This is a genomic window from Arthrobacter sp. 05N428_2, from assembly GCF_056397065.1.
The window spans coordinates 113,914-344,599 of record NZ_JBFTMR010000004.1 but is presented as its reverse complement, the minus strand read 5'-3'; the positions used below and the strand labels follow the sequence as shown (position 1 = coordinate 344,599).

197 protein-coding genes, 2 tRNA genes, 7 pseudogenes and 1 riboswitch (2 of these 207 running past the window's edge) are annotated in these 230,686 nt (G+C 66.6%); of the genes and pseudogenes, 128 read left to right on the top strand and 78 right to left on the bottom strand.

Features of this window, described 5'->3' with window-relative positions; translation table 11 throughout:
* Positions 1-1,047 carry the 3' portion of an MFS transporter gene (locus tag AC1DGI_RS06400; protein ID WP_476898163.1) on the top strand. Its footprint begins 186 nt before the window's first position, so only the last 1,047 of its 1,233 coding nucleotides appear in the window; its start codon lies off the left edge, out of view; it ends in the stop codon at positions 1,045-1,047.
* Here AC1DGI_RS06400 and AC1DGI_RS06395 read toward each other — a convergent pair.
* The gene (locus tag AC1DGI_RS06395; protein ID WP_441402853.1) at positions 1,044-1,550 is read right to left on the bottom strand and encodes an Lrp/AsnC family transcriptional regulator; all 507 of its coding nucleotides are present in this window, start codon (positions 1,548-1,550) and stop codon (positions 1,044-1,046) included. The genes AC1DGI_RS06400 and AC1DGI_RS06395 overlap by 4 nt on opposite strands.
* Before the next feature lie 132 nt (positions 1,551-1,682).
* Here AC1DGI_RS06395 and AC1DGI_RS06390 point away from each other — a divergent pair, with 132 nt between their 5' ends.
* Complete coding sequence (locus AC1DGI_RS06390) at positions 1,683-2,846, top strand: trans-sulfuration enzyme family protein (RefSeq protein ID WP_441402852.1); 1,164 nt, start codon at positions 1,683-1,685, stop codon at positions 2,844-2,846.
* Here AC1DGI_RS06390 and AC1DGI_RS06385 read toward each other — a convergent pair.
* Positions 2,843-4,129, bottom strand: coding sequence for an MFS transporter (locus tag AC1DGI_RS06385; protein ID WP_476898162.1), 1,287 nt, complete (start codon positions 4,127-4,129; stop codon positions 2,843-2,845). The two genes, AC1DGI_RS06390 and AC1DGI_RS06385, sit on opposite strands and share 4 nt — an antisense overlap.
* Positions 4,130-4,244: 115 nt before the next feature.
* Between AC1DGI_RS06385 and AC1DGI_RS06380 the strand changes: the two genes are divergently transcribed.
* A complete protein-coding gene (locus tag AC1DGI_RS06380) occupies positions 4,245-5,228 on the top strand; it encodes a LysR substrate-binding domain-containing protein (protein ID WP_476898161.1) in 984 nt (327 codons plus the stop codon).
* Between the two features lie 27 nt (positions 5,229-5,255).
* On the opposite strand, the gene AC1DGI_RS06375 is transcribed toward AC1DGI_RS06380, so the two are convergent.
* The gene (locus tag AC1DGI_RS06375) at positions 5,256-6,290 is read right to left on the bottom strand and encodes a nitronate monooxygenase (protein ID WP_476898160.1); all 1,035 of its coding nucleotides are present in this window, start codon (positions 6,288-6,290) and stop codon (positions 5,256-5,258) included.
* A gap of 36 nt (positions 6,291-6,326) precedes the next feature.
* Between AC1DGI_RS06375 and AC1DGI_RS06370 the strand changes: the two genes are divergently transcribed.
* The 9 genes from AC1DGI_RS06370 to AC1DGI_RS06330 all read left to right on the top strand — a co-directional run bounded on the left by AC1DGI_RS06370 (position 6,327) and on the right by AC1DGI_RS06330 (position 15,255).
* Positions 6,327-7,259, top strand: coding sequence for an N-acetylglucosamine kinase (locus tag AC1DGI_RS06370; protein ID WP_476898159.1), 933 nt, complete (start codon positions 6,327-6,329; stop codon positions 7,257-7,259).
* Between the two features lie 73 nt (positions 7,260-7,332).
* Complete coding sequence (locus AC1DGI_RS06365; protein WP_476898158.1) at positions 7,333-7,785, top strand: NUDIX hydrolase; 453 nt, start codon at positions 7,333-7,335, stop codon at positions 7,783-7,785.
* 259 nt (positions 7,786-8,044) lie between these two features.
* The gene (gene rsgA, locus AC1DGI_RS06360) at positions 8,045-9,214 is read left to right on the top strand and encodes a ribosome small subunit-dependent GTPase A (RefSeq protein WP_476898157.1); all 1,170 of its coding nucleotides are present in this window, start codon (positions 8,045-8,047) and stop codon (positions 9,212-9,214) included.
* A gap of 297 nt (positions 9,215-9,511) precedes the next feature.
* Positions 9,512-10,609 carry an ABC transporter ATP-binding protein gene (locus AC1DGI_RS06355; protein ID WP_476898156.1) on the top strand — a complete coding sequence of 366 codons (1,098 nt, stop codon included), beginning with the start codon at positions 9,512-9,514 and terminating at the stop codon, positions 10,607-10,609.
* Positions 10,609-11,328 (top strand): ABC transporter permease, encoded by a 720-nt coding sequence (locus AC1DGI_RS06350; protein ID WP_441403180.1) that lies wholly within the window; start codon positions 10,609-10,611, stop codon positions 11,326-11,328. Before AC1DGI_RS06355 ends, AC1DGI_RS06350 begins: the two co-directional genes overlap by 1 nt.
* A complete protein-coding gene (locus AC1DGI_RS06345) occupies positions 11,325-12,071 on the top strand; it encodes an ABC transporter permease (protein ID WP_476898155.1) in 747 nt (248 codons plus the stop codon). The genes AC1DGI_RS06350 and AC1DGI_RS06345 overlap by 4 nt, the downstream gene beginning before the upstream one ends.
* A complete protein-coding gene (locus AC1DGI_RS06340; RefSeq protein WP_441403182.1) occupies positions 12,068-13,027 on the top strand; it encodes an ABC transporter substrate-binding protein in 960 nt (319 codons plus the stop codon). Before AC1DGI_RS06345 ends, AC1DGI_RS06340 begins: the two co-directional genes overlap by 4 nt.
* A 75-nt stretch (positions 13,028-13,102) precedes the next feature.
* Complete coding sequence (locus AC1DGI_RS06335) at positions 13,103-14,323, top strand: pyridoxal phosphate-dependent aminotransferase (protein WP_476898154.1); 1,221 nt, start codon at positions 13,103-13,105, stop codon at positions 14,321-14,323.
* A 77-nt stretch (positions 14,324-14,400) separates the two neighbouring features.
* Positions 14,401-15,255 (top strand): polyphosphate kinase 2 family protein, encoded by an 855-nt coding sequence (locus tag AC1DGI_RS06330; protein ID WP_441399875.1) that lies wholly within the window; start codon positions 14,401-14,403, stop codon positions 15,253-15,255.
* Between the two features lie 14 nt (positions 15,256-15,269).
* Here the strand turns inward: AC1DGI_RS06330 and AC1DGI_RS06325 are convergent, their stop codons facing one another.
* Both AC1DGI_RS06325 and xseA read right to left on the bottom strand, forming a co-directional pair.
* Positions 15,270-15,512: an exodeoxyribonuclease VII small subunit gene (locus AC1DGI_RS06325; protein ID WP_476898153.1), complete on the bottom strand. Its 243-nt coding sequence runs from the start codon at positions 15,510-15,512 to the stop codon at positions 15,270-15,272.
* An 82-nt stretch (positions 15,513-15,594) separates the two neighbouring features.
* Positions 15,595-16,878 carry an exodeoxyribonuclease VII large subunit gene (gene xseA / locus AC1DGI_RS06320; RefSeq protein ID WP_476898152.1) on the bottom strand — a complete coding sequence of 428 codons (1,284 nt, stop codon included), beginning with the start codon at positions 16,876-16,878 and terminating at the stop codon, positions 15,595-15,597.
* A 206-nt stretch (positions 16,879-17,084) separates the two neighbouring features.
* Here xseA and AC1DGI_RS06315 point away from each other — a divergent pair, with 206 nt between their 5' ends.
* The gene (locus AC1DGI_RS06315) at positions 17,085-17,948 is read left to right on the top strand and encodes a hypothetical protein (protein ID WP_476898151.1); all 864 of its coding nucleotides are present in this window, start codon (positions 17,085-17,087) and stop codon (positions 17,946-17,948) included.
* 23 nt (positions 17,949-17,971) lie between these two features.
* On the top strand, positions 17,972-19,063 hold the full coding sequence (locus tag AC1DGI_RS06310) for a 4-hydroxy-3-methylbut-2-enyl diphosphate reductase (RefSeq protein ID WP_441399871.1): 1,092 nt from the start codon (positions 17,972-17,974) through the stop codon (positions 19,061-19,063).
* A gap of 6 nt (positions 19,064-19,069) precedes the next feature.
* Here AC1DGI_RS06310 and AC1DGI_RS06305 read toward each other — a convergent pair whose 3' ends face one another.
* Positions 19,070-20,335 (bottom strand): DNA recombination protein RmuC, encoded by a 1,266-nt coding sequence (locus AC1DGI_RS06305; RefSeq protein ID WP_476898150.1) that lies wholly within the window; start codon positions 20,333-20,335, stop codon positions 19,070-19,072.
* A gap of 136 nt (positions 20,336-20,471) precedes the next feature.
* Between AC1DGI_RS06305 and ychF the strand changes: the two genes are divergently transcribed.
* Positions 20,472-21,557 carry a redox-regulated ATPase YchF gene (ychF, locus tag AC1DGI_RS06300; protein WP_476898149.1) on the top strand — a complete coding sequence of 362 codons (1,086 nt, stop codon included), beginning with the start codon at positions 20,472-20,474 and terminating at the stop codon, positions 21,555-21,557.
* A 541-nt stretch (positions 21,558-22,098) separates the two neighbouring features.
* Here ychF and AC1DGI_RS06295 read toward each other — a convergent pair.
* The 6 genes from AC1DGI_RS06295 to AC1DGI_RS06270 form a co-directional block, all read right to left on the bottom strand.
* Positions 22,099-22,833, bottom strand: a complete 735-nt coding sequence (locus AC1DGI_RS06295) for an SDR family NAD(P)-dependent oxidoreductase (RefSeq protein WP_476898148.1) — start codon at positions 22,831-22,833, stop codon at positions 22,099-22,101.
* Between the two features lie 2 nt (positions 22,834-22,835).
* Positions 22,836-23,147 carry an NAD(P)-binding domain-containing protein gene (locus AC1DGI_RS06290; RefSeq protein ID WP_476898147.1) on the bottom strand — a complete coding sequence of 104 codons (312 nt, stop codon included), beginning with the start codon at positions 23,145-23,147 and terminating at the stop codon, positions 22,836-22,838.
* Positions 23,144-23,404 carry a hypothetical protein gene (locus tag AC1DGI_RS06285; RefSeq protein ID WP_476898146.1) on the bottom strand — a complete coding sequence of 87 codons (261 nt, stop codon included), beginning with the start codon at positions 23,402-23,404 and terminating at the stop codon, positions 23,144-23,146. Before AC1DGI_RS06285 ends, AC1DGI_RS06290 begins: the two co-directional genes overlap by 4 nt.
* A gap of 319 nt (positions 23,405-23,723) precedes the next feature.
* Complete coding sequence (locus AC1DGI_RS06280) at positions 23,724-24,131, bottom strand: cupin domain-containing protein (protein WP_441399866.1); 408 nt, start codon at positions 24,129-24,131, stop codon at positions 23,724-23,726.
* Positions 24,132-24,141: 10 nt separating this feature from the next.
* The gene (locus tag AC1DGI_RS06275) at positions 24,142-24,531 is read right to left on the bottom strand and encodes a carboxymuconolactone decarboxylase family protein (RefSeq protein ID WP_476898145.1); all 390 of its coding nucleotides are present in this window, start codon (positions 24,529-24,531) and stop codon (positions 24,142-24,144) included.
* Between the two features lie 150 nt (positions 24,532-24,681).
* Positions 24,682-25,887 carry an MFS transporter gene (locus AC1DGI_RS06270; protein WP_476898144.1) on the bottom strand — a complete coding sequence of 402 codons (1,206 nt, stop codon included), beginning with the start codon at positions 25,885-25,887 and terminating at the stop codon, positions 24,682-24,684.
* Positions 25,888-26,047: 160 nt separating this feature from the next.
* Between AC1DGI_RS06270 and AC1DGI_RS06265 the strand changes: the two genes are divergently transcribed.
* A complete protein-coding gene (locus AC1DGI_RS06265; protein WP_476898143.1) occupies positions 26,048-26,944 on the top strand; it encodes a helix-turn-helix transcriptional regulator in 897 nt (298 codons plus the stop codon).
* Positions 26,945-27,078: 134 nt separating this feature from the next.
* On the opposite strand, the gene AC1DGI_RS06260 is transcribed toward AC1DGI_RS06265, so the two are convergent.
* A complete protein-coding gene (locus tag AC1DGI_RS06260; RefSeq protein ID WP_476898142.1) occupies positions 27,079-28,143 on the bottom strand; it encodes an LLM class flavin-dependent oxidoreductase in 1,065 nt (354 codons plus the stop codon).
* A gap of 441 nt (positions 28,144-28,584) precedes the next feature.
* Here AC1DGI_RS06260 and AC1DGI_RS06255 point away from each other — a divergent pair, with 441 nt between their 5' ends.
* The 3 genes from AC1DGI_RS06255 (at position 28,585) to AC1DGI_RS06245 (ending at position 33,202) form a co-directional block, all read left to right on the top strand.
* Positions 28,585-30,363, top strand: a complete 1,779-nt coding sequence (locus tag AC1DGI_RS06255; protein WP_441402048.1) for an ABC transporter family substrate-binding protein — start codon at positions 28,585-28,587, stop codon at positions 30,361-30,363.
* Positions 30,364-30,545: 182 nt separating this feature from the next.
* Positions 30,546-32,087, top strand: coding sequence for an ABC transporter permease (locus tag AC1DGI_RS06250; RefSeq protein ID WP_476898141.1), 1,542 nt, complete (start codon positions 30,546-30,548; stop codon positions 32,085-32,087).
* On the top strand, positions 32,084-33,202 hold the full coding sequence (locus AC1DGI_RS06245; protein ID WP_476898140.1) for an ABC transporter permease: 1,119 nt from the start codon (positions 32,084-32,086) through the stop codon (positions 33,200-33,202). Before AC1DGI_RS06250 ends, AC1DGI_RS06245 begins: the two co-directional genes overlap by 4 nt.
* Before the next feature lie 48 nt (positions 33,203-33,250).
* Here the strand turns inward: AC1DGI_RS06245 and AC1DGI_RS06240 are convergent, their stop codons facing one another.
* Complete coding sequence (locus tag AC1DGI_RS06240) at positions 33,251-33,892, bottom strand: PH domain-containing protein (RefSeq protein ID WP_476898139.1); 642 nt, start codon at positions 33,890-33,892, stop codon at positions 33,251-33,253.
* Between the two features lie 79 nt (positions 33,893-33,971).
* On the opposite strand from AC1DGI_RS06240, the gene AC1DGI_RS06235 reads away from it, so the two are divergent.
* The 5 genes from AC1DGI_RS06235 (at position 33,972) to AC1DGI_RS06215 (ending at position 41,571) form a co-directional block, all read left to right on the top strand.
* Positions 33,972-35,795: an ABC transporter ATP-binding protein gene (locus tag AC1DGI_RS06235; protein ID WP_441400902.1), complete on the top strand. Its 1,824-nt coding sequence runs from the start codon at positions 33,972-33,974 to the stop codon at positions 35,793-35,795.
* A 277-nt stretch (positions 35,796-36,072) separates the two neighbouring features.
* Complete coding sequence (locus AC1DGI_RS06230) at positions 36,073-37,713, top strand: peptide ABC transporter substrate-binding protein (protein WP_441400900.1); 1,641 nt, start codon at positions 36,073-36,075, stop codon at positions 37,711-37,713.
* Positions 37,714-37,932: 219 nt separating this feature from the next.
* On the top strand, positions 37,933-38,862 hold the full coding sequence (locus AC1DGI_RS06225; RefSeq protein WP_441400898.1) for an ABC transporter permease: 930 nt from the start codon (positions 37,933-37,935) through the stop codon (positions 38,860-38,862).
* Complete coding sequence (locus tag AC1DGI_RS06220) at positions 38,852-39,844, top strand: ABC transporter permease (protein WP_476898138.1); 993 nt, start codon at positions 38,852-38,854, stop codon at positions 39,842-39,844. The genes AC1DGI_RS06225 and AC1DGI_RS06220 overlap by 11 nt, the downstream gene beginning before the upstream one ends.
* Positions 39,845-39,855: 11 nt before the next feature.
* The gene (locus AC1DGI_RS06215; RefSeq protein ID WP_441400894.1) at positions 39,856-41,571 is read left to right on the top strand and encodes an ABC transporter ATP-binding protein; all 1,716 of its coding nucleotides are present in this window, start codon (positions 39,856-39,858) and stop codon (positions 41,569-41,571) included.
* A gap of 108 nt (positions 41,572-41,679) precedes the next feature.
* Here AC1DGI_RS06215 and AC1DGI_RS06210 read toward each other — a convergent pair whose 3' ends face one another.
* A complete protein-coding gene (locus AC1DGI_RS06210) occupies positions 41,680-42,564 on the bottom strand; it encodes an SGNH/GDSL hydrolase family protein (protein ID WP_476898137.1) in 885 nt (294 codons plus the stop codon).
* Between the two features lie 270 nt (positions 42,565-42,834).
* Between AC1DGI_RS06210 and typA the strand changes: the two genes are divergently transcribed.
* From typA to AC1DGI_RS06195, 3 genes are all read left to right on the top strand, one after another.
* A complete protein-coding gene (gene typA, locus AC1DGI_RS06205) occupies positions 42,835-44,763 on the top strand; it encodes a translational GTPase TypA (RefSeq protein ID WP_476898136.1) in 1,929 nt (642 codons plus the stop codon).
* 30 nt (positions 44,764-44,793) lie between these two features.
* Entirely contained in the window at positions 44,794-45,168 is a 375-nt protein-coding gene (locus tag AC1DGI_RS06200) for a hypothetical protein (protein WP_476898135.1), read from the top strand.
* A gap of 443 nt (positions 45,169-45,611) precedes the next feature.
* Positions 45,612-46,421, top strand: coding sequence for a hypothetical protein (locus tag AC1DGI_RS06195; RefSeq protein WP_476898134.1), 810 nt, complete (start codon positions 45,612-45,614; stop codon positions 46,419-46,421).
* A gap of 269 nt (positions 46,422-46,690) precedes the next feature.
* On the opposite strand, the gene AC1DGI_RS06190 is transcribed toward AC1DGI_RS06195, so the two are convergent.
* Positions 46,691-46,939, bottom strand: a complete 249-nt coding sequence (locus AC1DGI_RS06190; RefSeq protein WP_476898133.1) for a putative acetyltransferase — start codon at positions 46,937-46,939, stop codon at positions 46,691-46,693.
* Positions 46,940-47,091: 152 nt separating this feature from the next.
* Between AC1DGI_RS06190 and fdxA the strand changes: the two genes are divergently transcribed.
* From fdxA to AC1DGI_RS06165, 5 genes are all read left to right on the top strand, one after another.
* Positions 47,092-47,418 carry a ferredoxin gene (gene fdxA, locus AC1DGI_RS06185; protein ID WP_441403110.1) on the top strand — a complete coding sequence of 109 codons (327 nt, stop codon included), beginning with the start codon at positions 47,092-47,094 and terminating at the stop codon, positions 47,416-47,418.
* Between the two features lie 12 nt (positions 47,419-47,430).
* Entirely contained in the window at positions 47,431-48,579 is a 1,149-nt protein-coding gene (gene dapC / locus AC1DGI_RS06180) for a succinyldiaminopimelate transaminase (RefSeq protein ID WP_476898132.1), read from the top strand.
* Between the two features lie 229 nt (positions 48,580-48,808).
* Positions 48,809-50,092: a citrate synthase gene (locus AC1DGI_RS06175; protein ID WP_476898131.1), complete on the top strand. Its 1,284-nt coding sequence runs from the start codon at positions 48,809-48,811 to the stop codon at positions 50,090-50,092.
* A 209-nt stretch (positions 50,093-50,301) separates the two neighbouring features.
* The gene (locus AC1DGI_RS06170; protein ID WP_476898130.1) at positions 50,302-51,009 is read left to right on the top strand and encodes a TetR/AcrR family transcriptional regulator; all 708 of its coding nucleotides are present in this window, start codon (positions 50,302-50,304) and stop codon (positions 51,007-51,009) included.
* A gap of 70 nt (positions 51,010-51,079) precedes the next feature.
* Positions 51,080-51,691 carry a hypothetical protein gene (locus AC1DGI_RS06165; RefSeq protein WP_476898129.1) on the top strand — a complete coding sequence of 204 codons (612 nt, stop codon included), beginning with the start codon at positions 51,080-51,082 and terminating at the stop codon, positions 51,689-51,691.
* Between the two features lie 25 nt (positions 51,692-51,716).
* Here the strand turns inward: AC1DGI_RS06165 and AC1DGI_RS06160 are convergent, their stop codons facing one another.
* Together AC1DGI_RS06160 and dapD are read right to left on the bottom strand one after the other, a co-directional pair.
* Positions 51,717-52,568 carry a hypothetical protein gene (locus tag AC1DGI_RS06160; RefSeq protein ID WP_476898128.1) on the bottom strand — a complete coding sequence of 284 codons (852 nt, stop codon included), beginning with the start codon at positions 52,566-52,568 and terminating at the stop codon, positions 51,717-51,719.
* A gap of 65 nt (positions 52,569-52,633) precedes the next feature.
* Complete coding sequence (gene dapD, locus AC1DGI_RS06155; RefSeq protein WP_476898127.1) at positions 52,634-53,644, bottom strand: 2,3,4,5-tetrahydropyridine-2,6-dicarboxylate N-succinyltransferase; 1,011 nt, start codon at positions 53,642-53,644, stop codon at positions 52,634-52,636.
* 98 nt (positions 53,645-53,742) lie between these two features.
* Here dapD and dapE point away from each other — a divergent pair, with 98 nt between their 5' ends.
* Entirely contained in the window at positions 53,743-54,885 is a 1,143-nt protein-coding gene (gene dapE, locus AC1DGI_RS06150; protein ID WP_476898126.1) for a succinyl-diaminopimelate desuccinylase, read from the top strand.
* Between the two features lie 80 nt (positions 54,886-54,965).
* Here dapE and AC1DGI_RS06145 read toward each other — a convergent pair whose 3' ends face one another.
* The 4 genes from AC1DGI_RS06145 to AC1DGI_RS06130 form a co-directional block, all read right to left on the bottom strand.
* Complete coding sequence (locus AC1DGI_RS06145) at positions 54,966-55,817, bottom strand: amino acid ABC transporter permease (protein ID WP_441402306.1); 852 nt, start codon at positions 55,815-55,817, stop codon at positions 54,966-54,968.
* Positions 55,814-56,461, bottom strand: coding sequence for an amino acid ABC transporter permease (locus AC1DGI_RS06140; RefSeq protein ID WP_441402305.1), 648 nt, complete (start codon positions 56,459-56,461; stop codon positions 55,814-55,816). The genes AC1DGI_RS06145 and AC1DGI_RS06140 overlap by 4 nt, the downstream gene beginning before the upstream one ends.
* 62 nt (positions 56,462-56,523) lie before the next feature.
* Complete coding sequence (locus tag AC1DGI_RS06135) at positions 56,524-57,423, bottom strand: glutamate ABC transporter substrate-binding protein (protein WP_441402304.1); 900 nt, start codon at positions 57,421-57,423, stop codon at positions 56,524-56,526.
* 88 nt (positions 57,424-57,511) lie between these two features.
* Entirely contained in the window at positions 57,512-58,267 is a 756-nt protein-coding gene (locus tag AC1DGI_RS06130; RefSeq protein WP_441402303.1) for an amino acid ABC transporter ATP-binding protein, read from the bottom strand.
* Between the two features lie 154 nt (positions 58,268-58,421).
* On the opposite strand from AC1DGI_RS06130, the gene AC1DGI_RS06125 reads away from it, so the two are divergent.
* From AC1DGI_RS06125 to AC1DGI_RS06110, 4 genes are all read left to right on the top strand, one after another.
* The gene (locus AC1DGI_RS06125) at positions 58,422-59,309 is read left to right on the top strand and encodes an LOG family protein (protein WP_476898125.1); all 888 of its coding nucleotides are present in this window, start codon (positions 58,422-58,424) and stop codon (positions 59,307-59,309) included.
* Positions 59,310-59,344: 35 nt separating this feature from the next.
* Positions 59,345-59,719: a DivIVA domain-containing protein gene (locus AC1DGI_RS06120; RefSeq protein WP_441402301.1), complete on the top strand. Its 375-nt coding sequence runs from the start codon at positions 59,345-59,347 to the stop codon at positions 59,717-59,719.
* Positions 59,716-61,053: a hypothetical protein gene (locus AC1DGI_RS06115; RefSeq protein WP_476898124.1), complete on the top strand. Its 1,338-nt coding sequence runs from the start codon at positions 59,716-59,718 to the stop codon at positions 61,051-61,053. The genes AC1DGI_RS06120 and AC1DGI_RS06115 overlap by 4 nt, the downstream gene beginning before the upstream one ends.
* Before the next feature lie 226 nt (positions 61,054-61,279).
* Positions 61,280-61,447: a DUF3117 domain-containing protein gene (locus AC1DGI_RS06110; RefSeq protein WP_079550332.1), complete on the top strand. Its 168-nt coding sequence runs from the start codon at positions 61,280-61,282 to the stop codon at positions 61,445-61,447.
* A gap of 87 nt (positions 61,448-61,534) precedes the next feature.
* Here AC1DGI_RS06110 and AC1DGI_RS06105 read toward each other — a convergent pair whose 3' ends face one another.
* Positions 61,535-62,167, bottom strand: coding sequence for an O-methyltransferase (locus AC1DGI_RS06105; RefSeq protein ID WP_441402447.1), 633 nt, complete (start codon positions 62,165-62,167; stop codon positions 61,535-61,537).
* Positions 62,168-62,433: 266 nt separating this feature from the next.
* On the opposite strand from AC1DGI_RS06105, the gene sigE reads away from it, so the two are divergent.
* The 3 genes from sigE (at position 62,434) to AC1DGI_RS06090 (ending at position 64,699) form a co-directional block, all read left to right on the top strand.
* Positions 62,434-63,066: an RNA polymerase sigma factor SigE gene (sigE, locus tag AC1DGI_RS06100; RefSeq protein WP_441402448.1), complete on the top strand. Its 633-nt coding sequence runs from the start codon at positions 62,434-62,436 to the stop codon at positions 63,064-63,066.
* Between the two features lie 7 nt (positions 63,067-63,073).
* Complete coding sequence (locus AC1DGI_RS06095; protein ID WP_476898123.1) at positions 63,074-64,219, top strand: hypothetical protein; 1,146 nt, start codon at positions 63,074-63,076, stop codon at positions 64,217-64,219.
* A gap of 102 nt (positions 64,220-64,321) precedes the next feature.
* Positions 64,322-64,699, top strand: coding sequence for a twin-arginine translocase TatA/TatE family subunit (locus AC1DGI_RS06090; RefSeq protein ID WP_476898122.1), 378 nt, complete (start codon positions 64,322-64,324; stop codon positions 64,697-64,699).
* Positions 64,700-64,740: 41 nt separating this feature from the next.
* On the opposite strand, the gene AC1DGI_RS06085 is transcribed toward AC1DGI_RS06090, so the two are convergent.
* The 3 genes from AC1DGI_RS06085 to AC1DGI_RS06075 are packed head-to-tail and all read right to left on the bottom strand — an operon-like array spanning position 64,741 to position 67,938.
* A complete protein-coding gene (locus tag AC1DGI_RS06085) occupies positions 64,741-65,892 on the bottom strand; it encodes an Mrp/NBP35 family ATP-binding protein (protein WP_476898121.1) in 1,152 nt (383 codons plus the stop codon).
* On the bottom strand, positions 65,889-66,662 hold the full coding sequence (locus AC1DGI_RS06080) for a DUF1003 domain-containing protein (protein ID WP_476898120.1): 774 nt from the start codon (positions 66,660-66,662) through the stop codon (positions 65,889-65,891). The genes AC1DGI_RS06085 and AC1DGI_RS06080 overlap by 4 nt, the downstream gene beginning before the upstream one ends.
* A complete protein-coding gene (locus AC1DGI_RS06075) occupies positions 66,655-67,938 on the bottom strand; it encodes a magnesium transporter MgtE N-terminal domain-containing protein (RefSeq protein ID WP_441401888.1) in 1,284 nt (427 codons plus the stop codon). The genes AC1DGI_RS06080 and AC1DGI_RS06075 overlap by 8 nt, the downstream gene beginning before the upstream one ends.
* Before the next feature lie 77 nt (positions 67,939-68,015).
* Here AC1DGI_RS06075 and AC1DGI_RS06070 point away from each other — a divergent pair, with 77 nt between their 5' ends.
* Entirely contained in the window at positions 68,016-68,888 is an 873-nt protein-coding gene (locus tag AC1DGI_RS06070; protein ID WP_476898119.1) for a YflT domain-containing protein, read from the top strand.
* Between the two features lie 103 nt (positions 68,889-68,991).
* Here the strand turns inward: AC1DGI_RS06070 and AC1DGI_RS06065 are convergent, their stop codons facing one another.
* Positions 68,992-70,581, bottom strand: coding sequence for an aminopeptidase P family protein (locus AC1DGI_RS06065; RefSeq protein ID WP_441401890.1), 1,590 nt, complete (start codon positions 70,579-70,581; stop codon positions 68,992-68,994).
* A 71-nt stretch (positions 70,582-70,652) separates the two neighbouring features.
* Between AC1DGI_RS06065 and AC1DGI_RS06060 the strand changes: the two genes are divergently transcribed.
* Both AC1DGI_RS06060 and AC1DGI_RS06055 read left to right on the top strand, forming a co-directional pair.
* A complete protein-coding gene (locus AC1DGI_RS06060; protein WP_476898118.1) occupies positions 70,653-71,498 on the top strand; it encodes a PHP domain-containing protein in 846 nt (281 codons plus the stop codon).
* Positions 71,498-72,115 (top strand): MarC family protein, encoded by a 618-nt coding sequence (locus tag AC1DGI_RS06055; protein WP_476898117.1) that lies wholly within the window; start codon positions 71,498-71,500, stop codon positions 72,113-72,115. Before AC1DGI_RS06060 ends, AC1DGI_RS06055 begins: the two co-directional genes overlap by 1 nt.
* Before the next feature lie 67 nt (positions 72,116-72,182).
* Here the strand turns inward: AC1DGI_RS06055 and AC1DGI_RS06050 are convergent, their stop codons facing one another.
* A complete protein-coding gene (locus AC1DGI_RS06050) occupies positions 72,183-73,127 on the bottom strand; it encodes a DNA-methyltransferase (RefSeq protein WP_476898116.1) in 945 nt (314 codons plus the stop codon).
* A gap of 7 nt (positions 73,128-73,134) precedes the next feature.
* Entirely contained in the window at positions 73,135-74,871 is a 1,737-nt protein-coding gene (locus AC1DGI_RS06045) for a DEAD/DEAH box helicase (RefSeq protein WP_476898115.1), read from the bottom strand.
* 455 nt (positions 74,872-75,326) lie between these two features.
* Here AC1DGI_RS06045 and AC1DGI_RS06040 point away from each other — a divergent pair, with 455 nt between their 5' ends.
* The 3 genes and pseudogenes from AC1DGI_RS06040 to AC1DGI_RS06030 all read left to right on the top strand — a co-directional run.
* Complete coding sequence (locus AC1DGI_RS06040; RefSeq protein ID WP_476898114.1) at positions 75,327-76,013, top strand: hypothetical protein; 687 nt, start codon at positions 75,327-75,329, stop codon at positions 76,011-76,013.
* Positions 76,014-76,048: 35 nt separating this feature from the next.
* Positions 76,049-76,555, top strand: a complete 507-nt coding sequence (locus AC1DGI_RS06035) for a hypothetical protein (protein ID WP_476898113.1) — start codon at positions 76,049-76,051, stop codon at positions 76,553-76,555.
* A pseudogene (locus AC1DGI_RS06030) lies at positions 76,492-76,785 on the top strand (hypothetical protein); the annotation flags it as partial. The gene AC1DGI_RS06035 and the pseudogene AC1DGI_RS06030, both read left to right, overlap by 64 nt.
* Positions 76,786-76,832: 47 nt before the next feature.
* Here AC1DGI_RS06030 and AC1DGI_RS06025 read toward each other — a convergent pair.
* The 4 genes from AC1DGI_RS06025 to AC1DGI_RS06010 all read right to left on the bottom strand — a co-directional run bounded on the left by AC1DGI_RS06025 (position 76,833) and on the right by AC1DGI_RS06010 (position 80,108).
* The gene (locus AC1DGI_RS06025; RefSeq protein WP_476898112.1) at positions 76,833-77,546 is read right to left on the bottom strand and encodes a hypothetical protein; all 714 of its coding nucleotides are present in this window, start codon (positions 77,544-77,546) and stop codon (positions 76,833-76,835) included.
* Between the two features lie 336 nt (positions 77,547-77,882).
* A complete protein-coding gene (locus AC1DGI_RS06020; RefSeq protein ID WP_441402667.1) occupies positions 77,883-78,134 on the bottom strand; it encodes a hypothetical protein in 252 nt (83 codons plus the stop codon).
* Positions 78,127-78,525, bottom strand: coding sequence for a hypothetical protein (locus AC1DGI_RS06015; protein WP_441402668.1), 399 nt, complete (start codon positions 78,523-78,525; stop codon positions 78,127-78,129). Before AC1DGI_RS06015 ends, AC1DGI_RS06020 begins: the two co-directional genes overlap by 8 nt.
* A gap of 536 nt (positions 78,526-79,061) precedes the next feature.
* The gene (locus tag AC1DGI_RS06010) at positions 79,062-80,108 is read right to left on the bottom strand and encodes an IS110 family RNA-guided transposase (protein ID WP_476898111.1); all 1,047 of its coding nucleotides are present in this window, start codon (positions 80,106-80,108) and stop codon (positions 79,062-79,064) included.
* Positions 80,109-80,426: 318 nt separating this feature from the next.
* Between AC1DGI_RS06010 and AC1DGI_RS06005 the strand changes: the two genes are divergently transcribed.
* From AC1DGI_RS06005 to AC1DGI_RS05995, 3 genes are all read left to right on the top strand, one after another.
* Positions 80,427-81,020 (top strand): hypothetical protein, encoded by a 594-nt coding sequence (locus AC1DGI_RS06005; protein ID WP_441403003.1) that lies wholly within the window; start codon positions 80,427-80,429, stop codon positions 81,018-81,020.
* Between the two features lie 807 nt (positions 81,021-81,827).
* Positions 81,828-82,076, top strand: a complete 249-nt coding sequence (locus AC1DGI_RS06000) for a hypothetical protein (protein ID WP_476898110.1) — start codon at positions 81,828-81,830, stop codon at positions 82,074-82,076.
* Between the two features lie 94 nt (positions 82,077-82,170).
* The gene (locus AC1DGI_RS05995; RefSeq protein WP_476898109.1) at positions 82,171-82,857 is read left to right on the top strand and encodes a hypothetical protein; all 687 of its coding nucleotides are present in this window, start codon (positions 82,171-82,173) and stop codon (positions 82,855-82,857) included.
* Positions 82,858-82,901: 44 nt separating this feature from the next.
* Here AC1DGI_RS05995 and AC1DGI_RS05990 read toward each other — a convergent pair whose 3' ends face one another.
* From AC1DGI_RS05990 to AC1DGI_RS05975, 4 genes are all read right to left on the bottom strand, one after another.
* Complete coding sequence (locus AC1DGI_RS05990) at positions 82,902-83,495, bottom strand: class I SAM-dependent methyltransferase (protein ID WP_476898108.1); 594 nt, start codon at positions 83,493-83,495, stop codon at positions 82,902-82,904.
* A 45-nt stretch (positions 83,496-83,540) separates the two neighbouring features.
* Complete coding sequence (locus AC1DGI_RS05985; RefSeq protein WP_476898107.1) at positions 83,541-83,996, bottom strand: N-acetyltransferase family protein; 456 nt, start codon at positions 83,994-83,996, stop codon at positions 83,541-83,543.
* Positions 83,997-84,402: 406 nt separating this feature from the next.
* On the bottom strand, positions 84,403-84,771 hold the full coding sequence (locus AC1DGI_RS05980; protein ID WP_476898106.1) for a hypothetical protein: 369 nt from the start codon (positions 84,769-84,771) through the stop codon (positions 84,403-84,405).
* Between the two features lie 123 nt (positions 84,772-84,894).
* Positions 84,895-85,263 carry a hypothetical protein gene (locus AC1DGI_RS05975; protein WP_476898105.1) on the bottom strand — a complete coding sequence of 123 codons (369 nt, stop codon included), beginning with the start codon at positions 85,261-85,263 and terminating at the stop codon, positions 84,895-84,897.
* A gap of 444 nt (positions 85,264-85,707) precedes the next feature.
* Between AC1DGI_RS05975 and AC1DGI_RS05970 the strand changes: the two genes are divergently transcribed.
* The 5 genes from AC1DGI_RS05970 (at position 85,708) to AC1DGI_RS05950 (ending at position 89,310) form a co-directional block, all read left to right on the top strand.
* On the top strand, positions 85,708-86,142 hold the full coding sequence (locus AC1DGI_RS05970; protein WP_476898104.1) for a recombinase family protein: 435 nt from the start codon (positions 85,708-85,710) through the stop codon (positions 86,140-86,142).
* A 29-nt stretch (positions 86,143-86,171) separates the two neighbouring features.
* Positions 86,172-86,318 carry a helix-turn-helix domain-containing protein gene (locus AC1DGI_RS05965; RefSeq protein ID WP_476898212.1) on the top strand — a complete coding sequence of 49 codons (147 nt, stop codon included), beginning with the start codon at positions 86,172-86,174 and terminating at the stop codon, positions 86,316-86,318.
* A gap of 41 nt (positions 86,319-86,359) precedes the next feature.
* On the top strand, positions 86,360-87,787 hold the full coding sequence (locus AC1DGI_RS05960; protein ID WP_476898103.1) for a transposase: 1,428 nt from the start codon (positions 86,360-86,362) through the stop codon (positions 87,785-87,787).
* The gene (locus AC1DGI_RS05955; protein ID WP_476898102.1) at positions 87,784-88,590 is read left to right on the top strand and encodes an AAA family ATPase; all 807 of its coding nucleotides are present in this window, start codon (positions 87,784-87,786) and stop codon (positions 88,588-88,590) included. The genes AC1DGI_RS05960 and AC1DGI_RS05955 overlap by 4 nt, the downstream gene beginning before the upstream one ends.
* 120 nt (positions 88,591-88,710) lie before the next feature.
* Complete coding sequence (locus AC1DGI_RS05950; RefSeq protein WP_476898101.1) at positions 88,711-89,310, top strand: recombinase family protein; 600 nt, start codon at positions 88,711-88,713, stop codon at positions 89,308-89,310.
* A gap of 126 nt (positions 89,311-89,436) precedes the next feature.
* Here AC1DGI_RS05950 and AC1DGI_RS05945 read toward each other — a convergent pair whose 3' ends face one another.
* Positions 89,437-90,939, bottom strand: coding sequence for an RNB domain-containing ribonuclease (locus AC1DGI_RS05945; RefSeq protein ID WP_476898100.1), 1,503 nt, complete (start codon positions 90,937-90,939; stop codon positions 89,437-89,439).
* Positions 90,940-90,980: 41 nt separating this feature from the next.
* Between AC1DGI_RS05945 and AC1DGI_RS05940 the strand changes: the two genes are divergently transcribed.
* Complete coding sequence (locus tag AC1DGI_RS05940) at positions 90,981-91,652, top strand: ferritin-like fold-containing protein (RefSeq protein ID WP_476898099.1); 672 nt, start codon at positions 90,981-90,983, stop codon at positions 91,650-91,652.
* Here AC1DGI_RS05940 and thiE read toward each other — a convergent pair.
* Positions 91,649-92,383, bottom strand: a complete 735-nt coding sequence (gene thiE / locus AC1DGI_RS05935) for a thiamine phosphate synthase (RefSeq protein ID WP_441401405.1) — start codon at positions 92,381-92,383, stop codon at positions 91,649-91,651. The two genes, AC1DGI_RS05940 and thiE, sit on opposite strands and share 4 nt — an antisense overlap.
* 26 nt (positions 92,384-92,409) lie before the next feature.
* Positions 92,410-92,529, top strand: a riboswitch (TPP riboswitch).
* Here thiE and thiO point away from each other — a divergent pair.
* The 7 genes from thiO (at position 92,520) to AC1DGI_RS05900 (ending at position 97,790) form a co-directional block, all read left to right on the top strand.
* Positions 92,520-93,788 (top strand): glycine oxidase ThiO, encoded by a 1,269-nt coding sequence (thiO, locus tag AC1DGI_RS05930; RefSeq protein WP_441401404.1) that lies wholly within the window; start codon positions 92,520-92,522, stop codon positions 93,786-93,788. It overlaps the preceding riboswitch by 10 nt.
* Positions 93,785-94,021: a sulfur carrier protein ThiS gene (thiS, locus tag AC1DGI_RS05925; RefSeq protein WP_441401402.1), complete on the top strand. Its 237-nt coding sequence runs from the start codon at positions 93,785-93,787 to the stop codon at positions 94,019-94,021. Before thiO ends, thiS begins: the two co-directional genes overlap by 4 nt.
* Positions 94,022-94,026: 5 nt before the next feature.
* Positions 94,027-94,833 (top strand): thiazole synthase, encoded by an 807-nt coding sequence (locus AC1DGI_RS05920; RefSeq protein ID WP_441401400.1) that lies wholly within the window; start codon positions 94,027-94,029, stop codon positions 94,831-94,833.
* 225 nt (positions 94,834-95,058) lie between these two features.
* Positions 95,059-95,340 (top strand): DUF3311 domain-containing protein, encoded by a 282-nt coding sequence (locus tag AC1DGI_RS05915; protein ID WP_441401398.1) that lies wholly within the window; start codon positions 95,059-95,061, stop codon positions 95,338-95,340.
* Positions 95,337-97,031: a monocarboxylate uptake permease MctP gene (mctP, locus tag AC1DGI_RS05910; RefSeq protein ID WP_441401396.1), complete on the top strand. Its 1,695-nt coding sequence runs from the start codon at positions 95,337-95,339 to the stop codon at positions 97,029-97,031. Before AC1DGI_RS05915 ends, mctP begins: the two co-directional genes overlap by 4 nt.
* Before the next feature lie 38 nt (positions 97,032-97,069).
* Entirely contained in the window at positions 97,070-97,462 is a 393-nt protein-coding gene (locus tag AC1DGI_RS05905) for a VOC family protein (RefSeq protein WP_441401411.1), read from the top strand.
* A 115-nt stretch (positions 97,463-97,577) separates the two neighbouring features.
* Positions 97,578-97,790 (top strand): hypothetical protein, encoded by a 213-nt coding sequence (locus tag AC1DGI_RS05900; RefSeq protein WP_476898098.1) that lies wholly within the window; start codon positions 97,578-97,580, stop codon positions 97,788-97,790.
* 119 nt (positions 97,791-97,909) lie between these two features.
* On the opposite strand, the gene AC1DGI_RS05895 is transcribed toward AC1DGI_RS05900, so the two are convergent.
* The 5 genes from AC1DGI_RS05895 to AC1DGI_RS05875 form a co-directional block, all read right to left on the bottom strand.
* Positions 97,910-98,662: a phosphotransferase gene (locus AC1DGI_RS05895; RefSeq protein WP_476898097.1), complete on the bottom strand. Its 753-nt coding sequence runs from the start codon at positions 98,660-98,662 to the stop codon at positions 97,910-97,912.
* 97 nt (positions 98,663-98,759) lie between these two features.
* Entirely contained in the window at positions 98,760-99,236 is a 477-nt protein-coding gene (locus AC1DGI_RS05890) for a nucleotidyltransferase family protein (protein ID WP_476898211.1), read from the bottom strand.
* Between the two features lie 134 nt (positions 99,237-99,370).
* Positions 99,371-99,673 carry a hypothetical protein gene (locus AC1DGI_RS05885; protein ID WP_476898096.1) on the bottom strand — a complete coding sequence of 101 codons (303 nt, stop codon included), beginning with the start codon at positions 99,671-99,673 and terminating at the stop codon, positions 99,371-99,373.
* 60 nt (positions 99,674-99,733) lie between these two features.
* On the bottom strand, positions 99,734-99,958 hold the full coding sequence (locus tag AC1DGI_RS05880; RefSeq protein ID WP_354235181.1) for a DUF3107 domain-containing protein: 225 nt from the start codon (positions 99,956-99,958) through the stop codon (positions 99,734-99,736).
* 52 nt (positions 99,959-100,010) lie between these two features.
* Positions 100,011-100,679: a TetR/AcrR family transcriptional regulator gene (locus AC1DGI_RS05875; protein WP_441401910.1), complete on the bottom strand. Its 669-nt coding sequence runs from the start codon at positions 100,677-100,679 to the stop codon at positions 100,011-100,013.
* A gap of 84 nt (positions 100,680-100,763) precedes the next feature.
* Between AC1DGI_RS05875 and moeB the strand changes: the two genes are divergently transcribed.
* The 3 genes from moeB (at position 100,764) to AC1DGI_RS05860 (ending at position 103,611) form a co-directional block, all read left to right on the top strand.
* Complete coding sequence (gene moeB / locus AC1DGI_RS05870; RefSeq protein ID WP_476898095.1) at positions 100,764-101,975, top strand: molybdopterin-synthase adenylyltransferase MoeB; 1,212 nt, start codon at positions 100,764-100,766, stop codon at positions 101,973-101,975.
* Positions 101,976-102,054: 79 nt separating this feature from the next.
* Positions 102,055-103,059 (top strand): SDR family NAD(P)-dependent oxidoreductase, encoded by a 1,005-nt coding sequence (locus AC1DGI_RS05865; RefSeq protein WP_441401912.1) that lies wholly within the window; start codon positions 102,055-102,057, stop codon positions 103,057-103,059.
* A gap of 99 nt (positions 103,060-103,158) precedes the next feature.
* Entirely contained in the window at positions 103,159-103,611 is a 453-nt protein-coding gene (locus AC1DGI_RS05860) for a class I SAM-dependent methyltransferase (protein ID WP_476898094.1), read from the top strand.
* A 27-nt stretch (positions 103,612-103,638) separates the two neighbouring features.
* On the opposite strand, the gene AC1DGI_RS05855 is transcribed toward AC1DGI_RS05860, so the two are convergent.
* A complete protein-coding gene (locus AC1DGI_RS05855) occupies positions 103,639-104,988 on the bottom strand; it encodes a glutamyl-tRNA reductase (RefSeq protein ID WP_476898093.1) in 1,350 nt (449 codons plus the stop codon).
* A gap of 158 nt (positions 104,989-105,146) precedes the next feature.
* Between AC1DGI_RS05855 and hemE the strand changes: the two genes are divergently transcribed.
* From hemE to hemL, 10 genes are all read left to right on the top strand, one after another.
* Positions 105,147-106,295, top strand: a complete 1,149-nt coding sequence (gene hemE / locus AC1DGI_RS05850; protein WP_476898092.1) for a uroporphyrinogen decarboxylase — start codon at positions 105,147-105,149, stop codon at positions 106,293-106,295.
* A 4-nt stretch (positions 106,296-106,299) separates the two neighbouring features.
* Positions 106,300-107,817, top strand: coding sequence for a protoporphyrinogen oxidase (gene hemG / locus AC1DGI_RS05845; RefSeq protein ID WP_476898091.1), 1,518 nt, complete (start codon positions 106,300-106,302; stop codon positions 107,815-107,817).
* Between the two features lie 119 nt (positions 107,818-107,936).
* Positions 107,937-108,704, top strand: coding sequence for a hypothetical protein (locus AC1DGI_RS05840; protein ID WP_476898090.1), 768 nt, complete (start codon positions 107,937-107,939; stop codon positions 108,702-108,704).
* Between the two features lie 276 nt (positions 108,705-108,980).
* Positions 108,981-109,697 carry a hydrogen peroxide-dependent heme synthase gene (gene hemQ / locus AC1DGI_RS05835; protein WP_476898089.1) on the top strand — a complete coding sequence of 239 codons (717 nt, stop codon included), beginning with the start codon at positions 108,981-108,983 and terminating at the stop codon, positions 109,695-109,697.
* On the top strand, positions 109,694-110,941 hold the full coding sequence (locus AC1DGI_RS05830; protein WP_476898088.1) for a ferrochelatase: 1,248 nt from the start codon (positions 109,694-109,696) through the stop codon (positions 110,939-110,941). Before hemQ ends, AC1DGI_RS05830 begins: the two co-directional genes overlap by 4 nt.
* Complete coding sequence (gene hemC, locus AC1DGI_RS05825) at positions 110,938-111,936, top strand: hydroxymethylbilane synthase (protein ID WP_476898087.1); 999 nt, start codon at positions 110,938-110,940, stop codon at positions 111,934-111,936. Before AC1DGI_RS05830 ends, hemC begins: the two co-directional genes overlap by 4 nt.
* Before the next feature lie 20 nt (positions 111,937-111,956).
* Entirely contained in the window at positions 111,957-112,874 is a 918-nt protein-coding gene (locus AC1DGI_RS05820) for a uroporphyrinogen-III synthase (RefSeq protein WP_441402125.1), read from the top strand.
* Entirely contained in the window at positions 112,871-113,851 is a 981-nt protein-coding gene (hemB, locus tag AC1DGI_RS05815) for a porphobilinogen synthase (RefSeq protein ID WP_441402124.1), read from the top strand. The genes AC1DGI_RS05820 and hemB overlap by 4 nt, the downstream gene beginning before the upstream one ends.
* Entirely contained in the window at positions 113,851-114,972 is a 1,122-nt protein-coding gene (locus tag AC1DGI_RS05810; RefSeq protein ID WP_476898086.1) for an LLM class flavin-dependent oxidoreductase, read from the top strand. The genes hemB and AC1DGI_RS05810 overlap by 1 nt, the downstream gene beginning before the upstream one ends.
* A 5-nt stretch (positions 114,973-114,977) precedes the next feature.
* Positions 114,978-116,309, top strand: coding sequence for a glutamate-1-semialdehyde 2,1-aminomutase (gene hemL / locus AC1DGI_RS05805; RefSeq protein WP_476898085.1), 1,332 nt, complete (start codon positions 114,978-114,980; stop codon positions 116,307-116,309).
* A gap of 88 nt (positions 116,310-116,397) precedes the next feature.
* Here the strand turns inward: hemL and AC1DGI_RS05800 are convergent, their stop codons facing one another.
* From AC1DGI_RS05800 to AC1DGI_RS05785, 4 genes are all read right to left on the bottom strand, one after another.
* Positions 116,398-117,135: an amino acid ABC transporter ATP-binding protein gene (locus tag AC1DGI_RS05800; protein WP_476898084.1), complete on the bottom strand. Its 738-nt coding sequence runs from the start codon at positions 117,133-117,135 to the stop codon at positions 116,398-116,400.
* Entirely contained in the window at positions 117,132-117,896 is a 765-nt protein-coding gene (locus tag AC1DGI_RS05795) for an amino acid ABC transporter permease (RefSeq protein WP_476898083.1), read from the bottom strand. Before AC1DGI_RS05795 ends, AC1DGI_RS05800 begins: the two co-directional genes overlap by 4 nt.
* 13 nt (positions 117,897-117,909) lie before the next feature.
* On the bottom strand, positions 117,910-118,860 hold the full coding sequence (locus AC1DGI_RS05790) for an ABC transporter substrate-binding protein (RefSeq protein WP_476898210.1): 951 nt from the start codon (positions 118,858-118,860) through the stop codon (positions 117,910-117,912).
* A 403-nt stretch (positions 118,861-119,263) separates the two neighbouring features.
* Positions 119,264-119,974, bottom strand: coding sequence for an exonuclease domain-containing protein (locus AC1DGI_RS05785; RefSeq protein WP_476898082.1), 711 nt, complete (start codon positions 119,972-119,974; stop codon positions 119,264-119,266).
* A gap of 106 nt (positions 119,975-120,080) precedes the next feature.
* Between AC1DGI_RS05785 and AC1DGI_RS05780 the strand changes: the two genes are divergently transcribed.
* From AC1DGI_RS05780 to AC1DGI_RS05770, 3 genes are read left to right on the top strand one after another with little or no spacing between them, the layout of a single operon-like run.
* Positions 120,081-120,497 (top strand): MGMT family protein, encoded by a 417-nt coding sequence (locus AC1DGI_RS05780; RefSeq protein WP_441402337.1) that lies wholly within the window; start codon positions 120,081-120,083, stop codon positions 120,495-120,497.
* The gene (locus AC1DGI_RS05775) at positions 120,494-123,838 is read left to right on the top strand and encodes an ATP-dependent helicase (protein ID WP_476898081.1); all 3,345 of its coding nucleotides are present in this window, start codon (positions 120,494-120,496) and stop codon (positions 123,836-123,838) included. The genes AC1DGI_RS05780 and AC1DGI_RS05775 overlap by 4 nt, the downstream gene beginning before the upstream one ends.
* On the top strand, positions 123,835-127,449 hold the full coding sequence (locus AC1DGI_RS05770; protein WP_476898080.1) for an ATP-dependent helicase: 3,615 nt from the start codon (positions 123,835-123,837) through the stop codon (positions 127,447-127,449). Before AC1DGI_RS05775 ends, AC1DGI_RS05770 begins: the two co-directional genes overlap by 4 nt.
* 9 nt (positions 127,450-127,458) lie before the next feature.
* On the opposite strand, the gene AC1DGI_RS05765 is transcribed toward AC1DGI_RS05770, so the two are convergent.
* Positions 127,459-128,838 carry a macrolide 2'-phosphotransferase gene (locus tag AC1DGI_RS05765; protein WP_476898079.1) on the bottom strand — a complete coding sequence of 460 codons (1,380 nt, stop codon included), beginning with the start codon at positions 128,836-128,838 and terminating at the stop codon, positions 127,459-127,461.
* 181 nt (positions 128,839-129,019) lie between these two features.
* On the opposite strand from AC1DGI_RS05765, the gene nudC reads away from it, so the two are divergent.
* From nudC to AC1DGI_RS05750, 3 genes are all read left to right on the top strand, one after another.
* A complete protein-coding gene (gene nudC / locus AC1DGI_RS05760; RefSeq protein ID WP_476898078.1) occupies positions 129,020-130,162 on the top strand; it encodes an NAD(+) diphosphatase in 1,143 nt (380 codons plus the stop codon).
* Between the two features lie 151 nt (positions 130,163-130,313).
* On the top strand, positions 130,314-132,455 hold the full coding sequence (locus tag AC1DGI_RS05755; RefSeq protein WP_476898209.1) for an ATP-dependent DNA helicase UvrD2: 2,142 nt from the start codon (positions 130,314-130,316) through the stop codon (positions 132,453-132,455).
* Positions 132,455-133,096, top strand: coding sequence for a M48 metallopeptidase family protein (locus AC1DGI_RS05750; RefSeq protein ID WP_441403457.1), 642 nt, complete (start codon positions 132,455-132,457; stop codon positions 133,094-133,096). The genes AC1DGI_RS05755 and AC1DGI_RS05750 overlap by 1 nt, the downstream gene beginning before the upstream one ends.
* A gap of 35 nt (positions 133,097-133,131) precedes the next feature.
* Here the strand turns inward: AC1DGI_RS05750 and AC1DGI_RS05745 are convergent, their stop codons facing one another.
* A complete protein-coding gene (locus AC1DGI_RS05745; protein WP_476898077.1) occupies positions 133,132-134,613 on the bottom strand; it encodes a zinc-dependent metalloprotease in 1,482 nt (493 codons plus the stop codon).
* A 465-nt stretch (positions 134,614-135,078) separates the two neighbouring features.
* Here AC1DGI_RS05745 and AC1DGI_RS05740 point away from each other — a divergent pair, with 465 nt between their 5' ends.
* The 4 genes from AC1DGI_RS05740 (at position 135,079) to AC1DGI_RS05725 (ending at position 139,874) form a co-directional block, all read left to right on the top strand.
* A complete protein-coding gene (locus AC1DGI_RS05740) occupies positions 135,079-136,107 on the top strand; it encodes a YlbL family protein (RefSeq protein ID WP_476898208.1) in 1,029 nt (342 codons plus the stop codon).
* Positions 136,108-136,210: 103 nt separating this feature from the next.
* Positions 136,211-139,204, top strand: a complete 2,994-nt coding sequence (locus AC1DGI_RS05735; protein WP_476898076.1) for a UPF0182 family membrane protein — start codon at positions 136,211-136,213, stop codon at positions 139,202-139,204.
* Positions 139,205-139,415: 211 nt separating this feature from the next.
* A tRNA-Met gene (locus AC1DGI_RS05730) sits at positions 139,416-139,489 on the top strand.
* Positions 139,490-139,797: 308 nt separating this feature from the next.
* Positions 139,798-139,874, top strand: a tRNA-Met gene (locus tag AC1DGI_RS05725).
* Between the two features lie 51 nt (positions 139,875-139,925).
* Here AC1DGI_RS05725 and AC1DGI_RS05720 read toward each other — a convergent pair.
* The 3 genes from AC1DGI_RS05720 to AC1DGI_RS05710 all read right to left on the bottom strand — a co-directional run bounded on the left by AC1DGI_RS05720 (position 139,926) and on the right by AC1DGI_RS05710 (position 144,431).
* Entirely contained in the window at positions 139,926-141,350 is a 1,425-nt protein-coding gene (locus tag AC1DGI_RS05720; protein WP_476898075.1) for a cryptochrome/photolyase family protein, read from the bottom strand.
* Positions 141,351-141,465: 115 nt separating this feature from the next.
* On the bottom strand, positions 141,466-142,266 hold the full coding sequence (locus AC1DGI_RS05715; protein ID WP_441403759.1) for a PspA/IM30 family protein: 801 nt from the start codon (positions 142,264-142,266) through the stop codon (positions 141,466-141,468).
* Positions 142,267-142,379: 113 nt separating this feature from the next.
* Complete coding sequence (locus AC1DGI_RS05710; protein ID WP_476898074.1) at positions 142,380-144,431, bottom strand: TPM domain-containing protein; 2,052 nt, start codon at positions 144,429-144,431, stop codon at positions 142,380-142,382.
* 305 nt (positions 144,432-144,736) lie between these two features.
* Here AC1DGI_RS05710 and AC1DGI_RS05705 point away from each other — a divergent pair, with 305 nt between their 5' ends.
* From AC1DGI_RS05705 to AC1DGI_RS05680, 6 genes are all read left to right on the top strand, one after another.
* Entirely contained in the window at positions 144,737-146,344 is a 1,608-nt protein-coding gene (locus AC1DGI_RS05705; protein WP_476898073.1) for a S1C family serine protease, read from the top strand.
* Between the two features lie 237 nt (positions 146,345-146,581).
* Positions 146,582-147,382, top strand: a complete 801-nt coding sequence (locus tag AC1DGI_RS05700) for an electron transfer flavoprotein subunit beta/FixA family protein (RefSeq protein ID WP_441403149.1) — start codon at positions 146,582-146,584, stop codon at positions 147,380-147,382.
* 14 nt (positions 147,383-147,396) lie between these two features.
* The gene (locus AC1DGI_RS05695) at positions 147,397-148,350 is read left to right on the top strand and encodes an electron transfer flavoprotein subunit alpha/FixB family protein (RefSeq protein ID WP_476898072.1); all 954 of its coding nucleotides are present in this window, start codon (positions 147,397-147,399) and stop codon (positions 148,348-148,350) included.
* A 3-nt stretch (positions 148,351-148,353) separates the two neighbouring features.
* Positions 148,354-149,133 carry a PIG-L deacetylase family protein gene (locus AC1DGI_RS05690; protein WP_476898071.1) on the top strand — a complete coding sequence of 260 codons (780 nt, stop codon included), beginning with the start codon at positions 148,354-148,356 and terminating at the stop codon, positions 149,131-149,133.
* A gap of 74 nt (positions 149,134-149,207) precedes the next feature.
* Positions 149,208-149,741, top strand: a complete 534-nt coding sequence (locus tag AC1DGI_RS05685) for a gluconokinase (RefSeq protein WP_441403062.1) — start codon at positions 149,208-149,210, stop codon at positions 149,739-149,741.
* 44 nt (positions 149,742-149,785) lie between these two features.
* A complete protein-coding gene (locus AC1DGI_RS05680; protein WP_476898070.1) occupies positions 149,786-151,198 on the top strand; it encodes a GntT/GntP/DsdX family permease in 1,413 nt (470 codons plus the stop codon).
* Positions 151,199-151,322: 124 nt separating this feature from the next.
* On the opposite strand, the gene AC1DGI_RS05675 is transcribed toward AC1DGI_RS05680, so the two are convergent.
* The 4 genes from AC1DGI_RS05675 to AC1DGI_RS05660 all read right to left on the bottom strand — a co-directional run bounded on the left by AC1DGI_RS05675 (position 151,323) and on the right by AC1DGI_RS05660 (position 154,583).
* The gene (locus AC1DGI_RS05675; RefSeq protein ID WP_476898069.1) at positions 151,323-152,201 is read right to left on the bottom strand and encodes an anti-sigma factor; all 879 of its coding nucleotides are present in this window, start codon (positions 152,199-152,201) and stop codon (positions 151,323-151,325) included.
* A gap of 1 nt (position 152,202) precedes the next feature.
* A complete protein-coding gene (sigK, locus tag AC1DGI_RS05670) occupies positions 152,203-152,808 on the bottom strand; it encodes an ECF RNA polymerase sigma factor SigK (protein WP_476898068.1) in 606 nt (201 codons plus the stop codon).
* Between the two features lie 252 nt (positions 152,809-153,060).
* Positions 153,061-153,528, bottom strand: a complete 468-nt coding sequence (locus AC1DGI_RS05665) for a tRNA (cytidine(34)-2'-O)-methyltransferase (RefSeq protein ID WP_441403377.1) — start codon at positions 153,526-153,528, stop codon at positions 153,061-153,063.
* An 83-nt stretch (positions 153,529-153,611) separates the two neighbouring features.
* Complete coding sequence (locus tag AC1DGI_RS05660; protein ID WP_476898067.1) at positions 153,612-154,583, bottom strand: J domain-containing protein; 972 nt, start codon at positions 154,581-154,583, stop codon at positions 153,612-153,614.
* Between the two features lie 138 nt (positions 154,584-154,721).
* Between AC1DGI_RS05660 and AC1DGI_RS05655 the strand changes: the two genes are divergently transcribed.
* Complete coding sequence (locus tag AC1DGI_RS05655) at positions 154,722-155,624, top strand: diacylglycerol/lipid kinase family protein (RefSeq protein WP_476898066.1); 903 nt, start codon at positions 154,722-154,724, stop codon at positions 155,622-155,624.
* A 27-nt stretch (positions 155,625-155,651) separates the two neighbouring features.
* Here AC1DGI_RS05655 and AC1DGI_RS05650 read toward each other — a convergent pair whose 3' ends face one another.
* On the bottom strand, positions 155,652-156,062 hold the full coding sequence (locus AC1DGI_RS05650; RefSeq protein ID WP_476898065.1) for a DoxX family membrane protein: 411 nt from the start codon (positions 156,060-156,062) through the stop codon (positions 155,652-155,654).
* Between the two features lie 90 nt (positions 156,063-156,152).
* Between AC1DGI_RS05650 and AC1DGI_RS05645 the strand changes: the two genes are divergently transcribed.
* Positions 156,153-156,842 carry a helix-turn-helix domain-containing protein gene (locus AC1DGI_RS05645; protein WP_476898064.1) on the top strand — a complete coding sequence of 230 codons (690 nt, stop codon included), beginning with the start codon at positions 156,153-156,155 and terminating at the stop codon, positions 156,840-156,842.
* Between the two features lie 41 nt (positions 156,843-156,883).
* Entirely contained in the window at positions 156,884-158,110 is a 1,227-nt protein-coding gene (locus AC1DGI_RS05640) for a cysteine desulfurase family protein (protein ID WP_476898063.1), read from the top strand.
* A 27-nt stretch (positions 158,111-158,137) separates the two neighbouring features.
* Here the strand turns inward: AC1DGI_RS05640 and AC1DGI_RS05635 are convergent, their stop codons facing one another.
* Positions 158,138-159,382 carry an NAD(P)/FAD-dependent oxidoreductase gene (locus tag AC1DGI_RS05635; protein WP_476898062.1) on the bottom strand — a complete coding sequence of 415 codons (1,245 nt, stop codon included), beginning with the start codon at positions 159,380-159,382 and terminating at the stop codon, positions 158,138-158,140.
* Between the two features lie 219 nt (positions 159,383-159,601).
* On the opposite strand from AC1DGI_RS05635, the gene mnmA reads away from it, so the two are divergent.
* From mnmA to AC1DGI_RS05600, 7 genes are all read left to right on the top strand, one after another.
* Positions 159,602-160,714, top strand: coding sequence for a tRNA 2-thiouridine(34) synthase MnmA (mnmA, locus tag AC1DGI_RS05630; protein ID WP_476898061.1), 1,113 nt, complete (start codon positions 159,602-159,604; stop codon positions 160,712-160,714).
* Positions 160,715-161,400: 686 nt separating this feature from the next.
* On the top strand, positions 161,401-163,029 hold the full coding sequence (locus tag AC1DGI_RS05625) for an ABC transporter substrate-binding protein (RefSeq protein ID WP_441402715.1): 1,629 nt from the start codon (positions 161,401-161,403) through the stop codon (positions 163,027-163,029).
* Between the two features lie 133 nt (positions 163,030-163,162).
* Positions 163,163-164,254, top strand: a complete 1,092-nt coding sequence (locus AC1DGI_RS05620; RefSeq protein ID WP_476898060.1) for an ABC transporter permease — start codon at positions 163,163-163,165, stop codon at positions 164,252-164,254.
* A gap of 2 nt (positions 164,255-164,256) precedes the next feature.
* Positions 164,257-165,279 (top strand): ABC transporter permease, encoded by a 1,023-nt coding sequence (locus AC1DGI_RS05615; RefSeq protein WP_476898059.1) that lies wholly within the window; start codon positions 164,257-164,259, stop codon positions 165,277-165,279.
* The gene (locus AC1DGI_RS05610) at positions 165,276-166,988 is read left to right on the top strand and encodes an ABC transporter ATP-binding protein (RefSeq protein ID WP_476898058.1); all 1,713 of its coding nucleotides are present in this window, start codon (positions 165,276-165,278) and stop codon (positions 166,986-166,988) included. Before AC1DGI_RS05615 ends, AC1DGI_RS05610 begins: the two co-directional genes overlap by 4 nt.
* Positions 166,989-167,180: 192 nt before the next feature.
* Positions 167,181-167,627, top strand: a complete 447-nt coding sequence (locus AC1DGI_RS05605) for a chorismate mutase (protein WP_476898057.1) — start codon at positions 167,181-167,183, stop codon at positions 167,625-167,627.
* A 2-nt stretch (positions 167,628-167,629) separates the two neighbouring features.
* Entirely contained in the window at positions 167,630-168,667 is a 1,038-nt protein-coding gene (locus AC1DGI_RS05600; protein WP_476898056.1) for a uroporphyrinogen decarboxylase/cobalamine-independent methonine synthase family protein, read from the top strand.
* Between the two features lie 3 nt (positions 168,668-168,670).
* Here AC1DGI_RS05600 and AC1DGI_RS05595 read toward each other — a convergent pair whose 3' ends face one another.
* Positions 168,671-169,390 (bottom strand): DUF4166 domain-containing protein, encoded by a 720-nt coding sequence (locus AC1DGI_RS05595; protein ID WP_476898055.1) that lies wholly within the window; start codon positions 169,388-169,390, stop codon positions 168,671-168,673.
* Positions 169,391-169,564: 174 nt separating this feature from the next.
* Here AC1DGI_RS05595 and mtrA point away from each other — a divergent pair, with 174 nt between their 5' ends.
* The 7 genes from mtrA to secA all read left to right on the top strand — a co-directional run bounded on the left by mtrA (position 169,565) and on the right by secA (position 179,972).
* Complete coding sequence (gene mtrA, locus AC1DGI_RS05590) at positions 169,565-170,239, top strand: MtrAB system response regulator MtrA (protein ID WP_476898054.1); 675 nt, start codon at positions 169,565-169,567, stop codon at positions 170,237-170,239.
* A 130-nt stretch (positions 170,240-170,369) separates the two neighbouring features.
* Entirely contained in the window at positions 170,370-172,157 is a 1,788-nt protein-coding gene (gene mtrB, locus AC1DGI_RS05585; RefSeq protein ID WP_476898207.1) for an MtrAB system histidine kinase MtrB, read from the top strand.
* Positions 172,154-173,872, top strand: a complete 1,719-nt coding sequence (locus AC1DGI_RS05580) for an LpqB family beta-propeller domain-containing protein (protein ID WP_476898053.1) — start codon at positions 172,154-172,156, stop codon at positions 173,870-173,872. The genes mtrB and AC1DGI_RS05580 overlap by 4 nt, the downstream gene beginning before the upstream one ends.
* A 117-nt stretch (positions 173,873-173,989) precedes the next feature.
* Positions 173,990-175,003 carry a ComF family protein gene (locus tag AC1DGI_RS05575; protein ID WP_476898052.1) on the top strand — a complete coding sequence of 338 codons (1,014 nt, stop codon included), beginning with the start codon at positions 173,990-173,992 and terminating at the stop codon, positions 175,001-175,003.
* A gap of 143 nt (positions 175,004-175,146) precedes the next feature.
* Positions 175,147-175,866 carry a ribosome hibernation-promoting factor, HPF/YfiA family gene (gene hpf / locus AC1DGI_RS05570; protein WP_441402358.1) on the top strand — a complete coding sequence of 240 codons (720 nt, stop codon included), beginning with the start codon at positions 175,147-175,149 and terminating at the stop codon, positions 175,864-175,866.
* 29 nt (positions 175,867-175,895) lie between these two features.
* Entirely contained in the window at positions 175,896-177,149 is a 1,254-nt protein-coding gene (locus AC1DGI_RS05565; RefSeq protein ID WP_476898051.1) for a winged helix-turn-helix domain-containing protein, read from the top strand.
* Between the two features lie 84 nt (positions 177,150-177,233).
* Complete coding sequence (secA, locus tag AC1DGI_RS05560; protein ID WP_476898050.1) at positions 177,234-179,972, top strand: preprotein translocase subunit SecA; 2,739 nt, start codon at positions 177,234-177,236, stop codon at positions 179,970-179,972.
* Between the two features lie 100 nt (positions 179,973-180,072).
* Here secA and AC1DGI_RS05555 read toward each other — a convergent pair whose 3' ends face one another.
* Positions 180,073-180,543, bottom strand: coding sequence for an Rv3235 family protein (locus tag AC1DGI_RS05555; protein WP_476898049.1), 471 nt, complete (start codon positions 180,541-180,543; stop codon positions 180,073-180,075).
* Positions 180,544-180,594: 51 nt separating this feature from the next.
* Positions 180,595-181,425 (bottom strand): LysM peptidoglycan-binding domain-containing protein, encoded by an 831-nt coding sequence (locus tag AC1DGI_RS05550; RefSeq protein ID WP_476898048.1) that lies wholly within the window; start codon positions 181,423-181,425, stop codon positions 180,595-180,597.
* A 134-nt stretch (positions 181,426-181,559) separates the two neighbouring features.
* On the opposite strand from AC1DGI_RS05550, the gene AC1DGI_RS05545 reads away from it, so the two are divergent.
* The gene (locus AC1DGI_RS05545; RefSeq protein ID WP_476898047.1) at positions 181,560-182,132 is read left to right on the top strand and encodes a hypothetical protein; all 573 of its coding nucleotides are present in this window, start codon (positions 181,560-181,562) and stop codon (positions 182,130-182,132) included.
* Positions 182,133-182,136: 4 nt separating this feature from the next.
* Here the strand turns inward: AC1DGI_RS05545 and AC1DGI_RS05540 are convergent, their stop codons facing one another.
* A complete protein-coding gene (locus AC1DGI_RS05540; protein WP_441402321.1) occupies positions 182,137-182,352 on the bottom strand; it encodes a helix-turn-helix domain-containing protein in 216 nt (71 codons plus the stop codon).
* 154 nt (positions 182,353-182,506) lie between these two features.
* Here AC1DGI_RS05540 and AC1DGI_RS05535 point away from each other — a divergent pair, with 154 nt between their 5' ends.
* The 4 genes from AC1DGI_RS05535 to AC1DGI_RS05520 are packed head-to-tail and all read left to right on the top strand — an operon-like array spanning position 182,507 to position 190,931.
* A complete protein-coding gene (locus AC1DGI_RS05535) occupies positions 182,507-183,151 on the top strand; it encodes a hypothetical protein (RefSeq protein WP_476898046.1) in 645 nt (214 codons plus the stop codon).
* On the top strand, positions 183,151-184,512 hold the full coding sequence (locus AC1DGI_RS05530; protein WP_476898045.1) for a CpaE/TadZ family protein: 1,362 nt from the start codon (positions 183,151-183,153) through the stop codon (positions 184,510-184,512). Before AC1DGI_RS05535 ends, AC1DGI_RS05530 begins: the two co-directional genes overlap by 1 nt.
* 58 nt (positions 184,513-184,570) lie before the next feature.
* Entirely contained in the window at positions 184,571-189,424 is a 4,854-nt protein-coding gene (locus AC1DGI_RS05525) for an NAD-glutamate dehydrogenase (RefSeq protein ID WP_476898044.1), read from the top strand.
* Between the two features lie 37 nt (positions 189,425-189,461).
* Positions 189,462-190,931, top strand: a complete 1,470-nt coding sequence (locus tag AC1DGI_RS05520) for a sensor histidine kinase (protein ID WP_476898043.1) — start codon at positions 189,462-189,464, stop codon at positions 190,929-190,931.
* A gap of 87 nt (positions 190,932-191,018) precedes the next feature.
* Here the strand turns inward: AC1DGI_RS05520 and AC1DGI_RS05515 are convergent, their stop codons facing one another.
* Positions 191,019-191,267 (bottom strand): WhiB family transcriptional regulator, encoded by a 249-nt coding sequence (locus AC1DGI_RS05515; protein WP_003804966.1) that lies wholly within the window; start codon positions 191,265-191,267, stop codon positions 191,019-191,021.
* A 239-nt stretch (positions 191,268-191,506) separates the two neighbouring features.
* Here AC1DGI_RS05515 and AC1DGI_RS05510 point away from each other — a divergent pair, with 239 nt between their 5' ends.
* A complete protein-coding gene (locus AC1DGI_RS05510) occupies positions 191,507-191,974 on the top strand; it encodes a hypothetical protein (protein WP_476898042.1) in 468 nt (155 codons plus the stop codon).
* A 25-nt stretch (positions 191,975-191,999) separates the two neighbouring features.
* On the opposite strand, the gene AC1DGI_RS05505 is transcribed toward AC1DGI_RS05510, so the two are convergent.
* The gene (locus AC1DGI_RS05505) at positions 192,000-196,115 is read right to left on the bottom strand and encodes an FtsK/SpoIIIE domain-containing protein (protein ID WP_476898041.1); all 4,116 of its coding nucleotides are present in this window, start codon (positions 196,113-196,115) and stop codon (positions 192,000-192,002) included.
* Positions 196,116-196,327: 212 nt separating this feature from the next.
* On the opposite strand from AC1DGI_RS05505, the gene glf reads away from it, so the two are divergent.
* The 7 genes from glf (at position 196,328) to AC1DGI_RS05470 (ending at position 206,683) form a co-directional block, all read left to right on the top strand.
* The gene (glf, locus tag AC1DGI_RS05500) at positions 196,328-197,515 is read left to right on the top strand and encodes a UDP-galactopyranose mutase (RefSeq protein WP_476898040.1); all 1,188 of its coding nucleotides are present in this window, start codon (positions 196,328-196,330) and stop codon (positions 197,513-197,515) included.
* Complete coding sequence (locus AC1DGI_RS05495; RefSeq protein ID WP_476898206.1) at positions 197,515-199,503, top strand: glycosyltransferase; 1,989 nt, start codon at positions 197,515-197,517, stop codon at positions 199,501-199,503. Before glf ends, AC1DGI_RS05495 begins: the two co-directional genes overlap by 1 nt.
* The gene (locus AC1DGI_RS05490; protein WP_476898039.1) at positions 199,504-200,373 is read left to right on the top strand and encodes an ABC transporter permease; all 870 of its coding nucleotides are present in this window, start codon (positions 199,504-199,506) and stop codon (positions 200,371-200,373) included.
* Between the two features lies 1 nt (position 200,374).
* A complete protein-coding gene (locus tag AC1DGI_RS05485; protein WP_476898038.1) occupies positions 200,375-201,130 on the top strand; it encodes an ABC transporter ATP-binding protein in 756 nt (251 codons plus the stop codon).
* 81 nt (positions 201,131-201,211) lie between these two features.
* Positions 201,212-203,194 (top strand): DUF6541 family protein, encoded by a 1,983-nt coding sequence (locus tag AC1DGI_RS05480; protein WP_476898037.1) that lies wholly within the window; start codon positions 201,212-201,214, stop codon positions 203,192-203,194.
* 165 nt (positions 203,195-203,359) lie between these two features.
* A complete protein-coding gene (locus AC1DGI_RS05475) occupies positions 203,360-204,436 on the top strand; it encodes an ABC transporter substrate-binding protein (RefSeq protein ID WP_476898036.1) in 1,077 nt (358 codons plus the stop codon).
* A gap of 99 nt (positions 204,437-204,535) precedes the next feature.
* Positions 204,536-206,683, top strand: a complete 2,148-nt coding sequence (locus tag AC1DGI_RS05470; protein WP_476898035.1) for an acyltransferase family protein — start codon at positions 204,536-204,538, stop codon at positions 206,681-206,683.
* Positions 206,684-207,116: 433 nt separating this feature from the next.
* On the opposite strand, the gene AC1DGI_RS05465 is transcribed toward AC1DGI_RS05470, so the two are convergent.
* The 4 genes from AC1DGI_RS05465 to AC1DGI_RS05450 all read right to left on the bottom strand — a co-directional run bounded on the left by AC1DGI_RS05465 (position 207,117) and on the right by AC1DGI_RS05450 (position 212,554).
* Positions 207,117-208,688, bottom strand: coding sequence for a glycosyltransferase family protein (locus AC1DGI_RS05465; protein WP_476898034.1), 1,572 nt, complete (start codon positions 208,686-208,688; stop codon positions 207,117-207,119).
* 286 nt (positions 208,689-208,974) lie between these two features.
* On the bottom strand, positions 208,975-209,412 hold the full coding sequence (locus AC1DGI_RS05460; protein WP_476898033.1) for a GtrA family protein: 438 nt from the start codon (positions 209,410-209,412) through the stop codon (positions 208,975-208,977).
* Entirely contained in the window at positions 209,409-210,368 is a 960-nt protein-coding gene (locus AC1DGI_RS05455; RefSeq protein ID WP_441403059.1) for a glycosyltransferase family 2 protein, read from the bottom strand. The genes AC1DGI_RS05460 and AC1DGI_RS05455 overlap by 4 nt, the downstream gene beginning before the upstream one ends.
* Before the next feature lie 128 nt (positions 210,369-210,496).
* Positions 210,497-212,554 carry a DUF6541 family protein gene (locus tag AC1DGI_RS05450; protein WP_476898032.1) on the bottom strand — a complete coding sequence of 686 codons (2,058 nt, stop codon included), beginning with the start codon at positions 212,552-212,554 and terminating at the stop codon, positions 210,497-210,499.
* Between the two features lie 137 nt (positions 212,555-212,691).
* Here AC1DGI_RS05450 and AC1DGI_RS05445 point away from each other — a divergent pair, with 137 nt between their 5' ends.
* Genes AC1DGI_RS05445 through AC1DGI_RS05430 form a run of 4 tightly spaced genes read left to right on the top strand, consistent with a single transcriptional unit; the run spans position 212,692 to position 216,218 of the window.
* Positions 212,692-213,462: a glycosyltransferase family 2 protein gene (locus AC1DGI_RS05445; RefSeq protein WP_476898031.1), complete on the top strand. Its 771-nt coding sequence runs from the start codon at positions 212,692-212,694 to the stop codon at positions 213,460-213,462.
* Between the two features lie 2 nt (positions 213,463-213,464).
* Positions 213,465-213,890, top strand: a complete 426-nt coding sequence (locus AC1DGI_RS05440; RefSeq protein WP_476898030.1) for a DUF2304 domain-containing protein — start codon at positions 213,465-213,467, stop codon at positions 213,888-213,890.
* Positions 213,880-214,776: a glycosyltransferase family 2 protein gene (locus tag AC1DGI_RS05435; protein WP_476898029.1), complete on the top strand. Its 897-nt coding sequence runs from the start codon at positions 213,880-213,882 to the stop codon at positions 214,774-214,776. The genes AC1DGI_RS05440 and AC1DGI_RS05435 overlap by 11 nt, the downstream gene beginning before the upstream one ends.
* 8 nt (positions 214,777-214,784) lie before the next feature.
* Entirely contained in the window at positions 214,785-216,218 is a 1,434-nt protein-coding gene (locus AC1DGI_RS05430; protein ID WP_476898028.1) for a lipopolysaccharide biosynthesis protein, read from the top strand.
* A gap of 130 nt (positions 216,219-216,348) precedes the next feature.
* Here the strand turns inward: AC1DGI_RS05430 and AC1DGI_RS05425 are convergent.
* The 6 genes and pseudogenes from AC1DGI_RS05425 to AC1DGI_RS05400 all read right to left on the bottom strand — a co-directional run.
* A pseudogene (locus AC1DGI_RS05425) lies at positions 216,349-216,831 on the bottom strand (transposase); the annotation flags it as partial.
* 67 nt (positions 216,832-216,898) lie between these two features.
* Positions 216,899-217,651 (bottom strand): LGFP repeat-containing protein, encoded by a 753-nt coding sequence (locus AC1DGI_RS05420; RefSeq protein WP_476898027.1) that lies wholly within the window; start codon positions 217,649-217,651, stop codon positions 216,899-216,901.
* Between the two features lie 84 nt (positions 217,652-217,735).
* Positions 217,736-217,879: pseudogene (locus tag AC1DGI_RS05415) on the bottom strand (LGFP repeat-containing protein); the annotation flags it as partial.
* An 85-nt stretch (positions 217,880-217,964) separates the two neighbouring features.
* Positions 217,965-218,753 (bottom strand): annotated as a pseudogene (locus tag AC1DGI_RS05410) (GH25 family lysozyme); the annotation flags it as partial.
* A 955-nt stretch (positions 218,754-219,708) separates the two neighbouring features.
* Positions 219,709-221,808 (bottom strand): polysaccharide deacetylase family protein, encoded by a 2,100-nt coding sequence (locus AC1DGI_RS05405; RefSeq protein ID WP_476898026.1) that lies wholly within the window; start codon positions 221,806-221,808, stop codon positions 219,709-219,711.
* 752 nt (positions 221,809-222,560) lie between these two features.
* Positions 222,561-224,021, bottom strand: coding sequence for a polysaccharide deacetylase family protein (locus tag AC1DGI_RS05400; protein ID WP_476898025.1), 1,461 nt, complete (start codon positions 224,019-224,021; stop codon positions 222,561-222,563).
* A 423-nt stretch (positions 224,022-224,444) separates the two neighbouring features.
* Here AC1DGI_RS05400 and AC1DGI_RS05395 point away from each other — a divergent pair.
* Both AC1DGI_RS05395 and AC1DGI_RS05390 read left to right on the top strand, forming a co-directional pair.
* Positions 224,445-225,329 (top strand): annotated as a pseudogene (locus AC1DGI_RS05395) (CpaF family protein); the annotation flags it as partial.
* Between the two features lie 35 nt (positions 225,330-225,364).
* Positions 225,365-227,062, top strand: a complete 1,698-nt coding sequence (locus tag AC1DGI_RS05390; RefSeq protein WP_476898024.1) for a recombinase family protein — start codon at positions 225,365-225,367, stop codon at positions 227,060-227,062.
* A 165-nt stretch (positions 227,063-227,227) separates the two neighbouring features.
* Here AC1DGI_RS05390 and AC1DGI_RS05385 read toward each other — a convergent pair.
* Together AC1DGI_RS05385 and AC1DGI_RS05380 are read right to left on the bottom strand one after the other, a co-directional pair.
* Positions 227,228-227,374, bottom strand: a pseudogene (locus AC1DGI_RS05385) (helix-turn-helix domain-containing protein); the annotation flags it as partial.
* 15 nt (positions 227,375-227,389) lie between these two features.
* Positions 227,390-227,596: pseudogene (locus AC1DGI_RS05380) on the bottom strand (recombinase family protein); the annotation flags it as partial.
* 559 nt (positions 227,597-228,155) lie between these two features.
* Here AC1DGI_RS05380 and AC1DGI_RS05375 point away from each other — a divergent pair.
* Positions 228,156-230,686 carry the 5' portion of an RHS repeat domain-containing protein gene (locus tag AC1DGI_RS05375; RefSeq protein ID WP_476898023.1) on the top strand. Its footprint extends 538 nt past the window's final position, so the window shows 2,531 of its 3,069 coding nt (coding positions 1-2,531); the start codon lies at positions 228,156-228,158; its stop codon lies off the right edge, out of view.

The window sequence follows — 230,686 nt, the reverse complement described above, 5'->3', positions numbered from 1 at the left end:
ACTGTGGCCTTCTCCGCCTACGTGCTGGCGCTTGTGGCCACCCTGATCCTCGCCGGGCATTGGTCGGACCACATCGGCCGGCGGGCCGCCCTGGTGCTGGCGGTGCTGGTGGGCCTCGCCGGCGGCTTCGTCTTCGCCAATGCGGACAGCCTGCTGGCGCTGTGCGTCGGCCGGGCGCTGCAGGGGGCCGCAGTGGCGCTGGCCACCGGCGCCAGTTCCGCCGCCCTGCGCGAGCTGCTGCCCAGCCGGCCCGAATGGGCCTCGCGGTTCACGCTGCTGGCCTCCGCCGGCGGCGTGGCGGCCGGCCCGGCGATCGGCGGGGTGCTCTCCGTCCTTCCCGGGCCCACCTCCACGCCGTACTACCTGCACTCGGTCGTCCTGCTGGCGCTGCTGGTGCCGCTCTACCTGCTCAAGGCCCGGCCTGCCATCACCTCGGTCGCCGGCCCTCAGCCGCTGAAGGTCCTCGCACCCCGCCGCCCCTCGATATCGAGTGAGGCGCGGGGCGCCTTTTGGCTGGCGTCGGCCGTGGGGTTCCTGAGCTTCGCCGTGTTCGGCTTTTGCCTATCCCTGGCCCCCGGCTACTTCGCCCAGATTGTGCACGCCGACTCACGGCCCCTGATCGGCGTGCTCGCCGGGCTCACGCTGGCGGCCTCCGCGCTGAGCCAACTGGTGGCGGTGCGCGGGCGATTTGTGGTGCCAGCTGGGCTGACCCTGTTAGCCGGGTCCGTGCTGCTGATCGCGGCGGCCGCGGAATGGAGCAGCCCCTGGCTGCTGATTGCCGCCAGCATCACTGCCGGCCTGGGCCAGGGCGTCTCCTTCCGGACCGTCTTCAACGACGTGGCGGGCAAGGTTGAGGCGGCCCGCCACGCCCAGATCGTCAGCACCGTCTACGTGATCACGTACCTGGGGAGCGCCATTCCGGTGATCGGGCTGGGGCTGGCGGCCGGTGTCTTTGGCCTGCAGGCCGCGGTGGCCGGCTTCGTCGTGCTCTGCGCTGTGTCTGCCCTCGGCCTGGCCGCCGTCACCCTCCGCTCGGCCCGCGGCTAGTCCGGCAGGGGACCGTGGTTGCCCTGGATGTGGTCGAACACCAGGGTGGTCTCGGTGTGGCCCACCACCGGATCCGTCGCCAGGTTGTCGAGGACCCAATCGCGCAGGTCCTCCGTGGTGGCGACGGCGATGTGCAGCAGGTAATCCACCGAGCCTGAGGTGTGGAAGGTGGACAGCACCGCGGGCAGCTTGGGGACCCGGGCAGTGAAGCGGTCGATCTGTTCGCGATCGTGCGCCCGCAGCCGGACCGCGATCAGCGCCTGCACCGAGCGGCCCACCGCGGCGAGGCTGAGTTTGGCTTCGAAGCCCTCGATGATTCCGCGCTCGGACAGGGCGCGGGTGCGCATGAGGGCAGTGGACGGGGCAATCCCCACGAGTTCGGCCAGTTGCTTGTTGGAGATCCTGGCGTCCGCCACCAGGGCGGCCAGCAGCCGCTCATCGATGGCGTCCAGAGGTTCGGCAGCCCCCGCGCCGGGCCGAACATTCTTCGTGGTGCTGCTCACGGATCCTCCTTGATGTTGTGTGGGTTCATCATAAACACCCCAAACTGACAGTTCCATTCGTATGCCCTTCAAAACTCCGAATTATTGCCAGATACTTTCTGCATTCAATGGCGAATATTCATAAGGAGTACTGTGCTTTCTCAAGACTCGCTGGCGGTCCACGCAGGCCGGAACGACCTCACGGAGCTCGGCGTCCATGCCGTCCCGATCGATCTCTCCACCACCGCCCCGCTGCCCTCGGTTCACGACGGCGGCCTCGCCTACGAACAGATGGCCACCGGCGGCCCGCATCTGGAGGGCCAGAGCACCGTCTACCAGCGGCTCTGGAACCCGACAGTGGCCCGTTTCGAAGAGGGCGCCGCGTTGCTGGAAGGCACTTCCGAGGCGGTGGCGTTCGCCACGGGCATGGCCGCCCTGAGTGCGGTGCTGCTCGCCGTCGTCGGCGCCGGGAAAAGGCACGTGGTGGCGGTCCGCCCGCTGTACGGCGGCAGCGACCACCTGCTGGCTTCCGGGGCGCTCGGCACCGAGGTCACCTTCACCTCGCCCGAAGGCATCCGTGCGGCACTGCGACCCGACACCGGACTGGTCATCCTGGAGACGCCGGCCAACCCGAGCCTGGAACTGGTCGACATCGCCGCCGCGGCGGCCGCGGCGGACGGCGTGCCGCTGCTGGTGGACAACACGTTCGCCACCCCGGTGCTCCAGCAGCCCTACCGGCACGGGGCGGCCCTGGTACTGCACAGCGCCACCAAATTCTTCGGCGGCCACGGCGATGCCATGGGCGGTGTCGTCGCAGCCTCGCCGGAATGGGCCGTCCGGCTCCGGCAGATCAGGGCCATCACCGGCGGGATCCTCACGCCGTGGCCCGCCTACCTGCTGCACCGGGGGATCGCCACGCTGCCGGTCCGGGTACGGGCCCAGCAGGCCGGCGCGGAGAAGGTCGCGGCAGCCCTGGCGGGGCACGAGCTGATCCGGCGCGTCTACTACCCGGGCCTGCCCGAGTGCGACCCGCGGGGCCTGATCGGAACGCAGATGGCGGGTCCCGGTTCGCTGCTGGCGTTTGAACTGGCCAGCGCCGAGCACGCCGAGCGGGTCCCGGCGGCCGTCGGGATGATCACCCACGCCGTCTCGCTGGGCGGGGTCGATACGCTCATCCAGCACCCCGCCGGGCTGACCCACCGGCCGGTCGCCGCTGAAGCCAAGCCGCATGCCGCCCTGCTGCGTGTCTCCGTGGGCCTGGAAGATCCCGCCGACATCGTGGCGGACCTGGTCCAGGCCCTCGAGACGACCCGCTAACGCGCTCCTGCCGGTTCCCCGTTCGAGACAACGGCGTCCCCGGCGCCGGCGGGATGCACGACGGCGGTGATCACCGCCGTCGTGCAGGCCAGCCCCATCACCGCCAGGGCCAGCGCGCTCCAGCCGACGGACTGGAACAGCAGGCCGCCGGCCCAACCAATGACGCTGGAGCCAAGGTAATAGGCGAGGTTGTACAGTGACGCGGCCTGGGCCCGGCCGGTGCTCGCGATCACCCCGGTCCAGCCGGAGCCGATGCTGTGGGCCGCGAAGAAGCCGCCGGTAAAGAGCAGCAGGCCAGCGAGGATCAGGACCAGGAGCTGGGTCAGGGTCAAGGCGAGGCCGGCGACCATCAGGATCGTGCCTGTGACCAGCACGTTGCGCCGGCCGAAGCGCCGGGTCAGCCCGGCGGCCCAGCGGGCGGAGACGGTGCCGGACAGGTAGGCCAGGAAGATCAGGCTGATCAGCGTGGCCGGCAGGCTGAAAGGCTGGCCGGACAGCCGGAAGCCGAGGTAGTTGTAGACCGCCACGAAGCCGCCCATCAGCAGGAACGCCTGGACGTAAATGGCCAGCAGCCGGGGATTCCGGCAATGGCCGGCCAGCGTTGAAAGGGCGCCCCGGAAGCCTGCGGCGGCGGCGGGGGCAAAATTCCGTGCCGGCGGCACCAGGACCAGGAACAGGACGGCGGCGGCCGTCGCCATGACCGAGACGGCCAGCGCCGCGGCCCGCCAGCCCCACAGCTCGCCGACGGGGCCGGCCACGAGCCGGCCGGCCAGCCCGCCCAGGGTGGTGCCTGCGACGTAGGTGCCCGCCGCCAGGGCGGCGTGGGCCCTGTTGACTTCCTCGTTGAGGTACGCGATGGCGATGGCCGGGATGCCGCCCAGGGCCATGCCCTCCAGTGTCCGCAGGCCCAGCAGGACCGGGAAGCTGGGCGCCAGCGGGGTCAGCAGCCCCACTACGGTGGCAGCCGAGATGCCCCACGCCATGGCCCGCACCCGTCCGATGCGGTCGGCGAGGAAGGACCACGGAATGACCGTCACGGCCAGGCCCACCGTGGCCAGCGAAACGGTCAGGGCCGCCTCGGCCGCCGTCACCTGCAGCTCGCGGGCGATCCGCGGCAGCACCGCCTGGGTGGAATAGAGCTGGGCGAAGGTTGCGACGCCTGCGAAGGCCAGACCCGCAAGGATCCGGCGGTAGGCCAATGACCCTTTGRCATGGCCGGACCAGAGGGCTGCTGGCGGCACCTGGCCGGCGCGGGGGGCGCGGTCGGGGGAGGAGCTGGGCATGGAACCAGCGTAGGCCTTGGCAATAGCATGCCTCCAATGCATGATTTCCATAGAACATATGCTTGATTCGCAACAATAATCGCAACGATGCTTGCACCGATTGGAACGGGCGGCCATGGACCTCGAACACAGGCAGTTGGTGCAACTGCTGCCGCTGCTGCCTTTGCTCGCCGAACTCGGCCGCACCCAGCACATCACCGCGACGGCAGAGGCGCTGGGCGTCCCTCAGTCCACGGTGAGCCGGGCCGTCGCGCGGGCCAGCGCCGTGGTCGGCACCGAGCTGCTGGTCCGCGACGGCAGGGGCGTCCGGCTGACGTCGGCGGCAAAGGTCCTGCTGCCCCACGTTGACGCTGCGCTGGCCGAGTTCCAGACCGGGCTTGATCTGGTCCGGCACGAAGCCGAGGTGGTCCGCGGACGGGTCGCGGTGTCCTTTCAACACACCTTCGGCGAGGCGATGCTGCCGCTGATGATCAGCGCCTTCCGCCAGCGGCATCCGCAAACCGAGTTTGCCCTCAGCCAGGGCGCGCGGGACGGATGCCTGGCTGAACTGGCGGCCGGAGATGCGGACCTGGCGCTGACCGCTCCCATCGCGGCGCCGAGCCGGCTGATCTCCTCGGCAGCCCTGTACCGGGAGCCGCTGCGGCTGGTCGTCCACCACCGGCACCCGCTGGCCCGGCGCCGGCGCGCCCGCCTTGCGGAGATCCGGCAGGAACCCTTTGTGGCGATGGGCGCCGGCTACGGCATGCGCTCGCTGACGGACGCGCTGTTCCGCGAAGCGGGTTTCCGGCCGCGCGTCGCCTTCGAAAGCCAGGACACCCATACGGCCCGCGGACTCGTCTCTGCGGGGCTGGGCGTGAGTATCCTGCCACCCGGCGGGCCAGCCCCTGGGCGCCACACGCAGGAGCAGGCCGGAGACCTCGGCTCGGTGGAGCTCGCGCTGGATTCGGGCCTGGCCTTCCGCGAGATCGGCCTGGCCTGGCGGGAACGGCGCGGGGGACCGGCCGCCGAACCCGACCCGGTGAGGCTGTTCCGGGAGCTGGTGCTCAGCGAGGGGCCGGCACTGCTGGCCGGCTTTGTCCGCGGCCGCTCCGGCAGCTGAGCCGTCCGCCCGTCGTCGTCCGCCCCGTCAGCCCAGCAGGCCCGCTACTACCTCCGCCACCGACCCGGCCTGAGCCTGCTGCCAGCCGGTGCCGGCCCAGAGGTTCAGCCGTTCCGCATCCCCGGCGGCCGCAGCGGCCGCGCGCAACGGGGCGGTGAGGTGGTGCACGGCCGGGTAGGCGTCCGGGGCGTCGGGGTGGTCCCGGACGAATTCGTTGACCAGTGCCCGGGCGGCCCGTCCGGTGAACGCCCTCGTCAGCGCGGTCCGGGCAAAGTGCGGGCTGGCCAGGGCGTCCTTGTGCAACTGCCGGGCCCCGCTCTCGTTGGCGCGGAGCAAGGCCGTGCCCAGCTGGGCGGCCTGCGCCCCGGCGCCGAGCACGCTGTCCAGGCCCGCGGCGTCCATGATCCCACCGGCCGCAGCGAGGGGGAGGGCCACGGCGGAGCGCACCGCCGCAGCAAGCTCCGCCGTCGTGGCCGGTACCGCGGAACCCGCAGCGGCGGCGCCCGGCAAGAAGGCTGCGCTGTGGCCGCCGGCGCAGCCATGCTGCACCACCAGTGCGTCCACGCCCTGCTCGGCCGCCTGTCGGGCCTCGGTCGTGGTGGTGACAGTGGCAAGCACCGCCGACCCGGCCCGTTGCAGGGCACGGACGATGTCCGTACCGGGCAGCCCGAAGGTGAAACTGACCAGTTCCACCGGATCCGCCAGCAGGGCATCGATCTTGCCCTGCCAGTCATCGTCATCATCGAGCCGCGGCGGTGTGAGCTCCACGCCGTACCGCAGGGCATCGGCCCGCAGTTCCTGCCGGTATTCCTCCAGCTCCGCCAGCACGGCCGGGGGCGGCGCCAGCTGGGCGCGGTCCGGGACGAACACGTTCATGCCGAACCGGGCGCCGGCGTCCCGGGTGGCGCGGATTTCCGCCTCCATCCCCGCAACCCCCTTGTAGCCCGCGGCCAGGAAGCCGAGGCCGCCTGCGGAGTGCACGGCTGTCACGAGAGCGGGCGTGGAGGTCCCGCCGGCCATTGGCGCCGCGATGATCCGGGTGCCGAAGATGTCCTGCGACATTGCTCGCTCCTGTCGGTCGTTCAGTAGTCTGGTCCGGTGACTCATTCTGACATCCCCACCCCGCCGGGCGCCCGCTCCTCCGCCGCTGCCGGCACCGTGATCGGGCTCGACATCGGGGGCACCAAGACCCGCGGCGTCCGGTTCGAAGACGGTGCGCCGGTGGCGGACGAATCAGTGGGTAGCGCCAACGTCCAGAACGTCACGCCGGAGGAAGCGGCCCGCAACCTGGCGGAGCTCTTCGCCCGGATCGGCGGGGGAAGCGTCGACCAGGTGTACGCGGGAGCAGGCGGCATCGACACCGACGACGACGCCGCGGCGCTCGCCGCGCTGATCGCCCCGCACGTGCCAGGGGCCAAAATCACCGTTGTCCACGACTCACGCCTCCTGTTGGCGGCCGGCGGTGCCAGCACCGGCGTGGCCGTGATCGCGGGCACGGGCTCCGCCGCATGGGGCAAGAACAGCCGGGGCCAGGAAGCCCGCGCCGGGGGCTGGGGCTACCTGCTCGGCGACGAAGGCAGCGGCTACTGGCTGGGCCGGGAGGCCGTGCGGCACAGCCTGCGCCGGATGAACCAGGGCCTTCAACCCGACGACCTGACCCGGGCACTGTTGGACTCTTGCGGCGTGGACCACCCCAACAAGCTGATCGCCTTGTTCCATTCACCCGACACCGGACGACGCTTCTGGGCCCAACGCGCCCGGCTCGTCGTAGAGGCTGCCGACGCGGGCCACATTCCGAGCCGGGCGCTGATCGACCAGGCCGGCCGCGACCTCGCGGGCCTCGCGGAACAGACGGTCAGGCAGCTAGGCATCGAGGGGCCGGTCATCCTGGGCAGCGGGCTCGGCATGAACGTGCCGCGGCTGCAGGCAGCATTCCGCGGGGCACTGGCCGCCGCCGGGATCACCGATGTCCGGATGCTGCAGCAGGAGCCGGTGTTTGGGGTGCTGCAGCTCGTGGCCGAGCAGGACTGAGCCGCCAGGGCCAGGGCCGGGGCCGGATCTGCGGCCGGAGCCAGGGCCGGCGCCGCGAGGCTACGCTGGATCAATGACTTTGCCATTCGACACCCGCCCGGCCGCCTACGGCATCATCATCCGGGACGACTCCCTCCTGCTGGCGTATTGGAAGCAGGGCGGCCGCGAGGGCTGGACACTGCCTGGCGGCGGCCTCGACCTTGCCGAGCATCCGGTGGATGGTTGCCGCCGCGAGATCTACGAGGAGACCGGCTACCGGGCCGCGATCGGCTCCCTGCTCGGGATCGACGTCGGGCACTGGCCGGCCGAGGCCCGGCTCGACGGCGGCCAGCGCGACTTTCAGTCCCTCCGGCTTGTCTACGAAGCGAGCATCACGGGCGGGGAACTGCGGCACGAGGTAGGCGGCAGCACCACCCACGCGGCCTGGATTCCGCTGGCCGAGGTGGTCGGCCTGAACCGCGTCTCGCTCGTGGACGCAGCACTCCGGCTCTACCGCGAGCGGCCGCTCGACGGCAAGCTCTCCTGACCCGCCGGGCCCTCGCGGAAACAATTCCTGGCCACTCGCGCCGCGGGCGGTTACCCTAAAGAAACCGCGGCCGGTAAGGCCGCCAGGGAGCCGGGGAGGTGGAACCAATGAACGCAACGGAACTGTGCGCGCAGCGCACAACCCAAATCACGTCATTATTCCTGCCCCGGCGTCACGCATCTCCTAGCCCTCATAGCTGACGGGTCGTTCCCGACCGCAGTAGGCAAACGCGCATCCGGGGCCCATCAAAGGGTTTCCATTGACTATTCTGCGCAAGCAACAAACAGGCCTGCAGGGGCCGTCCCGTTTCGGGTTCACCGAGGCCGTTACGGAACTTTTCACCGCCAATCCCGTCCCCGGCGGCACCGGCGCCGGGCGGGTAGTCCGGGTGGACCGCAACCGCGTGCTGGTCGCGGACCAGGACGGCCAAGTCCGGCTGCCCTATCCCCGGTCGGGACTTATCCCGGCCACCGGCGATTGGGTGTGGCTCGGCAGCAACGCGGCGGGCGAGCCGATCATCGCGGGCGTGCTGCCGCGCCGGTCCGAGCTGAGCCGCAAGCGTGCCTTCGAAGGGTCGTCTGAGGCGCAGGTGCTGGGCGCCAACATGGATATCGTCGGCGTCGTCGTTCCGGTGGACCGCCCGCTTACGCACAACCGGCTCGAACGGACGCTGGTCGCGGCGTGGGATTCCGGCGCCATTCCGCTGGTGGTGATCACCAAGGCCGACCTCGCGGAGGTGGCGGACGACGTCGTCGGGCAGGTCATGGTACAGGCAGCCGGCGTGGACGTGGTCACCACCTCCGCCGAGCAAGGCGACGGCCTCGACGAGTTGCTGGCGCATCTGCCGCCGGGAGCGACCATCGTGCTGCTTGGCCCCTCGGGCGCCGGAAAGTCCACCCTGATCAACGCGCTCGTCGGGTTCGAGACCCAGGAAACGGGTGCGGTCCGGGCATGCGACGGCAAGGGCCGGCACACCACGACCTCCCGTGCGCTGGTTCCGCTGTCCGGCGGCTCGGTGCTGATGGACACGCCCGGGGTGCGGGGCTTTGCCCTGTTCGACGCCGAGGACGGCATGGACGAGGTGTTCGGCGATCTGGAGCAGCTGTTCGATCAGTGTCGGTTTGCCGACTGCGCGCACGGCAGCGAACCCGCCTGTGCCGTCCAGGCCGCCCTCGCCTCGGGTGCCCTGGACGGGCGCCGCTGGGCCAGCTACCTCAAGATGCAGCGCGAACTGGCGGCCCTGGGCCGGCGCCACGATGCGGCTGCCCGGCGGGCCTACCAGCGTGAGTGGCACCAGAAAGTTGTCGTTGCCAGCAGGAGCCAGCGCGCGGCCGAGCAGCTGCGCGACGGGCAGCCCGAAAGGGGAAGGGGGCACGGCAAGGGAAAGAGCCAGAGAAGGAGCAATGGAAAGGGCCACGGAACTGGATAGGCGAACGGCCGCGGCCGGGTAGATTGGGCCGTCTGGAGCGGGTTCGCGGGGAGAGCCCGGCGCCGGCCCGAAACGGCGCCCATCCGAAGGCCGGCCGGTGCCGAATGAAAAGGGGAGTCCCGGCCACCTGGCGCGGTCCTGGGAAGAATCCGGCCCGTTTCTTCGATTCGGGTCGTCCACTTCGTCAGTGCCGCCGGTTAGGCTGGGGCGTACCTGCTTTACAGCCAAAAATCGGCATGCATATGATCAGGTGGCTGGACCGTCCCTTGTTGCCGCCAACAGATAGGTAAGCCCGGAATGGCAGAGGCCATGATCGAGTTCCAGAGCGTCACCAAGCAGTACCAAGGCGGCCAAGCCGCCGTCGACGATCTGAGCATGTCCATCGACAAGGGCGCCATCACGGTGTTCGTCGGTCCGTCGGGCTGCGGCAAGACCACCTCCCTGCGGATGATCAACCGGATGGTTGAGCCGACGTCGGGCACCATCACCGTGGACGGTCAGGATGTCACCTCCGTGCCGGCAGCTCAGCTGCGCCGTTCCATGGGCTACGTCATGCAGTCCTCCGGGCTGATGCCCCACCGTTCCGTGCTGGACAACATCGCAACCGTCCCGCGGCTCAACGGCGTGTCCAGGGCGGCGTCGCGCAAGCGGGCGCAGGAGCTGCTCGACGTCGTCGGCCTCGCCTCCGGGCTCGGCCGGCGCTACCCTTCACAGCTTTCGGGCGGCCAGCAGCAGCGCGTGGGTGTGGCCCGGGCCTTGGCCGCGGATCCGCCCGTGCTGTTGATGGACGAGCCGTTCAGCGCGGTGGACCCCGTGGTGCGCGACGAACTGCAGAAGGAACTGCTCCGCCTGCAGCGCGACCTGGCCAAGACCATCGTCTTCGTTACCCACGACATCGACGAGGCGACAGTGCTGGGGGACAAGGTCGCCGTCTTCGCCAGCGGCGGGAAGCTGGCACAGTACGCTGCACCGGAAGAGATCCTGCGCGCCCCGGCCAGCGACTTTGTCGCGGCTTTCGTGGGCCGCGACCGCGGGTTCCGGCACCTGGCGTTCAGCCCCTCGGACGGTGTCACGATCCACCCGGTAGACACCATCAGCCTCGCTGAACTTGACCGTGACGGAGGTCCGCGGGCGGACGAGTGGCAGCTCGTGGCGGACGGGGACGGGCGGCCGCTCGGCTGGAGCGCGCCCGGCGCCGGCCCCAACAAAGTCCCGGGCGGCTCGCTGTTCCACAAGGGCGAGACGCTCCGGCGGGCGCTGGACGCGGCCTTGTCCTCACCGTCCGGACTGGGCGTGGCCGTGGATGCGGACGGTCGGGTGGCCGGCGTGATCACTGCCGAAGAAGTGCTCGCCGTGATCGAAACGGCGCGCCGCGTCCGGCAGGGCGCGCTCTGATGGAATGGTTCCTGGCCAACAGCGGGCAGGTCTTCAGCCTCGCGGGCCAGCATCTTGTCCTGGCAATTCTGCCGATGCTGTTTGGCTTGCTGATTTCCATCCCGCTGGCCCAGTTGGCCCGGCAGAACCGCACCCTGCGCACGGTGATCCTGACCGCCTCGTCTCTGCTCTACACGATTCCCTCGCTGGCGCTCTTCATCATCCTTCCTACGGTGTTGGGCACCCGCATCCTGGATCCGGCCAACGTCGTGGTGGCGCTGACCATCTACGCCGTCGCACTCCTTGTCCGGGCCGCCCTGGATGCCTTCGACTCGGTCGATGAGGACCTCGAACAGGCCGCCGTCGCCATGGGCTTCAAACCCCTGGCCCGCTTCCTGCAGATCGATCTGCCGCTGTCCCTGCCCGTGATGTTCGCCGGCCTCCGGGTCGTTTCAGTTAGCAATATCTCCCTGGTCAGCGTTGCCGCCCTGCTCGGTATCGGCAACCTCGGAATGTTGTTCACCTCGGGGCTTCAGCGCGACTTTGTCACCGAAGTGCTGGTGGGCATTATCGCCATCCTCGTGCTGGCACTGCTGATGGACGCCGTGCTGGTGCTCCTGGAGCGGCTCCTGACGCCCTGGACCCGGGCCGGCTCCGGCAAGTCCGGCGGCTCCGACGGTTCCGGCGAGCCGGCCGCGGCCCGCAAGCTGTCCGACTCCGCGGCGGGGGCATCCGTATGAGCAACGTGTTCACCGACACCCTCGCCTGGCTGGCCGACCCGGCAAACTGGTCCGGCAGCAGCGGAATCCCCGTGCGCCTCGCAGAACACCTGCAATACACCGGTCTGGTGATGCTGATCGCGACCGCCATCGCTGTCCCGATCGGGCTCTACGTCGGGCACACCGGCCGCGGCCGGGTGGCGGTGGTGGCCCTCGCCGGCGCGCTGCGCGCACTGCCGACCCTCGGTCTGCTGACGCTCTTCGTCCTGCTGGTGGGGATCGGGCTGATGCCGCCGGTCTGGGCGCTCGTGATCCTGACTGTGCCCCCGCTGCTGGCCGGCACCTACGCGGGCATCTCCAGCGTGGACCGGAACGTTGTGGACGCTGCCCGGGCCATGGGCATGACCGAACTCCAGGTCCTCTTCCGCGCCGAATTCCCGAACGCGCTTCCAGTGATGTTCGGCGGGTTCCGCACGGGAGTCCTTCAGGTAATAGCGACGGTGTCGGTCGTCGCGTACATCAACCTGGGCGGCCTGGGCCGCTATCTCTTCGACGGCCTCGTCCTTTCCGACTTCCCGCAGATGCTCGGCGGTTCGCTGCTCATCGCGGTGCTCGCGATCGCCGTCGACCTTTTGCTTGTGTTGTTCCAGCGGGCCTTCCTGACCCGCGGAGCCGCCGCCACACCGAACCGGGGCCAGCAGGCCGCGGTTGATCTTACAGACCCCGCGACCGCGGAGGCTGTTGTTCAAGGAGGTACGTCATGAAGGAAATCCGCCAACGAGCATTGGGCAGGCGCGCATTCGGCAGCTTGGCCGCCGCCGTCGGACTGGCCGTTGCCCTGTCCGCATGCGGCGGCTCGTCCAACCCCCTGTCCTCGGCACCTGCCAGCGGCGGCTCCTCCGGGGCGGGCGGGGCGCTCGTGATCGGGTCCGCCGACTTCACCGAGAGCCAGGTCATCGCCGAGGTCTATGCCGGGGCACTCAACGCCGCCGGTGTCACGGCGAGCACCAAGCCGAACATCGGATCCCGCGAGGTCTATTTCAAGGCGGTGCAGGACGGCTCGGTCGACGTCGTCCCCGACTACAGCGGAAACTTGCTGCTGCACGTAAACAAGGACGCTACCGAAGTCTCCGCCGCCGACATTGCCCAGGCCCTGCCGGGCAAGCTTCCTGACGGCCTGGCCGTGCTGGATGCCGCGAAGGCCGAGGACAAGGACGCCATGGTGGTGACCAAAGCCACCGCGGAGAAGTACAAGTTGAAGTCCATCGAGGACCTGGCCAAGGTCTGCAGCGAAATCGTGGTCGGCGCCCCGGCCACCTTCAGCGAACGTGCCTACGGGCTGCCGGGCCTGAAGAAGAACTACAACTGCGTGCCCAAGAAGCTGGAACCCTTCAGCGACGGCGGCGGTCCCGTCACGGTCAAGGCACTGCTCACGGACCAGGTCCAGGTAGCCGACATCTACACGACCACCCCGGCCATCGCGGACAATGACCTAGTGGTACTGGAAGACCCGAAGAACAACTTCATCGCCCAGCAGGTCCTGCCGCTGTACAACAAGGCCAAGATGACGGACAAGGCCAAGGAGGCCCTCAACAACGTCTCCAAGCTGCTCACCACCGATGACCTGATTAACCTCAACCGTGCTGTCGGCGGCAGCCAGAAGCAGAACCCGAAGGACGCCGCAGCGGCCTGGCTCAAGGACAAGGGCCTGGTCAAGTAGGCCGGAAGACGCGTACTTCCGCTGTGAGACAAGTCTCACAGCGGAAGTACATCCGCCATATGGCATATTTGATGAATGGCAGAATTCAAGCAGTCCACCAAGCTTCATAATGTCCTCTACGACATCCGTGGACCGATTCTTCAGGCCGCCCAGCAGATGGAGGCGGAGGGTCACCGGATCCTCAAACTGAACATCGGAAACCCGGCCCCGTTTGGCTTTGAAGCGCCGGACGCCATTCTGGTGGACATGATCCGCCACCTGCCGCACGCCCAGGGCTACAGCGATTCCCGGGGTATTTTTTCCGCCCGCACCGCAGTCTCGCAGTATTACCAGACCCGCGGGATCCAGAACATCCACGTCGATGACATCTACCTCGGCAACGGGGTCAGTGAGCTCATCACGATGTCGTTGATGGCGTTGCTGGACGACGGCGACGAGGTCCTGATCCCCACTCCGGATTACCCGCTTTGGACGGCCTCCGTGGCCCTGGCCGGCGGCCGTCCGGTGCACTATCTTTGCGACGAGGACTCCGGCTGGCAGCCTGACCTTGAGGACCTGGAAGCGAAGATCACGCCGCGCACCAAGGGCATCGTAGTGATCAACCCCAACAACCCCACCGGTGCCGTCTATCCGGAGGAAACACTCAAGAAAATCGTGGCCCTGGCCGCGAAGCACGGGCTGGTGCTGTTCGCCGACGAGATCTACGAAAAAATCCTCTATGAGGATGCTGTGCATGTGAACATGGCCGGCCTCACCGGCGACGACGTGCTGTGCCTGACCTTCAGCGGACTTTCCAAGGCTTACCGGGTTTGCGGTTTCCGGGCCGGGTGGATGGCCATCTCGGGTCCGAAGAAGGACGCCGGGGACTACCTCGAGGGCATCAATCTGCTGGCCAACATGCGGCTGTGCGCCAACGTCCCCGCCCAACACGCCATCCAGACCGCCCTCGGCGGCTACCAGAGCATCAACGACCTGATCCTCCCGGGCGGGCGGCTGCTGGAGCAGCGGAACAAGGCTTATGACATGCTCAACGCCATCCCGGGGGTCAGCACGCAGCAGGCCCGGGGGGCGATGTACCTGTTCCCGCGGCTGGACCCCGAGGTGTACCACATCCGCGACGACGAGAAGTTTGTGCTGGATCTGCTGCGCCAGCAGAAGATCCTTGTCTCCCACGGCCGCGCGTTCAACTGGGTGCGCCCGGACCACTTCCGGATGGTGACTCTGCCGAACGTCAAGGACCTGGAAGAGGCCATCAACCGTATGGGGGACTTCCTGAGCCGGTACCAAGGCAACTAGCCTGAGCTCAGCAGCGCGGCGCGGGCAGTTGTCCGGCGGTCCGAACGGCGCCTGCCCGAACCGGAAAGAGGCTTGCAATGGCAGACGTCGTGAGATTCAAGGAGCACCCCTCTGACACGCTGAGGGTGGGCAAAGGCTTCAAACTCAAGGACACGGACCCGGACGCCACACCGGGGTACCCGGGGGACAAGAACGACGGCGAGGTGCTGCTCGCCGATCTGGACGACAACCTCGCCATGCTCCAGGAGCAGCTTTTCGCTGAATCTCGCTTCGGCGGCACCAAGCGGATCCTGCTGATCCTCCAGGCCATGGATACGGCAGGGAAAGGCGGGATCGTTACGCACGTGATGGGCGCCATGAACCCGCATGGCGTCCAGATGAAATCCTTCAAGGCACCCACCCCGGAAGAGAAGTCCTACGACTTCCTGTGGCGGATCGAGAAGGAAGTCCCGGCCGCCGGCATGGTGGGCGTCTTTGACCGGTCCCATTACGAGGACGTCCTCATCCACCGCGTCCACCGCTGGGCTGATCCGAAGGAACTCGAACGCCGGTACGAAGCGATCAACGAATTCGAGGCACGGCAGACGGCTTCCGGCACCAAGATCGTCAAGGTCATGCTCCACATCAGCCGGGACGAGCAGAAAGACCGGCTGCTGGCCCGGCTGGATGAGCCCGCCAAGCTCTGGAAATACAGCAGCAATGACCTGAAGGAACGCGCGTTCTGGACCGACTATATGGACGCCTACCAAAAGGCATTCGAGAAGACGGACACCGAGGCCGCCCCGTGGCACGTGGTCCCGGCCAACAAGAAATGGTACGCGCGGATCGCTGTCCAGCAGCTGCTGCTCGACGCGCTGCAAGGGCTCAAGCTAGAGTGGCCGGTTCCGGGCCTGGACGTCGCGATGGAACGGGAACTGGTCCAACGCTCCTGATCGGCCGGCGCCGGCTAGCCTTCCTGGGCGGCCTGGTCACGCGCCGCGGCCAGGCGTTTGCGGGCCCCTTCGAGCCACTGCTCGCAGCGCTTGGCGAGGGCCTCTCCCCGTTCCCACAGGGCGAGGGAGTCCTCAAGGCTGACGCCGCCGGCCTCGAGCTTGCCCACCACACCGACAAGCTGTTCGCGGGCCTCCTCGTAGCTCAGTCCGTCAATGTCCGTGCTCGGCTTGGCGCTTGCCGCGTTCTCTGCTGCCATGTTGTTCTCCTTGTCTGAATCCCGGCGGGTACCCGTCATTGCGGGCCGGGAAGTCTGATTTCTCTTATTCGGGGCGGAATGCTCAGTTTTCGACGGGCTCCTGGCCGCCGGTGGACTGGGCCGTGAACCCGCCGCCGGCCACGCGGACCGCCAAGGAGGTGCCGGCCGGCACCTGGTCCGGGTGCCGCACCACCTTGTGATGCGCCAGGCCCGGGACCCCGTCGTCGAGTTGGACGACGGCGTAACCGCGGTCCAGCGTTTTTTGCGGCGACAGGGCCCGCACCTGTGCCTTGAGGTGGACCAGCTGGTCGGTTGCCCGGACGACGGCGGTGGTGACCGCGGCCCGGGACCGTCCTTTGAGCCGTTCGACGTCGTCGTGCCGGACACTGACCATGACCTCAGGGGACGCTAGCACGGGACGGGAGCGAAGCGAGGCGAGGCGGTCCGATTCCCGCTCCACCAGCCGGGTCACGCCGCGGCGAAGCTGGTCGCGGGCCTGACGGACCCTGGTGAGTTCCTCGACGACGTCGGGGACGATCCGCTTCGCCGCGTCGGTGGGCGTCGAAGCGCGCAGGTCGGCGACGTCGTCGAGGATGGGGCGGTCCGCTTCGTGGCCGATCGCGCTGACGACCGGCGTGGTGGCGGCAGCCACTGCCCGGATGAGTTCCTCGCTGCTGAACGGGAGCAGGTCTTCCAGTGCGCCGCCGCCGCGGGCGATGACGATGACGTCCACCTCCGAATGGGCATCCAGTTCCCGCAACGCGCCGAGGACCTGGGCCACCGCGGTGTTGCCCTGGACAGCGACTTCGCGGATTTCGAATTCGACGGCGGGCCAGCGCAGGGCCGCGTTGCGGAGCACGTCCTTCTTGGCATCGGAATCGCGGCCGGTGATCAGTCCGATCCGGTGGGGGAGGAGCGGCAGGCGCTTCTTGCGTGAATCGGCGAAGAGCCCCTCCGCCGCAAGTGCCTGGCGCAGCCGTTCAATTCGGGCCAGGAGGTCGCCGAGCCCGACCGGCCGGATGTCCTTGACCGACATGTTCAGCCGGCCCGTCTTTAGCCAGAACTCGGCCTTGAGCAGCGCGACGACCCGGGAGCCGCGCTCCAGCGGCAGTGCCTGCCGGTCCAGAACGCTGGTCCAGACCGACGCCGGGAGGGAAATCTCGGCGTCGATGTCCCGGAGCGTGAGGTAGGCGTTGGTGCCGCGCCGGTTGAGCTCGATGACCTGGCCTTCGACCCAGGCCGCGGGAGCGCGGTCGATGTACGTTTTCAGGTTTTGCGAGAGCAGCTGCAACGGCCAAGGGTTGTCCGGGCTGGTGCCCGCAGCGGTGGCCGGCAGGGTGCTGGCGGCGACAGTCTCTTCAAACATGCCGGCAGCCGCCGGGGGAGTGGGCCTGGTGCATGTGCGTGGAGTCCTTTTGACGGAGCCTGACGGAGTCTGGCGGAGACGGGGATCTGCTTCAACTCTATCCATAGCTATACCTGCAGGGCCGGACGTTTTGGGCGCCCGCGCTTTTAGCTTGGCCGCAGCGCCCCCGTAGGATGGCACTACTCCCAACCTCCTAGGAGACTTTCGTGCGCACTTTTGTCTCAGCCATTGCCGTGCTGATCGGCCTTGCCCTGGCGGCCGTCGCCGTCCCGGCCATGTGGGTGGACCGCAACATTGTCCAGGAGGACGGATTCGTCGCACTCACCGCGCCGCTCGGCAAGGACCCCGCCTTCCAGCAGCGGCTGGCTTCGGCCGCCGTGAACGGGATTGGCTTCGGCGGCAAGCAGCTTCCCGATGCCCTCGCCGCGGTGGTCAAGCCGATCATGGACGACGCCGCGCAGTCCATGACTGCCATGCCCGGTTACTCGGACGCCTGGGCCGAGACCCTGCGCAGAAGCCACCGGCTAAGCTTCGCGGACCCCCGCACCCTTCCGCCGGAGGTGAACGGCACCACCTCCCTGACCCTGGATGTCGCCCCCTTGGTGGGGCTGGTGGTCGCCAGGGTTTCGGCGGCATCGCCAGTGCCGCTGAAGGCGCCGGACCAGGTCCGGATCGGCATCGGGCAATCGAACCAGCGCCAGCTGATTGAACGTGTTTCGGCATACGCCCCGATGGGTTCCGCCGTGGCTGTGGGTGCGGCGATCGCCTTCATCCTGGCCTTCGTCGCGGCTCGGCGGAAGTGGACGGTCCTCGTAGGGACCGGGATCGGCGCCCTCGTCCTGGCAGCGGTCTGGAAGTTCGGTGCGGATGCAGCGGGCCGGCTGGTCCTGGGGGCCGGCAGCGGCAACGACGTGGCCGAGATCTTCAAGCGCGAATTCGTGGCCGCCTCCACGGCAGGCTTCGGGCAGTGGATTGTTGTGGCGCTGGTGGCAGGAGCGGTCCTGCTGGTTGTTGGGATCGTGCTCCGCGTCGTCACCGGCCGCCGGCCGGCGCCAAATGTCCGGCGATAGCGAACACCGGTAGCATTGGGGGCATGACCTCCACCGCTGTTTCCATTCCGATGCCCTCCGTTCCGCGACGTCGTCGAACGCCGGAAGAGGTGCTGGCGGCGGCACCCGTGACAGGTCCCAAGAAGGTGCTCCTGGCCGCGCCGCGCGGCTATTGCGCCGGCGTGGACCGCGCCGTGATCGCGGTGGAAAAAGCACTGGAACACTACGGGCCGCCCGTCTACGTCCGCAAGCAGATCGTCCACAACGTCCACGTTGTGAGCTCCTTGGAGGAAAAGGGTGCGATCTTCGTTGACGAGACCGATGAGGTTCCCGAGGGCGCCCTCGTGATCTTCTCCGCACACGGCGTCTCGCCGGCGGTCGTTCAGTCCGCCGAGGACCGCGGCCTGCGGACCATCGACGCGACCTGCCCGCTGGTCACGAAGGTGCACCGTGAGGCGGTCCGCTTCGCGAAGGACGACTTCGACATCCTGCTGATCGGCCACGACGGCCACGAGGAAGTCGAAGGGACCGCCGGTGAGGCGCCCGAGCACATCCAGATCATCAACGGCCCGCACGAGGTGGACAAGGTGACGGTCCGGGACCCGGAGAAAGTCATCTGGCTCTCCCAGACCACCCTGAGCGTGGATGAAACCATGGAGACGGTACGCCTCCTGAAGGAGCGATTCCCCACCCTGCAGGATCCGCCAAGCGATGACATCTGCTACGCCACCACCAACCGCCAGGTGGCCATCAAGAAAATCTCGCCGCAGGCCGATCTGGTGATTGTGGTGGGTTCTGCCAACTCCTCGAACTCGGTGCGCCTCGTCGAGGTCGCGCTGGAATACGGGGCGAAGGCCTCCTACCGGGTGGACTTCGCCAATGAGGTGGACGAGGCCTGGTTCGAAGGCGTCGCCACCGTCGGCGTGACATCGGGCGCTTCCGTGCCGGAGGTCCTGGTCAAGGACGTGCTCCGGCTCCTCGCCGACTACGGCTACGGCTCCGTCGAGGAAGTCGTCACGGCGGAGGAGGACCTGCTGTTCTCCCTGCCGAAGGAACTCCGGGCCACCCTGAAGCAGGCCGGGGACGTGTCCCGGGCCCTTGGCGGCCGCGGCGCCCGCCCCGCCAATCAGGCCTAGGCGGCACTAGGCGGCAGACTCCTCCCCGGAGTCTTCTGCGGCGCCGTCACCGTCGGCGTCCCGGGAGCCGTTGGCCTGCTGTAGTTCCGGTGCGGCCACCGAACGCGGCGTTGCCTCGACGGTGATGGGAGTCGCCAGTCCGGACGCGTCCATGGCGTTCAGTTTCCGGGCCGTGGGGAGCACCCGTGCTTCGAGCGTGCCGACCAGCGAGTTGTAGCGGTCCACCGAGGTCTTGAGCGATGAGCCAAGCTTGGAGACGTTGTCGCCGAGGGTTCCCATCCGCTCATACAGTTGCTGGGCAAGTTCGAACAGCTCCCGCGCACTGTCGGTCAGCACGTCCTGCCGCCACGTGAACGCCACGGACTTTAGCACCGCCAGCAGGGTCCCCGGCGAGGCGAGGACGACATTCCTCGACAGCGCGTAGTCCAGCAGGGCTGGATCCGCTGTGAGGGCGGCTGCCAGGATCGACTCCGCGGGCAGGAAGCAGACCACCAGCTCGGGAGCGTTGCCCGGGATGTCCCAGTACCGCTTGTTGCTCAGCGCGTCGACGTGCGCCTTCAGGGCTTTCGCGTGGCTGGCGAGCAGGGACTGCTGGCTGTGCTGGGAACCCTGGCCGGTGGAGCGGCCGCCCGCGGCGGTGCCTAGTTCCTGCGCCTCAAGGTAGGCCGACAGCGGCACCTTGGCGTCCACCACCAGCTGCTTTCCGCCGGGGAGCTGGACCACCAGGTCGGGCCTGACGGTGTTCTCGGACCCGGCGCTGTGCAGCTGCTCGTGGAAGTCCACGTGCCGGAGCATCCCGGCCGCCTCCACGACGCGGCGCAGCTGTACCTCGCCCCACTGGCCGCGCGCGCTGTTGGACCGCAGGGCCGATTCGAGCGCATGCGTTGAGCGCAGCAGCTGCTCGTCCGAAAGCCTGGCATCCTGCAACTGCTGGGCGAGCTGGCCGTACTGTTCCAGCCGGTCCCGCTCCAACAGGGACACCTGCTGCTGGACGGCGGTGAGCTTCTCGGCCACGGGGGCCAGCGCGCGCAGGACGCTGCCGTCCTGGTTCCTCGCGTCGCCCAGCTCGCGGTTCTGGGCCGAGAGCAGGCGGCGTTCGGCGTCGGCGGCGGCGAACAGGGCGCTGACCTCCGAGAGCCGGGCGGAGACGCCGTCGAAGTCCGCTTCCAATGCGGCGCCGCGTCGCCTGGATACGACAAAAGTGAAGGCAGCGCCGGCCACAGCGCCGATCAGCAGCATCAACAGGGCAAGAATGAGTGCGAAAGCGTCCATGACTTCACTCTGGCACGCAGCACTGACAGTTTGAGCCAGTGACGCACTCGACGCCGGCGGCCGGACCGCCGTCGCTGGCACCGGGTGACCCGGCGCCAGCGGAGGGACGGCCCCGTTACCGGTAGAATCTATACTCGTGGCTCTTACTATCGGCATCGTCGGACTGCCCAACGTCGGCAAATCAACTCTTTTCAACGCACTGACCCGCAACCAGGTGCTCGCGGCGAACTACCCGTTCGCCACGATCGAACCGAACGTCGGCGTCGTGAACCTGCCGGACCCGCGGCTCAAGCAGCTCGCGGAGATCTTCGGCTCCCAGCGCCTGCTGCCCGCGCCCGTGTCCTTCGTGGACATCGCCGGCATCGTCAAGGGCGCGTCGGAGGGGGAAGGCCTGGGCAACAAGTTCCTGGCGAACATTCGCGAGGCCGAAGCCATCGCCCAGGTGGTCCGCGTGTTCGATGACCCCGATGTCATCCACGTCGACGGCAAGGTGGATCCGCGGTCCGACATGGAAACCATTAACACTGAGCTGATTCTGGCAGACCTTCAGACCATCGAAAACGCCATTCCGCGGATCGAAAAAGAAGTCAAGATCAAGAAGCGCGACGCCGCCGAACTCGCCGCCGTCAAGGCTGCCCAGGCGGTCTTGGAGCGCGGCGATACGATCTTCTCCTCGGTCACCAGCGACAAACTGGAAATGGAGCATCTGAAGGAGCTCGGCCTGCTTACGGCCAAGCCCTTCATTTACGTCTTCAACTCGGATGAGGGAATCCTTGGCAGCCCCGAAAAGCAGGCGGAACTGCGAGCCATGGTGGCCCCGGCCGACTGCATTTTCCTCGACGCCAAGCTCGAGTCCGACCTCGTGGAACTGGATGAGGAAGAAGCCCGCGAGATGCTGGAAATGAACGGCCAGGACGAGTCCGGCCTGGACCAGCTGGCCCGCGTCGGATTCCACACGCTGGGGCTACAGACGTACCTCACCGCCGGCCCCAAGGAGACCCGCGCCTGGACTATCCGCCAGGGCGACACCGCCCCCCAGGCCGCCGGTGTCATCCACTCCGACTTCCAGCGCGGCTTCATCAAGGCCGAGGTCGTCTCCTTCAACGACCTGATCGAGGCCGGCTCGATGGCGGAAGCCAAGGCCCGCGGCAAGGTCCGGATCGAAGGCAAGGAATACGTGATGGCCGACGGCGACGTGGTTGAATTTAGATTTAACGTTTAGTTCCGCCCCGATGGTGGCTCCCGGTGCCATATGTCGGCTTGATTCAAGACCAGTAAGTGGGCCCGATCCAGGGCCGTCCGAGAGCATCCCGGCAGACTAAGCCTCGTCCAGGAGCGCAGGCTTAGTCTGCCCACAACCGGGGCCAACCCTCGGGTTATCCAACGCTACGGCGGTTGGGGAGCTACACCAGTTGCTCACTATTCCAGCTGTGGACAACCCGAATTGACTCCCGGCTGTGGACAGCTGGGGTGGTAGCCCCGGAGTTTGATCCTCGAGTTGCCCGGCCCGCATGGCTGCGATGACCCCGCCATCCATGAGGAGGTCCGAGACGGTGATGCAGGCACTTCGGGTCCGAGGAGGAACGTCGCAGTGGTAGCCATTGCACCCGGCGGCTGAGGTCCCGATCATGGTGCGGTCGCCGTCGCGCGTAACGGATCCCCGGGCTGGGGTATCAGAGGTGTCTCAGAAACACTTCGTCTGAGAGACAACCCTCATGCAATGACGTTGAGAGCAAGCGGAATGCGTTTGCTATGGACCTGCTTCAGCGCCGGGGGAGGTGTTCACCGGTTTCGTCGGCGAGGGCCGAGAGGAGCCGGTCCTGGAATGCCGTGTCGTGAACGGAGGGGTGGGGTTCTTGTGGGTGCTGGTGGCGCCAGTATCCGCCGCTGGTGCGCGCTTCAGGGTCATCGCTGGTGGCGAGCCACTCCTGCGTGCGGTGGCCTAGTTCGAGGCTGTCGGGGGCTCCGGCTCCGCCCATTCGGGTGGGTACCCATCCGGGGTCGACGGAGTTGGACAGTACCTCCGGGTACATGCGGGCAATGGCCGCGGCGAGGGTACTGACGTAGAGCTTGCTGTCACCGTAGGAGCCGCCCCTCTTGCCCTGCCAGTCGACACCGTCCAGGCGCGGTTGGCCGCCGAAGTGGGACGCGCTGCTGAGGTAGACCAGCCGTTCCGGGAGTGGAAGAAGCGCGGTCAATAGGTACGGGGCGATGATGTTGACGGGCATGACGTCCCGCCCGCTCCAGACACCGGCGTTGTGGATGACGGCGTCCAGCGGTGCCTGTTCGACCAGTTCGGCGGCGATACGGCGTACGGCGTCGCGATCGGCGAAGTCTCCGATGACGATGCCGGCACCGTGGTCGGTGAGAGGGCGAAGGTGCGTTGCCCGGTCAGTGTTTCGGGCGTGCACGATGACGTCGTGTCCTTGGCCCTGCAGTGCCTCTGCGGTGAGGCGGCCCAGTCCGTCAGCTGACCCGGTGATCAGGATGCGAGCCATGATTACTCTCCTTCGTGAGCAGTACGGATGTCCCCGCCCGTTGAGGCTGCGCGGTTGATCGCGATGTTGAAGCCGAACGAGCCGAACGAGGCTGCGAGCTGAAACAGAAGGTAGGCGTACATTTCGGGTCCGCGGGAGGCCCGCACGTCGCCGAGGTCGTGAATGACGTCATTTTCCCAGCCGAACTGTCTCAGGAGGGCACGCACGGTCTTCTTGGCCTCGATGTCGTTGCCGGTGACGAAGACGACGTGGTCACCGGGCACCCGCCCCGGATCGACCATGAGCGGCGCCGCCATCGTATTCAGCGTCTTCACGACCCGCACGCCGGGTGAGCGTGCTGGATCTGCTCGGCGAGGCTCAGTTCCTCCACACCGGTCAGGGTGGGAGGAAGGCCCTCGTGACGTTTTAGCGGGAGCGCCGTGTCGAGCAGAACCTTGCCCTCCATCGCGCCCGGATCGATGTGTGAGAGGGCATCCAGGGTGACGACACCCGGCAGGGCGTTCACGATAATCTCTCCGTGAGTTGCAGCGTTGGACATGCCGGCCAGCCGTATCGCGGGGTGTTCCGACAACCTGGCTCCTCGCCAAATTCCCATCCCATCCTCCATTCGTTCCAGACCCTGAGCCACGCCCGACGTGGAAAGGATCCTACAGCTGGTGCGCCGGGATCGCGTGGGCGGCAGGGGTCGTGGCGCTGATCGTGACCGCGCCGGCATCTATTCCCGCACCGCACGCCACCCCCGCATCCCACACTAGAAAGCCGCCCCCGTCGTTCGGGAGTCCCGGCGTCGCCGGCGTGAAAAACGGGAGTCGGCGACGATCTATTGCCCATATCTTCGCCGCGAACCCGCACGCCTTATGCAAATCGACGCCGATGGGTGCCGGCTGGTATCAGGGCAGGGTGCCGTTGTATTCGTCGTCGGTGATGTGTTCGCCCCAGGTTGTGGTCTTGGACGGGTCTTCGCCGTTTTGGAGCATGGCGATGTGTTCCATGAAGCAGCCGGGGCCCGCTGCGTGCCAGTGCTCTTCACCGGGCGGGGTGTATAGGGTCTGGCCGGGGTGGACCTCGATGATGGTGCCGTCGCGGCCGCCGAAACGGGCCACACCCTGGGTCACGCGGAGGTACTGGCCATGTTCGTGGGAGTGCCAGGCGGTGCGGGCGCCGGGCGCGAAGCGAACGGTGGCGACGACCATGGTCTGGTCGGACTCGTGCGGCAGCGCGATCGGGTCGAGCCAGACGTCGCCGGCGAACTGGGCTGCCGGGTTCTTGGTGGTGGGCAGAGCGGGTTCAATGTTCATAGTGGATTCCTTAGGCGTTGTCTGCGAAGAGTTGCTTGGCTACGCCCATCGCGGCCATGCCTTTGGGCCAGCCTGCGTAGAGCGTGATGTGGGTGATGGCTTCGATGAGTTCGTCGCGGGTCACGCCGTTCTCGACGGCGCGGCCCAGGTGGAAGCCCAGCTGTTCGGTGTTGCCGCCGGCGGTGAGCACGGCCACGGTGATGAGGCTGCGGTCGCGGGCGGAGAGCTCGGGCCGGTTCCAGACATCCTCGAAGAGCACGTCGTCGGTGAGCGCGGCGAGCTTCGGGGCGAAGCCCCGAACATCTTGCGCCCGCCGCCGACCTGCCTGGGTTGTTCGGTCATGTTCTCTTCCTTCTTTTGATAGGAGTGCTGCGGTCCTTGACGGTTGCAGCCGGGGCATACAGTCCTGAACGGCACGGGCCCGGCCGCGTGCTGGCTAAAACGCGACCATCACTAGGGCTTCGCGGTCGTCCATCGCGCGGTAGGCGTCGTGCTCATACTTAGATCCTTTCCGGGGACATGGGGCGAATCGGCGGCCCAGCCGATGTTGCTAGAGGTGGGCGCGGAATGCGGTGCGGCGCCCGTAGATGGTCAGCATGAGCGCGGCCAGTCCGGCTACGATCATCACGACCGCCAGGATGAGGCCGCTGAAGTTCGTCAGCAGTGCGGCGCCGAGAATGCCGGCGGTGAAGATGGCGAGGTTGAACGCCACGGGCAGGAATGAATTGGCGACGTCGGAGTCTGCGCCTCCGGTGGTCGTGAGCGCGGCTTGGAGTTGGGCGGCGGCGCCGCCGAAGGTGATGCCCCACAGCACGGTCGCGGCGATCACCGCCGGCAGGAACGCATGCCCCACCAGCAGCACCACGGCGGCAGTGATGAAAAGGGCGACGCTGCCGTGCAGGAGCGGGCGGGGATGGCGGTCCAGGAGCGCCCCGGTGATGATGATTCCGGCGATCGAGGCTACTCCGAAGATGAAGAGTTCGACGTCGGCGGTGAGGTTGGTGCTGGTAGTGCGCAGATAGGGGGCGATGTAGGTGTAGATGGTGTTGTGGGCCAGCATCCAGGTGAAGATGACGGCCAGGATCACGGCGATGCCGGGGATGCGGAACACCCTGGCCAGCGGAAGCCGGGAGACTCCGGGCTGCCCCTCGGCGTCTGGCGCGATCGCAGCGATGAAGGCTCCGGCGATCACGGCAACCGCGGTGAGTCCGGCGAAGGCCCACCGCCAGTCGAAGGTCGTTCCGAGCCAGGCCCCCAGTGGTGTGCCGAGGGCGAATCCGACGGGCGCCCCGACGGAGACGATCGCCAGCGACAGGCCTGCCTGGGAGGGTGGGCTGATTTTCCGGCCGTAGGCGGCCAGCATCCCCCAGATGATTCCCGAGAACGCGCCCGCGGCGAACCGCGATACCAGTGACAGGGGCACGTCGCTGGAGAGGGCGGTGGTGCTGTTGGCCAGGATGAGGCCGAGGATCGCGCCGAGGAGTAATGGCTTGCGGCGCATGCCCCGGGTCAGGGTGATGGCGGGGATCGTGATGATCACTGTGCCGAGGGCGTAGGCGCTGACGAATAGTCCGACGGTGCCTTCGGTGGTCCCCATCCCGGTGGCGATAAGGGGCAGTAGACCGGCCGGCATGGTCTCCATTGCGACGAGGACGAAGCCGATGACCGCAAGAGCGGCCAGACTGGCGAGCGGCAGCCGTTTCGGAGTCGCAGTAGATTCCGGGGCCGGCGCCGGAGCGGTGGTAGTGGTGGTCATTCTTCTCCTTGCCCGCGACTGGGTTGCGCGGTTACTTGCTGGTCGGGAACGGGGGAGTCAATATCCAGTCAACGCGCGAACCGCCCGGGGCGGGAGTCTCTGTCAAGGGGTGTACCACCAGGGCACCTCAACAAGAGTTGGAGGGACGTATTCTCGTGGCATGGACAATAAAGCCGAGGTACGCGATTTCCTGATGTCGCGCCGCGCGAAGGTCACTCCCGAACAGGCCGGACTGCCCGCCGGGGCGAACAGGCGCGTTGCCGGGCTTCGCCGCACGGAAGTTGCGGCACTCGCAGATGTCAGCGTTGAGTACTACGCCAAGCTCGAACGTGGTGCTATCGGCGGAGCTTCCTCGTCCGTGCTTGACGCCATCGCCCGCGCGCTTCTCCTCGATGACACAGAGCGGACACATCTCTTCGACCTGGCCCGTGCGGCCGACGGTATTCCGCTATCCGGGCGTCCCCGCCGGAGGTCCACCAAGAACGCCGTCAGTCGACCCAGTCTGCACTGGGTGCTCAGCACGATCACTGATGGCGTCGCTTTCGTACGCGACCAACACCAAGACCTCCTAGCCACCAATGAGCTCGGCCGAGCTTTCTACTCGCCCCTCATCGGCGACGGCGGCCGCACACCGAATCTGGCCCGGTTCCAGTTCCTAGACCCTGCATCCCGGGAGTTCTATCCTGACTGGGAGCTTTTCGCTGAGATGTGCGTGGCGATCATGCGGACCGAAGCCGGCCGAGATCCCCACGACAAAGGCCTCCAGGACCTCGTCGGTGAGCTGTCCACGCGCAGCGATGTGTTCCGGCACCTCTGGGGCGCCCATGACGTCCGGACCCACGGGTCCGGCACAAAACGATTCAACCACCCGGTGGTTGGCGAACTCACTCTTGCCTATGAAGAACTCATCATCACCGCCGACCCAGGCTGCGTCCTCATGATCTACACTGCCGAACCCGGCTCGCCCAGCGCCGAGCGACTCAAGCTACTGGCCAGCTGGGCGGCTACAGGATCCATCGGTCACAACGACAGAGCGGGCAGCAGCTATCGTCCTTGATAGCCGTGAGGTGTCGGCCCCGAGCCCGGCAATGCGGGCTAGGCCCTAAGCCCATGGCCCGTCTCTAGCGTGCGCGGGTGTTTGAGCTGCGTGCCGCTTTAACGGGTAGGCCGAATCCCGCTGAGTGAGCGTCGTTACGAGGTGCGTCCCAGGTGCTCGACTCCGGCCGGGGCCCAGCCCAGGGCCGGACCCAGGTTCGTGGCGATGTCGGTGAGGATTTGGACGTAGTCCGCATGGTCGAAGCTGAACGGCAACGCGAAGGCGACCTCGTCGACTTCCTGGAACCCTGCGTGCGCGTGCAGCTGCGCGGCAATCTGATCGCTGGTGCCGATCAGGTCGGCGGCGAAGAGCATCCCTTTTGGCCCCTGCGGCGACAGCGTACGGGGAGTGCGTTCGTCAACGTAGCGTTGGTACTTTTCGCGCTGTTTCGGTGACGCCGAATCGGTCGGGATCACCACCAGGCCCTGCGAGACCCGGGCTGCTCCGTGTGCTTGAGCTGACTTTGCTGCGGCTTCCCGATAGGCGCGGATTTGTGATTGCTGGATTTGGGCAAAAGCCGGTTCCTGGCCGGCTTCGGCGAAGACCACACTGCTGGAGAGCAGATTGAATCCGTTTTCCCCGGCCCAGATGGCCGACTTCTTGCTGGCCGCCCCATACCAAAGACGTCCTCGCAGCCCCGAAGAGTGCGGTTCGACGCGGTTGGAGAATTCCTCCACGACGCCCTGCTTGCCGGAGAATTGCCGGACCGGTTCCCCGGCAATGAAGCGCGCGAGCCGCTCCACTCGGGCGTAGCTGAAATCCTCCAGCTCGGCGGAGTCCGGGTACAGCTCGTGCTTCACCGTGTCGTAGTGCATCGGTTCACCTACGCTCAGGCCCGGATTGACTCGTCCGCCTGCCAGCAGATCCACGGTGGCCAGGTCCTCGGCCAGGCGCAACGGGTTTTCCCAGCCCATCGGCGTCACGGCGGTTCCTAGCTCGATCCGGGAGGTGCGCTGGCTGGCCGCAGCCATGACCGCGATGGGGGAGGAGATCCCGAACTGCAAATGGCGGTGGCGCAGCCATGCGCTGTCGAATCCGAGCCGCTCACCCAGTTCTATTACCTGCAATGTCGATTCGTGCCCCGCAGCTGGGTCCGCCGGATCGAACAAACCGATAGTGAGGAATCCAAGCTTGCGTAGCGGGCGGGAGGAATCGGGCATGGGCTTCCTTCAGGGATCGGGCACGGTTGATTCCCATGGTAGGCGCGGGATCAATGGTTTCCACCGGCCATGGCGGGAAGTTACCCGGCAAGACGGTTCCCCGGGAAAGCGGCCGTTCGTGCGCTGGCAGCCGGGAGCGGTAATGGCCGATTAACTCGAAAAGCGCCGATTCATATGAATCGTGGGTTTTTCCGTTTTCGTCCCTATCCCGTCGTTCCGTATCCGTCAACGAATTTCGACAAGATTTTACATACGGGGCCGTCAATTGTTGCAGCTCGATAACGAACGTTATCTGCGGTCAACTTTCATGCTGTTCCGCGTCGCTCTGGGTTTACGCTTCATGCCATGTGAGACGGACCACACTGCCGCTGGGGGAGTGTGGACGTCTGCCTGGCGCCAACGGTGCCGGTCTCATCCACACCACAGAAACAAGGAGGCGGAATGCGCTTCGGTCGTATTTCCAAAGCAGTGGGGGTCGCGGCGGCAGCTGCACTCGCACTGAGTGCCTGCGCGGGCGGCGGCGGCGGGACAACCCCGTCGACTGCTGCGGCAGCCAAGACAGGCGGATCGGCAACGGTCGTCGAGGTGAACGCATTCAACACGTTCAACCCGAACACCGCTGACGGCAACACTGACATCAACTCGAAGATCAGCTACGCCACCCACTCCGGGTTCTACTACATCGATAACAAGCTGAACGTTGTACGCAACGAGAAGTTTGGCAAGATGGAAAAGACCTCTGACAACCCGCTGACGGTCAAGTACACCATCAACGACGGCGTCAAGTGGTCCGACGGGACCCCCGTCACCGCCGCCGACCTCCTCCTGCAGTGGGCCGCCTTCTCCGGCTACTACAACGACGCCGACGCAGACGCCAAGACCGGAACGTCCTACTTCTCCTATGCCGGCGACCCGACCGGCATCGCGCTTACCGACTTCCCGGAAATGGGCGCGGACGGCCGTTCCATGACCATCAAGTACTCCAAGCCCTTCGCCGACTGGGAAATCGCCCTCGGCGGTCCCGGCGTCGACATCCCGGCCCACGTGCTCGCCAAGAAAGCCGGACTGGCTGATACCAAGGCCTTCGTGGACCTGCTCAAGGGCACGCCTCGCGGCGACTCGAAGGCCCCGAAGCCGGCAAATGCCCAGCTGAAGATCATGTCCGACATGTGGAACACCGGTTTTGACACCAAGACCCTGCCGGCAGACCCGAGTCTCTACCTGTCCAACGGTCCCTTCATCGTCAAGAGCGTCAACCAGGACCAGTCCCTGACCATGGTCAAGAACAAGGACTACAACTGGGGCCCGGCAGCAAACCTGGATGAGATCACCGTCCGCTACATCGGTGAGGCTCCCGCTCAGGTCCAGGCGTTGAAGAACGGCGAAGCAGACATCATCGCACCGCAGGCTTCTGCCGACACGGTGGACCAGCTGAAGGCGCTCCAGAGCCAGGGTGTCACTGTCGACGTGGGCAACCAGCTCGCCTATGACCACCTCGACCTGAACTACAGCGGACCGTTCGCCGACAAGAACGTGCGCGATGCGTTCATGAAGGTTGTTCCGCGCCAGGATATCGTCGACAAGATCGTCAAGAAGCTTGACCCGAAGGCGGCCCCGCTGGATTCCCAGCTGTTCGTCCCGGACCAGGCTTCGTACGCCGATTCGGTGAAGAACAACGGCTCCTCGGCCTACAAGGCTGCAGACGTCGACGGTGCCAAGAAGCTGCTTAACGGTGCCACTCCCGAAGTCCGCATCATGTACAACAAGGACAACCCCAACCGCGTTGACGCCTTCTCCCTGATCCGCGAGTCCGCCACCAAGGCCGGCTTCAAGATCGTCGACGGCGGCCTCGGCAAGTCTGACTGGGGCAAGGCCCTGGGCAAGGGTGGCTACGACGCCACCATCTTCGGCTGGAGCAACTCGGGTGTGGGCGTCTCCGGCGTCCCGCAGATCTTCAAGACCGGCAACGACTCCAACTTCAACAAGTTCTCCGATCCCGAAGCTGACAAGCTGATGGACGAACTGATTGTCACCACCGACAAGAGCAAGCAGGACAGCCTGGTCGAGCAGATCGACAAGAAGATCTGGGATTCCAGCTACGGCCTGCCGCTGTTCCAGTCGGTCGGCGTGGACGCCTACAGCGACCGCATCACCGGCGTGAAGTACATGCCGAACCAGACCGGTGTCTGGTGGAACTTCTGGGAGTGGGCTCAGAAGTAGCCGACGACCGCAAGTAGTACTTGCTAGCTAAAGGCGTCGGGACCACGGCTCTACGGTCCCGACGCCTTTCTAGCGGCACCACCCGACGATGGCTTGGCCGCCACCGAATCCCCGCGGCACCCGGCCGAACTCTGCGACCGGTCCTGGCAATCCCTGGGCCCGAATACCGAGGTTCTTCTTCAATGGTGACTTACATAGTCCGGCGGCTTATGACAGCAGCCCTCATTCTTCTCGGCGCCTCCTTCCTGGTGTATCTCCTGACAGCGGCGTCCGGAGACCCCCTAGAGGAATTCCGCGCCAACAACTCGCCACAAAAACAGGCGTTGATGGACTCGCGCACCCAGCTCCTGCAACTCGACGTCCCCGCCCCTGTCCGCTACTTCAAGTGGCTCGGGGGCGCGGCCCAGTGCCTCATTCCGTTCGCCAACTCCTGTGACCTCGGCAAGAACATCGCCGGCCAGCCCGTTACGGACGCGCTGGGCCATGCGCTCATCCAGACCCTGACGCTGGTCACTGGCGCCACAGTGCTGGCCATCCTGATCGGCATCACGCTGGGCATCATCACCGCCCTGCGCCAGTACAGCACCTTGGACTACGGCGTGACGTTCATGGCCTTCCTGTTCTTCTCGCTGCCGATCTTCTGGGTCGCCGTCCTGCTCAAGGAATTCGGCGCCATCGGCTTCAACAACTTCCTGCGGAGCCCGGACGTGCCGTTGCCGGTGGCACTGGCGATCGGCGTCGGGCTGGGCATCGTGGCTGCCGTCGCCTCCGGTGGCGCTCCGAAGCGGCGCCTGACCGCCGGCGGTGCCGTGTTCGCATTCGTGAGCGCGGTGCTGATCTACTTCTCCGCCACCGAGTGGTTCAAGACGCCGGGCCTCGGCCCGGTCGTCATCGCCATCGCGGGTGTCGGCATCGCCTTCGCCGTCACCCTGCTGTCGGCCGGACTGAAGAACCGCAAGGCTCTGCAGTCGGCGCTGATCGCCGTCGGCGTCGGCGTGGTCCTGTACTTCCTGGTCCAGCCGCTGCTCAATGAGGCGACCTTCCTGATGATCGTGCTGCTGGCCGTTGCCGCCATCGCAGTGGGCCTGGGGATCGGTTACGTGATGGGCGGGTACGACCGCGGCCAGTCCATGCGTGCCGCAGCCATCACGTCCTTCCTGGTCGGATTTATGATCCTGCTGGACCGCTTCATGCAGGCCTGGCCGAGCTACTTCAACAACAGCCGGGTCCGGGGCCGGCCGATTGCGACCATCGGGGCCAGCACGCCGAACATCGACGGCGATTTCTGGGTTCTCGGCCTGGACTCGTTCACCCACCTGATCCTGCCGACGATGGCCCTGATCCTGATCTCCCTGGCCAGCTACACGCGGTTCACCCGGGCCTCGATGCTGGAAATCATGAACATGGACTACATCCGGACCGCGCGCGCCAAGGGCGTCTCGGAGCGCACCGTCGTGATGCGGCACGCCTTCCGCAACGCGCTGATTCCGATCGCCACCATCGTGGCCTTCGATATCGGCGGCCTGATCGGCGGCGCGGTCATCACCGAATCAGTCTTCTCGGTCCGGGGCATGGGTTTCCTCTTCCTTGACGGCATCTCCCACATCGACCCCAACCCGGTGATGGGCGTCTTCGTCTGTGTGGCCATCACGGCCATGGGTTTCAACCTCGTTGCGGACCTCGCCTACTCCGCACTTGATCCGCGCGTAAGGGTAAAAGCATGAGCCAGCCAAGCCAGCAGGATGAAATTATGGCCGAGGACGCCGTGTTGAACGGTGCCCCGGCGGCCGGCATCGAGCCCGTCCTCGAGTCCAAGGGCCTGAGCCAGGGCCAGATTGTCCGCAAGCGCTTCCTCGGGCACTCCGGCGCGATCATCGGGCTCGTGGTTTTTGCCCTGATCTTCCTCCTCGCCTTCACCTCGGTGGGCTACCTGGGCATCCCGGGCTGGTGGAAATACAACCACGAGCAGGTATCGTCGCTGGTCAACGACGGCGCACCCACCTCCTCGCTCTGGCCGCTGGCCTGGGGCGAGCACCCCTTCGGCCAGGACCGGATCGGCCGCGACCTGTTCGCGATGACCATGCGCGGCGCGCAGCAGTCCATCACCGTCATGGTCGTGATCGGTCTCATCGCCGGGCTGATCGGCGTTGTGGTCGGCGCCATCTCCGGGTACTTCCGCGGCTGGTCCGAGGCCATCCTGATGCGCCTCACCGACGTCATTATCATCATTCCCGCACTGCTGTTGGCCGCGGTCATGGCCCAGATGGCAGGACGGCGTGACTCCGGCAGCTGGTTCGCGTCATTCGCGAGCACCAACGGCGTCCTGGCCCTGGGCATCTTCCTTGGCCTGATCAGCTGGGTCAGCCTGGCCCGGCTCATGCGCGGCGAGTTCCTCTCGCTGCGCGAACGCGAGTTCGTGGACGCTGCCCGGATCTCCGGCGCCAGCAACGCGCGGATCATCTTCAAACACATCCTGCCCAACGCCGTGGGCGTGCTGATCGTGAACGTCACGCTCACCATGTCCGCCGCGATCCTCACCGAAACGGCGCTGAGCTACCTCGGTGTCGGCGTCAAGGCGCCGGACACGTCCCTCGGATTGCTCATCTCGCAGAACCAGCAGGCCTTCTCCACCCGGCCCTGGCTGTTCTGGTTCCCGGGCCTGTTCATCGTGTTGATCTGCCTGAGCATCAACTTCATCGGCGACGGGCTGCGGGACGCCTTCGACCCGCGGCAGAAGAAATTCAACGCCAAAAAGGCGCGCGAAGGGGCGGCGTCAGCTGCAGGGACGCCCCCGGAGAAGACCGCAGTCAGTGCCTTCGACGGATCCAAGGACAGCTAGATGCGCGGCAGGCTCAGGCCCGCGGCCGGCGGCCGGACGGGCGGCCGGCTACAGGGCGGCGACCGTCCAGTAGCTGGCCGCGAGCAGCACCACGACGACGCCGACCGCGGCCCAGCGGGGCGTCACGGCCACCGCCGTGCCGTCGGCGTCGGCTGGTGCGTCGCCGGCGGCCAGCGTCCCGCTTTCCACCAGTTCCTGCCAGCGCGTGCGCACCAGCCGGGCGGYCTGGCCGGAGTCGGTGGACCTGAGGTCTCCTGGCCGCACCGATTTTCCGGGGCCGTAGCTGATGTCCGGGAGCCCGTGCAGGTCTTCCGGTCGGGCATTGCGTCCGCCCCAGATGCCGGGCGCCGGCGCGGCCCAGGCGGCGTAGCTCTTCTGCGCCGTGACGAGCGTGAGGGCATAACGGGTGTCCACATGCACCAGGGCGGCCCAGGGCACCAGGACCGTGCGGAACGGGTTCTCCAGGGTGACGCCGCCGTCGTGCACCACGACGGCGGGCAGCCAGAAGAACTGCCAGCCCAGGAACGCCACCAGCAGCAGCGGCGCCGTGCTCAGCAGCCCCTCGGGGCCGGCCGCGGCGACGGTGGCCGCCACGCCGACGGCCGCTACCAACCAGGACAGCCAGGCGAACCACGAGTTCGACCGGGCCTTGAAGATTTCAACGTTTCCGGCGTCGGGCACAGTGCTCATGCCCCCCATAATTCAGTATTCCCGGTCACAGCACTAATCACCGGTGCGACGGTGGCCCGGGCGGAAGGAAAAACCCATCATGACTGACTTCATCACCCTGGATCCGCTCCCGGCTCCCGTGCCCGGAAAAGGTGACACCGTCCTGGAGGTCCGCGACCTCAGCGTCGACTTCGGCGTGGACAAGAAGTGGGTTCCCGCGGCCATCGGCCTCAACTACGAGGTGCGTGCCGGCGAGGTCCTGGCAATCGTGGGGGAGTCCGGGTCCGGCAAGAGCGCCAGCTCGATGGCGCTGCTGGGCCTGCTGCCAAGCAACAGCCGGGTCAGCGGCAGCGTGAAGCTGGCAGGCAAGGAACTGCTCGGCGCCAACGAATCGAACATCCGCGCCGTTCGCGGCAAGGACGTCGCGGTCATCTTCCAGGAGCCTATGACCGCCATGAACCCGGTTTACACCGTAGGGGCGCAGATCGTGGAGACCATCCGGCTGCACAACGAGGTGTCGCCGGACCAGGCCAGGGAACGCGCCCTGCGGATGCTCGAACTCGTCGAACTGCCGGACCCGGAAAAGGCCTTCAAGTCCTACCCGCACCAGCTGTCCGGCGGGCAGCGGCAGCGCGCCATGATCGCCCAGTCGCTCTCCTGCGACCCCAAGCTGCTGATCGCGGACGAGCCCACGACCGCCCTTGACGTCACCGTCCAGGCGGAGATCCTCGACCTCATGCGCAACCTGCGCAACAAGCTGGACAGCGCGATCGTCCTGATCACCCACGACATGGGTGTGGTGGCGGACCTCGCGGACCGGATCGCCGTGATGCGCCGGGGACGGATCGTGGAGTCGGGCACCGCGGCGGAGATCTTCCACAACCCGCAGCACGAGTACACCCAGGCGCTGCTGGCCGCCGTCCCGCACCTTGGCCAGGGCGGCGAGAGCGCCGACGACGTCGACGTCACGGCCGCCCTCGCCGCCGCCACGCAGGCCGAGATCCAGGCCATCCCGCGCTCGGAACTGCTCCGGCGCGAGCGCGAAAACTCGGCCGCGCTGGCCGCGGCGGAAACGGTCAAGCCGCCGGGAGAACCCGTCCTGGAGCTCACCGACGTGGCCATCGAATACCCCAAACAGGGGCGCGTGCCGGCATTCCGCGCGGTCGAAGGCGCGAATCTGGCAATCTACCCCGGCCAGGTGGTTGGCCTGGTGGGCGAATCAGGCTCGGGCAAGACCACGATCGGGCGGGCCGCCGTCGGCCTGCTGCCGGTTGCCGCGGGCAGCATGAAGGTGGTGGGCCAGGACATCTCGGCCGCCAAGAAAAACGGCCGGCAGTTGCACGAAATGCGCCGGCACGTCGGCATGGTCTTCCAGGACCCCTCGTCGTCGCTGAACCCGCGCCTGCCGATCGGTGAAAGCATCGGCGAGCCGATGTTCCTCGCCGGGGTGGCCAAGGGGGCCGAACTCCAGGGGCGGATCGAAGCCCTGCTGGACCAGGTGGAGCTGCCCCGCGACTACCGCAACCGCTACCCGCACGAACTCTCCGGCGGACAGAAGCAGCGCGTGGGCATCGCCAGGGCCCTGTCGCTGAAGCCGAAGCTGATGGTGGCCGATGAACCCACTTCGGCCCTCGACGTCTCGGTCCAGGCCAAGGTTCTCGAACTCTTCCAGAACCTGCAGAAAGAACTCGGCTTCGCCTGCCTGTTCGTCACCCACGACCTGGCCGTGGTGGATGTCCTGGCCGACCGGATCTGCGTGATGCAGCGGGGCCGGATCGTCGAGCAGGGCAGCCGGGACCAGATTCTGCGGAACCCGCAGGAGCCGTACACCCAGCGGCTCCTGGCAGCGGTCCCGCTGCCGGATCCGGAGAAACAGCGCGAGCGCAGGGAGCTCCGTGCGCAACTGCTTTCGGGGGCGAACTAGGGCGCATTTGCGGGAATTTTCGGTTAACGCAGCCTAACCGGGAGATGAAGAGCGCGAATCATACCAGCCGGTAACGTGTGACTTGAAACAGGTTGCGGTTGACGCTAGCTGTCACGAGATCGTCGGGTCACGGTTTGGCAACAGAGTTCCATCATTCGGACTTTTTGCGGTTAGGCTACTTCCATATGTAGGCCACGTCACAGGATACTTCTGTGCCCGGACCTGCCGGGAAGCACAAGTCTTTCCCTACGAACTCCCACAACTCTTAGGAGGCGGAATGCGTTTCACGCGCACTTCCAAAGCACTGGGCATGGTGGCAATCGCCGCTCTGGCCCTGACCGGTTGCGGCGGAGGCGGTTCCAACACCGCCGGCGGCAGCACCGGTGGCGACACCACCAAAGTCATCGTCGCCGACGGCTCAGAGCCCCAGCGTCCGCTGATGCCGGCAGACACCAACGAGGTTGGCGGCGGCAAGGTCATCGACATGATGTTCTCCGGCCTTGTCAGCTACGACCCCAGCGGCAAGCCCGTCAACGAACTGGCCGAGTCCATTGAAGGCAAGGACGGCCAGCACTTCACCATCAAGATCAAGAAGGACCAGAAGTTCACCAACGGCGAAGCCATCACGGCCAAGACGTTCGTCGACTCCTGGAACTTCGGCGCGGCTGCCAAGAACGCGCAGCTCAGCGGCAACTTCTTCGAAAGCATCAAGGGCTACGACGAGGCGAGCAAGGAAGGCTCCACCGTCGAGACCATGTCCGGCCTGAAGGTCGTTGACGACCAGACGTTCACCGTTGAACTGTCCCAGCCGGAATCCGACTGGCCGCTGCGCCTCGGCTACACCGCCTTCGTCCCGGTTCCCTCCGGCGCCCTGAAGGACCCGAAGGGCTTCGGCGAGAAGCCGGTCGGCAACGGCCCGTACAAGATGGCGGACGGCGGCTGGCAGCACAACGTGCAGATCCAGCTCGTTCCGAACCCGGACTACAACGGCCCGCGCAAGGCCAAGAACGCCGGCGTGACGTTCAAGATCTACCAGAATGACGACGCCGCGTACCAGGATCTGCTGTCCAACAACCTGGACATCCTGCAGACCATCCCGACGAGCGCGCTGAAGAACTACAAGTCCGACCTCGGTGACCGCACCATCAACAAGCCGTACGCCGGCAACCAGACCATCGCCATCCCGGAATACCTGCCGGAGTGGAGTGGTGACGCCGGCAAGCTGCGCCGCCAGGCCATCTCGATGGCGATCAACCGCGACGAGATCACCAAGGTCATCTTCAGCGGCGCCCGCCAGCCGGCCAAGGACTTCACTGCCCCCGTCCTGGACGGTTACAGCGACTCGATCCCCGGCTCGGACAACCTGAAGTTCGATGCCACCAAGGCCAAGGACGCTTGGGCCAAGGCCGACGCCATCCAGAAGTGGGATCCCAACCAGACCTTCACCATCGCCTACAACGCCGACAAGGGCGGCCACAAGGCATGGGTCGAAGCTGTTGTGAACCAGCTGAAGAACACTCTCGGCATCAAGGTTGAGGGCAAGCCGTACGCTACCTTCAAGGAAGCCCGCAACGACGCTACCGCCAAGACGCTGACCGGTGCCATCCGCGCCGGCTGGCAGGCCGACTACCCGTCGCTGTACAACTTCCTCGGCCCGATCTACAAGACCGGTGCAGGCTCCAACGACGCGAAGTACGCCAACCCGGCGTTCGACAAGGCCGTCACCGACGGCCTGAACGCCCCGTCCGTCGCCGACGGCAACAAGGCCATGAACAAGGCCCAGGAGATCCTCCTGACCGACCTTCCGGCCATCCCGCTGTGGTACCAGGTTGCCCAGGGTGGCTGGAGCGACAAGGTCACCAACGTTGACTACGGCTGGGACGGCGTCCCGCTGTACTACAACATCTCCGGCAAGTAACAATAGAACGACGGCGGGGGCTGCCTGGACTGGGGCCTCCGCCGTTGTTTTGTTTCATCCCGCTTTATCCCTGACGGCCCAAGCCGCGGGCGTACTTTCGCAGCCCGGCGACCGTGACTGTTCCGGCGTCGGACCGCATCATTACTGAAAAGGTTCTTTGATGGACAACTCCGCCGCATCCCTGGACGGGATGCTTGCTGGCAAGGATGGGCTTCGCTGATGGCGACCTACATCCTCAAGCGCTTTCTCCAACTGATTCCCGTTTTTCTGGGTGCAACGCTGCTGGTCTACTTCCTGGTCTTCAGCCTCCCCGGCGACCCGATCGTCGCCCTGTTCGGCGACAAGCCGGTCAATGAGGCCGTTGCCGCGAAGCTGCGGGTCCAGTACCACCTGGACCAGCCGTTCTGGATGCAATACCTTCTCTACCTGAAGAGCATCTTCACCTTTGACCTCGGCCAGGACTTCTCCGGCCGGCCCATCGCCGCGGTGCTGGGTGAGGTCTTCCCGGTGACCGCCCGCCTCGCCGTGATGGCCCTGGTTTTCGAGGCCGTCTTCGGCATCATCTTCGGCCTGATCGCCGGTCTCCGCAAAGGCAAGTTCTTTGATGCGACCGTGCTGGTCGCCTCCCTGATCGTTATCGGCATTCCGATCTTCGTCCTGGGCTTCCTGCTGCAGTTCACCATCGGTGTGCAGCTGGGCTGGGCTAAACCGACGGTCAGCTCGGCGGCCACGGTGCAGGACCTCATCCTCCCGGCGATCGTGCTGGGCCTGGGCTCCTTCGCCTACGTGCTGCGCCTGACCCGCACGAGCGTCATCGAAAACATGAGCGCGGACTATGTGCGCACCGCCACCGCGAAGGGCCTGTCCCGGTTCCGCGTGGTCCGCGTCCACATCCTGCGAAACTCCCTGATTCCCGTCATCACCTTCCTTGGCGCCGACCTGGGCGCCCTGATGGGCGGCGCGATCGTCACCGAAGGCATTTTCAACGTGCCCGGCGTGGGCAACCGGCTGTACCGTGCCGTGCTGTCCGGCGAGGGCCCCACCGTGGTTTCGATTGTCACCGTGCTGGTGCTGATCTACTGCCTCTCCAACCTGCTCGTTGACCTGCTGTACGCCTGGCTTGACCCGAGGATCCGCTATGACTCCTGATTCCAACACCGCTCGGCAGGATGCTTCGGCGCCCGCCACGCGCCACATCGAGCACTTCGTCGCCGACTTTGCCGAGACGCCATTGCAGGCAACGGACAAGGTCAAGGAGGACCAGGCCCCGCTCAGCCTCTGGGCCGAGGCCTGGCGGAACCTGCGCAAGCAGCCGTTGTTCCTGATCTCCGCCTTCCTGATCCTGGTCGTCGTCGCGGTGTCCCTATTCCCGGGGCTCTTCTCGCCGATCGACCCGACCGCCGAGGCGTGCCAGCTGGCCAACTCCGACGGCGGCCCCTCGTCCGGGCACCCGCTGGGCTTCACCCAGCAGGGCTGCGACGTGTTTGCCCGGGTCATCTTCGGTACCCGTTCCTCCGTGACCGTCGGCCTGTTCACCACCATCGGTGTCCTCCTGATCGGCGGCATCATGGGTGCGCTGGCCGGTTACTACGGCGGCTGGGTTGACGCCGTCCTGGCCCGCATCAACGACATCTTCTTCGCCCTGCCGCTGATCCTGGGCGCCATCGTGGTGATGCAGCTGCCGATGTTCCGGGCCAACCGGACCGCGTGGACGCTGGTCCTGATCCTGATGACCTTCGGCTGGCCGCAGATCGCCAGAATCACCCGCGGCGCCGTCATCGAGGTCCGTAACGCGGACTTCGTGACCGCCGCAAGGTCCCTCGGCGTCTCCAAGTTCGGCGCCCTCATGCGCCACGTCATGCCGAACTCGCTCGCCCCGATCATCGTGGTCGCCACGATTTCGCTCGGCACCTTCATCGTCGCGGAGTCCACGCTGTCCTTCCTGGGCATCGGACTCCCGCCCAGCGTGATGTCCTGGGGCAACGACATCCAGGCCGCGCAGGCGTCGCTGCGGTCCAACCCGATGCCGCTGCTTTACCCGGCCATCGCCCTTTCCATCACCGTTCTGAGCTTCATCATGCTGGGCGACGCCTTGCGTGATGCTCTCGATCCCAAAGCGCGCAAGCGATGAAAGGGGATGCCATGAACGCCCCTGTTGAAATCCATGAAGAAGGTACGGCCGCCCGGCGTCCGCTGCTTGAGATCAAGGACCTGGCGATCAGTTTCAAGACCAGCGGCGGCGAGGTCAACGCCGTCCGCAACGCCCACCTGACGGTGATGCCCGGCGAAACCGTCGCTATTGTCGGCGAATCGGGTTCGGGCAAGTCGACGACGGCCCTGGCCGCCATCGGCCTGCTGCCCAGCAACGGCCGGGTCTCCGGCGGGCAGATCCTCTTCGACGGCGAGGACATTTCCAACGCCAGCGAAAAGCGCATGATCGAACTGCGCGGCAACAGCATCGGCATGGTCCCGCAGGACCCGATGTCCAACCTGAATCCGGTCTGGAAGATCGGCTACCAGGTCCGCGAGACGCTCAAGGCCAACGGCCTCCCGGACAGTGCGGACGACGTCGCGAAGGTGCTTTCCGAGGCCGGACTGCCCGACGCCGCGCGGCGGGCCAAGCAGTACCCGCACGAGTTCTCCGGCGGCATGCGCCAGCGGGCCCTGATCGCGATCGGCCTGTCCTGCCAGCCGCGCCTGCTCATCGCCGATGAGCCGACGTCGGCCCTGGACGTGACCGTGCAGCGGCAGATCCTGGACCACCTGGACAAGATGACCACCGAGCTGGGTACGGCCGTCCTGCTGATCACGCACGACCTCGGCCTTGCCGCTGAACGCGCGGACAAGGTGGTTGTGATGTACCGCGGCCAGGTCGTCGAATCCGGGCCTTCCCTGGAACTGCTGCAGAACCCGCAGCACCCGTACACCAAGCGCCTGGTTGCCTCGGCGCCGTCGCTGGCGTCGCGGCGCATCCAGGCGGCCAAGGAACTCGGCGTCGAATCCGAGGACCTGCTGGCACCCGATGAGGACGTCGTCGTCGCCTCTGCGATGCCGGATGAGGTCCTCCAGATTGAAAACCTGCGCAAGGTCTTCAAGCTGCGTTCGGGCATCGGCCGCTCCACCGACTTCACTGCGGTGGACGACGTCTCCTTCAGCGTCAAGCGCGGCACCACGACGGCGATCGTGGGCGAGTCGGGCTCCGGCAAGTCCACCGTGGCGCAGATGGTCCTGAACCTGCTCCAGCCCACTTCGGGCCGGATCGTGTTCGACGGCGTCGACACCTCCACGCTGAACAGCAAGGAAATCTTCGCCTTCCGCCGCCGTGTGCAGCCGATTTTCCAGGATCCGTACGGATCCCTCGACCCGATGTACAACATCTTCCGAACCATCGAGGAGCCGTTGCGGACCCACAAGATCGGGGACAAGGTCAGCCGCGAGAAGAAGGTCCGGGAGCTGCTGGACCAGGTGGCGCTGCCGCAGTCCACCATGCAGCGGTACCCGAACGAGCTCTCCGGCGGCCAGCGCCAGCGCGTGGCAATCGCGCGTGCCCTTGCCCTCGATCCCGAGGTCATCATCTGCGACGAGGCCGTCTCGGCCCTCGACGTGCTGGTGCAGGCGCAAGTGCTGAACCTGCTCGCCGAGCTGCAGTCCCGACTGGGCCTGACCTACCTGTTCATCACGCACGACCTTGCGGTGGTCCGGCAGATTGCCGACCACGTCTGCGTGATGGAGAAGGGCAAGCTCGTCGAGACCGGGTCCACGGACGACGTCTTCGACTCGCCGCAGCAGGATTACACCAAGGCACTGCTCAACGCCATTCCCGGCGCCGGGCTCATGCTTCCGCCGGAAGTTGCCTGATCCGGCCGGTGCGTTAAGCCAGGGAGCCGTTGTCCACCCCGCGGGGTGGGCACCGGCTCCTTCGGTTTGCCCGTTCGTGTTGACAGTGGTGTGCGGCTGCGCCGAAACTCAGCCGGCGGTGGCGGCGTCGTCCGCGCGGAGTCCCAGTTCCTGCAGCCGGCTGCCGAGCAGGGCGCCCAGGGCCGTGTGGCCCTCGGCGTTCATGTGCACGCCGTCGGCCAGCAGCCGGGTCAGATTGTACTTGGTGAGCCAGTCACCGACGCTGACGAAGGGGATTTTCTGTTTGGCGGCGATGGTCCCGAGCAGCGTGTCTACCTGGGTGCGGCGGCCGCCGCCGAAGTTCGCGCCGCGGGCGAGGGTGCCGATCATCAGCATTTTGGCACCGGGGTAGCGCTGCCGGAGGGCAGCGATCAGGCGGTCCGCGTTGGCAGCGATCTGGGCGTCGGTCGCGCCGCGGGCAGCGTCATTGCCGCCGCCCTCGATCACCACCAGGGGAGGGGCGCCATAGGGCAGCTTCCAGTCACCGCGTTGCAGGGCGTCGATGTAGTTTCCAGTCTTGCCGTTCGCCGCGACAAATCCGGTTCCCCCGAGGCCACAGAAGTACGCGTTGTAGCCGGCCCGGCCAAGTCCCTGCCGGGGCCACCCGATGACGGGTTCGGACTGCGAGTCACCGATCAGCACGGCCGTGTGCCGGATGTCCTTGACGATCACTTCGTCGCGGCCGTTGGCGGGATTGCGGTACACGGAGCCGGCGGGCAACGATTCGGGGTCCATCCGGGGGATGAGACCGGACTTCGGGCCGGCCCCGGCGGCCACGGGCTCGCCCGGAGCGCCGGCGGGAACACGGACGGCCTTGCCGCTGGCAGTGGGTGCGGTGGCGTCCGAGGAGGAAGCTGTATCGGATTGGGACGGGATCTGGCCGCAGCCGCCCAACAGTACGCCTACGGCGATCATCGGTGCGACGAAGCGATACAGGGCCGAGGCGTTGCGCATTGATGTCTCCGGACTGGCGTGCTGTTGTCACAGCTATCATGGGGCACGCCCGGGTCAAAACCTAGTGAGCTTTATCACTTTTTGGGCGTGTTTCGCGCCACGCGGCTACCGCAAGGCGCCGGCGCCGTCGTCGTTTTTTAGGCCAATAAATGCCCGAGCGTCTAGAATAGGGGGAAGGAGCCCTGTCTTTATGGGTTGATCCGTCGTGCGTTCCGGTTGGAAATGTCGCGATACAACAGCTGACTTCACCACTGAATCGAGCAATTACGCATGTCTGAAACCACCACCAACACCGCGGTCGCCACTGCATCGCGCAGTGACCTCCGCAACGTCGCGATCGTGGCCCACGTTGACCACGGCAAGACCACTCTGGTCGACGCCATGCTCAAGCAGACCAACTCATTTGCCGAGCATAACCACCTCGAAGACCGCGTGATGGACTCCGGTGACCTGGAACGCGAAAAGGGCATCACCATCCTGGCCAAGAACACCACGGTGGCCTACAACGGACCGTCCTCCAACGGCGAGACCATCACGATCAACGTGATCGACACCCCCGGCCACGCCGACTTCGGCGGCGAGGTCGAGCGCGGCCTGTCTATGGTCGACGGCGTGGTTCTCCTCGTCGATGCCTCTGAAGGTCCGCTGCCGCAGACCCGTTTCGTCCTGCGCAAGGCCCTCGCCGCGCACCTGCCGGTGATCCTGCTGGTCAACAAGACCGACCGCCCCGACGCGCGGATCGAAGAAGTTGTGCACGAGTCCATGGATCTGCTCCTGGGCCTGGCCTCCGACCTGGCCGACGAAGTTCCGGATCTGGACCTGGACAAGATCCTCAACGTCCCCGTGGTCTACGCTGCCGCCAAGGTCGGCCGCGCCTCGCTCGAACAGCCCGCCGACGGCTCTGCCCCGGAAAACGAGGACCTTGAGCCGCTGTTCAAGACGATCATCGACCACATCCCGGCGCCTACCTACAACCCGAACGGTGTCCTGCAGGCGCACGTCACCAACCTGGACGCCTCGCCGTTCCTTGGCCGCCTGGCCCTGCTGCGGATCTACAACGGCACCCTGCGCAAAGGCCAGACCGTGGCCTGGGCCCGCGCCAACGGCGAGCTCAAGAACGTCAAGATCACCGAACTGCTCGCCACCAAGGCCCTGGACCGCGTACCGGCCGAGTCCGCGGGCCCGGGCGAAATTGTCGCCGTCGCCGGCATCGAGGAAATCACCATCGGTGAGACCCTGACCGACGTCGACAACCCGCAGCCGCTGCCGCTGATCACGGTTGACGACCCGGCCATCTCGATGACCATCGGTATCAACACCTCGCCGCTGGCCGGCAAGGTCAAGGGCGCGAAGGTCACCGCCCGCCAGGTCAAGGACCGCCTCGACAAGGAACTGATCGGTAACGTCTCCCTCAAGGTGCTCCCCACCGAGCGCCCGGATGCCTGGGAAGTCCAGGGCCGAGGCGAGCTGGCGCTGGCCATCCTGGTCGAGCAGATGCGCCGCGAAGGCTTTGAGCTGACCGTGGGCAAGCCCCAGGTTGTCACCAAGACCGTCGACGGCAAGATCCACGAGCCGATGGAACACATGACCATCGACGTGCCCGAAGAGTACCTGGGTGCCGTTACGCAGCTGATGGCAGCCCGCAAGGGCCGGATGACCAACATGGCCAACCACGGCACCGGCTGGTGCCGCATGGAGTTCATCGTTCCGGCCCGTGGCTTGATCGGGTTCCGCACCAAGTTCCTCACGGACACCCGTGGCGCCGGCATCGCCGCCTCGATCTCCGAGGGCTACGAGCCGTGGGCCGGCCCGATCGAGTACCGCACCAACGGTTCGATGATCGCCGACCGCGCCGGTGTTGTGACGCCGTTCGCCATGATCAACCTGCAGGAACGCGGTTCCTTCTTCGTCAAGCCCACCTCGGAGGTCTACGAAGGCATGATCGTCGGCGAGAACTCCCGCGCCGACGACATGGACGTGAACATCACGAAGGAAAAGAAGCTCACCAACATGCGTGCGGCATCGTCCGACACCTTCGAGAACCTGACGCCGCCGCGCGATCTGACGCTCGAAGAATCGCTCGAATTCGCCCGCGAAGATGAGTGCGTCGAGGTCACCCCGGACGCCATCCGCATCCGGAAGCTCATCCTGGACACCAGCGAGCGCGCCAAGTCCAACCGTGCCCGCGCGAAGGTCTAAGTCCCGGACTCCGGGCTTCGGCTCTGCAACGTGACCAAGAGAGCTGCCGGTAGGGCAGGCGGTATTGCCGCCGCCCTGCCGGCAGCTCTTTTTGTTGCCCTGGCCGGCACTGCCCTGCACCGGCAAGCCGTGCCCGTCGCCGGCCTCGAACTGCCCTGGGGCGCCGTGGCCGCGCTGGTGTTGCTGGCCTCCGTGGAGCTGCTGCTGGCGGCGGCATTCCGGTCCGTTGTGCCGGCGGCAGTCTGCGGCGCAGGGTGCTACGCGCTGACGGGCTGGTGGGCCAAGCTGGAGCCGGGCCGGCGCCTGATCCTCGGCGACCTGGCCGGCAACCTCTGGATCTTCGGGATTGCCGTGGTGACGGTCGGCATGCTCACTTGGCGCCGCCGCTACGCCCGCGGGCGCTAGTGCCGCCGGGGCCGGAGTGCTTGGGTGCTGATGTGCTTGGGTGCTTGGGTGCTTGGGTGCTGGTGAGGCATAGTGCTGGTTTGGTGCCCGCCCGGATGGGACATGCCCATTTTTCATGCCCGGGAGTGGGCATAGTGGCATCATGTCCACTGCTGGCGCCGAGCACCGGACATGTCCTGGGCCGACCGAGGGACCTGTCCAGCGCTCACCCCGTCCGGATGGAGCATGCCCATTCTTGGATCCCGCGTCGGTGGGGCATGCCCGTTCTTCGCCCGTGTGGATGGGCACCCCTGGGGCAAGCCCATCGGCTGTGCCGAGCTCCCCGCCTCACCAGGCGAGGGGACGAGATGCCCAGCCGTGCGTCCCGGGACCGGGCTAAGACTTGTGCACATAGCGGAAACCGGGGCTGTGCCCTGTCCGCCGCGCGACGACACGATGGGCCCATGATCAAAATCAACGACGTGCTTGCCGACTACGACGGCGTGGCCCGCGCCAAGCACCTCGCTGCCGGCGGGGTGTCCGATTTCCAGCTCAAAGCGGCCTTAGGCAGCGGCGCCGTGGCCCGGGTGTCCCGGGGGGTTTACGCCCTGCCGACGGCGGATCCGCAACTCGTTGCCATCAGGTCTCTTCCTGCTGAGCCTACCTGCGTGAGTGCCGCCCAGTTTGGCGGTCTTTGGGTTCTCGAGCCACCCGAACAGCAGCATGTAGCCCTGACCCACAGCCGCAGCTACCCGGGCTTTGTCTGCCACCGCGCACCGGCGCCGCCGACACTTCTCGACGCCGTTGTCCAGAGCCTGCGTTGCTTGCCGGAATTGGATGGCCTCGTCATTGCCGAATCCGCGGTTGTCCTCAAGGGCCTCCCGCTGTCGGCCCTCCGACAGCGGCTATCGGGCCGCAACGACGCACGGGAGCGCCGGATCGTCGCTTCGATTGTTCCGCAGTCGCAGTCGGTCATCGAGTGCATGGCCCGCTTCCAGTTACGGCGGGCCGGGTTTCACGTCGAGTCACAGGTCAATATTCCCGGCATGGGCCACCTGGACCTCATGGTGGACGGCAGGCTGGGGATTGAGACGGATGGCGCCGGTTTCCACATGGACCGAACCAGCTTCGAAGAGGACCGACGGCGGTGGAACGTCACTACGCGGCTCGGCGTCCCTACGTTGGTCGTGAGCTATCCGTTGTTGAAATATCGACCGCAGGAATTCATCGCCATGGTCCGGGAAGCTCTGAGCCGACTCTCCGCTGCCGCCTAAGAACCAGAACGGCGCACGCAGGCACTGATGAACATGCCTGCACCACCGTTATCGTTGGACATGTTCCACTGTTCTGACCCCAAAAGTGATGTGCGGCGGCCAATGGCCCGCGAAAAATGGGCATGCTCCCCGCGCGGGGCCGGGAGCAATGAGCATGCTCTCCGCACGGAGCCGCGGATGGACATCGTGGGATTATGTCCATCGCTCCTCGGGAAGGGCGGGTATGTCCCACGGAAGGGATTAGGGGAGGGCATGTCCCACGGAAAGGGTTAGGGGAGGGCATGTCCCCGGGGGCGCCGCGGCGGGGCGGGGGGAACCCGCTTGGCAGCCACGACAAGCGCCAGTGGGATGACGACGTCGTCGTGCCGGGTACGGACCGTGCAATCAGCGTCGGCCCTGGCCACGAGCTCGCCGAGCGCGTCCGTAAGGCCACCCTCGATCCGATAGCGCACCACCACGCGGGTGCCCAGGGGCACGTCGGAGAGGAAGCGTTGCGGCTCGGGCGTCGTTGAAGTCACGTGTCCATCGTAGGGGGCGCGGGCACTGTGACGCCCGGCTAGGTTCGCGGGATCGGGCTGGGAGATAATAGGCTCAGAAGTCAGCAGTCCGGCGCCCAAGCCGGGAGCAAGAACCGGCGGAATGCCGGAACCAACGTGGAGAGGCCAGGGACGTGACGTACGTAATCGCGCAGCCGTGTGTTGATGTCAAAGACAAGGCATGTATTGAGGAGTGCCCCGTCGATTGCATCTACGAGGGTGAGCGTTCCCTGTACATCCACCCGGACGAGTGCGTGGACTGCGGCGCCTGCGAGCCGGTCTGCCCGGTGGAGGCCATCTACTACGAGGATGACACCCCCGAGGAATGGGCCGACTACTACAAGGCCAACGTCGAGTTCTTCGACGTGCTCGGCTCCCCGGGCGGCGCCGCCAAGATCGGCAACACCCACACGGACCACGCGATGATCGCCGCCCTGCCGCCGCAGAACCAAGACAACTAGGACGGCGCAACGGTGACCTCTGCGGTGCGCAGCTTCGGCCTCAGCCTGCCCGACTACCCGTGGGAAGCGATGGCGCCCTATCTGGCCCGCGCTGCCGCACATCCCGGCGGAGCGGCCAACCTTTCTATCGGCACCCCGGTCGATGACACGCCGGCCCTGGTGCAGGACGCGCTCCGGGCGGCGGCCAACGCCCCCGGCTACCCCACGGTGCACGGCACACAGGCGCTCCGGGAGGCCGTCGTGGCCTGGTTTGACCGCCGCCGCGGCGTCTCCGGGCTGGACCCGCAGCACGTGATGCCCACCGTCGGATCCAAGGAGCTCGTCGCCTGGCTGCCGTTCCTGCTCGGTCTCAAGCCGGGCGACGTCGTAGTCCGGCCGACGGTTGCCTATCCCACCTACGACATCGGTGCCACCTTCGCGGGCGCCGAGCACGTGGCCGCGGACGACCTCGACGAGCTCGACGCCGGCACCCGGGCACGCGTCCGCCTCGTCTGGGTTAACTCACCGGCCAACCCAACCGGCAGCGTCCGGGCCGCCGCGTCGCTGAAACGGATCGTCGATCAGGCCCGCGAACTCGGGGCGGTCGTCGCCTCGGACGAGTGCTACGCCGAACTTGGCTGGGGCGACTGGGACGTCCAGCGGGGCGGCTCCCCGGTCCCCAGCATCCTCGACCCCCGGGTGGCAGGGGAGTCCCACGAGGGCCTGCTGGCGGTCTACTCGCTCAGCAAACAGTCCAACCTGGCCGGCTACCGGGCCGCCTTCGTCGCCGGCGACGGCGCGATCATAGCCAACCTGGTTAACAGCCGCAAGCACGCCGGCATGATCGTGCCGTACCCGGTCCAGGAAGCCATGCGGGCGGCCCTCGGGGACGATGCCCACGTCGCGGCACAAAAGGACCTGTACCGCGGACGCCGTGAACGGATCGTCCCGGCCTTGGAGGGCTTCGGGCTGACTATCCACGAATCCCTTGCCGGGCTCTACCTCTGGGCCACGGCGGGAGAGGCCACCTGGGACACGGTCGGCAGGCTCGCGGACCGCGGAATCGTCGTCGGCCCCGGCGTCTTTTACGGGGACGCAGGCAACGGCTTCATCCGGGTGGCGCTGACCGCCACAGACGAACGGATCGACGCCGCCGTCGCGCGGCTGGCAACGGGACCGTAACAATGCTGTGATGCGGGGCACAAGAGGCGCGGTTTGGGCGCCTTCAAGGCGCCCCGGATTAGTGCCACCCGCGAACTGCCGGTAGTTTTTAACTGACTATCAATGGTGGCTTTCCACAAGAAGGCAGCGCAGCCGTTGGAATCCGTCCAGATACAGGTTCCGCGGGCAGCTTCACCAGATGTTGGATCAAGCTTTCAACAGGGGCCCCGACGTCCCATGAGGAGAATCCATGACTGAGACCACCAGCGCAACCCTGCGTTTTGACGGCGGCGAGCTCGAGCTCCCCCGCATCAAGGTTGTTGAAGGAAACGAAGGCTACGACGTTTCCAAGCTGCTGAAGCAGACCGGCGCCGTTGCCTTCGACCCCGGTTTCATGAACACCGCGGCCACCACCTCGGCCATCACCTACATCGACGGCGACGCCGGCATCCTGCGCTACCGGGGCTACCCGATCGAGCAGCTCGCCCAGCACTCCAGCTTCCTGGAGGTGTCCTACCTGCTGATTTACGGCAACCTGCCGACGCCGGCCGAACTGGAGGCTTTCGACCAGCGGATCCGCCACCACACCTTGCTGCACGAGGAGCTCAAGGGCTTCTTCAGCGGCTTCCCGCGGGACGCCCACCCGATGCCGGTGCTCTCCTCGGCGGTGTCCGCACTGTCCACGTTCTACCAGGACTCGCTGGACCCGTTCAACCCCGAGCACGTTGAAGTTTCCACGTACCGGCTGCTGGCCAAGATGCCGGTGATCGCCGCGTACGCCCTGAAGAAGTCCGTCGGCCAGCCCATGCTGTACCCGGACAACTCACACAACCTCGTGGAGAACTTCCTGCGCCTGAGCTTCGGTCTCCCGGCCGAGCAGTACGAGGTGGACCCGGTGGTGGCCAAGGCCCTGGACCTGCTGCTGATCCTGCACGCGGACCACGAGCAGAACTGCTCCACCTCCACGGTCCGGCTGGTCGGCTCCTCCAACGCCAACCTCTTCGCCTCCGTATCGGCAGGCATCAACGCCCTCTTCGGCCCCGCCCACGGCGGCGCCAACGAGGCCGTGCTCAAGATGCTCCGCCAGATCCAGGCGGACGGCATCAAGCCCGAGGACTACATGGAGAAGGTTAAGAACAAGGAAGACGGCGTCCGCCTGATGGGCTTCGGGCACCGCGTCTACAAGAACTACGACCCGCGCGCCAAGATCGTCAAGGCCACGGCCCACGAGATCCTCGGCAAGCTCGRCGGCAACGACGAACTGCTGGAAATCGCGCTCCGCCTGGAAGAAAAGGCCCTGCAGGATGACTACTTCATCCAGCGGAAGCTCTACCCCAACGTGGACTTCTACACCGGCCTGATTTACAAGGCGATGGGCTTCCCGGAGAAGATGTTCACCGTGCTGTTCGCGATCGGCCGCCTGCCGGGCTGGATCGCCCAGTGGCGTGAAATGATCAGCGACCCGAGCACCAAGATCGGCCGCCCGCGCCAGCTCTACACGGGAGAGCCGGAACGGAACTACCCCGCCGTCTAATCGGACCCGGACCAAATCGGGACCCAGACTAGATCGGACCCAGACTTAGACTGGACCCACGACGCCGGCCGCGCACCTTGAGCATGAGGTGCGCGGCCGGCGTCGTTTGTTGCGGCGGTAGCGGGCCGGAAGGGCGTGTGGGGCCGGAGTTGCTCCTGTGGCCGGCGCGGGGCGGACGGTTGGGGACACATCCGTGCTAAAAAGGAGCAATGCCCAAATTTGTCGACGCTGCTTTGCGGCGCCAGGATGTTGTCGATGCCGTGTTCCGGATCGTGGCTGCAGACGGGCTCGAACGGGCCTCGTTGCGAGAAGTCGCGGATGAGGCCGGGCTGGCCGTGGGTTCCGTGCGGCACTACTTTGCCAGCAGCGAGGAACTCCTCACCCACTCCTTTGGCGTTGTGGTGGACCGGATCACCGGCCGGCTCGAGGCCGCCGAAGTGCGTCTGGCCGGGGCTGCTCCGGGTTCCGCGGAGCACCGCCGCAGCGTGTTAACCCTGTTGGGGGAACTGCTGCCGTTGGACGAGGAGCGGGCCGTCGATGCCTGCGTCTGGATGGCCTTCAAGAACGCGGCCCGGACCCGGCCGTTCCTGGTCCCGGAGGCTGACCGCAGCCACCGTACCGTGGCCGCCGTCGTCGGCCGGCTGATGATGGAGCTGGCCGGCGGCGCCGCGGGAGGAGCCGACGCCGCGGGAGGAGCCGACGCCGCGGGCGGGACCGCCGCCGGACTGGACGGGTCCGACCAGCAGCAGCTGGTGACCGAGGCGGAGAGGCTCCTGGCAACCCTGGACGGACTGACCATGCACGCGCTGCTGCAGCCCGAATGGATGACGKCGCAAATGTGCCACGATGTGCTCGAGGCCCATCTGGCCAGCCTCGCCGGCCTCGGGAGCCGGACCGGCGCGCCCGCCACCCACTAACCTGCACCTTAACCTGCACCGGCTTCAGGAATAGACTGGGAAAGGACGTCTTGCCAAGGGAGGCAATCGGATGCATCATACGGGCGGACCCGGCTGGCGGATCACCATGGACACGTCAGGTCCGATGCTCATTGCACTGTATGTTCGCGACGCGGCCGGCTTGGAGGCCGTGGGCCATCCGGCACTCAGCCACGCGGCCCCGAAGGTCCGTCCCTGCGACCATGCGCACCTCATCGATGAGGTCGGCGGCATGGGCGCCCTGAAGACCGAGTGGGAGGCGTGGTGGGACCAGCTCCTGAAAGCGCACCCGGCCATGGAACCGGAGCTCGGGCCTCCGGGTTTCCGCGCCTTCGGCAATTCGCCGGCTCTCCGCCGCGTGCTGCAGGCCCACTTCGGTGCCGCGCTCAGCTGGGCGCGGGAGCGCCGGGGCGAGTACCTGGCCCTCGAGGCCGAACGTGACGCCGGCGGTGCCACCCAGCTCCTCGCCGACATGGTGGACGACCGGCTGCTCGAAGTCGGCCGGGCAGCGAATGACTTCGTGCTGACCATCATCGAGCTTCCCCTTGCCGAGCCGCGGGCCTGGTACCTGGAGCCGGACAAGATCATCATGAGCTCCGCGCTGCTGTCCGAGCCGGAGCTGTTCCGCAGTTACGTCCGGCCGGTCGTCGAACTGCTGGTCTGAGCCGGCCCGGAGCCGAAGTGGACGGCTACTGCTTCGGGTCCGCGGCCACCGTGATGGTGACCTGCCCGGCCGGCGCGTCGGCGGCTTGCCAGCCGTTGTTGGAGAGCCGGGTCCAGCCTTGGCCGTCCACCCGGACTTCGGTGATGGACAGCGCCTTGGCATTGGCCACCGCCCACTGCGCCACAGCCCAGGCTTGGGTGTCCTCGGCCGAAACCGTTACCGTCCTGCCCGCCGCCGATGCCGGGATGGCGCCGAAGTCCGCCGCCACGCGCTGCTGCACGAGGTTCGCGTCGCCGGCCGCGTCCGGCTTGCGCAGCGAGCAATCGAGGCCTTGCGCAGTGTGGCCGGTCAAGGCCGAGGCGAACGCCCGGGCCATCGCCTCGTGTTGCGCGTACGCGCCCGGATATGCCGACCGCTGGACCTGCTGGGCGGCCTCGGTGATGGGAAGCGACTCGAAGCCGGGGACCTTAACGAGCGCATTGTAGAAGGCGTTGGTGGCGTGGTATGGGTCCATCACTTCCTGCTCGGTGCCCCAGCCCTGCGAGGGGCGCTGTTGGAACAGCCCGCGGGAATCGGGGCCGGCCTGGTCGCCGTGGCCGATGTTGCGCAGCTTTGATTCCTGCATGGACGTGGCCAAGGCGATACTTGCCGCGCGTGCGGGCAGGCCGCGCCGGACCGCGATGGCGCTGATGAGCGCGGCGTTCGCGGCCTGGTCCGTGGCGAGGTCTTCGCCACCGGCGCCCGTGGCGGTGCAGCGCTCCGTGATCAGGGTCTCCGAGCGCTGCAGGAATCCCACGGCCGTGTAGATCGCGCCCGCCACCAGGGCCAGGGCGAGCAGCAGCACAACGCGTCGGCGCCAGCCCCCTCTGCGTGCCACTTAACTACTTCCTCGGGCCCCGCGGGGCCCTTCAATCCTTGGGTCGGTCGGTTTCCGGCCCATGCCTAGTTGGCGTGCAGAGCCTCGTTGAGCTCAACCGTCTGCCCCTGGCGGGGGAGTACCTCCACCTCGCCGCTGGTGGAGTTGCGGCGGAACAGCAGGTTGGCGATGCCGGAGAGTTCCAGCGCCTTGACGATCCGGCTGGTGTCCTCGCCGTCGGCGTCTTTCGGGCCGACCACGCGGACCCGGGTGCCGGCCGTGACGTAGAGTCCGGCCTCGACGACGGAGTCGTCGCCGATGCTGATGCCCACCCCGGAGTTGGCGCCCAGCAGGACCCGTTCGCCCAGGGAGATGGTCTCCTTTCCGCCGCCGGAGAGGGTCCCCATGATGGAGGCGCCGCCGCCGACGTCGGAGCCGTCGCCGGCCACCACGCCGGCGGAGATCCGGCCCTCGACCATGGAGGCGCCGAGCGTGCCGGCGTTGAAGTTCACGAAGCCTTCGTGCATCACGGTGGTGCCTTCGGCGAGGTGCGCGCCGAGACGGACCCGGTCGGCGTCGGCGATCCGGACGCCGGAGGGGATGACGTAGTCGACCATCCGCGGGAACTTGTCCACGCCGTAGACCGTCACCGCGCCGCGCTTGCGCAGTTGCGCGCGGGTCAGTTCAAAGTCCTCGACGGCGGCGGGGCCGAAGTTGGTCCACACGACGTTGGGGAGCTTGCCGAAGATGCCGTCCAGGTTGATGGTGTTCGGTCGAACGAGGCGGTGCGAGAGCAGGTGCAGGCGCAGGTACGCGTCGGCGGTGTCGGCGGGGGCCTCGTCGAGGTGGATCTGGACGAAGACCACTTTCTGCTCGGTGCCCCGTTCGGCGTCGTCGCCGTGGGCGGCGATGTCGAGGAGTGCCTGGTCCGCGTTGCCGACATCGCGCAGGCTTTCCGCCGCGGTTCCGAGAGCCGGCGCCGGGAACCAGACGTCCAGCACGGTGGCATCGCCGTTGCGGGTGACGATGGTCGCCACCCCGTAGCCGTAGGCGGAGCGGGCGTCGTCGGGCACAGCAGCAGAAGCGGTTTCAGTCATGCCCCCAAGTCTATAGACGGCCCCCGCGCTCCCCGAAACCCGTGACAGCCCGCTGGCATTTCGGCGGGCCGGAACGGGCGGCACTATACAGTGGAACGGTGACTGAACACCCAGCCCCCGCTGTACCCGCCCGCCTTGACCTGCGCCGCGACGTCGCCCTGCTGACCGCGGACATCATCGACATTTTCAGCGTCTCGGGGGCGGAACGCCGGCTCGCCGATGCCGTGGAGCATGCCCTCCGCTCCGTACCGCAACTGGAGCTGACCCGCGACGGCGATGCACTGATCGGCCGCACCAGCCTCGGCCGGCCCGAACGGGTCATCCTCGCCGGCCATCTTGACACCGTCCCGCTGCCGGGCACCGAGGGTTCGCTGGGCACCGTTCCGTCGTACTGGCCCTCCGGGGCGCCGGGGGAGGGCCTCTTGTACGGCCGCGGCGCCACCGACATGAAGGGCGGCGTCGCCGTGCAGCTCGCGCTGGCGGCCGGCCTGTTCGACGGCGGTGCGGAACCGGACAAGGACGTCACCTTCGTCTTCTACGACCATGAGGAAGTAGAGGGAGTCAAGAGCGGCCTCGGCCGGCTGGTCCGGAACCACGGATCCCTGCTCGGGGGCGACTTCGCCATCCTGCTGGAGCCCACGGCCGGGACCGTCGAGGGCGGCTGCAACGGCACCATCCGGTTCGAGGCGGCCACCCGGGGCCAGGCGGCCCACTCGGCGCGGGCCTGGATGGGCAGCAACGCCATCCACGCCGCGGCGCCGATCCTGGCCAGGCTGGCAGCCTACGAGCCGCAAACCGTGAGCGTGGACGGCCTGGACTACCGCGAGAGCCTCAACGCCGTGCGGATCAACGGCGGGACCGCGGGCAACGTCATCCCGGACCGCTGCGTCGTCGAGATCAACTACCGTTTCGCGCCGGATAAGACCCTGGACCAGGCCGAGGAGCACGTGCGCGAGCTGCTGGCCGGCTTCGAACTGGTCCGCACCGACGGTGCGTCCGGTGCCCGCCCCGGACTGAACCACCCCGCCGCCGCGTCCTTCGTGGCGGCCGTCGGGGCCGAGCCGAAGCCCAAGTACGGCTGGACCGACGTCGCACGATTCAGCGAACTGGGGGTACCCGCCGTTAATTTCGGGCCGGGAGACGCGCTGCTGGCGCACACGGACGATGAACACGTCGACGCCGAAGCGGTCCGCGAGTGCCTGCGGGCGTTACGGAGCTGGCTGGGCGTCCAGCCCTCCTGAGTCAGCTGGAACGAAGAAGGTCCGGAACCCCTTGGGTTCCGGACCTTCTTCGTTGCGCAGGGTATCTGCTGCTGACGGGGCTAGACGCCCTTGTCGGCGGCAGTGACTGGCATAACCACTACGCCCGGCTGACGTGAAAGCCTCTTCTCAAGCCACTTGGCGATCGCGGCCAGGATCAGGCACATCCCGACGTACAGGACACCCGCGACGATGGCCGCCGGGATGATCGGGGAACCGTACTGGATCTGACTGCCGAAGTACTTCGCCTGGAAGAGGATCTCGTTGTAAGTCACGATGAACCCGAGCGCGGTGTCCTTGAGGATCACCACCAGCTGGGAGATGATCACCGGGAGCATGGAGCGGATGGCCTGCGGAAGTAGGATGCTGGTCATGACGGCGCTCTTGGGCAGCCCGATCGCGTAGCCGGCCTCGCTTTGTCCGCGCGGCAGGGACTCAATGCCGGCCCGGAAAACCTCGGCCAGGACGGAGCCGTTATAGAGCACCAGCCCCGCGACGACGGCGGTGAACGGCGTGATTCCCTGCACGCCTACGGTGGGCAGGCCGTAGTAGAAGATCATCATGAGGATCAGCAGCGGCACTGCCCGGAAGAGCTCCGTGAAGCCATAGCAGGGAAGACTTATCCACCGGCGGTCCGAGAGGCGGCCGAATGCTAGGAAAACACCCAGGATCAGGCTGAGGACGGCCGCGGTGCCGAATGCGGCCAGCGTGGCCCCGACTGACTGGGCGATGGTCTGTTGCACCAGCGGGAAAGTGAACAGCTGCCATTTCTTGGCTTCGAACTGGCCGCTTTCGGCGAAGCGCAGCACGACGAAGCCGATGATCAGCAGGATCACGAGGGCCGTAAAGACGCCGAAGATCCGGTACCGCGAGCGGGCCTTGGGACCGGGGGCGTCGAAGAGGACTGAACTCATCGGGCGACCTTCCACTTCTGTTCAAGCTTTCGCTGCAGGGCGGAAAGGATGAATACAAGGATGATGAACACCAGCGCGATCCACAGGAGGCCGGTCAACGCCGGTTCGCCGCGCTCGGAGAGGTTTGCCCGGATCGCTCCGGCCTCGAAAACGGAGAAACCCGCAGCAACTGTCGTGTTCTTGAGCAACGCGATGAACACGCTGAACATTGGCGGTATCACGGCGCGGAAGGCCTGCGGCAGGATCACGAGGGTCAGGGTCTGGGTAAACGGCAGCCCGATGGCGCGGGCTGCCTCGGCCTGGCCCACCGGGACCGTGTTAATGCCGGACCGGACGGACTCGGCAACGTAGGTCGCGGTGTAGAGGCTGAGGCCGACGATGGCCGCCGTCATGAAATCTATGGGGACCAGCCCGAGTTTGGGGTAGCCGAGGGCAAAGAAGAAGAGCACCAGGGTCAGCGGGGTGTTGCGGACCACGTTGATGTACAGCGTAGCGGCGGCCCGCATGGCCGGGACGGGTGAGACGCGAAGGGTCGCGACGACGGTGCCGAGGATGAGGGCAAAGATCGCGGAGAAAAAGAAGAGGATGAGCGTGTTCCGGAACCCCGTGACGAAGAGGTCCGAATTGTTCAGCAGCGTATTCACAGAATCGTCGCTTTCGGCAAGTGCTCGGGGGGCGGCCGCCTGGCCGCCCCCCGAACGTTGGTTTAGTAGTTCTCTACTGCGGGCTGCTGGACCTTGGTGCCCGACTGGCCCAGCGTCTGGTCGTAGAGCTTCTGCCAGACGGTGCCGCCGTCGGTGAACGTCTTGTTGATGAACTGACGCAGCGCGGTGTCGCCCTTCTTGAGGCCGACGCCGTACTTCTCAACGGTGAACGGCTGGCCTACCACCTTCAGGCTGTCAGGCTCCTGGGCGGCGTAACCGAGCAGGATGGCCTGGTCGGTGGTGACGGCGTCGACCTGTCCGCTCTTCAGAGCCTCGACGCACTGCGAGTAAGTATCGAACTCGGTGGTCTTGGTGCCCGGAAAATTGGCCTTGATGTTCTGGATCGGCGTGGAACCGGTCGCCGAGCAAACGTTCTTGCCGGACAGGTCCTTCTCGCTGTTGATGGTCGAGTTGTCCTTCTTCACCAGCAGGCCCTGCCCGGTAACGAAGTACGGGCCGGCGAAGTCGATCAGCTGCTTGCGCTTGTCGGTGATGGAGTAGGTGCCGACGTAGTAGTCGATGTCTCCGTTGGTGATCGCCGACTCGCGGTTGGCGGAGGGGATCGGCTTGAACTCGATCTTGTCCTTGCTGATGCCGAGGGAAGCCGCGATCCACTTGGCGATTTCGATGTCGAAACCGGTGTATTCGCCGGTAGCCGCGTCCTTGAAACCAAGTCCGGGCTGGTCCTGCTTGACGCCGATCCGAACTTTGCCGCTGGACTTGATGGCGTCAAACGTCGGGCTGCCGGAAATCGAGACGTTGTCGGCGACCTTGTAGGGCGCCTGATCCGTGCTGGACGGGCTAGCCCCGCCGCCACTTCCGCCACACGCGCTGAGGGAAAGTGCCAGCGCCGCAGTTGCTGCGACGAGCATCGGCTTCTTTCGGGTAAAGAAATTCTTCATCAGATACCTTTCATAGGGTCGGCCGCCTCACGGCGCCCTGGGTGCGAACTCTGCGGAAGTTCAGGAGTGAGGGTAGAAGAGGAGTGGATCAGTGCGTCAGCAGCTTCGACAGGAAGTCCTTGGCGCGGCTGCTCTTGGGGTTGGTGAAGAATTCCTCGGGGCTGGCGTCCTCGACGATCTGCCCGTCGGCCATGAAGACCACCCGGTCGGCCGCCTTGCGGGCGAAGCCCATCTCGTGCGTGACCACGATCATGGTCATGCCCTCCTTGGCCAGCTGGACCATAACGTCAAGGACCTCATTGATCATTTCCGGATCCAAAGCGGAGGTGGGCTCATCGAAGAGCATCACCTTCGGTTTCATGGCCAGGGCGCGGGCAATCGCGACGCGCTGCTGCTGGCCGCCGGAAAGCTGCGCCGGCAATTTAGGCGCCTGGACCCCGACGCCGACCCGTTCCAGCAGCGCCATTGCTTCCTTGTCAGCCGCAGCCTTGGCCACGCCCTTGACTTTGATGGGCCCAAGCGTGACGTTTTCGAGGATCGTTTTGTGCGCGAACAGGTTGAAGGACTGGAACACCATCCCGACGTCGGCGCGCAGCTTGGCCAGTTCCTTGCCCTCGGCGGGCAGCTCCTTGCCGTCGATCTTGATCACGCCGTCGTCGATGGTTTCCAACCGGTTGATGGCACGGCAGAGCGTTGACTTGCCGGAGCCCGAGGGGCCGATGACAACGACGACCTCTCCCTTGCGGACGTTCAGATTGATGTCCTTGAGGACGTGCAGCTGGCCGTAATGCTTGTTCACGGCATTCAGGGAGACGAGGGCATCGCCGGGCACTTGAGTAGTCATAGGAAGAATCTAGCGAACATTAGCCGAGTATGACGCCAATCACTCGGAGTTGGTCCACATCGTGACCCAAGAGATATCCGCAGGCCAGCGTCCTGCTCCGCCGGAATCCGGGCCGAGGCGCAGCGGCGTCGGACCGGAAAATCCGCGCTAGCCTATGGGAATGAGTACCGAACCACAGCCCACTCCAGAGCAGAACCCCGCGGGAACCGCAGGCCCCGGCCGTCGGGATGTCCCGCCAGCCAACGGCATCCGGCATAAGGGGCCTCTGGAGCTGCGGCGCAAGGCGGCGAAGGTGACGATGTCGGACCGGACGCTGCTGGACACCAAGGGCCCCGGCCAGTTTGTACACACCGACCCCTGGCGGGTGCTCAGGATCCAAAGCGAATTCGTGGAAGGCTTCGGCGCGCTCGCCGACCTGGGACCCGCGGTCAGCGTGTTCGGTTCCGCCCGGACCCAGCCGGGCAGCCTCAACTACGAACTGGCCGTCGACGTCGGGCGAAGCCTGGCCGAAGCAGGCCTGGCGGTCATCACCGGCGGCGGGCCGGGATCGATGGAGGGCGCCAACAAGGGTGCGGTACAGGGCAACGGGGTCTCGGTGGGGCTCGGGATTGAACTGCCGTTCGAGCAGGGCATGAACCAGTGGGTGGATCTGGGCATCAACTTCCGCTACTTCTTCGCGCGGAAGACCATGTTCGTGAAGTACGCGCAGGGATTCATCGTGCTGCCGGGCGGGCTCGGCACCCTCGATGAGCTCTTCGAGGCCATGGTCCTGGTCCAGACCCGGAAGGTGACGTCCTTCCCGATCGTGCTGATCGGCACTGCCTTCTGGAACCCGTTGCTGGAGTGGCTCCTGTCCACCCTGGTTGGCGAGGGCATGATGGCGGAGGAGGACCTCGACCTGGTGCAGGTCGTTGACGACCCGGCGCTCGCCGTGGAGCTGATAGTCGAAGGCGCCGCCCGGCACCGCAATCCGACTGGAAGCGGGACCAGTGCGAACGGCAGCACGGGGAGCGGCGCCGCCGACAGCAGCCCGCGGGCCTGAACGGCGCGTCCGGCCGGGTCTGGCACGATGGAGCTGTGAGTTTCTTCCTGGTCTTCGTGGCGATCGTGCTGGCCGCCGTCGCCATTCTCGTCGGCACCGACCTGGCGCCGCGGATTTTCCGCCGCCGCACCGCCGAACAGCCCTTCGAGGACGGTTTCGACGAGCCGGTGGCTTCACTGCCGGCCGTCCTGCTCCCCGCTGATGCCAAACCCGCCGACGTCGACCGGATCCGCTTCGCGGTCGGCGTCCGCGGCTACCGGATGGACCAGGTGGACCAGGTTCTCGACGAGTTGCGGGACCAGATTGTCCGGAAAGACGGCGAGATCGCCGCCCTGCGGACTGAGCTGAACAAGCCGCGTCCGGGTCAGCCGCTGCCGGAACGCAAGCCGGCCCCGGACCCGGCCCCGTGAACGGAACGGCCCAGGACGGCCGGACCCTGGCCGTTCGGAGCCGGATCGTTGCCGCCGGTGCCCGCACCGCCCGCTGGCCCTGGTGGCTGCAGCTCGGCAGCCTGTACCTCGCCGCCCGTCTGATCAGCGCCTGTATCTTCATGGCCGCCGCCCTGCAGCAAGGCGTGAATCCGTGGTTTCCGCCGAAGCCGGACTACTGGAACTTCATCAACATCTGGGACGCCCGCTGGTACGCCGAAGTCCTCGGCCACGGCTATCCCGCCGCGCTGCCGCTCGACAACGCGGGCAACGTCCAGGAGAACGCCTGGGCGTTCTACCCGCTCTTCCCGCTGCTGGGCCGTTCCCTGGCCGCGCTGACCGGGATGGCCCCCGCCGCCGCGCTGACGGCCATTGCGATGCTCTCCGGCTTGGCGGCCGCCCTGGTCATCTATCGGGTGTTCCGGTGGCGCGCGTCGCACCGCACGGCGCTGTGGGGCGCGGTGTTCGTGTCCACGTTCCCGGTTTCGCCCGTCCTGCAGGTGCCGTACGCCGAATCGCTGAACCTGCTGCTGCTAGCCGCGGCGCTGCTGCTCGTGGTGGGCCGGCGTTACCTGTGGGCCATGCCGGTGGTGCTCCTGATGTGCCTGTCGCGACCCACCGGTGTGCCCTTCGCCGCCACGGTCGGACTGCTGTTCATCTACCGCGCCTATCCGCACCTCCTGGTCCTGATCCGCGGCCGCTCCTTGGCCGCCGCCGCGGGTGCGCAGGGTCCCGTCCCGGGTGCGGAGCATCCCGCGCCGGGCGAGGTGGAACCCGCGGCCGCCGACACGGGACAACACAGCCGTCGCGAGCTGTGGTCGCTGGCCGGGCTGACCGCGGTCAGCGGGCTCGCCGCGCTGCTTTGGCCCGGAATCGCCTGGGCCGTCACGGGCGACATCCAGGCCTACACCAAGACCGAAACTGTCTGGCGGGGCCACGACCTGGTGCCCTTCAAACCGTGGTTCGACACCGGCATCTTGCTCTTCGGGCCGGTCCTTGGGCTCTTCGCGCCGTTCGTCTTCGTGGGCGCCTTCGTCCTTTTGATGCGGTCCCGGCCGGTGGTGGCGCTGGGCGCCGAGCTCAGGCTATGGTGCGTTTGCTACATGGGCTACCTGCTGGTCTTCCTGCACCCACAGACCAGCACCTTCCGGATGCTGCTGCCGCTGTTTCCGCTGGCACTCAGCGCGGCCCTGGTTTCGCGCTCCCGCGCCTACCGAGGGACGGTTGTTGTGATGTTTCTGCTGCTTCAGGTGGTCTGGGTGGTGTGGCTGTGGGCGTGGGCCCAACTGCCCGGCGGCGGCGACTACCCGCCGTGATGCCCGACACCTTTGCGGGCCGGTGGTGCCGCATTCCCGCCGGCGTGGGAAAAGTCCAACGATTAGCTACAAGCGCGTAATTACGGGATAATGGACCGTAAGCAACGGAAAACTGAGTGTTGAGCCACGGCGGCCGCCATCACGGTCGTCGGGACGCATGTGTGACCAAGCGGACACAGCCCGGCCGGGCTGGTAAGTCACGGGACTACTGGAGGGGATATTCCTCATGGCGGCTATGAAACCACGCACCGGCGACGGCCCTATGGAAGTGACCAAAGAGGGCCGCAGCCTGATCATGCGCGTCCCGCTCGAAGGCGGAGGGCGGCTTGTGGTCGAACTCAACGCTGCAGAAGCGACAAACCTCAAGGAATGCTTGGTCGGCGTTACTGAATAACTTTTGCTGTCACATGAAGGGGCCCGTTGCCGGTAGGCGGCGGGCCTCCTTTTGCGTGAGTCCGGGATGCTTCTTGCCGGGCTGATTCTATTTCTTGACCGCCACCAGCAGACCGTCGCCGGTGGGAAGCATGGCGGAGGCGAGGCGGTCGTCGTCGCGGATGGACTTCCCGATCTGCCGCAGTACCACGGTGGTTGCCTCCCGCGCCGCCGGGTTGGAGACCCGGTCCTTGTCCAGGGCGTCGTTGACGATCAGCAGGCCGCCGGACTTGAGCAGCCGGATGGCCTGCTCCACGTACCTCGGGTAATTGGGCTTGTCAGCGTCGATGAACACCAGGTCGTAGGCGCCGTCGGTCAGCCGCGGCAGCACATCGCCGGCACGCCCGGAGATGGTGCGGGTGCGGTTGGCCGGGCTGCCGGCCTCGTGGAAGGACTCCCGGGCGGCACGGAGGTGCTCGACGTCGACGTCGATCGTCGTCAGGACCGCCTGCGGGCCGAGCCCCCGCAGGATGCAGACGCCGGAGACGCCCGCGCCGGTGCCGATTTCCACCGCCGTCTGCGCCTTGGAGGCTGCGGCGAGGACCGTTAGGACAGCACCGACGCCGGGACCGATCGGAGTGACGCCCAGTTCGAAGGACCGTTCGCGAGCGTGCAACAAAACCTCATCCTCGGCAGGCAGATCTTCTGCGTAGGACCAGCTCGTGGACTTGTCGGCGCTCATTGGGTATCGCTTTCCGGGCAGGAGGGGAGTGTCCCATACAGCGTACTGTGTTCAGTGCCCCCTTCACGTGCTGCGGCCCGGTGCCGCGGCTCGGTGCCGCGTTCCGCCGTGGGCGGAAGACACGCCGGCGTCAGGAAATTCTCAGCTAATTTTGAAATGATGGTGATCCGCTCATCCGCGAGGTGATCGGCGTCGAATCAAGGGTGACGGAGCTTGCAGCCGCAAGCCCATCCGGGCGTAGGGACCATCCGCGAGGGGAGTGGACAATGTCGGGTAGGGCAGCTGTCCCTGTAAATGACGAGTCGCAACCCGCGGCCGAGGCCGAGTGGGTCAGGCCGACGTGGGAAGAAGTGGTCACCAACCACTCCGCCAAGGTGTACCGCTTGGCGTACCGGCTCACCGGCAACAAGTTCGACGCCGAGGATCTCACCCAGGAAGTCTTTGTCCGGGTGTTCCGCTCGCTGGAGAACTTCAAACCGGGCACCCTAGACGGCTGGTTGCACCGCATCACCACCAACCTCTTCCTCGACCAGGCCCGGCGCAAGAGCCGGATCCGCTTCGACGCCCTGGCCGAGGACGCCGAGTCCCGCATCCCGGGCCGCGAACCCGGACCCGAACAAAGCTTTGAATTCAACAACCTCGACCTCGACGTGCAGGCCGCACTCGAGGAGCTGCCGCCGGACTTCCGCGCCGCCGTGGTCCTTTGCGACCTTGAGGGCCTGTCCTATGACGAGGTGGCCGCGGCGCTGGACGTCAAACTCGGCACAGTCAGGTCCCGGATCCACCGAGGCCGGACGATGCTGCGCGAGAAGCTCGCCCACCGCGACCCGAGGCCGGCGGCCGCGAAGCAGCCGCTGAAGCCGCGGCTGAAGATGCCACGCATCGCCGGCCTGCTCTGAACAGGCAATGGGGCAGCTGAAACACTTCGTGGGTGGCCTTCAGTGCCGGTTCCTCGCCCGCACACCGGGCAGCGTCCGGCTCGGTGCGGCGCCGCTCAACGACCGCGCCCTGGCACGACGTCGAGAGCACCTTGAACGGTGCGCAGCGTGCCGCACCCGCGCGCAGCGCGAACAGCAATACCTCGAGCGGCTGCGCGGCGCAGCCGTGCCCGTCGCCAGCGAGGACCTGACCGCCCGCTTGCTGGCACGCACGCACGAGCTTGCCGTCGGGGAGGAGCACACGCCGTCTGGAACCGCGCCCGGCCAGGAACGGGACACGGCCCCGTCGCAGCAGACCTTGCCGCACCGCACCGTCCCTCAGCAGGGGCTGCCCCCGTGGCCGGCCCGGGCGAGGCCGCTGCTGCTCGCCCTCCGGATTGCCGCCGGCATGGCCGCGGCTACGGTCCTGATGGGCGGCGCCACCTACGCCCTGGGCAGCCAGGCCGCACCGTCCGCCGACGGCGCCTTCAGCTCGGCCTTCCCCGGGCAGCTCAGCGTCCCGGCGCTGTCCTTCGAAACCGTGGCCGGGGCGGCGTGGTCGCTCAGTGGTGAGCCCAATGTCGTGCCCCCCGATGCGCTGAGCGCCGGGCAGCTCTCCGCGCTGCGCGGCAGAGGCTGGGCCTGCCCGGAACTGCGGGAGCTCGGCTACCATCTCGTCTGGGCCCGCGGCGGTGTCGCCTTCGGCTCGCAGGTCCTGGAGCTCCGCCTCACCGACGGCGCGCACTTTGCCACCGTCCTGGAGCAGCATGCCGCAGCAGGACCCAGGACCGGCGGCGCAGGCGGGGCAGGGCAGCCGGACCCCGCAGCGCCGGTCAACGTCCTCACCGGCCACCAGGCCGCCGCGGATGGCTTCGTGGCCGCCGGGGTGGGGCCCGCCGCCGCGGCGGCCGGCACGCTCTGGGTCAACAGGCAACCCCCGTTCCGGGCCATCTACCGCACGCCGGACGCCACATTCACCTACGTCTCTGAGCTCCCGGAAGAACAGGCCGAGAAGGGCGTCAGCGCCCTCGCGCACGCCGGTCCCGGCCCGGCGGAGGTGCCTCAAAACGGCGAAGAGGTACCGGTCCGGCTGGAGCGGGGCCTAGGACGGATTGCGGAGCTCTTGGCCCGATGAGCGGACACAACGACCCCGCGCCTGAGTTGCTCCCTCGACCGGGTTGCGGTCGGGGCTTCGCCGAATCGTCGCACGCCTGACTGAGAGGGTAATCTTCCTAGAGTGTTTGGAATCAACGGACCGGAGTTCATTCTTCTGCTGATCATCGGCCTACTGGTGATCGGCCCCAGCAGATTGCCCGAATACACCCAGAAGCTGGCCAACATCGTCAAGGAAGTCCGGCGGATGGCCTCCGGAGCGCGCGAGCAGATCAAGGAAGAAGTCGGCATCGACATCGACGATGTGGACTGGAAGAAATACGATCCACGGCAATATGATCCGCGCCGGATCATCAAGGAAGCCCTGCTTGAGGACGACTCCAAGCCGATGAGCGCCGGAGCGCCGGCTGCGGTTGCCCACGCCGAGGAGCGGCCGCCGGCGCGCGTCGTCGAGCGGCTTCCGCCGGGCGCCCCCGCCCCATTCGACACCGAAGCCACCTAGAGGCAGCCCGGCCCGGTGGACCCGTCAGCACGACTGACGGGTCAGCGGGGCTGCAGGCCCAGCGACATACCCTTGAGCCCGCGGGGGCTGGACGCCAGCGTTTCGGCAATGTCCGCCAAGACCTGCGCGGCTGGTGTTTCTGGGCGGCCAAGTACCAGCGGGACGCCCGTGTCCCCGCCTTCGCGGAGCAGCATGTCGAGCGGGATCTGGCCCAGCAGCGGCACCTCGGAGCCAACTGTCGCGGAGAGCCGCTCGGCGAGCACGGCGCCCCCGCCGCTGCCGAAGAGCTCCATCCGGCCGCCGTCGGGCATTTCCAGATAGGACATGTTTTCCACGACGCCGGCCACGCTCTGGCCGGTCTGCACTGCGATCGCCCCGGCCCGCTCCGCGACGTCGGCGGCGGCGRCCTGCGGGGTGGTGACGACCAGGAGCCGGGCCTTCGGCAGCAGTTGCGCCACCGAGATGGCGATATCACCCGYTCCCGGGGGCAGGTCCAAGAAGAGCGCGTCCAGGTCACCGAAATATACATCCGTGAGGAACTGCTCGAGGGCGCGGTGCAGCATCGGTCCGCGCCAGGCCACCGGTTGGTTTCCCGTGACAAACATGCCGATCGAGATGACCTTGACGCCGTAGGCCACCGGAGGCAGGATCATGTCGTCTACCCGGGTTGGCGCCTGGCTGATGCCCATCAGCGCCGGGACGGAAAATCCGTAGACGTCCGCGTCGACGATGCCCACGCGCAGCCCCTGCGCCGCCAGAGCGCAGGCCAGATTGACCGTTACCGACGACTTTCCAACCCCGCCCTTGCCGCTCGCAACGGCGTACACCTTGGTCAGCGAGCCCGGGGCGTTGAACGGGATGCCGCGGCGGCTGCCCGGTCCGCGCAGCTGCTCCTTGAGAGCGTCGCGCTGCTTCTGGTTCATCACCTTCAGCTCGACCTCGACGCCGGTCACTCCAGGCACCGCGGCCAGCGCCGCTTCACAGTCGGCTGTGATGGTGCCGCGCAGCGGGCAGCCCGCGATCGTCAGCAGCACGGTGACCCGCGCCCGGCCGGCGTCGGAAACGTCCACAGCCTCCACCATGCCGAGTTCCGTGATGGGGCGTCGGAGTTCCGGGTCTATCACGGTGGCCAAGGCCGCGCGCGCGGCCTCTGCCAGGGGGGACGCCCCGGAGGCTCCTGGCGGGGTGCTCATTGCGGGCTTTGCTCGGCTTTCGGGGAGGTGCGCGGGGCGGACGGCGGCGTGCTCTCCGGGGCGCCCATTGTGCCGGCTTCGGGGAGGTCGCCGGTTTCGGCTTCCTTCCTGGCGTCGGCCCGGACGCGCGGGATCTGCTGGGTGCGGGAAGCCCGTTGCTTGTCCCGGCGGTCCTTAATCTTCTCCTTGACCTTGTCGCGCGGGGACTCAAGCACGCTGACCGAGGGGTCATGGCTGCGCAGATCATGCTGCGCCTCCAGCATGTCTTCCAGCAGGCTGCGCAGCTCGGCCCGGACGTAGTCGCGGGTTGCGACCTCGCGCAGGGCGATCCGCAGTGAGGCCAGCTCCCGCGTCAGGTATTCGGTGTCCGAGAGATTGCGTTCGGCACGCTGGCGGTCCTGTTCCAGTGAGACGCGGTCCCTGTCGTCCTGGCGGTTCTGGGCCAGAAGGAGCAGGGGTGCGGCATATGAGGCCTGCAGGGAGAGCATCAGGGTCAGGAGGGTGTAGCCGAGGTCCCGCGAGTCGAACTGCCACTCCTTGGGCGCAAAGGTGTTCCAGACCAGCCAGAAAACGCAGAACACGGTCATGTAGACCAGGAACGTCGGCGTGCCCATGAATCGGGCGAAGCCTTCGGTGGCGTGCCCGAAGGCGTCCGGGTTCGGGGAGAACTTCGGCAGGATCCGCTGGCGCCCGCTCAGCGGGGTGTCGAGGCTGCCGGTCCGTGATCCAGGGGCGGCGGTGGAGTTCCGTGGCGTGTTGATGTCAGCCAATGCGGCCTCCTAGCTTCCTTATCGGGGCGTCGTCCTCGTGGGCGCGCCAGTCATCGGGCAACAGATGATCAAGCACGTCATCGACAGTCACCGCCCCGACAAGCCGGCCGTCCTCGTTGACCACGGGGAGCGAGTTGAGGTTGTAGGTGGCCAGGGCGCGGGCCACTTCGCTGATGTGGGCCTGGTCCGAGACCGGTTCGAGGTTTTTGTCCACCAGGTTGCCCAGGGGCTCCGGCGGCGGGTAGCGCAGCAGTTGCTGGATATGCACGACGCCGAGAAAGCGCCCCGTCGGCGTCTCCAGCGGCGGCCGGGTGATGAAGATCGAGGAGGCCAGCGCCGGGGAGAGTTCCTCGCGCCGGACGTGGGCGAGTGCCTCGGCGACAGTGGCTTCCGGGGGGAGGATGACCGGGACCGGGGTCATCAGGCCGCCAGCGGTGTCCTCGTCATATTCGAGCAGGCGGCGCACGTCTTCGGCGCCTTCCGGTTCCATCAGCTGCAGCAGTTCCTCGGCCTGGGCGCTGGGGAGCTCGGCGAGCAGGTCGGCGGCGTCGTCGGGGTCCATCTCCTCGAGCACGTCGGCGGCGCGCTCGACATCCAGGGCAGAAAGGATCTCCACCTGATCGCCTTCGCGCATTTCCTGCAGCACGTCGGCAAGGCGTTCGTCCTGGAGTTCGCTGGCGACCTCGAAGCGGCGCTTGTCGCTCATCTCCTGAAGGGCCTCGGCGAAGTCGGCCGGCTTCAGATCCTCGTGCGTGGCGACGAATTGCGTGGCGGCCTGGGGCTCGTTCTTTGCGCCCTGCTGGGCATCGGCCCAGTCGATGATCAGGGTTTCGTTGCGCCGGAGCCGGCTCAGCGGGGAGAGCGAGTGGCCGCGCCGGACGAAGAGCTTGCTGACGATCCAGTCGCCGGAGCGGTGCCGGTCCATGGCGATGTCCTCGATGGTGGCGTCCCCGCTGCCGTCGGCGAGGGTCACCCGGCGGTCGAACAACTCGGCGACCACCAGCGTCTCCGCGCCGCGCTGCTCGAACCGGCGCAGATTCACCAGCCCCGTGCAGATGACCTGGGTCTGGTCGATCGAGGTGATGCGGGTCATCGGCACGAAGACGCGCTTCTTGCCGGGGACTTCGACCACGATGCCGACCACGTGCGGGGCGCCGCGGTTGCCGCGGGAGAGCACCACGACGTCGCGCAATCGGCCCAGACGGTCGCCCAGGGGGTCGAAGACGTCCAGTCCGAGGAGGCGCGCGACGAATACGCGCGAAAGAGTTGTGCTCACCCCTACAGGCTACCGAGTCTGCTCTCTTTTAGCGGAATTTGCAGGCGTCGCCCAGCTCGATGGGCGAGAATAGGCGTATGTCAAACATTTTTGGTGGTCCAAAGGCCGGCGCTCCCGGCAGCTCGGACGAGTCCCGCGCTGTTCCCAAGGGTGACACCGTCGGTTCCTATAACTCCTACCTGGACGCCCAGAAGGCGGTGGACTACCTCGCGGACCAGCAGTTCCCCGTGCAGTTGGTCTCGATTGTCGGCAACGACCTGAAAATGGTGGAACGCGTCACCGGCCGGCTCACCTACCCCCGCGTTGCGCTTTCCGGAGCGCTGAGCGGAATGTGGTTCGGGCTCTTCGTCGGCGTCATGCTGTCCTTCTTCTCCACCACCCCGGGGTACTTTTCGATCGTCACCTCCGTGCTGATGGGTGCGGCCTTCTTTATGTTGTTCGGCATAGTCACTTACGCCATGCAGCGCGGCAAGCGTGACTTCACCTCGACCAACCAAGTCGTAGCGACCAACTATGACGTGGTGGTGGCCTTCGAAGCTGCCCATGAGGCCCGCCGTCTCCTGCACCAGCTGCCGATGACCCGCCACGACGCCGCCGCGCCGGGTTTCCAGCACTATGACCAGCAGAACCAGCAGCGCCCCCAGCAGCCGGGCCCGCAGCAGCCCGGCCACGGTGCTGCCCCGCAGCGCCCCGCGGGCTGGAACGACCCTTACGGCCAGCGCCCGGCCGAAGGCGGCCAGCAGCAGGCCGCCGGCGACCAGGCGGCGTCGGAATCCGAGCCGGTCCGCTCCTCCGGTGTCAGCTACCCGGATCTGCCGGACGGACGCCCGCAGTACGGCGTACGGGTCAACGAGACCGCCCCCGCCCCGCACGGAGCCACCCAGCAGACTGAAGTACGGCAGGGAGAAGCCGGCCAGGACGCACCTCGCCCGGACAGCGAGCAACGCTAGAGAGGCGCCAGCTCCAGGGGCGCCAAGGCAAGACAAAGGGAGGGTCACCGGCGGTGGCCCTCCCTTTGTCTTGCCCGGTTAGCCGGCTGGCGGCAGCCCCAGGCTACAGCCCGTTCGGCTGGGCCTCGATTTCCTGGTAGATGCCCGCCATCCAGGACTCGACGTCGTCGGCCTTGCGCGGAAGTGCGGCGCTGAGGTTGACCGGGCCGTCCGCGGTCATCAGGATGTCGTCCTCGATCCGGACGCCGATGCCGCGGTATTCCGCCGGGATCCCGAGGTCTTCCGCCTTGAAGTACAGCCCGGGCTCGATCGTGAAGACCATCCCCGGGGTGAGGACACCGTCCAGGTACAGCTCCCGCTTGGCCTGGGCGCAGTCGTGCACATCCAGGCCCAGGTGGTGGCTGGTGCCGTGCGGCATCCAGCGGCGGTGCTGCTGGCCCTCGGCGCTGATGGCCTCCTCGACCGACACCGGGAGCAGGCCCCAGTCGGCGAGCCGCTCGGCCAGCACCGTGGTCGCCGCGGTGTGGATGTCGCGGAACTTGGTGCCGGGCTGGGCGGCGGCGAAGCCGGCGTCGGCGGCGTCGAGCACCGCTTCGTAAACCTTGCGCTGGATCTCCGAGAAGGTGCCGTTGGCCGGCAGGGTGCGGGTGACGTCCGCGGTGTACAGGGAATCGGCCTCGACGCCGGCGTCCAGCAGCAGCAGCTCGCCGGCATTGACCTGGCCCGTGTTGCGGGTCCAGTGCAGCACGGTGGCGTTGTTGCCGCCGGCGGCGATGGTGTCGTAACCGAGCTCGTTGCCTTCCTCGCGGGCACGGGCGAAGAACGCGCCTTCGACCACACGTTCGCCGCGGGGGTGGGTCAAGGCCCGGGGGAGGGCCTTGACCACTTCGGTGAAGCCCTGCACGGTGGCGGCCACGGCCGTCTTCATCTGCTCGACTTCCCACTCGTCCTTGATCAGCCGCAACTCGGAGAGGGCCTCGCTGAGCTTCTCATCAAGCGCGTCCAGGACGCCCAGGTCCAGGTTTTCCGGGTCTTTGGCCGTGTTGTAGCGGGCGGTGTCGACCAGCGCGTCGATGTTCTCGTCGACTTTGCGCACCAGACGGATGGAGATGCCGCCGATCTCCGGAGCGCCCACGTTCTTGGTGATGGCCAGCTCGAGCTCGCTCAGGTCGGCCGTTTCCAGCCCGAGCTGTGCCTTGAATTCGGCGAGGGTCGGCCGGGCGCCGATCCAGAATTCGCCGGAGCGGGAGTCGGCGTAGAACTGTTCCGTGTCCCTGCCGGCCAGCGGACGGAAGTACAGGGTGGCGCTGTGGTGCCCGCCGTCGTCGCCTGTGCCTTCATCCGTGGGCTCCAGGATCAGCACAGCGTCGGGCTCATGGTCCAGGCCCAGACCGGTCAGGTGAGCGAAGCCCGAATGCGGCCGGAAGCGGTAGTCGCAGTCGTTGGAGCGGACCTTCAGCGGGCCGGCGGGGATGACCAGGCGTTCACCTTTGAACAGCTCGGAGATGGCCCGGCGGCGGGCAGCGGCATGGCCGGCGACAGCGTCCAGTTCGGGAAGCTGCTCCCGGAACGGGGCCCAGTTGCTGGCCATGAACGCCTTGAAGGCGTCGGAGTTGGGCCGCTGCGAGCGGTTATTGACGCGCTCCTCGAGGGGCTGGGAAGCGGAGATTGGGGTGTTATCTGCATCGTTCACCGTCCCATCGTCTCACCAGCGGCGCGGCTTAGGCCACCAAGCCGCCGCCACGGATCTACTACGCTGGGCAAGTGAGGATTGACCTGCATGCCCACTCGAATGTTTCCGACGGCACCCAACCGCCCGCGGCCGTGATCGCTTCTGTCGCGGAAGCCGAGCTCGACGTCGTCGCCCTGACCGACCACGACTCGACCGACGGCTGGACGGAGGCGTCCGCCGCGGCCCGGGAACTGGGCGTGGCGCTGGTCCCGGGGATGGAAATTTCCTGCCGGACCAGCGAGGGCATCAGCGTCCACCTGCTCAGCTACCTGCACGACCCGGACCATCCCGGGCTGCTGGCGGAAATCACCAAGGCCAAGGACGCGCGCTTCACCCGGGCCGAACGCATGGTCAGCCTGCTCGCCGAGGACTACCCGCTGAGCTGGGACGACGTCATCCACCACGTGGCCCCCGGCGCCACTCTGGGCCGCCCGCACATCGCCGACGCCCTCGTGGCCGCCGGCGTCGTCGCGGACCGCAGCGAAGCCTTCGATACGATCCTGACCTCGCGTTCGCGGTACTGGGTGCAGCACTATGCGCCGGACCCGGCGCACGCCGTCGAACTGGTCCGCGATGCCGGCGGCGTGCCGGTGTTCGCGCATCCGGTGGCGTCCGCCCGCGGACGGATCGTGGGGGATAAGACCTACCGTGAGATGATCGACGCCGGTCTGGCCGGGCTGGAGATCGACCACCGGGACAACCCGGAGGAGGGCCGGGTGTTCCTGCGCCGCCTCGCCCAGCGGCACGGGCTGCTGGTGACCGGGTCCTCCGACTACCACGGGACCGGGAAGCCGAACCTGCTGGGCGAGAACCTGACGGCCCCGGAGGTGCTGGCCCGGATCGAGGAACTGGGCACCGGGTCGTCCGTGGTGCGCTGATGGAGTGGCTCGACCTGCAGCTCCTGGCCTCCGTGATCGTGACGCTGTTCGTGATCATGGACCCGCCCGGGACAGTGCCGATCTTCATGTCGCTGACGGCGCAGATGAACGCCAAGGACCGCAACATCTCGGCGCTGCAGGCCCTCCTGGTGGCCACCGGCGTGATTGTTGCCTTCGCGATTTTCGGGCAGTCGATCCTGAACTACATGCACATCTCGCTTGCCGCACTGCAGGGTGCCGGCGGACTGCTCCTGGTGTTGATCGCGCTGCAGCTGCTCACCGGGTCCACCAGCGGCGAAGAGAACGCGGCCAAGTACAAGAACGTCGCGTTTGTGCCGCTGGGGACGCCGCTGATGGCCGGCCCGGGCGCGATCGTGGCAGTCATGGTGTTCGTCCAGCGCTCGAGCAGCATGGCGCAGTACCTGGCCGTGGGGCTCGGGATTGCCGTGACGCTCGCGTCCCTCTACCTGGCGATGCGTTTCGCAGGGGTGGTCCAGCGCGTGCTGGGGGAGAACGGCGTCGAACTGGTTACCCGGATCGCCGGCCTGCTGCTGTCCGCGATTGCGGTGCAGATGATTGCCGACGCCGTGCACGCCTTCGTGAAGAGCTGGACCTGACGCAGCCGCCCCCAACTGACTCGCAGTTGTTGTCGTTTTGGGGCCTCAAAACGACAACAAATGGGGGTTAGTTGGGCTGGACGGCGGAGGGCTCGGGCTGGGCAGCGGAAGGCTCGGGCTGGGCGGAAGAGGGCTCGGGCTGGGCGGAAGGCATCGCTGTGAACGTGGCGTGCGCGCCGAGCCGTTTGGCCATGACGTCGAGGGCGGCCTGGTTCTGGTCGACGCAGACGAACTTCCGGTCAAGCTTCGCAGCCACGGCGCCGAGGGTGCCGGAGCCCGCGAAGAAGTCCAGACACCAGTCGCCCGGCCGGCTGGAGGCTGCCACGACTCGGCGGATCAGGCCCTCGGGCTTCTGCGTCGGGTAGCCGGTCTTTTCCTTGCCGGTGGGCGAGACGATGGTGTGCCACCAGACGTCGGTGGGCAGCTTGCCGAGCTCGCGCTTCGCCGGTGTGACGAGGCCCGGCGCCATGTACGGCTCGCGGTCCACCTCGGCGCTGTCGAAGTGGTACTTCGCCGGGTTCTTCACGTACACGAGGATGTTGTCGTGTTTGGTCGGCCAGCGGAATTTGGCGCGGGCGCCGTAGTCGTAGGCCCAGATGATCTCGTTGAGGAAGCACTCGCGGCCGAAGATCGCATCCAGCATGACCTTGGCGTAGTGCACCTCCCGGTAGTCGAGGTGCAGGTACAGGGTGCCGTCGTCGGCCAGCAGCCGCCAGGCCTCCACGAGCCGCGGCTCCAGGAAGGACCAGTAGTCGCTGAACACGTCGTCGTAGCTGTGCAGCGCGCCCTTGATGGTGTCGTAAGAACGGCCCTTGAAGCCGACCCGGTCGCCCGCGCCACCGGTGTTGAACACCATCTTCGTTTCCTGGCGCTTCTGGACCCGGCCGGTGTTGAACGGCGGATCCACATAAATGAGTGTGAAGGCGCCGTCCGGCAGCGACGGGAGGTAGGCCGCGTTGTCCGCGTGTACCACCAGATTGCTGCCGTCCGGCGCCCAGACGGTTTCAGTCATGAAGGGATTAGGCCTCGGCGCTGCGTGCTGCGTGGCTCTCGCCGGTCACCACTTCGCCATTGTGGCGGCGCGTGCGGGTGCGGCGGCGCGCACGGGTGGCCCGGTCTACCTCGGTCGGAACGCTGTTCCTGGCCGCCGGGGCGGCTGCCTCAGCGGGTCCGGCTGCGGTTTCCTTCTCGGGGGAACGACGACGACGCTCGCCCGAGCGGCCGCCGTCGCGCCCACCACCATCGCGGCCGCCGGAGCGCCCGCTCTCGCGCCCGGCTTCACGGGAACCGCGGCCCCCGTCGCGTCCGCTGGCCTTGGCGCCGTCACGTCCGCCGTCGCGTCCGCTGTTTTGTGCGCTGCCGCGCGCGTTCTTCTTGCCGGTCTCGCCGAGGTCCTCAAGGACTTCGGCGTCGACACCGGCGAGCACCCGCTTGTCGCGGGGCAGGCGGCCCTTGGTTCCGACAGGGATGTCCAGTTCCTCGTACAGGTGCGGAGAGGAGGAATAGGTCTCGACCGGCTCCGGGTAGCTCAGGCCCAGGGCCTTGTTGATCAGGCCCCAGCGGGGCATGTCGTCCCAGTCGACGAAGGTCACTGCGGTGCCCTTGTTGCCGGCCCGGCCCGTGCGGCCCACCCGGTGCAGGTAGATCTTCTCGTCTTCGACGCACTGGTAGTTGATCACGTGCGTGACGTCGTCGACGTCGATGCCGCGGGCGGCGACGTCGGTGGCGACGAGGACGTCCACCTTGTTGTTGCGGAAGGCGCGCAGCGCCTGCTCGCGGGCGCCCTGGCCCAGGTCGCCGTGGATGGCGGCGGCGGCGAAGCCGCGGTCCACGAGTTCCTCGGCCACCTTGGCGGCGGTGCGCTTGGTCTTGGTGAAGATGATGGTGCGGCCGCGGCCGCGGGCCTGCAGGATGCGGGCCACGACCTCGATCTTGTCCATGCTGTGGGCACGGTAGATCAGCTGGCGGATGTCGCGCTTGGTCAGGCCCTCGTCGTCCGGGTCGGCGGCGCGGATGTGCGTCGGCTTGGTCATGTAGCGGCGGGCCATCGCCACAACCGGGCCCGGCATGGTGGCCGAGAACAGCATCGTCTGGCGGACCGCGGGGGTGCCGGCGATGAGGGTCTCGACGTCCGGGAGGAAGCCGAGATCCAGCATTTCGTCCGCCTCGTCAAGGATGACCATCTTGACGTTCTTCAGGACGAGCTGCTTCTGCTTGTAGAGGTCAATGAGGCGGCCGGGGGTGCCGACAACAATCTCGACGCCCTTCTGCAGCGACTCAATCTGCGGCTCGTAGGCGCGGCCGCCGTAGATCGTGGTGATGCGGGCGTTGCGCTTGCGGGCCGCGTTCTGCAGGTCGCCGGCGACCTGCACCGCGAGTTCACGCGTCGGCACGATCACTAGGGCCTGCGGGGCGCCCGGGGCCGGGAGCGCGTCGTAGCCCGCGTCCTCCGGTCCGACGACGCGCTGGAGCGCCGGGATGCCGAAGCCGAGGGTCTTGCCGGTGCCGGTCTTGGCCTGGCCGATGATGTCGTGGCCGCTGAGGGCGACCGGCAGCGTCATGGCCTGGATCGGGAAGGGATGCGTGATGCCGGCGTCGGCAAGTGACTCAACAATGTCGGCGCGGACGTTGTAGTCCGCGAAGGACATTTCCGCTATTTCGTGCGGAGTTTCGTCGGAGATGATGGTCTCTTCGGGAACGATCGATTCCATGCCGGATTCGTCCGTCAGAAGCTGGTGCGTGTGCAATTCACTCACAGGGAGTTTCCTTATTCATTTGGGCTGCGCTGCTTGCTCAACGGGGGCGGCGCAGGGCCGTTCCGGAGCACGCTCAGACGCGCGAGCAGGTCCAGTGGAAGCCGATCGCGGGCTATCTGATGCTGGCACTGGGACCAGCGGGTGTGTCTCAAGATCGCGTAGGGGCGGGCTTGTTGAATTCGAAAAACTAGGAAATCAACGACCGGGCATCCATTACTACCCCTCCAGTCTAGCCGTTCGCCGTTCCGAACCTCGACCGGGGCCCGCGGTGCGGCGCGGCACCGCGGCGGCAGCGCCGACACGCCGGGCCGCAGCTGTCCTTTCCGACGTCGGCTGCACGGAGTGTCCACACTCGTCTGCACGACCCCCTACGTATGCGGAAATCTCACCGGGACATCTGGGGCCTGACACTCAATCCCATTTACAGGCACCCTCGTTTGATTCATAGTCGAGGCATGAGACTGGCTGGCATCCTCCCCTCAGACGCTCCTGACCCGCGGGCCGGATGGGCCGAGCGCCTGAAGCTGATGCCCATTCCGGTGATGGGGCTCGCGCCTCAACCATCGTTGGAGGACACCGACAGCGTTGGTGTGACCTATGGCCAAGATGATCGTGGGTACAACGAGATGACGGCGAGCATCACCTATACGCTCTGGCGAAACCCGGATGACCGCTCAGACCCGGTAAACCTCGCGGACCTCAACGAGAAGACACGCAGATCGATCGAGGAAGTTCCGCCATGGCCGCGGCCCCCTTGGCTGATCGAGTACGTGGAGCGCCTGCGTTACCCGCAACTTGAGGAGGCCGTGCGAACCACCTGGCACCGCGATCCATCCGAGCGCTCTTCGCTTCGAAGCCTCCTGGCTGACCACGTCAACCACATCCTCATGAACCAGTACCGGCAGGAGCTCTGGCCCGGCAGCAAACCGTGGGACCAGCACGCACCCGCAGTAACCGGCCGGATGGTCAACGGCCAGGCCAGGACCGTCATCAACGGAGTCGACGTGCCCGGTGCGGAGGTCGATACGGACCCGTTCGTGTACGGCATCGGAGCCCAACTGGCAGGCGGCGGCGTCGTGACCGCAGTGCTTCCACGCGCTGAGCTCAAACGAATCCAGGTCCAGTTCACGACCCGGAGCTAACGGCCACACCCCAGCGTCCGTGAGGAGATCGCCATATGAAAACCCCGGCAGAGGACCGGTGCGCGACGGTGCGCATGTTTCCGGACTATGCCGACAGCGTGCTTTGGTTTGACGACCCCGTTGACTATGACCTCGCCAGCCTGACGCTAGGACTGGTCCGCGACTTGAGGGTCTGGGAACAGTCCTATTACGCGTCACTGACCCCTGACCTCGACTGGAAATCCGCGGAGCTGGCACGCCGGTTCACCGTGGAAGGCAACCGTCTGGCCCGGCGCGTAGCGGATGAACTCGGCGACGGCTACGAAATCGAGTTCACCTCGTACGAGAAAAACGTGCAGGCCCGCCGGTTCCGCGGAACAGGTCCCGCCCTCAACGCCCGGGCGGCTGCCGCGTTCGATGCCCTGGCAGCCGCACGGGGCGCAGAACAGGACAAAATCTCCCGGGCCCGGACAGCAGCCCAGCGCGGAGAAAACACCGGATGGTTCGCCTACTCGCCGCTTTCCGATACCGTCTTCAAGCCACCCCGGGCAGGGCAGGAATAGGCAGGCTGCAAACCCCGACGGACCGACCCGGTCCGGGCCTGGAAAATGTCCCCGCGAGCGTTCGCCGTACGGACCCACAGGCTGATGACACAGACCCCGCCGGAACCTTCAGGAGCATGAAAGCGCTCGTCTATGATCGGCCTGATGGGCATGCCGCGGCTCTGTATGAATGGGCTTCTGTTCACGACTTCCTGGGCAGCGAGATGGAAGCGATTCCCCTTTACCGCCTTGCACTCGACGCTGGTCTCGACTATAGACAACGGACTCAGGCACTCATTCAGCTCGGCTGTCCCGCTGTGCGTGTCAAGAACCGTCCTGCACGCCGGAAGTCACGGACGAGCAGCCCAAACGCGATCACGGTCACTCCCACGCCCAGTGCCATAATCCCTGCGGCAAGTGTGTCGCCGCGCAGGGCAAAGTTGACGGCTTGAGGAATGAAGGTGAGTGGAAAGAACGGCGCAAGGACCAGTTGGGTGGCAAGCCCCTTTCGCAGTTGGACCGCCGCAGCCCGGGTAACAGAAAGATGCTCCGAATCTATAGGGGCCTTCCCTGCAATCTGACGCCGGACCTGCTTTTGTTCCCCACTTTCCAGGGAAAGCAGCACGTTGACCTTCCCCGACTTGGCCGCGGGTGCCACCTTCTTCGAGTTAAAGAGCAACCCACCAACCACGACACCCAGCACCGCAACGAGGAACCCGAACGCCAGAAATGTAGGCCAGACCGACAGCGAGCCACGCAGACCTAAGATCCCAACCGCCGTCCCAACCACCACCAGGAACAGTCCCGCCGGGAAATAGCGCGTGAAATAGGTCTTCACGGCCTCCCCCAAGCCGTTGTCTTCTATGCCCTGGGCTCTTCTTGTGGCATGTGCCCAGCGGTCGTTCGACTCAGCCATGAGATCGTCAATCCCGCTCATCTTGTTCTTCTTCCCCAAACCCAACACGCCTGTGACGCGATGGAACATGGCGATGCGTCCCGTCCAGATTCTCAAATCCTGAACTATGCACGCCAATAAGCCAATGGTTCGCGACAGCTGGTCCTGGCCAACGATTCCGCTCAGGGGGAAGCGTTTTGGATTCGAGGTCTTCGCCTTACCCTGCCTATTTCCCACATCCCGGGTGCCCGAAGAATCTGGACCGAAGCAGCGATTGCAGCAGGACGCGCCAGCTGTCGCCGGCGACCCTGAATGCCAGCGGGACGCCGTCCGACGACAGGCTGACGGCGAGACTCTTCGTGGCGCCAACGCTACGCGGGCGTGAGCCCGGTCGAATGAAGCGGTGGCCACCAGCGTCTCGACTGTGTGGTCTACTGCATCCCAACTGTCGGGCTACTGTAGATCGTCCGGGACGCCGAATCGCCTTCCAATGAGTACGCGAATCGCCGCGAGCAAAGGCTGATCTTCCAGCGCAACACCGTCGCCCCCGTAATGCACGCCCGTTACGTCGCCCACTGCTTCGATATCGAAAAGGTTGAGGACCTCGGCCACGCGCACCTGGTACTCGGTGGGGGTCATTTGGCGAGGGACACGAACCGGAATTCTGCTGAGGGTTCGCGCGACCTCAGCATCGGCTTCATTCACTTGGCGGCCCTTCTGGCGACACCAGGTTGTAGTCACTGCGGCATTTGTCGCCCACGGTCTGGAGGTTTCGAGTGGCTTCCACCCTCCAGTTGACTGAACTGGTTCCGTAGTTGTTGACAGCGGTATACGTGTAGCGCAGGGCGGTGCCGGGGGAGACCTTGACCTGTGCACTGTACTGTTGCGTCCCGAACACCCACACGACCTGACCCGCGGGACAGCTGAGCGAGCCGTTGGCGCCCGTGAAGGCCGCCTGCGCGGGCATCGCCGGTGCCATCGCCAATGCAGCAACGACGCCGATCGCGCCGAGTTTTCGCGTTTTCAATGCTTCCCCCTGGAGCGTCCGGACGGGTTTCGGCGTAAACCGCCGCCAAATGATGATGCACTTTTGCATGACGTTCCGCCATTGTGCAAGGGGCTCAACCCGCCGCTTCACCGCGGCTCTTCTTCAGGTGCACTCGTCGACGGAGCAGAGAGCCGGTCTTCTGGCAATGGCGAAAAGCCGTGCTGCATCAGCTTGACCGTCACCAAAGGTGACAATTAGCGCTGCGGATATGCCGCCCTCTATCGCTGTGATTCACAGTCAACGCGGCCGCGTATGCCGGAGTCACTGCCTGACTCTGGTTGTCCCGTTGAGGGAACTTCTACCGGCCACGACGAGGATGGCTAGTAGCAAGCACCGAGACGGCTTGCCTGGGGTCCCTGCCCAATCCCGAGCAGAGCAAGGGCAGGTAAAACCACTTTTCCACCGGTAGTCATGGGCACGACAAGGCGCAAGTATTCGTGCCGCATTGTGGACTGCATCGACGGCGACTGACTGGTTACGATTTTGCCGATTCCTCCCACGCCGCCGGCCGGGCCCGCCCACAAATCCTCAGCGTCGATGGCGAAGTACGCGGAGGTTTTTTAGAGACCCTTCTATGATGTCTGTCAAGTAAGAAGGGTCTGCAGCTCGCGGAAGATGGCGCGGGCTGTGTAGCGTTTCAGGACACGTTTGATTTCCCGATAGGTGCGGCCTTCACCGGTTCGGCGTGCTGCGTAGAGTCTGGTGGTCTCATCGTGGACCATGCGGACTTTCACGATGATGTCCAGGGCCATGTTCAGCTGCCGGTCACCGTGGCGGTTCAGCCGGTGCCTCACAGTGTTTCCGGAGGATGCGGGCAGCGGGGAAACGCCGGCAAGGGCTGCGAAGGCGGCTTCGGAGCGTATCCGGCCGTGGTGCGAGTACGCGCAGAGGATGACCGCTGCGGTGACCGGCCCAATGCCCGGGCGGGTCAGGAATCCCGGGGCGAGCTGCTCGACGAGTTCCTTCAGCTGGGCTTTCATGCGGCGCAGGTGCCTGTCTGCGTCCTTGACCGCGGCCGCCAGCCGGGCGGCTTCCTGGCGGGCGATCTGCACGTCTACCGTATCGGAGACGCGCTCTCCCCAGCCGGCGATCATCGTGACTTGGGCACCGGTGAGCGCCCTACGGGCATCAACGCCGAGGTTGGTGGTGCGCACCAGCGCGTTGAGGGCGTTGCGGTCAGCGGTGCGCCGTGTGTCCAGGCCCCTGCGGCCGGTCAACAACACGCGAAGAGCCGCGCGGAGCCCGTCGGCACGCGGCACCGCGAGACGCTCCGCTTGCCGGTGCTGAACCTGCCGGGCAGCTTCCAGCGCGTCAATCGGATCGGACTTGCCGACACCGGCCCGGGCTTCCCGTCGCGGTGGCTTCACCTCCGCGACGGGGATACCGGCCGTCTTCAGGGCACGGGTCAGCCCGGCCCCGTAGGACGAAGTCCCCTCAACCGCGGCAAGCACGTTGCCGTTCGTGTTCCGCTTCAACCAGGCGATGGCACGACAGATGGCAGCTGCCGTGGTGGGGAACGATTCGGTTGCCGTGCAGACACCGGTAGAGGTGTCCACGATCGCGTAGGTGTGGGTCCTGGCATGTGTGTCGACGCCCATGACGTGGCCATACTCTTCTGCAACGATAGTCATTGCGGGTCTTTCCTTTCCGGAAGCAGATGCCGTGAACTGGCGCCGGCCTGGAAGGGTTCTTTCGAGGCAGCTCTCTAATGAGTCACAGGTGGCACCCTGGACGACCTTCTATCAAGCCATCGGAAGAGGACAGGCCGGCGCCAGCCCCGCCGAACGGACAGGTCATAAAAAAGACACCGGGACCGGGTCAGAGTCAACGAGAGTCACGTCCAGCAGGACTGGCAGCCATCCTGCCAGCCAGACACCAGGCCAGCCACCACCTATTAGAGAGTCAACGCGCTCTGTTGCTTTTATTCGGGCTAAGCGTAGGGTGCGAGCATGGCGTTGTTCCGGCCTTTGAAGCTTGAGACGGCATTCTTCGAGCCGCAGGCGCTCGGCATCGCCCTGTACATCCGAGATCGGCTAGGGCTCGATCCGGGACTGGGTGGATCTCCCGGCTGCCGGATCGCACCTGCCATCGCGCCCGAGCAGCTTGTCACGGCGGACCGCGACGAGGTTTCCGCTCAGTGGAGCTCGTGGTGGACGACCATCTTCGGCGCGGCGGTGCTGCGCGGGGTTACCGGACCTATCGACTATTACGGGCCTCTGGTGCACGAACCGGAGTTGGGGCGGGTGGCCGAAACGCTGCTCCGCGACGCAATCGGCTGGGTCGCAGCCCAGGCCGACGGGAACGGCGGTGAATGGGGCGGCCCCACCTCGCCAACCTTCAGGCCGTGGGTCGTTCAGGAGCTGGTGCAAGGGTCGAGACCGCGTCTTCGGGGCGCGCATTCGATCGCATTCCTCGTTCTTCCCGTCGAGTGCAAGACCGGTTGGCGCATCGGAGCGTCGTTCTTCGGCATCACCAAACCACTTCTGCACGATCTGACCGCCTTCAGGAAATGGTTTGCTCAACAAATCCCAGAAGGGCTATGAGCTGCAGCGGTCCGCATCGGGCCCCTCGCTGCCTCGCGTACCGAGGCATCACAGGGCCAGAATCAATCATGCATCGCGGTCAGCGCAGTCGTGATCCGGTGGCCGGTTCGATGACTCGAGCGGATGTCCGTTAGCCGATCCCTCACCGGGCACCGTCACATATGTCAATTTCGAATGTCGTCTGCACCGAATGTTAGAGGCCCTCTGCACTGGGACCGCTGAGGAAAGACGCTGCCGGAAAGCGAACGGTATTACGGAATGCCGTCGGGAGGTGCGCCCTTCGCCGCGGAATCAGTGCCGCCGAAGGAGCTAGCGCTGCACGTAGAGTGGATGAATGAGACGCAGTCAGGGATTGTTCGGTTGGCAGGCAACGCGACTCCTATTCGCTGTCGGTGCCTTCGCCGTAATGAGCGGAATCCTTCGAGGGGCGGTCGCCGCGTCCTGGAGCTATTTGTGGCTTATCTTGGCAGGCGTCGCAATGCTGGCTTTGTCTACCCGCGGCCCGTGGGACAGCGAGGAGAGTGGTCGCAACCGATCAGTTCTGGGATTCCATGCTCGAAGCGACCCCAAGACACCTGAGAATCAGCGTCACACCCAGCCGTAAACGGACTCCAATTCGGGCATCGCATTGTCCAGTGGAGGATCGGCTTAAGGGCAGGGATTCCGAAGCCGTTCTTTGGCGGTCATCGGGCCCTTTAGAGGTCTTGCAACTTCGACGTTGCCCCTGCAACACTCAGGTCATTGGCTTCGGCTAGCTGCGCAATAGTCCGGCCAGTTCACCATAAGAGATCGGACTAATCGGTGGCTATGACTTCTCTGACCAAGGCCCGGTTGAGGAAATCGACATTGATCGTTCTAGTGGTATCGATTGTTGCTTTCGTGGTGGCCCTCGCCATCCGGGAGTCGGACAACGGGTCCTCCACATTGCTGACCATCATCTATCAGGGCCTCGGTGCCATCGCGGGACTGGGTACAGCCTTTGTGGTGGTCTTTGTTCCCCTATATGCGTGGCAGGAAAGCCGAAAGAACCAAGGCGAAGACGATCGTTCTCAGTGATCGGCGCGTCCCTAAACCGAACCTGCACCGGGACATTTGGGGCCTGAAATTCATTCCCATTTACAGGCTCCCTCGTTTGACTCATAGTCGAGGCATGAGATTGGCTGGCATTCTCCCCGAAGACGCCCCCGACCCCCGTGCCGAATGGGTCGAGAACTTGAAACTCATGCCTATTCCGGTGCTGGGGCTTATGCCCCAACCGTCGCTGGAGGACACGGACTCCGTCGGTCTGAGCTACGGCCTGGATGATCGTGGGTACAGCGAAATGACGGCGAGCATCAACTACACGCTCTGGCGAAACCCGGATGATCGCTCAGACCCGGTAAACCTCGCGGACCTCGACGAGGCGACACGCAGGGCGATCGAGGAAGTTCCGCCATGGCCGCGGCCCCCTTGGCTGATCGAACAGGTGGAGCGAATGCGCTATCCGCAGCTATGGGAGGCCGTGCGAACCACCTGGCACCGCGAGCTGTCCGAGCGCTCTTCGGTTCGAAGCCTCCTGGCTGACCATGTCAACCACATCCTCATGAACCAGTTCCGGCAGGAGCTCTGGCCCGGCAGCGAACCGTGGGACCAGCACACACCCGCAGTAACCGGCCGGATGGTCAACGGCCACGCCAGGACAGTCATCAATGGAATAGAAGTGCCCGGTGCGGAGGTCGATACGGACCCGTTCGTGTACGGCATCGGAGCCCAACTGGCCGGTGGCGGCGTCGTGACCGCAGTGCTTCCCCGCGCTGAGCTCAAACGAATCCAGGTCCAGTTCACGACCCGGAGCTAACGGCCACACCCCGGCGTCCGTGAGGGGATCCCCTACCGAGCACATCAGCGAACGGCGAGAATCGCCCCATGGGATCGCTGCCCGGTGGTTGTCCTGGCGTGCGTCTCGACCACATCGAAGCCCGCGGCTACCAGCTGGCCGCAGAGATCACTTACCGGCCACTGGTATGCCGGGACGACCACATGATCGAACTTCTCGAGGACGTGACCTTCGAAGAAGCCGATCAGCAGGGCGCCGCCAGGGCTGAGTACGCGACTGAACTCCAAGAGCGGAGTGCGGATCGTGTCTGGCTCATGGTGGATCAGTGAGTACCACGCGAGCACTCCACCCACTGTCCCGGTGCTGACATCGAGGGCATCGAGGCTACCTGTCCGGAACCGAATGCCGGGATAGGCAGAGCGGGCGTGCTCGATGAACTCGGGAACCAGATCCACTCCGAGTGCAGGAATCCCAGCTTCAGTGAGAAAGTTCGTCCAGTGGCCCGGACCGCAGCCAGCATCGAGCACCGCACCCTCGACGCCATCCGCCCAAGTCGCCACCAGCTGACGATCTGAAGGGTGCACGGCACCCATTGAAGCGAAGCGTCCGACGTATTCCGCCGCCCTGCTCGAATACGCATCGCTAACAACATTGACCATGCTTCGAGTCTAAGCAAGCTATGGAAAATGCCCGGCAGCCGTCGCTTATCGGGACGCCTCAAAGAGAATGAGCTCAGACCGGCCGTCGTCCGCGGTCACTCCGCGGATCTCCGAGAATCGGGCGACCGGCCGGAAATTGAGAGTCTCGTGCATCCTGATGGATGCCGTGTTGTGTTCGTTAGTGAAGTAGTAAGCGACCGAAGCCCGAGACCAGATCCATTCCAATCTCGCCCGGGTGAGGGCAGAACCGACTCCTCGCCGGCGGAACCCCGGAGCGACCACCACGCCCCCGAGATAGTGGCCCGCCGGAGAGCTGCCTTCGGGATCCGGGTGGAGATGTGTCTTGGCCACGCCGACGACCTCGCCCTGTGTGACGGCCACCAATACGACTCGGTCGTTCCTGGTGGCGATCATCTCGCTGGTCCAGCGTGTTCGGCCGCTGGCATCACAGACCGCAGTCACACGTCCCAGGTCATCCAGGGTGGCTTCACGAATCTGCATGGCCACAGCGTACCGGGCGAGCCGAAACGCCCCTTCGGTCCTGCCCGTAAGCCGGTCCGCCACCGGTCACACACACCCCTGAACTGCATCATTGCGGACTGGGGTCCAGCGGATGTGACTGTTGGTTCGGAGTGGCGGTTTTTTCACAGCCCGGTTTGGCGGTTTTAGCTGATTCCGATGACGAGTGTTGAGCGTGCCGCCTCAATGACGTCGTGGGTGATGGTGCTGAGCTCGTTGATTTTCATAACCCGTCCTGCGCCAATCGAGTGCGAGGCGCCCAGGACCAAACGTGCTGGGAGGCACCAACCAGCCCTGGAGAGAGGGTGCCGGCACCCGACAACGCCGGCCTGACTTCATCGCACGGCCGGATCCGTGCGGTGAAGTCAGGCCGGCGTCGTACGCCACCCTATTCGCCGGTGTAACCACTCTCGTTAGCGTCCACGTGCCACAGCTGTACGACGCCTTTTAGGGCACCAGCTATTTCTTCGCCTGCGATCGAAAAAGAGGCCTGAATGTTCCGTTCAGGCCAAGAGAAATTCAACTGCAGGCCGCTTGGACTAATCTCACATTCCCACCAGTAATTAAGGATCCAAACAGTGGCCCGCCCCTCGTGATTCATTATCTCGGGGCGTGAAGTTAGCGACTCCTCCTGAGATGCGGTTAGCTGAGGTCCCCTGGTCGGAGTGTTATGCAGGTATGAACTCGCCTCACCGGCAATTTCCCTTTGCTGCTCAACGGCCAGCGGGCCCTTCAGGCGCACGCTGATCTGAGCCATGACTCCATTCGGATAGATCTCCGCAAAATTCAAGGCGCACGCGGCTCCGTTCGAAAGAACGAACCCGCGTCCGGGAATCAGCCCGGGGAGCCAGTTGTGTGGACGCCTAGGCATAAGGAGCTCCTAACAGGTTAGCCAAACAGAACCGCTGCTCTTATCGGTCACACCCCAGTTGTGGTGGAAGGATTCAATGTAGATCTGCGTGTGATACTGCCTGGAGATGGTCGTTCCGCAACCTATCATGCCTGAGTTGTAGCGGTATGTCCCGGTTTCAGTCGAAGTCACCTCGGCCATGAGCGTATACGCCCCTCCACCGTCATGCCGCCATAGGCGGATCGAGCTGACACTGATGTCCGGCTCGTAGTTGCAGAAGACCTCGGCGTTGAAAGTCACCCTGGTCCCGTTCTTGGCAGGATAGTTTGGCTGGAACTTGCAGATGACATCATGAGCATTGGCCGGTGTGGTGGCTAAAAAGAGCAGGCCGATGCTCACCACTACTACCGATAGAAATGACACAATCTTTCTTAGCATTTGGTTTCCCCCACAAATCGATTGAAAGTCTTGCAGCAGTGCTGCACAAATTTCAGGCAATCACAAAGTCTGTGTTGCCGACGCGGGGAAGACTCCCAATGCAATGGACTTGTGCGAAGATTTCCCCCAGTTCGCTAAATATTGGATGGCGAATCAGGAACGTCAATACTCCGCGGATTAAGTATCTGGCCGGCCAGTTAACACGTTGAGGATTCCAATTGGTGATGCCAAGCGTCGACCGAGTATGGGCATATATGGATTGTGTCGTATTCGACCGTTTTCGCTACAAACCACCGGGTGCGTTCAAAAGATTCGGTGCACGCCAAAATTTTGTAGCGAAACCCAGTGCCGATTTCTATGTGCCTGTTCTTCTGATGGTTGACGGGTATTGGTACATTTGAGCGCATGGGACATCTGTTGGGCTACGCCCGGGTATCGACCGGGGACCAGGACGCGGCCCTGCAGCAGGACGCGCTAAAGGCGGCCGGCTGCTACCGGATCTTCACCGACACGGCTTCCGGGTCCCTGGAGTCCCGCCCTGAACTGACGAAGGTCCTGGACCAAATCCGGCCCGGGGACACCCTGGTCGTGTGGAGGCTGGACCGGCTCGGCCGATCCATCCGGCACCTGATCGACCAGCTGGCCGATCTCCAGGAGCGCGGCATCGGTTTCCGGTCCCTGCAGGAGGCAATCGACACCACATCCTCAGGCGGACGTCTCATCTTCCACGTGTTCGCAGCCCTTGCCGAATTTGAGCGGGATCTGATCCGTGAACGGACCAACGCAGGGCTTCAGGCGGCGCGGGCTCGCGGGCGCGTTGGAGGCCGGCCCCCCTGTTGACCAAGGACAAACTCCGGACCGCCCGCCGGATGTATGAGCAGAAGGACATGACGGTCGAGAAAATCGGCGAGGTTCTGGGCGTCAGCCGGACCACCGTTTACCGGGCACTCCGGCGCGAGCCGGCCCCTGCTGCGCCGCGGCGGCGTTCAACAGCCACACAGAAAACAGTCCGGTGACTGCCGGAGGCAGCGGCACCCTCGCCGGGGACACTGCCTCCATGCCTGATCAGACAGCGTTGGTGCGCTGGCAGATCCTGCGCCGGCATATCGAAGAGGGTGTGCCGCTGACGACCCTCGCGGCACACGAAGGCATCGGGCTTCGGACACTGCAGCGCTGGCACGCGGCCCACAAACGCGACGGCATCGACGGACTGGCCACAGCCAACCGCGGGACCACCCGACGCAGGAGCACCCCCGAGCTGGTCGCACTCATTGAAGGCCTGGCCCTGGTGAAACCGCCTCTGCCTATAGCTGCCATCGCCCGCAAAGCCAACCGCGTCGCCGCCGGCCACGACTGGCCGCCCCTCTCCTACAGCACGGTCCGCTCCATCACCACGGGCCTTGACCCCGGCATGAGAATGCTCGCCCAGAAGGGAACGGCCGCCTACCGGGACACCTACGAACTGGCCTGGCGACACCGGGCCGAACGCCCCAATGCCATCTGGCAGACAGACCACACCGAACTGGACATCCTTGTCTTGGACGCAAACCTGAAACCCGGGCGTCCGTGGCTGACCACGATCATGGACGACTACTCCCGCGCGATCTGCGGCTACATGCTCTTCCTTGGAGCACCGTCCGCCTTGAACACCGCGCTGGCACTGCGGCAGGGAATCTGGCCCAAGAACGGGGCCGGGTGGCCGATGTGCGGGATCCCCGACATCCTCTACGTCGACCACGGCTCAGACTTCACCAGCAACCACCTGGCCCAAACCGCGAAGGACCTGCACTTCGAAATCACCTACTCAACGGTCGCAAGACCCCAAGGGCGGGGAAAGATCGAACGGTTCTACGGCACCATTAATACGGAACTGCTGACCGAACTGCCCGGACGCCTGGCCCGCGGCCACCCGCAACCGGTGCCGGTACTGACACTCAAGGAGCTGGACACGGCGATCAGCCGTTTCATCTCGGAGGACTACCACCAGCGCGAGCACCCCGAGATCAGGACAACACCGCATGATGCCTGGGTAGGTGATGGCTGGCTGCCCCGGATTCCGGCATCCATGGACGATCTGAACCTGCTCCTGTTGACCGTGGCCAAACCCCGCATCGTCCACCGCGACGGCGTGCACTTCCAGGGACTCAGATACGTCTCGCCGCTCCTCGCCGCCTACGTCCGCGAACCCGTCGTCGTTCGCTACGACCCGCGGGATGTGACCGAGATCCGCGTCTTCCACAAGAACCAGTTCATTTGCAAGGCCGTGGACCCCGCCCATGAAACCTCGACGCTGACCCTTAAGGACATCCAGGCTGCACGATCGGCGCGCCGCCGGGAGCTGCGCGGACAAGTCAACCAGCGCATCGCCGTCGTGGCCCGGCACCTGCCGGACCTGGCATCAGCGAAACCGGCTCCCGCCCCGGTCCCTGACGATCAACGCACAAAGCGCCCGAAGCTACGCACCTACCTGGAGGACGACCGATGACACCACAAAGCTTCATCGCCACCAAAGAGCACCGCCGGTTCGCCGAGTTCGCCGACGCAGTGCGCCGCCAGCACACCATCGGCATCTGCTACGGCCATGCCGGCATCGGAAAGACCCTCTCCGCCAAGCGCTACGCAAACTGGCACAAGGCAGAGAACCTCATAGGACAGTGGGGTCCCCGGGACGACTCCGACTACCAGATCTACGCGGCCCTGGCACGCACCGTCTTCTACACCCCTGCCGTTCTCACCTCACCCAAACAGATCCACGCCGACCTCGAGCACATCAGCACCCGCGTATCGATCTGCGTTGACCAGCACCTCGAAAAAATCGGCAAGAAAACAGGACCGCACACCCGCACCGGCAAGCATGTTGAGCTCCTCATCATTGACGAATCCGAGCGCCTCAACGCCACTGCCCTGGAGCTGCTGCGCGACCGCTACGACCGGGACAACATCGCCCTGATCCTCATCGGCATGCCCGGGATTGAAAAATGGTTCAGCCGCTACGCACAGCTCTACAGCGGGGTCGGCTTCGCCCACGAATACCGCCCACTCGCACAGGAAGAACTGAATTTCGTCCTGGAGCGCCGATGGCACAAACTCGGCCAAACCCTGGATCCGGAAGACTTCACCGATGCCCAGGCCATCGCCGCCGTTGCCCGGATCACCCGAGGCAACTTCCGCCTCATCGACCGACTCTTCACCCAAATCGAGCGAGTCATGAAAATTAACGAACTCAGTACCATCACCGACGACGTCATTGAAGCTGCACGCTCAACCCTCGTCATCGGAATCAGCTAGAACCGCCAAACCGAGCTGTGAAAAAACCGCCAGTCCGGACTAACAGTCACAAGCGGAGTCCCGTAAGACCCGTCCGGTGGCTTGACCGGTGAGGGTGTGCTATGTGACACACTATTTTTCATGTCTGAAATACTGGTCGGCTACGCGCGCGTGTCCACCGAGGCGCAAGACCTCACGGCGCAGCGTGATGCCTTGGCTGCCCTCGGCGTTCAGTCTGAACGAATCTATGTTGACCACGGCTTTACTGGCACAAACAAGAACCGGGCCGGACTTTGCGAAGCCCTGGCCGCGTGCCGGGCGGGGGACACCTTCGTCGTCACGAAACTTGACCGCCTGGCCCGTTCGGTCCGGGATGCCCACGAAATTGCAGATGATCTCGCTAACCGCGGAATCAAACTCAGCATTGGTGGATCCGTTCATGACCCCGCTGACCCGATGGGCAAACTGCTGTTCAACGTGTTGGCGATGATCTCCGAGTTCGAAGCCGACCTCATCCGCATGCGCACCCGTGAAGGAATGAAGGTTGCCAAGGCCAAAGGCCGGCTACGGGGGAAACAGCCGAAGCTCACGGTCAAACAGGAAGACCACCTCCTCGAACTGCACGCTGCGGGGAAGCACAGCAAGGCAGAGCTGGCCGAGCTGTTTGGCGTCGGTCGCTCCACTGTCTACCGGGCAATTGAACGTGGGCAACGCAGTGCGCCTGAACCCAAACGCCCCTGAAAACCAGGGTGCATAGGAGTCTTGAGCAAGAGTTGCGAATCGTGCCGGAAAGTACTGAAAATTCAACGCTCAATACTGGCCTGAACAACCTAGGAAACACGCAGCGCACCGCAACCGCACGCAGTATCAGCCCACGAGCTCCAACTGGACTTCCCGCGAGACGATGTCCGAGGACACGACGCGCACCCGGACCTGGGTGCCGGACTCCAACTCGCCGGGGCAGCGCGCCGTCACCGCCGGCTCGGCGATCTGCACGATCCCCGACGGGCCGGTGCCGTTGGCTTTTCCGTTGCCGTTCGCTCTCCCGTTCCCGATTGCGGCGGCCGCGCCACCCTTTGCCGGTTTCGAGCCCGAGATCACCACGGCATCAAACTCTTGCCCGACGTGGTTGATCAGCAGCGCGGCCTCCACGGTGTCCAGGGCAAGTCGCTCCAGGCGTGCCGCCAACTGGTCCGAGGCCGCCATGATGGCCGGCAGCGAGGGAAGGGCTTCACGGGCCCAGCCCGGAACCTCGGCCCCGTTGGAAAGGGCCTCGCAGATGACCAGGACGAAGCGGTCGATCAAACGCCGCAGCGGGGCGGTGGAGTGGGCATACGCGGCGCCGATGGCCGACTGGATGGCGTCCGCAGGGACGTCGCCGTCGAACGGGGTGTAGCCGGCGCCACGGAAGAGCATGCCGGCGGAGTGCAGGATCGCCAACTGGCGGGGGTCGGTGGGGTCCAGGGTGCGCAGGTATTCGCCGTAGCTGGCCTGGCCGTCCCAGGGCTTGCCGAGCGCGCCAGTCTGGCGGCGGAAGTGCCGCAGTGAGCTCTCATCCGGGGCGGGCATGGTGCGCAGGATGCCGACCTTGCCGCGGAGCATGAGTTCCGCCGCGGCCATTCCGGTCATGAGGGAAATCTGGGCGTTCCAGTCCTCCACGGGCAGCGGCGGGGCGGCGACGATCCGGTAGCCGCCGTCGGGAAGCTGCTCGATTTCCTGCTCCGGCATGTTCAGGCTGGCCCCGCCGCGCAACCGTTCCAGTTCCACCCGTTTGACGCCGACTTCCTTGAGCAGCTGCAGCACCGGGTCCGCGGTGCCGCCGTCGAGTTCGGCCTGCACGCCGTGGTAGCTGAGCTTGGCCCGGCTCCGGACCCGGGCCCGGCGCACCAGCACCGAGGACACCTCGGCGGCGGCGTCGAGCTCGAACTCCCAAACAAAGGCCGCACAGAGCTGTCCCGCCAGCAGGCTGCCGGCCGCCTCGCTGATGACCTCGGGGTGCAACGGGATCCGTCCGTCGGGCGTGTAGAAAGTCTGGCCGCGGTGACGGGTCTCGGCGTCGAGCGCGCTGCCAGGAGTCACGAAAGACGGGACATCCGCGATCGCGTAGAAGACCTTATAACCCTCGCCGGCGCGGTCTAGGTAGAGCGCCTGGTCCAGGTCCGTCGAGGAGGCCGGATCAATCGTCACAAACTCCACATGGGTCAGGTCCAGCTCCGGGAGTTGATGCCCTGCCACGGCAGCCGCCGCTTCCCGGAGCACCGCCTCCGGAAAGGGCCCCGGCAGTTCCAGCGTGGTCCGCAATGCTTTGAGCGCTTGGGCAAGCTGGTTCTGCTGCTGAAGCACAGTCGGAGTCAGGCGATGATGAGACACGAAAATCAGGTTAGCCCGATTTCCGCTATTAGTCTTGAAACATGAGCACCTCCCCGGCAGACCCGGCCCACGGCAAGCGCTTCCGCCGGGATCTGCTCGGAGTAATGGCGTACGTGGAGCTCTCGGCCTTTGAGCGGCTTTCCTCTGACGCACGGTATTCGCCCACCTTGGACGACCGGGCGGTCCTGGGCCGGCTTGCCGTCATCGAGTTCCAGCACTTCGAACTGGTCTGCAAGAAGCTGGCGGAGCTGGGCCTCGACGTGGAGGAAACCATGCTGCCGTTCCAGCCACCGGTCGATTCCTTCCACGAGCGCACCCGCCCGGCCGACTGGTACGAATCGTTGATGAAGGCCTACGTGATCGACGCGGTGTCCGCCGACTTCTTCCAGTCGATTTCCGGCCACGTCGACGCCGACATGGCCGCGCTGATCGGACGGATCCAGTCCGCCGGGGATGCGGCGGCGGTACTCCGGGAGCGGCTCAAGGCGGCGCTCGCTGATGATCCCCGGTTGGCGTCCCGGCTGGCACTGTGGTCGCGGCGGTTGCTCGGCGAGGCGCTTTCCCTGGCACAGCGGGTCGGACAGGAGCATGCCTTCCTCCACGGCCCGGCCGGCGCGGATACCGCCGGGGGAGCCGACTTGGCCCGCCGCCTGACGGCCGAGCTGGCCGCCGCCCATTCCCGCCGGATGTCCCAGTTGGGGCTCGCCGGCTAGTTGGCGCCCCCGGCGGTGACGGCGCCTGCCTCAATCGAGCTCCCGGCGTCGAGCGCGGCGAGCAGGGCGCGCGCCGCCGCGGCGGGATCGTCCGCCTCGGTGATCGCCCGGACCACCACGATGCGCCGGGCGCCGGCGTCCACCACTTGTTCCACGTTGCCCAGGTCGATGCCGCCGATCGCGAACCACGGCGGCACCCCCGGTTCCGCTCCGGCCCGCTCCGCCGGGGCCCTGCCGCGGTCGCCCGCGACGGCGGCGTGGCGCACCAGGTCCAGCCCGACGGCGGCCCTGCCGGGCTTCGTGGGGGTGGCCCACACCGGCCCCACGCAGAAGTAGTCCAGCCCAAGCGGGCCCCGGGCCGCGGTGATGGCCGCATCGACCTGAGCCGGGGTGTGGGTGGACATGCCGATCACGGTGCTCCCGCCAAGGAAGCCCCGGGCCGCAGCGAGCGGAATGTCCTTTTGCCCGATGTGGAAGACGGGTGCGCCGGCGAGCGAGGCGAGGTCCGCCCGGTCGTTGACCGCCCAGAGCCGGTTGTGCCGCAGCGCCACGGCGTGCAGGACCTCCAGCAGCTCCAGTTCCTTGGCGGCCTCCAGCGACTTGTCCCGCAGCTGGATGATGTCGACCCCGCCGGCAAAGGCGGCGTCAACAAAGTCTTCGAAGTCGCCCCGCCCCTTCCGGGCATCGGTGCAAAGGTACAGGCGGGCGGGGGTGAGGGCTTCCTGGCTCATCCCCCAAGCCTAGTTCCCCTAAACTGGTCGCATACCGCGGGAGCCCGCACGTGCCGTCACACGGCGCAGGGCTGAGAGGGCGTCAGAGCCGACCGCTTGACCTGATCCGGTTAGTACCGGCGTAGGGAAGGAAGCCATGGCCTCACCATCTGTCATATCCGCCACACCCCCCGGGCCGTACGACGTCGCCGTGATCGGCGGCGGGGTGATCGGCCACGGCATCGCCTGGGAAGCGTGCCGGTCGGGCCGCTCCGTCGCGCTGATCGACGACGCCCCCGGCACCGGTGCCAGCTGGGCCGCCGCCGGCATGCTGGCACCGGTCAGCGAACTCCACTACCAGGAGGAAGAGCTGCTGGCACTCATGCTCGAAGCCTCACGGCTCTGGCCGGGCTTCGCCGCGGGACTTGGCGGCGGCCGGTCGGATGCGGGCGGCACCGGGTACCGCACGACGCCGACCCTCGCCGTCGGCGCGGACGCGGCCGACCGCCGGGCGCTCGCCGACCTGCGGAGCGTCCAACTGTCCTGCGGCCTGGCCGTGGAGCCGCTGACGGTGCGCGAGGCGCGGGGGCGTGAACCCCTGCTCAGCCCGGGCATCTCCTGCGCATTCGACATCCCCGCCGACCACCAGGTTGACCCCCGCCGCTTGCTCGTCCAGACCGCCGAGCTCCTGGCCCGCGACCACCGGTACACAGCCGTGCCCCGCCGCGCCGCAGGGCTGCGCTGGGACGGGGACCGGGTCTCCGGGGTCAGCCTCGAGGACGGCGGGGAGATCCGCGCCGGTGAGACCATCGTGGCCAACGGACTCGGAGCGGCCGGCCTGCAGGGCCTGCCCGGGGGACTTACCCTCCCGCTGCGGCCGGTTTACGGCGATATCCTCCGGCTTCGTGTACCGGCGGCGCTCCGGCCGTTGCTGCGCTGCACGGTGCGCGGTCTGGTCCGCGGGAGCCCGGTGTACATCGTGCCGCGGGAGGACGGCACGGTCGTGATCGGCGCCACCCAGCGGGAGGATGCGCCTTCGGATCCCGGTGCGGTCTCCGCCGGCGGCGTCTACCAGCTGCTGCGTGACGCCCAGCAGCTGCTGCCCGCCGTCGCCGAACTGGAACTGCTGGAGGCCACGGCCCGGGCACGGCCAGGCACCCCGGACAACGCCCCGCTGCTGGGGCGCGTGGCCGGCTCCGGTAGCGGGCCGGACTACGAGGGGCTGATCATTGCCACTGGCTTCTTCCGGCACGGAGTCCTGCTCACCCCGGTGGCAGCAGCCGTCTGCCGGCAGTTGCTGGACGGCGAGCCGGATCCGCGCTGGGACCGGTTCCGGCCGGACCGCTTCGCCAACCGCAGCCGGGACGCCTCGGCCGGCGACACAACGCCGCCGGACACCACAACGAAAGACAGGGCACCAGCATGAACATCAGGCTCAACGGAGCGCAGCACACGGTCGCCGACGGCGCCACCGTCAGCGCCCTCGTCGGCGGGGTCACGGGACGGGAGCTGGGTGCGGATGGCCGGGCCACGGACGGCCGCAAGCTCGGCGTCGCCGTCGCCCGCAACGCCGAAGTGGTGCCGCGCAGCCAGTGGCACGCGACCGCGCTCGCCGAGGGCGACGACGTCGAACTCGTTACCGCCGTACAGGGAGGATGAAGCACATGGGAGAAACAACACTGACCGCAGCGCAAGGACACCGGGATCCGCTGATCGTCGACGGCGTGGAACTGGGCTCGCGCCTGATCATGGGCACCGGCGGCGCGCCGAGCCTGGAGGGCCTTGGCGCCGCGCTGGTGGCCTCCGGAACGGAACTCACCACGGTGGCTATGCGCCGCTACTCGCCGGCCGAAAGCGGCTCGCTGTTCCAACTGCTGGCCGAGCGCAACATTCGGGTGCTGCCGAACACGGCCGGCTGCTTTACCGCCCGGGACGCAGTCCTCACGGCCGAACTGGCACGCGAAGCGCTGGAAACCGACTGGGTGAAACTTGAGGTGATCGCGGACGAGCAGACCCTGCTGCCGGACGCGCTGGAGCTGGTGGAGGCCACCGAACAGCTGGTGGGCCGCGGCTTCAAGGTCTTCGCCTACAGCAACGATGATCCGGTGCTGGCGCTGCGGCTGGAACACCTCGGCGCCACCGCCGTCATGCCCCTGGGCGCCCCGATCGGCACCGGCCTGGGCATCCTCAACCCGCACAACATCGAGCTGATCGTCTCCCGTGCATCGGTGCCGGTGGTGCTCGACGCCGGCATCGGCACCGCGTCGGACGCGGCACTCGCGATGGAGCTCGGCTGCGACGCCGTGCTGCTGGCGACCGCTGTGACTCGCGCCCAGGACCCGGTGATGATGGGCGCCGCCTTCAGGCATGCCGTCCTCGCCGGGCGGCTGGCGCGGCTGGCAGGCCGGATTCCTCGCCGGGAACACGCGCTGGCCTCCTCCGCCATGGAGGGCCGGGCCGAGTTCCTCTAGCGGCCTCGGAGCCTGGGTTGCCGCTCCGCAGCACAGGGGTTCCACGGCCACCGGCGCCAGACGCAGGGGCTTGCCGTGCCAAGAACCGGGTAGTTTGCACTGTTGAAGAATTAATCCAGTGTCTATTCTGTTGTTTACCACCGCGCTGATCCGCGGTCTGCAGGCCGCCGGCACGTCCCGGGAAGCCTTCCCGCTCCGGGGGCCCGTCTCAATGAGGAGGCGTCGATGTCCAGTCCCGATCTGCCAACGCGAGGCCCGGCCAGGCCCGGACCCTATGTGATTTCAGGAATCCTGCTGCTGGCCGCCATCGTGGTGCCGCTGTTTGTGCCCGCGTACTCGTTCGACAACCCGCGTCTATACGGTATCCCGTACTTCTACTGGTACCAGATGGCGTGGATTCCGGTCACAGCGGCCCTGGTGGGAATCTCCTACTGGTTGGTCACCAGGGAGGACCGACGCCGGCGCGAAGCGGTGCGCGACGAGGCCCGGGCAGGGGAGGAGCGGTGAACGGGGCCACTGTGGCGCTGGCAGTCCCGGACCGCCCGATCAACGGAATAGCCCTCACCATTGTGATCATCCTCTTCGTCTTGGTGGCTGCACTGGGGTTCTTTGCGGCACGCTGGCGGCGGGAAGAGACGACAGGGCTGCACAGCCTGGACGAATGGGGACTGGGGGGCCGGAGTTTCGGCACCTGGGTGACCTGGTTCCTGCTCGGCGGCGACCTCTACACGGCCTACACGTTCGTGGCCGTACCCGCTGCCATGTGGGCCACGGGAGCCGTGAGCGGGTTCTTCGCGGTGCCCTACACGATCGTGCTGTATCCCATCGTGTTCCTGCTGATGAGCCGGTTGTGGTCCGTCTCGCACCGGCACGGGTTTGTCACGCCTGCCGACTTTGTCGGCGGCCGTTACGGCAGCAGGCCGTTGACCATTGCAGTGGCCGTCACCGGCATTGTCGCGACCATGCCGTACATCGCGTTGCAGCTGGTGGGCATCAAGGCCGTGCTCACCGTGCTCGGACTGGGCAGTGCCGAGAACGCCCTGCTGACCGACCTGCCCCTGATCATCGCGTTCGTGGTCCTGGCCGCCTATACGTACATGTCCGGCCTGCGGGCCCCGGCCCTGATCGCCGTCGTGAAGGATCTGCTGATCTATCTGGCGGTGATCGTCGCGGTGATCTACCTGCCGATCAAGTTCGGCGGCTGGGGCACCATCTTCGACTCCGCGGAGGCGAAGCTGGCGACGGTAAACCCGGCCACCGGAAAGCCCGCCGGTGTCTTCATCCCGGGCGCCACGAGCTACTCGGCCTACTGGACGCTGGCGCTGGGCTCAGCCCTGGCCCTGTTCATGTACCCGCACTCGATCACGGGAGTACTCGCGACCAAAAGCAGGAACACCATCCGCCGGAACGCCGCAGTGCTCCCGCTCTATTCGTTGATGCTGGGCTTCCTGGCGCTGCTCGGATACGCGGCCATTTACGCGGGAACCAAGCCCGTCGATTTGAACGGCACGGTCAACCCGCAACTGGTGGTGCCGCAGTTGTTCCTGGATCACTTTCCGGCCTGGTTTGCCGGCATCGCCCTCGCCGCGATCGCCATCGGGGCCTTGGTCCCGGCGGCCATCATGTCCATCGCCGCGGCTAACCTGTTCACCCGGAACATCTACCGGGACCTGATCAAGCCCGACGCGACGCCCCGCCAGGAAGCGAGCGTTTCCAAGGTGGCGTCCTTGGTGGTGAAGTTCGGTGCGCTGATCTTCGTCATTGCCATGGACCAGTCGGCGGCCATCAACATGCAGCTCCTGGGCGGCATCTGGATCCTGCAGACCTTCCCGGCGATCGTGGCCGGGCTGTACACCCGCTGGTTCCACCGGTGGGCGCTCTTTATCGGCTGGGCGGCCGGCATCGCCTATGGCACGATCGCCGCCTACAACGTTGTCAACCCCGTCACGAAAGCCCACTTTGGCGGCTCCATCGCCGCCATCCCCGGCACCGACGTGCAGGTCTACATCGCCGTGGTGGCGTTTGCCATAAACCTCGTCGTCGCGGCTGTCCTGTCCCTGGTCTTCCGCGCCCTCAAGCTCTCGGACGGAAAGGACATCACCCGCACCTCGGACTACGGTGCTGATGAGAACGATCCGAAGGTGGCCGAAATCCAGCGCAAGTACCCGCTCGCCGAGCCCGGGACGCCTACGTTTTGAACCACCGCGTCCGCGGAATCCGGGGTACTGTGATGCGCATGGAGATGCGCCTTGAAGTGGTCCAGGTACCGGTTGCCGACGTCGACGCGGCCAAAACGTTTTACGCCGACCGGATGGGTTTCGTCCTCGACCACGATGTGGAGTACATACCGGGCATGCGGGTGGTCCAGCTCACCCCGCCGGGATCCACGACGTCCATAGTCATTGGCACGGGCATGAACAGCATGTCTCCCGGGAGCCTGGAGGGCCTGCAATTGGTCGTGCCGGACATGGCGTCCACACGGGCCGAGCTCCTCCGTCGCGGGGCGGAGATCAGTGAGGTCCAGGACCTCGGCGGGATCGCCTTTGCCTACTTCAGTGACCCCGACGGCAACCGCTGGGTTATTCAGGAGTCCACGTCCCCGGACGTTAAGGAAGCTTTTCAGCGATAGGGGAGATCGCGGTCCCACACTCCTCACTTCGCGGGTACGATTCGCAGCACTCGGATGGCTATAATCGATCTGCCCCCGCCGGGGAGGGTGTGAACTCAATAGTCTGGAGGCTGATGTGGAAGAGAGTTTGGCGCGCGTTTGGGTGGCTTCCGCAGATAGTGAGTCGGCGGACTTTGCCGCGGATCAAGCGAGAATGGACCTGCGCGATGCAATGACCGAGGCCATGGAGGGCGGCGCCGATCCGCAGAGTGTTTGGGCTGCTTCCAATGCCACAGACTCCGACATGATGCGCGGCCAGGACGATGCGGATCTGCCCGGGTCTGCATAGCCCGAATGGCGCCGGGCGTCGGGACCCGACCGCCGGCGCCAGGATTTAACCTCCCGGCGTGGCTCCCGCACATCGCTTCCCATATGTCCCATTGATGCTCCCAGGCTCGTAAGCTAGGGTCACTCTTCCGCGAGGGCCTGTTCCCAAGCCGTTTGATTCCGCGCGACGTACTGCGCGGCCGTGCGCCAGTGCTCGCCGTGGCCGTTGACATACATGTCGGCCCACGGCTGGAACCCAGACTCGTTCGAAGACTTCAGCAGGTTCCACATTGCCGTCGTTCGCTTCACCATCGCGGACGGCAGTGCGCTGCGCATGGCGTCATCCGCTTCGTACCCGTCTACAACGGCACGCAATCTTGAGGCCGCAGGTTCCACTGGCTGGCCCTCGAACAGCATGCCAAACGACTGCGCCGCGTACGCCAGATCCCACAGCCGGGTGCTGGGGCCGGCACCATCCCAATCGATGAAGACCCACCGGTCTCCCCTGATCAGGTTCCACGGAGCGAGGTCGTTGTGGCACATCAGGTTCGGATTCTCGGCGGGCAGCAGCAGGTGCCAACCAGCCTCCGGGATGCCGAAGGGTTCGCTGGCATCGTGGATTTCCCTGATCATCCGCCCAACCCTTAGCAAATCATCCGGCGCCAGCGGCAGCTGGTCCATCGCAGGCGCGCCGTCTATGTACTCGACCACGCTCCGACCGGCCTCGTCCCGGCCGAGGGGCTGGGGAACGTCAACCCCGCCTGATACGAGGGCACGAAGATAGTCCTGTATGACGGAAGAATTTTCCAACCACGGTTTCCGGACAGTGTGACCGATGCGCACAACACGTCCGGACGCGTTCCCTCCTGTCAGTTCTTGCTCGATCGCCGCCACCCGACCACGGTACCGGCTAGCGGCTCTCGACGGCGGCACAGTCGGTGTTGTTCTGCCAGCGTCGTGCAGGGCAACGACCATGAAGACCTCGTCCCGGTCACCTTCCGGATTGCGGCGGCAGTTCGCTCAGGGAGCTCGCTGCGGGCCATGGCAGCACGGTCAGCGTTGGCCATTGTGCGCTCCACCTTCTGGTCTTCGTTTCGTACACAGCCTGGGGAGCAAGCACCGGGTTGGGCACGACCTTCCGCGCGAACAGGTCGTCGTAGCCGTGTGGGGCGTACGTTGTGAGGGCGCCCGCCTCATCTGAGGTGCCGGTGAAGCAGCAGGTTTTCGCGGCGAAATGATCGATCGCATCAGTGGTGCTGGTGAAGGGGATGGCCGGCACGCCAAAGCGCTCCTCGTACCAAACGTGAACGCGGGCTTCGTTGCGAACTTCGACGTCGACGCCCAGATCCTTGAACAGCTCACGGGCCCTTCGGATCACCGCGTTCTCCGCTCCGTATGAGGTGTCCTCGTCGAAGTAGACCAGGTCATAGTCCCGGATGCCAGCCTGGGGATCCTTCCCTGAATACAGGCCAGAAAGGACTGCTCGTCAGGGGTGGTCACAGGACCATCCTGCCCTACTCTTGGTCCCACTTCCTCGGTTAAAGCGGTGCGGCCACTCACCCGAGGGGGAGCGGCCGCCACCAACTTAACCTTCAGCGAGCGTTAGAGGCGCAGGATGGCGGTTATCCGGGCGGTGTCGTGCTGCGTGCGGGACCTGCCCAGGTAGAGCACCGCCCCCACGGCTGCGGCAGCGCCCAACAGCAGCGGCAGCACCCACGGGATCCACGTCAGGCCCGGCTGGTAGCCGAAGCCGGCCGCAAGGAAGATGATCCAGCTCAGCATTCCGACCCCCAGGGCAACCCCGGCCGGCACGGCGATGCCGTACTTGGCATGCCGCTTGTCGTTGGCCCACACCACGAACCCCACGGCCACGGCCACCAGGGCCACCACAATCAGGGACAGCATTCAGACTCCTTCGTGAACTGCGGGTTGGACGGCAGGGGTGCGGATCGCGGCGATCGGTGGCTAGAGGGCGCCGAATCCGACGCGGCGGACTTCCTCGGCGCCGATTTCCACATAGCCCAGAACGCCGGCCGGGACGATGATCTGACGGCCCTTCTCATCGGTCAGGCGGAGCTCAGTGCCCTTAGCCAGGGCCTCGCCCACCAGCTTTGCCACGGCGTCGGCGTCCTGATCCGATTCCAGGGCAATTTCGCGGCCGATGTTCTGAATGCCGATCTTTACTTCCACAGCAAGGCCTCCAAGCCAATCAAAGTGTTCACACGTGTTCTCTATTTGTACTCTAGGACTCTTTGGGGAAGCGTGAGATTCCGCGCCAAGCTAAACGGTAGATCAGGTCGCTGGCCACATCGAGGTCCAGGTTCCCGTCGGTTTCCAGCCAGTACCGGGCGCTGACCTGCGCCATTCCGGACAATCCCCGGCCCAGGAGCTGGGCCTCCAGGAGCGGCAGCTTGGTGTCCTCGGCGATGACCTTTGCGATCGCGTCCGCGAAGGTCTTGTTGAAGGTTTCCAGCCGTGCGCTCACCTCGGGATCGTTGACCAGACCAGATTCGAAGACCAGCCGGTGGGCCTGATCGTCGCTGGCGATGAAGTGGAAGTAGGCCCGCATCACGGCCTGGACGCGCTCGTCGTTGTCCGTCGTCGAATTCAGGGCGCCCAGCAAAAGGTCGGTCAGGGCCGACAGATGGCCATCCAGCAGCGCAAGGTACAGCTCCCGCTTGGACGGGAAGTGTTGGTACAGCACCGGTTTGCTCACGTGCGCCGTCTCCGCGATTTCGTCCATGGCGGCGCCATGATAACCGTTGGCCACAAAGACCTCCTGGGCGGCGGCAAGCAACTGGGCACGCCGTTCATCACGCGGCAGGCGCGCAGAGCGGGCAGCCCCGCCCCGTGCGTTCCCGGCCGACGTCTTACCGGTATCGCCCCGCTCGACCGGTGCCTGATGAACCATTGTCGGCCTTCTTTCCTTCGCTGTTGGCTCTACTTTACGCGCGGGTAATATGACCTGGCGGCATCTTCGGGCATACATTGAACTATGGCTTCGACGTTGACCGCAAAAGGCACCCCCGCAACCCCGACACCGGTCCCCGGACCGCTGGTCGAACCGGCAGAAGGCCTGACGCCGGACGAGGTGGAACGCTACTCCCGGCACCTGATCATTCCCGAGATCGGGTCCCTCGGGCAGCGCCGCCTGAAGAATGCCCGGGTTTTGGTGATCGGCGCCGGCGGCCTCGGCTCGCCCGCCTTGCTGTACCTCGCAGCCGCCGGGGTGGGAACCTTGGGCATCATCGACGACGACGACGTCGACCTGAGCAACCTGCAGCGCCAGGTGATCCACGGCGTGGCCGACGTCGGCCGGCCCAAGGCCGAGTCAGCCCGCGACGCCATCGCCGCCCTGAACCCCCTGGTCGACGTCCGGCTGCACAACGTCCGGCTCGATGCCTCCAACGCCCTTGAACTGTTCGCCGGCTACGACCTGATCCTGGACGGCACCGACAACTTCGCCACCCGCTACCTGGTCAACGACGCCGCGGCAATTCTCGGCAAACCGTACGTGTGGGGCTCGATCTTCCGCTTCGACGGCCAGGTCAGCGTTTTCTGGGAACAGCACGGGCCGACATACCGCGACCTGTATCCGGAGGCGCCCCCCGCCGGCTCGGTGCCTTCCTGCGGGGAAGGCGGCGTGTTCGGCATGCTGTGCGCCGCCGTCGGCTCCCTCATGGTGACCGAGGCGGTCAAGCTGATCACCGGCGTCGGGCGTTCGCTGCTGGGGCGCGTGGCGCTCTTTGACGCCCTCGGCGGGAGCTGGCGCGAAATCAGGGTCTCCCGGGACCCTGAAGCGCCCCGCATCACCGAGCTCACCGACTACGAAGCCTTCTGCGGGATCGCCCCGGCCGCCGACGCCGGGACCGAACACACCGTCACCGCCACCCAGCTCGCCACCATGCTGGCATCGCGGAAGGCTGGCCTGAAGGACTTCGAACTGGTGGACGTGCGGGAGAGCGGGGAGTTCGAGATAGTCAGCATCGAAGGTGCCAAGCTGATCCCGCAGGGCCGGATTCTGGCCGGCGACGCCTGGGAAGAGCTGCCGCGGGACACAGACATCGTGTTCCACTGCAAGGGCGGCACCCGCTCCGCGGCGGTGCTCGCCGCCGCGCGTGGGGCAGGATACGACCGGGTCAGCCACCTGGAGGGCGGGATCCTTGCGTGGGTGCGCGACGTGGAGCCGGGCAAACCCGTCTACTGACGCTCCGACGATCGTCCAGAAAGTCCAATAGCCCTGCAGCTGTCCCGGCCCGCCGGGTCCTGACCGGAAAGGTGCCGCGATGAGCCAAGACACCACCCTGACCCCGCAGCACAAGATCGGCTCGGGCTTCGGCGCGCGCTCGACGGCGGCGGAGGTGATAGCCGGGCTGGACCTCGACGGGAAGACCGCGGTGGTGACCGGCGGCTACTCCGGGCTGGGCCTGGAGACGGTCCGGGCTCTGGCCTCCGCCGGGGCCCGGGTGATGGTGCCTGCGCGGCGGCCCGAACATGCCCGGGACGTCCTGGACCAGGCCGGTCTGAACGGCGTCCGCGTCGCCCGGCTGGACCTCGCCGAGCTGGCCGGTGTTGAGGAATTCGCCGCCGGATTCCTGGCCTCTGATTTCCTCGGCGACGGTGCCGGGCTGGACATCCTGATCAACAACGCCGCAATCATGGCAAGCCCCGAGCGTCGCGTGGGACCGGGCTGGGAGTCGCAGTTCGCTACCAACCATCTGGGCCACTTTGCGCTCACCAACCTGCTGTGGCCCGCACTGTCTGCCGGGAGCGGTGCCCGGGTGGTGGCTCTTTCCTCCACCGGCCACAAGCTCTCGCCCATCCGCTTTGACGACATCAACTTCGAGAGCGGCTACGACAAATGGAAGGCCTACGGGCAGGCTAAAACGGCGAATGCGCTGTTCGCCGTGCACCTGGACGCGCTCGGGAAGGGTGCCGGTGTACGGGCCTTCGCGGTCCACCCGGGAGGCATCATGACCGAACTGCAGCGCCACCTGCCCCGGGAAGAGATGATCGCATCGGGCTGGATGGACGCGGACGGCAAACCGGACGAGCGGTTCAAGACGCCGGCGCAGGGTGCCGCCACCTCCGTCTGGGCGGCCACCTCCCCGCTGCTTGCGGGCAAGGGCGGCGTCTACTGCGAGGACTGTGACATTGCCGAGCCGACCCAACAAGGAAGCCCGGAAGCGCGGGTCAGGGGAGTGGATGGCCACGCCGTGGACCGGGCGGACGCAGAGCGGCTGTGGCAGCTGTCCGCCGACCTGACGGGCATCAACGCCTTCGCTTCCTAGCTGTACTGTCCGGGCACGTTGTCGCGCCCGGGCCGTCGGGCGTCCTCAGTAAGCCGTGTTTGCGCAGTGGTCTGCACGCTGGGGTGCGATAGTGGCGTGATGATCAACCAGCAGCGGCTCTGGGACGAGGACGCCGCCAAAAACTACGACACGCCCGGGGAGGGCATGTTCGACCCCGCGATCCTTGGCCCGACGGTGGAAGTTTTGTCGAGCCTCGCGGGCGGCGGCCCGGCCCTCGAGTTCGCCATTGGCACGGGTCGTGTCGCCATCCCCCTCGCTGCGGCGGGGGTCCCGGTCAGCGGTATCGATAGCTATGACGTGCTGCGGCAGCACGTCGGCTCGCATCACGTCCGATTCGGTCCGGAACTCTCGGATGGGCGGGACGCCCGGATCGGGCGGACGCCGCACCGGTACATTTGGCCCAGCGAGCTCGACCTCATGGCCCGGCTCGCCGGGTTTGAGCTGGAATCCAGGTGGGCGGACTGGGACCGCGGCGACTTCAACGAGGAATCCCGCAGTCACGTCTCGGTGTACCGGCTTACCGCACGCTGAGGCGTCCTAGGACAGCGGCGGATCGGGTCAGGCCGTTTCCCGGTTGCCGTCGGCGGCGGGGAGCGTGCCGTGCTCAACCGGGCACGCAGCGTCCGCGCCGGCGGCGGCAGGCCGGCCAGCGGGCTGTTCGACCGTGATGCCGTAAACGGCTTCCAGACCGGCGACGTAGTCGTCCTGCTGACCGTTGGCGGCGAGTTCGCGGGCTCGGACCGTGGGTACGTGCAGCAGCTGCTTGACCATCCGGCGGAGGGCGAACTCGACTTCCTCAGCCGCCGCGGTGCAGCCGTGGCGGGCGCGCACCTTTTCCATCTCGGCCTCGAGCACGTCCATGGTGTGGCGGCGCAAGGCGACGATGGCCGAGTCGACCGAGCGTGCCTCGCGTTCCTGCTCGAAAGCGGTCGCGGCTCCTGCGACGATGCCGCTGGCGTGGTTCAGGGACTCTGCCTGCTCCTGCGGGGCCGCCAGCCGGACGGATTCCAGCGTAAGCAACTCGACGCCGTTGAGCTCGGCGACCGCGGGATCAAAATCGTGCGAGAGGGCCAGATCGATCGCGATCAGCGGCTGCGGCGACGCSGASCGGATCCGGGCYAGYTCGGSGGCYTCGACSCGGYTGTCSGAGCCGCTGCAGCCGATCATCACRTCGGCRGCMGCGACGGCGSCCGGCAGGGAGKCGYTGTCMAGGGCGRTSCCGCCGCGGSTRGCGACAAAGCCGGCGGCGCGGCCGGAGGAAGAGAATACGGAGACTTCGGTGCAGCCGCGTTCGCGCAGCAGGGACATCGTGGCGCCGGCGTAGGCGCCGGTCCCAAAGACGACGATCTTTTTGCTGGACCAGTCGGGGTTTTCGGAGAGATCGGTGGCGAGATCCAGGGCGACCGAGACGATCGAGAGCCCCTGCGAGCCGAGCGCCGTTTGTGAACCGACGTCCTTGGCGGTCTTGGAAGCCGCCTGGAAGAGCCGCACCAAGCCGGAGCTGGCGGTGCCTTCGTGCTGGGCGCTGATAAGTGCGCGCCTGACCTGGCCGGCGATTTCCCGTTCGCCGACGACGGCGGAGTCCAGTCCGGAGCTGACGGCAAACAGGTGCCGGCTGACCTCCGGGCCGGTCCGCGTATTAAAGGCGCGGGAGACGATTTGTTCGTTGAGGCCGCTGGCGCCGCTGATCTGCGCGACCAGGGCGGCGCGGGCGGCCTCGACGTCGTCCGGGTGCGGGGCCTCACCGTAGATTTCGAAGCGGTTGCAGGTGGCCAGCACAACGGCACCCGACACTGCCGGCGATCCGGCGAGGGCGGATGTGGCGAGCCCGGAAGCACCGGTGCTCAGTTGAGCAACGGTCTCGAGGTCGATGTCGGCGTGTGTAGCCACCAATGAGAAAAGAACCACAGCAGGACCATCATAGCTTTTTCGTACCGCGGTAGAACAACTGCCGGGCGTGGGGCTGCCCACCCCGGGCTGTGATTCCTGCCACCGCTGCTGCCGCGGCGCCCCAGCTGACAGGCTGTCGTTATCTTTTGGGGCCGATTTTCGGCACAATCAAAGGCATGACTCCTAGCGCGGCGGCAACGAACGGCACGGCACCCAACAGCATTCCATCAGACGGCTCAGCAACGAGCGGCACGGCAACGAGCGGCCTCGACGCCGGCCACCCCCTGATGGATGGCCGTACCGCCGACTCGCCGCTGATCACTGCCTACCGCGGCGGAAAGCCCTCCCGGCGCCCGGTCTGGTTCATGCGCCAGGCCGGCCGCTCGCTGCCCGAATACCTCAAGGCGCGCGAAGGTGTGGCCATGTTGGACTCCTGCCTGCGCCCCGAGTTGGCCTCCGAAATCACCCTGCAGCCCGTGCGCCGGCACGACGTCGACGCGGCGATCTTCTTCTCGGACATTGTCATCCCGCTCAAGCTGGCCGGCGTGGGCGTGGACATCGTTCCCGGCGTGGGCCCGGTGCTGGAGAAACCGGTGCGCACCGCCGCGGACGTTGCCGCCCTGCCGCAGCTGACGTGGGAAGCCCTGGAACCGATCCGCGAAGCCGTCCGGCTCACGGTGGCAGAACTCGGCACCACCCCGCTGATCGGCTTTGCCGGTGCGCCCTTCACACTGGCCGCGTACATGGTGGAGGGCAAGCCGTCCCGCGACCACCTCGGCCCGCGCACCATGATGCACGCGGACCCGGACACCTGGACCGCGCTGGCCAACTGGGCCGCGGACGCCTCCGGGCTGTTCCTCCGCGCCCAGCTGGAAGCCGGCGCCTCTGCGGGCCAGCTCTTCGACTCCTGGGCCGGCTCGCTGGGACTGGCCGATTACACCCGTTTCGTGGCCCCGGCATCCGCCCGTGCCCTGGACCACGTCCGGAACCTCGGCGCACCCCTGATCCACTTCGGCACCGGCACCTCGGAACTGCTGGTCGCCATGCGCGACGTCGGCGTCGACGTCGTGGGGGTCGACTACCGTCTGCCGCTGGACGAGGCGAACCGCCGGCTCGGCGGCACCGTGCCGCTGCAGGGCAATATCGACCCGGCGCTGCTCTCCGCGCCCTGGGAGATCCTCGAAGCCCACGTGCGCGACGTCATTGCGGCCGGCGCTTCGGCCCCCGGCCATGTACTGAACCTGGGCCACGGAGTGCCGCCGGAGACCGACGCTGCGGTGCTGACCCGCGTCGTCGAACTGATCCACTCGATCGCCCCGGAGTAACGCCGTGGCAACAGACGCCGACTCTTCCGCGGCGCTCTCTGCCGCGCCGACCGCCGTGGTGGTGGGCGGCGGGATTTCCGGCCTGCTGGCCGCCCGGGAGCTCGCCCGCGCCGGCGTCCGGACCACGGTGCTGGAAGCAACTGAGGAGTGGGGCGGCTGTGTCGGCAGCCACGTGGTGGCAGGTCTGACCCTGGACAGCGGCGCCGAATCCTTCGCCACCCGCACCCCCGCCGTGGCCGGGCTGGCCGAGGAACTGGGCCTCGGCGCGCAAATCGTCCCGCCGAACCCGGGCGGCGCCTGGGTCCAGCTGCCCGAGGGGCCGCGGGAGCTGCCCAAGACCGGCGTGCTGGGCATCCCCGCCAACCCCTGGGACCCCGAAGTCCGGCGTTCCCTTGGCCTGCTCGGATCCCTCCGCGCTTCCTTGGACGCCCTGCTGCCCGCGGCCGTGGGCACGAGGGCCGGGTCCACCAGTATTGCCGCACTGGTCCGCGCCCGGATGGGCAGCCGCGTGCTGGACCGGCTCGTCTCGCCGGTGGTCGGCGGGGTGCACTCGGCCGACCCGGCCCTGCTCGACGTGGATATGGTGGCGCCCGGACTGCGTGCCGGTATCCGCACGCACGGCTCGCTCGCCGCCGCCGTGGCCGCCCAGCGCCGGGGAGCCGCCCCGTCGGCGACTGCCCCGACGGGCGCCACGCCGGCTGCCCAGCGGTCCGGCACCCCCCGGCCCGGCCTGCAGAAGGCGGGTTCCGCGGTCGCCGGCCTCCGCGGCGGCATGCACACCCTGATCGACGCGCTGGTCCGGGAGCTGCGCGGGCTGGACGTGGCCCTGCTCAGCGGGACGCGTGCGGACGGGGTGCAGCGCACCCTCGGCGGCTGGCGGGTCACCGCGGGCCGCTCCGTGTTTGATGCCGAGAGGCTGGTCGTCGCGGTCGAGGGTCCGGCTGCCGTCGCGCTGCTCGCCGGTACGCTGCCGGGACTGACCGAACTGCGCCCGGCAGCGGGCCCGGACGTGCGGCTGGTGACCCTGGTGCTGGACTCTCCGGACCTCGATACCGCACCGCGCGGCACCGGAGTCCTGGTGTCCCCGCAAAGCCCCGGCATCCGCGCCAAGGCGCTCACCCACGCCACCGCCAAATGGGCGTGGCTGGCCGAGCGCACCCCGCCCGGCAGGCATGTGCTGCGCCTGTCCTACGGACGAGGTGACGGAAGCCCGGCCGGCGGGGCAGGCCGGGGCCGCCCGGAGCCCGGTACCGACGAAGAATTGTTCGACGCCGCGCTGGAGGATGCCGCCACGCTGCTGGCCGTCCCGCTGTCCCGGTCCGCCGTCGTCGGCTGGGACGTGGTGCGCTGGTCCGGGGCGTTGCCGTTCGCCTCGCTCGGCCACAAACGGCGCGTCGACCAGGTGCGGCGGCTCTGCGCAGCCGAGGGAAGCCTCGCCGTCGTCGGCGGCTGGCTCTCCGGAAACGGCCTCGCCGCGATCGTTGCCGACACCCCTTCGCAGGTGGCCGCGCTGTTGCCCTGAGGTCCGCAGAAGCAGACCGGAGGCGGGATTTTTTGGGCTCCTACAGCAGGCCGCTACCCGGGAAACAGCCGTTTGGGCAAATTTTCCCCTGGCGCCTTCCGCGGCTAGGCTCGATGACCATGGTTATGCACAGGTCCGAAGTTCCAGAGACGCCGGCCAGCCACCATGGGGGACTCCGGCGCGGCGCGGCAGCGGCAGCCCTTGGAGCGGTACTGGCACTCACCGCAGGGGTTCCTGCCACACAAGCCGCCACGCCGACGCCCAGCCCGGACGCGCCGTCGGCCTCCATTTCGGTCGGCATCGACGGGGTGCTCGGCGGCCTCCTGGGCTCCTGGCCGACTCCCTCGCCGACGTCCGGCTCCGCCACTCCCGGCCCGACTCAAAGCACGTCGCCGCCGACGTCGACGGCGCCCGCACCGTCGACGGGTCCGGACCAGCGTGCTTCCCGGCGGCCCACCGTTCCGCCGGTCGCGCCCACGACCTCCGCGCCGCAACCGGTCCCGTCCGAGTCGGCGACGCCGGTAACCGGCCAGCCGACGGGCAGCCAGCAGGCCCCGGCACCGGACCAGCCGCCCGGCAGCACCGCCCCCGGCGGAAACGCGGGCCAGACAGCCCCCGGCAGCGCGGTGCCTGACAGTGCGGTCCCCGGCGGTGCTGCGGGCACCTCTCCGGCAGCCCCGGGCGGAGCGCTCCAGTCGGGCGCCACGACGTCGGCAGCCACGGCCACGGCAGCATCCCCGCCGGCCCCCGCCAAGTCGGGGGACGAGATGGAGGCCGCCTCGGCCGTCGACCCGGCCGGCCCCTCCGCCCTGGTGGGCTGGGGCATCTGCCTGGTGGCCGTGTCCCTGGGCGCGGGCGCCGTCGTCCTCCGGTTGCGCAGGATGTAGGCCGCCCGATTCTTCCGGGGGCCCTCGAAGGGTGATCGGCTTCGGCGTTGATTTGCCAGAAATGGCCGCTTTGGTCGTCCGTTAGCGGCCATCTGCGGCAAACGGGCGGTCGCCGATGCTTGCGGACACTCAGGCGGGGGCGATCGGCGCCGGCTGCCCTGTTCGGGGACGAGCGGCGGTACGCCGCAACGCCCCCCGTGTGAAATTAAGCACTTCTACGCGCTGTAGAAGTGCTCTATTTCGACTTAGCTCCGGGGAGGGGGCAGACTGGTATCCATGAGCCACACTTCTGCCGAATCTGTCACTAAAACCGGAAAAACAGCAGCCGAAGAATCCGGCGAGCAGTTCTTCACGCTCTGGACGGTCTTCAAGCGTTCTGCCGACGTCCTGCGCAGCGGCGACGCCGCCGAGGACTTCGAGGCGCTCTTGGCCCGGCTGGCCGAGGACGGCGTCGTCCACCGCGGCAGCTACGACGTTTCGGCGATGCGCTCCGACGCGGACGTCATGATCTGGCTGCACGGCCCGAAGGCCGAAGCGCTGCAGCGCGCCGTGCGCGACATCCGCCGGAGCAAGCTGTTCACCGGCACCGAAATCGCGTGGTCCGCCATGGGCGTGCACCGCGAGGCCGAGTTCGCCAAGAACCACACCCCGGCGTTCTCCCGCGGCGTGGAACCGGCCGAATGGCTCTGCGTCTACCCCTTCGTGCGCTCCTACGAGTGGTACCTGCTGCCGGATGCCGAACGCGGCGCGATGCTTCGCGACCACGGGATGCTGGGCCGCGACTTCCCGCAGGTCATCTCCAACACGGTGTCCTCCTTCGCGCTGGGGGACTGGGAATGGATCCTGGGCCTCGAAGCCCCGGAGCTCGTGGACCTCGTGGACCTGATGCGCCACCTGCGCGGCACCGACGCCCGGCACCACGTTCGCGAGGAAGTCCCCTTCTACACCGGCCGCCGGGTCAGTGCCGTCGAGATTGCCGAGGTCCTCGCATGAGCCCGCTGGATCCGCAAGTAACCGCCGATAATCCCGTCACCGAGGCCGGCCGGCTGGCCGCCAAGGAGTACGACGCCGTACTCCTCGCCTCCTTCGGCGGCCCCGAAGGCCAGGAAGACGTTATCCCGTTCCTGCGCAACGTGACCCGCGGCCGCGGCATCCCGGACGAACGGCTCGAAGAGGTTTCGCACCACTACCGCGCCAACGGCGGCATCAGCCCGATCAATCAGCAGAACCGCAATCTCAAGGCCGCCATGGAGGCTGAACTCGCCAACCGCGGCATCGGCCTGCCCGTGTTTTGGGGCAACCGCAACTGGGACCCCTATATCCCGCAGACCCTTCAGGACATCTACGACGCCGGTCACCGCAAGGTCCTGATGGTCACCACCAGCGCCTACTCCTGCTACTCCAGCTGCCGGCAATACCGTGAGGACATCGGCCTGGCGCTGACCGAATCCGGGCTGGACGGCAAACTCGAAGTGGACAAGGTCCGCCAATACTTCGACCACCCGGGCTTCGTGGAGCCGTTCATCGAAGGCACCGCCGCCGGCCTCGCCGACGTCCGCGCACAGCTGGCCGCGGCGGGCACCCCGGACGCACCGGTCCATATCCTGTTCGCGACCCACTCCATCCCCACCCGCGACGCCGAAGCCGCCGGCCGCTCCGAGGCCGAACCCCGCCAGTTCGAGCAGGACTCCGCCTACGTGGCCCAGCACCTAGCGACCGGCACCGAGGTCATCCGCCGGGTCGAAGCCGAGACCGGCGACACCGCGCCGTGGTCCCTCGTGTACCAGTCGCGTTCCGGCGCCCCGCATGTGCCCTGGCTCGAACCGGACATCAACGACGCCATCGAAGAGCTCGCCGGACAAGGCGTCAAGGGCGTCGTGATCGTGCCCCTGGGCTTCGTCAGCGACCACATGGAAGTCGTCTGGGACCTCGATACCGAGGCCCTCGACACCTGCGGCAAGCTGGGCCTCGCGGCGACCCGGGTCCCCACGCCCGGGACGCACCGCAAGTTCGTGGCCGGCATCGTGGACCTAATCTGCGAGCGGACCGCCGCCAACAACATCGCCGACCGGCCGCACCTGACCAAGCTCGGCCCCTGGTACGACGTCTGCCGGCCGGGCTGCTGCGCCAACTTCCGCGGCGAAAAGCCCACCATCGCCGGCGCGGACACCACCGTCGGTACGGGACACGACCCCTACCCCGCGGCAGCACCCGCGGCCGGCCAGGCCACGCCGTGACCGTCCGGATCGGCACCCGCGCCAGCAAGCTCGCCCTCACGCAGACCCAACAGACCGCGGACCAGCTCGCAGCCGTCGGCGGTTTCCCGGTGGAACTGGTGCACATCCGCACCGACGGCGATGTGCTCACCGGTTCGTTGTCCCAGATGGGCGGCACCGGCGTGTTCGTCGCGGCCCTGCGTGACGCGCTGCTCCTGGATGCCTGCGACGTCGCCGTCCACTCGCTCAAGGACCTGCCCACCGGTGCCGCCCTCGGCCTGACGCTGGCGGCGACGCCGAAACGCGTGGACGTCCGGGACGTGCTCTGCGCCCGGGACGGGCTCAAGCTCGCCGACCTGCCCGCGGGCGCCAAGGTGGGGACCGGCTCCCCCCGACGGGCCGCTCAGTTGCGCGCGGCGCGGCCGGACCTGGACATCCGCGACATCCGCGGCAACGTGGACACCCGGCTGGGCCGAGTGCCGGGCCTGCCGGGCAACAGCACCGATGCTTTCGTCGAGGGCAAGTCCGGCGACCTCGACGCCGTCGTGCTGGCCGCCGCCGGGCTGCACCGGATCGGCCGGCTCGACGCCGTCAGCGAATACCTCGAGACAGACGTGATGCTCCCCGCCGCCGGGCAGGGTTCCCTCGCGATCGAATGCCGCACTGCCGATGCTCCGCGCAAGGCTGGCTCCACCGAAGGATCCCAGGGCGTGCTCGCCCAGGCCCTCGCCGCCCTCGACGACCCGGACACGCGGCTGGCCGTCACGGCTGAGCGGGCGCTTTTGGCCCGGCTGGAGGCGGGCTGCGCCGCCCCCGTCGGCGCTTACGCTGTCCGCAAGGGCAGCATGCTGCATCTTGAAGCCGTGGTCTGTGCCGTGGACGGGACCGCGACGGTCCGCGACAAGAAGGCCACCGACGGGCTGACCGAAGTCGGCGCCACCCTGCTGGGCATCGAGCTGGCCGAAGCACTGCTGGCGGCGGGCGCGGCCGACATCGCCGATTTGGCCGCCTCCTGAGCCGGACGGATGCGCACCTGATGGGACGCCGCAGCGCCATGCTCCGGCCGGACGGGACCGCCGGGCCGAGGGTACTTGAAGGTGCCAGGGTCCTCGTCACGCGCAGCCCGGACCGGGCCGGCGCGCTGGTGTCCGCGCTGCGCGAGACCGGCGCCGAGCCGCTGCTGCTTCCACTGATCGACTTTGAGCGCGCCTCCGACCAGCACTCGCTCGATGTGGCCTTCGATGCGCTCGGCGCCGGCGGCTACTCCTGGCTCGTGGTCAGCAGCGTCACCACCGTCCGGGTCCTTGAGGCGAAGGCCGCCGAACGCGGTGCGGCCCTCAGCGCCTGGCTGCCGGGCAGCCTGCAGGTGGCCGCCATCGGCCCGGCGACCCGCCGCATGCTCCAAGCCCTGGATATCCCGGTCGACCTCGCCCCCGCCGGCCAGCAGTCCGGGGCCGGCCTGCTCGACATCTGGCCCCGCGGCCGGTGCAGCGTGCTGTTGCCGCAGGCCGACATCGCCGATCCGGCCCTCCGCCGGGGACTGGAATCCCGCGGCGCGATGGTCCAGGCCGTCACCGCCTACCGGACCGTCGACTATCCGGCCGACCCGGGGCGCAGCCTGGCCGGCGCCCCCGCGCCGCAGGAACACGACGCGGCCGTCCTCACCCCCGCGGCCGCGAAGGCCGCAATCGACGCCGGCACCCTGCACGCCGTCGTCGCCGCCTCACCGAGCGCCGCCCGCCGCGTCCACGCGGCGCTGTCGCCGCTGGGCCGCTGCCGCCTCATCGCGATCGGACGGTCGACGGCGGACCAGGCCCGGTCGCTCGGCCTGCCGGTCGCCGCCGTCGCGGAGGAACCCACCGCCTCCGGACTCGTCGCCGCCGTCGTCGAGGCCCTGGACCCAGGGCACCCCCACTCCACCCCGTCCACCAGCACTGTGAAGGACCAGACATGAGCTTCCCGACCCACCGTCCCCGCCGGCTCCGCACCACTCCCGCAATGCGCCGGCTCACGGCCGAACACCGGCTCTCGGCGGCCGACCTCATCCTGCCGGCCTTCATCCGCGAGGGCCTGTCCGAGCCGAACCCCATCGCCTCGATGCCCGGAGTGCAGCAGCACACCACCGAAACGCTCAAGCGCGCCGCCGCAGAGGCCGTGCAACTCGGCGTCGGCGGCATCATGCTCTTCGGCGTCCCGGCCGAACGGGACGCGCGCGGCACCGCATCGCTGGATCCCGACGGTGTGCTGAACAAGGCGATCCGTGACGTGAAGGCCGAGGTCGGCGACGACCTGGTCATCATGAGCGACGTGTGCCTCGATGAATTCACCGACCACGGCCACTGCGGCGTCCTGGACGCGCACGGCTACGTGGACAACGACGCGACCCTGGAGATCTACGGGCAGATGGCCGTGGCCCAGGCGGAGGCCGGCGCGCACGTGCTCGGCCCCTCCGGCATGATGGACGGCCAGGTCGCCGTGATCCGCCAGGCGCTGGAGGAGGCAGGGCACGCCAACACCGCGGTGGTTGCCTACGCCGCCAAGTACGCGTCAGCCTTCTACGGCCCGTTCCGCGAAGCCGTCGATTCGCAGCTCACCGGGGACCGGCGCACCTACCAGATGGACGCCGCCAACCGGCGCGAAGCCCTCCTCGAGGTCGAACTGGACCTCGAGGAGGGCGCCGACATGGTGATGGTGAAGCCCGCCATGAGCTACCTCGACATCCTGGCCGACGTCGCCGCGATGAGCCCGGTCCCGGTGGCCGCGTACCAGATTTCCGGTGAATACTCGATGATCGAAGCCGCCGCCGCGAACGGCTGGATCGACCGCCGGGCAGCCATCACCGAATCCGTGCTGGGCATCAAACGCGCCGGCGCCAACCTGGTCCTGACCTACTGGGCCAGCGAACTCGCCGGCTGGCTGAAGGAGTCCTGATGAACACCCCGGCACAGTCCGACCCCGCCTCCGCGGCCAACCCGACCGCCCCGGTGGGGCCGGAATCGATCCTGCTCGGGCTGAACACCTTCGGCGACGTGGGAGTGTTCCCCGACGGGCAGCCCGTTCCGCACGCCCAGGTGCTGCGCCAGTTGCTGGAGCAGGCCGAACTCGCCGACCAGGTGGGACTGCACGCCTTCGGCGTGGGGGAGCACCACCGGCGCGACTTCGCCGTGTCCGCCCCGGAGGTCTTCCTCGCCGCCGCGGCCGCCCGGACCAGGAACATCCGGCTCGGTTCCGCCGTCACCGTGCTCAGCTCCGATGACCCGATCCGGGTCTTCCAGCGCTTCGCCACCGTGGACGCGATCTCCAACGGCCGGGCCGAGGTCATGCTGGGCCGCGGCTCCTTCGTGGAGTCCTTCCCGCTGTTCGGCCTGGACCTGGCCGACTACGAGGTCCTGTTCGAGGAAAAACTTGAGCTTTTCGACAAGGTTCGTGCGCAGAAGCCGATCAAATGGGAGGGCCGGACCCGCCCCGCCATCAACGGGCTCAGCGTCTACCCGCCGCTGGAGCACCACCTGCTGCCGGCCTGGATCGGCGTCGGCGGGACGCCCGAATCGGTGCTTCGCTGCGCCGAATACGGCTATCCGATCATCTTCGCCATCATCGGCGGCCAGCCCCGGTCCTTCGGCCCGCTGGCCGGGCTCTACCGCGAGGCGATGGCCAAGTACGGGCATCCGATGCAGCAGGTCGCCACGCATTCGCCCGGCCACATCGCCGCCACGGACGAGGAAGCGCGGGAGGAGTTCTTCCCGCACTGGATCGCGATGCGCAACCGGCTGGGCGCAGAGCGCGGCTGGGGCCCGGGCAGCCGGGGCGAGTTCGACGCCATGTGCACCGCCGAGGGCGCACTTTACGTCGGCTCGCCCGAAACCGTCGCCGCCAAGATCGCCCTGCTGAAGAAGAACCTGGGCGTGGACCGCTTCGATCTCAAATACAGCAACGGCACGCTCTCGCACGCCGCCATGATGCGCTCCATCGAGCTGTTCGGCACCGAAGTTGCGCCCCGCGTGGCCGCCCTGCTGGCCGGATCCTCCCCGGCTACTGAACTGAAAGAATAGGAACCATGACTTCCAGCCACCCTCGCAACGAGGAACTCTTCGACCGTGCCCGCCAGCTGATGCCGGGCGGGGTCAACTCGCCGGTCCGGGCCTTCGGCTCGGTGGGCGGCACGCCGCGCTTCATGGTCTCCGCGAAGGGACCGTACCTGACCGACGCCGATGGCGCCGACTACGTGGACCTGGTTTGTTCCTGGGGCCCGGCGCTGCTGGGACACGCCCACCCGGCGGTCCTCGCGGCCGTGCACGCCGCCGTCGACCGCGGGCTCTCCTTCGGCGCGTCCACCCCGGATGAGGCCAACCTCGCGGCAATCGTCCAGGAACGCGTCCCCGCCGCCGAGCGGGTCCGGATGGTCTCCACCGGCACCGAGGCCACCATGACCGCCATCCGGCTGGCCCGCGGCTACACCGGGCGCGACCTCGTGATCAAGTTCGCCGGCTGCTACCACGGCCACCTCGACGGGCTTCTTGCCGCCGCCGGCTCAGGACTCGCGACGCTCGCACTGCCCGGGTCGGCCGGCGTCACCGCCGCCACCGCCGCCGAAACCCTCGTGCTGCCCTACAACGACCTTGCCGCCGTCGAAGCCGCCTTCGCCAAACACGGACCAAACATCGCCGCCGTGATCACCGAGGCCGCGCCGGCCAACATGGGCGTGGTCACCCCGGGCGAGGGCTTCAACGCCGGACTGGCCCGGATCACCCGGGAGCACGGCGCCCTGCTGATCCTCGACGAGGTCCTCACCGGCTTCCGCACCGGCTACTCGGGCTACTGGGGACTCACCGGCGGTGCAGCCGGCGCCGCGGAGCCCTGGACCCCGGACCTGCTGACCTTCGGCAAGGTCATCGGCGGAGGGATGCCGACGGCGGCCCTCGGCGGCCGCGCCGACGTGATGGACTACCTCGCCCCGGTGGGCCCGGTCTACCAGGCCGGCACCCTCTCCGGGAACCCGGTGGCGATGGCCGCTGGCGTCGCGACCCTGACGCACGCCACCGAAGAGGTCTACTCCTTCGTCGACGCCCGTTCGCTGGAACTTTCCGGCGCCCTGTCTACGGCGCTGGACGCTGCCGGGGTGGACCACTCCATCCAGCGCGCCGGAAACCTGTTCTCGGTGGCCTTCGGCACCTCGGCCCGCGGCGTCCACAACTACGACGACGCGCAGGGCCAGGAAGTCTTCCGCTACGCCCCGTTCTTCCACTCGATGCTGGACTCCGGGGTGTACCTGCCGCCGTCGGTGTTCGAAGCCTGGTTCCTCTCGGCCGCGCACGACGACGCCGCGATGAACCGGATCTTCGACGCCTTGCCGGCCGCCGCCAAAGCCGCTGCCGCCGCGCAACCGTAAGCCACACAGCGCGCGGCGTCCGCCGTCGTCCTGCTTAAACACTTTCGGCACCCGCCGTAGCGGGTGCCGAAAGTGTTTCAGTGGCGCTCTAGAGGACGTCCGAAAGGAAGCCCTTCAGCCGCTCGGTCCGCGGCTCCGTGAAGAGTTGTTCCGGCGGTCCGGTCTCCACGACGACGCCCGCATCCATAAAGGTCACGGTGTCCGACACGTTCCTCGAGAAGCCCATTTCGTGGGTCACCACCACCATGGTCATCCCGCCCTTGGCCAGATCCGCCATGAGGGCCAGAACCCCCTTGACCAGCTCGGGGTCCAATGCGGAAGTTGCCTCGTCAAAAAACATCACCTCCGGCTTCATGGCCAGCGCCCGGGCAATGGCCACCCGCTGCTGCTGGCCGCCGGAGAGGTTGGCGGGCCGAGAATCCGCCTTGTGCTTCAGGCCCACGAGCTCCAGCTGGGCCAGCGCCTCGGCCCGTGCCTGCTCCTTGGACATCCCGCGCAACTTCCGGAGCGCCAGGGACACGTTCTCCACGACTGTCTTGTGCGGGAACAAGTTGAATTGCTGGAAGACCATGCCGATCCGCCGGCGCAGTTCATCCGGGTTGTCCTTGAGCACCGAGCGGCCGTCCAGCAGAATGTCGCCCTGCTCGGGTTCGATCAGCCGGTTCATGACCCGAAGGAGGGTGGACTTGCCGGAGCCCGAAGGGCCGATCACGGAGGCCGTGCTGCCCTTCTCGACATGCAGGTCGATGCCGCGCAGGACCTTGTTCGACCCGAAAGCCAGATGGATGTTCCGTGCCGTCAGCGATCCTGAAACGAACGCACTCATGCCTGGGCTCCCTTTCCGACGACGGCGGCTGCCTCGTCCGGTTCTTTCTTCTCCGGCCGGCCCGAGCGCAGACGGCGGTCGATCCAGTTCACGAAGTGCGTCAGCGGGACGGTGAGCGCCAGATAGAACACCGCGGCCGCCACGTATGGCGAAAGGTTTCCGCTGTTGGACGCCGCGTCCTTGCCGATCTGGAAGATCTCACGTTCCGAGGCCAGGAGGCCGAGCATGAAGACCAGGGACGACTCCTTGATCAAGGCAATGAACTGGTTGACCAGCGCCGGCAGGACCCGCCGGACACCCTGGGGCACGACGACCAGGCGCATGGCAGGGCCGTAGCCGAAGCCCAGCGCGCGGGTGGCCTCAAGCTGGCCCTTGTCGACACTCTGGATCCCGGAGCGGAAGATCTCACCGATGTAAGCGGCCGACATCAGGGACAGTGCGGCGATAGCCATCGGATACGGGCTGCTGGATCCGGTGACTTGCTTGAAAATCGGTCCGAAGCCCAGCCCGATCACCAGGATGGTCAGGATGGGCGGCAGCCCGCGCAGCACATCGGTGTAGATGCGTGCAATCCAACTGGCGGCGGCGTTCCGGGAAATCCCCAAGAGGGCAAGCACCATGCCAAGCACCGTCCCGATGACGCCCGAGGTGACGGCCAAAACGAGCGTGTTTGGCAGCCCGACGGCAAACATCTTGGGCAGGACTTCGCCTATCGCCTTCCAGTCCAGGAAGGTATCAGAAAGCAGTGTGAGGAAATCCACGAAACGCGCCGGACTACTTCGCGGGAACCAGGACGGCCTTGCTGCCCGGCTTCCAGCCCTGCGGGGTCTGCTCGGCAGCGGTCGGGCGGTCCGTGTACCACTGGGCCGTGAGCTTGGTCCACGTGCCGTCAGCGATCACGGCGTCGAGGCCGGAATTGAGGGCATCAATCAGCGGCTGGTTGTCCTTGTTCACTGCCCAAGCAGTGAAGTTCTGGGTGTTGACGACCTTTTCGGCGATCTTGGTGTTGTCGCCCTCCTTGACCTGGCCGGTGGCCTGCTGGGACGGAGCCACCCAGGCGTCCACCTGGCCGCTCTTCACGTTGGCGTACACGGTGTTGTAATCCGGGAAACGGACCGGCTCGAGCTTGAGCGTGTTGGTCACGTAGTCGTCCTGGACAGTGCCCTGGACGACGCCGATGCGGACGCCGTCCTTCAGGTCGGCGAAGCCCTTGACCTTGGCGTCGCTCTTGGTCACGACGGCCATGTAGCCGAAGTCGTAGCCGTTGGTGAAGCCAACGGTCTCGCGTCGCTTGTCCGTCGTGGAGATCGAGGAGGATCCGACGTCGAACTGCTTGTTCTTGACCTGGGAAAGCAACGCGGAGAAGTCAGTGGAGGCGAATTCGACCTTGAGCCCCAGCTTGTCGCCCACGGCGCGCAGCAGTTCGTTGTCATAGCCGGTGAACTTGCCCGACGGGTCAATGAAGATGTTGGGAGGGGCATCGGAGAGGGTGCCAACACGGAGGGTGCCCTCGGTGGTGAGGCCGAGCTTGGTCTTGTCGATCTTGTCCAAGGGGGTGACGTCCTTGGTGGTGTACTTGTCCAGCGTCTGCTGGTCGCTGCCGGCGAGGGCGTCGGTGGGCGAGCCGCTGGGCTGCGCCGATCCCGAGCCGCAGGCTGCGAGGGAAACGGCCAGGGCTACGGCGACGGGAGCCGCGGTCAGCCACTTCAGGGCTTTGCTTTTCATCACGCATTCACTTTCGTCTGACATTCAGTGGGTCGCGGGGAGGCTCATCGGGCCCGGCTGTTGGTTTAGGCACCGGCTGAACCAGCGTGCCGCGAAAGATAATTGTGTCACCCGCCCCAGAAGGCGTCTCAATCCGAATTATCCGCCGTCGAAGTAGGCGCTAAGCGAAGAATCTCCACGGTCAGGCGGGATAGACTGCCGCCGCGGCCGGTGCCGGCGGGACTCGGCGGAATCATCGCCGGTCCCGGAAGCCGGCGGCGCGAACCCCCGTGGATGTGATTTGCGTCGCTAGCACTGGATTTGCGCCCCGCAGACGCCTAAGGGAGGCCTGTTCGGGGCCAACGTGTCGGTTTAAGAAGGACGCCGCAGGGGATCCACGGAAGGCCGCGGCCCGGGCACCGCCCTAGAAGTCGCCGCGGCTGGCGTCTTCGGGCGGCAGCACCGGCCAGTCACCCTCGATCACGGCGGCCGGCTTGGTCTTGCGCAGATAGCTTTGAAAATCCGAGGCCTGGGAGGTGGCCCACTCGACCTGGAGTTGGTGGAGGTGGCTGGCCGGCATGCGCAGCTTTGGAAACTTCCCGGCCATCGCGTCGAGCATGCGCAACGTCGCCAGCGCATCCGCCGCGGACGTGTGGGCGTTGTCCAGGTTCACGCCGTACTCCTCGCACAGCGCGGTGAGGGTGCGCTTGCCCTTGCGGTACCGGTCCACCTGCTTGTTCATGATGTAGGGGTCCAGGACGGGGAAGCGGCTGAGCTGGGGTACGCCGTAGCGGGCCGACTCGGCGGCGAGCACAGTGAAATCGTAACTGGCGTTGAACGCAATCACCGGAACGCCGGTGTCGAACAGTTCCTGCAGGACCGCCGCCAGTTCCCGTGTCACCTCGGCAGCCGGGCGGCCCTCGCGGCGGGCCTGTTCGGTGGTGACTCCGTGCACATCGCTGGCCTCGGTGGGGATTTCCACGCCCGGATCGGCCAGCCATTCGTGTTCCTTGATGACCGCCCCGTGGGCGTCCACCACGGTCACGGAGGCCGTCACGATCCGCGCTGCGCGCGAGTTCCGGCCCGTGGTTTCCAGGTCGAACGCCGCGCGGGGAAGGGTGTGCCAGGTGCTCATGCTTCAACGCTACCTGCTGCCGCCGACAGTTTTGCGCAGCGCCCCGCGGTGTCCTGCGGGAGCCGTGCGGCAGCCCTGCGTCAGCCGTCAACGGTAACCTTGGTGCATGCGGACGGAGTATGTGGAGGCGGTACTGGAACTCGCGGCGATGGTGCCGGCGGGCTCCGCCCTCGCCTACGGCGACGTTGCCGAACTCCTCGGCTCGGGCGGCCCCCGCCAGATCGGCTCGGTAATGAGCCACCACGGCAGTGCCGTGCCCTGGTGGCGGATTCTCAAGGCCAACGGCGAGGCCCCGCCGGGGCACGAACGCGAGGCCCTGACGCTGTACCTCGCCGAAGGGACCGCCCTGCTGGGCAACCACGCCGAATACCTGCGCACCGGAGAAGGGCGCTGGCGGGTGGACCTCGTGGCGGCGCGGTGGGCGCCGTCCGAACCGGACTTTGAGCGGATCGACGCCGTCGCGGAGCGGCTTGAGCGGGAGCTGCATAAACTGTCTGTCCCTGATGATGAAATGACTGTGTGAGTAGCCCCAAGCAAAACCCGCCTAACCAGTCAGGCCTGCGCCTGCTGCCGCCCCGGACCCAGCACAGCGCCGTTCCGGTGCTGTCACCGGATCAACGGGCCGCGGTCGACGTCGCGCACGGCTCAGGACCGGTCCTGGTCCCCGGCGCGCCGGGGACCGGGAAGTCCACGGTCCTGGTCGAGGCGGCCGTCCGGCGCGCGGAACGCGACGGCCTGGATCCCGAGCGGATGCTGATCCTGGCCCCCGGGCGGCTCGCCGCCGATGCGCTGCGCGACCGCTTCACCGCGCGCCTGGACCGCAGCCTGAGCACGACGCCGGCCCGCACCTGGGCGTCGTATGCCTTCGATCTGATCCGGCGCGCCAAAGCGGAAGGCATCCTGCCGCTGCCACGTGCGCCGAAACTCCTGTCCGGACCGGAACAGGACCTGATCATTAAGGAACTCCTCGAAGGCCACGCGCAACCGGGCCTGGAACTTCCCTGGCCGGGAGACCTGGACGCCGCCCTGCAGACCCGGGGCTTCCGGCAGGAGGTCCGCCAACTCTTTGACCGGATCATCGAATCCGGGCGCACCGCCGGGGACTTGGCGGACCTCGCGCAGCGCTGCCACCGGCCGGATTGGACCGCCGCGGCGGCACTGTACGCCGAGTATCGCGATGTCCTTGATCTGCGTATGCCCGAATCCTTCGACCCTGCCGGCATCATCACGGCGGCCCGGCAGATCTTCCAGGATTCCCCGGAGTTCCTGGCCGCCGAGCGGGAGCGGCTCCAGCTGATCCTGGTTGACGACGTCCAGGAGGCGAACCCGGCCGTGTTCGAACTGCTCGCAGACATCGCCGCGGGCAAAGACGCGCTCGTCACTGCCTCCCCGGACACCGTGGTGCAGGGATTCCGGGGGGCCCGGCCGGACCTCGTAGCCGAACTGCCGCGGCTGCTGGCCCCGGCCGGCGGCAGCGTCCTGGAGCGGCCGCTGTGGACCGCCCACCGGCACGCCCCCGCCCTCGCGCAGGCCTGGCAAGCGGTGGCGGAACGGATTTCCCTGCGTTCCGGCGGCACGTCGGCCCGTAGGCTCGACCAGCCGGACCAGCCGGACCAGCCGGACCAGCCGGACCAGCCGGACCAGCCGGACCAGCCGGCCCCCGGCGACTTGGTCTCCGGCCAGCATCGTGCCAATCACGGGACCGTGGAGGCGCACCTACTGCCGTCACCGGTCCACGAACTGCGCTACGTGGCGCAGCGCATCCTGGAAGCCCAGCTAAACGACGGCAGGGATCTGGGCGACATCGCCGTGATCGTGCGCAACGGCGGCCAGCTCGCCCAGCTGCAGCGCCACCTCGCCGGCCAGGGCATCCCGGTCCGGATCCCGGTGGCCGAGTCCGCGGTCCGGGACGAGGTCGCGGTGCGGCCGCTGCTGGACGCCTACGCGGTGGCGCTCGATCCTGCCACGCTCACGCCGGAATCCGCCGTCTCGCTGCTCACCTCAAGGATCGGCGGCGCCACGTCGATCGAACTGCGCCGGCTCCGCCAGTCCCTGCGGCGCGAGGAGCTCCTGGGCGGCGGCGGGCGCACCAGCGACGCGCTGCTGGTCGAGGCGCTGCTGGAGCCGTCCGCCCTGGCGACGCTCGGCATCGAGGGGCACTCCGCCCGCCGGGTGGCCCGGATGATCCGGGCCGGCCAGGAGGCCGCCGAGGCACCCGGCGGCAACGCCGAAACCGTGTTGTGGGCGCTGTGGCACTCCACCGGGCTCGCGGGCCGGTGGACCGAGACCGCCCTGGCCGGCGGCGCTGCAGGAGCACGCGCGGACCGGGACCTGGATGCCATGATGGCCCTTTTCCACACGGCCGAACGGTACGTGGACCAGCTCCCGGGTTCCGGCCCGGAACAGTTCCTCGAGTACCTGCTCAGCCAGGAACTGCCGATGGACACGCTCGCGGCCCGGGCGCAGCTGGAGGACGCCGTGGAACTCATGACGCCGGCCAGTGCCGCGGGGCGCGAGTGGCCGGTCGTGATTGTGCCGGGGCTCCAGGAAGGCGTGTGGCCCAACACCCGGCTCCGCGGCGAGCTGCTCGGCAGCACACTGTTCGCCGACGCCGTCGAACATGGGGTCGACTACGCCCTGCAGCTCGATCCGCTGAGCCGTCTCCGGGAGATCCGCTATGACGAGCTGCGCAGCTTCTCCACCGCGGTCTCGCGCGCCCGGGAAGCGCTGATCTGCACCGCCGTTTCCTCCGAGGATGAACAGCCGTCGTCCTTCCTGGACTACGTCTCGCCGCTGCACCCGGACCAGGACCGGCGCGGCTTCACCACCGTGGAGCGACCGCTGACGCTGCGCGCGCTCGTCGCCGAACTGCGCCAGTACGCCCAGCTCGACGGCGGCTCCGCCGAAGCGGCCGAGGCCACCGCGGTGCTTGGCGCCCTCGCCGCCGCCGAACCTGCCGTTCCCGGCGCCCACCCCGACAGCTGGTGGGGCCTCGCCCCGCTGTCCTCCACCGACCCCGTGGTGCCCCCCGGCGGCACCGTCTTCGTCTCTCCCTCCAAGGTCGAGACCGTGCAGAAATCGCCGCTGGACTGGTTTGTCCAGGCCGCCGGCGGGGAGGCCGCCACGGATTTCGCCCGCAGCCTAGGCACCCTGGTCCACGCCATCGCCCAGGACCTTCCCGACGCCTCCGGCGGGGAATATGTCGCCGAACTGGTCAAGCGCTGGCCGTCGCTGGGGATGAAGGACAACTGGGAAGGCAAACTGGATTTCCAGCGGGCCGAAACCATGGTCCGCAAACTTGCCCAGTACGTGCTGCTGATGCGGAGCGAGGGGCGCACCCTGCTCGGCGTCGAACAGGACTTCGAGGTGAAGTTGCCCGATGTGGTCCCGCCGGCCGCCCCCGGCGCGGAGGAGAGCTGGCCCGCGCGGGCCGCCGTGCTCCGAGGCCAGGTGGACCGGCTGGAGATTGACGCCGACGGCCGCCTGGTGGTTGTGGACCTCAAGACCGGCAAGCGCCAGCCCAGCAAAGCCGAACTCGAACGGCATCCCCAGCTGGGCGCCTACCAGGCAGCGGTCCTCGCCGGCGGGTTTGCCGGCCCCGACGACGGGCCGCCCCCGCGGCCGGGCGGTGCCGTGCTGGCCCAGCTCGGCACCGGCACGAAAAGCCCGGGCGTGCAGGGCCAGCCGGCGCTCGATCCGGAAGCCAACTGGGCGCTGGAAATGGTCGGCGAGGCGGCCGGCGTCATGTCCGGCAGCAGCTTCGAAGCCCGCCACGACCCCGCCAAGGGCGGGCACGGCGGCCACGGCTGCAGACTGCCGGAAGTCTGCCCGCTGTGCGCACGTGGAAAGCAGGTCACCGAATGAGCAGCGAGGCAACGACGACGGCGGCCGCTCCGGAGGCTACCGGCAGGCCGGACGCGATTCCGGTCGCGCTCCCGCAGGCACCCCCCGAGCCCCGGTTCAGCCCGGAGGAGCTGTCAGCGCTGCTGGGGGAGAAGAACAGCCCCACGGCCGAACAATCCCTGATCATCTCCTCGCCGCTGACGCCCCGCCTTGTCATTGCCGGCGCCGGCTCCGGCAAGACCGCCACCATGGCGGACCGGGTGGTCTGGCTGGTCGCGAACGGCTGGGTCAGGCCGGAGGAAGTGCTCGGCGTGACCTTCACGCGCAAGGCGGCCGGCGAACTCGCCACCCGGATCCGGGCCAAGCTGTCGGCCCTGGCACGGATCGCCGCCGCGGACCCCGACCACAAGGTATTCCCGGCCGGGCTGCTGAGCACCGACGCGCTGGAGCCCAAGGTCTCCACTTACCACTCCTACGCGAGCGGCATCGTCTCGGATTACGGCCTGCGGCTCGGCGTCGAACGGGACGTGGTCCTGCTCGGCGGCGCCCAGTCCTTCCAGCTCGCCAGCGAGGTGGTGGAAGCCTTCGACGGCGACTACCAACATTTCCGGTCCGCCAAGTCCACCCTCGTCAAGGCCGTCATTCAACTCGCGGGGGAGTGCGCGGAGCACCTGCAGGACCCGGCTGAGGTCCGCGGCTGGCTGCTGGACCGGGTGGCCGAGTTCGAATCGCTGCCGTACGTCGCCACGGCCAAGAAGAACCCCAGCCAGGCCGCTGGGGACCTCAGCGCGCTGCTGCGCACCCGCGCCAGCGTCGCGGACATGGTGGGCCGCTACGCCCAGGCTAAGCGGGACCGGGGCGCGCTGGACTTCGGCGACCTCGTGGCTCTCGCCGCCCGGGTGGCCAACGAGATTCCGGTGGCGGCGCAGACCGAACGCCAACGCTACAAGGTGGTGCTCCTGGATGAATTCCAGGACACCTCGCACGCCCAGCTGGTGCTGTTCTCCCGGCTCTTCGGCGACGGCCACGCCGTCACCGCGGTGGGGGACCCCAACCAGTCCATCTATGGTTTCCGTGGCGCGTCCGCGGGCCAGCTCTTCCACTTTGTCCGCGAATTCCCGGTCCGAGTGGAAGCCAACGCCGCCGACAGCACCGGCACCACCGCTGGCAACAGCGGCGGGCCGGCGCGGTTCGCCGTTGCCCCGACGTCGTACCTGACGACGGCCTGGCGCAACGGCCGGAACATTCTCGAGGCCGCCAACATCATTTCCGCGCCGTTGAGCAAAGCGGCCGCCCAGACGGGGGCGGCCGGGGCCCGGGCCAGCGCCGGCGCCGTGGAGGTCCCGCCGCTGCAGCCGAGCCCGGCTGCGGTCCAGGGACGCGTGCTGATGGGCCGTTTCGGCACGGATGAGGACGAGGCGTCGGCCCTCGCCGCAGATGTGCTGAAGTTCCGTCGGACCGACTTCGACGCCGGGACGGCGGAGGGGTCCGACCCGCCGGCCATGGCCGTGCTCTGCCGTCGACGAGCCCAGATGGAGTGCATCCGCCGCGAATTCGAGCTGCGCGGGATTCCGTACGAGATCGTGGGTCTGGGCGGGCTGCTGGACACTCCCGAGATCGTCGATCTGGTCGCCACCCTCCGGGTGCTGGCCGACCCGGGCCGCTCGGACTCGCTGATGCGGCTGCTGGCCGGAGCCCGCTGGCGGATCGGCCCGGCGGACCTGATGGCGTTCCGCGACTGGTCAAGCTTCCTGGCCCGGCGCCGCGGCCGCCCCGGCACTCCCGGTGCCTCCGAGGGCGCCGGCGGCGATGATACGGATACCGGCAGCGACGCCGACGACGCAGTCATCGAAGGCGACCTCACCGACGCCGCGAGCCTCGTCGAGGCCCTGGACTGGCTGCCCCGCCCGGACTGGACCTCCGCGCACGGCCGGCAGCTCAGCCCGGCAGCGCGGGAACGGCTGCAGCGGCTTTCCGCCGAACTCCGGCAACTGCGCAGCTTCATGGGTGACGATCTGAGCACGCTCCTCGGCGAAGTCGAACGAGCCATGCTCCTGGACATCGAGGTCGCAGCCCGGCCCGGCATCAGCATCCACCAGGCCCGGCGCAACCTGGACGCCTTCCAGGACGCCGCCGCCGGGTTCCTGCACACCTCGCAGCGGGTGGACGTACTCGCCTTCCTAGCCTGGCTGGAGGCGGCGGCCGCCGAGGAAAACGGCCTCGACGCCGCCGCGCCGGAAGTCAACCATGAGGCCGTGCAACTCCTGACCGTCCATGCGTCGAAGGGGCTGGAGTGGGACGTCGTGTTCGTGCCCGGCCTCAACGCCGGGGCTTTTCCCAGCAGCCGGGATTCTCGCTGGAGCAGCGGGTCGGCCGCGCTGCCCTGGCCACTCCGCGGCGACCGCGCCGACCTGCCGCAGTGGGACCTGGACCAGCCGGACCAAAAGGGCTGGCTTGACGCCGAGAAGGACTTCAAGGCCGCCGTCCAGGTCCACGGGGAGGCCGAGGAACGACGCCTGGCCTATGTGGCCTACACCCGCGCCAAGCACGTGTTGTGGGTTTCCAGCGCCGCCTGGGTGGGTTCCCGGGCGGGACTGGCCGGGATGTCGCCGTTCCTGGCCGAGCTCGAAACCTTGAATTCGTCCGGGGCTGCCGAGATCCATCCGCGCTCCGTCGCGGAGGAGTCCCTGCCGGAGGAAAGTCCGCTGACCAGCGAACTCGAGCTGGCGCTGTGGCCCTATGATCCGCTGGAAGGGCCCGTCCACCCGCGCACCGGGGTCCGGCTTCGGCTCCTGCCAGGGCGCCGGGCCGCCATGGCGGCCGCCGCCGGCCGCGTCCTGGAGCGGCTGGAACGGCCCGACGCCGGCTTGTTGCCCGCTCCGGCCGGCTCGGTCCGCTCCAGTTCGGATCCTGCGGGTTCGGTGCCCGGGGCGCGGCAGTTGCGTGGCCAGGCGGGGGGCTGGGCGCAGGAAGCGGCGACCCTGCTGGACCGGCGTTCACGCCGGGCCTCGGGCCAGGACGTGCACTTGCCGGGACACATCTCCGCCTCCACCCTGGTGGACCTGGATGACGACCCAGCCTCCGTGGTCGCCCGGCTGCGGCGCCCCGTCCCGCGCGAGCCAGGGATGTCCGCCCGCAAGGGGACGGCCTTCCACGCGTGGGTGGAAGAGTATTTCGGTACCGCCGGGATGCTGGACCTCGGCGAAGCGGCCGGCTCGGACGATCACATCGACGAGGCCTACGGGCTGGACGCCATGGTGGAGACCTTCCGCCGGTCCGAATGGGCCCACCGGGCGCCTGCGCATGTCGAAGTGCCGGTGGAAACCCGGATCGGCGACGTGGTGGTCCGCGGACGCATTGACGCCGTCTTCCGGGACGCCGACGGCCGCTGGGACCTCGTGGACTGGAAGACCGGGCGCCGGCCCGCGGCCGGCCAGCTCAAGACCAGGGCCGTACAGCTCGCCGTCTACCGGCTGGCATGGTCCCGGCTCAAAGGCGTCCCGCTCGAGGATGTCCGGGCGGCGTTCTATTATGTGGCCGACGACGCGGTGGTGCGCCCGCACGATCTGGGCTCCGCGGAACGGCTGGAGGAGATAGTCGCTGCGGCGTTGGGGAGTACTGCGGCCAGCTAGCGTCTCACGCTAGCGGCGCGGATCCGGAACGACTCTCAGTGCCGTGGTGGAGGTGTCATCCGCCGCTGACGGGGCGGCAGGGGAAGGGGCTGCGTCCCAGTGGGTGCCGTCAGCGGTGTTCTTGTTCTCGGCGGCACCCTCGGCGGCCGTGGCACCAGACGCGCCGCCGTCGTCGGTACCGTCGTCCGCGTGGCTGGCGGTGTCGGCCCTGCCCGCTGCCGAGCCGGCGAAGCCCCCGTCGTTCTGCGAAGGAGCGGGAGCCTCGTCGCGGGGGATCGGCGTGACCTGCACCGCGGGCACCGCAGAGCCGGCGGACCCCAATTCGGGCCCGGGCCCGGTCGCCGCGCCAGGATCTTCCGGCCCTATCGGCTGCACGGTCACGGCGGGCTGCACGCTGACGGCCGGGTGCGCTGCTGGGGCGGGCTGCACAGTCACGGCGGGCTGGGGCAGTGGTTCGACGCTGATCGGCTGGCCGCCGTGCTCTGCGACGTCGTCGGCCAGCACCGCCAGCATGGACTCTGCCTCGTCGATCATGGTCTGGTCTTCTGCCGCGAGCCCCTTGACCAGGTACTGCGCCAAGGCGAACTCCGCGGACAACGCGGCGCGTCGAAGCAGATGCGAGTCGGGCGCGTCCCGGCGGCTCGAGGTGTACTGAGCCAACACCGTATCCACAAAGTCCTGGTCATTGGAGGCAACCAGCCAGGCCATGTCGTCGGCCGGATCCCCGATGCGCAGGTCCGTCCAGCCTGTCACGGCGGTGACCTTCTCGCCGTCGACCAGCAGGTTGTCCTCATGCAGATCGCCGTGCACCACGCTGGGGTTGAAGCGCCACAGCGAGACGTCTTCCAGCGCGTGCTCCCAGCGACGCAGCAGCAGCGGCGGGATCTTGCCCGTCGTCGCGGCCTGGTCCAGTTCATTGAGCCGGCGCTGCCGGAACTCGTTCGGCGTGTAGCTCGGAAGGTCGGCGTTGCTGACCAGGGTATGCGGCAGATCATGGATCGCCGCGAGGGCAGCGCCGAGTTCCCGCGCCAGCCCGGCCGAGCCGGCGCTAAGCTCCTCCACCGAGCGGGTGGCGCCGGACAGGTGAGAGTAGACAAAGGTGCTGAGCGTCCCCTGCCGGACGCTTCCGGCCACGGTGGGCATCAGGAAGGGAAGTTCGGCGCGGATGCCGGGAGTGAACGCGCGCAGCACCAGGAACTCGGTTTCAAGGCGTGCGCTCGCCTCGGCATGCCGGGGCGAGCGGACCCGCCAATGTTTACCTTCGGAGTCCAAGAGGAGGGCGGAATCGAAGTCTGCCGGATCGTCGGGCGCGGAGCTCGCGGCGGTCGGGGTCAGGCCGGGCACTGCCGCCGTCGCTATGGCTGCCAGTTCGATTGGTTTTCTTCTCACGCATCCACGGTAGAGCGAGCCGCGCCGATGACGGCGATGCAGGACGGCGAGTCTGAAAGATCGGCGCGAAATAGCGCCGCACGGCTCCAACGCGCGCCACCGTCCCGGGATTGCGGTCCGCCGCCCGCTTGGGCTGCCCTGGGAAATGTCAATTGTCAGCGGGGGTCGGTACGGTGGGTACATGAGTCTTGCGGAGTCACCAGAGTCCGGAACCGGGCCAAAAGCCGGGCAAAGTACGGCACCGATCGATCCTGAAGGGGCATGCCCGGACCCGGCCGCTCCGGCCGGATCGGCGACCGCTGACGTGCCGACGGCGGCCGGGGCCGGCCCGGCGGCCAACAGCCTGCGTGACACTGTTCTTCCCGTGCGCCCGGCGCTGATTGACCGCGGCACCGCGGCCAGGATGAAGCCCGCGATGCTGGAGGAGCTGCTGCGATCCAGCGGTGTTCAGGCACTGCTCCTGTCCCGGCGCCAGGCCCTGGTCAGCGGCGAGGGCCTCGTGTTCGTGGACGCGGCCAGCCTCGCCGCCCGGCTCCGGGGAACCCCCTATGCCCCCGAGCAAGTGATCTATCTTGGCGCGGCGCTGCCCGGAGCCGGCGTGCCGGAGGGAACGCAGTACGTCCTGTTCATCCTTCCGGAACAATTCGAAGTCCGCGCCGAGCCCTTCGAGCAGCACGTCGAGGGCATCCCCGCGGGGGCGCAGTGGGCGGGTTTCCGGGAGGTGGCAGCCCAGCTGGACCCCACCCACACCGCGCTGTTCATCGAGGCCAGCGCGATCGCCAACTGGCACGCCGCACACATACACTGTCCGCGCTGCGGCGCCGCGACCGTCCCCGAGGCCGGCGGCTGGGTCCGGCGCTGCCCGGCGGATAATTCCGAGCACTACCCGCGCACGGACCCGGCCATCATCGTCACCGTGGTCGGCCCGGACGGCAGGCTGCTCCTCGGCGGCGGCGGCCCGCTGGACTCCCGGAATTATTCGACCCTGGCCGGCTTTGTCGAGCCCGGCGAATCCCTGGAACAGGCCGTCATCCGTGAAATCGGCGAAGAGGTCGGCGTGCGGGTCACCGCGTCGCAGTACCTCGGCTCCCAGTCCTGGCCGTTCCCGGCGTCGCTCATGCTCGGCTTCACCGCGATGACGTCGGACACGGAGGCCAGGCCCGACGGCGTCGAGGTCACCCGGGCGCGCTGGTTCAGCCGCGCCGAGCTGCAAGAAGCGGTGTCGAGCGGAGAAATCGTCATCTCCAGCAGGCTCTCGATCGCACGTGCCCTGATCGAACATTGGTACGGGGGCGTCATCCAGGACCGGCCGGAGAGCGCATGAGGTACCCGTGACAGCAACGACCCGGCGCCCCCGCGCCGCGTATCCCCGACTGCGGCGCACCCGCCGCAGACCCTCCAACGACTGAGCAGCAGAAGTGAACACAGATATATTCCAGTCCAGCGCCTTCCCGGCCGAGCAATCCGGCCCCGGAGTGACTCCCACCGAGCTCCCGGCGCAGGACAACCGCTCGCTTGAGGAACGCATTCTCGGCGGCCTCGACGCCGAACAGCGCGAGGTGGCCAGCACCCTGAACGGGGCCATGTGCGTCCTTGCCGGCGCCGGCACCGGCAAGACCCGCGCCATCACGCACCGGATCGCCTATGGCGTGCACTCCGGCGTGTACAGCCCGCAGCGGCTCCTAGCCGTCACCTTCACCGCCCGGGCCGCAGCCGAAATGCGCAGCAGGCTCCGGGACCTGGGCGTCGGCACCGTGCAGGCCCGCACCTTCCACGCCGCCGCGCTGCGCCAGCTCCAGTACTTCTGGCCCCAGTCTGTCGGCGGCACGCTCCCAAACCTGCTGGACCACAAGGCGCAGATGATCGCCGAGGCCGCCCGCCGGTTACGGCTCAGCACGGACCGGGCGTCCATCCGGGATCTTGCCTCGGAAATCGAGTGGGCCAAGGTGTCGATGCTCACCCCGGCCAACTATCTGGAGAAAGCCCAGGGCCGCGGCACCCCCGGCGGTTTCGACCTGACCGCCGTCGCCCGGGTCTTCCAGTCGTACGAGGACGTCAAGACGGACCGGAACGTGATCGACTTTGAGGACGTGCTGCTGATCACGGTGGGAATTCTGCAGGAGGATCCGAAGGTGGCCGCCACCGTTCGGGAGCAGTACCGGCACTTCGTGGTGGACGAATACCAAGACGTTTCGCCGTTGCAGCAGCGGCTCCTCGAACTGTGGCTGGGCGGCCGCGACGATCTCTGCGTCGTCGGCGATGCCAGCCAGACCATTTATTCCTTCACCGGTGCCTCGCCGCAGCACCTGCTTGGCTTCAAGGGACTGTACCCGGACGCCACCGTGGTCAAGCTGGTCCGTGACTACCGTTCCACCCCGCAGGTGGTGAAGCTGGCCAACGAATTGCTGGGCGGCCGGCGCAGCGGCGGTCCCGTGGCGGATGCCGCCTGGGCCGCACCGCTGCAACTCGTGGCGCAACGGCCTGCCGGCCCGGTACCGCAGTTCACCGAATGTTCCGACGACGAGGCCGAAGCCGCCACCGTCGCGCTGAACGTCCGGAAGCTGCTGGACTCGGGGACGCCGGCGAGCCAGATCGCCGTCTTGTTCCGCACCAACGGCCAGTCGGAGGCCTACGAACGGGCCCTCGCCTCGGCCGGCATCGGGTATCAGCTCCGCGGCGGCGAACGGTTCTTCGCCCGCAAGGAGGTCCGGGACGCAATCCTGCAGCTGCGGGCCGCCACCCGCGCGGTCAGTGAAACCGCGGCTCCGGAGCCCCTGGGCCAGCTGGTCCGCGACATCGTGGCCTCCTTGGGCTACACGGACGCGGCCCCGCACAGCGGCGGCGCCGTCCGCGAACGCTGGGAATCGCTGGCCGCCCTCGTGGCCCTCGCCGACGAACTTGTGGCCAGCAGGGGAGCCCAGTTCAGCCTCGCGGACTTCGTCAACGAGTTGCAGGAACGCTCGCTGGCCCAGCACGCGCCGACCGTCCAGGGCGTGACCCTGGCGTCACTGCACGCCGCCAAGGGCCTGGAATGGGAGGCCGTGTTCCTGGTCGGCCTGAGCGAAGGCCTGGTGCCAATCTCCTTCGCCGACACGCCCGAGGCCGTGGACGAGGAGCGCCGGCTGCTCTACGTCGGCATCACCCGCGCCAAGGAGCACCTGTTCCTGTCCTGGTCCACGGCCAGGACCCCGGGCGGCCGGGCCAACCGGAAGCCGTCGCGGTTCCTCGACGGGTTGCGGCCGGACTCGGTCGCCAGTTCCTCCGTCCGCGGCAAGGGTGCCGCGCCGCGCCGGAAGGCGGCCGCACCGGCGTCGTGCCGGGTCTGCGGGAGCATGCTGTCCAGCGGTGCCGAACGCAAAGTGGGCCGCTGCAGCCAGTGCCCGCCGAGCTACGAGGAACAAACGTTCGAGGCGCTGCGGCAGTGGCGGAAGGAGGTCGCGCTGGAGGCCGATGTCCCCGCCTTCGTGGTTTTCACTGACGCGACTCTGACCGCGATCGCCGAGGCGAGGCCGGAGTCCCTTGAACAACTCGCCAAGCTGCCCGGGGTGGGCGCGTCGAAGCTGGAAAAATACGGCGAGGCCGTGCTTGCGGTCCTGGTCGAAAGCACCACGCTCTGATGGCCGGGGCCGGGATCAACGAAGGCACCCCGGTGACCACCTCGGACGGCTCGCCCGTTGAGGTGCGCCGCTCGGCGCGCAGGCGCCGGACGGTGGCGGCATTCTGGGAAAACGGCACCGCCGTGGTTGCCATCCCGGCACACTTCAGCGGCGCCCAGGAACGCGAATGGGTGCACCGGATGCTGGAGAAGCTCCGCCTGCAGGGCGGCCGCGGCTCCAAGGCCGCGGGCAAACGCCGCACCGGCAGCGACGCCGAGCTGGCCGCCCACGCGGCCGCGCTCTCCGCCCAGTATCTGGGCGGCCGTGCCGTCCCGGCGTCGGTCCGCTGGGTGACCAACCAGAATTCACGCTGGGGCTCGGCGACCCCGTCGGAGGGAACCATCCGGCTCTCCCACAAGCTCCGGCCCATGCCGCAATGGGTCATCGACTATGTGTTGCTGCACGAGCTGGCGCACCTCCTGGTGGCCGCCCACAATGCGGCGTTCTGGCGCCTGTTGTCCGCTTATCCGGAAACGGAACGGGCCAAGGCTTTCCTGGAGGGCGTGTCCTTCGCCACCGCCCGCGGTCTGTCTGCTGAACAGGACGGCGGCGAAGCGGCGGGCGACCTAACCGCCGACGTCGTTGAGGCCGCCGCGCACTGACAGCGGAGGCCGTGGCCGGCCGCCCCCACCGCGGGTCAGGACTTGGCGCTGCCGCCGTCGTCCGCGGCTCCGGGCTCTTCGCCGGAATCCTTCGCGGCTGGTCCGGTGCCGTCCGTGCCGGTGCCGTCCGTGCCGGTGCCGTTCCCGGCCTGCTCCGCATCCGGTTCTGCCGTGTCGAAACCGCCGCTCAGCAGCTTCTGCAGCGCATCGTCGACCTCGGTGTCACTGGCCTCGGCCAGCTTGCGGCGTTCGCTAAAGCCTTTCGGGTCGTCCAGGTCCTCAGCCGTGGGAAGCAGATCGGGGTGCTGCCAGATGGCGTCCYGGCCTTCCACGCCGCGCTCGTCCTTGAGCTGGGCCCACAGCGTGGCAGCCTCGCGCAGCCGGCGGGGCCGCAACTCGAGGCCGACGAGGGAGGAAAACGCGTGCTCCGCCGGACCGCCGGTAGCGCGCCGGCGCCGGACGGTCTCCCGCAGCGCAGCCGCCGAGGGCAGCAGCTTCTCCGTGGCGGCGGCGGTGAGTTCATCGACCCACCCCTCCACCAGGGCCAGTGCGGTTTCAAGCTTCTCAAGGGCCTGGTCCTGCGCCGGCGTCCGCTCGGGCATGAAGACGCCCTGCGAGAGAGCTTCCTGGATGCCTTCCGGGTTGCTGGGGTCCAGCCCGCGGGCGAGCTCCTCGATCTTGGAGGTGTCGATGTGGATGCCGCGGGCGTAGGCCTCAATCGCGCCGAGCAGATGCCCGCGCAGCCACGGCACCTGGACGAAGAGCCGGGCGTGCGCGGCTTCGCGGACGGCGAGGAAGAGGCGGATGTCGTTTTCCGGCAGGCTGAGGCCCTCACCGAACTTCGCCACGTTGGCCGGCAGCAGCGCCATTTCCAGGTCGGCCAGGGGAACGCCGATGTCGGTGGAGCTGACCACTTCGCCGGAGAGGGCGCCGATCGCCTGGCCCAGCTGCATGCCGAAGATCGCGCCGCCCATGTTCTGCAGCATCGAGGAGGCGCCGCCCATCATGGACTTCATCTCTTCGGGCATCTGTTCGGTCATGGCGGACGACAGGGCATTGGCGATGCTGTTGGCGACGGGTTCGGTCAGCCGCTTCCAGGTGCCGAGCGTTTCTTCGACCCATTCGGCGCGGGACCAGGCCCGGCCGATCAGACCGGTGGAAGGAAGTTCGGTGACCTGGTCGAGCCAGAGCTCGGCGAGCCGAAGCGCCTCGTCAACCTCGCGGGACTGGGCAGCGGTGACGGACGGGTCGGAACTGCTGGCGGCGACCCGGCGGGCGTTGTCGTGTGCCAGCTGCCAGTTCACCGGCCCGTCGGAAGAAGCGCTCATCATGGCCTGGACCTGGGAAAACATCTGGGCCAGCAGATTCGGGTCGTCCGGCAGCCCGGCGGCCTTGGCGAGCTCCGACGGATCGATGTCCCCTATGCCCTTGCCGCCCATCAGGTTCTGCAGCATTTCTGCCAGCGGGTCCTTGGGTTCGTCGTCCCCGTTGGACGGATTGAGTGGGTTAGAGGTCATGATCCCGCCGATCGTCGGTGTGACTGGTACTCAACTTCACGCTACCCCTCCGCGTAAGGGGCTGTCGCCCGAAACCCGGGAACGTTCGCTGTCGGCAAAGAGCCTCGCGGGCGCGCGACCGCGTAGTGTTGGGAGCTGGAATGTTTGCAGGCTGCCGAGCCGGTTTCGGCCGCAGCCGCTGCGCCCTGGTCCCGGCCTCGAAAGGGGTCCCAGGCGCCGGCACGGAGAGGTCCTTCATTGACATTTACCCAGGGCGAACAGCCCCCCGGCGAACCCGCGCCCCGCGACGGCGGCCACCCCGGCGCAGTTAGCGCCGAGGCCGGCGGTGCTCCAAGCGGCGATCCCGGAACCGGGCCCGATCACGGCGGCCTTTGGTCCGGCCTGATCCCCGGCCGTGGAACGGGAGCCCGGGGAACCGGGCCCCGCGGAGCGAAAGGCGGCGGAGGGGACACCCGTTCCTCTGCGATGCTGGTCTCGGGCCTGCTTGCGGTGGTACTCGGCGTCGCCGCGATGAGCCTGCCCGTTCCCTACGTGATCGAGTCTCCCGGCCCGACATTCAATACGCTCGGCACGGACAACGGCAAACCGGTCATCACGGTCTCCGGGCACGAGACCTTTCCGGCCAAGGGCGGCCTGGACCTCACCACCGTCTACGTCGACGGCGGCCCCAACGGACCGGTCACCTCGTTCGAGGCCCTCAGCGCCTGGCTGAACGCGTCCAAGGCGGTGTACCCCGAGGAACTGATCTTCCCCAGCGGCGTGTCGAAAGAACAGTCGCAGCAGGAAAGCGCTGTTGCGATGACGACGTCGCAGGAGAACGCCGTGGCCTCCGCCCTCAAGGAGTTGGCCATCCCGTTTGAGCAGAAGCTGCAGGTCGCCAACATCCCGGACGATTCGGCTTCCAAGGGCAAAATCCAGGAAGGCGACGTGCTGGTCTCCATCGGCGGCAAACCCATCACCGCACTCAGCGTCGTCCAGGGCGAGCTGGCGGCCGGAAACGGCAAGCCGGTCACAGTCGTCGTCGACCGGAACGGCAGCCAGCTGCCGCTGACCATCACCCCGGGCAAGGCCTCCAACGGGCGCTACCTGCTCGGCGTCGTGCTGCAATACAAATTCAAGTTTCCCTTCGACGTCAAAATCTCGCTGGACAAGGTCGGAGGCCCGAGCGCGGGCATGATGTTCGCCCTGGGCATCGTGGACACCCTGACACCCGGGGACCTCACCGGCGGCAGGCACATCGCCGGCACCGGCACCATCACGCCGGACGGCGTCGTGGGAGCGATCGGCGGCATCGACCAGAAGATGGTCGGGGCGAGGTCCGGCGGCGCCACCATGTTCCTCGCCCCGGCGGCCAACTGCGACGACGTCGTGGGCCACATTCCTGCCGGCATGCAGGTCGTCAAGGTAGAGAGCCTGGCCGAAGCCCGGCACGCCGTCGAAGTCGCCGCGACGGGCGGCGACACATCCGGACTCCCGGCTTGCTCCAACAACTAGACTGACCCCGGAACTAAGCTCCAGTGCCACTCGTGGCACTAATGACAACTGAAGATTTAAGACAACTAAACCAGCACTGACGACCAGCTATGAGGTACCGAGTTTGTCCCGACCCAGCCCCGTCCCACCCGGCAGACCACAGCAGCGTAGGGGCGCACTGACGCCGACCTTGATTGTTGTGGCCGTGATCGTGGTCGGCTTCATTTTCTTCGCCAATGTCTGGACGGACGTCCTCTGGTACCAGCAACTGGGTTACTTCCAGGTTTTCCTGACGGAGAACCTGGCACGGATCATCATCTTCCTCATCGGCTTCGCAGTGATGTTCGCCGCCATGTTCTTCGCGATCCGCGTCGCTTACAACGCGCGTCCCGTCTACGCGCCGGATTCGGAAGTCCGGGACAACCTCAACCGCTACCAGGCGCAGCTTGAGCCGATCCGCCGCGTGGTCATGATCGGCCTTCCCGTCCTGTTCGGCCTCTTCGCGGGTAGTGCGGCCGCCAGCCAGTGGCAGAAAGTGCTGCTGTTCCTGCACCAGCAGCCCTTCGGCCAGAACGATCCGCAGTTCAACCTGGACATCAGCTTCTACCTCATGACCCTGCCGTTCCTGGGCTTCGTCACCGGGTTCCTGATCAGCGTCGTGGTCGTGGCCGGAATCGCCGGCATCCTTACCCACTACCTGTACGGCAGCATTCGGCTGATGGAACGCGGCATCTTCACCAGCCGCGCCGCCCAGATCCACCTTGCGGTCACCGGCGCCGTGTTCCTGCTGCTGCTCGGGGCCAACTTCTGGCTGGACCGCTACTCAACCGTGCTCAACAACGGCGGCCGGTGGGCCGGCGCGCTGTACACCGACGTGAACGCGGTCATCCCGACCAAGTCCATCCTCGCCGTCGCTGCGGCGCTCGTGGCGGTCCTCTTCATCGTCGCCGCCGTGATCGGCAAGTGGCGGCTGCCGGTGATCGGCACCGCCATGCTCGTCATCACCTCGATCCTGGCCGGCGGCGTCTACCCCTGGGTGATCCAGCAGTTCCAGGTCCGCCCCTCGGAGCAGACCCTGGAGAAGAGCTACATCGAGCGGAACATCAGCATGACCCGCGCGGCCTACGGGCTGGATAAGATCCAGGAGAAGGTCTACAACGCCACCACCACCGCTACGACCGGCGCACTGGCCCCGGACGCGCAGACGACGGCCAATATCCGCCTGCTGGACCCGAACCTAATCTCCGACGCCTTCTCCCAGCTCCAGCAGTACCGGCCCTACTACCAGTTCCCGAGCGCGCTCAACGTGGACCGGTACACAGTGGACGGGAAGATCCAGGACACGGTCATCGCAGTCCGTGAACTCAACCCCGACGGACTCAGCACCAACCAGCAGTCGTGGCTAAACCGGCATGTCGTCTATACCCACGGCTACGGCGTGGTCGCGGCCAAGGGCAACAAATTCACTGTCGACGGCAAGCCGGACTTCCTCCAGTCCGGCATCCCGTCCACCGGCGTCCTCGGCACCGATCAGACCTACCAGCCCCGGATCTATTTCGGCCAGAACTCTCCCGATTACTCGATCGTCGGTGCTCCTGACGGCGCCCCGCACCGCGAGCAGGACCGGCCAGCGACCTCGGAAGGTACCGGGGACACCCAGTACACCTTCACCGGCAACGGCGGCCCGAATGTGGGGAGCTTCTTCAACAAGGTCCTCTACGCGATCAAGTTCCAGTCGTCGGATTTGCTGCTCTCCGACGGCGTGAACGCGGATTCGCAAATCCTCTATGACCGCAATCCCCGCGACCGCGTGGAAAAGGTCGCGCCATACCTGACCGTGGACGGGAGTGCCTATCCCGCTGTGGTAGATGGCCGGGTGAAGTGGATCGTGGACGGCTACACCACCAGCCCCTACTTCCCGTACTCCCAGCAGGAGCAGCTCTCAGCAGCCACTACCGACTCCCAGACGACGGCGGGCCGGACCGCGGCGCTGCCGAACAGCTCGGTCAACTACATCCGCAACTCGGTCAAGGCCACCGTGGATGCCTACGACGGCTCCGTCACGCTGTACGCCTGGGACGATCAGGACCCGGTGCTGAAGGCCTGGCAGAGTATCTTCCCGACGTCCCTGAAGCCGTACTCGGAAATGTCCGGGGACCTCATGAGCCACGTGCGCTACCCGGAGGACCTGTTCAAGGTCCAGCGCGAGCTTCTGGGCCGATACCACGTCACCCAGGCGGACAGCTTCTACAAGAACGACGACGCGTGGAGCGTGCCGAACGATCCCACCGTCAAGGATGAGGTCAAGCAGCCGCCGTTCTACATGTCTCTCCAGATGCCGGACCAGCAGAAGCCGGCCTTCCAGCTGACATCCTCGTTCATACCCCAAGTGGTCAACGGGGCCGCCCGCAACGTCATGTATGGCTTCCTGGCGGCGGATTCGGATGCAGGCAACCAGAAGGGCGTGAAGGCGGACAGCTACGGCCAGCTCCGGCTGCTGCAGATCCCGCCCGAAACCCAGGTGCCGGGCCCCGGCCAGGCTCAGAACAAGTTCAACTCCGACCCCACCGTGTCGCAGGCACTGAACCTGCTGCGCCAGGGCGCTTCGGCTGTGCTCAACGGGAACCTCCTGACGCTGCCCGTGGGTGGAGGGATGCTCTACGTCCAGCCGGTCTACCTGAAGTCGACCGGCGAGACGTCCTACCCGACGCTGCAGCGCGTTCTGGTCGCCTTCGGCGACAAGATCGGGTTCGCGCCGACCCTGGACGAGGCGTTGAACCAATTGTTCGGCGGCAACTCCGGGGCAACGGCGGGTGACTCAGCCAATAAGGGGCAAACCCCGGCCACGCCCGCCCCTGGCGGCACCCCGACACCCAGCACCGATGCCAAGGCCGAGCTGAAGGCGGCCCTTGATGACGCCAACGGAGCCATCAAGGCCGGCCAGGACGCGCTGGCCAAGGGCGACTTTGCCGGCTACGGCGACCAGCAGAAGAAACTCGCCGCGGCCCTGCAGCGGGCCATCGACGCGGAAGGCAAAATCGGGGCGACGACGCCGGCGCCAAGCGGCAGCGCTTCGCCGTCGGCCACGCCGTCGCCGAGTCCGAGCCCGAGCAAGTAGGCGCCGGCACCTAGGCGCCGGCCCGCCAGATCAGAGGCGGCTAAAGGCCGGATTCCCCGCACAAGCGGGGAATCCGGCCTCTTGTCTCTCATCATGCCGGGCCGGCCGTCCCACCGCGGGGCTTTCAGCGGCCCGCGGACCGGGTTGGGACGCACATCACGCCGCCCCGATTTGGCCTCCCGTTCACCGGCAGGTAAAGTTGTTCTTGCGACGCGGGGTGGAGCAGTTCGGTAGCTCGCTGGGCTCATAACCCAGAGGTCACAGGTTCAAATCCTGTCCCCGCAACTGAAGAAGAAGTCCGGAACACTGGAAAGTGTTCCGGACTTCTTGTTTTAACCCGTTCCGGGCGGGGTTCCACCCAGCAGTGTTCCGGGGGCGCTTTGACACGGGCACGCCGCGCGGACCGGTCCCAAGAGGCACAGTTGTGTCCAAAGGCGCCCCCGTCTGCCGGGCATCCCTTCCGGGCGATGGGCGGACGTCTGCGGCGTCAGCCGTTACGGGTCAGGTCGTCTGGCCCGATAACCCGCTGGCGCTGCGCGGCGTTGGACCGTGGTCGGGGCGGCAGCCAAAGTAGGGTAGTGTTGATCAAGCGACGCGGGGTGGAGCAGTTCGGTAGCTCGCTGGGCTCATAACCCAGAGGTCACAGGTTCAAATCCTGTCCCCGCAACCAACAGCAGTAATGGAAGGGCCCGGATCAACAGATCCGGGCCCTTCCTTTTTCCTATCCGTCCTTGAGCCGCTGGTACGTCTCCAGTGCCCGCGCCCGTGACTCGGGGAGCCCCACGATCGGCTCCGGGTAGTCCGGTGCGCCGCCGTCGGCCTTCCACGGTTCATGCACCGCCTTGTCGCCCAGGCCGGTGAGCTCCGGGATAAACGTCCGCAGGTAGCTGCCGGCGGCGTCGAACTTCTTGCTCTGCGTGACCGGGTTGAAGATGCGGAAATACGGGGAGGCGTCCGCTCCCGAGCCGGCCACCCACTGCCAGTTGGCAGGGTTGCTCGCGGCATCGGCGTCCACCAGCGTGTCCCAGAACCAGGCCTCCCCGAGCCGCCAGTCCGCCAGCAGGTTCTTGACCAGGAACGACGCCGCCGCCATCCGGACACGGTTGTGCATCCAGCCGGTCTGCCACAGCTGGCGCATGCCCGCGTCCACCAGCGGGTAGCCGGTACGGCCCTGCTGCCAGGCCCGCAGTTCGGCGCCCGACGGCGTCTGCCAGGCAAAGCGGTCGAATTCCGGCCGGTAGTTACGGCTGGCGAGCTGCGGATTTTCGTACAGCAGGTGCCAGCAGAATTCCCGCCAGCCAAGTTCTGCACGGAAGATCCCGACGTCGGCCGGTGCGCCGTGCGGAAAGCAGCCACGGAGCGCATGCCAGACCCGGAAGGGGCTGAGCTCACCGAAGCGCAGGTGCGGTGAGAGCCGGCTGGTGCCCTCGACGCCCGGGACATCCCGTCCCGTGCCGTACTCGACCGCCGGGCCGGCCAGGAAGTCCTCCAGCCGGCGGTGCGCACCAGCCTCACCCGGGGTCCATTCCGCGGCGAGCCCCGCACTCCAGTCCGGGCGGCGGGGGAGGAGCGCCCAGTCCGCCAGGGTGTCGCTGCCGGGCAGTTCCCCGGCTCCGTCCCGCGCGGGCCCGGGCAGCCGGTCCGGCGCCTCGAGAGGCAGCCGGGGCTCGGGCGCCTCGAGGCAGGCCTTCCAGAATGGCGTGAAAACCTTGTAGGGCCCCCCGGACCCCGTCCGCACCGTCCAGGGCTCGAACAGGAGGCTGGCCTGAAAGCTTGCGGCGGTGATGTCCTGCCGCGACGCCCACTCCTTGAGGCCGGCGTCGACGGCGCGTTCCGGGCCGCCATAGCGCCGGTTCCAGAGCAGATGCGTGGCACGGGTTTCTTCGACCAGTTGGCGGATGACCCGCTCCGCCGGTCCGCGCCGGAGCAGCAGGCGTGAACCGGCGGCCTCAAGGTCCGCGGCGAGGGAGACGAGCGAGTGATGCAGCCACCACTTCGCCGCGCCGCCCAGCGGCCGCACCCCGGGTGAGACTTCATCCAGCACGTAGACCACTGTCAGCGGGCTGTCCAGTGCCGCAGCCTCCGCCAGGGCGGGGTTGTCGTCGAGGCGGAGGTCATCGCGGAGCCAGACAAGGGTTGCAGACATGGCTCCACGCTACTGGATCACAACAGAGGCCGGCCCCCGTGGGGCCCGGCCTCTGTGCCTGCACCGGTCGCTCCTCTAGGGCAGCCCGGCAGCCGGCCGCGCCGAGGTGCGCGAGTTAGAGCTTGTCGAAGTCGGCTTCTTCCACCGTGGTGCCGGTGTCCGCGCCTGCGGTCGAGCCGTTGCCGGCGCCGAGGGCGGGCGTGCTGCCGCCGGACTTCAGCGCGGCGAGGCGTGCCTCGATTTCGGTCTGTTCGCCGAGGTCTTCGAGGGAGTTGAACTGAGCATCCAGGCTGGAGGCCGCGAGTTCCTGTTGGCCGCGGACCTTCGCCTCTTCCCGGCGGATCTTCTCCTCGAACCGGCCCACCTCCGACGTCGGATCCATGATGTCGATGCTCTTCAGGGCGTCGTGCACCTGGGTCTGTGCGGCGGCCGTCTTGGAGCGGGCCACCAGTTCGTTGCGCTTGCTGGTGAGCTCGTTGAGCTTGACCTTCATCTGGTTCAGGCCCTGCTTCAGCTTGTCCACCACATCGCTTTGGGAGGCAATGTTGGGCTCGGCCGTCTTCGCCTCGTTCTCCGAGGAGATCTGCCGTTGCAGGGCCACCTTGGCGAGGTTGTCGAACTTCTCGGCGTCCACGGCGTCGCCCTTGGCGCGGTACTCGTCGGCCTTGCGGGAGGCAGCCAGGGCCTTGTTGCCCCAGTCTTGGGCGTTCTTGATGTCTTCGTTGTAATCGTCCTGGAGCATGCGCAGGTTGCCGATGGTCTGGGCGACGGCCGATTCGGCCTCGGCAATATTGTTCGTGTAGTCACGGACCATCTGGTCCAGCATTTTCTGCGGATCCTCGGCCTGGTCCAGCAGGGAGTTGATGTTCGCCTTCGCCAGCTGGGCCATGCGGCCGAAAATGGACTGCTTAACCATGGTGTTGCCTTTCGTCCCATCCAGTGGTGCCACTGAATTCGGTGATCAGTGAATGTACCGCTTCTACCCGCCGGCCGGAACGGCTCCGCCGGCGCCTAGTCTGTAACCGGCTGCTAAAAGTCGCCTCCGCCACCGCCGCCTCCCCAGCCCCCGCCTGAATCGCCGCCTCCCCAGCCCCCGCCAGCGTCGCCGCCTCCCCAGCCACCGCCGCCACCCCAGCCACCGCCGCCACCCCAGCCCCCGCCCCCGCCGCCGCCGTGCAGGATGGAGTTGATCAGGATGCCGCCGAGGATGGCGCCGCCGAGGCCGCCACCACCGCCGCCAAACATTCCGCCACGGCCATAGCCCTGGTTGGCGAAGCCGCCGAACTGATCCACATCCGCCTGGGCCTGTTGCGCTGCCTGGGCGGCGAGGGAGAGCGCTTGCTGGGCGTACTGCAGGGCGGTGACCGGGTCGCTGCGGGAGATGGACAGGGCGTAGTCGAGGTTGCGCTGCGCTTCGGCCAGCCGGGTCCGGGCCTCGGTGCCCACCCCGCCTCGGCGCGCCATGATGTAGTCCGAGGTGGCACTGATCTGGGCCTGGGCGGACGTGATGCTCTGCTGCAGGGAGGCCGCCGCCCGTCGGGACTGTTCTTGCTGGTCGCGGATGCCGGTGAGGGCCGCGTCGAGGGACTGGTGGGCGGTTTCCACCCGCGCCAGGGTGGCGATGGGATCGATCTTGCCGCCCTGGATTTCGGCCTTGACCTGGGCCAGCGCCGCCTCAACCCCGGCGACCGGTCCGGCCAGTTCCGGGTGGGCCCCCGCTTGGATCATGGCCCGTGCCTGGGCGAGGTCCTGGGACGTGTCGACGACGGCGGACTCCAGTCCGCTGCGGGCCGCGTCAAGGCTGCCGGCGACCTTACTGATGGCTCCGAGCAGCACGTTGGTCTGGTGCAGGCTCTCCTCGGCGGCCCGGACGGCGACGGCGGCCAGGCTGCCCTCGCCGGCGGTGAGCTTGTCCCGGGCCGTGGCGGAGGCGTTCTGCACGAACGCCAGCCGCTCCTTGGCCTGGCTGATGTTGTCCGCGACCGGGGTCAGCGCGCTGTCGGCGTACTTTGCCCGCAGCTCGGTCAGGGATTGTTCGGCCGCGGCAATCTTGTCCTCGGCGTCCTTGGCGCCGCTCCCAACGGCCGCCAGCGCCTCAGGGGCGTTCTTCTCCAGCTCCCGCAACGAATCGAAGTCGGCCTTCTGCTCCTTGAGGGAAGCCAGCGCCGCCTCAGAACGGCGGATGATTTCGCCGAGCCAGGTCCGTTGTTGCTCCTCGGTGTCCGGGATCTGGTCGTCGAGTTGTTGCTGCAGCTTGAACGACTCGGACATGTGGGCTTTTGCGTCGCGCAGTGCCTTCGTGAAGTTCCCGACGGCGGCATCCCCGTACTGCGCCTGGGCGAAACCGAGTTCCTGCTCGCTGGACTTAATGGCGTCGTCGGCCTCGATCAGCAGGGAACCGCTCTTGCGGCGCAAGTCCGCCACGCTGAGTCCGGCCAGCGGGTCCAGTTCGGCGCCCTGCGGGCCGTAGCCGGTCTTGGCGACCGCGGCCTTTTTCCGCCGGTTGCGCAAATAAAGGTAGGTTCCGGCGCCGCCGGCGGCAACCACGCCGACGCCGACGAGCACGCCGCTCCCGGACCCGGACGGGACCGAGCCGCTGCCGCCGCCGGCGGCGTCGCCGATCGCCGCGGCCGTGTCGATGGCGGCCTGCGCATAGTCGCCGTTACGCAGTTGCGGGTCCACCGCGTTCTTGATGATGTTGTCGCGCTGGGTGTTCGTGATCTTGCTGTTGGCAGGTTTGCTCAGCTGATACTTGCGGGCGTCGGTAGCCACGGCGAGCAACAGGGAGTTGGGACCCAGGTTGGCGTTTTGCGCTACGGTCGCGGCCCACTGCCCGCTGTCGGTGGGGTTCTGGAACGTCTTCACGTAGACCACGTAGAGATTCATCTGATGGTCGGTGCCGAGTTTCTTGATTGCGGCCTCGACATCCGGCTTCTTTCCGCCCAGGACGCCGGCCGAGTCGACGATCTTAGTGGCGGGATCCAGAGTCACCGGATCCTCGGCGAGCGCGGGAGCGGCGGGGAGGGCCAGCAGTCCGGCGACGCCGATAACGGCGAGGAATCGTTTCATCATTGACCGCATGCGCAACCCTTCAGCACTTCCGTGACCGGATCGGGCCGATCCGGTCCACTCAGAACACGACAGCGCCCCCGCGCAGGTCCAAAGCCGCAGGTCGCTGTGGCAATTCCATTTGATTCTATGGTGCACCCCGGAGACCGTCCACCGCGGGGAATATGCCACCGGCGAAACGCGCTGAAGCGTCCGGGACGGCCTTCCGCGGGCCATGAACGGACGCGATGGCGTTCAGGAACCTCCCAGCAAATGTTCGCTCTTGTACCAGCCGGGGCGACCATAGTTAACTGCAGACGAGGATGAAAGGAAGTCCCATGACTGAGAACCCAACGCAGGGCGCGTCACCGGATCCATCAACGAGCAACCGGGAACCGCTGGAGCCTGGCCAGACCGCTGCCGGGGCTCCCCAGGCCGCGGCGGACGACTCAGCCCGGGAGAATCCGACCATGCGGCTGGACCGGCCGGCGGATGATGCCCCGCGGCCGGTATATCCGCAGCGCCAGCCGGCGTACGGCCAGCATGCGGCCCCCGACACCCAGCAGTTCGGTGCGCCGACGTCCCAGTCCCACGGGGAACCAGTCCAGAGCCACTCCGCGGCCCAGTCGCCGGCCGCGTACACCGGACAGTACGCACAGGGCCCCGGCCCCTACGCCGGTTACGGCAACCAGCCGCCGGCCCCGCACAACGGCGGCTACAACCACCCGGGCAACGCGCCGCGGCGCAAGGCGGCGTTCGGCGTCCCCACGCTCGTGGCCAGCATCCTGGCCGCCGGCCTCGTCGGGGGCGGCGTCGTGGCCGGGGGCAACGCCCTGATCGGCAACCGGCCGCTCGCTTCCACCAGCAGCACCGGCCAGTCCGGCACCGTGATCGTGAACAACCAGGACTCCGTCAACGCCATCACGGCCGCGGCTGTGAAGGCCTCCCCGAGCGTCGTGACCATTAAGGCCACGAGCGGCAGCGACGGCGGGACCGGGTCCGGCATCATCCTCGATGGCGACGGGCACATCCTCACCAACACCCACGTCGTCACCCTGGACGGCAAGACGTCGAAGGCCGCGCTGGAAGTCCGCACGAGCGACGGCAGGGTCTTCAGTGCGACTGTCGTTGGTACGGATCCGCTCTCTGACCTTGCGGTCATCAAGGTCAACAACCCCGCCGGACTGGTCGTTGCCACCATGGGCGACTCGGACAAGCTCAACGTCGGGGACACCGCGATCGCGATCGGCTCCCCGCTGGGCCTGACCGGGACCGTGACCGACGGCATCGTCTCCACGCTCAACCGCACCATCAGCGTGGCGTCCTCGGCAGCCCCCAAGGACGGTTCCGACAACTCCCAGGGCGGCAACCAGGGGTTCCAGTTCGCGCCTCCCGGCGGCGGCCAGGCACCGAGCACTGCGGCGCAGGGCAGCATTTCGATCAACGTGATCCAGACCGACGCAGCCATCAACCCGGGCAACTCGGGCGGCGCGCTGGTCAACAGCAAGGGTGAGATCATCGGCGTCAATGTCGCCATCGCCTCCGCCGGCGGTGACTCGAGCGGCAGCAGCAGCGGCAACATCGGCGTCGGGTTCAGCATCCCGATCAACCACGCCAAGCGCGTGGCCCAGGAAATCATCACCAACGGCAAGGCCACCCACGGCCAGTTCGGGGTAAGCGTCAAGCCGAAGGCAGGCACCTCGTCTTCCGGCTTCTCTGTTGGCGCCGATGTGGCCACGGTCGAGCCCGGCTCGGCGGCCGACAAGGCCGGCATCAAGGTGGGCGACGTCATCACCAAGTTCCAGGACCTAACGATCAGCGATCCGAACCAGTTGACTGCCGCCGTGCGTGAACAGGCCGCCGGCGCCAGCGTTAAGGTAACGGTTCTCCGGGGCGGCCAGGCGAAGGAACTGGACGTGACCCTCGGGGCCGCCGCCGACCAGTAGGAAGCACGAGCGGAAGGCACCGGGTGCGGCAGCGCACCCCGCCCGCGACGCCGGCTGGCACCTTGGGGGTGCCAGCCGGCATTCCTACTTCTAGGGCCTTTTTCGAAGGCCGCGCCGGGCCCGCGCTATATGGTTAGCTAGGAGCACCCCGGCACCTCCGGGCGTTCCCTGGCCATGACCCGCCCGGCTGGCCGCGCACCCGGATGGAAGGCTGCTGTAGACACAGTGGAAGAGACTCTGAAGATCATCGTGCTGGTCAAGCACGTACCCGACGCACAGTTCGACCGCCACCTCAGCGGCGGGGACAAGACGACTGACCGGTCCGAAAGCATCCTGTCGGAGCTGGACGAATACGCCCTCGAGGCCGCGCTGCAGCTGATCGAGGCGCGCGGCGGCGAGGCCGCCGGCAACAAGGTCATCGCACTGAGCATGGGCCCGGCCGGCGCCGTCAACGCTGTCAAGAAATCACTCCAGATCGGCGCCACCGAAGGCGTGCACCTCAGCGACGAGGCGCTGGCCGGCTCCGACGCCGCCGCCACCTCGCTCGCGCTGGCCGCCGCAATCCGGCACCTCGGCGCCGACGCCCCCGTCGATCTGATCCTGACCGGCATGGCCTCCACCGACGGCGAGACTTCCCTGGTTCCGGCCCAGCTGGCCGAGCGGCTCGACCTCCCGCAGGTGACCTTCGCGGCGTCGCTCGAAGTCGCCGGCGGCAAGCTCACCGCCCGCCGCGACGGGGATTCGCACGCCGACACCGTCGAAGCCACGCTGCCGGCCCTCGTCTCGGTCACCGACCAGATCAACAGCCCGCGCTACCCGAATTTCAAAGGCATCATGGCGGCGAAGAAGAAGACCATCACCACCCTGACGCTGGCGGATATCGGCGTCGACCCGGGCCTCGTGGGGCTGTCCGGATCCTGGACCGTGGTCGAAGCCGCAGAGGTCCGCCCGCCGCGGACCGCGGGCACCATCATCACCGACGAAGGGGACGCCGGCATCAAGCTGGTTGAGTTCCTGGCCGCCCAGAAGCTGCTCTAAGGGGATCCCCAGACATGGCAAAAGTACTTGTATTCATTGACACCCCCGGCCGGGCGCTGAAGAAGTCCAGCCTGGAGCTGCTCACCATCGCCCGCTCTCTCGGCGAACCGGCCGTGGCCCTCAACGGCGAACTGCACGACGACGTCGCGGCGGCTCTGGGCGAATACGGAGCCCAGGCTCTGTACCGGCCCTCCGCCGAAGACCTGGACGACTACCTCGTCGGACCCAAGGCGTCCTACCTTGCGGCCGCCGCGCAAACCAGCGGGGCCACCATCGTCCTGGCCGAGAACTCCGCCGAGGGCAAGGAAATCGCCGCCCGCCTGGGCATCAAGCTCGGCGCCGGCGTGATCACCGACGTCGTCGCCGTCGACCCCGACGGCACCGCGCACAAATCGGTCCTGGCCGGCTCGTACATGACCACCGCCAAGACGACCACGCCGGTAGCCGTGCTCACTGTCAAGCCCAACAGCATCACCCCGGAGCCGGCAGTCACCGGCACGGCGCCCCAAGCTGCAATCATCGAGGTGCCGGCCACGGCCACCGCCGCGTCGGCCCGGATCACCGGCCGCACCGAAAAGACCGCCAGCGGACGCCCCGAGCTCTCCGAAGCCCGGATCGTGGTGGCCGGCGGCCGCGGCGTGGACGGGAACTTCGCGCCCGTCGAGGACCTCGCAGACGCCCTCGGCGCCGCCATCGGTGCCTCCCGCGCCGCCACGGACGCCGGCTGGATCGGCCACGACGCGCAGATCGGCCAGACCGGCAAGACCGTCTCCCCGCAGCTCTACATTTCCGCAGGCATCTCCGGAGCCATCCAGCAGAAGGCCGGCATGCAGACCGCCAAGGTGATCGTGGCCGTGAACAAGGATGCCGAGTCGCCCGTCTTCGAGATCGCCGACTTCGGTATCATCGGCGACCTCTTCGAGGTCCTGCCGCAGGCCACCGAAGAAATCAAGAAACGCAAAGGCTGACCATTGAGCACCAACGCCCCCGCGGCACACGGCCCGCTGGATCCGGAGCAGACCCGGATCGAGCGGGTGCTTTGTTTCGCCGCGCACCCGGACGACATCGATTTCGGCGCCGCCGGCACCATCGCCGCGTGGACCGCCGCCGGAACCCAGGTCAGCTACTGCATCATGACCGACGGCGACGCCGGTGGCTTCGACCCGGAACAGCGCGACGAAATCGTCCGGCTGCGGATCGAGGAGCAGCAGCGCGCCGCCGCGCTCGTCGGGGTCAGCGACATCCACTACCTGCACCAGCGCGACGGCTACCTTGAGGCCTCGCACGAGGTCATCCGCGAAGTGGTGCGGCTGATCCGCCAGATCCGCCCCGACGTCGTGCTAGCCATGCACCCGGAACGCAACTGGGACCGGATCCAGAAGAGCCACCCGGACCACCTGGCGGTGGGGGAGGCAGTGACCAGGGCGGTCTACCCGGCGCTGGAAAACCCGTTCGCCTATCCGGAGCTGGCCGCCGCAGGACTGGAAGCCTACAAGCTGCCCTGGCTCTGGCTCTTTGCGGGGCCGGAGGACCGGGAAAACCACTTCGTCGACATCACCGCGCATGTCGATGACAAGCTGGCGGCCATCCACATTCACGTCAGCCAGCACCCCGACGTCGCGGCCATGGATCGCACCGTCCGCGGGCTCCTGCTGGACACCGCGCAACGCGGTGGACTCGCCCCCGGCCGCAGCGCCGAAGCGTTCCACGTCGTTACCGTGAACGGCCAGGGGACCATCGCCGGCTTCTAGCGTTTGCCCGCGGGTGACGTCTGCCATATGCTTGCTCTGTTTAAATCATATTTATTGATGGAAGGCAGACTTTAATGGCGAAGACTGCGCAGCACCCTGTTCTGGTCATCATGGGCGTTTCAGGCTCGGGCAAATCCACCGTCGCCGGGCTGCTGGCCGGACGGCTCGGCTGGGACCTGGCGGAAGGCGACGACCTGCATCCTGCGGCCAACGTCGCCAAGATGCATGCCGGGCAGCCGCTGACGGACGAAGACCGCTGGCCCTGGCTGGAGAGCATCGCCGGCTGGATCCGGGAGCACACCGCTGCCGGAACGCCCGGCGTCGTGACCTGCTCCGCCCTGAAAAAGCGCTACCGCGACGTGCTGCGCGGGGAGGGAGTAGTTTTTGTCTTCCTCGAAGGCAGCAAGGACCGGATCTCGGACCGACTGGCCTCCCGGCACGGACACTTCATGCCTCCGGCCTTGCTGGATTCCCAGTTCGACGCCCTCGAAGCCCCCACCGAGGACGAAAACTCCATCACCCTGTGCGTCGGCGCTACCCCTGCCGACGAGGCCCAGGAAATCATCGACCGGCTCCAACTCGACGCCGACGACGCGGCCGGCCGCTAACCGCGCACCGGTCACCACCCCATATTCCAGCTAGGAACAACCCCTTGAAATCTCTCGTACCATTGCAGCTTCCGGCTGCCGTCGAGGCCTGGACCGGCCATGACACCCAACTCCTGGTGGTCGCCGCCCTCGGCATCGCACTGATCGTGGTGCTGATCGCCAAGTTCAAGCTCCACCCCTTCCTCGCCCTTGTGCTCGGCTCAGCCTTCGTCGGCCTGGCCTCCGGCGTGGAACTGGCCAAGATCATCAGCAACTTCGAGGACGGCGTCGGCGGCGTCCTGAAGGAGGTCGGCCTGCTGATTGCCCTCGGCGCCATGCTGGGCAAGCTGCTGGCGGACTCCGGCGGGGCCAACCGGGTGGTGGACACGTTGCTCGCCAAGGCGGGCGGCAACCGGGTGGTCTGGTCCATCACACTGGTCGCGGTGATCATCGGGCTGCCGATGTTCTTCGAGATCGGCCTGGTGCTGCTGCTCCCGGTGATCGTCCTGGTTACCCAGCGCTCCAAGATGCCGCTGATGCGCATCGCCATCCCCGCCCTGGCCGGACTGTCCGTGCTGCACGGCCTGGTGCCGCCGCACCCCGGCCCCCTGATCGCGATCAGCGCCGTCAAGGCCGAGCTCGGCACCACCCTCGCACTCGGGCTCCTGGTCGCCATCCCCACCGTCATCATCTGCGGGCCGCTCTTTTCCAGGCTGGCCGCCCGGTGGGTCCCGGTGGGTGCCCCCGCCGTCGCGGGCGGCATCGACACCGAGCACGGCGCCGACCTGGAAGGCGTCAAACGCCAGCCCAGTTTCCTGGTCACGCTGCTGACCATCATCTTCCCGGTGGTACTGATGCTGCTTAAGGCCGTCGTGGACATCGTTTGGCCGGCTGCCGCAACCGCGCCGTGGATCCGGGTCTTCTTCGACTTCGTCGGCCAGCCGCTCGTGGCGATGACCCTGGCCGTGCTCCTGGCGATCTTCACCTTCGGCTACGCCGTGGGCTTCACCGGGAACAAGATCACCACCAAGATCGGTGCCAGCCTCGGCCCGATCGCCGCGATCCTGCTGATCGTAGGTGCCGGCGGCGGCTTCAAACAGACCCTGATCGGCGCCGGCGTCGGCGACGCGGTCAAGAAATGGGCCGAGGGTGCCAACATGTCCGTGCTGGTCCTCGGCTTCCTGGTGGCCGTGGCGCTGCGCCTGGCGACGGGCTCCGCCACCGTGGCCACCGTGACCGCGGCCGGCATCGTCGCGCCGCTGGCCAGCTCGCTCTCTCCGACCCACGCAGCCCTGCTGGCCCTGGCGATCGGCGCAGGGTCACTCTTCCTCTCGCACGTGAACGACGCCGGCTTCTGGCTGGTCAAGGAGCTGTTCGGCCTGACCGTCGGACAAACGTTCAAGACCTGGTCGGTGATGGAGTCACTGATCTCCGTGGTCGGCTTCGCCTTCGTGATGCTGCTCTCGCTGGTCGTCTAGCCCGGCCGCAGCAGAGCCACCAAGTAATACAAAAGGCCGCGCGGGCCCCGATGTTTCGGGGCCCGCGCGGCCTTTTGGTGCTGGACTTCTTCCGAGGAGCCCCGGCAGGGATTCGGCCCCCGGGTTACGCGCCGAGCGGGGCGGCGGCCACGGTGGGCATGGTGGGCGTCTTCGATCCGCCCACCGGCTCCACCGTGATGCCCAGGGCGGCGGCGGCACCGATGCCCGTGACGACGGCCGGCTTGGACAGGGCTGCAGCGTCCATCAGGCCCTTGGAGACCGGGGCGGACCCGTCCTTGGGGATCAGCCACATCTGGTAGACCTTGCCGACGGGAGGGGCCGGGACGCCGTTCATTTTCACGACCACGGCGTCCTTCGAGGACGAAAGGGTCAGTGAGGCCGTGCCGCCGCCGATCACGTCGACCGTCGCCTTGCGCACATCGCTGGCCTGGAGCACCTGATTGAGGGGATCGTTCTGGTTGGCGACGTAGGCGCCCACCCCGACCCCGCCGACGGCGATGGCGGCCGCCGCGGCGACGCCGATCAGCCAGTTGCGCATGCCCTGCGGCCGGCGACGTTCGTCGCGCCGCTGCCGGGCGGCGCCGAGTTCGTCGGCAACCGGAAGTTCGGCGTGTTCGCGGACCGGCCGGGACACCACCGGCGGACCGGCGGGACCGGACTGCGCGGCGCCGGAGCCGGCCGGCTGCGACGGCAGGGCCGCAACGATGCGGTCGAAGAGCCCGGCCGGCGGCTCTTCCTCCGCGCCGAAGCTCAGGGCCAGGGTCTCGAGGGCCTGGCGGACGCGTTCCTCGAATTCGGCGCGTTCGGCCGGCGGGGCGTCCGCGATATGGCGATCGACGGCGGTGCGCTCGGCGTCGTCGAGGGCATGCAGCGCATAGACCTCGGCGAGGTCGATGGCGCGGCCGGAGCTGAGGTCACCGGCGATGTCGGCGGAAAAGCCGCCGGGCGTGCGGCCGCTGTTCTGTGGATTCATGTCGTTCATCTCAACTCACCCCCAGGCAGGTTTTCAGGCGGATCAGTCCGTCGCGGATGCGGGACTTGATGGTGGGAACGGCCGCGTTGAGCCGCTCGGCGACTTCCCGGTAGGTGAGGCCGCCGTAGTAGGCGAGCCGTACGGATTCCTGCTGGGTGTCGGTCAGCGTGTCCAGGCAGCGGACCACCGCTTCAGCCTCGAGCCGGCTGCCGACCTCATCGGAGACGGAGTCATGGTCGATCTCCTGGCTGCTGGCGCCGTACCTGGCCTCCCGGTCCGTGGCGGACTGCGATGAACGGACCTTGTCCACGGCCCGGCGATGGGAAATCGTCATCAGCCACGCGAGCGGGCTGCCGGCGTCGGCGTTGAACTTCGCCGCGTTCTGCCAGACCTGGAGGAAGACCTCCTGGGTGGTGTCTTCGCTGAGGTCGGCGTCGATCAGGACCCGTCGCGCCATGCCGAAAACGCGGCGCGAGGTGAGCTGGTAAAACTCGGCGAAGGCGGCCTGGTCCCCGTTGGCGATCTGTCCCAGCAGCGCTCCCAGTCGGCGGTTCACGTCGGCTGGGGCAGCAGGGGGAGCGGCGGCCTCGGGGTTCGGGGCATTCGGAGTTTCCATCACCTTCAAGCATAAGGTGCCAGCCGTGGATCGGGGATCAGGGCGGGCGTCAACGCCGCCGTGGTTGCCCGCAGCCCGTGGGGCCGGGCGTCTATCCACCTGCATTGTGCTCACCTGCCGCTCCTCGCTCCTCTCGACGTTCGCCGTAGATGGCTTCTCAAGAGGGGATTCGTCGCGACGGGTTCGACGGATGGGTTGGATGTCGAGCCGGCCGCCACTTCCTGCCGCGGCCGGAGAGGTGGCGCGCTGCCGCTACAGTTTCGCGCCGGCGAAGCCTTGCTGGCGCCAGGCCTCGTAGACGGCGATCGACGCCGCGTTGGCAAGGTTCAGCGAGCGCAGCGCCGGGAGCATCGGAAGCCGGACCCGGGACGTCACATGGGGGTCGTGCTTCAGTTCCTCGGAGAGCCCCACGGATTCGCGGCCGAACATCAGCACGTCGCCGGGAAGGTAGCTGATGTCGGTGTAGGAGGTGTCGCCGTCGGACGTGAAGGCGAAGACCCGGTCCGGGGCCAGCGCCGCCCACGCGGCGTCGATGTCCGGGTGCACCGTGACGACGGCGAGGTCGTGGTAGTCCAGCCCGGCGCGTCGGAGCTTGGCGTCGGAAAAATCGAAGCCCAGCGGCTCCACCAAGTGAAGTTCGGCCCCCGTGATGGCGGCCAGCCGGATGGCGTTGCCGGTATTGCCGGGGATTTCGGGACTGTGGAAGAGGATGCGGAACACGCTCCCATCCTAGCGAGCCGCCGCGCCGCCGAGCCGCCGCGCCGCCGCGCCGCCGCGGCATCCCGCCTGCGCCCGCGTGGCCGCTAGTGCATGCCGCGCAGCAGCCGGGCGAGTACCGGAACGTTGACAGTGTTCGGTGCCGGCCCAGAGCCGAGGAACTGCTTGAGCCCGCGGGCCAGCCCGGCGGCATTGACCAACTGGACGGTCTCGTGGCTTTCGCTGCGGTCCCGGGAGCGTCCGTGCCGGTCGATCACCGGTTCGTGCAGATTGCCATCGGTGCTGTGGACCACCGTCCAGCCCGTGACGTTCAGTTCCGGGAAGATGTCCTGCATCCGCCGCACCACGTGGGCCAGTTGCGGTGGCGCTACGGAGCGGCCGCCGTGGGTCAGGGCGCTGCCGTTCCAGGCGTAGACGCCCGGCGGCAGCAGCATGGATCCGATGATCGCCAGGCGGTAGCCGGAAAGCAGTACGTGGTCGATGTGGCTGTTGTCCGCAGGGGACTGCAGGCCGTTGACCAGCCGGGCGGCCGGGATGGCCGGCAGGATCTGCCGTGTGATCAGCTGGACGGTCCGCATCTCGCGCTGGATGCGCGCCTCCGCCCCGAAAATACCTCGCCGGCGGGGCATGCCGTGGACCTGCTGCCGCGCCACCGATTCCGGGATCAGCGGCATCTCGCCGCTCGCGGCGACCTCCTCGAAGGACGGCACGTAGACCGGGGCGTCTGCGGCGGTGTTCCGTGGCGTGTTGGGACGGCGGACATGGGCGGAGGCGCGGCTGCCGGCGGCGGGCGCGTCGAAGTGCGCCCCGTCCTCGGCCGGGACGGTGCGGCTGGAGAAGGCGGTGCCGCTGCCGTAGGAGCGGTCGTAGTCGGCGCGGCGCTTGGCATCGATGAGGGTTTCATAGGCGAGGGTCACGCGGCGGAAGGTGGCGGCGTCGCCCCCGTGATCGGGGTGGGCCGTGCGGGCGGCCTTGCGGTAGGCCACCTTTATGTCCTTGTCCGTCGCCGTTACGGGGATCCTCAGGACCTGGTAGTGCGAGCTGCTGCCTTGCGTCAAGCAAGATTCCTTTGCGTCAATGGAGCCGGTGCGGCCGGAACCTCCGGCGTGGCCAGTTTAACCGGCCGGTTGAACCCCTCGGGGGAACAACGTGCGTGCGGCGGTGGATGGTTCCCGGCGGCTGGCATAATTCAGCCCATGAAGATCGCCCTGGCCGTCAATCCGCGCGCCTCCTTCGGCCGTGGTCAATCTGCCGGCCGGGAGGCGGAGGAGTGCTTCCGCGCGGCCGGGGCGGATGTTCGGCTGCTGTGCGAAGACAGTTACGAGTCGCTCTCCCGGGCCGTGGACAAGACCCTGGTTGACGGCGTGGACGCGCTGGTCGTGGTGGGCGGTGACGGCATGGTGCACCTGGGAGTCAACGCGCTCGCCGGGTCGGGCCGCGCGTTCGGCGAGACCCCGCTGGGCGTCATTCCGAGCGGCACGGGCAACGACATGGCCCGCGCGCTCGGCCTGCCGCGGCATGATATCCCGGCGGCCGCCGCCCGGATTCTGGCGGCCCTGCCGTCCGGCGGCCGGCGGATCGACGCCGGCCGGGTGCGCTCCGGCGGCCGGACGCACTGGTTCGCCAGCGTGGTCTCGGCCGGTTTTGACGCCGCGGTCAATGAACGCGCCAATGCGTGGCGCCGGCCCCGCGGGATGGCCCGGTACAACCTGGCGATGCTGCGTGAACTGGTTACCTTCCGCGCCATCGAGTACACGGTGACAGCCGACGGGGAACGCTGGAAACAGGGAGCGATGCTGATCTCGGTGGCCAACGGGCAGTCGATCGGCGGCGGGATGAAGATTGCGCCGGAGGCGGTGCTCGACGACGGGTACCTGGACCTCTTCATTGTCCGGCCGCTGTCCCGTCTACGCTTCCTCGCGGTGTTCCCCAAGGTGTTTTCGGGCCGGCACGTGGGCCACCCGGCCGTCGAGCTCCGCCGGGTCCGGCAGGTCGAGCTTGAGGCGGTCGGCGTCGTGGCCTACGCGGACGGCGAGCGGATCGGGCCGCTGCCGCTGACCGTCGACGTCGTCCCGGGGGCGATCCGGGTCCTGGCATAGGCGCCGCAGCGGCGGCGGCAGCCGATGCTACCGGGTCTTGGCGGGGGAGAGCCGGTTCAGCGCCAGCGCCGCGACCAGCAGGCCGAAGTCGCGCAGCGCCACGTCGAAGAAACTGCCCAGGACCAGCAGGTTGACGATGATGCCCAGCAGCCACACGGCTACCAGGAGCGAACCGAAACGCGGCCGGAACGCTACCGCGAGGCCGGCAATGATTTCCACGACACCGACGATGTACATGAAGGTCTGCGCCGGCAGCGGGACCACCGAGGTTGCCGCCGGGGCGAGATACATCGTCCAGTGCGTCAGCAGGTTGGTGAATTTGTCCAGGCCGAAAATGATCGGAGCCACCGTGAAGACCGTGCGGAGCAGCAGGAAGGCCTGCCGCGGACCGGCCGCGACCGCGATGGCGGGGGCTGCGAGTGCTGTTGAAGATTTCATGTCCTACTCCTTCTAAAATTGGATAATTCGATTTTAGAATGGAAGCAGAGGTTAAGCAACGAATCTTGTTTTTAGAGTTAGGCTGATTTCATGAACCGCTTTCCATGGAGCCTCAGGGTGGCCGCCGTGGCCTCCCTGGGCGATGAGAACCGCCGCCGGCTCTTCGATTTTGTTGCCGCCGCGGAGCAGGCGGTGGGCCGCGACGATGCCGCCGCGGCGCTCGGGCTGGCGCGGAGCACAGTGTCATTCCACCTGGACCGCCTGGTCCAGGACGGCGTGCTGGCGGTGGAGTTCCGGAAACTTGGCGGCAAGGAGGGGCCGGGTTCCGGGCGTCCGGCGAAACTGTACCGCGCCGTCGTCCAGGAGGTCTCGGCCTCCGTTCCGGAGCGCAACTATGACCTGGCCGCCGAACTGCTGGTGACGGCCATCGAACAATCCACGGCCGACGGCGGCTCCGCCCGGGACGCGCTGCTGCGGGCCGCGCAGGCACGCGGCCACGCCGCCGCCGCCGCGGACGACTTCGCGGGCCTGCTCGCCGCCGAAGGGTACCGGCCGGCGGACGACGGCGCCGGCGGGCTGGTGCTGCTCAACTGCCCCTTCCACCGTGTGGCTTGGGGCCACGCGGACGTGGTCTGCGCCATGAACGGCGCCTTCCTGGCCGGGGCCGCGGCGGCGTGCGGCATGGACCCGGGCCGGGTCGAAGCCCTGGACATCGAGGCCCTCCGGGCTCAGGATGCCGCCACGGCAGCCCAGTGCTGCGCCCGGATCAGGCCGCTCTGACGCCGGGGTGCCTGCACGGAGGGCCACGGTAGAATTGGCCTGTGTCTGTCTACCTTGACCACGCCGCCACCACGCCGCTTGCCGCCGAGGCGCTGGCCGCGCTGACCCGCGAGTTGGCCCGCACCGGCAACCCGTCTTCGCTGCACGGTTCCGGCCGCCGAGCCCGGCGGGCCGTCGAGGACGCCCGTGAGGCCCTGGCCGCCGCCGCCGGGGCACACCCGTCGGAAGTCATCTTCACCTCCGGCGGCACCGAGGCCGACAACCTCGCCGTCAAGGGGCTCTACTGGGCCCGCCGCGCCGCTGACCCGCGGCGTACCCGCATCCTCTGTTCCACGGTTGAACACCACGCGGTGCTGGACACCGTCGAATGGCTCGAACGGCACGAGGGGGCCGACGTCCGCTGGCTGCCCGTGGACGCCGAAGGTGTGCTGGACCTCGCTGCGCTGGAGTCTGAACTGGCCGACGATCCGGGCTCCATCGCCCTGGTCACTGTCATGTGGGCCAATAACGAGGTGGGCAGCCTTCAGCCGGTCGCGGAGATCGTGCGGCTGGCGCATGCCGCCGGCGTGCCGGTGCATTCCGACGCCGTGCAGGCGTTCGGTTCGGTGCCGGTGGACTTCCGCGCGTCCGGCCTGGCTGCTATGTCAATCTCCGGGCACAAGATCGGCGGACCGGTCGGCGTCGGCGCCCTGCTCCTGGGCCGCGCCGTGGCGCTGACCCCGGTCCAGCACGGCGGGGGCCAGGAGCGCGACGTGCGCTCCGGGACCCTGGACACGGCGTCGATCGCGGCCTTCGCCGCGGCGGCGGAGGCTGCCGCCGGCAACCTGGCCGGGGAGTCCGCCCGGATCTCTGCCCTGCGGGACCGCCTCATCGACGGCGTCCGCGCCGCCGTTCCGGAGGCCGTGCTGCGGGGAGCCGCCGGCGCGGGCCGGCTTCCGGGCAACGCGCACTTCACCTTCGCCGGCTGCGAGGGCGACTCGCTGCTGTTCCTGCTGGACCTCGCCGGAGTGGAATCCTCCACGGGCTCCGCGTGCACCGCCGGCGTGCCACGGCCTTCCCACGTGCTGCTCGCCATGGGCCTGGACGAGAACACCGCACGCGGCGCCCAGCGCTTCACCCTGGGTCACGCGTCGACGGACGCCGACGTCGACGCCCTGCTGGCCGCCCTGCCCGCTGCCTACGCCCGCGCCCGCCAGGCCGGCATGGCCGGGCATGTCTCGACCATCGAGACCGCGGGGACTGCCGCCCGTCGCCCCGTCGACAGCTAGCCTGCCGAACTTCCGTGCCGCGGACAGCTAACCTTCCGGAAGCAACTGCCCGAGCGGGATGCCCGGGTCCGCGAGGGACTCCGCGGACACCGCGGCGCGTGCGGCAATGAGGGCCTTGATGGTCTTCTGCGGCTTGTCCGCTCGGGGCCAATTGACGTTCATGCCGGCCACCACCTCGCCCCCGCGTTGCCAGAAGGCTAGGAATTCCTTGTCCTCGAGTGAGCCCCGGACCACGGGCGCCCCGTCGACGAGCGTGGGGTATCCCGAATACTCCATACTGACGTCGTACTGGTCGGTGTAGAAGTAGGGAATGGTGTCCAGCACCGCTTCCTCGCCGAGCATTGCCCGGGCCGCGACCTTCCCGCCGTTGAGCGCGTTGGACCAGTGCTCGCTGCGGTGGTGGGCGCCGGTGAAGGGGTGCAGGGCGTTGGCGACGTCTCCCGCGGCGAAGATGCCGGGAGCGGAAGTCCGCAGCGAGGCGTCCGTGAGGATTCCGTTCTTCAGCTCGACGCCGGCGGCCGCGGCGAGCGTGGTTTCGGGAACGACGCCGACGGCGATGACCACCAGGTCGGCGGCCAGGACTTCGCCGGCGTCGGTGCGGACGCCGGTCACGCGGCCGGCGTCGCCGGTGATCTCGGCCGCCGACGCCGGGAGCCGGAACCGTACACCGCGGGACTCGTGCAGCGATCGGAAGAAGGCGCCCAGTTCGGGACCGATCGCCGCCGCCAGCGGCACCTGCTCCAGGCCCAGCAGGGTGACGGTGTTGCCGTAGGAGCACGCGGCGGCCGCGAGTTCCATTCCGATCCAGCCGGATCCGACCATCACCACGTTCAGGCCGCCGCCGGCCAGGGCCTCCCGGAGCGCCCGGCTGTCGTCGAGGGTCCGGAACGTCATGACGCCGTCCAAGCTGCTGCCGGGCAGCGGAATCGACCGCGGTCGGGCACCGGTGGCCAGCAGCAGCGAGGTGTATCCGAGGCGGCCGCCGGCGCCGAGGTCCACGGTCCGGGTCGTCGCGTCCACGCCGGTGGCCGGCACGCCCAGGCGGAGGTCGACGTCGTGCTCCGCGTACCAGCCGTCCGGGACCACCGGCAGCGCCTCTTCGCCCTCCTTGCCCAGCAGGTACTCCTTGGACAGCGGGGGGCGCAGGTAGGGCGCGTGCGCCTCCTCCGCGATCACGGTGACCGGGCCGTCGAAGCCCTCCGCCCGCAGGGTCTTGGCGGCGGTGGCGCCGGCCAATCCGCCGCCCACAATCACAATGCCTTCACGATTCATCTCTGCGCCGCCCGCCTGTGCGTGTGCCGTATTTTCTAAAACCGTTAGGCCTGACGTTAGAGTCCCGGGGCGGTGGCGTCAAGGCTTTTGGGGAGGAATCGGCGTGGCGATAGAATGGGGCGGCAGGCGTTGTGTTAGTCCCACTGCTTTTGGTTCCACCTGGACCTACCGGTTGGGCCCACCGCCGGCACTACCCCCCAACACCTACAGAAAGCCAGCATGCGAGTTCTTGCAGCAATGAGCGGCGGCGTCGATTCCGCCGTCGCAGCAGCCCGCGCCGTCGAGGCCGGACACGACGTCGTCGGGGTCCACCTCGCGCTCTCCCGCATGCCCGGAACGCTGCGCACCGGCAGCCGCGGCTGCTGCACCATCGAGGACTCGCGCGACGCCTGGCGGGCCTGCGATGTGCTCGGCATTCCGTACTATGTATGGGATTTCTCTGAGCGTTTCAAGGAAGACGTCGTTCAGGACTTCATCGACGAATATGCCGCCGGCCGCACGCCCAATCCGTGCATGCGCTGCAACGAGCGGATCAAGTTTGCCGCCCTGCTGGAAAAGGCGATTGCGCTGGGTTTCGACGCTGTCTGCACCGGCCACTACGCCAAGGTGATCACCGACGCCGAGGGCAACCCCGAGCTGCACCGCGCCGCGGACTGGGCCAAGGACCAGAGCTATGTCCTGGGCGTCCTCACCCATGAACAGCTCCGACACTCGATGTTCCCGCTCGCGGAGACGCCGTCCAAGGCCGAGGTGCGGGCCGAGGCAGAACGCCGCGGGTTGTCTGTGGCCAACAAGCCGGACAGCCACGACATCTGCTTCATCCCGGACGGCGACACCGCCGGCTGGCTTGCCGAAAAGATCGAGATGACCACCGGCGACATCGTGGACGAGTCCGGCGCCAAGGTCGGCGAGCACCCCGGCGCCAACGCCTTCACCGTCGGCCAGCGCCGCGGCCTGAAGCTGGGCACGCCGGCCGCCGACGGCAAACCGCGCTTTGTACTGGAGATCCGGCCCAAGGAAAACAAAGTGGTGGTGGGCCCGGAGGCGCTGCTGGCCATCGACGAGATTCGCGGCATCAAGGTCTCCTGGGCCGGCCTGCCCATCGCCCAGATCGCCACCGGCGAGGAGTTCGACTGCTACGCCCAGGTCCGAGCCCACGGCGACCCGGTGCCGGCCACTGCCCGGATGGAGCGCGGGGACCTTGTCGTCACCCTGACCGAGCCGCTGCGCGGTGTGGCCCCGGGCCAGACCGTGGTGCTGTACCAGGGCAGCCGGGTCCTGGGCCAGGCCACGATCGACGCCGCGCGGTCGCTGCAGCGCGCCGCCCTCTAGCTTTTCTGGGCCGACTCCACGGACCGTGGGACATGCCCACCCGCGAGCGCCCCCGACCGGGGCACATGCTCATTCTTCGCAGCCAGGGACGAGCAGCGCAGGATTGTGTCCATTGCCGGGAGGGCAGGAGCGCTTGTCCATTCGCCAACCAGGCCGCGGGACATGCTCACCCGCAGGCCCCGAGTCCGCAGCGCATGCTCATCCTTCGCGGCCAGGGATGCGCAGAGTGGGGTTGTGTCCGTTCCCCGGCCCATACTGGGGGCATGTCCATTCGTCAACCAGGCCGCGGGGCATGCTCACCGGCTGGCCCCGAGGCCGTGGCGCATGCTCACCCGTAGGCCCCGAGTCCGCAACCCATGCTCATCCTTCGCGGCCAGGGATGCGCAGAGTGGGGTTATGTCCATTCCTGGCCGTGTGCGGAGGGCATGTCCGGTGGTGCTTGGGCAGAAACCGCCCCCCGCACCGACGAGTCAGGTCCGCGCTTCCGGGTGCCGGAAATAGGACCGAAATCCTGCAGAAAACGATGAGTTTCGTGCGATAGTGTAAATTTTGTGTCTCAACTCACAAGAGAAGGCGATTCATCGAGTGGTCTTCTGGTTGAATCTAGGAATCACGACGGCGTGCTGCCTACCGAGTCAAGCTAGTTCGGGCCGCGCACCAGTACTCATCGAACAGAAAGTTCACAGATGGCAATGAACAAAAAGGCCTTCCAGAGCGTCATCGCGCTCGCCGGGGTTTCCGCCTTTGCACTGACGGCCTGCACGGGCCCGTCTGGCGGCGGCGGTGGCTCATCAGCTGCAGCCAGCGGCCCCATCGCCTACGGCACCACGGACAAGGTCACCGCGCTGGATCCAGCCGGATCGTACGACAACGGTTCGTTCATGGTGATGAACCAGGTCTACTCCTTCCTGCTCAACTCCAAGCCCGGCAGCGCCGATCCCGTTCCGGACCTGGCTGAGTCGGCATCCTTCACAAAGCCGACCGAGTTCACCGTCAAGCTCAAGTCCGGTCTGAAGTGGGCCAACGGGCACACCCTGGACTCCAAGGACGTCAAGTTCTCCTTTGACCGGCAGATGAAGATCAACGACCCCGCAGGTCCCGCGAGCCTGCTGGGGAACATCGACAGCATCACGGCCCCCGACGCCACCACCGTTGTCTTCAAGTTGAAGCTGGCCAACGACCAGACCTTCGCGCAGATCCTCAGCAGCCCTGCCGCGCCGATCGTGGACGACGAAGTCTTCCCGGCCGACAAGCTGCTCGACGACGACTCGATCGTCAAGGCCAAGGCCTTCTACGGCCAGTACACGATTGACACGTACAAAAAGAACGAGCTGATCAGCTTCAAGGCCTTCCCCGATTACAAGGGCGTGCTGGGCAAGCCGGCCAACGATGCGGCGACGATCAAGTACTACGCCGATCCCACGAACATGAAGCTGGACATCCAGCAGGGCAACATCGACGTGGCCAACCGTAGCCTGAGCGCCACCGACATTGATGACCTGAAGAAGGATTCCAAGGTCAAGGTCAACGTCGGTCCCGGCGGCGAAATCCGCTACATGACGTTTAACTTCAACACGATGCCGTTCGGCGCCAAGACCGCGGATGCGGATCCGGCCAAGGCGCTCGCAGTCCGTCAGGCCGTCGCCAACCTCGTCGACCGCCAGGCGATCGCCGACCAGGTCTACAAGGGCACCTACCTGCCCCTGTACTCCAACGTCCCCAGCGGCTTCCTCGGCGCCAACACCTCCTTCAAGGACGCCTACGGCGACGCCGGCAAGCCGAGCCTGGACAAGGCCAAGAAGGTCCTGACCGACGCCGGCGTGACCAGCCCGGTCACTCTGAACCTGCAGTACAACCCGGACCACTACGGCAAGTCCTCCGGCGATGAATACGCCATGATCAAGGACCAGCTGGAGAAGTCCGGCCTGTTCAAGGTCAACCTGCAATCCACCGAATGGGTCACCTACAGCAAGGCCAGCCGCGCTGACGAGTACCCCGTGTTCCAGTTCGGCTGGTTCCCGGACTTCAGCGACGCCGACAACTACCTCACCCCGTTCTTCCCCGACGGCGGCTTCCTGAAGAACCACTACAACAACCCCACCGTCACCGATCTGATTAACAAGCAGCTCACCACGGTGGACAAGAGCGCACGCGAGACGGCCATCAAGGACACGCAGAATGCCCTGGCCAAGGACATCTCCACCCTTCCGCTGCTCCAGGGCGCGCAGGTTGCCATCTCCGGCAACGGCGTCAAGGGTGTCGATTCCACCCTCGACGCTTCCTTCAAGTTCCGTTTGGGAACTGTTTCCAAGTAACACTGCATCCCTGCGGTTCTGACCAGCCTAGGAGGCGGGGCGCCCCCCACGGCGCCCCGCCTTTCCTGGTCATTGCAGCACCTGCAGCTCACGGGGCCGGCCCAAAGCCGCGAAAGCACAAGTTTAGGTACCAATGACAACACTGATAGAGGCGCCGCCAAGCGACGCCGACGGGCTCCTTCCGTCCAAGAAAAAATCCTCTGGCGGGGGGCTGGGGACCTATATCCTCGTCCGGTTCTTGCTGATCCTTCCGACCATGTTCATCCTGGTAACCTTGGTCTTCTTCCTGATGCGGGTCATCGGCGATCCCATCACCGCGGCCCAGGGCGGCAGGCTTCCCCCTGATGTCCTGGCGCAAAGAATTCACGATGCCGGGTATGACCGGCCAATTTTTGTGCAGTACTTCGAATACATGGGCCAGGTGGCGACAGGCAACTTCGGCACCACCATCACCGACCGCCGACCCGTGGTCGAAATGCTGGCAACGTTCGGCACTGCAACCCTGGAGCTGGCCATCAACGCCGTCATCGTGGCGCTGCTCGTCGGCATCCCGCTGGGCATGGTCGCTGCCCACCGGCGCGACAAGGCACCCGATGCCGTCCTGCGCTTTTTCGCGATCCTCTGCTACGCCACACCCGTGTTCTTCGCGGGACTGCTGCTGAAGCTGACTTTCTCGGTGTGGCTTGGCTGGCTGCCTGTCGCAGGACGGGCCTCCACACGGACCGAACTTGCCATGGGGAGCCTGTCCGCACCGACCGGCATCTACTGGCTGGACGCGCTGCGCAGCGGCAACATGGGGGCGCTGGGCGACGTCATGGCCCATGCCGTCCTCCCGGCCATCGCCCTCGGACTCCTGACGGCCGGGGTCTTCCTCCGGCTCGTCCGCACCAACGTGATCGGCACGCTGGGCAAGGACTACGTCGAGGCCGGCAGGTCCCGCGGCGTCAGCGAGTTCCGGCTCGTGACCAAGCACGCGTACAAGCCGGCGCTTATCCCCATCATCACGGTCATGGGGCTGCAGATCGCGCTGCTTCTGGGCGGTGCCGTCCTGACGGAGACCACCTTCGAGTGGAAGGGCCTCGGCTACCAGCTGGTCCAGTACCTGAACGCGCGCGACTTCGTCGCCGTCCAGGGCATCGTTGTGCTGCTGGCGGTCATCGTTGCAGTCACCAACTTCGTCGTCGACGTCGTCGCAGCACTGATCGACCCGCGAGTGAGGTACTAGCCATGAACGCAACGATAGTAAGCGGGCGCAAGCAGCCCCTCATTTACCGGCTTCCGGTCATTTCACATTTCCGGAAGAGCGTCGGGCTGCAACGCGGCATGCTCGTCACCGGCCTTGTGCTCACCATCTTCTTCCTCCTGACGACGGTCCTCGCCCCCTTGATCGCGCCCTACGGGTACTCGCAGCTCAGTGACGCGTCCGGCACCTTCCCCGCCCAGCAGGCGCCCGGGGGAAACCACATTCTGGGCACCACCGTGGGCGGCTACGACGTTTTCTCACGGGTCATCTGGGGCTCCCAGACGGCCGTGATCGTGATCGTCGTGGCCGTGGCAATGTCGATTTTCCTCGGCGTTGCACTGGGTCTGGTCAGCGGCTACTTCGGCGGCTGGCTGGACCGGATCCTCGTGGTGATCGCCGACGCGATCTACGCCTTCCCGTCCCTCCTGCTGGCCATCGTCATGTCGATCGTCATCAACCGCGGCCAGTCCAGTTTCTGGGGCGGCATCGTCGCGTGCTCGTTCGCCATTTCCGTGGTTTTCGTGCCGCAGTATTTCCGCGTGATCCGTGCGGAAACCATCCGGCTGAAGGCGGAGCCCTTCGTCGAGTCGGCCAAGGTGGTGGGTGCCTCCAGCGTCCGCATCATGGGGCGCCACATTTTCAAGAACGCCACCCGCACCCTGCCGCTGATCTTTACGCTTAACGCCTCCGAGGCCATCCTGACCCTCGCGGGCCTGGGCTTCCTCGGGTTCGGTATCGAACCGTCATCCGCCGCCGAGTGGGGCTTCGACCTCAACAAGGCCATGGCTGACGCCTCCTCCGGCATCTGGTGGACCGGCGTCTTTCCCGGCATGGCGATCGTCCTGACCGTGCTCGGCCTGACGCTGGTCGGCGAGAGCATGAACGACCTCAACGACCCGCGGCTCAGGGGCCGCAAGCGTGCCGGCGGCAAGGCACCCGCCGGCAGCCCGGACGGCGCGCAGGCCGCGCCCGGGGCGGAAGCATCAGCAGAATCGAGAATGCCATGACCATCGATATCGGTTCCGTTTCGGACCAGCCGGAAGCGGGCACACGCCCGGTGCTGGACATCGACAAGCTCAAAGTCACCTTCGCAACCGACTCCGGCGATGTGTACGCAGTCAAGGACGTCAGCCTCGAAGTGAATCCCGGCGAGGTGGTCGCCATCGTCGGCGAATCGGGCTCGGGCAAGACCGTCACCGCCAAAACCATCCTCGGCCTCCTGCCGGAGACGGCTGTGAGTTCAGGTGCGGTGCTGATCAACGGCAACAACGTGATCAGCGTCAGTGCAGCGAAGCTCCGGCAGATCCGCGGCCGCGACGTCGCCATGGTGTTCCAGGAGCCGTCGACAGCGCTCAACCCGGTCTTCACCGTGGGCTGGCAGATTGCCGAAGGTATCCGGGCCCACGCCGACGCCGGCGGCCACCGCGTCTCCGCGAAGGAAGCCAAGGCGAGGGCCATCGAAGCCCTCCGAAAGGTCGGCATCCCGGACCCGGAATCGAGGGTGAACTACTATCCGCACCAGTTCTCGGGAGGCCAGAAACAGCGCGTCGTCATTGCGGCCGCGTTGGCCCTGAACCCGGGTCTGATCGTTGCCGACGAACCCACGACAGCCTTGGACGTCACGGTCCAGGCGGAGATCCTGGAGCTACTCCGGGACCTGCGTGACAAGTACGGAACGTCCATTGTGCTCATCACGCACAACATGGGGGTGGTGGCCGACCTCGCCGACCGCGTGGTCGTCATGTATCAGGGTGATGTGGTGGAAGAAGCCCCTGCCCGGGTCCTGTTCGCACAGCCGAAGGAGGACTACACAAAGAAGCTGCTCGCCGCGGTGCCGCACCTTGGCCGCAACTCCGCCTCCGAAGGGATGACACAGCGCGCCCACCAGGGCGGAAAGGTCCTCGTCGAGGCTAAGAACCTGACCATCGAGTATCCGGGAAGGCTGGGCACTCCGGCTTTCAAGGCCGTGGACGGCGTCAGCTTCACCGTCTCCGAAGGGGAAGTCTTCGGCCTGGTGGGGGAGTCCGGCTCCGGCAAGACCACCATCGGCCGCGCCATCGCCGGACTGAACCGGACCACGGGCGGCAGCCTCAAGGTCCTTGGTTACGAGATGCTGAACTTCAAGGAGCGCACGTTCAAGCCGCTCCGGAAGGAGATCGGTTTCGTGTTCCAGGACCCGGCAGCATCCTTCAACCCGCAACTGACCATCGGCGACTGCGTGGCCGAACCGCTGATCATCCACTCGAACCCGAGCCCGGCTGAGGCGCGAAAGCGCGTCGGCGAACTGCTCGAATCGGTGCAGCTTCCGGCGTCGTACGCTGACAGGTTCCCACACGAGCTCTCCGGCGGCCAGCGACAGCGCGCCTCCCTGGCGCGGGCGCTCATCTTGAACCCGAAGCTGCTCATCGCCGATGAGCCGACCTCGGCCCTGGATGTTTCGGTGCAGGCCGTGGTGCTGGAACTCTTCAAGGAGATCCAGCGGGAGTTCGGATTCGCGGCCCTGTTCATCAGCCACGACCTTGCAGTCGTTGACATGCTCTCCCACTGGGTCGGCGTCCTGTACAAAGGCAAGATGGTGGAGCAAGGGCTCGGGAACCAGGTCATGGGCAATCCGCAGCACGAGTACACGAAGAAGCTCATCGCGTCCCTGCCCGTGCCCGACCCCGACGAGCAGGCCCGCCGCCGCCGGGAGTTCCGGGCGGTGCTGAGAGGTTAGGCAGCAGGAACCGGCTGCGGCACCTGCCGCGGCGTTTCAGGGCATGCCCGCCGTTCACTGCGAACGGCGGGCATGCCCCTTTTTCGACGCTACGCGGGACGCGTCGCGGCTTGCGGCGCCGCCCGGGGCGGGGGAGCGGCGGCCCCCGCTTAACACCCGGAGGATTTCCACCCCAGCCCCTAGACTGGGTCCATGACCGAGCAGAACCAGGATTTCCCCGACGCCGATGCCTACGACCCCGCCGCCAGTTCGCTGGCCGGCCACGTGGATCCGGCGGTGATGGCGGAACTGCTCTCAATCCGCTCGAGCATTGACAACATCGACGCGACCCTGGTGTTCCTGCTCGCCGAGCGGTTCAAGGCCACACAAAAAGTCGGCTTCCTCAAGGCCGCGCACAAGCTTCCGGCCGGAGACCCGGGCCGTGAGGCGGCGCAGATCGCCCGGCTGCGGCACCTCGCCGCCGAGGCCCACCTGGACCCTGCATTTGCCGAGAAATTCCTGAACTTCATCATCGGCGAGGTGATCCGCCACCACGAGGCCATCGCCGAAGACCACCAGGCGGCCGCCGACCTGGCAACGAAGGATGCCGCCGGCCTGGCCAGGCAGGATGCGGACCCCGCCGTCTCCGCCGAGGCTTAGCCGTGCCGTTGCAGGATTCGCCCGGCCAGGTCACGGCCACCGCCCTCGGTCCGTGGCCCGGGGAGGACCCGGTCGAGGCCGCCCGGATCATCCGCGGCGAGTTGGGCAGCCCGCATCTTCCCTTCCTCGCCGAGCTCCCGGGCCGCGGCGTCGGGTCGGACGCGCTGGGCCGCACCGCCTCCCTGCTGGAGGGGCTCGCCGTCGACGTCCAGCCGCACGGCTGGCGGCTTGTCGACCGCCCCGGCAAGGATCTGATGCGCGCCCGCTCGGCGCTGTCCACCGACATCAACGTCCTCGCCGACGTGATCGGCGCGGAGGAAACCCCTGCCATTGAACTCAAGATCCAGCTGTGCGGCCCGCTCAGCCTTGCAGCCGGACTGCACCTGCACAACGGGGAACGTGCCCTCATCGACCACGGCGCGCGGCGGGACCTCGCGGCCTCGCTCGCGGCCGGCGTGGACGCCCATCTGCGCCGGGTGGCGGCCGCGGCGCCCGGAGCCAGCCTCGTGGTGCAACTCGACGAGCCGGACATCGCAGCCGTCATGGCCGGCACCATCCCAACCTCCAGCGGCTACCGCACGCTGCGCGCCGTCGCGGGCTCCGAGGTCGCCGAATCATGGCGGGTCGTCATCGACGCCCTCCGCGCCGCGGGTGCGGCCGAAATCGTGGTCTCGGTGCCCGAAGTCGAGGCGCCCTTTGACCGGATCCTCGCCGCCGGTGCGGACGGGATCGCGGTGCCCTTGCGTGCCCTGACCTCCCGCCAATGGGAGCAGCTCGCCGGTGCCGTGGAGGCCGGCAAGCGGCTCTGGGCCGGTGCGCTGCCGGTGGACAACCCGGTTGCGGCGTTGCCGCGCGTACCGCAGGCGGTCGAAACACTCTGGCGGCCGTGGCGCCAGCTCGGGCTTCCGGCCGGATCGCTGGCCTCGGTGCGGGTCACGCCGTCCGGCGGCCTTGCCGACTACACGCCGTCGTCCGCGACGGCGGTGCTGACCCGCCTGACGCAGCTGGCCGACGGGCTGAACCAGCTCGCCCTCGGCTAGCGCCTACACCCGACGTTCCCAGCGGTCGGGCCGGGCCCGGCGGGGAAGGTGCCCCGGCGCAAGGATGCCGTCCGGGTAGGGCTCCAGCCGGTAATCGAAGCTGCCCGCGTAGACCAGCACCAGACCGAGCTGCGGCTGGATGACCTTAACCTGGATCCGGTGCCGGCCCGGGGCGCCGTCGGCCGTCTCCCACCATTGCTCGGCGTAGGCTTTGGCATCGAGCGCGGCCGGCAGCGCGAGCCGGAGCGGGCCCAGGAACAGCCGGGAGGCCTCGGAGACGCCGCGCAGGCGCCCTTCGGGCGTGACGCTGAGGTTGAGGTCGGTGACGAGACGGCGGTAGCGGCCGACGTAATCCACCAGCCGGGGGGTGCCGGCGGACGAGTCCAGACTGGTGGTGTCCTGGAAGATCCGGGTGGCCTGCGGGAAGAAGATTTCGCGCCGGGCGGTCAGGCTCGAGCGCCCGAACGGGTCCAGATGGGCGTGGTTTTCGATCCGGAACCGGACGCCCTCGCCGTATTCCGGGAAGAACGCCTCTTCGCCGGTGGCGAGCCGCAGCGGCGGCCGCAGCCACCGCTGCCGGCAGCCGACGACGTCGAAGACACCCTCGCCCACGCCGTAGTGCCCGGAACCCGGCGCAAGCGAGAAATACTCCTGAAGTTCAGGCTGCAGGCGGGAAAAGCTGGGCCCGAGGCCCTGCCGATAGATGGGTTCATAGCCGGTCATGCATCCTCCTGGGGGTCGTAGCCGTCCGGCGGCCTTCCCCTGAATCTACGCGTTCCCGGACGGCAACCGCAGCGGATCCGTGGCCACCGCCTCTGCGCCGTTCCAAGCACAGCCGCGCCATGCCGGGAACGGCCCGAATACGACAAAGCCATTTCAATAGGGGAATATATACCTATGAAGGCACGGATTTTGGTAGTGGACGATGACGAGGCGCTGGCCGAGATGATCGGCATTGTGTTGCGCAACGACGGCTTCGACCCCGTCTTCTGCGCGGACGGCGGGCAGGCCTTTGAGGTTTTCCGGTCCTCCAAACCGGACCTGGTGCTGCTGGATCTGATGCTTCCGGGCATGGACGGCATCGAAGTGTGCCGCCTGATCCGGGCCGAGTCGGATGTCCCGATCGTCATGCTGACGGCCAAAGCGGACACCTCGGACGTCGTCCGCGGGCTCGAATCCGGAGCCGACGACTACGTGCCCAAGCCCTTCAAACCCGCCGAACTCGTGGCGCGGGTCCGGGCACGGCTGCGCCCCGGGGACCAGAAAACCCCGGAAACCCTGCGGATCGCAGACGTCACGATCGACGTCGCCGGCCACGTGGTCAGCCGTGACAGCCAGCGGATTTCGCTGACCCCGCTCGAATTCGACCTGCTCGTCGCCCTTGCCCGGAAGCCTTGGCAGGTCTTCACCCGGGAGCTGCTGCTGGAGCAGGTCTGGGGATACCGGCATGCTGCGGACACCCGGCTGGTCAACGTCCACGTCCAGCGGCTGCGCTCTAAGATCGAGCGTGATCCCGAAGCCCCTGAAGTTGTATTGACGGTCCGTGGTGTCGGCTACAAAGCAGGTTCCTGAGCCGGCGGACGGCCGCCCGGCGCCCGCCAAGGAGGGCGCCGCCCCGCATCGCGTCGGACCGGAATCCGCCCCGGAGAGCGTCGCGACGGAATCCGCCCCGGAGAGCGCTGCGCCGTCCTCGTCGCGTGCGATGACCGCGCTGTTCCGTGCCCGCATCTGGGCCCGCCGGGCCCGGATCGTCAACGCCCGGGTGGTGCGGCTGGTCCTCACCGGGGCATCGCGACTGCTCCCGGCCCTGCGGTATCTGCTGCGCGCCCTGCACCGGCGCTGGCGGCGGTCGCTGCAATTCCGGACGGTGCTGACCACTCTGATGCTGGCGATCGGCTCCTTCGCCGTGGTCGGCGCCTACCTCTCGAACCAGATCGCCGACAACCTCTTCCAGGAGCGGCTGACGCAGGCGGAGTCGGAGACCCGCTACAACGTCAAACAGGTCCAAGACACGTTCGACGGCGCGCAGGTCACCGACCAGTCCAGCGTCATCACGCTGGTCTATGACACCCTGAACGCCGTCGAAGGGCGCGGCTCCGTGATCCAGCGCCGCTACGTCTTCGAGGCCATGCCCGAACAGACCAAGCCGCGCAACCGCTGGGTGGAATCCCGGGCGTCCGACCAGCTCACGATCAGCGTGATCCCCACCGACCTGCGCAAGGCGGTCCAGGACTCCGGCAAGGACCAGTTCTGGGCGTCCACGCAATTCCCGGTCGGGACCGAGGACCGTCCCGGCATCGCCGTCGGCAACAAGGTGACTTTCAACGGAACCGTCTATGAGCTGTACCTGATCTACGACCTCAACACGGCGCAGAAGACACTGGACGAGATCCAGAACGTCCTGCTCGCCGGCGCCGCCGTTCTCGCCCTGATGATCGGCGCCATCGCCTGGTACGTCACGCGCAACGTGGTCAGCCCGGTCAGCCATGCCGCCGTCGTCTCCGAAAAGCTCGCCGCCGGTCAGCTGCAGGAACGCATGGTGGTTAAGGGTGAGGACGAAGTGGCCAGGCTCGGAGCCTCCTTCAACCACATGGCTGCCAGCCTGCAGGAGCAGATCACCCAGCTGGCCACCCTGTCCCAGATGCAGCAGCGCTTTGTCTCCGATGTATCGCATGAGCTCCGGACGCCGCTCACCACGGTCCGGATGGCCGCAGAGGTGCTGTACGACGCCCGCGACGAGTTCGACCCGATCAACAAGCGGTCCGCCGAGCTGCTGTACCACCAGGTGGAGCGCTTCCAGTCCCTGCTGGCGGACCTGCTGGAGATTTCCCGATTCGACGCCGGCGTGGCCATGCTCGACGCCGAACCGACCGACATCGTCCAGCTGATCGGACACGTCCTGGAGGGGGTGGGGCCGGTGGCCGCCGAGTACGGCTCGGAGGTACGGCTGAACGCCCCGGCAGGCAACATCATTGTCGACATGGATGACCGGCGGATCGACAGGATCCTGCGCAACCTGGTCCTGAACGCGCTGGAACACGGCGAAGGACGGCCGGTCAACATTTCGGTGGCCGCCAATGAGACCGCCGTGGCCGTGGCCGTCAGGGACCACGGAATCGGCATGACCTCCGCGGAAGCCGCCCGCGTGTTCGACCGTTTTTGGCGTGCCGACCCGGCCCGGGCCCGGACCACGGGCGGTAGCGGCCTGGGCCTGTCCATCGCCGCCGAGGACACCAAGCTGCACAACGGCTGGCTGCAGGCCTGGGGCAAGAAGGGCAGCGGCTCCAACTTCCGCCTCACCTTGCCGCTGCGCCAAGGCGAAACGATCACCCGATCCCCGCTCCAGCTGGAACCCGCCGACGTCGTGCTGGAGGGTGGGGCCGGCAAACAGATGATGCTGCTGCTTGACCGCGCCGTCACGGTGCCCCGCCCGGCGGCCCCCGGCTCCAACGAAGAGGCCGGACCGACCGAGACAGAGGAGAAGCCATGAGCGGCGCCCGGAAACTCACCGGCCTCACCGCCGCGCTGCTGGCGCTGGTCCTGCTGCTCCTGACTTCCTGTGCGCAGATCCCGCGCTCGGGGCCGGTGGGCAAGAGCACCGATGAAAGCGCTGGAAAGCCGAACAACGCGCCGGTCTTCTTCCCGGTAGCCCCGAGGCCCGGAGCGGGTCCGGACTCGGTAATCGAGGATTTCTACCTCGCCGGCAGCGGCTACGAGGACGACTATGCGGTGGCGCGGCAATACCTCACCCAGGCGTCCTCGGTGAAATGGAAGCCGGACCAGCGGGTACTCGTCTTCCGCTCCGCCCGCGTGGTGGCCACCGCCGTCGAAAACGTCTTTAACTACGAACTGGACCTGGCGTACTCGGTCGACGCCGACGGCATCGCCACCCAGTTGCCGGAAGGCTCCAAAGAGAGCATCCCCGCGACGCTGACCAAGGTGGACGGCGAATGGAGGATTGCGGACATCCCCGACGGGACCGCCATCCCCGAGGAGACGTTCAAGGTCATCTACGGCGCGTACCCCATCTACTTCTACGACCCCACCTTCAGCTACGCGGTGCCCGATGTGCGCTGGTTCATCAAGAAGAAGACCGTCAAATCCATGACCAGCGCCCTGCTCGGCGGCCCTGCACCCTACCTGAAGGGCGCCGTCGTCAGCGCCTTCCCGTCCGGCATGAAGCTGGCCCGCGAGTCGGTCCCCGTCGTCTCCGGCGCAGCGCAGGTGGACCTGTCGGCCAAGGACCTCGTGGACGCGTCCAACGAGGACCGGCTCCGGATGCAGACCCAGCTTGCGCTGACCTTCCGCAGCCAGCCCGATGTGATCAACGTGGAACTGCGGGCCAACCAGGACCTGGTGCGGGTCGAGGACAACGGGTCGGTGCTCCCGCCGGTGCGGGACAAGGAAGTCCCGGCGCACCAGATCGCGGTCAGCAACAACGACCTGGTCCGGTACGAGAACAACAAGCTCAGCCCGCTGCCCGGCATGCAGCCGGTGAGCGCCTTGGCGCCGCGCCTGCCGGCTGAATCCCCGGTCTCCCAGTCCGCGGCCTTCCTCAACGCCGACCGCACCACCTTGTATTCGATCGTCCCGGGCCAGCCCGCACGCGCCCTCACCACGAGGGCCGGCCTCTCCCGGCCGTCTTTCGGGCGCTACGACTGGGTCTGGACCGCCGGTCCCGGTGCGAGCGGGGCCACCGAGGTCCTGGCCTACCGTCCGACCGGGGTCGCGGAGGGCGCCACCGTGCCCTCCGTGACGTTGGCGCCGTCGTGGCTCGCCGGACGGCAGATCAAGGAGTTCCGGATCTCCCGCGAAGGGACCAGAGCTCTGGTCATTTCGGAGCTGAACGGTAAGACGAGCGTCCAGATCACGGGCATCATCCGCAACGGCGACGGCACCCCGCGGGACCTCACCGTGCCGACAACCCTGCTGGCTGCCACTGATCCAGACCAAGGCGTCTGGGTCAACGACACCACCATCGCCGTCATGAAGGGGTCCGCGAACGGAAACGTCACCCCCGAACTGCTGTCCCTAACGTCCGCGGCGCCGCAGCAACTGGCACCTTGGGCCGGGCTTACCGCGCTCAGTGCGGGCAATGGACCGGCAGAGATTTTCGGCCAGTCCGCGGACGGCATCTTCCAGCGGCTCGGGAACGGCTGGTCGCAGCAACTCAAAGGCGCCATCGACCCGGCCTTCCCCGGCTGAGCTGCGGCCTGCGTGCTCGGCGGCCGGAAAACTTCGTCCAGATAGCGGCCGGGCAGGTTATCCACACAGCGGCGCGGCCGGCTTCCCGGCGGGGGACGCGGGGCCCAGCCTTGAAGGGTGAACCAGCGACGGCACCATGCCCCCCGCCGTGCCCCAACCGATGGGAAGGACCGGGTCAGTGACCCGGACCTCACTCCGGCACCGCCGCTCGCCAAACACCGCGGTGACTACGCCGGCCGGCTGGCGCGGATCGCCGAGCGGGCGGAGTCCGCCGCCGGGGAGTTGCTGGCACTCGCGCTGCCGGTGGCCTGCGTTTGCTGCGGTGCGGAGGACAGGACGCTCTGTGCCGCCTGCGCGCACCGGATCCGCCTGCTGACCCGCAGGCCGTTCCGGGCCGAGGGGAGGGCACCCGCCCTGGTGGACATGGACGGGTCCGTCCTGCTTCCGGTCGTGGCGGCAGGGGTCTACCGGGGCGAGCTGGCGCAGGCCCTGCTTTCCTTCAAGCGGCACGGCCAGCGCCAACTGGCCGAGGAACTGGCCAAGGCGCTGGCCCTGGCCGTCGGGGCCGCCGCAGGTCCGGCGTCGGGGATACTACTGGTCCCCGTTCCCAGCAGCGGAGCCGCTTTTCGGCGCCGCGGCTTCAGCCCGGTCCACCTGCTGCTGTCCCGTGCCAAGCGTAGCCCGGCCCTGAGGGGCACCGCCGTCGCTGACGTGCTCCGCAAGGTACGGCCGGCGCCGGTTGGCCCTCCGGGCCGTTCCCGGGCGACGGCGGGCCGGGCCACGCCTCTGGCGGGCCGGGCCATGGCTCTGGCGGGCTGGCCCGGTGGTCAAAAGGGACTGGGACGCGCCGCGAGGGCCCGGCGGGTCCGCGGCTCAATGAACATCAAGCGCGGAATGCGTCCCACGGGGCTGGCTAGCAGGGCCTGCATCGTCGTGGACGATGTGCTCACCACAGGTGCCACGCTGGCCGAAGCGGCACGCGCGGTGCGCGCTGCGGGAGGCGTTGTGCGAGGCGCCGTGGTGCTCGCGGCGACACGCCCGCCCGCCCAGTACGACTTTGCCGCGGCGATGCCCGGACTGGCGCGGAAGCCAAGTGAACGGGAAAAAAATAAACCAAAAAAGGATGAATAACAGGGGGCTATGAACTAACGTCGAAGATGGGTACCAAGAACAGATGTACCTGTCGATAGCGGCTCGGAAAGGGGCTCGACTGTCAGTCAGATCAGCCCCCGGACGTGCCGCCGTCGTGTCACCGAAGTCATTTGGAGGGCACCATGGAGTTCATGATCAGCGGTCGTAATTTGACGGTTTCGGACCGCTTCCGCGAATACGCCGACGAAAAGATCTCAAAGATCGCGTCCCTGGGGGACAAGGTCCAGAGAGTGGACGCAAAGGTTTCCAAGGAGACCAAGGCCCGGCAGACTGCGGAGATGCTCACTGTTGAGTTGACCGTCCTGGGGCGAGGCCCAGTGATTCGCGCCGAAGCCAGCGCCGCAGACAAATTCGCCGCATTTGATCTGGCCTACAACAAGCTTCTTGAACGGCTGCGCCGTGCCAAGGACCGCAAGAAGGTTCACCACGGCCGGCACACCCCGAAATCCGTCACCGAGGCGACGGCCACCCTGGAACCCGCCAGCGCCAACGAGCCGCTCTACGAGGAAGCGAGCCGCCAGCCGGAGTCCCAGCCGGCCGAGAAATCCGCGTACGAGGTGGACAACGATATTCCGGCCGGGGACTCGCCCGTGCTGATCCGCCGGAAGGTCTTCCCGGCGTCGTCCTTGTCCCTTGATGACGCCGTCGACAACATGGAACTCGTGGGCCACGACTTTTACCTGTTCGTGGACAAGGATACGAAGGCCCCGTCGGTGGTCTACCGCCGCGAAGGCTGGACTTACGGTGTGATCAGCCTGGACCAGACCTGCGAACCGGGCGAGGCTCCGCTGGAAGAGAAAGTCATCGCCTATCGTTCAGAAGATGAGCCCGCCCGCACCTGAGCAGGCGGCCACCCTACGAAGGGAATGATGTGCCCGCATCGCTGAGCCTCAAGCAGGCGCGGCGGATCGCACTGGCAGCCCAGGGATTGGACAAGGTCCGGCCCGCCGCACCCGTGAGCGCACGGGCGGTGGGCCGGACCTTTGCCCGTCTGCATCTGGTCCAGATCGATTCGGTCAACGTGCTCGCCCGGAGCCACTTCCTGCCGTTCTTCTCCAGGCTCGGCAACTACGACCGCTCCATCCTGCACCGGATGGCGGCGACGCATCCGCGCCGAATGATGGAGTACTGGGCGCATGAGGCCAGTTTCATCAGGCCCGAGCACTTCCCGGACCTCGTGCTGTGGCAGAGCCGCAAGTGGGTCGGAGCCCACGCCATGGATCCCGAGCTGCGCACCGAGGTGGCGCAGCGAGTGCTGGCAGCGCTGGCCGCCGGACGGCCGATGACCGCCACCGAGCTCACGGCCCGGCTGGGCCACGTCGAGGACCGGCGCACGGACAACTGGGGCTGGAACTGGAACGCGGTCAAACGGGTCCTGGAACACCTCTTCGAGCAGGGTCTTGTCTCGGCGGCGTCGCGGACCGAATCTTTTGAACGCCGCTACACACTGACCGCCAAGGTCCTTGCGCCGGGGGCGGCCGGGCCGACGGACCCTGAGCACGTGCCGCCCGCCGGCGGCCGCGAACCGGACCCCATGGCCGCCATGGTCCGGCTGATCGACGCCGCGGCGCAGGCCCACGGGATTGGCACCCTGCGGTGTTTCGCGGACTATTTCCGGTCCCCGCTGCGCGCCGCCGCCGTCGCGGTGGAACAGCTCGTGGACGCCGGACGGCTGGAACCGGTGACGGTGGACGGCTGGAACCGGCCGTTGTACCGGCACGCCGACGCAGGTCTGCCGCGCGCCGCCCGCGGCCGCGCGCTGCTGAGCCCCTTCGACTCCCTCGTCTTCGAACGCCGCAGGCTGGAGGAGCTGTTCGGCTTCCACTACCGCCTCGAAATTTATACGCCCGAGGCCAAACGCCGCTACGGCTATTACGTGCTGCCCTTCCTGTTGCGTGACGGCATCGTGGCCCGTGTGGACCTGAAAGCGGACCGCGCGACGGGCAATCTGCTCGCCCGGGCCAGCCACGCCGAGCCCGGCGCGCCGGACGACACCGCCGTCGAACTCGCCGAGGAGCTGCAGCTCATGGCAGAGTGGTTGGAGCTGGACCGGATCGTCGTCGCCCCCGTAGGGGACCTGGCGCCGGCGCTCGCGCAGGCCGTGGCCGGGCTGCATCCGCTCTGAGGGAACAGGCGCGTCCCGCCCTGCGTCTCTCCCGTAGACTAAACACGCCGGAATTCGGCAGCTTGAGACTGGGAGCAATTTCACGTGGCATCACTGATTGAAAAACTTCTCCGCACGGGTGACAAAAAGACCCTGCGGCAACTGCGGAACTACGCCGATTCCATTAATGCCCTGGAAAGCTCCTTCCAGACCTTCACCGACGCCGAGCTGCGCGAAGAGACCGACCGGCTGCGTGCCCGCCACGTCGACGGCGAAAAGCTCGACGACCTGCTCCCGGAGGCCTTCGCCGCGGTTCGTGAGGCATCGTCACGCACGCTCGGGATGCGCCACTTCGACGTCCAGCTGATGGGCGGCGCAGCCCTGCACCTGGGCAACATCGCCGAAATGAAGACCGGTGAAGGCAAGACCCTGGTGGCCACCGCGCCGGCCTACCTCAACGCCCTCGCCGGCAACGGCGTGCACGTCATCACCGTGAACGACTACCTCGCCGAGTACCAGTCGGACCTGATGGGCCGCGTCTACCGCTTCCTCGGTCTGAGCAGCGGCTGCATCCTCTCCAACCAGGACCCCGCTGTCCGCCGCGAACAGTACGCCTCGGACATCACCTACGGCACCAACAACGAATTCGGCTTCGACTACCTGCGCGACAACATGGCGTGGGACAAGTCCGAATTGGTCCAGCGCGGCCACAACTTCGCCATCGTCGACGAAGTGGACTCCATCCTCATCGACGAGGCCCGCACCCCGCTGATCATTTCCGGCCCGGCGCAGGGCGACACGAACCGCTGGTACAGCGAATTCGCCAAGGTCGTGCTGCGGCTGCAGCCGGACACCGACTACGAAGTCGATGAGAAGAAGCGCACCGTCGGCGTCCTCGAGGCCGGCATTGAAAAGGTCGAGGACTACCTCGGCATCCACAATCTCTACGAGTCCGCGAACACCCCGTTGATCGGCTTCCTCAACAACGCCATCAAGGCGAAGGAACTGTTCAAGCGGGACAAGGACTACGTCATCCTCGACGGCGAAGTGCTGATCGTCGACGAGCACACCGGCCGTATCCTCGCCGGCCGGCGCTACAACGAGGGCATGCACCAGGCGATCGAAGCCAAAGAAGGCGTCGAGATCAAGGCTGAGAACCAGACCCTCGCCACAGTCACGCTGCAGAACTACTTCCGCATGTACGACAAGCTTGCGGGCATGACCGGCACCGCCGAAACCGAAGCCGCCGAATTTATGAGCACTTACAAGCTCGGCGTCRTCGCGATCCCCACCAACCGGGACATGACCAGGATTGACCAGGCCGACCTCGTCTACAAGAACGAGGCCGTCAAGTTCGATGCCGTCGTCAAGGACATCGCCGAACGGCACGAAAAGGGCCAGCCCGTCCTGGTCGGCACCACCAGCGTCGAAAAGAGTGAATACCTGTCCCGGCTGCTGGCCAAGGAGGGTGTCCGCCACGAGGTGCTGAACGCCAAGAACCACGCTCGTGAAGCGTCCATTGTGGCGCAGGCCGGCCGCAAGGGCGCCGTCACGGTCGCGACCAACATGGCCGGCCGCGGTACCGACATCATGCTGGGCGGCAACGCCGAGTTCACCGCCGTCGCCGAACTCGCCCAGCGCGGACTGGACCCGGAGGAGAACTCCGAGGAATACGAGGCCGCGTGGCCGGCCGCCTTCGAGGCCGCGAAACAGGCGGTCAAAGACGAGCATGAGGAAGTCCTGAACCTCGGCGGCCTCTACGTACTCGGCACCGAGCGGCACGAGTCCCGCCGGATCGACAACCAGTTGCGCGGCCGGTCCGGGCGCCAGGGCGACCCCGGCGAGTCCCGCTTCTACCTGTCGCTCACCGATGACCTGATGCGCCTGTTCAACTCCGGCGCGGCCGAGCGGCTCATGAACAGTTCCGTGCCGGACGACGTTGCCCTCGAATCGAAGCTCGTCTCGCGAGCCATCGCCTCGGCCCAAGGCCAGGTGGAGGGCCGCAACGCCGAACAGCGCAAGAACGTCCTCAAGTACGACGACGTCCTGAACCGCCAGCGCGAGGCCATCTACGGCGACCGCCGCCGCATCCTCGAAGGTGATGACCTGCACGAGAAGGTCCAGTTCTTCCTTGAGGACACGATCACCGCGTTCATCGACGAGGCGACGGCCGAAGGGACCGGCGACGACTGGGACTTCAACCTGCTCTGGACCAACCTGAAGACCCTGTACCCGGTGAGCTTCTCGCCGCGCGACGTGATCGACGAGGCGGGCGGCAAGTCGCGGATTACGGTCGAGTTCCTGAAGGAAGAGATCCTCTCCGACGCCCGGCTGGTCTACCAGGCCCGCGAGGAGGTCATCGGCTCCGAAAGCATGCGTGAGCTGGAACGCCGTGTGGTCCTCTCCGTGATCGGCCGCAAGTGGCAGGAACACCTCTACGAGATGGACTACCTGAAGGAAGGCATCGGCCTGCGGGCGATGGCCCAGCGCGATCCCCTGGTCGAGTACCAGCGCGAGGGGTTCATCATGTTCCAGGCCATGATGGAGGCGATCCGGGAGGAGAGCGTCGGTTTCCTGTTCAACCTGGAGGTCGAGGTGACCCCAGCGCAGGACGTTGTAGTGGCCGACGCCGAGGGACAGCACACGGAACACCAGGAACCGCAGATCCACGCTGCCGGCCTGGAGGCCCCGGAGAAGCCGGCCCAGCTGCAGTACACCGCTCCCGGCGAGGACGGTGCGGCCAGGACCCGCGTCGAGGCCAAGTCTTCCGGGCGCTCCGGCAACCCGGCGAAGGCAGCGGCGCAGGAGCCGCCGCGACGCGCAGCGAAGAAGAAGCGCCGCTAGGGCAGCCTCCGCGCGGAGGCAGCCGGAGGCAGGGCCGGAACGAAAGTTCCGGCCCTGCCTCTTTCTCGTCGCCCTCCTTTCTGGTTGTTCGGCCTGGACTTCAGCCGATTTCGAGTACGGTGACGCGCCATACGAGGCGGTTGCGCTCCAGCCGGAGCGCAACCGCCCGGACGCGGAGTTCGTCCGAAACCACGGCGCTGGCCTCGTAAACGTCCTCGGAGACCCGGCTGGCGCGGACCGACCGGACCGCGGGATTCCGGTGCAGCCGGCCCGCCGTCGGTGATGTGCCGGAGGCGACACGACGTGTCAGCGCGGCCCGGTGCTGCAGCGCGGCCAGGCAGCGCTCGTCGAGGCGGCGGGCGAGCTGCTGGGCGGGACGGGTTCCGGCGAGGACCTCAACGGCGGCCTGCACAGTTGACCGGCAAATGGCGCACACCTCGCGGTCCTGGTCCACGAGCCGCAGGACCGGGGCCGGTCCGCCGGCGGAGGGAAAGGGGACTGCGCGGTGATCGGCCGACGCCGGCGGCCGCGGGACAGCGGTGCCTGCGCGGATACCGGTAATGGGGTTCATGGGGCTTCCTTTGCTCTCGTGGGCTGTTGCGGGYGGTTCGGGGCGCTGTGGTTAGGGGGCGAACGGCATCCTGAGGACCTGGCCGGGGAGCAGTAGTCCGGGGTCGCCGCCGATGACCTCGCGGTTGGCCTGATAGAGCCGCGGCCACGCCCGAGCGATATCCACATCGGATGCCAGCGGTCCCAGCTCCGCGGCACAGATACTCCAGAGCGAATCCCCGGCCCGGACGGTCTTCTCGACCATGCCCGGCGCGGGTTCCTGTGCCCGCAGCGGACCGGCGGCGAGGCTGCCGGGAGCTACCGGTGGCGGCGCCGGCGTCCAATGCGGATCCGGTCCAAGGCTCCCGGGCCCGGGCCTGGGGTCGGGTGGTTCCAGGGCACGAAGGGTCATCGGTGCGGGAACGGCTGCGGAAGTGGTGCCGCCCGGCGCGCCGCCGGTGGGGGTCCAAGCCGCGGCCACCGCGGGTGGGGGAGGAGCGCCCGGACCGCCGGGGCCGGGCGCGGCGTGTGCCAGCGGGGCCGCGGCCAGTTGCAGGCCGAGCGCGGCCAGCGCCAGCCGGCGCATGAACGCCGGGCTGAATTTCCCCGCCGCAGCCGCGGCCCGGCGGCTGCCGCCGCGTTCGAGGACAGCGGACACAAGGGCAATCAGGAAAGACAGCGCCCACCAGACGACGACGATGAGGCCGGCGGTGTTGGCCACCACGCCGATGTGGTCCTCGAAAGAGACGGACTGGCGCCGCGCCGCGGAAGCCTGCAGGCGCTGCGCAAGCTGGGCTCCCGACACGGCTAGGAAGGCCCCCAGCAGCAGGATGACCAGGGCCAAGGATGCGTCTGCACCCAGTCTCCGCCGGGACCCGGTGCCGGAAAAGTTCCTGATAGCCACAAAAACCTCCTTTGATGCTGTTTGATGCAGTTTGACGTCTTTAAAAAGAGTTTGTCCCTTTCCGGGTATGTTTGTCTAGAGGCTCCGGGGTGATGTGGATTGACCGGCCCGACGGGCACGCCTACGCTGGCGCCATGCGATGGGACGACCTGTTTGCAGACCTGGAGGCGCAACTTGCCGCCGGGGAGCGCCTCGACCTGGACGTAGAAATCGACGAGCGGGCGCGCGTGGACGCCGCCGCGGTGGAGTTGGCCGACAGGTTGCGAGGCTCGGTCGGGCTCCGGATCGGTGTCCACCTCGGATCCGGAACGGTGTACGAAGGAACCCTGAGTCACGCCGGCAGCCAGTGTCTGGTCCTCGATGAGGAGCGTCACCAGGTGCTGATTCCTTACACAGCCGCCGTACGTTATTCGGGCCTGTCCAGGCTGGCTGTAGGCACAGGACCGTCAGTCCGGCAGCGGCTCGGACTCGCCAGCGCCCTGCGCGGACTGGCCCGTGACCGCGCCAGCGTGACCGTGTTGGTGTGGCGGGGCGCCGCGGGGGAATCAGTGCTGTACGGAGTCATCGACCGGGTCGGCCGGGACTTTCTGGACCTGGCCGTCACCCGGCCGGGCGAGGAACGCCGGCCGGCCAATGTCAGCGGAGTCGCAACTATCCCCTTTGCCGCGTTGGCCGGGTTGAGGTCGGTCCGCAGCGCCGAAAGCTAGTGGTTTAGCGCCCCTTGGCCTTGGCCTCGTCGATCATGCGGCTTGCTTCGGCGTAACGCTCCTGGATGTACTGCTCCAGCATGGTCTCCTCGACCCGCCACTGGCCTCTTCCGCCAACCTGGATGGCCTTGAGTTGACCGCTCCGGACCAGGGCGTAGGCGGCGGGCGAGTTGATCTGGAGCTGCTCGGCAACGTCGGCAAGGGTCAGGAATCGTGGCATGGCACCATTTTGCCACCGGTGGCACCGTTTGGGGCTGTTATCCACAAATTAGTGTTGTTTGCTTCAGGTCCTTTTCTACGGCTCGCCAATTCGTGAGAATAGGGGTGTCCGGCGCCCGCAGCCCGGGCCGCGACTACAGGGGGGGGCAGGACGCATGACTGTGAGCACAGTGGCCGGCGGCGGCGCCCGGTTGAAGAAGCCTTCCTGGAAGGATCCGCGGCTGCTCGTGGGCATCTTGCTCGTGCTGGCTTCCGTGGTGGGCGTCGTCTCGCTCGTCGCCGCGGCGGACCAGACCACGGAAGCCTACGCCGCCAGCGGGCCGATCGCCGTCGGCGAAAAGCTGACCACGGACAAATTGCACCGGGTCAGGGTCCGGCTCGGCGACGTCGAGCAGTACTACCTCACGCCGGAGGCCGATGTGGCCACGGGACTGGTCGCCGTCCAACGCATCGGCAAAGATCAGCTCGTCCCGCGGGAAAGCCTTGGCCAGTTGGATGCACTGAACCGCAAACCGGTCGCCGTCACGATCGACGAGGCGCTCCCGCCGCAGGCGGTGGCAGGGTCCCGGGTGGATATCTGGGTGGCGCAACCGGACACCCGGAACGGCTTCAGCGAACCCACCCTGCTGCTCAAGGGCGCCGAGATCGCCCAGCTCACGCCGGGGACCACCGCACTGGGGGCTCAGCGTTCCACCGTCGTAATGGTTCTCGTCCCCGACGGGCAGATGCCGAAACTCCTGGGGGCGCAGGCCAACAAGGCAAAAATCTCCGTCGTCTGGAATCCGGGCGGAGCGCCCTGATGGGCATCCCGGTGGTGACGGTGGGCAGCACCCGCGACGACCTGGTCGGCGGACTGGAGCGGCTTCATGGTCCGGTGTCCGTGGTCCGGCGCTGCGCTGAGCTGGCCGAGCTCCTGGCTGCCTGCCAGACCGGGCTGGCCCGGGCCGCCGTCGTCGCGGAGGGCAGCGGTGAGCTGACGGCCTCACTGGTGGACAGGCTGTCCGCCGTCGGGGTCGCCGTGGTGGCGCTGACCGACAGCCCCGAGGAAGCAGCCAGGCTGCAGGGAATCGGCGTGACCGCGGAGATCTCCGGGGTGGAGGCCGCCGCCCTCGCCGCCCTGATCACCGGTGCCGTGGCCCAGCTCAGCGGCGCTGGCCCGGGGCAAGGCGCGACTGCCTTCGCGGACCATTCCGTGGCGCGCCGCACACAACCCCGGACGCAGGACCCGGAGCGCGTGCGCGCGACCGACGGCAACCCCGCCACCGGGGGCGCGGCCGCAGGCGGCGGGACCGGGCAGCCGGACACCGGCAGGATTATCGCCGTCTGGGGCCCGGCCGGGTCGCCCGGCAGGACCCTGCTGGCCGCCAACATCGCCGGCGAGCTGGCAGCGGAGGGCAAATCGGTCCTGCTGGTCGACGCCGACAGCTACGGCGCCAGCGTGGCCGCGGTGCTGGGGCTGCTGGACGAGGCTGCCGGACTCGCACAGGCCTGTCGCTTGGCCGACCAGGGTGTGCTGGACGGGACGGCGTTGCTGAGGATCGCGGTCCCGGTGGGCACCCGGGGCGGATCCTTCCGGGTCCTTACCGGCATCACCCGGGCCGACCGCTGGACCGAACTGCGCGCAGCTGCCCTCTCGCTGGTCTACGAACGGGCCCGCGAGATCGCCGAGGTCACGGTGATCGACGCCGGGTTCTGTCTGGAGGCCGACGAAGAGCTCAGCTTCGACTCGATGGCGCCGCGCCGGAACGCCGCGACCCTCCGCAGCCTGGAAGTGGCGGACACCGTGTTTGCCATCGGCGCCGCCGACGCGGTCGGGGTGCCACGGCTGGTGCGCGGCCTGGCCGAGCTGAACGCCGCCGTCCCGCGGGCAACCCCGCACGTGATTCTGAACAAGGTGCGGGCCGCTGCCGTCGGACGTTCCCCGGAACGCCAGCTCCGCGACGCCTGGGCTCGCTACGGCCCGACCGTCCCGCTGGAATCGTTCCTCCCGTCCGACCCGGCTGCCTGTGATGACGCCCTCCTGGCCGGCTCGCTGTTGCTGGAGTGCGCCCCCGAATCGGCCCTCCGCAAGGCAATCGCCGGACTTGTTTGTGCACCTGCCCAACGAAATCGAAGATCCTCTGTCCTTTCTCCCACAGCAGGTCGCCGGGCAAACGGCTAGGCTCGCCATGAGGGCCGCAACGGTGCGGCCATGAACTTCTTGATGGAGGCGTTTGTCGATGTCGTCTGGGTCCAGCGTGGAGGATCAGCCCGTTTCGGTCGGTGCCAGCGAAGGGTACTTCGGGGACTACTACGAACACCTCGCCGAGGAGGATGCCCGCGCCTACGGCGGGGATGTCCTCACGGCACGGTCGCAGGCGCACTTGCGGGCGGCCGCCCAGCGGCAGCCCGGCGTCGCCAACATTCTGATCGCCGATGAGGCCGAGTCCAGCGTCGTGTACATCGTCACGGACGACATGCCGTTCCTGGTGGACTCCGTCAATGCCGAACTCGTCCGGCAGAAGTCCCCGATCCGCCTCGTGATGCACCCCCTCTTTGTCGTCACGCGCAACCGGGAGACCGGACAGCTGGTCAAGGTCGCACGGGTGCCCTCGCACCTGGGGATCTCCAGTGGTGACACGGCGGCGATGCCGAAGCTCTCGCATCTCATCGCCGACGGCGACAACGCCTCGCACATGGAGTCCTGGATCGCGGTCGAGATCGACCCGGTCGACGACGCAAAGCGGCAGCAGCTGGTCGACGGCATTTCCCGGGTGCTCGGCGACGTCCGCGCCGCGGTCGAGGACTGGCCCAAGATGCGCAACAAGGCGCACGAGATTTCCGCGGACCTCGAGAGGGTGGCCAATGCCGCCCAGATCGCTGAACTCCGCCAGGCCCAGGACCTGCTCCGCTGGCTGGACGACGGGAACTACACCTTCCTCGGTTACCGCGAATACGACCTGCGCAACGACTCAGGCGAGGACGTGCTGGAACTTCGGGAAGACAGCGGCCTCGGCCTGCTGCGCGACAGCGCCGACACCCGCCACCAGATCCAGCACCTGACCGAGACCGGCCGGAAGAAGGCCCGCGAAAAGCGGGCCCTGGTGATTACCAAAGCCAACTCGCGCTCCACGGTGCACCGCTCGGCGTACCTGGACTACATCGGCGTCAAGAGTTTCGACGCTGCCGGCAACGTCAACGGCGAACGGCGCTTCATCGGCCTGTTCGCCACGACTGCCTACGCCGGCTCGGTCCGGGACATCCCGGTGGTCCGCGAAAAGGTCGACGCCGTGCTGCGCGGTGCCGGCTTCCCGCCGGACTCGCACTCCGGCAAGGACCTGCTCGGTATCCTTGAGACCTACCCGCGCGATGAGCTATTCCAGATCGAGGTCCCCGACCTCGCCGCCATCGCCACCGGCATCCAGCGGCTGCAGGAACGCCGCCGGACCAGGCTGTTCCTGCGGCCGGATATCTACGGCCGCTTCATGTCCGCCCTCGTCTACCTTCCCCGCGACCGGTACACCACCAACGTCCGGCTGCGCATCGAGCAGGAACTGCGGCAGACCTTCGACGCGGTCTCCATCGACTACGAGGCCCGGATGACCGAGTCCGCCCTCGCCCGGCTGTTCTTCCGGATCCGGCTCCCCAAGGACGCCGACGTCAGCCACGTCAACACCGAAGACGTCGAGAAGCGTCTGGTCCGCGCCGCCCGCTCCTGGAGCGAGGGCATCACCGAGGTCCTGCGCGCCCGGGCCGGCGCCGACGGCGAGAACGGCGCCAAAGACCTCGCCGCTGTGTGGTCCGATGCCTTCCCCGCCAGTTACCGCGTCGACTACGAAGTCGAGGACGCGCTCGAGGACATCGCCCGCTTCGAGAAGTACGGCGCCGCCGAGCGCGCCGGCGGTGAGCGGCCCGGCGTGCACGTCTACCTGCCCGAGGGCGCCGGCGCGACGCTCGAAGAAGACGCCCGCGTCAAGCTGTACATGCTCGAACCCAAGAGCCTGAGCCAGATCCTGCCGTACTTCCACAACCTCGGTCTCGAGGTCCTGGACGAACGCCCCTTCGAGATCGGGACAGCCGACCACCGCGACTTCTTCCTTTACGATCTCGGCCTGAAGTACCCGGCCGGGGTGGACCCGGAGCGCACCGGTACCCTGCTGGCTGAGGCCTTCGGTGCGGCCGTGTCCCGTGCGGTGGAATCGGACAGCTTCGACCGGCTCGTGCTGCGTGAAGGCATGCAGTGGCGCCAGGTGGTCGTGTTGCGCGCCTACGCCAAGTACATGCGGCAGATGGGCAACACCAACTCCTTTGAGTTCATGGCGGATACCCTGCTGGCCAACCCCGACGTGACCCGCGGGCTGACCGCGCTCTTCGCCGCCCGCTTCGACCCCGCGCTGGATGCCACCGGACGCGAACAGCGACAGGACGAGGTCCGGACCGGCCTGGATGCGGCCATCGAACAGGTCGCCACGCTCGACGCCGACCGCGTCCTGCGCACCTTCAAGAACCTGATCCAGGCTACGCTCCGGACCAACTTCTACCAGAACAAGACGCACGTCAGCTTCAAACTGGACCCCTCCGGGATTGACGGCCTGCCGTTCCCGCGGCCGATGTACGAGATCTGGGTCTACGCGCCCCGGGTCGAGGGCGTGCACCTGCGTTTCGGCAAGGTCGCCCGCGGCGGACTGCGCTGGTCGGACCGCCGCGAGGATTTCCGCACTGAAATCCTCGGCCTGGTCAAGGCACAGACAGTCAAGAATGCCGTGATCGTGCCCACCGGCGCCAAGGGCGGCTTCTACGCCAAGCAGTTGCCGGATCCCTCCGTGGACCGCAGCGCCTGGATGGCCGAAGGGGTTGAAAGCTACAAGACCTTCATCCGTGGCCTGCTGGACATCACCGACAACCTCGTCACGACTGCGGACGGCGAAACGCTGGTGCCGCCAGTCGACGTCGTGCGGCACGACGGCGACGATTCCTACCTCGTCGTCGCCGCGGACAAGGGAACGGCCTCCTTCTCCGACATCGCCAACGGCCTCTCGGCCGATTACGGCTTCTGGCTCGGCGACGCGTTCGCGTCCGGCGGCTCCGTCGGCTACGACCACAAAGCGATGGGCATCACCGCCCGCGGCGCCTGGGAATCCGTCAAGCGGCACTTCAGTGAACTCGACCTGGACACGCAGGCCGAGCCGTTCACCGTCGTCGGCGTCGGCGACATGTCCGGCGACGTCTTCGGCAACGGTATGCTGCTGTCCCGGCACATCCGGCTGCTTGCGGCCTTCGACCACCGGCATATCTTCCTGGACCCGAACCCGGACGAGGCGGCGTCCTTCACGGAACGGCAGCGGCTCTTCGACCTGCCACGCTCCTCCTGGGACGACTACGACAAGTCACTGATCAGCGAAGGCGGCGGCGTCTTCGGCCGCCAGAGCAAGTCCATTCCGGTCTCCGCGCAGGTCCGGGCCGCCCTCGGGCTGCCGGAAGGCACCACGCGGCTCAGCCCGCCGGAACTGCTCCGTGCGATCCTCCTCGCCCCGGCCGACCTGCTCTACAACGGCGGGATCGGCACCTACGTCAAGGCGAGCACTGAAACCAACGCCGCGGTCGGGGACAAAGCCAACGACGCCATCCGCGTCGACGGCCGTGAACTGCGCGTCAAGGTGGTCGGCGAGGGCGGCAACCTGGGCATGACCCAGCGCGGGCGCATCGAGGCAGCGTTGCAGGGCGTCATCCTGAACACTGACGCCATTGACAACTCTGCGGGCGTGGACTGCTCCGACCACGAGGTCAACATCAAGATCTTCGTGGATCGCATGGTGGCCGCCGGCAAGCTGGCCCCCGCGGAGCGCGCGGAGTTCCTCGGTTCGATGACGGAGGAAGTCGGCCGGCTGGTGCTCGAGGACAACATCGACCAGAACATCCTGCTGCTTAACGACCGGATGCGCGTCGCCGAATGGAGCCCCAGCTACGAGCGGCTGATGGATTGGCTCGAGAAATCCGCCGACCTCAAGCGCGAGCTCGAGGCGCTGCCCACCACCGAGACGCTGCGCGAACGCCTTGAGCAGGGCCAAGGGCTGACCTCGCCGGAACTCTCCGTGCTGGCCGCCTACGCCAAAATCGAACTCGCCGCCGCGCTGCGGGACAGCGACCTCGCGGTGGACCCGTGGTTCCGCGAGACCCTCCGGGCTTACTTCCCGAAGCAGTTGCGCGAACGGTTCGACGCGGACCTGGACACCCACCCGCTGCGCCGCGAAATCATCGCGACAGTGGTCGCGAACGACATGATCAACATGGGCGGCATCACGTTCGCGTTCCGCGCCATGGAGGAAACGTCCGCCACCGAAGCCGCGGTCGCCAAGGCCTTTGTCGCCCTCCGCGAGGTCTACGAGCTGAACATCATGGTGGCCGAGCTCAACGCACTCCCGGCGTCGTTCCCGACCGAGCACTGGAGCACCGTCCACCTGGACATCCGCCGGCTGCTGGACCGCGCGGTCCGCTGGGTCCTGAGCCAGGGCAACGCCGGCCGCCCGATCGCCGAAATCGTGGCCGAATTCAAGCCGCTGATGGACCCGATGCGGGCCCGGCTGCTGGACTACCTGCGCGGCGACGACCGCGAGCGGGTGATGCATTGGCTCGAGAAGGCCCGGAGCTGGGAGCTTCCAGAGGATCTGGCGCACCGCTGGGCGGAGCTGTTTGAAAGCTTCGTGCTGCTGGACATTGCCAAGATCGTGCAGCTCAGCCCCGAGCCGGTGGAGAACATCGCGCACGTCTACTACTCGGTCTTCAACCGGTTCCACGCCGATTCGCTGCTCGAGCGCATCACCAAGCTGCCCCGTAAGGACCGCTGGCAGGCCCTGGCCCGTGCGGCCCTCCGCGACGACCTGTACTCCACCGTCTCGGACATGACGACGGCGGTCCTGGCGACGACACCGCCGGACATGCCGTCTGAGGAACGGCTGGCAGCCTGGGAAGGCCAGAATGTCGAGCAGTTGGGCCGGGCCAAGTCGATGTTCGACGAGGTGAACGCCCTCGAGGCCGATGACATGGCCTCACTGTCGGTAGCATTGAGGCTCTTGAGGTCAATCGTCCGACGCTAGGGAGTTTGCAGTTCCCGGCGTCGCAAATGGAGGTGCAGTGGCAATCTTTACGGACCCTATCAGGGAGCATGCTGATTTCGGGCCGGGGGATGCCGAGTGGTTGCACCTGCTCGTGGGGGACTGGCAGATGGTCGCTGACCTCGCGTTCGCCGACCTGGCCTTGTGGTTCCCGCACCCGGAGCTCGGCTACGTGGCGCTGGCCCATGTCCGCCCCTCCACCACGCATACGGTGTTCCACGCCGACTTCGTGGGGGAGGGGATCCGCTCGGACCTGAAACGGCTCGTCGACAAGGCTTGGGAAACCCGGACGATCGAACGGTCCAACGAGACCAACTGGAGCAGCGACACAGCCATGCGGGTCGAGGCCGTGCCGATGGTTCGCAACGGCCGGACGCTGGCGGTGGTGACCTCGCACATGGACCTCTCCAGCTCCCGGATGCCCTCGCGGCTGGAACTGACCTACCGCCAGTGCGCCTACGACCTGCTGCGCATGGGGACCCTGGGCCTCTGGCCGGACTTTGCCTCGCCCACCGGGTCGCGCCGCGGCGCGCCACGCGTCGGGGACGGGCTGATCCGGCTCGACGCCGAAGGGATCGTGCAGTATGCGAGCCCCAACGGCGTATCCGCATTCCGACGTCTCGGCGACGGAGAATCGCTCGAAGGCAGGTCGCTGGCCGAGGTCACGGCCGGCCTGCTGAGAGACCGCCGGATGGTGGATGAGACCCTGCCGCTTGTCGTCACCGGACGCATGCCGTGGCGCAGCGAGATCGAATCCCGCGGCGTGAGCTTGTCCCTGCGGGCGATTCCGCTGCGGGACGAAGAGCGGCGCTTCGGGGCGCTGGTGTTGTGCCGCGACGTGTCGGAACTGCGTCGGCGCGAACTTGAGCTCGTCACTAAAGACGCCACGATCCGAGAGATCCACCACCGCGTAAAGAACAACCTTCAGACCGTGGCGGCGCTGCTGCGCATGCAGTCCCGCCGGATGGTCAGCGACGAAGCCAAGCAGGGGCTGGAGCAAGCCATGCGCCGGGTCGCCACCATCGCCCTGGTCCACGAAACGCTCTCGCAGGGGCTGGCTCAGAGCGTGGACTTCGACGAGCTGATCGGACGCCAGTTCCGGTTGTCGGCAGAGGTCGCCTCACCCTCGCAGCAGGTTCGGACCCAGCGGTCCGGGCTGTTCGGCGAGCTGCCCAGCGACTTCGCGACGCCGCTGGCCCTGGTGATCAACGAACTGGTGACCAACGCCGTCGAACACGGGCTCGCCGGAAGGGCCGGAACCGTCTGGTTGCTCGCCGATCGCTCGGAAAGCGAGGACGGCGATGAACTGCTGACCGTGACGGTGGCGGACGACGGCGTCGGGCTGCCGGCAGGGTCCTACGCGGAAGGACTCGGGCTGCAGATTGTGCGCACACTCGTCACGAGCGAGCTGGGCGGCAGCATCCAATGGAAGCCGCGGGAGGGCGGCGGAACCGCTGTGCAGGTGGTTCTCAGCCTCGCTCCGCGCTGAGGACAGGGAAGCTCAGCAGGGATTAACGGCGATGGCCCCGGACCAGCGGTCCGGGGCCATCGTTGCCGGGTCGCCCGGCGGTGAAATTCAGGAGGCGCGGCGGGCGCGGGCGGCGCGGCGCTTGAGGGCGCGGCGTTCATCTTCGCTCATACCGCCCCAGACGCCGGCGTCCTGGCCGGATTCGAGAGCCCACTGGAGGCAGGTATCCACGACGGGGCAACGCCGGCAGACGCTCTTCGCTTCCTCAATCTGCAGGAGGGCGGGACCCGTGTTTCCTACCGGGAAGAACAGCTCCGGGTCCTTGTCAAGGCACGCTGCGCGGTTACGCCAATCCATGCTGATCAGTAACTCCATTCCTGGGAATTCGTTAAATGCCTCTTGTGAAATTATTCACTAGAAGCTACATAAGAAAGGGGGCCTTAGGGCCCCCTCGGTCATCTGGATTAAGCGTGTCATGTTAACGCTGTGTAAACAAGGGGTATTTGCCTTCGAAATGCCGCCAAATCGTGAGCGATGCATCACATTGACTGGCGGAACCCCCACGTCTGTCCGACTATGTCCGGTAGGGTGCCAGTGTGTCAAGACCCCCTGTGAACCCCACCGATCCCGCCGAGGACAAGTCTGGCGCACCCGACCCGGCGCCCGCGGCCCGGCCCGTGGGGATCGCCGTCATCGCGATCGTAGCCGCCCTTGAGGGCGCGGCACTTCTGGCTGCGGCAGGCTGGTATGGATTCCAGTTGGTGTCCGGAGCGCCCGTCCTGTCCTTTTGGGGGGCGGTCTTTACCCTCGGCCTCCTGCTCGCTTTCTCGGCGTGGCTCTTCGCCGTAGGGCATTTCCTCTTCCGCGGTTACCGCTGGCCGCGGGCCGGTGCCCTGGTGGCCCAGTTGTTTATGCTCACCATCGGCTTTCCGACCCTGACCGGCGGTTATCCCCTCGCCGGCCTCGCCATGCTGGTGCCGGCCGCCATCGCGATCGTGCTGTTGTTCGACAAACGGGTGATCGCCTTTGCGTCCCGGGCAGGCGGCCAGCCTCCGGCACTGTAGGCAGCCGGGCCACCGCGTCACCGCCTCAGGGCGTCACCGCCGGAGCCAGGGCCAACTGCACTGCCGCGGCCTGGCCATCCGAGATCACGACGGCGCGTCCGGCTGGCGGCCGGGGTTCGGGCTCGAAGCGGACGCCGAACAGGTCCCCGTCCATAAGGCTCCGGGGGCCCAGCAGGACGCCCTTGCCGTGGCTGCGGGCCTGCAGCGCCAGTGGGACGCGCTGCGGCAGTGCCGGGCTGAATCCCGCGGTGAAGACCACCGTCCAGCCCAGACCGTTGAGTGCATAGAGCGGGTCATTGGCCTGCCCGCCGCACAGGTCCACGTCGTCGGCCAGGAGGACCGCGGCTCGATCCAGGTGCCCGGCCGTGGCCTCCGCCTGCACCCCGGACCAGAATTCTTCCTGCCCGGTTCCCGGCCGGTGCGTCAGCCACGTCCTTGCGGGGTTCAGCAGCGGTAGTGCGCGGAGCAGAGACGTCTTCCCCGAGCCGGAGCCACCCAGGACAGCGAGGACGCTGCCGCGCGGCAGCGCAAGACTGGCGGGAAGGAGCTCATCGCCGCCGACGCCGATCCAGAGCCGGGTCTCCGGGGAGGGCGCCGCTGCAGGGCTGCCGGTCGGCCCGAGCCGAGACCGGACCTCCTCCACGGTCACCAGGGCCGGCAGTGCTTCGACCCGGAACGGCCGGCTCTGCGTACCACGGGCGCGGCGGCCGGATGGCGGGGCGCCGACGTTTTCGGGTGGCTCGTAGAGCTGCGCCACCCGGAGACCGTTCCCGGGTTGTCTTCCGTTCGCTGCCATGCCCCCGTTGCCGACAGGCATCCCACTTTCGCCGGACTTCCCGGAGGCAACGGACATGCCGGCGACGACGACACGGCCGGGAACGGCCGGCAGATGCGGAAGCGGCGGCCATGCGAGCCGGCTTTCCTCCGTCGACCCGAGAGGGAAATAGACCCGGTTGGGGAGCGCCGCAAAGAATCGTGCGGTCAGCAGCTCGCGCTCGCCGGAGAGGACCGCGGTGATGTCCGCCTTCGGGCCGTCCCGGATGATGTCATGGACCAGATCCTCGGCCCAGGCGAGCGGACCTGAGCGGAAAATCGAGACCCAGGATCCCCAGTTGTGCAGCACAAGAACCAGCGGCACACGTTTCCGGGCTGGCGGTGCTGCCAGCCGGAGCGCCATGTCCTCGGCGACGCGGGCAAGCACCCGGACCGCGCGGCGCGGTTCCTGCGGCCCCACCCAGGCTCCCACCCGGGGCCAAGTGGCAGCACGGGCCAGGCCCCCGTCCCCGTCCAGAAGATAGAGATGCGATTCGACCTCAGCCCACTCCAGCTGGTCCAAGGCCAGGCGCAGGGCCTCGAGGCTTCCACCGTGCACCGCATGCTGCGTCCCGCCGATCAGCGCGAGGTGGCCGTGCTGGTCCGGGTTCCAGCTGAGCTTGCCGCTTCGCTGCTGCTCCGGCAGGTCCACCACACCTAACATGACATTCCGGGTGGCTGATTTCCCAACGGTTCCCGGCCCCGGAAAGTTCAATACCGGCGGCAGCGGTTTGGCGACCGGCCGCCGGGAGGGGCCTCCGCCCTGCAGCCGCCATAGTCGGGACGCGACCCCGACGAATGGCGCGGCGGACTCCGCCGGGGTGGACGCCGGCTCGTGGCCGGGGGTGGCTGGCGATGCGGCGTCGGGCTGGTCCAGCAACTCCTGAGCGGTCGTCACGATCACGCTTCCCGCAGCAGGGAGAGGCGACGTCGAGCCCAGGACGGCAGTCTGGAACTGTTCAGGGGCCCCATTGCCGCGGACCAGGTAGGCGCGTCCCGGGAGCGCAATTGGAATTGCCGCGGCGAGGCGGGAGTTCATAATGTCCGCGGATTCGAGTTCGGACTGGACCCTTAGCACCACGCAACTGGTGACGTTGGCCCGGATGTCTGCGGTGAGTGCCCCCTGTGGCCGCTGCGTGGCCATGACCAGATGGATCCCGAGGGAGCGTCCGATCACGGCGATCCGCATGAGCTCAGTCAGTGCCGCCGGTGCGTCCTCCACCAGCATCCGGAATTCATCAATGATCAGCACCAGGTGGGGGAGCGCCCGGAAGGCCGGGGCGTGTGCCTGGTACGTGAGCAGGTCGGGCACTTCAGCTGCCGCAAGCAACTCCTCCCGCCGGCGGATTTCTGCCCGAAGCGAGGTTAGCGTCCGGTCAATTTCGTAACCGTCCAGATCCGTGAGCAACCCGACGCAGTGCGGCAGGCCGGTCAGCGGGCCCAGTCCGGAACCGCCCTTAAAGTCGACGAACAGAAGACTGACCCGGTCCGGCCGATAGCAGGCCGCCAAGCCCGCCACAAGGGTGCGCAGAAACTCAGACTTGCCGGCCCCGGTTGTTCCCGCCACGAGGAGGTGGGGTCCGTCGGACTGCAGATCGATCGTCAGCGGTCCCGCCGCACTGAGGCCGACCGGAACCGGCAGCCCGGACGGCTTCCCCGACGGCCGACCGTCCGCTGACCAGCGCCGTGAAACCGCAGCCTCGGAAAGAGGCAGGACATCGTCCAAGGAACACGACGCAGGCACTATGGACGCTCCGCCGGCAGCAAGGTGTGTGGCCCCCCGCTGCCGGCAAAAACGGTCAAAGACCGCCTCCGGGAGCAGATCGGGAAGGAAATCAATCGCAGTGCCATCCGCACTGAGCCGGCCGGTGCGGCTGCCCAGGCTCACGGTTTGGCCCGGTGCGTGGCTTCCCGAAAGTGAACAGTCGATTACCTGCCAGCCCAGCCGGCACGCTTCCGCGCGCAGCGCTTCCGTGGCCGCCGCTCCGGGTAGCAGGATCAGCACGCCCCGGCCGGAGCCCGGGCCGGGACCCGCTGTCAGCCTAGCGACGCTGACGTCGGTGCTGGCGGATAGCGAAACCCGTGGCAGGAAGCGGGCCGCCAGCGGCATCGAGTGAGCCTCCCCGTGGAGATGAAGCCACGTGCGGCGGCCGCGGGGATAACCGGCGAGTTGCATGACGAAGAAACGCACCAGCCCGGCGACGACCTGCGGCGGCCCAGCCAGCCGGGTCGGCGCCGCGGGGTCCAGGGTCAGCGGCACTAGACCGGCCGGCGGGGCCCGAAAACCGGGGTCGGCCGGCTCCAGCCTGACCCTGGCGGGTTGCTCAGCCAGCCCGAGACGAAGCCATACCGGGCCGGCCTCAGCGGGCGGGGGAGCCACGGTGGGGGCCGTGCCAGCCGAGCCAGCGTGGGCCACCGTGCCGAGGAGAAGTTCGGGCGCCGACGGTGCGGCCCGCCGTCGTCGTTCCCTGTCCATCCGGACCGCAGCCGCCACTGCGGCCTTAAGAGCGCGGCGTTGCCTGCGGCCCGACACGGCCGGAAGCAGTGCCGGAATCGCTGACATGGCGGTGAAGGCAAGAAACATCCACATACCGGTGACCACGGCCAATGCGACCCCGACGACGACTGGGGCGACAACCGCCAGCACCAAGAACGTCCGCGGCCCGGCGGGACCCGGGCCGGGAACCCGCAACGGTTCCGAGGTGTCCCCGCCGGCGGCGTCCAACCCCGGGTCGCCGGGTCCGGACCCGCCCGAGAACTGGTCGCGGACGAGGACGGCGAACGTCGAGTTGCCGCAGCCGATCAGAGAATCCGTGGACACCGGAGCGGACGACACCTTCCGGCCATCAACCCGCGTCCCGTTGGCGCTGCCAAGATCGAGCACGGTGATTCCCGCGTTCGACACGTCCAGCCGCGCGTGTTGGCGGGAAAGCTCAGCGTCCGGAATTGCCAACTCGGTCCCGCCTCTGCCGAGCCGATAGCGTCCCCGGTGCAGCGGCAACGTCGTTCCGGCACCGGGTCCGCTCATGACAGCCAGCAGCAGCTGCGTGCCGGCGGGCTCGGGGCGGCCGCCCGTTCCCGGATGGCCGCTGAGCGCTGGCGCCGCGGGACCGTCGACGAGCACGGCCCCGTTGACGAGGGGAAGGGTGCCCACTGTGAGGCTGCCCAGCGGAGCCCCTGCGACTGTCAGCCGGACTGTGCCGAACTTTATCGCTACGGCGTCTTCAAGGGCGGCGCCGGAACAGCCGACGGCCACCTCGACGGAGAGCTCCAGGGGAGCGCCGATGGCCGAGCCTTCCCGTCCGACGACGGTGCACTGCAGGAGCATCGCCGGTTTCCTTTCTCGCGCCCGCTGGGGTCAACGCTAGGCTGCGCAATCTTCCGGCAGCCCGCAGGAATCCGCCTAAGTGGACAACTCGAGACGCCCCTCCGACCGGCTGGGGCGCCCCCCGATTCACCGGTTCATGCACTGTCTCGGGTAGGCTTGAGCAGCAGACAATGCACAACGTTGCGCTGCCCATATTCGAACCAGGAGATTTTGTGACTGCTGACCTCGTCATCGTAGGGTCGGGCTTCTTCGGCCTGACAATCGCAGAACAGGCCGCCACTGAGCTTGGCCTCAAGGTCGTTGTCATCGACCGCCGCCACCACATTGGCGGCAATGCGTACAGCGAAAAGGAGGAGCAGACCGGGATCGAAGTGCACCGGTATGGCGCACACCTGTTCCACACCTCCAATGACCGCGTCTGGGAGTACGTCAACCGCTTCACGACGTTCACGAATTACGTGCACAAGGTCTACGGAGTGCACAAGGGCGAGGTTTACTCCCTGCCGATCAACCTGGCCACCATCAATCAGTTCTTTCGGGCGAACCTGACGCCGGGCCAGGCCCAGGATCTGATCAAGGAACAGGCTGGCGAACTGGCGGGCACCGACCCGCAGAACCTGAACGACAAGGGCATCCAGCTCATCGGTCGGCCGCTCTACGAGGCGTTCATCAAGCACTACACCGGCAAGCAGTGGCAGACGGATCCAAAGGACCTGCCCGCCGGCATCATCTCCCGGCTCCCGGTGCGCTACAACTACGACAACCRCTACTTCAACGACAAGTACGAGGGCCTGCCGACCAACGGCTACACCGCCTGGATCGAGAAGATGGCCGAGCACCCGAATATCGAGGTCCGGCTCAATACCGATTTCTTCGACGAGTCGCACGAGTACAGCAAGAACAAGGTCGTCGGGAATGTCCCGGTAATCTACACCGGCCCGGTGGACCGCTACTTCGACTACGCCGAGGGCGACCTCTCCTGGCGCACCATCGACTTCGAGGAAGAAGTGCTCGACGTCGGGGACTTCCAGGGAACGTCAGTGGTCAACTACAACGACGCCGACGTCGCCTACACCCGCATCATCGAGCCGCGCCACTTCCACCCCGAGCGCGACTACCAGACCGAGAAGACGGTCGTGATGCGGGAGTTCTCCCGTGCAGCCGAGAAGGGCGACGAGCCCTACTACCCGATTAATACCCCCGCGGACCGCGAACGCCTGCTCAAGTACCGCGACCTCGCGGCGGCCGAGCAGGACGTCCTCTTCGGCGGGCGCCTCGGCACCTACAAATACCTCGACATGCACATGGCCATCGGCTCCGCCCTGACCATGTTCGAGAACAAGATCCGCCCCCACTTCGAAGGCGGCGCCAAGATTGAAAGTGGAGGAGTGGACGCGTGATGACCACTGAAGAGTCATCCTCATGGAGCGCTCTTCAGAGGGTGATCCTCCCGTCCGCGGACCAGACGGACACTATCCCGCTCTATGTGGATGCGGGTCCGGCCAGCGGCATCCGGCTGCGAGAGAACGACGAACTGGCGCGCTCCCCGAAACTGCCTGAAGACAAGCTGCAGATGTTCAGCTCGGGAAGCCGCCAGGCACGCTTCGAGGATCTACTCTCCAGGCAATCAATGCGCGTTCGGTCCGGCGAGCAAATTTCCTTTGGCACCTATTTCAATGCATTCCCTGCAAGTTATTGGCGACGGTGGACCCCGATCCGTGACATCCGGCTTGTGGTCCGGACCACCGGCACCGGGGCCGTAACCGTTTATAAGTCCAACGCCCGGGGTTCCGTGCAGAGGGTTGACGGACAGCACGTTGACGGGGAGGCCACCTCGGTCTTCGAGCTGTCACTGAAACCGTTCGGCGACGGCGGCTGGTACTGGTTCGATCTTGCGGCCAGCTCCACTGATCTAGTGCTGCAAAGTGCTCAATGGGAGACGAGCGAGGCCGCGCACGAAAGCGGCCAGGTGACTCTGGAAATCACGACGATGAACAAGCCGGACTTCTGCCTGAACAACGCTCGGATCCTCGCAGATAATCTGGATGCGCTCGCCAGCGTTAAGGAAATCCTGATCGTGGACCAGGGCACGCAGAAAGTGGAAGACCAAGAGGGTTTCGCCGAGGTCGAAGCCGCACTCGGCGGCAAGTTGCGGATCATCAATCAGGCAAACTTGGGGGGATCCGGCGGCTTTGCCCGCGGAATGTACGAGGCGGTTGAGAACGGCAGCGACTATGTCCTTCTGCTTGACGACGACATCGTCGTGGAGCCAGAGAGCATCAGCCGGCTGCTCACGTTCGCGGACAGGTGCCGAACGCCCACAATTGTCGGCGGCCACATGTTCGACTTGTACAACCGCAGCGTCCTGCATACGTTCGGTGAAGTTGTTGATCCTTTCCGTATCGTGCCGGCGCAGCCGCATGCCGATATGGAGCTTCGCCACGATTTCAGTGTCGCCAACCTGCGGCAGACCGCATGGCTGCACCGCCGGGTGGACGTTGACTACAACGGCTGGTGGATGTGCCTGATCCCGACGCGCGTGATCAAGGAAATTGGGCTGTCCCTGCCGCTTTTCATCAAATGGGACGACGCCGAATACGGTCTCCGCGCCAGGGAGGCTGGGTTCTCTACAGTCTCCCTTCCCGGAGCGGCCGTCTGGCACGTCTCGTGGATGGACAAGGACGACATGGTCGGCTGGCAGGCCTATTTCCACGAACGCAACCGACTGGTCACCACCCTGATCCACAGCCCGTACGCAAAGGGCGGCCGCGTCCTTAGGGAGTCAGTCCAGGCTGACGTGAAGCATCTCGTGTCCATGCAGTACTTCACCGAACATGGCCGCCTCGAGGCGCTCAAGGATATCTTCAAGGGGCCCACCGAGCTACACCAAGTGCTGGCCTCGAAGCTGCCGGAGATTAATGCGCTTAAATCCGATTACCCCGACGCGCAACTCAAGGAAAACGTTGACGACTTTCCGACGCCCAAGTTGGGTCGCGGTCCCGTAGGCGGCGCCTTGATCGGGATGCCGCCCAAGAAGGACTTGGTGCAGTGGGGCCTCAAGACAGTATCGCGGCAGCTGGTCAAGAGTCCGGCGCCGGAGAGTGCAGAACGCCCGCAAGGGTTTCTAGCCCACCGGGACAACCGCTGGTTTAGACTCGCTCATTACGACAGCGTCATTGTGTCCAATGCCGAGGGAACAGGCGCGTCTTGGTATAGGCGTGATCCAAAGAAGCTCAAATCGATGCTCGCCGAAGCCACCCGGCTGCACCTTCGCCTCTACCGCGAGTGGGACAAACTGGCGGCGCAGTATCGCGATGCCGTCCCCGAGATCACGTCCATCGCCGCGTGGAAAGAGACCTTCGGTCTGGACGCCAAGGACGGCAGCTAGATGGCCGGAAAAGTGGACGAGTTCGTTAAACCCGGAAGTGGCCGCGGACTGCTTGATGTGTACGGCGACCGCTTCCTGCTAAAGCTGCTGGTGCGCAAGGAAATCAAGATCCGTTACCGGGGCTCGGTACTGGGGTTGCTTTGGTCCTATGTGAAACCACTGATGCAGTTTTTGATCTACTACATCGCGCTCGGAATCTTCTTGAATCTCGAGCATGGAACGCCCAATTACGCGGTCTATCTTTTTGCTGGCATAGTTCTGGTGAACTTTTTTACTGAGTCGTTATCCAATTCCACGCGGTCCATCGTGGACAACCGCGACCTGATCAGGAAGATCTATCTGCCGCGGGAGCTATTTCCTGTGGCAACTGTCTGGGTTTCTGCTGCACATTTCCTGCCGCAGCTGGTCGTGCTGATCGGCGCCTGTCTCCTTGTCGGCTGGGCGCCGTCGATATTGCAGCTAGCCGCGGTGATTCTAATCTTCGTCATGGTGTCTGTGCTCGCGACTGGCCTAGGCCTGATGTTTGGGGCCGTCAACGTGTACTTCCGTGATTCGGAGAACATTGTTGACATGATCGTCATGGTGGTCACCTGGGCGTCGCCAGTGCTGTATGTGTGGTCGATGGTGGAACGCGTCATGGGGCCTTGGTACTGGCTATATCAGTTGAATCCGATGACGACGGCCGTTGAGGTTTTCCATTGGGCTTTCTGGCAACCAACACTGAAGGCGGGCCAGGTTGTTTCAGGCACTCTTCCGCCCGACCTGTTCACCCTCTGGCTCCCGGCCTCGATGCTTATATCCCTCGCGGTGCTTTTCCTTGGACAGTTGACGTTCCGCCGGCTTTCGATTCACTTTGCTCAGGAGCTCTGAGATGACTTCACATGGACACGTCGCCATCAGCTGTACTGGCGTCCGCAAGCAGTTTGTTCTGCGCCACACCCGATCCCTGAAAGAGGCCTTGGTCTGGCTGGTGAAGGGCCGCAAGGGCGATCTCTCCAAGCGGTTCCTGGCGCTAAACGACGTGTCGCTTGAGGTGAAGCAAGGTGAAACCGTCGCACTCTTGGGCCTTAACGGTTCCGGTAAATCCACGCTCCTGAAGTTGATTTCGGGCGTGCTGCAGCCCGACGGCGGCACGGTGCGGACCCGTGGGCGAGTAGCAGGGCTTATCGAGGTCGGGGCGGGCTTCCACCACGATCTCAGCGGCCGGGATAACGTCTACCTCAACGGAGCCATCCTTGGTATGTCGGAACGGCAGATCGATGAGATGTTTGACTCCATTGTGGAATTCTCGGAGATCGGTGAATTCATTGACACCGAGGTGAAATTCTACTCGTCGGGAATGTACCTGCGTTTGGCGTTTTCCATCGCCGTTCACACCGACCCGGAAGTCTTCTTGATCGATGAAATCCTGGCCGTCGGCGACGAACCGTTCCAGCGCAAGTGCATCGCCAAGATTAAAGAGCTGGCGGACAAAGGCAAAACCCTCTTTGTCGTGAGCCATGACCTGGACCTGGTATCGACGATTTGTGAGCGCGGGGTTCTGTTGGAGCATGGCCAGATTGTTATGGACGGCGAAGTGCACGCCGTCGTTGACGAACTCCGAGAACGTTCCGCGAACCTAAGCTAGCGATGGCTTGAGCGGCATCGCGCCGAAGGACAGCAGTGCAAAGAACACGCCGCTGTACACAGAATGAAGGAGTCCTAACGAGTGCAGTGGCTTGATGCTGTGCCCACGATTTTTGCCGCATTGGCCGTCCTGCTGATGCCCGGGCTGTTGCTGGCGTGGGCCATGCACGCCCGTGGCTTTTCAGTGTTCGCGCTGGCGCCCGTCTTCTCAGTCTCGCTCATCTCCGTAACGGCGGTGGTGTGTCCTTTTATCGGCGTATCGTGGTCGCTGCTGCCCGTCGTGGTTCTAGCGGCGGTTGCCGCGGCGGTGGCTTTCCTCCTGAGTCGACGCAGTCGAAGGACCTGGCAACCACAGCGGGCGTTCGACGCCCGTTTTGGCTTTGCCATGCTGGGAACGCTGCTGGCCGCCGTCGCCGTTGGCGCACGACTGGTGTATGCCTTCGGTTCGCCCGACAGCATTTCCCAGACCTACGACAACATATTCCACCTCAATGCCGTCCAATACATCCTCCACACGGGGCAGGCTTCATCTCTGACAGTTGGCGGCATGACCGGCATCCCGTTCTACCCGGCCGGATGGCACGCGGTCGTGTCCTTGACCGCCCAGCTGTCAGGGGCCAGTATCCCTGTCGCAGTCAACGCCACCAACCTCGTCATTGGTGCCGTCGTGTGGCCTATGGGGTGCATCTTCTTGTGCCAGCAGGTTCTCGGGCAATCCAAAATAGCTGCACTCCTGGCCGGCGTCCTGTCTGCCGCGTTCGGCACTTTTCCCCTCATGATGGTGGACTTCGGGGTGCTCTACCCGAACCTCCTCTCGATTTCCTTGCTGCCCGCTGTCCTCGCACTGGGCATCCAGTTATTGCACCTGTCAGCCGTACCGGACATGCAGCCCTTCATGCGCTACCTCGCCGTGCTCGTAGCAATCCCAGGTCTTGCGTTGGCCCACCCGAGCACGCTGATGGCCTTCCTGGCATTCCTTACCCCGGCTGTCATATTCGTTTTTGTGAAATCTTGGCGCAGGTGGGGTCGAAGCTGGCCGGCGTCGAGGAGAACAGCGGTAGCCTGGTCTGGCGCCCTGGCGGTGGGGACAGCGGTTGTCCTGCTGGCCTGGCAGGCCGTTCGACCGATCGCCGAAGCGGCCTTCTGGCCCCCAATCCATTCACCGTTGGGTTCTCTGTGGGAGCTCGCGACTAATTCCGAAATGAACCGGCCCCCGGCAATCGTGGTGTCCATCCTCATGGCTGTGGGCGTTGTTGTCATGGCACGGCATCGAAACCTTTGGTGGGCGCTGGGCCTTTTCGGCATGGCATGTGCGTTATTCCTCGTCGTCTCGTCGTTCAGCCCGGGACCGCTTCGCGACTTCGTGACGGCCATCTGGTACAACGACAGCTACCGGCTCGCGGCCCTGATGCCCACCGCGGCCGTGCTGCTGGCAACGTTTGGCGCCGATTGGCTCATGAAGCAGCTCCGGCGCCAGATCGACCTGTGGGCATCGCAGCCCAAGGTTCGTCGTGGTGCTGGCGCTGAAAGAGTCGTAGGGCCGCCTAAATCTGTTCCAGCGGCACGCCTCGGGGCGGTGGCGGTTGTGGTCTTGGTTTTACTGACGCAGCTGGGAAGCGTTCAGTATGCCGCGGACAAGGCCCACGGCAGTTATCAGCTGACCGCTGATTCCCAGCTCATCACACGTGACGAAATGGCTGTGCTGCGGGACATGCAATCGCTGGTTCCCGAGGACGCAGTGGTGGCGTCCAATGCATGGAACGGCAGCGCCCTGGCTTACGCACTCGCCGACCGACGTACGATCCAGCTGCACGTGCTGAGCAGCACCTTCACCCTGAATGACAAAATTGTGCTCGACAGTCTGCGGGAAGCCAGAACGAATCCGACGGTATGCCCCGCTGTACGGACGTTGCATGTCAGCTACGTATTGGATTTTGGCGGGCAGGAGATCAACGGTGGCTCCCACCCCGCTCCGGGTCTTGACAATCTCGAAGCGAGCGGGGTGGCAACGCTGCTTTCCCGGCACGGCGCGGCCAAGCTATTCAAGTTCACCGGATGCGACTAGGCGCGTTCCGCTCTGCCGGGTTGGGGATGCTGCTGCCGGACTGGGTAAGCTATAGGACGGTCCGGGTCCGCGCAGCCTGATGTGACCAGAGCCTTCCTGTCATCGTGAAGATTGACGGCCCAGCGTCAACGTGACTTGGCATCAACCAGATTGGAAATTGTAGCAATGGCAGAAACCGAAGACGGCAGCGGACGGCTGGCTGGGCGACGGCAATTTCTGGCGGGGCTGGCTGTACTTCCGCTCGGTCTGGCGGGATGCCAGTTCGTGAACTCGGGGTCAGCATCGCCTTCGACGACTGCTGACAAGAAGTCATATCCGGTCACCGTCAAGCACGCCTTCGGCACGACGGTAATAAATAGGGAACCCCGGCGGATCGCTACGCTCGGCCTTGGGAGCAATGACATCTGCGTGGCCCTGGGAGTGGCGCCTACAGCCATGCCGCTTTCGGGGGCTCAGCCAAACGGTTCTACACCTTGGTTCGACCTTGCTTTCCGCCCCTTCGGCTTGGAATCGCCCTTGCTTCTGGACGAGGCGAAGGGCCTTCCAGTTGACGACCTGACAGGCATGGGGCCTGACCTGATCCTCGCAGTCCACTCCAAACTGACGCGCAGCGAATACGAGGAATTGTCCAAGATCGCTCCCGTGGTGGCGTATCCAGACGGACCTTTGGCCACGGACTGGCGTACTTCGCTGGCTCTTGTCGGCCAAGCCCTAGCCCGGCCTGCCGAGGCCGCGGAGGTCCTCGCGGACACAGAGATGAGCATCCGGGCGGGCCTCGGGGACTATCCTGACCTCGCCGGCACCACCTTCCTAGTTGCCAAAGTGAGCTCCGCCTTGGGCGCTGATTTTGAGGTGTTCGGTGAAAACTCTAATCCGGTCAGAATTCTGAAGGAATTCGGGTTGAAGCCATCCCCGTCGCTCGCACAGATCAAACAAAGCGGCCGGCCGGTCAATTCGGTCGCGAACGGGGCCGAGAGCTATGCCTGGCCTCAGGACAGGGCAGCCGAACTCAGCAGCGACATCGCCGTGTTTTCCGTGAAGCGGGAAGAATACGTGGAGCTGAAGAGCAGAGGCATCCTCGACGCCGTACCGGCCCACAAGGCGGGGAATTCCATCATTGCAGATTCGGCGGACAATGGGCTGGCACTCGATACGGCGTCGTGCTTGTCGGTGAAGTGGCTGTCCCGCACGATGCTTCCTGAACTGGCCAGGGCAGCGCATGGCGCCAAACATGGCGGATGAGGCCTGCCGGCCTGAGGCAGTCGGGCCTCGCCGACAACGACTACCCACACCGAGTGACACAGCCATGTGCACTGGAAACACGATTTACAAGGAGTGCGCGTGACCGGTCAGGTCTTAATCACGAGGGCGTCCCGGCGCCGGGCAGAACCTGTCACCGCGACGCGTAAAGATATCCAGGCACTGCGCGCCCTCGCGGTCGGGCTCGTGGTGCTCAACCATTTGTGGCCCCACCGGCTGCCCGGCGGCTACGTCGGCGTGGATGTCTTCTTTGTGATCTCGGGGTATCTGATCTCGAAGCACCTGCTCGGGGAGTTGGAACGCACGGATCGCATCAACCTCGCGCAATTCTATTCTCGGCGGATCAAGCGGCTGCTGCCTGCCGCCACCGTCGTGGCTGTCGTCTCGCTGGTTGCCGCGTGGGTACTGTTGCCGTTCTCTCGGTGGCTCGCCATCGTCCAGGAAACGATGGCGTCGGTCTTCTACGTTGAAAACTGGATGCTGGCGGCAAAGTCGGTGGACTATTCGGCGCATAATGACGCCGCTTCGACAGTGCAGCACTACTGGTCCCTCTCAGTCGAGGAGCAGTTTTACCTGGTCTGGCCCCTGCTGTTCCTTGGGCTGTTCACGGCCGCTGTCAGGTTCCGCATCCGCCGGAGGGCGCTACTCGCTCTAGGCGTTGCGCTCGTCAGCGCCCTTGCATTCGCGTTTTGTATTTGGTTCACCTACGCCAACAAGAGCCAGGCCTACTTTGTCACCCCCGCCCGCGTTTGGGAGTTCGGGGCCGGCGCCCTGGTGGCAATCGGCGGGGCACATGCGCTGGCCGCCCTGCGCCTGCGTTTCGCATCTTCCCACCTGGCACTGTCGGGGATTGCACAGTGGCTCGGCTACGGCTTCATCGCATATTCCGCTTTGTCATATGACGAGCAGACGTTCTTCCCCGGCATTGCCGCAGCGGTGCCCGTCGCCGGCACCCTTCTGGTGATCGCCTCGGGACCGACCGGGCCTCGCTGGTCGCCCAATCAGCTGCTTGCCGCCAAACCCATCCAGTTCGTTGGCGACGTGTCATACTCGCTATATCTTTGGCACTGGCCGATCATCATCCTGACGCCGGCCGTTCTGAGCCGCACGTTGGGGACTCCGGACAAGTTTTTCATTCTTGCTGTCGCCATTGCGCTCTCCTACGTGTCCAAGAAAATTGTCGAGGATCCGGGCCGCACAAAACTCCTCCGGGGAGCCAGACCGGTCCGGGTCATGCTAGCCATGGCAGCGACACTTGCCATTGTTTCCGCGCTGTGCGGAGGACTCCTCCTGAACCTTGGCAAGGCACAGGATGCCGAAGCTTCCAAGCTGCAGAATCTTTCCGGCCAGCCTTGCTACGGAGCGCGCAGCCTGGATCCGCATAACAACTGCAAGGAACCATTCGGTGCCGCACAGGTCGCGAACGTAGGTCCCAATGAAGCACCCTGGTTTGACGCCCCGGAATGCAAGCCGTCCTCGGATCCAATAGTCGTTCAGGACCGGAAGCTCCTAAGCGACTGCGATTTCACCGGCGGGACCAACGCCACAGCGACGGTTTGGCTGGTCGGCGACTCGCACGCTGAACAGTGGAAGACCGCCATCTACGAGCTTGCGCGGCTCCACAAGTGGAAGGTCAAGGAATCCCTGCTGGGCGGCTGTCCTTTCATCGATGCAAAGCGCGTCGCGTTCATGGGAACGCCGAGCACGGAACCGCAGCTCCAGCAGCGATGCCTGGAATGGGGCAAAAAACTCACCGATCGCATAGTGCGAGAAAAACCGGCGATGATTTTCGCGGCAACCTTCGGCGCCGGAGAGGCTGTAGATGACGGCACGGCCCGGTCACAGATGGAACAATACAACGACGGCGTGACCAAACGCTTTGCCGAGTGGACGGGCGCCGGTTCTCGAATCTATGTGCTCCGCGACACTCCGCTCACGCTGCACCACAGCAGCCCGGATTGTGTCGCACTTAACCAGCAAAGTCCCACGGCGTGTGCCAACCCGCGCGCGGATGCCTTGCAGCCGGACCCTGTTGCGGTCGCAGCACGCGGCATGAGCAGCCCCGCCGTCAAGGTACTCGACCTCTCCGACCAGTTCTGCGACGACCACACCTGCCACGCAGTCATCGGCGGGTTGCAGGTCTACTACGACACGGATCACGCATCCCGAAGCTACATGCACTCCTTGGTGCCTGTGCTGGCTCAGCGGTTCAACGACGCCCAGCAGTAGGCTTCGCAGGCTCTCCAAGGTGCGTGCGGAAAGGAATTCCCGGACGAGTTCATGGGGCCGTCCCGACGGCACTGGTCAGGAGAATAGCGCTGCTTGAAGCGTGAGCCATTTCGTGCGTGAAAAACTAAGGCACGTCGACGTCGGTTTTTCTGCCGCATTTTCCGGTCTTGCCGAGGGCAGCGAGTCTGTCTTGGCATGTTTGAGCCGGTCCCTTGGAGCCTTTGAGGGTGATAACTTCGGCATGGTTGACGATACGGTCGATCACTGCCGAGGCGACGACCTGGCCACTGGAGACGTCTCCCCAATCCATCTAGAGGAGACACAGTGATACGCCGGGCGTCGCCGGGACCGGCGCCTGTGGCGGGACGATTCGGTTGCCCTCGCCTGATCGATCGTTCTTTGCATCTGCGATCGATCAGGTCCGGCCGGTTGCTTACGCCTTGTGCCGTGCGGTCAAGTGGAGACGCGGCACGCCGCCGGCATCCGCACCCGCCTCCACGTCTACCGCGTCTCGTGCCATAAACGGCGCGCCACGCTTCCGTCCGATGCGATCGGCCAGCGTTGCAACCGTCAGGGACGCGAGGAGTAGGAAGAACGGTAGGTACATGTACAGGTACCTGGAGCGTCCTTCGAAAAGGAGCAGGAACATCACCAGGGCAAGAAGCGAGAGGCGCATGACGATTGCCGCTGGCTGTAGCATGGAACGGCCGCGCAAGAGCAACGGGGCAGCGACAAGCAGCAGCGTGACGAACCAGAACGACTGCCAGAACGCCCGAGTGAAGGCGAAGTGGGGACCATCGTAATAGAAGTAGTCCTGCAAGGCTCGGCTGACGGAATCGTCTGCCACGAGTTCGACAGGCTTCCGTGCCATGCCCTCACCCCAGTTGAAGAAGGTGCCGTCGCCCAGGATCGCCTTTCCTTTGACGTTCAAGAAGTCCAGGTAGCCCCACGGCCCCATCGTGGATACGCGGTCCACGTAGACGTCGATGCCATTTTGGAATCGGTCTTGGGCAGAAGCGATCGACTTGGTCTCAGTCACGTCAGGGCCGTTGAAACCGCCGAGTCCGGCCGAGCCCATTTTCAGGAAGTGGGTGACCGGAAACTCCCTGTCATTGTTGTTCAGATCGAAACTCACCGCGTGACTGGCGGCGACTGAGGCCTTGATAGCGGCACTTCCGGCCGCGAAAGCTCCGAAAGTTAAGATCAGGCATATCGCGGATCCTCCCAGGAGTCGCCAGTTCCGCAATGGTGCGCGGCGCGCGAACACCACAGCTACGGCGGCCGCGATGAGTACCAGAACAATCGTTGGCTTGACGTAGAAGCCAATGGCGGCCACCAGACCCATCGCGAACCAGAGACCGTACCTCAGCAGTCGCTTACTTGTCTCTTGGCCGAGCTGGAACAGGTAAAGAAGGAGAATGGGAAAGATCATGCCTAGGGTGTCCGAGTAGGGGACGGCGATCCACGGGCTCAGGGCGATATAAACAGCGCAGGGGAGCAGAGCAAATATTGCCATTCCGATGCCTGCGATCTTCCGCGCGACGACGACTACGAGTAGTACCGCCGCGGTCATGACAACCGCATTCAGAGCGATCGCGGCGAGGTAAAGATCCGTGACCCCAAACTGGTGGAGAACCGAGAGGTACCCCGCCAGCACAAGGGTAAGCATGATGTTGTTCGGGTACATCGAGTAGTAGTCCGGGTCGATCGTCTGCGTTGAACCGGTTGCCAGACCTGCCGCATTACCGAAGATCGTGCCAGCGTCCCAGTCGGGAATGACCCGAACAGCTGAGCCGATAAGGAACTCGACGGTGAAGAAACAGCCAAGAACCAGAACGACGCCAGCGGTTTGGTACCACTTGTTCAGCCCGTCGAACCACACCCCGGCACGAGTGCACAACTTGTACAACGACGGCAGGACAAACAGGATGACAAACGATGCCAGAGACACTGGGCCCAGCGGGAAGCCCCACATGAGGATGACTGGGCTTATCATGCTGCCCAAGAGGAACCAGGCTATGAGGCCGCAAAACATCAGCTGAACCGTTCGCAGCAGCCACGGTTGCGGCAGTCCGCGGGGGGCCGGCCGTATAAAGACCCGTGACCAAAACCAGCGAAGATAGGGGAAATCGGCGACCAAGACCACGACAGCGGCGACTGCGAGCAGACGAAACGCCCCATTAGGTATCACCTCTGGCGCGATGAGCCAGGCTGCAGCACCTAGAGCAGCAGCGATCGCCGGCCGGAGCAGGCCGCGGAGCCCAAGGGACGACGAGTAACGACGACCAGGGCTACTCAACGGAGTCACCCCCGTCGGCGCGGAATACCCACAAACGCATCATCAGGAAAGTGCATAGGGCGACACAACCGGTCGCGAAGAACTGCACTGGTATCTGCGGGAGTCCGAGTCGGCTGACGAAGAGCCAGAGCAACGCAAAATTAACCCCATAGCCCAGCAGATTCGCGACGGCGAACTTTACCAGCGTCGGGAAAATGCTGCCCTGGTGGCCGAAAGTCCATTTCCTGTTTCCTATAAAACTGATGACCATCCCGGTCACGTAGGACACAGTCATTGCCGGTATCGCGGCAACCCCGAGCAGTGACAGGACGACAAAAGCCCCATAGCCGACCAAGTTGTTCGCGACGCCAACAACGATGAACTTCGCCAATTTGTGCTGCGCGAGCCGTCTCGCAAGCGGCACGGCCGTGGTCGTAGCGGTCGCGTTCAATTTTTGGTTCCGCGGGATACCTTGTGGCTGGCATAGACATTCCTGACACCGTAGAGCGGCCTATTTTGGACCTGCTTGTAGATGCGGCCGACGTAGCCGCCAAGGATCCCGAGCATGATGAGTTGCAGGCCGCCCATGAACAACACCGCAATGACAATAAAGGTCCAGCCTTCGATGACGGCTTCGGGGACAAAGAGCTTCATGTAAAGGGCGTAGATTACGCCCAAGAGGCTCAGCCCGGCGGCTGCGAAGCCCATGCGGGAGATGACCGTCAGCGGAAAGGTCGAAAAGCCGAGAATGCCGTCGGCAGCGAGCTTAAGCATCTTGCGCAGCGGGTAGCCAGTGACTCCTGCGAAGCGTTCGTCGCGATCGAATTGGACCGCGGTCTGTTTGAAGCCAATGTAGCTGACCATGCCCCGGATGAATCGGTCGTGTTCGCGGAACTTCTTGATTTCTTCTACGACGCGTCGATCGAGCAACCTGAAGTCGCCGGTGTTCGGTGGGATGTCGATCTCTGAGACCTTTTGCAGGACCTTGTAGAAGATCGCTGCCGTCGCTTTCTTGAAAGCGGTGTCTTGCCGCGTGCGGCGCTGGGCGTAGACGACGTCGTAGCCGTCTTCCCACCGCTCGAGCAATTCGCGGCTGACGGCGGGAGGATCCTGCAAGTCGCTGTCCATCACGATCACGGCGTCCCCCGTAGCGGCGTCGAGGCCAGCGGTGACCGCCAACTGGTGTCCGTAGTTGCGGGCGAAATCGATTACTGTTACACGGTCGTCATGTTCCTGGAGATCCAGCAGGAGCGCCAGCGATGCGTCAGCGCTGCCATCATTTACAAACAGGAGTTCGATGTCGTACGGCAAGTCTGCGGTAGCCTCGCAGACTCGCTGATAGAGCAGCGGGATATTCCCGGTCTCGTTGTAGATCGGAAATATGTAGGAAACGCTCGCTCCGCGCACGGAATTGACCCCCGGGGTTCTCTAAGTCGGATTTGGGCGTCGGCCGCCACCCGGTGCAACCATGCCGTTTCAGCGGCGACGTCGGATGTACGAGAGTATTCTACCGCGCCGCCAGGGCGCGGCCGGCGCTAGCCGCAGGCCGTGACGCGGTAGAGGTGCACCTTTCCCTCGGTCTTGACCGCCTCAACACCGGGCACAGAGACTTTGCCCAGGTCCCGGAGACCGATGAAGGGCTCGTCGCCGGGAACCACCTCGAAATCTCCAAAATCCAATGCCCAGTACGCCTTGAGTTTTTTTACAATTGGGCAGACCTTGTCGTTGTAGGCAGCTTCGTCCCAGTGGTCGAGGAGGTACTGCTCGTCTGGTGTCCTGTTCCCGAAGATGTGCGGAGCCAGGGTCCGTCGGTCGGAGATTGCGTACACAAGAGACCCACCGGTTCGCGGGTTCGCGACCACGAGGTCCGTTGCCGGCACAATTTCCGGCACGGCATGAAGCAACGCGGTCTCGTCCGTGGTCAGGAGGTATGAGTTGGACGTGGTCTCAAAAATGGTGTTCAGCCGTTGCTGGACATTTGACAGCGTGCCGCCCTGGGCGGCTGCTCCCAGCGCGAGAACAAGGCCCACGGACGCGGCGACGCCGGTCACTGCGGGAAGTCGGGCTGCCAGGGGACGCACCACGGGTGCCAGCTTGCCCGGGTCGGTGCGGCCGTTGAGCACGAGATAGTCGCAGAGCGCCCGGACCCGCCACGTCAGCCATTGGGCGCCCATGACGGCCACCGGCAGCGTCACTACGGGAAGCAGGGCCGCGAGCCGGAAGCTGTCGTTGTACCAGACGCCCGTCCAGAAGGTGCGGAAGTCACCGAGCGTCCACGACGAAACGATGACGTAGAGGGCGCCTCCCACGGCATACATCCCGAGCACCCACCAGTACTGCCCGAGCCGGCGGGCGATGACATAGGTGCCGATGATTGTCAGGCCAAGCATGACCCACGCTGCCGTGGTTCCCATCGGARCGCTCGCGAGAATCTCCCCGAGCGCCCGGGCGTTGGATTGAAACGGCGTCCACGGCGCTGCCGCCAGGCTGGGCCGGATGAAGATCCAGACAACAAGGCCAAAAACGACGTAGACCACGGTCGCCGCAGTCCAGAGCAGCAGGGCACGGCCTGTTTCCTTGCCACGGCGGTAACTCCGCCACGAGAGGATCAACCGCGCTAGAACCGGCGGCGTGCTGAATCCGATGAGAGCCACCAGTGCGCTGGGGTGCGCGAGTACGAGGCCGGGACCGACGAGGGCCAGCGCGAGCAGCGGCGCCCAAAACGAGGACGGGCGGCAGCGGGCCAGACCCAAGACTTCAATCACAAGGCCCAAGGCGACCGGGAGCAATGCGATGGCTGCATGGTTCGGGTACAGCACGCCGAAGGCGACCATGAGGTAGGGGAAGGAACTGAATCCTGCGGACAGGACTCCGGCACAAAGAATGGCGGTGGCCTGATTACCGACGATCCGAGTTACGAGGAAGATGCACGATAGAGGCCAGATGATGGCGCCGATGACGATGGTGCCTACATTTACGACTTCCATGACCGAGGAGCCGCCGAACATGAAAACCAGTGCCATGAGATCGTGCATTGCTGCGGGGTAGAAGCCCGTAGAGGCGTCCGTCAGGTTGCCCAAGGTCAGGGAAGACCCGTCCTGTGTATTCGCAATGTAGCGGATGGCGTTTAGATGGTAGACGTTGTCAAAAGTCTGAGAGAGGCTGTCAGGATGGCCAAATCCTTTGACATAACGGTATGTAACGATGATGGCGGGGATTGAGACGGAGGCAGCAACGAGCAACGGCCACAGTCGCTGGCGCGACACGGCCAGCGGTATGGCTCCGTTGGCTCCTAGGACACCGCGATCTCGGTCCGGCAGGTGGCTGGACCTTCGGCGAAGCCATACCATCCGTCCAACGAAGGTCAGCACGGCAGCGGCGGCGCCGGCTCCCAGATAGGTGGCCGGATTGAACGGGACGTTGACTCTCCCGAGCGCGATCCCGAGCACCGAGGCCAAGGAAAAGGATACTGGAGCGGCGAGGCAAATCAGGTTAAGCCGGCGAACTCCGCCAGCGGCCAAGATCGCGAGACCCGGAACAAAAAAAATCAGAATCGTTCCCGCGAGCGTTGGGCCGGTTTGCCACCACGTCATGAATAAGTTCTCCTCAGAATGCCAATCGAACGCTTCAAGTATGCCTTGTTTCGAGTTGGTATCCCGGTCCAGGGCCCCGTGGACGCGGGTGTTCCCTGCAACTGTGGGTCAGTCGGCTGTTGATATAGTGAAGCATCATGGGCAACTCAACGACTTCCGGCGTTCTGATTATCATGCCAGCTTGGAACGAGGCTGAGGCGATCGGAGACACCATCCGCGAGGTCCTGCGCACCGTGCATCACGACGTTCTGGTTGTCGATGATGGTTCGAAGGACAACACGGCGCGTGTAGCGCACGAGGCCGGGGCGACTGTCGTTAAGCTGCCGTTCAACCTCGGCGTTGGCGGCGCCATGCGCACCGGGTTCAAGTACGCCATCCGCCACGGTTACAAGGCGGCAATCCAAGTGGACTCGGACGGGCAGCACGATCCCCTCGACATCGACCGGGTTCTGGCGGGCCTGGAAGTTGCCGATATCTCCATCGGCGCACGCTTCGCCGGTCGCGGCACCTACGATGCGAAGGGTCCCCGGCGTTGGGCGATGTCCGTACTCGCCAAGGTAATCTCCCGGGTGGCCCGCACTGAGTTGACCGATGTGACCTCCGGCTTCCGTGCCGCTAATGAACGCGCCTTGCGCCAGTACATCGACCATTTTCCCGCCGAATACCTCGGTGATACCATCGACTCTCTGGTTGTCGCGATCAAGTCAGGGTGCCGGGTAACGCAGGTACCGGTCGAAATGAAGGTCCGTCAAGCAGGCACCCCGAGTACTGGCCCGCTGAAGTCGGCCGTATATCTTGCTCGCTCCGGGCTTGTCCTGTGCTTCGCCCTCGCGCGGCGTAAGACGCCGACTCCCGATTCCGTTCATACACCCGAATTGGGTTCCATCGCAGGCGAAGGCAGTATCTAAACATGAGCGTTGCGTCTGCACTGATTATCGCCATCGTCATGGTCCTGGTCGTTCTTCAAATGTTGCGGCAGGGCAAGCTCCGGGAAAAATATACGGTCCTCTGGCTCGTCGTCGGCGGCCTAACCATCGTCCTGGGTGTCTTCCCGCAGCTGCTGGACTGGGCGGCCTCCCTAGTTGGCATACACGTGCCAGCAAATCTGCTCTTCGCCCTCGCCATCGTCTTGCTGGTGGGTGTCAGCTTGCATGTCTCTCGGGAATTGACCATCCTCGAAGACGAGACCCGGATCCTAGCCGAAGAGGTTGCCATTCTCCGCGCATCGGTGGAGGCGCTCCACTTTGCTGGGGAATTGCCCGCTGCCGTATCACCAATCGACGAACAGACGGCCGTTCCAGGCCAACCCACACGGAAAGAAACTAATGACCATTGATGTAATGCTGCCGTACTACGGTGACGTGGCCATGATGAAGGCGGCGGTTGAGTCGATTCTCGCTCAAGACGACCGTGATTTCCGGTTGACAATAGTCGACGACGGTTATCCCGACGAATCCCTCCCGGCCTACTTCGCATCTTTGACAGACCGCGACGACCGCGTCCGCTACCTGCGTAACGAGGTCAACCTGGGCGCCAACGGAAACTACCGCAAGTGCCTGGGACTCATTGAGCACGACTACACGGTCATCATGGGTGCGGACGACGTTATGCTCCCGAATTACATCGGAACCATTCGCAAGGGATTCCGGAATCCTGATGTGGACATTGTGCAGCCGGGGGTCGAGGTCATCGACGAAAACGGCGTCGTCTACGAACCGCTCGGCGACAAGGTCAAGGATTTCCTGCGACGTCGCCTTGTCGGCGAGAGCACGGAGGCGGTCGTCGCGGGGGAGCCTGTAGCCAAGAGTCTCATCACGGGAGACTGGCTTTACTTCCCGTCCGTGGCGTGGCGTTCAACCGCTATCAAGCAGCACAGCTTCCGTGAGCAGTACAACGTTGTCCAGGACCTGGCCCTAGCCATGGACATCATCATGGAAGGCGGAAGATTGATGGTCTCTGACACCGTTTGCTTCCAGTACCGCCGCCACCGCGAGTCAGACTCCTCCGTGCGAGCACTCGACGGCCGCCGCTTTGCCGAAGAACGTGCTTTCTTTGACGAGTGTGTCCGAGACTTCAAGAAACTCGGCTGGGACGACGCAGCCAACGCAGCACGGCTGCACATTTCATCCAGGCTCCATGCTGTGACGCTTGCACCGAAAGTCGTCCAGAAGCGCATGTGGCCGGGACTGCGTAAGCTCGCTGCTCACGTCGTCCGACTTTAGGACAACCGATGGTCGCCGAGCGCACTGCGGAGGTCAAGGACAGTAGCGCCGGGGCCGGTTCGGCGATCCTCTACCTCGCAGGATCCGTCGTGCAGGGCCTAGGCCTGCTCCTGATCCAGCCTTTCGCAATCCGGTTGCTCAGCCCCGTCGAATGGGGACTTGTCTCGACCTCAGTAGTGGCGATCCAAGTGGTGGTGGTTCTCATCTCTGCCGGATTGCCCCTGGCGATCACCAGGCTGTGGTTTGACCCTTCCGACGGCCAGCGCAGGGCCAGAGCGATGTATGGTTTCCTGGGCGGGGGTGCCGCTATGTTGGGCACCCTTATGGCGGCGGTCGTTGCCTTCGTCTCGCTGACGACTGGCGCCTCGGTTGCTTGGCCGGCCGTCATGGCGATGGTCTCCATAGGTCTCTTGGGTTCCGTTCTCGGAGCCCAGGCAGTGCTCCGAGCCCAGAACCGCCCCCTCGCCTTCGTTGCGCTGAGCCTGGTTTCTTCCGTGGTCGCTAACTTGGCTGGTCTCGGGGCCATTCTGCTGACGACCGCCAGCGCCGCCGCCTATCTTGTGGCCTACACTGCTGCGGTTGCCGCTGCAGCGGGGATGTCGGTCCTGATGGTCAGGCCGAAGGCTCCATGGCGGGTGCAACACGCCTTGAGGGAATCGGTGGGCATCGCGGTGCCTTTGCTTCCCCACACCGGCGCACTGATGCTGCTCACCCAGGGCGCCGTCCTTCTCCTGGCGGTCCTGGCAGGCGCGGCTCCCGCAGGCCAGTACGGCGCCGTGCTGATCTTTGCCCTGGGGCCGCTGACCCTCTTGAACGCGCTCAACAATGCCTGGGCCACGCGACTTATGGAGGCCTCGCCCGCCAAATTGCCAACGCTGTTGAGGTCGGTAGCCGTAGAGGCCTTACTGGCGTCCGCCGGGATCGGAATTCTCGCATCCGCGGCAGCGACCGCTGGGGGATTCATTCTCACTCAGGCGCCCGAGCATCTAGGGCCGGTAGCAAGAGTCTTGCCCTTGGCCTCCAGCGGCTACGCTCTTTTCCTCGTGGCAACCAACGTTGTGTACATCCTTAAGCGGACCCGGATCATGGCCTATGTGACGCCGCTTGTCCTGGTGCTGATGGCCGCCGTTGCGGTCCCGTTCGCGCTGAATGGAGACCTGATCGTGGTCGCCGCCATCCAAGCCGGAGGCTTCGTCCTCCTCGGCCTCGCCTACTGGCTTGTGGTTAGGAAGTCTACGCGAGACGCCTGGCCAATCCGCCTCTTTCTAGTGCTGCTGGCTGTACACCTTACGACGGCGATCCTCCTGGGCCTGCTCCCCGCCACCTTCCTTGCAGGCGTTGCCGAAATCGCAGTTACCGGCCTCCTGCTCGCTGCTGCAGGATACCTAAGGGTTAAGAGCCGTCAGGGAGTCAGTCCCGGCGCCGGGTCATCCGGGGACTGACCGCCTCTCTACGGGTTGGCGACGAACCCTGGCACTTTCGGATAGGGCACCCGACCGACAAAATCCGGCGGCCGCGAACCGCTGTCCTTGCCGTCCAAAACGGCCAGCCGGTCCCTGGCAGGGAAGGCGCAAGGGGCATGTTTTGCCACTCGGTCATCTTCCCGACGACTTTCTCAGTGATCCGCGAAATGGTGTCTTTCGAGACACTGGCGCCGAACACATCGGCGAAGTGCGCTGCGATCTCTCCGGTCGTGTGGCCCTTCGCGCTCAGCGACAACACAATCTCGTCGACGCCCGTCAGCCGCCGCTACGGTTTCCTGATGATCTGTGGGTCGAACGACGATCCGGTGTCCCGCGGCACGTCAATCTCCACCGGCCCGGTCTCAGTCATGACGGTCTTGGTGCGGGTGCCGTTGCGGGTGTTCCCGCTCCCGCGGCCGGACACGTCGTGCTTGCCATAGCCGAGGTCCTCGTCCATCTCCGCCTCCAGCGCGGTCTCCAGAACATTCTTCGTCAACCGGTTCAACAGACCGCCCGGGCCGACAAGCCCGATGCCTCAATCGCTGGCCAGGAGCTGCTGCGGCAACTCTCGCTGATCCAATTCAGCCGCCATGGGATCCACACGGTCGCTCATGATCAGTCTTCCCCGCCAGGCAACGCCCGGCGTGTTGTTTCGGGGGTTAGTTGAGGTAGGCGCCGCGGGTGGGGGTCCATGTGATTTTTCCGTTTTGGTAGGTCTGGGTGCAGTTGTCGGCTGCGGGGGTGCAGGTTTGTGGTCCGGTGGGGTAGCCGAGGCGTCCGGTTTCGTAGCCGTTGGTGGCCCAGAGGGTGCGGATGGGGCCGTTGGGGCTGAGTTGGGCGCCGGTGGTGGGGGACCAGATGATGGCGCCGCCTTGGTAGTTCTGGTAGCAGCCGCCGTTGGTGAGTCCGCAGGTGACGGGGCTGGTGGGGTAGGCGAGGGTTCCGGTTTCGTAGCGGTTGGCGGCCCAGGCGGTGCGGATGGGGCCGTTGGGGCTGAGTTGGGCGCCTATGGCGGGGGACCAGATGATGGCGCCGCCTTGGAAGTTTTGGTAGCAGCCGCCGTTGACGAGTCCGCAGGTTTCGGGGCCGGTGGGGTAGGCCAGTGTGCCGTTTTCGGCGCCGCTGGCGCGGTAAAGGGCGCGGATCCCGCCTGGGCTGCTGACCTGGGCGCCGGTGGCGGCGGCCCAGAGGATTTCGCCTTTCTGGTAGGCCTGGTAGCAGCCGKYGTCGCGGAKGCCGCAGATYASGGMGCTGGTGGGGTAGCCGAGGGGGCCGTTCTCGTAGCCGGAGGAGGCCCATGCGGTGCGGAAGTTGCCGTAAAGGCTTAGTTGCGCGCCGGAGGCCGGGGACCAAATGATGGCACCGTTTTGGTAGAGCTGGTAGCAGCCGCCATCGCGCAGGCCGCAGGTCACGGAGCCGGTGGGGTAGCCGAGCGGGCCGGATTCGAAGCCCGATTTGGCCCAGGCATCGCGGATGGGGCCGTTGGGGCTGATCTGGGCGCCGGTGGCGGGGGAGAGGATGATTGCGCCGGTTTCGAAGCCTTGGTAGCAGCCGCCGTCTTTGAGTCCGCAGAGCTTGCCGCTGGTGGGGTAGSCGAGGGYGCTGTTTTCTGCKCCGGCCTGSCGGTAGRCGGTGCGGATGGGTCCTTCCTCGGAGAGTTGGGCGCCGGTGCCAGGCGTCCCGGACCGGTCCGTACAAGCTGGGCTGCGCGCCCGTGTTCGAGGACCAGATCACGGCACCGTTCTGGAACAGCTGATAACAGCCCCCATCCCGCAACCCGCACGTGATTTCCGACGTCTTAGACCCCAACGCCGCCGTCGCAGAGGCCGTTGCGGCGATCGCATTAAGGGCGGTCGGGGGTATTCCCGCGTTTGCGAATGCGGTCAAGTCCGCAGTGCTCCCGTTCCAGACGTTCTGGTCTCCGGCAAATTGCCCGGAATCGGCGTACTGCCAGATGCTGTAAGTTGGCCAGCTGGCTGGTATGGGTCCGGCGTCGTTCGAGGCTGAACTCGGGTAGGAAGCTAGCCACAGCGGGTTGTCGCCAAAGCCGAGAGGGTTTCCGACGCAATCGTTCCACCAGTAGTTGCCCGTATAAATGACAGGCAACCGTCCCGTTAGGGCCTGCATGGTGTTGCTAAAGTCCCGCGCCCAGGCCGCAAGCGCACCCGGCGACATGTCGTAGCAACTGTTCCCCTGGTAGAACCCGTTGATGGTTTTGCCTGCATACGGATTGCCTTCGAAGTCCAACACCGGCGGCATGGTGTATCCGTCGGCGGACCATCCTCCGCCGCTTGCCACGAAGATCCGTGCCTGGTCTGCGCCTGATGATGCCGCCGGATTTGCGTAGTGGTAGGCACCGCGGATCAGGCCTGCATCCCGGGCCCCCGCATACTGGGCGCCGAATATCGGATTCGCGTAGTAGTTCCCCTCGGTCGCTTTGATGTAGGCGAATCGTGCCCCCAAGATCCGCTGCTGCTGCCAGTTAACACCCGGCTGATGTTCGCTGACATCCATGCCCAGAACGCCGAACGTGGGAGCCCACGTGCTTTGTGTTGTCAGCGTTTTGCCGTTTGTCGTCGCGATCGCCAGGCCTTGTCCCATTTCCGCCCCGCCCCCAGCCGTGGCCGACGCCATTGCTGCGCGGTAGTCCGCTGGTGCGGGTACAGAGGGCGACGGGGAAACTGAAACGCTCGGGGAAGTGGGTGCCGCGGCCGTCGCCGGTGGGAGTGCGGCGCTCGGGGACAGGGACGGGGAAGGGGAAGATGTCCTGGTCGGGGAAGCGGAGGCACTCGGTGAGGGCTCAACGGCATTTGCCGGAGCAGTAAGACCTGGGCCTGCAAGGAGGGCAACGGATAGTAGCGCAACCCCGACCAGGCCGAGGAGACTACTGTTGGGTGGAAGAAGGGTCCGCTTCATTTGCCGCTCCGGAACAACTACACGACTATGGCCGTGTCATGGTGGTCTCCCGCCCGGGACGGAGCTGTGCAAGCTGTCCCGGATGCGAGAATGTCTGACTTATCGCGCCCACCGTAGCACCGGCATACGTCTCAAACCAGAGTTGCGGATGTTACGGATGTGAACATTGTTGTAACGAAAGTCCCTGGAATTCGTTCTGGCGCATCCGGCCGGTTCCTGGCAGGTGCGGACGTGTCCTTCGTACTAATCCAAGTTGGACGGCCCGATGTGAGGCACCCCGTTGTGTTTGGGGCACCGTAAAAGAAGCTGTGCGCATTGTCGATGACGAGGATCGTGGGCAACTCCGCCGTATCGGACTGTACTCATTGAAGGCCGGACTCGTGGTGGCAGACTGATGGGGGTCTAGCATCTCGTGAAGGAGACCAGGAGCGCCTCTGGCGTGACGCGCCCGGGGCATTCGAGGCTGACCCCAGAGATCTGTCCCCATTTGCATGCAGTTTCGCCCGCCGCAGTGGCTCACTGCGGCGGGCGAAAGAGCTTTGGGGTCAGTTATCTACTTGTAGCTGATCACGGTCCCCGAGGCCGCGGTCCAGCTGATTCTGCCGCCCACGTAGTCCTGGTAAGTCACATTGCCTACGACATACTCGTTGCTAGTCGGATACCCGAGCCGGCCGTTCTCGTAGCCCTGCGAGGCCCAGGCCACACGGATGCCGCCACGCGAGATTTGGGCCCCTGTGGCAGCGGACCAAATGATGGCGCCTCCTTGGAAATTCTGATAGGTGCCGGCGTTGACCAGCCCCGAGACGATATCGGACGTCGGGTAGGCCAAGGCTCCCCGCTCGTATCCTTGTGCGGCCCACGCGTTTCTGATGACGCCCATGGAAATGTGTGGCCCGGTAGCCGGCGCCCAGAGGATCGCTCCATTCTGGAACATTTGGTAAGCCCCTCCGTTGATGAGGCCTCCGATCTGGTCGGTTGTCGGGTAGCCCAGAATTCCATTTTGGAATCCGTACTGGCCCCACTTGTCGCGGACGGCTCCGTACGAGACATGGGCGCCTGTTGTGGAGGAGGAAATCATTGCGCCGTTTTGGAACGTCTGATAATAGCCACCCCCAACGAGGCCGCCCACCGTGTCACTCGTTGGGTAGCCAAAGTAGCCGCGCTCATAACCATAGGCGGCCCACAAGGCACGGATGTCACCCATGGAGGTATGGGCGCCCGTCGCCGCCGACCACAAAATGGCGCCGTTGGTGAAGAGCTGATAGCAGCCGCCACTAACTAGACCACACACAATTGACCCCGATGCCAATCCAATGGCCTGCACAGCCGCGGCCTTCGCCGCAATCGCCGCCGCCGCGTTCTGATCGATGACCCCGGAGTCAAGGAGGGAGTAGTCGTCCGTAACAAGCGTTCCAAGGTTGGTGAGAGTCAATGCCATTGACATGGCTGTGGCGCCCGCGGGCACCGGCGGGGACGTCCAACTGGTCTGGGTGAATGTGGCTGCGGGCAGGACAAACGGGCTGGACGTCCAATAGTGCCAGGCGCCCTGACCTATCCGATAGTAAAGCTCGAACTGGGTCTTTGCCGTAGAAGTGTACCAAGCGGACATCGTGTAGCTGTGGCCAGCCGTTACACTCGGGGCGCACTGACCGGTGTCCAGGGGTGGCAGCACTTTGGCGTCGCCATTCGTGTAGGCGGACATGACCACCTGGGTGGCGGCAGTACCGGTGTGGGCCGTGGCCACGGTGCTGCTCGTGTAGGTGTTGGCGCCGTACGATCCTGGAACCCAGCAGTACGGGGGGCTGCCGGCCACAGCGCCCGCCGTCTCAAATCCGGGGTTGCGGAGCAAGTTTCCTGAAGTGATAGGTGCAGGCGGCGGGGGCCCATTGGCAGCCAACGGCTTGACCGCCCCACCCATGGCCTGATCGACGGTTTTAACAACGACCCGACCTGCGGCCTGCTCGGCCGCCAGGAAATCGATCAGGGCGTTGAAATCTGCCGTTGGTATGCTCAGCGGTTCACCGGCGGCATTGATGTGGTGGAAGGTGTACTGCATCCAACCCCCGCCGGGCTCCGCCTTGAGGGTCAGGTCCTTCATGTTTTGCAGGGTCCACGTGCTGTCGATTTGGTCGGGGGCCTTGGTCAGGAAGGCGTCCGCCGGCGGGAGTGTCTCGGCCAGCGGGCTGCCTGCGGAGCCGGGTATTTGACTTGCGATGTCGCCCAGACCACGCGCGCTGTTGTAGCCGCATGCTGCCACAATGCCCTCTAGTGCGGGGCTTGATGCGGCGAACGGATAAGCGAAACTGGTGATGCGGAATCCCAGCGCGGTAAGGGCCCTGCGGTCATTACAGATTTGGCGTTGTTCCTCAGCGGTGTCGGCCAAGGTCAAATCCGGATGGGTGACGGTGTGGCCGGCAATCTCGTTGCCGGCTGTTTGAAGCGCCAGCGCCTGGGCGGTGTTCATGTAGACAGGGTCGGAGTTGAGGAAGCCGGACGGGATGTAAAAGGTTCCCTTCAGCCCCTTGGAGTTCATATACGCCGCGGCGGCCAGCTGGTCGACGTGAGAATCATCGAAGGTCAATGACACGATGACGGGGGAAGCGGCGCTGGCAGGCTGGGCCAGAACGGCCGAATTGAAGAGGGCTGCCAGCAAGATCGCCGTCGTACCCATAGCTGCCGCGGTGGCACCGCGGCGTTGACGTTTCTGCAAAGGATGGCCTCGCCCAAGGCGTGAGACCCCTGTCCACCAAGATTGCATTGCAGGTCCAATCGTCGCGCCTGCGACAAGACTGGTGGACTCTTTCGCGCCCCTTCGTGTGTCTCTCCCATCGCACGGCTACAGACTCACCAGTACTCATCACGGGCATATATTTATTGTTCGTTAGCAGCGGTCGCGACCATGGAGCAGACCGGCTCACGTCGGCGATCCCATCCCAGCACCCGCTGATGAGCGTCACGCTACGGTTGCCTTGGGACAGGGGCAACGGTAGCCACCACTTGGTTTTACTACTTGGTTACAGCACTTGGTACCAGCGGAACCAAGTAGGCGGGGCGTGGCATTGGGAGCCCCGTGAACTTGTCGCGCTGGCAGCCGGACTAGCTCGTAGGCTTGGCCCAGGTTCGTGAGGTGATGCCTCCCGTGGATTCGACTCCGTGGGCCGCGTCGACTTCAACCCCGTGGAGGGCTTCGGACGAACTGAAGCCCGCGCTAGACACCCCTCGATCTGGGACGCGGCTCGAAGAGTCAGATTAAATCCTCTGGGCAGGTGGCGGTTGAAACCCTGTGCGGCGAGCCCGGCGCAAGGAAAGGGGCAGAAGCCAATGGAGTTGGCTTCTGCCCCTTTCATTTGCACTTGGGCAAAGACAGTCTTTGAGGGCCGCGCGCCTGCTGCGAACCTTCGAAGGTCAGGGGCCCTGGGCCGTGAGGCTGTAGTCGTCCGTTACGAGCGTTCCCGGGCTGCTCAGCGTCAACGCCATAGACATCGCCGTGGCGCCCGCAGGAACCGGCGGGGATGTCCAACTGGTCTGGGTGTAGGTAGCGGAGGGAAGGACGAACGGGCTGGACGTCCAATAGTGCCAAGCTCCCTGACCTATCCGGTAATACAGCTCAAACTGGGTTTGTGCCGTCGAGGTGTACCAGGCCGACATTGTGTAGCTGCGACCAGGTGTGACGGTGGGGGTGCACTGCCCGGTGTCAAGCGGTGGCAGCACTTTGGCATCGCCATTTGTGTAGGCGGTCATGACCACTTGGGTGGCGGCATGGCCGGTATGCGCAGCCGTCACCGTGCTACTCGTGTACGTATTGGTCCCGTAGGATCCTGGCACCCAGCAGTCCGGGGGGCCGCCCGCTACGGAGCCTGCCGTCTCAAATCCGGGGTTGCGGATCAGGTTACCCGAAGTGATCGGCGCCGGCGGAGTCGGTCCATTGGCAGCCGGAGGCTTGACCGGGCCGCCGATCACCTGGTCCACGGTTTTCACCTCGACCCGACCAGCGGCCTGCTCGGCCGCCAGGAAATCAATCAGGGCGTTGAAATCTGCGGTGGGGACGCTGAGCGACTCACCCGCGACACCGATGTGGTGGAACGAATACTGCATCCAGCCGCCACCGGGCTCGGCCTTCAGGGTCAGATCCTTGAGGTTCTGCAGTGTCCACGTGTTGTCGACCTGGTCTGGTGCCTGAGTCAGGTAGGGGTCCGCGGGCGGGATGGTCTCGGCCAGGGGGAGGCCAGCGGAGGCCGGGTCCTGACTTGCGATGTCGCCTAGACCACGCGCGCTGTTGTAGCCGCATGCGGCCACAATGGCCTCGAGTCCAGGGCTCGACGCCGCAAATGGATAGGCGAAGCTAGTGATGCGGAATCCCAGCGACGTCAAGGTGTTGCGGTCGTTGCAGAGTTGACGCTGTTGTTCACCGCTGTCGGCCAAGGTCAAATCGGGGTGGGTGATCGTGTGTCCCGCGATCTCGTTGCCGGCTGTTTGAAGTGCCAACGCCTGGGCGGTGTTCATGTAGGCGGGGTCGGAATTGAGGAAGCCGGACGGGATATAAAACGTTCCGTGCAGGCCCTTGGAGTTCATATACGCCGCGGCGGCCACCTGGTCGACGTGGGAGTCATCGAAGGTCAGCGACACGACGACGGGCCCGGCAGCGCGGGCAGGCGGGGCCAGAACGGCCGAGTTGAAGAATGTAGCCAGCAGAAGTGCCGCTGTACCCATGGTTGCCGCAGCAGCCCCGCGGTTGTGGCGTTTCTGCATGGGATGGTCCCGACCAAAGCGTGAGACCCCAGAGCGTAGTGTTTGCATCCCAAATCCAATCGTCGCGCCTGCGACTTGACTGGTGAGCTCTTTCGTGCGGTTTCCTGTGTTCTTCATATCGCACAGCTACCGAGATTCCGGTCCTCACCACAGGCATGGAGTTATCGGCCTTCAGAAGTGGTCCCGAGAGTTGGTGGCAGACCGGTTCCGGTTTGCATCCCAGTCGGACTACTGCCGATGGGCGCCACGCTACGGTTGGGTTACGAAGGTGTCAACGGTAAGCACCACTTGGTTCCACCACTCGATTTCACGCCTCGGCTCCGCCTGACCCAAGTAGTGGGGGTGGACAGAAGGAGCTTTCTGGCTTGTCCTGCTCGTGGCCAGAGTAGCTGCCGTTACCTGTGGGGCAATTGTTAGGGCGGCCGGCGCGGTTTATCCACATGGGCCCTCCCGGCCCCTTGCCCAGCCACCCGTGCACCCTTAGCTTTAATCCAAGTTGCACTGCCCCAGGGGAGGGGTAGCGGTCATGTTGGGGGCACCGTGGAAGCTGTGCGCATCGTCGAAGACGAGGTCCGTGAGCTGATCCGTCGTCGAGGGCTCGACCCGTTGCGCCAGGCCGGCGAGGTCCGGCGCCTCGTGGACGAGGCGATCAGCGACTACGACGAGCGCGCGTTGCTGGCGCCACTGCCTCCCATCGGCTCCCTCGATACCGCCCGCCGGTTCGTCTTTGACGCGGTTGCGGGCTTTGGTCCGTTGCAGCCACTGCTGGATGACCCCGCGATCGAGGAGATCTGGCTCAACGCGCCCGATGAGATTTTCGTCGCGCGCAACGGAGAATCGGAATTGACATCCGTCGCCTTATCCGAGCAACAGGTCCGCGACCTCGTGGAACGCATGCTCAAGAGTTCGGGCCGACGGCTGGACCTTTCTTCCCCGTTCGTCGATGCAGCACTTGCGGACGGCTCGCGATTGCATGTCGTCATCCCGGACGTCACGCGCCGCCACTGGGCAATCAACATCCGCAAATTCGTGGTCAAGGCCGCCCGGTTGGAACATCTTGTGGAGCTGGGAACGCTCACCCCGCAGTCGGCCCGGTTCCTCGGGGCGGCGGTCGCCAGTGGGCTGAATATCCTCGTCTCCGGGGCCACCCAGGCAGGCAAAACCACCATGCTCAATTGCCTCGCCGCCAGCATCGGCAGCCGCGAGCGGGTGGTCACGGTGGAGGAAATCTTCGAGCTCCAATTCCCGCTCCGCGACGTCGTGGGGTTGCAGTGCCGGCAACCCAACCTTGAGGGGGAAGGCGAAATCCCGCTCCGCCGCCTCGTGAAGGAGGCGCTTCGGATGCGGCCGGACCGGCTCGTTGTCGGCGAAGTCAGGGAAGCCGAAAGCCTGGACATGCTGATCGCCTTAAATTCAGGCCTGCCGGAAATATGACAGAGACCGTGCACTATTATCTGTAGGTGACCAAGCGCGCTTTCATTTACACCCGCATATCGCAAGATCGAGCACTGGAGGGGCTAGGCGTTCAGCGTCAGGAGGACGCTTGCCGAAACTACGCCGCTCTACACGGCATGACCGTGGTCGAGGTTTTTAGCGACAACTCAGTCTCCGCGTTCAGCGGAGCTGTGAGGCCTTCCTATGAGGCTATGCTCTCCCAACTGCGAGACCGAAAGGTCGACGCTGTTATCTGCTGGAGGATGGACCGCCTTCACAGGCGGCCCATCGAGCTAGAAGAATACGCGGAGATTTGTAAGGGCACCCGGACCTCCGGCCCAATCCTGACCTACGCCGTGACGGCGGGCGGTGAGATAGACCTCTCCACCGCCGATGGACTACTTCGCGCCGGGATCATGGGGCAGGTGGCTAGATTTGAGTCCGCGACCAAGCGTGACAGAGCGCAGGCCAAATCTGCTCAGCTCGCAGCGGACGGCCGCTGGACGGGAGGCAGGCGGCCGTTTGGGTGGGACATAGTTGGTGGACGTCTTACATTGAACGAGCGAGAAGCGGCCGCCCTAGCGGCGGCGCATGCAGACGTACTAGGGGGAAGGTCGCTCGGTTCCATCATCGCGCAATGGAACTCGGAGGGATGGGACGGTAAGCCCCTGCTTACTACAGCATCCAAAGCTTGGGGCTACGCCCAACTTCGACAGGTGCTCCTGCGCCCGCGCAATGCGGGCCTATATGAGTTCCAGGGAGAAATCCTGAGCCGGGACAAGATACCCCCGGTTGTCACTGAAGCAGTCTGGCGCGCTGTTGTAGCCGTGCTCGAAGCGCCGGAAAGGCGGCGCTCGCAGACGAACAAGGCCGTTCACCTTCTGTCAGGGATTGCACAGTGCCACTGCGGAGAGCCGGTGCGATCCGCGACTGTCTACAGCCGTGCTCTCGACCCCGAAACCGGGAGGAAGAGGAAGCACACGGTCTACCGATGCCCCGCGAAGGGGAATGGGCACGTAGGCAAGAGGGAAGAGTTTGTCGATGCGGCCGTTGAACTCTGGGTGTTCCGACACATCGCGCAATCGTACCGGGCCCAACCGGAGAGCCCAGAGGACAGGGCGGAGCGGGATGCGATCAGCCTTCAACTGGAAACGCTCGCAGTGAGGGAGCGGCAGGCAGGAGGACTACTAGCTTCTGGCGACCTGACGGTCGGCCAGATGCGGGAGTTCAATGACTCGGTCCGGAGGGACCGTGAGCGGTTGGAGGGCCGGCTGACCGAGCTTGGTTTCCACCAGAGCGAGGGACTCGACCCCTTGGAAAAAATGGATCGTGAGTGGTTTACAACCGAACAACGGTTCAACGCGTGGCTGGCCTTGTCCATCGATGACCGTCGCGATTACATCCGTTCAAGGTTTCACATCGTGCTCTACCCCCACGCCGTGGGATCGGCTCGTAATTTTGATCCTGACACTGTGTCTGTGCACGTCAAGAAGCCCGGCGAGTCCCGTCACATTCTGGACGGACCGGAGATCGGGGGGATGGGCCGGGTGACCCTCGGCCCAGACTCGGCCCATTGGCTTCAGGAGTTCCGCAAGAACCGCTTCGGTTCAACCTACGACCGTTCTCGTCGGATCAACGAAGAGTTTGCCGGATTAGCGGAGACCGATCCAACCTTCGCGGCCATTCGCGAGGACATACTGAACCGAAGGAAGACTAAGCCGTAGCCGCCTCCCGGCTTTGGGCACCCGATGGGGCGCCCTGAACAGCCGGTCCCGGCCCCTAGAGCGCCCCAACACGTTCCGGGCGGGAATTGTACGGTCGCCTACATTCAAGCCCTCCTGGGCCGCCGGGCCGGGAAGCGCGGCTCACTACGGAAGGTTCTAGTTCCCGGCCCGCAGGGCTTCGATGCGCCGATAGAGCGTCGCCCGGGACATCCCCAGGTCCCGCGCCACCTGGGCCGCTGGCTGGCCAGACTCAACAAGGCGTGCGGCGTTCTTGATCTGGCTGTTTGTGAACTGGGCTTTGCGTCCACCCAAGTCCTTGCCTGCTGCCCGTCGCTTGCTTACGCTGTCGGTGATCCGCTCCCGTTTGATCTCCAGTTCCATTTGCCCCAGCGCGGCCATGACGGTAAACACCATGCCGCCCATTGGCGTGCTGGTGTCCACGTCTCCGCCGCCCAAGTTCAGCACACGGAGCCCCACCCCCTTGCCCTTGAGGTCGTCGGCCAGCGCCAGCATGTTTATGGTGGAGCGCCCCAAGCGGTCCAACTGTCATTTTCAGCAGTCGTCTGCACTGAATGTCAGAAGTGTTCTGCGCTAGGGGTTGAGAGGCCCTTCCGGGTGTCGGGAGGAGTCAATCGCCGCGCAGCCGCGCACTGCCCCGATCAGGAGACGGCGGGGTCGCCGGTGAAGCAGGACGGCCGGGTTTTTCACTGGTTTGGAAAAATTCTGGGGTTCGTGTATTGCAATTTGAGAGTGTTGTCGCTGATGATCATCCTGTGCTCACTGGGGAGCGCAAGGATGCTCACTGGGGAGCACATCATATTGGGGGCGCAGCATGGCTGCTTTACGGTCTCTTCTGTCAGGTCTTGTTCTTTCCGCCGTGGTTCTCAGCGGTGTGACTGTGCCGGCGGGCGCGGCCGTTGCCGCACCGGCGACGGTGAAGCCGCCGGGCCGCGCACCGTCCTCGTTAGAGCATCGAGCCCCTTTCCGGACGGGCCAGACGGCCGCGTTACCCGCTCTGGGGATGTCGCCGATGGTGCTGCCACCGGCCTCCGGGCCAGATGCGAGTAAGTCGGGTAACCGGTCCGCGGCATCGATGGTTACCCGGCACCTCACGGACCGGACGACTGTCTCGTGGAACCCGACGAACGGCAACGTGGTTCTGGCCGGTCAGTTGCTGCACGTCAAAGGCGCCGGAGTGGACCTTGGCATCGGCTGGCGGTACAACTCGTTCAACGACGCCAGGCCCACACTGTCGGTGGGAACCGCGGAATCTGCTGTCACGGTCGGCACCGATAACTCGGTCACCTACATCGCCCCGGACGGCGGCGCTTACAAGTTCGTTCCCGCAGGAGCCGGGGCGTGGACGATGCCCCGCGGCCTGAATGCGACCATCACCACGTTCTCCTCGACGGCGGTGACGATCCGCTTCAACGACACCGGCTTCAGCAACGAATACCAGCTCGCCGGCTCGACGTTCCGGCTCGCATACCAGAATGATCAGAACCCGACGGCGCCGAACAGGATCACCTACACCTACAACGCCGCCGGGCGGCTCACCACGATCAACGACACCATCGGCGGCCGGCCGGTCACCTTCTCCTACAACGATGCGAACAACCCGGAGCAGCCCTCGCAGATCCACGATGATGCGTTGTCCCGGGACATCTATTTCGAGTATTTCGGGCCGGGCGGTGCGATGTCCGAGATCAGCGACGCCGCCGGGGAGGTCATGTCCTTCGGCTACGGGGCCCCGAGTAACCGGCTCACCACCGTCACCGACGACGCCGGTACCGTCACCACCCTGGGCTATGACAGCACCTCGGAAAAACTCACGCAGGCGACCTACGCCACCGGCAAGCCGGTCCAGAGCATCTACGGCTACAGCTACCCGTCCGCAACCGTCTCGAAGGGGACGGATCCGCTGAACCACGCCACGAGCTATGAGTACAACTCTTCGGGCCAGGTCACGAAGATCAGCGACGCGCTCGGCCACACCACCCAAGGGACCTTCGACGCCCACGACAACCGGCTCACCTCGTTGAACGGGCTGGGCAATTCCACGACCTACGCGTACAACGCGAACAACTCCCTGACGAAGGTCACCAACCCCGCCGGCGGGGCCGCCGGGGCCGAAACGACGTTCGCGTATCCGTCCAACACCGGGAACCCGCTCTCGAACTACCAGCCCACCTCCTCGGTGAACAGTGAGAACCAGACCACCGGGTACAGCTACGACGCCAACACCAACAACCGGTCGATGACCACCACCCCCGGGGCAGGAGGAGGCGCCGGCGGGACACCGAAACTGAACTACCAGGGCGACGCAGCCGGGTCCAGCTGCGGGGCGAAGAAGGGACAGGTCTGTAAGTCCACCGACGGCAACGGCAACGTCACCAGCTACACCTACGGCGCCCTGGGCATGCCGACCAAAATCACCTACCCGGCCCCGCTGGGGGCTGTGACGAACGTGTACGACGACGCCTCCCGGCTCATCACCTCCACCGACGGCAAGGGCCAGGTCACCCAGTACGACTACGACGACAATGACCGGCTCATCCAGATCGACAAGGGCGTCAACTGCGCCAGCAAGTGCGTCTCCTACGCCTACGACACCCGCGGGAACCTGACCCGGAGCCAGGACGATACCGGGAACACCGACTTCACCTACGACGCGCAGAACCGTCCCAAGTCCAAAACCACCGGCGGGGTCACGACCACGGTCACCTATGATGCGGCGTCGAACGTCACCGGCTTCACCGACCCGGGCGGGACCGTGACCTACGGCTATGACGCAGCGAACCGGCTCGTCACCCTGGCCGAACCCGGCGGGTCTTGCCCGGCCACACCCGTGTTTCCGAACAGCACCCGGTGCACCGGTTTCGGCTACGACAACGCTGACCGCCGCGCCACGACCAGCTACCCCAACGGGGTGAAGAACACCACCGTCTACGACGGGGCCGGCAGGACTACGTCCATCACCGCGACCACCACCGGTGGCACGGTCCTGACCAAACGGGCCTACACCTTTACCGCTAACGGCACCAAGGACGGGGCACTGCGCAAAACCGTCACCGACCAGGCAGGCGCTGTCACTACCTACGGCTACGACCCGGTCAACCGGCTCACCTCCGCTATCACCGGGGCCACGACCGAGACCTGGGCCTACGACAAGAACGGCAACCGGACCCTGGACACCAAGACCGGCACCGGCAACGTCTACAACGCCTACAACGCCGCCGACCAGCTCTGCTGGTCCGGAGCCAGCGCCGGCACCTGCGCCGCACCACCGTCCGGGGCGACCACGTACGCCTACGACTCCAACGGCAACACCACCGCCGCCGGGGCCACCACGCAGGCCTACAACGTCTTCGACCAGTTCACCTCCAACACCAGCGGCGGAGTGACGGCCAACTACACCTACAGCGGGCCGCGGAACGATGAACGCCTCACCGCCGGAGCCACCGCGTTCCTCAACGGCTCCCTCGGCATCAGCCGCCAAACCACGGCCGGCGCCAGCACCTCGTTTATCCGGGACCCGGGCGGTACCCTCATCAGCATGCGCACCAGCACCGGGGCCAGCTACTACTACACGATGGACGGGCTCGGCTCGACCATCCTGCTCAC

Excerpts from the sequence above, each read along its gene's own strand:
- AC1DGI_RS06380 (WP_476898161.1), top strand. The coding sequence starts at position 4,245 with ATGGACCTCGAACACAGGCAGTTGGTGCAACTGCTGCCGCTGCTGCCT.
- AC1DGI_RS06375 (WP_476898160.1), bottom strand. The coding sequence starts at position 6,290 with ATGTCGCAGGACATCTTCGGCACCCGGATCATCGCGGCGCCAATGGCC.
- AC1DGI_RS06365 (WP_476898158.1), top strand. The coding sequence starts at position 7,333 with ATGACTTTGCCATTCGACACCCGCCCGGCCGCCTACGGCATCATCATC.
- AC1DGI_RS06355 (WP_476898156.1), top strand. The coding sequence starts at position 9,512 with ATGGCAGAGGCCATGATCGAGTTCCAGAGCGTCACCAAGCAGTACCAA.
- AC1DGI_RS06350 (WP_441403180.1), top strand. The coding sequence starts at position 10,609 with ATGGAATGGTTCCTGGCCAACAGCGGGCAGGTCTTCAGCCTCGCGGGC.
- AC1DGI_RS06345 (WP_476898155.1), top strand. The coding sequence starts at position 11,325 with ATGAGCAACGTGTTCACCGACACCCTCGCCTGGCTGGCCGACCCGGCA.
- AC1DGI_RS06340 (WP_441403182.1), top strand. The coding sequence starts at position 12,068 with ATGAAGGAAATCCGCCAACGAGCATTGGGCAGGCGCGCATTCGGCAGC.
- AC1DGI_RS06335 (WP_476898154.1), top strand. The coding sequence starts at position 13,103 with ATGGCAGAATTCAAGCAGTCCACCAAGCTTCATAATGTCCTCTACGAC.
- AC1DGI_RS06330 (WP_441399875.1), top strand. The coding sequence starts at position 14,401 with ATGGCAGACGTCGTGAGATTCAAGGAGCACCCCTCTGACACGCTGAGG.
- AC1DGI_RS06325 (WP_476898153.1), bottom strand. The coding sequence starts at position 15,512 with ATGGCAGCAGAGAACGCGGCAAGCGCCAAGCCGAGCACGGACATTGAC.
- xseA (WP_476898152.1), bottom strand. The coding sequence starts at position 16,878 with ATGTTTGAAGAGACTGTCGCCGCCAGCACCCTGCCGGCCACCGCTGCG.
- AC1DGI_RS06310 (WP_441399871.1), top strand. The coding sequence starts at position 17,972 with ATGACCTCCACCGCTGTTTCCATTCCGATGCCCTCCGTTCCGCGACGT.
- AC1DGI_RS06305 (WP_476898150.1), bottom strand. The coding sequence starts at position 20,335 with ATGGACGCTTTCGCACTCATTCTTGCCCTGTTGATGCTGCTGATCGGC.
- AC1DGI_RS06295 (WP_476898148.1), bottom strand. The coding sequence starts at position 22,833 with ATGGCTCGCATCCTGATCACCGGGTCAGCTGACGGACTGGGCCGCCTC.
- AC1DGI_RS06280 (WP_441399866.1), bottom strand. The coding sequence starts at position 24,131 with ATGAACATTGAACCCGCTCTGCCCACCACCAAGAACCCGGCAGCCCAG.
- AC1DGI_RS06275 (WP_476898145.1), bottom strand. The coding sequence starts at position 24,531 with ATGCCCCGGCTGCAACCGTCAAGGACCGCAGCACTCCTATCAAAAGAA.
- AC1DGI_RS06270 (WP_476898144.1), bottom strand. The coding sequence starts at position 25,887 with ATGACCACCACTACCACCGCTCCGGCGCCGGCCCCGGAATCTACTGCG.
- AC1DGI_RS06265 (WP_476898143.1), top strand. The coding sequence starts at position 26,048 with ATGGACAATAAAGCCGAGGTACGCGATTTCCTGATGTCGCGCCGCGCG.
- AC1DGI_RS06260 (WP_476898142.1), bottom strand. The coding sequence starts at position 28,143 with ATGCCCGATTCCTCCCGCCCGCTACGCAAGCTTGGATTCCTCACTATC.
- AC1DGI_RS06255 (WP_441402048.1), top strand. The coding sequence starts at position 28,585 with ATGCGCTTCGGTCGTATTTCCAAAGCAGTGGGGGTCGCGGCGGCAGCT.
- AC1DGI_RS06250 (WP_476898141.1), top strand. The coding sequence starts at position 30,546 with ATGGTGACTTACATAGTCCGGCGGCTTATGACAGCAGCCCTCATTCTT.
- AC1DGI_RS06245 (WP_476898140.1), top strand. The coding sequence starts at position 32,084 with ATGAGCCAGCCAAGCCAGCAGGATGAAATTATGGCCGAGGACGCCGTG.
- AC1DGI_RS06235 (WP_441400902.1), top strand. The coding sequence starts at position 33,972 with ATGACTGACTTCATCACCCTGGATCCGCTCCCGGCTCCCGTGCCCGGA.
- AC1DGI_RS06230 (WP_441400900.1), top strand. The coding sequence starts at position 36,073 with ATGCGTTTCACGCGCACTTCCAAAGCACTGGGCATGGTGGCAATCGCC.
- AC1DGI_RS06225 (WP_441400898.1), top strand. The coding sequence starts at position 37,933 with ATGGCGACCTACATCCTCAAGCGCTTTCTCCAACTGATTCCCGTTTTT.
- AC1DGI_RS06220 (WP_476898138.1), top strand. The coding sequence starts at position 38,852 with ATGACTCCTGATTCCAACACCGCTCGGCAGGATGCTTCGGCGCCCGCC.
- AC1DGI_RS06215 (WP_441400894.1), top strand. The coding sequence starts at position 39,856 with ATGAACGCCCCTGTTGAAATCCATGAAGAAGGTACGGCCGCCCGGCGT.
- AC1DGI_RS06210 (WP_476898137.1), bottom strand. The coding sequence starts at position 42,564 with ATGCGCAACGCCTCGGCCCTGTATCGCTTCGTCGCACCGATGATCGCC.
- typA (WP_476898136.1), top strand. The coding sequence starts at position 42,835 with ATGTCTGAAACCACCACCAACACCGCGGTCGCCACTGCATCGCGCAGT.
- AC1DGI_RS06195 (WP_476898134.1), top strand. The coding sequence starts at position 45,612 with ATGATCAAAATCAACGACGTGCTTGCCGACTACGACGGCGTGGCCCGC.
- AC1DGI_RS06165 (WP_476898129.1), top strand. The coding sequence starts at position 51,080 with ATGCATCATACGGGCGGACCCGGCTGGCGGATCACCATGGACACGTCA.
- dapD (WP_476898127.1), bottom strand. The coding sequence starts at position 53,644 with ATGACTGAAACCGCTTCTGCTGCTGTGCCCGACGACGCCCGCTCCGCC.
- AC1DGI_RS06145 (WP_441402306.1), bottom strand. The coding sequence starts at position 55,817 with ATGAGTTCAGTCCTCTTCGACGCCCCCGGTCCCAAGGCCCGCTCGCGG.
- AC1DGI_RS06135 (WP_441402304.1), bottom strand. The coding sequence starts at position 57,423 with ATGAAGAATTTCTTTACCCGAAAGAAGCCGATGCTCGTCGCAGCAACT.
- AC1DGI_RS06130 (WP_441402303.1), bottom strand. The coding sequence starts at position 58,267 with ATGACTACTCAAGTGCCCGGCGATGCCCTCGTCTCCCTGAATGCCGTG.
- AC1DGI_RS06125 (WP_476898125.1), top strand. The coding sequence starts at position 58,422 with ATGGGAATGAGTACCGAACCACAGCCCACTCCAGAGCAGAACCCCGCG.
- AC1DGI_RS06110 (WP_079550332.1), top strand. The coding sequence starts at position 61,280 with ATGGCGGCTATGAAACCACGCACCGGCGACGGCCCTATGGAAGTGACC.
- AC1DGI_RS06105 (WP_441402447.1), bottom strand. The coding sequence starts at position 62,167 with ATGAGCGCCGACAAGTCCACGAGCTGGTCCTACGCAGAAGATCTGCCT.
- sigE (WP_441402448.1), top strand. The coding sequence starts at position 62,434 with ATGTCGGGTAGGGCAGCTGTCCCTGTAAATGACGAGTCGCAACCCGCG.
- AC1DGI_RS06095 (WP_476898123.1), top strand. The coding sequence starts at position 63,074 with ATGGGGCAGCTGAAACACTTCGTGGGTGGCCTTCAGTGCCGGTTCCTC.
- AC1DGI_RS06070 (WP_476898119.1), top strand. The coding sequence starts at position 68,016 with ATGTCAAACATTTTTGGTGGTCCAAAGGCCGGCGCTCCCGGCAGCTCG.
- AC1DGI_RS06055 (WP_476898117.1), top strand. The coding sequence starts at position 71,498 with ATGGAGTGGCTCGACCTGCAGCTCCTGGCCTCCGTGATCGTGACGCTG.
- AC1DGI_RS06050 (WP_476898116.1), bottom strand. The coding sequence starts at position 73,127 with ATGACTGAAACCGTCTGGGCGCCGGACGGCAGCAATCTGGTGGTACAC.
- AC1DGI_RS06040 (WP_476898114.1), top strand. The coding sequence starts at position 75,327 with ATGAGACTGGCTGGCATCCTCCCCTCAGACGCTCCTGACCCGCGGGCC.
- AC1DGI_RS06035 (WP_476898113.1), top strand. The coding sequence starts at position 76,049 with ATGAAAACCCCGGCAGAGGACCGGTGCGCGACGGTGCGCATGTTTCCG.
- AC1DGI_RS06015 (WP_441402668.1), bottom strand. The coding sequence starts at position 78,525 with ATGCAAAAGTGCATCATCATTTGGCGGCGGTTTACGCCGAAACCCGTC.
- AC1DGI_RS06010 (WP_476898111.1), bottom strand. The coding sequence starts at position 80,108 with ATGACTATCGTTGCAGAAGAGTATGGCCACGTCATGGGCGTCGACACA.
- AC1DGI_RS06005 (WP_441403003.1), top strand. The coding sequence starts at position 80,427 with ATGGCGTTGTTCCGGCCTTTGAAGCTTGAGACGGCATTCTTCGAGCCG.
- AC1DGI_RS06000 (WP_476898110.1), top strand. The coding sequence starts at position 81,828 with ATGACTTCTCTGACCAAGGCCCGGTTGAGGAAATCGACATTGATCGTT.
- AC1DGI_RS05995 (WP_476898109.1), top strand. The coding sequence starts at position 82,171 with ATGAGATTGGCTGGCATTCTCCCCGAAGACGCCCCCGACCCCCGTGCC.
- AC1DGI_RS05990 (WP_476898108.1), bottom strand. The coding sequence starts at position 83,495 with ATGGTCAATGTTGTTAGCGATGCGTATTCGAGCAGGGCGGCGGAATAC.
- AC1DGI_RS05985 (WP_476898107.1), bottom strand. The coding sequence starts at position 83,996 with ATGCAGATTCGTGAAGCCACCCTGGATGACCTGGGACGTGTGACTGCG.
- AC1DGI_RS05980 (WP_476898106.1), bottom strand. The coding sequence starts at position 84,771 with ATGGCTCAGATCAGCGTGCGCCTGAAGGGCCCGCTGGCCGTTGAGCAG.
- AC1DGI_RS05970 (WP_476898104.1), top strand. The coding sequence starts at position 85,708 with ATGGGACATCTGTTGGGCTACGCCCGGGTATCGACCGGGGACCAGGAC.
- AC1DGI_RS05965 (WP_476898212.1), top strand. The coding sequence starts at position 86,172 with ATGTATGAGCAGAAGGACATGACGGTCGAGAAAATCGGCGAGGTTCTG.
- AC1DGI_RS05960 (WP_476898103.1), top strand. The coding sequence starts at position 86,360 with ATGCCTGATCAGACAGCGTTGGTGCGCTGGCAGATCCTGCGCCGGCAT.
- AC1DGI_RS05955 (WP_476898102.1), top strand. The coding sequence starts at position 87,784 with ATGACACCACAAAGCTTCATCGCCACCAAAGAGCACCGCCGGTTCGCC.
- AC1DGI_RS05950 (WP_476898101.1), top strand. The coding sequence starts at position 88,711 with ATGTCTGAAATACTGGTCGGCTACGCGCGCGTGTCCACCGAGGCGCAA.
- AC1DGI_RS05940 (WP_476898099.1), top strand. The coding sequence starts at position 90,981 with ATGAGCACCTCCCCGGCAGACCCGGCCCACGGCAAGCGCTTCCGCCGG.
- thiE (WP_441401405.1), bottom strand. The coding sequence starts at position 92,383 with ATGAGCCAGGAAGCCCTCACCCCCGCCCGCCTGTACCTTTGCACCGAT.
- thiO (WP_441401404.1), top strand. The coding sequence starts at position 92,520 with ATGGCCTCACCATCTGTCATATCCGCCACACCCCCCGGGCCGTACGAC.
- thiS (WP_441401402.1), top strand. The coding sequence starts at position 93,785 with ATGAACATCAGGCTCAACGGAGCGCAGCACACGGTCGCCGACGGCGCC.
- AC1DGI_RS05920 (WP_441401400.1), top strand. The coding sequence starts at position 94,027 with ATGGGAGAAACAACACTGACCGCAGCGCAAGGACACCGGGATCCGCTG.
- AC1DGI_RS05915 (WP_441401398.1), top strand. The coding sequence starts at position 95,059 with ATGTCCAGTCCCGATCTGCCAACGCGAGGCCCGGCCAGGCCCGGACCC.
- AC1DGI_RS05905 (WP_441401411.1), top strand. The coding sequence starts at position 97,070 with ATGGAGATGCGCCTTGAAGTGGTCCAGGTACCGGTTGCCGACGTCGAC.
- AC1DGI_RS05885 (WP_476898096.1), bottom strand. The coding sequence starts at position 99,673 with ATGCTGTCCCTGATTGTGGTGGCCCTGGTGGCCGTGGCCGTGGGGTTC.
- AC1DGI_RS05875 (WP_441401910.1), bottom strand. The coding sequence starts at position 100,679 with ATGGTTCATCAGGCACCGGTCGAGCGGGGCGATACCGGTAAGACGTCG.
- moeB (WP_476898095.1), top strand. The coding sequence starts at position 100,764 with ATGGCTTCGACGTTGACCGCAAAAGGCACCCCCGCAACCCCGACACCG.
- AC1DGI_RS05865 (WP_441401912.1), top strand. The coding sequence starts at position 102,055 with ATGAGCCAAGACACCACCCTGACCCCGCAGCACAAGATCGGCTCGGGC.
- AC1DGI_RS05860 (WP_476898094.1), top strand. The coding sequence starts at position 103,159 with ATGATCAACCAGCAGCGGCTCTGGGACGAGGACGCCGCCAAAAACTAC.
- hemE (WP_476898092.1), top strand. The coding sequence starts at position 105,147 with ATGACTCCTAGCGCGGCGGCAACGAACGGCACGGCACCCAACAGCATT.
- AC1DGI_RS05840 (WP_476898090.1), top strand. The coding sequence starts at position 107,937 with ATGGTTATGCACAGGTCCGAAGTTCCAGAGACGCCGGCCAGCCACCAT.
- hemQ (WP_476898089.1), top strand. The coding sequence starts at position 108,981 with ATGAGCCACACTTCTGCCGAATCTGTCACTAAAACCGGAAAAACAGCA.
- AC1DGI_RS05830 (WP_476898088.1), top strand. The coding sequence starts at position 109,694 with ATGAGCCCGCTGGATCCGCAAGTAACCGCCGATAATCCCGTCACCGAG.
- AC1DGI_RS05820 (WP_441402125.1), top strand. The coding sequence starts at position 111,957 with ATGGGACGCCGCAGCGCCATGCTCCGGCCGGACGGGACCGCCGGGCCG.
- hemB (WP_441402124.1), top strand. The coding sequence starts at position 112,871 with ATGAGCTTCCCGACCCACCGTCCCCGCCGGCTCCGCACCACTCCCGCA.
- AC1DGI_RS05810 (WP_476898086.1), top strand. The coding sequence starts at position 113,851 with ATGAACACCCCGGCACAGTCCGACCCCGCCTCCGCGGCCAACCCGACC.
- hemL (WP_476898085.1), top strand. The coding sequence starts at position 114,978 with ATGACTTCCAGCCACCCTCGCAACGAGGAACTCTTCGACCGTGCCCGC.
- AC1DGI_RS05800 (WP_476898084.1), bottom strand. The coding sequence starts at position 117,135 with ATGAGTGCGTTCGTTTCAGGATCGCTGACGGCACGGAACATCCATCTG.
- AC1DGI_RS05790 (WP_476898210.1), bottom strand. The coding sequence starts at position 118,860 with ATGAAAAGCAAAGCCCTGAAGTGGCTGACCGCGGCTCCCGTCGCCGTA.
- AC1DGI_RS05785 (WP_476898082.1), bottom strand. The coding sequence starts at position 119,974 with ATGAGCACCTGGCACACCCTTCCCCGCGCGGCGTTCGACCTGGAAACC.
- AC1DGI_RS05780 (WP_441402337.1), top strand. The coding sequence starts at position 120,081 with ATGCGGACGGAGTATGTGGAGGCGGTACTGGAACTCGCGGCGATGGTG.
- AC1DGI_RS05770 (WP_476898080.1), top strand. The coding sequence starts at position 123,835 with ATGAGCAGCGAGGCAACGACGACGGCGGCCGCTCCGGAGGCTACCGGC.
- nudC (WP_476898078.1), top strand. The coding sequence starts at position 129,020 with ATGAGTCTTGCGGAGTCACCAGAGTCCGGAACCGGGCCAAAAGCCGGG.
- AC1DGI_RS05750 (WP_441403457.1), top strand. The coding sequence starts at position 132,455 with ATGGCCGGGGCCGGGATCAACGAAGGCACCCCGGTGACCACCTCGGAC.
- AC1DGI_RS05740 (WP_476898208.1), top strand. The coding sequence starts at position 135,079 with ATGCTGGTCTCGGGCCTGCTTGCGGTGGTACTCGGCGTCGCCGCGATG.
- AC1DGI_RS05720 (WP_476898075.1), bottom strand. The coding sequence starts at position 141,350 with ATGTCTGCAACCCTTGTCTGGCTCCGCGATGACCTCCGCCTCGACGAC.
- AC1DGI_RS05715 (WP_441403759.1), bottom strand. The coding sequence starts at position 142,266 with ATGGTTAAGCAGTCCATTTTCGGCCGCATGGCCCAGCTGGCGAAGGCG.
- AC1DGI_RS05710 (WP_476898074.1), bottom strand. The coding sequence starts at position 144,431 with ATGCGGTCAATGATGAAACGATTCCTCGCCGTTATCGGCGTCGCCGGA.
- AC1DGI_RS05705 (WP_476898073.1), top strand. The coding sequence starts at position 144,737 with ATGACTGAGAACCCAACGCAGGGCGCGTCACCGGATCCATCAACGAGC.
- AC1DGI_RS05695 (WP_476898072.1), top strand. The coding sequence starts at position 147,397 with ATGGCAAAAGTACTTGTATTCATTGACACCCCCGGCCGGGCGCTGAAG.
- AC1DGI_RS05685 (WP_441403062.1), top strand. The coding sequence starts at position 149,208 with ATGGCGAAGACTGCGCAGCACCCTGTTCTGGTCATCATGGGCGTTTCA.
- AC1DGI_RS05675 (WP_476898069.1), bottom strand. The coding sequence starts at position 152,201 with ATGAACGACATGAATCCACAGAACAGCGGCCGCACGCCCGGCGGCTTT.
- sigK (WP_476898068.1), bottom strand. The coding sequence starts at position 152,808 with ATGGAAACTCCGAATGCCCCGAACCCCGAGGCCGCCGCTCCCCCTGCT.
- AC1DGI_RS05655 (WP_476898066.1), top strand. The coding sequence starts at position 154,722 with ATGAAGATCGCCCTGGCCGTCAATCCGCGCGCCTCCTTCGGCCGTGGT.
- AC1DGI_RS05650 (WP_476898065.1), bottom strand. The coding sequence starts at position 156,062 with ATGAAATCTTCAACAGCACTCGCAGCCCCCGCCATCGCGGTCGCGGCC.
- AC1DGI_RS05645 (WP_476898064.1), top strand. The coding sequence starts at position 156,153 with ATGAACCGCTTTCCATGGAGCCTCAGGGTGGCCGCCGTGGCCTCCCTG.
- AC1DGI_RS05635 (WP_476898062.1), bottom strand. The coding sequence starts at position 159,382 with ATGAATCGTGAAGGCATTGTGATTGTGGGCGGCGGATTGGCCGGCGCC.
- mnmA (WP_476898061.1), top strand. The coding sequence starts at position 159,602 with ATGCGAGTTCTTGCAGCAATGAGCGGCGGCGTCGATTCCGCCGTCGCA.
- AC1DGI_RS05625 (WP_441402715.1), top strand. The coding sequence starts at position 161,401 with ATGGCAATGAACAAAAAGGCCTTCCAGAGCGTCATCGCGCTCGCCGGG.
- AC1DGI_RS05620 (WP_476898060.1), top strand. The coding sequence starts at position 163,163 with ATGACAACACTGATAGAGGCGCCGCCAAGCGACGCCGACGGGCTCCTT.
- AC1DGI_RS05615 (WP_476898059.1), top strand. The coding sequence starts at position 164,257 with ATGAACGCAACGATAGTAAGCGGGCGCAAGCAGCCCCTCATTTACCGG.
- AC1DGI_RS05610 (WP_476898058.1), top strand. The coding sequence starts at position 165,276 with ATGACCATCGATATCGGTTCCGTTTCGGACCAGCCGGAAGCGGGCACA.
- AC1DGI_RS05605 (WP_476898057.1), top strand. The coding sequence starts at position 167,181 with ATGACCGAGCAGAACCAGGATTTCCCCGACGCCGATGCCTACGACCCC.
- AC1DGI_RS05595 (WP_476898055.1), bottom strand. The coding sequence starts at position 169,390 with ATGACCGGCTATGAACCCATCTATCGGCAGGGCCTCGGGCCCAGCTTT.
- mtrA (WP_476898054.1), top strand. The coding sequence starts at position 169,565 with ATGAAGGCACGGATTTTGGTAGTGGACGATGACGAGGCGCTGGCCGAG.
- mtrB (WP_476898207.1), top strand. The coding sequence starts at position 170,370 with ATGACCGCGCTGTTCCGTGCCCGCATCTGGGCCCGCCGGGCCCGGATC.
- AC1DGI_RS05580 (WP_476898053.1), top strand. The coding sequence starts at position 172,154 with ATGAGCGGCGCCCGGAAACTCACCGGCCTCACCGCCGCGCTGCTGGCG.
- hpf (WP_441402358.1), top strand. The coding sequence starts at position 175,147 with ATGGAGTTCATGATCAGCGGTCGTAATTTGACGGTTTCGGACCGCTTC.
- AC1DGI_RS05555 (WP_476898049.1), bottom strand. The coding sequence starts at position 180,543 with ATGAACCCCATTACCGGTATCCGCGCAGGCACCGCTGTCCCGCGGCCG.
- AC1DGI_RS05545 (WP_476898047.1), top strand. The coding sequence starts at position 181,560 with ATGCGATGGGACGACCTGTTTGCAGACCTGGAGGCGCAACTTGCCGCC.
- AC1DGI_RS05540 (WP_441402321.1), bottom strand. The coding sequence starts at position 182,352 with ATGCCACGATTCCTGACCCTTGCCGACGTTGCCGAGCAGCTCCAGATC.
- AC1DGI_RS05535 (WP_476898046.1), top strand. The coding sequence starts at position 182,507 with ATGACTGTGAGCACAGTGGCCGGCGGCGGCGCCCGGTTGAAGAAGCCT.
- AC1DGI_RS05530 (WP_476898045.1), top strand. The coding sequence starts at position 183,151 with ATGGGCATCCCGGTGGTGACGGTGGGCAGCACCCGCGACGACCTGGTC.
- AC1DGI_RS05525 (WP_476898044.1), top strand. The coding sequence starts at position 184,571 with ATGTCGTCTGGGTCCAGCGTGGAGGATCAGCCCGTTTCGGTCGGTGCC.
- AC1DGI_RS05515 (WP_003804966.1), bottom strand. The coding sequence starts at position 191,267 with ATGGATTGGCGTAACCGCGCAGCGTGCCTTGACAAGGACCCGGAGCTG.
- AC1DGI_RS05505 (WP_476898041.1), bottom strand. The coding sequence starts at position 196,115 with ATGCTCCTGCAGTGCACCGTCGTCGGACGGGAAGGCTCGGCCATCGGC.
- AC1DGI_RS05495 (WP_476898206.1), top strand. The coding sequence starts at position 197,515 with ATGACCACTGAAGAGTCATCCTCATGGAGCGCTCTTCAGAGGGTGATC.
- AC1DGI_RS05490 (WP_476898039.1), top strand. The coding sequence starts at position 199,504 with ATGGCCGGAAAAGTGGACGAGTTCGTTAAACCCGGAAGTGGCCGCGGA.
- AC1DGI_RS05485 (WP_476898038.1), top strand. The coding sequence starts at position 200,375 with ATGACTTCACATGGACACGTCGCCATCAGCTGTACTGGCGTCCGCAAG.
- AC1DGI_RS05475 (WP_476898036.1), top strand. The coding sequence starts at position 203,360 with ATGGCAGAAACCGAAGACGGCAGCGGACGGCTGGCTGGGCGACGGCAA.
- AC1DGI_RS05445 (WP_476898031.1), top strand. The coding sequence starts at position 212,692 with ATGGGCAACTCAACGACTTCCGGCGTTCTGATTATCATGCCAGCTTGG.
- AC1DGI_RS05440 (WP_476898030.1), top strand. The coding sequence starts at position 213,465 with ATGAGCGTTGCGTCTGCACTGATTATCGCCATCGTCATGGTCCTGGTC.
- AC1DGI_RS05435 (WP_476898029.1), top strand. The coding sequence starts at position 213,880 with ATGACCATTGATGTAATGCTGCCGTACTACGGTGACGTGGCCATGATG.
- AC1DGI_RS05430 (WP_476898028.1), top strand. The coding sequence starts at position 214,785 with ATGGTCGCCGAGCGCACTGCGGAGGTCAAGGACAGTAGCGCCGGGGCC.
- AC1DGI_RS05400 (WP_476898025.1), bottom strand. The coding sequence starts at position 224,021 with ATGAAGAACACAGGAAACCGCACGAAAGAGCTCACCAGTCAAGTCGCA.